The 230,686-nt window shown below is 62.2% G+C and carries 164 protein-coding genes, 5 tRNA genes, 6 rRNA genes and 17 pseudogenes (2 of these 192 only partly in view); 85 read left to right on the top strand and 107 right to left on the bottom strand.

The genetic code is table 11. From position 1 onward, the window contains the following. On the bottom strand, window positions 1–771 hold the 5' portion of the coding sequence (locus QIY50_12315) for a serine hydroxymethyltransferase (GenBank protein WGV22861.1). Its footprint begins 483 nt before the window's first position; 771 of the gene's 1,254 nt are visible here — the first part of the coding sequence; the start codon lies at window positions 769–771; its stop codon lies off the left edge, out of view. Window positions 772–1,083: 312 nt separating this feature from the next. Here QIY50_12315 and QIY50_12310 point away from each other — a divergent pair, with 312 nt between their 5' ends. Then, complete coding sequence (locus QIY50_12310; protein WGV22860.1) at window positions 1,084–2,124, top strand: low specificity L-threonine aldolase; 1,041 nt, start codon at window positions 1,084–1,086, stop codon at window positions 2,122–2,124. 106 nt (window positions 2,125–2,230) lie between these two features. Here the strand turns inward: QIY50_12310 and mcpH are convergent, their stop codons facing one another. The 3 genes from mcpH to QIY50_12295 all read right to left on the bottom strand — a co-directional run bounded on the left by mcpH (window position 2,231) and on the right by QIY50_12295 (window position 4,876). Then, window positions 2,231–4,168: a methyl-accepting chemotaxis protein McpH gene (gene mcpH / locus QIY50_12305; protein WGV22859.1), complete on the bottom strand. Its 1,938-nt coding sequence runs from the start codon at window positions 4,166–4,168 to the stop codon at window positions 2,231–2,233. A 178-nt stretch (window positions 4,169–4,346) separates the two neighbouring features. Next, window positions 4,347–4,649 carry a cell division protein ZapA gene (locus tag QIY50_12300; GenBank protein ID WGV22858.1) on the bottom strand — a complete coding sequence of 101 codons (303 nt, stop codon included), beginning with the start codon at window positions 4,647–4,649 and terminating at the stop codon, window positions 4,347–4,349. After that, window positions 4,646–4,876, bottom strand: coding sequence for a hypothetical protein (locus QIY50_12295; protein ID WGV22857.1), 231 nt, complete (start codon window positions 4,874–4,876; stop codon window positions 4,646–4,648). The genes QIY50_12300 and QIY50_12295 overlap by 4 nt, the downstream gene beginning before the upstream one ends. A 276-nt stretch (window positions 4,877–5,152) precedes the next feature. On the opposite strand from QIY50_12295, the gene QIY50_12290 reads away from it, so the two are divergent. Beyond that, window positions 5,153–6,778, top strand: coding sequence for a methyl-accepting chemotaxis protein (locus QIY50_12290; protein ID WGV22856.1), 1,626 nt, complete (start codon window positions 5,153–5,155; stop codon window positions 6,776–6,778). 125 nt (window positions 6,779–6,903) lie between these two features. On the opposite strand, the gene gbcB is transcribed toward QIY50_12290, so the two are convergent. Next, on the bottom strand, window positions 6,904–8,004 hold the full coding sequence (gene gbcB / locus QIY50_12285; GenBank protein ID WGV22855.1) for a glycine-betaine demethylase subunit GbcB: 1,101 nt from the start codon (window positions 8,002–8,004) through the stop codon (window positions 6,904–6,906). Between the two features lie 294 nt (window positions 8,005–8,298). On the opposite strand from gbcB, the pseudogene gbcA reads away from it, so the two are divergent. Then, window positions 8,299–9,592 (top strand): annotated as a pseudogene (gene gbcA, locus QIY50_12280) (glycine-betaine demethylase subunit GbcA). A gap of 13 nt (window positions 9,593–9,605) precedes the next feature. Here the strand turns inward: gbcA and QIY50_12275 are convergent. The 8 genes from QIY50_12275 to QIY50_12240 form a co-directional block, all read right to left on the bottom strand. Further along, complete coding sequence (locus QIY50_12275; GenBank protein WGV22854.1) at window positions 9,606–10,430, bottom strand: RHS repeat-associated core domain-containing protein; 825 nt, start codon at window positions 10,428–10,430, stop codon at window positions 9,606–9,608. 567 nt (window positions 10,431–10,997) lie between these two features. After that, window positions 10,998–11,993, bottom strand: coding sequence for an IS110 family transposase (locus tag QIY50_12270; GenBank protein WGV22853.1), 996 nt, complete (start codon window positions 11,991–11,993; stop codon window positions 10,998–11,000). A gap of 387 nt (window positions 11,994–12,380) precedes the next feature. Beyond that, a complete protein-coding gene (locus QIY50_12265; GenBank protein ID WGV22852.1) occupies window positions 12,381–13,151 on the bottom strand; it encodes an electron transfer flavoprotein subunit beta in 771 nt (256 codons plus the stop codon). A gap of 10 nt (window positions 13,152–13,161) precedes the next feature. Further along, on the bottom strand, window positions 13,162–14,394 hold the full coding sequence (locus QIY50_12260; protein WGV22851.1) for an electron transfer flavoprotein subunit alpha/FixB family protein: 1,233 nt from the start codon (window positions 14,392–14,394) through the stop codon (window positions 13,162–13,164). After that, window positions 14,394–16,346: a dimethylglycine demethylation protein DgcB gene (dgcB, locus tag QIY50_12255; GenBank protein WGV22850.1), complete on the bottom strand. Its 1,953-nt coding sequence runs from the start codon at window positions 16,344–16,346 to the stop codon at window positions 14,394–14,396. Before dgcB ends, QIY50_12260 begins: the two co-directional genes overlap by 1 nt. A 173-nt stretch (window positions 16,347–16,519) precedes the next feature. Beyond that, on the bottom strand, window positions 16,520–18,580 hold the full coding sequence (dgcA, locus tag QIY50_12250; GenBank protein WGV22849.1) for a dimethylglycine demethylation protein DgcA: 2,061 nt from the start codon (window positions 18,578–18,580) through the stop codon (window positions 16,520–16,522). A gap of 15 nt (window positions 18,581–18,595) precedes the next feature. Beyond that, window positions 18,596–19,126, bottom strand: a complete 531-nt coding sequence (locus QIY50_12245) for a DUF5943 domain-containing protein (GenBank protein ID WGV22848.1) — start codon at window positions 19,124–19,126, stop codon at window positions 18,596–18,598. A 78-nt stretch (window positions 19,127–19,204) separates the two neighbouring features. Next, window positions 19,205–20,182, bottom strand: coding sequence for a dipeptidase (locus QIY50_12240; protein ID WGV22847.1), 978 nt, complete (start codon window positions 20,180–20,182; stop codon window positions 19,205–19,207). 285 nt (window positions 20,183–20,467) lie between these two features. Between QIY50_12240 and QIY50_12235 the strand changes: the two genes are divergently transcribed. Beyond that, window positions 20,468–20,869 (top strand): DUF1311 domain-containing protein, encoded by a 402-nt coding sequence (locus tag QIY50_12235; GenBank protein WGV22846.1) that lies wholly within the window; start codon window positions 20,468–20,470, stop codon window positions 20,867–20,869. Window positions 20,870–20,968: 99 nt separating this feature from the next. On the opposite strand, the gene QIY50_12230 is transcribed toward QIY50_12235, so the two are convergent. Beyond that, window positions 20,969–21,913 carry a GlxA family transcriptional regulator gene (locus tag QIY50_12230; protein WGV22845.1) on the bottom strand — a complete coding sequence of 315 codons (945 nt, stop codon included), beginning with the start codon at window positions 21,911–21,913 and terminating at the stop codon, window positions 20,969–20,971. 145 nt (window positions 21,914–22,058) lie between these two features. On the opposite strand from QIY50_12230, the gene choX reads away from it, so the two are divergent. The 5 genes and pseudogenes from choX (at window position 22,059) to QIY50_12205 (ending at window position 26,113) form a co-directional block, all read left to right on the top strand. Then, window positions 22,059–23,003: a choline ABC transporter substrate-binding protein gene (choX, locus tag QIY50_12225; GenBank protein WGV22844.1), complete on the top strand. Its 945-nt coding sequence runs from the start codon at window positions 22,059–22,061 to the stop codon at window positions 23,001–23,003. A 125-nt stretch (window positions 23,004–23,128) separates the two neighbouring features. Continuing rightward, window positions 23,129–24,013: a 3-keto-5-aminohexanoate cleavage protein gene (locus QIY50_12220; protein WGV22843.1), complete on the top strand. Its 885-nt coding sequence runs from the start codon at window positions 23,129–23,131 to the stop codon at window positions 24,011–24,013. A 19-nt stretch (window positions 24,014–24,032) separates the two neighbouring features. Beyond that, window positions 24,033–24,998, top strand: a complete 966-nt coding sequence (locus QIY50_12215) for an L-carnitine dehydrogenase (protein ID WGV22842.1) — start codon at window positions 24,033–24,035, stop codon at window positions 24,996–24,998. 10 nt (window positions 24,999–25,008) lie between these two features. Then, window positions 25,009–25,485, top strand: coding sequence for a thioesterase family protein (locus tag QIY50_12210; GenBank protein WGV22841.1), 477 nt, complete (start codon window positions 25,009–25,011; stop codon window positions 25,483–25,485). A gap of 369 nt (window positions 25,486–25,854) precedes the next feature. Next, window positions 25,855–26,113, top strand: a pseudogene (locus tag QIY50_12205) (hypothetical protein). A gap of 121 nt (window positions 26,114–26,234) precedes the next feature. Here the strand turns inward: QIY50_12205 and QIY50_12200 are convergent. The 3 genes from QIY50_12200 to QIY50_12190 form a co-directional block, all read right to left on the bottom strand. Further along, window positions 26,235–28,679, bottom strand: coding sequence for a phosphatidylinositol-specific phospholipase C domain-containing protein (locus QIY50_12200; GenBank protein ID WGV22840.1), 2,445 nt, complete (start codon window positions 28,677–28,679; stop codon window positions 26,235–26,237). Window positions 28,680–28,880: 201 nt separating this feature from the next. Next, window positions 28,881–29,987, bottom strand: a complete 1,107-nt coding sequence (locus QIY50_12195; GenBank protein ID WGV22839.1) for a GlxA family transcriptional regulator — start codon at window positions 29,985–29,987, stop codon at window positions 28,881–28,883. A gap of 499 nt (window positions 29,988–30,486) precedes the next feature. Further along, window positions 30,487–31,863 (bottom strand): L-serine ammonia-lyase, encoded by a 1,377-nt coding sequence (locus tag QIY50_12190; protein WGV22838.1) that lies wholly within the window; start codon window positions 31,861–31,863, stop codon window positions 30,487–30,489. A 453-nt stretch (window positions 31,864–32,316) separates the two neighbouring features. Between QIY50_12190 and QIY50_12185 the strand changes: the two genes are divergently transcribed. The 3 genes from QIY50_12185 (at window position 32,317) to choV (ending at window position 35,362) form a co-directional block, all read left to right on the top strand. Beyond that, window positions 32,317–33,264 carry a choline ABC transporter substrate-binding protein gene (locus QIY50_12185; protein WGV22837.1) on the top strand — a complete coding sequence of 316 codons (948 nt, stop codon included), beginning with the start codon at window positions 32,317–32,319 and terminating at the stop codon, window positions 33,262–33,264. Window positions 33,265–33,338: 74 nt separating this feature from the next. After that, window positions 33,339–34,187, top strand: a complete 849-nt coding sequence (choW, locus tag QIY50_12180) for a choline ABC transporter permease subunit (protein WGV23048.1) — start codon at window positions 33,339–33,341, stop codon at window positions 34,185–34,187. Beyond that, on the top strand, window positions 34,184–35,362 hold the full coding sequence (gene choV, locus QIY50_12175; protein ID WGV22836.1) for a choline ABC transporter ATP-binding protein: 1,179 nt from the start codon (window positions 34,184–34,186) through the stop codon (window positions 35,360–35,362). The genes choW and choV overlap by 4 nt, the downstream gene beginning before the upstream one ends. A 119-nt stretch (window positions 35,363–35,481) precedes the next feature. Here the strand turns inward: choV and hisF are convergent, their stop codons facing one another. From hisF to QIY50_12140, 7 genes and pseudogenes are all read right to left on the bottom strand, one after another. After that, complete coding sequence (hisF, locus tag QIY50_12170; GenBank protein WGV22835.1) at window positions 35,482–36,252, bottom strand: imidazole glycerol phosphate synthase subunit HisF; 771 nt, start codon at window positions 36,250–36,252, stop codon at window positions 35,482–35,484. Window positions 36,253–36,262: 10 nt separating this feature from the next. After that, window positions 36,263–37,000: a 1-(5-phosphoribosyl)-5-[(5-phosphoribosylamino)methylideneamino]imidazole-4-carboxamide isomerase gene (gene hisA, locus QIY50_12165; protein WGV22834.1), complete on the bottom strand. Its 738-nt coding sequence runs from the start codon at window positions 36,998–37,000 to the stop codon at window positions 36,263–36,265. 27 nt (window positions 37,001–37,027) lie between these two features. After that, the gene (locus tag QIY50_12160; GenBank protein WGV22833.1) at window positions 37,028–37,288 is read right to left on the bottom strand and encodes a DUF2164 domain-containing protein; all 261 of its coding nucleotides are present in this window, start codon (window positions 37,286–37,288) and stop codon (window positions 37,028–37,030) included. Then, window positions 37,289–37,927, bottom strand: a complete 639-nt coding sequence (gene hisH / locus QIY50_12155) for an imidazole glycerol phosphate synthase subunit HisH (protein ID WGV22832.1) — start codon at window positions 37,925–37,927, stop codon at window positions 37,289–37,291. After that, window positions 37,928–38,521 carry an imidazoleglycerol-phosphate dehydratase HisB gene (gene hisB, locus QIY50_12150; protein ID WGV22831.1) on the bottom strand — a complete coding sequence of 198 codons (594 nt, stop codon included), beginning with the start codon at window positions 38,519–38,521 and terminating at the stop codon, window positions 37,928–37,930. It lies immediately after the preceding gene. A gap of 235 nt (window positions 38,522–38,756) precedes the next feature. Beyond that, window positions 38,757–39,752: an IS110 family transposase gene (locus QIY50_12145; protein ID WGV22830.1), complete on the bottom strand. Its 996-nt coding sequence runs from the start codon at window positions 39,750–39,752 to the stop codon at window positions 38,757–38,759. 298 nt (window positions 39,753–40,050) lie between these two features. Then, window positions 40,051–41,713: pseudogene (locus QIY50_12140) on the bottom strand (OFA family MFS transporter). A 387-nt stretch (window positions 41,714–42,100) separates the two neighbouring features. Here QIY50_12140 and QIY50_12135 point away from each other — a divergent pair. The 5 genes from QIY50_12135 (at window position 42,101) to ppk2 (ending at window position 47,009) form a co-directional block, all read left to right on the top strand. Then, on the top strand, window positions 42,101–44,347 hold the full coding sequence (locus QIY50_12135; GenBank protein ID WGV22829.1) for an AsmA family protein: 2,247 nt from the start codon (window positions 42,101–42,103) through the stop codon (window positions 44,345–44,347). Next, complete coding sequence (gene mutY, locus QIY50_12130; protein ID WGV22828.1) at window positions 44,344–45,411, top strand: A/G-specific adenine glycosylase; 1,068 nt, start codon at window positions 44,344–44,346, stop codon at window positions 45,409–45,411. Before QIY50_12135 ends, mutY begins: the two co-directional genes overlap by 4 nt. Continuing rightward, complete coding sequence (locus tag QIY50_12125) at window positions 45,408–45,680, top strand: oxidative damage protection protein (protein WGV22827.1); 273 nt, start codon at window positions 45,408–45,410, stop codon at window positions 45,678–45,680. Before mutY ends, QIY50_12125 begins: the two co-directional genes overlap by 4 nt. 90 nt (window positions 45,681–45,770) lie before the next feature. Continuing rightward, a tRNA-Phe gene (locus QIY50_12120) sits at window positions 45,771–45,846 on the top strand. Window positions 45,847–46,028: 182 nt separating this feature from the next. After that, window positions 46,029–47,009 (top strand): polyphosphate kinase 2, encoded by a 981-nt coding sequence (ppk2, locus tag QIY50_12115; GenBank protein WGV22826.1) that lies wholly within the window; start codon window positions 46,029–46,031, stop codon window positions 47,007–47,009. Between the two features lie 41 nt (window positions 47,010–47,050). Here the strand turns inward: ppk2 and QIY50_12110 are convergent, their stop codons facing one another. Then, on the bottom strand, window positions 47,051–47,284 hold the full coding sequence (locus tag QIY50_12110; GenBank protein WGV22825.1) for a hypothetical protein: 234 nt from the start codon (window positions 47,282–47,284) through the stop codon (window positions 47,051–47,053). A 236-nt stretch (window positions 47,285–47,520) separates the two neighbouring features. On the opposite strand from QIY50_12110, the gene QIY50_12105 reads away from it, so the two are divergent. After that, window positions 47,521–47,964 carry a hypothetical protein gene (locus QIY50_12105; GenBank protein WGV23047.1) on the top strand — a complete coding sequence of 148 codons (444 nt, stop codon included), beginning with the start codon at window positions 47,521–47,523 and terminating at the stop codon, window positions 47,962–47,964. 180 nt (window positions 47,965–48,144) lie between these two features. Here the strand turns inward: QIY50_12105 and gabP are convergent, their stop codons facing one another. Beyond that, the gene (gabP, locus tag QIY50_12100) at window positions 48,145–49,530 is read right to left on the bottom strand and encodes a GABA permease (GenBank protein ID WGV22824.1); all 1,386 of its coding nucleotides are present in this window, start codon (window positions 49,528–49,530) and stop codon (window positions 48,145–48,147) included. Between the two features lie 663 nt (window positions 49,531–50,193). Between gabP and QIY50_12095 the strand changes: the two genes are divergently transcribed. The 5 genes from QIY50_12095 (at window position 50,194) to QIY50_12075 (ending at window position 54,504) form a co-directional block, all read left to right on the top strand. Beyond that, window positions 50,194–50,967 (top strand): ABC transporter ATP-binding protein, encoded by a 774-nt coding sequence (locus QIY50_12095; GenBank protein ID WGV22823.1) that lies wholly within the window; start codon window positions 50,194–50,196, stop codon window positions 50,965–50,967. An 11-nt stretch (window positions 50,968–50,978) separates the two neighbouring features. Continuing rightward, window positions 50,979–51,734 (top strand): ABC transporter substrate-binding protein, encoded by a 756-nt coding sequence (locus QIY50_12090; GenBank protein ID WGV22822.1) that lies wholly within the window; start codon window positions 50,979–50,981, stop codon window positions 51,732–51,734. Window positions 51,735–51,788: 54 nt separating this feature from the next. Then, window positions 51,789–52,481, top strand: coding sequence for an ABC transporter permease (locus tag QIY50_12085; GenBank protein WGV22821.1), 693 nt, complete (start codon window positions 51,789–51,791; stop codon window positions 52,479–52,481). Beyond that, window positions 52,481–53,170, top strand: coding sequence for an ABC transporter permease (locus QIY50_12080; protein WGV22820.1), 690 nt, complete (start codon window positions 52,481–52,483; stop codon window positions 53,168–53,170). The genes QIY50_12085 and QIY50_12080 overlap by 1 nt, the downstream gene beginning before the upstream one ends. Before the next feature lie 128 nt (window positions 53,171–53,298). Beyond that, window positions 53,299–54,504, top strand: coding sequence for a methyltransferase (locus QIY50_12075; protein WGV22819.1), 1,206 nt, complete (start codon window positions 53,299–53,301; stop codon window positions 54,502–54,504). A 351-nt stretch (window positions 54,505–54,855) separates the two neighbouring features. On the opposite strand, the gene QIY50_12070 is transcribed toward QIY50_12075, so the two are convergent. From QIY50_12070 to QIY50_12060, 3 genes are all read right to left on the bottom strand, one after another. After that, complete coding sequence (locus tag QIY50_12070; GenBank protein ID WGV22818.1) at window positions 54,856–55,146, bottom strand: DUF3077 domain-containing protein; 291 nt, start codon at window positions 55,144–55,146, stop codon at window positions 54,856–54,858. 381 nt (window positions 55,147–55,527) lie between these two features. Further along, window positions 55,528–56,328: an IS3 family transposase gene (locus tag QIY50_12065; GenBank protein ID WGV23046.1), complete on the bottom strand. Its 801-nt coding sequence runs from the start codon at window positions 56,326–56,328 to the stop codon at window positions 55,528–55,530. Between the two features lie 38 nt (window positions 56,329–56,366). Continuing rightward, complete coding sequence (locus QIY50_12060) at window positions 56,367–56,675, bottom strand: transposase (GenBank protein WGV22817.1); 309 nt, start codon at window positions 56,673–56,675, stop codon at window positions 56,367–56,369. A gap of 294 nt (window positions 56,676–56,969) precedes the next feature. Here QIY50_12060 and QIY50_12055 point away from each other — a divergent pair, with 294 nt between their 5' ends. The 3 genes from QIY50_12055 to QIY50_12045 all read left to right on the top strand — a co-directional run bounded on the left by QIY50_12055 (window position 56,970) and on the right by QIY50_12045 (window position 57,750). Further along, entirely contained in the window at window positions 56,970–57,218 is a 249-nt protein-coding gene (locus QIY50_12055) for a hypothetical protein (protein WGV22816.1), read from the top strand. A gap of 98 nt (window positions 57,219–57,316) precedes the next feature. Continuing rightward, a tRNA-Thr gene (locus QIY50_12050) sits at window positions 57,317–57,392 on the top strand. A 151-nt stretch (window positions 57,393–57,543) separates the two neighbouring features. Beyond that, window positions 57,544–57,750 carry a DUF3079 domain-containing protein gene (locus tag QIY50_12045; GenBank protein ID WGV22815.1) on the top strand — a complete coding sequence of 69 codons (207 nt, stop codon included), beginning with the start codon at window positions 57,544–57,546 and terminating at the stop codon, window positions 57,748–57,750. A gap of 447 nt (window positions 57,751–58,197) precedes the next feature. On the opposite strand, the gene QIY50_12040 is transcribed toward QIY50_12045, so the two are convergent. Beyond that, window positions 58,198–60,411: a TonB-dependent siderophore receptor gene (locus QIY50_12040; GenBank protein ID WGV23045.1), complete on the bottom strand. Its 2,214-nt coding sequence runs from the start codon at window positions 60,409–60,411 to the stop codon at window positions 58,198–58,200. 222 nt (window positions 60,412–60,633) lie between these two features. Between QIY50_12040 and QIY50_12035 the strand changes: the two genes are divergently transcribed. The 3 genes and pseudogenes from QIY50_12035 (at window position 60,634) to QIY50_12025 (ending at window position 64,806) form a co-directional block, all read left to right on the top strand. Continuing rightward, on the top strand, window positions 60,634–61,353 hold the full coding sequence (locus QIY50_12035; protein ID WGV22814.1) for a response regulator: 720 nt from the start codon (window positions 60,634–60,636) through the stop codon (window positions 61,351–61,353). Between the two features lies 1 nt (window position 61,354). After that, a complete protein-coding gene (locus QIY50_12030) occupies window positions 61,355–62,722 on the top strand; it encodes an ATP-binding protein (GenBank protein WGV22813.1) in 1,368 nt (455 codons plus the stop codon). A 418-nt stretch (window positions 62,723–63,140) separates the two neighbouring features. Further along, a pseudogene (locus QIY50_12025) lies at window positions 63,141–64,806 on the top strand (FMN-binding glutamate synthase family protein). 127 nt (window positions 64,807–64,933) lie between these two features. Here the strand turns inward: QIY50_12025 and QIY50_12020 are convergent. Further along, a complete protein-coding gene (locus QIY50_12020; protein WGV22812.1) occupies window positions 64,934–66,253 on the bottom strand; it encodes an OprD family porin in 1,320 nt (439 codons plus the stop codon). Window positions 66,254–66,757: 504 nt separating this feature from the next. Between QIY50_12020 and QIY50_12015 the strand changes: the two are divergent. Then, window positions 66,758–68,834 (top strand): annotated as a pseudogene (locus QIY50_12015) (TonB-dependent siderophore receptor). A 134-nt stretch (window positions 68,835–68,968) separates the two neighbouring features. On the opposite strand, the pseudogene QIY50_12010 reads toward QIY50_12015, so the two are convergent. Beyond that, window positions 68,969–69,167, bottom strand: a pseudogene (locus QIY50_12010) (hypothetical protein). A 186-nt stretch (window positions 69,168–69,353) separates the two neighbouring features. Then, window positions 69,354–70,460 carry an agmatine deiminase gene (gene aguA, locus QIY50_12005; protein WGV22811.1) on the bottom strand — a complete coding sequence of 369 codons (1,107 nt, stop codon included), beginning with the start codon at window positions 70,458–70,460 and terminating at the stop codon, window positions 69,354–69,356. Window positions 70,461–70,739: 279 nt separating this feature from the next. On the opposite strand from aguA, the gene rfbC reads away from it, so the two are divergent. The 4 genes from rfbC to QIY50_11985 are packed head-to-tail and all read left to right on the top strand — an operon-like array spanning window position 70,740 to window position 75,000. Then, window positions 70,740–71,285 (top strand): dTDP-4-dehydrorhamnose 3,5-epimerase, encoded by a 546-nt coding sequence (gene rfbC / locus QIY50_12000; GenBank protein WGV23044.1) that lies wholly within the window; start codon window positions 70,740–70,742, stop codon window positions 71,283–71,285. A gap of 42 nt (window positions 71,286–71,327) precedes the next feature. Next, on the top strand, window positions 71,328–73,142 hold the full coding sequence (locus QIY50_11995) for an ATP-binding protein (protein WGV22810.1): 1,815 nt from the start codon (window positions 71,328–71,330) through the stop codon (window positions 73,140–73,142). Beyond that, window positions 73,139–74,548: a sigma-54 dependent transcriptional regulator gene (locus tag QIY50_11990; GenBank protein ID WGV22809.1), complete on the top strand. Its 1,410-nt coding sequence runs from the start codon at window positions 73,139–73,141 to the stop codon at window positions 74,546–74,548. The genes QIY50_11995 and QIY50_11990 overlap by 4 nt, the downstream gene beginning before the upstream one ends. Next, window positions 74,545–75,000, top strand: coding sequence for a YiiD C-terminal domain-containing protein (locus tag QIY50_11985; protein WGV22808.1), 456 nt, complete (start codon window positions 74,545–74,547; stop codon window positions 74,998–75,000). The genes QIY50_11990 and QIY50_11985 overlap by 4 nt, the downstream gene beginning before the upstream one ends. 148 nt (window positions 75,001–75,148) lie before the next feature. Here QIY50_11985 and cysQ read toward each other — a convergent pair whose 3' ends face one another. Further along, entirely contained in the window at window positions 75,149–75,967 is an 819-nt protein-coding gene (cysQ, locus tag QIY50_11980; protein WGV22807.1) for a 3'(2'),5'-bisphosphate nucleotidase CysQ, read from the bottom strand. Further along, complete coding sequence (gene nudE / locus QIY50_11975; protein ID WGV22806.1) at window positions 75,964–76,530, bottom strand: ADP compounds hydrolase NudE; 567 nt, start codon at window positions 76,528–76,530, stop codon at window positions 75,964–75,966. Before nudE ends, cysQ begins: the two co-directional genes overlap by 4 nt. Before the next feature lie 64 nt (window positions 76,531–76,594). On the opposite strand from nudE, the gene yrfG reads away from it, so the two are divergent. Continuing rightward, a complete protein-coding gene (gene yrfG / locus QIY50_11970) occupies window positions 76,595–77,257 on the top strand; it encodes a GMP/IMP nucleotidase (GenBank protein ID WGV22805.1) in 663 nt (220 codons plus the stop codon). A 101-nt stretch (window positions 77,258–77,358) separates the two neighbouring features. Here yrfG and lysM read toward each other — a convergent pair whose 3' ends face one another. Further along, entirely contained in the window at window positions 77,359–77,799 is a 441-nt protein-coding gene (gene lysM, locus QIY50_11965) for a peptidoglycan-binding protein LysM (protein ID WGV22804.1), read from the bottom strand. A gap of 179 nt (window positions 77,800–77,978) precedes the next feature. Here lysM and fdhD point away from each other — a divergent pair, with 179 nt between their 5' ends. The 3 genes from fdhD (at window position 77,979) to QIY50_11950 (ending at window position 81,960) form a co-directional block, all read left to right on the top strand. Next, window positions 77,979–78,809, top strand: coding sequence for a formate dehydrogenase accessory sulfurtransferase FdhD (gene fdhD, locus QIY50_11960; protein WGV22803.1), 831 nt, complete (start codon window positions 77,979–77,981; stop codon window positions 78,807–78,809). A 5-nt stretch (window positions 78,810–78,814) separates the two neighbouring features. Beyond that, window positions 78,815–81,160, top strand: a complete 2,346-nt coding sequence (locus QIY50_11955; protein WGV22802.1) for an FdhF/YdeP family oxidoreductase — start codon at window positions 78,815–78,817, stop codon at window positions 81,158–81,160. Window positions 81,161–81,477: 317 nt separating this feature from the next. After that, the gene (locus tag QIY50_11950; GenBank protein WGV22801.1) at window positions 81,478–81,960 is read left to right on the top strand and encodes a hypothetical protein; all 483 of its coding nucleotides are present in this window, start codon (window positions 81,478–81,480) and stop codon (window positions 81,958–81,960) included. Between the two features lie 55 nt (window positions 81,961–82,015). Here QIY50_11950 and QIY50_11945 read toward each other — a convergent pair whose 3' ends face one another. From QIY50_11945 to hslO, 3 genes and pseudogenes are all read right to left on the bottom strand, one after another. Next, window positions 82,016–82,456 carry a thioesterase family protein gene (locus QIY50_11945; protein ID WGV22800.1) on the bottom strand — a complete coding sequence of 147 codons (441 nt, stop codon included), beginning with the start codon at window positions 82,454–82,456 and terminating at the stop codon, window positions 82,016–82,018. A 192-nt stretch (window positions 82,457–82,648) separates the two neighbouring features. Beyond that, window positions 82,649–84,191, bottom strand: a pseudogene (locus tag QIY50_11940) (phosphoenolpyruvate carboxykinase). 179 nt (window positions 84,192–84,370) lie between these two features. Continuing rightward, window positions 84,371–85,270 (bottom strand): Hsp33 family molecular chaperone HslO, encoded by a 900-nt coding sequence (hslO, locus tag QIY50_11935; protein WGV22799.1) that lies wholly within the window; start codon window positions 85,268–85,270, stop codon window positions 84,371–84,373. A 119-nt stretch (window positions 85,271–85,389) separates the two neighbouring features. Between hslO and QIY50_11930 the strand changes: the two genes are divergently transcribed. Then, window positions 85,390–86,184 carry a phosphatase PAP2 family protein gene (locus QIY50_11930; GenBank protein WGV22798.1) on the top strand — a complete coding sequence of 265 codons (795 nt, stop codon included), beginning with the start codon at window positions 85,390–85,392 and terminating at the stop codon, window positions 86,182–86,184. A gap of 111 nt (window positions 86,185–86,295) precedes the next feature. On the opposite strand, the gene QIY50_11925 is transcribed toward QIY50_11930, so the two are convergent. Beyond that, window positions 86,296–86,697 carry a S4 domain-containing protein gene (locus tag QIY50_11925; GenBank protein ID WGV22797.1) on the bottom strand — a complete coding sequence of 134 codons (402 nt, stop codon included), beginning with the start codon at window positions 86,695–86,697 and terminating at the stop codon, window positions 86,296–86,298. Between the two features lie 160 nt (window positions 86,698–86,857). On the opposite strand from QIY50_11925, the gene QIY50_11920 reads away from it, so the two are divergent. Beyond that, entirely contained in the window at window positions 86,858–87,289 is a 432-nt protein-coding gene (locus QIY50_11920) for an ATP-dependent zinc protease (GenBank protein WGV23043.1), read from the top strand. After that, window positions 87,286–88,191: a 30S ribosomal protein S6--L-glutamate ligase gene (gene rimK, locus QIY50_11915; GenBank protein WGV22796.1), complete on the top strand. Its 906-nt coding sequence runs from the start codon at window positions 87,286–87,288 to the stop codon at window positions 88,189–88,191. The genes QIY50_11920 and rimK overlap by 4 nt, the downstream gene beginning before the upstream one ends. Window positions 88,192–88,221: 30 nt before the next feature. Here the strand turns inward: rimK and QIY50_11910 are convergent, their stop codons facing one another. Further along, window positions 88,222–89,535, bottom strand: a complete 1,314-nt coding sequence (locus QIY50_11910) for an ATP-binding protein (GenBank protein ID WGV22795.1) — start codon at window positions 89,533–89,535, stop codon at window positions 88,222–88,224. 13 nt (window positions 89,536–89,548) lie between these two features. Then, window positions 89,549–90,289, bottom strand: a complete 741-nt coding sequence (gene ompR / locus QIY50_11905; protein ID WGV22794.1) for a two-component system response regulator OmpR — start codon at window positions 90,287–90,289, stop codon at window positions 89,549–89,551. A gap of 217 nt (window positions 90,290–90,506) precedes the next feature. Between ompR and QIY50_11900 the strand changes: the two genes are divergently transcribed. The 4 genes from QIY50_11900 to QIY50_11885 all read left to right on the top strand — a co-directional run bounded on the left by QIY50_11900 (window position 90,507) and on the right by QIY50_11885 (window position 95,714). Then, window positions 90,507–92,831 carry a Tex family protein gene (locus QIY50_11900; protein ID WGV22793.1) on the top strand — a complete coding sequence of 775 codons (2,325 nt, stop codon included), beginning with the start codon at window positions 90,507–90,509 and terminating at the stop codon, window positions 92,829–92,831. Beyond that, the gene (locus tag QIY50_11895; GenBank protein WGV22792.1) at window positions 92,831–93,214 is read left to right on the top strand and encodes a PaaI family thioesterase; all 384 of its coding nucleotides are present in this window, start codon (window positions 92,831–92,833) and stop codon (window positions 93,212–93,214) included. The genes QIY50_11900 and QIY50_11895 overlap by 1 nt, the downstream gene beginning before the upstream one ends. A gap of 287 nt (window positions 93,215–93,501) precedes the next feature. Beyond that, window positions 93,502–95,079: a glutamate--cysteine ligase gene (gene gshA, locus QIY50_11890; protein ID WGV22791.1), complete on the top strand. Its 1,578-nt coding sequence runs from the start codon at window positions 93,502–93,504 to the stop codon at window positions 95,077–95,079. After that, window positions 95,079–95,714 carry a TetR/AcrR family transcriptional regulator gene (locus tag QIY50_11885; protein ID WGV22790.1) on the top strand — a complete coding sequence of 212 codons (636 nt, stop codon included), beginning with the start codon at window positions 95,079–95,081 and terminating at the stop codon, window positions 95,712–95,714. Before gshA ends, QIY50_11885 begins: the two co-directional genes overlap by 1 nt. A gap of 156 nt (window positions 95,715–95,870) precedes the next feature. On the opposite strand, the gene QIY50_11880 is transcribed toward QIY50_11885, so the two are convergent. Further along, window positions 95,871–96,038, bottom strand: coding sequence for a hypothetical protein (locus QIY50_11880; protein WGV22789.1), 168 nt, complete (start codon window positions 96,036–96,038; stop codon window positions 95,871–95,873). A gap of 471 nt (window positions 96,039–96,509) precedes the next feature. Between QIY50_11880 and QIY50_11875 the strand changes: the two genes are divergently transcribed. Together QIY50_11875 and QIY50_11870 are read left to right on the top strand one after the other, a co-directional pair. Beyond that, entirely contained in the window at window positions 96,510–100,493 is a 3,984-nt protein-coding gene (locus QIY50_11875) for a hypothetical protein (protein ID WGV22788.1), read from the top strand. A 22-nt stretch (window positions 100,494–100,515) separates the two neighbouring features. Further along, a complete protein-coding gene (locus tag QIY50_11870; GenBank protein ID WGV22787.1) occupies window positions 100,516–101,286 on the top strand; it encodes a hypothetical protein in 771 nt (256 codons plus the stop codon). Window positions 101,287–101,430: 144 nt separating this feature from the next. On the opposite strand, the gene QIY50_11865 is transcribed toward QIY50_11870, so the two are convergent. The 8 genes from QIY50_11865 to QIY50_11830 form a co-directional block, all read right to left on the bottom strand. After that, window positions 101,431–101,646 (bottom strand): molybdopterin-binding protein, encoded by a 216-nt coding sequence (locus QIY50_11865; protein WGV22786.1) that lies wholly within the window; start codon window positions 101,644–101,646, stop codon window positions 101,431–101,433. A gap of 28 nt (window positions 101,647–101,674) precedes the next feature. Next, window positions 101,675–102,487, bottom strand: coding sequence for an aliphatic sulfonates ABC transporter ATP-binding protein (ssuB, locus tag QIY50_11860; protein ID WGV22785.1), 813 nt, complete (start codon window positions 102,485–102,487; stop codon window positions 101,675–101,677). Then, window positions 102,484–103,281, bottom strand: a complete 798-nt coding sequence (ssuC, locus tag QIY50_11855) for an aliphatic sulfonate ABC transporter permease SsuC (protein WGV22784.1) — start codon at window positions 103,279–103,281, stop codon at window positions 102,484–102,486. The genes ssuB and ssuC overlap by 4 nt, the downstream gene beginning before the upstream one ends. A gap of 10 nt (window positions 103,282–103,291) precedes the next feature. Further along, window positions 103,292–104,440 (bottom strand): FMNH2-dependent alkanesulfonate monooxygenase, encoded by a 1,149-nt coding sequence (gene ssuD, locus QIY50_11850; GenBank protein WGV22783.1) that lies wholly within the window; start codon window positions 104,438–104,440, stop codon window positions 103,292–103,294. A 60-nt stretch (window positions 104,441–104,500) separates the two neighbouring features. Next, a complete protein-coding gene (locus QIY50_11845; GenBank protein WGV22782.1) occupies window positions 104,501–105,466 on the bottom strand; it encodes a sulfonate ABC transporter substrate-binding protein in 966 nt (321 codons plus the stop codon). Between the two features lie 84 nt (window positions 105,467–105,550). Beyond that, window positions 105,551–106,144, bottom strand: coding sequence for an NADPH-dependent FMN reductase (ssuE, locus tag QIY50_11840; protein WGV22781.1), 594 nt, complete (start codon window positions 106,142–106,144; stop codon window positions 105,551–105,553). Window positions 106,145–106,430: 286 nt separating this feature from the next. Next, window positions 106,431–107,069 (bottom strand): peroxiredoxin, encoded by a 639-nt coding sequence (locus QIY50_11835; protein ID WGV22780.1) that lies wholly within the window; start codon window positions 107,067–107,069, stop codon window positions 106,431–106,433. Window positions 107,070–107,237: 168 nt separating this feature from the next. Further along, window positions 107,238–108,584 (bottom strand): OprD family porin, encoded by a 1,347-nt coding sequence (locus QIY50_11830; protein ID WGV22779.1) that lies wholly within the window; start codon window positions 108,582–108,584, stop codon window positions 107,238–107,240. Between the two features lie 622 nt (window positions 108,585–109,206). Here QIY50_11830 and tauA point away from each other — a divergent pair. The 4 genes and pseudogenes from tauA (at window position 109,207) to tauD (ending at window position 112,714) form a co-directional block, all read left to right on the top strand. Next, a pseudogene (gene tauA / locus QIY50_11825) lies at window positions 109,207–110,179 on the top strand (taurine ABC transporter substrate-binding protein). 27 nt (window positions 110,180–110,206) lie between these two features. Beyond that, complete coding sequence (tauB, locus tag QIY50_11820) at window positions 110,207–110,995, top strand: taurine ABC transporter ATP-binding subunit (protein ID WGV22778.1); 789 nt, start codon at window positions 110,207–110,209, stop codon at window positions 110,993–110,995. Beyond that, window positions 110,992–111,831: a taurine ABC transporter permease TauC gene (gene tauC, locus QIY50_11815; protein WGV22777.1), complete on the top strand. Its 840-nt coding sequence runs from the start codon at window positions 110,992–110,994 to the stop codon at window positions 111,829–111,831. Before tauB ends, tauC begins: the two co-directional genes overlap by 4 nt. Before the next feature lie 48 nt (window positions 111,832–111,879). Beyond that, window positions 111,880–112,714: pseudogene (gene tauD / locus QIY50_11810) on the top strand (taurine dioxygenase). 119 nt (window positions 112,715–112,833) lie between these two features. Here tauD and betT read toward each other — a convergent pair. Beyond that, window positions 112,834–114,795 (bottom strand): choline transporter BetT, encoded by a 1,962-nt coding sequence (gene betT, locus QIY50_11805; GenBank protein WGV23042.1) that lies wholly within the window; start codon window positions 114,793–114,795, stop codon window positions 112,834–112,836. A 332-nt stretch (window positions 114,796–115,127) separates the two neighbouring features. Further along, on the bottom strand, window positions 115,128–116,060 hold the full coding sequence (locus QIY50_11800; protein WGV22776.1) for a serine acetyltransferase: 933 nt from the start codon (window positions 116,058–116,060) through the stop codon (window positions 115,128–115,130). Window positions 116,061–116,451: 391 nt separating this feature from the next. Between QIY50_11800 and tcyJ the strand changes: the two genes are divergently transcribed. The 9 genes from tcyJ (at window position 116,452) to QIY50_11755 (ending at window position 125,486) form a co-directional block, all read left to right on the top strand. Further along, complete coding sequence (tcyJ, locus tag QIY50_11795) at window positions 116,452–117,246, top strand: cystine ABC transporter substrate-binding protein (GenBank protein WGV22775.1); 795 nt, start codon at window positions 116,452–116,454, stop codon at window positions 117,244–117,246. Next, a complete protein-coding gene (gene tcyL / locus QIY50_11790; protein ID WGV22774.1) occupies window positions 117,243–117,911 on the top strand; it encodes a cystine ABC transporter permease in 669 nt (222 codons plus the stop codon). Before tcyJ ends, tcyL begins: the two co-directional genes overlap by 4 nt. A 2-nt stretch (window positions 117,912–117,913) precedes the next feature. Further along, entirely contained in the window at window positions 117,914–118,672 is a 759-nt protein-coding gene (tcyN, locus tag QIY50_11785) for an L-cystine ABC transporter ATP-binding protein TcyN (protein ID WGV22773.1), read from the top strand. A gap of 326 nt (window positions 118,673–118,998) precedes the next feature. Further along, window positions 118,999–120,240, top strand: coding sequence for an SfnB family sulfur acquisition oxidoreductase (locus tag QIY50_11780; GenBank protein WGV22772.1), 1,242 nt, complete (start codon window positions 118,999–119,001; stop codon window positions 120,238–120,240). A 135-nt stretch (window positions 120,241–120,375) separates the two neighbouring features. Next, entirely contained in the window at window positions 120,376–121,557 is a 1,182-nt protein-coding gene (locus QIY50_11775; GenBank protein ID WGV22771.1) for an SfnB family sulfur acquisition oxidoreductase, read from the top strand. Beyond that, on the top strand, window positions 121,557–122,948 hold the full coding sequence (locus QIY50_11770; GenBank protein ID WGV22770.1) for an LLM class flavin-dependent oxidoreductase: 1,392 nt from the start codon (window positions 121,557–121,559) through the stop codon (window positions 122,946–122,948). Before QIY50_11775 ends, QIY50_11770 begins: the two co-directional genes overlap by 1 nt. Then, window positions 122,941–123,741 (top strand): MetQ/NlpA family ABC transporter substrate-binding protein, encoded by an 801-nt coding sequence (locus tag QIY50_11765; GenBank protein ID WGV22769.1) that lies wholly within the window; start codon window positions 122,941–122,943, stop codon window positions 123,739–123,741. The genes QIY50_11770 and QIY50_11765 overlap by 8 nt, the downstream gene beginning before the upstream one ends. A 1-nt stretch (window position 123,742) precedes the next feature. Then, window positions 123,743–124,852, top strand: a complete 1,110-nt coding sequence (locus QIY50_11760; protein WGV22768.1) for a methionine ABC transporter ATP-binding protein — start codon at window positions 123,743–123,745, stop codon at window positions 124,850–124,852. Then, window positions 124,842–125,486 (top strand): methionine ABC transporter permease, encoded by a 645-nt coding sequence (locus QIY50_11755; protein WGV22767.1) that lies wholly within the window; start codon window positions 124,842–124,844, stop codon window positions 125,484–125,486. Before QIY50_11760 ends, QIY50_11755 begins: the two co-directional genes overlap by 11 nt. A 129-nt stretch (window positions 125,487–125,615) precedes the next feature. Here QIY50_11755 and QIY50_11750 read toward each other — a convergent pair whose 3' ends face one another. Beyond that, the gene (locus tag QIY50_11750) at window positions 125,616–127,511 is read right to left on the bottom strand and encodes an EAL domain-containing protein (GenBank protein WGV22766.1); all 1,896 of its coding nucleotides are present in this window, start codon (window positions 127,509–127,511) and stop codon (window positions 125,616–125,618) included. A 146-nt stretch (window positions 127,512–127,657) separates the two neighbouring features. Here QIY50_11750 and desA point away from each other — a divergent pair, with 146 nt between their 5' ends. Continuing rightward, entirely contained in the window at window positions 127,658–128,842 is a 1,185-nt protein-coding gene (gene desA / locus QIY50_11745) for a delta-9 fatty acid desaturase DesA (protein ID WGV22765.1), read from the top strand. A gap of 100 nt (window positions 128,843–128,942) precedes the next feature. Continuing rightward, a complete protein-coding gene (locus tag QIY50_11740) occupies window positions 128,943–129,971 on the top strand; it encodes a sensor domain-containing diguanylate cyclase (GenBank protein WGV22764.1) in 1,029 nt (342 codons plus the stop codon). Between the two features lie 115 nt (window positions 129,972–130,086). Here the strand turns inward: QIY50_11740 and QIY50_11735 are convergent, their stop codons facing one another. The 5 genes and pseudogenes from QIY50_11735 to QIY50_11715 all read right to left on the bottom strand — a co-directional run bounded on the left by QIY50_11735 (window position 130,087) and on the right by QIY50_11715 (window position 138,759). Next, entirely contained in the window at window positions 130,087–131,349 is a 1,263-nt protein-coding gene (locus tag QIY50_11735) for a response regulator (protein WGV22763.1), read from the bottom strand. A gap of 136 nt (window positions 131,350–131,485) precedes the next feature. Then, complete coding sequence (gene gabT, locus QIY50_11730) at window positions 131,486–132,763, bottom strand: 4-aminobutyrate--2-oxoglutarate transaminase (GenBank protein ID WGV22762.1); 1,278 nt, start codon at window positions 132,761–132,763, stop codon at window positions 131,486–131,488. A gap of 183 nt (window positions 132,764–132,946) precedes the next feature. Beyond that, a complete protein-coding gene (gene gabD / locus QIY50_11725) occupies window positions 132,947–134,389 on the bottom strand; it encodes an NADP-dependent succinate-semialdehyde dehydrogenase (protein ID WGV22761.1) in 1,443 nt (480 codons plus the stop codon). Window positions 134,390–134,727: 338 nt separating this feature from the next. Continuing rightward, window positions 134,728–136,405 (bottom strand): annotated as a pseudogene (locus QIY50_11720) (aryl-sulfate sulfotransferase). A 17-nt stretch (window positions 136,406–136,422) separates the two neighbouring features. Next, window positions 136,423–138,759 (bottom strand): TonB-dependent receptor, encoded by a 2,337-nt coding sequence (locus QIY50_11715; GenBank protein WGV22760.1) that lies wholly within the window; start codon window positions 138,757–138,759, stop codon window positions 136,423–136,425. 192 nt (window positions 138,760–138,951) lie between these two features. Between QIY50_11715 and QIY50_11710 the strand changes: the two genes are divergently transcribed. Continuing rightward, window positions 138,952–139,866, top strand: a complete 915-nt coding sequence (locus QIY50_11710; GenBank protein ID WGV22759.1) for a LysR family transcriptional regulator — start codon at window positions 138,952–138,954, stop codon at window positions 139,864–139,866. Between the two features lie 113 nt (window positions 139,867–139,979). Here the strand turns inward: QIY50_11710 and QIY50_11705 are convergent. Both QIY50_11705 and QIY50_11700 read right to left on the bottom strand, forming a co-directional pair. Further along, window positions 139,980–140,886: pseudogene (locus QIY50_11705) on the bottom strand (TauD/TfdA family dioxygenase). A 37-nt stretch (window positions 140,887–140,923) separates the two neighbouring features. After that, window positions 140,924–141,961, bottom strand: coding sequence for an ABC transporter substrate-binding protein (locus tag QIY50_11700; protein WGV22758.1), 1,038 nt, complete (start codon window positions 141,959–141,961; stop codon window positions 140,924–140,926). Window positions 141,962–142,258: 297 nt separating this feature from the next. Here QIY50_11700 and QIY50_11695 point away from each other — a divergent pair, with 297 nt between their 5' ends. Both QIY50_11695 and QIY50_11690 read left to right on the top strand, forming a co-directional pair. Further along, window positions 142,259–143,860 carry an ABC transporter permease gene (locus QIY50_11695; GenBank protein ID WGV22757.1) on the top strand — a complete coding sequence of 534 codons (1,602 nt, stop codon included), beginning with the start codon at window positions 142,259–142,261 and terminating at the stop codon, window positions 143,858–143,860. Next, the gene (locus QIY50_11690) at window positions 143,857–144,720 is read left to right on the top strand and encodes an ABC transporter ATP-binding protein (GenBank protein ID WGV22756.1); all 864 of its coding nucleotides are present in this window, start codon (window positions 143,857–143,859) and stop codon (window positions 144,718–144,720) included. Before QIY50_11695 ends, QIY50_11690 begins: the two co-directional genes overlap by 4 nt. Window positions 144,721–144,987: 267 nt before the next feature. On the opposite strand, the gene QIY50_11685 is transcribed toward QIY50_11690, so the two are convergent. From QIY50_11685 to QIY50_11650, 8 genes are all read right to left on the bottom strand, one after another. Further along, on the bottom strand, window positions 144,988–145,269 hold the full coding sequence (locus tag QIY50_11685) for a gamma-butyrobetaine hydroxylase-like domain-containing protein (GenBank protein WGV22755.1): 282 nt from the start codon (window positions 145,267–145,269) through the stop codon (window positions 144,988–144,990). Next, on the bottom strand, window positions 145,269–146,234 hold the full coding sequence (locus QIY50_11680) for a HEAT repeat domain-containing protein (protein WGV22754.1): 966 nt from the start codon (window positions 146,232–146,234) through the stop codon (window positions 145,269–145,271). Before QIY50_11680 ends, QIY50_11685 begins: the two co-directional genes overlap by 1 nt. Beyond that, the gene (locus QIY50_11675; GenBank protein WGV22753.1) at window positions 146,231–147,082 is read right to left on the bottom strand and encodes an ABC transporter ATP-binding protein; all 852 of its coding nucleotides are present in this window, start codon (window positions 147,080–147,082) and stop codon (window positions 146,231–146,233) included. Before QIY50_11675 ends, QIY50_11680 begins: the two co-directional genes overlap by 4 nt. Further along, complete coding sequence (locus tag QIY50_11670) at window positions 147,082–147,864, bottom strand: ABC transporter permease (protein ID WGV22752.1); 783 nt, start codon at window positions 147,862–147,864, stop codon at window positions 147,082–147,084. Before QIY50_11670 ends, QIY50_11675 begins: the two co-directional genes overlap by 1 nt. Before the next feature lie 15 nt (window positions 147,865–147,879). Further along, a complete protein-coding gene (locus QIY50_11665; protein ID WGV22751.1) occupies window positions 147,880–149,286 on the bottom strand; it encodes an ABC transporter substrate-binding protein in 1,407 nt (468 codons plus the stop codon). 117 nt (window positions 149,287–149,403) lie between these two features. Then, entirely contained in the window at window positions 149,404–149,649 is a 246-nt protein-coding gene (locus QIY50_11660) for a ferredoxin family protein (protein WGV22750.1), read from the bottom strand. Window positions 149,650–149,808: 159 nt separating this feature from the next. After that, a complete protein-coding gene (locus QIY50_11655; protein WGV22749.1) occupies window positions 149,809–151,533 on the bottom strand; it encodes a fumarate reductase/succinate dehydrogenase flavoprotein subunit in 1,725 nt (574 codons plus the stop codon). Further along, on the bottom strand, window positions 151,530–152,279 hold the full coding sequence (locus QIY50_11650; protein ID WGV22748.1) for a GntR family transcriptional regulator: 750 nt from the start codon (window positions 152,277–152,279) through the stop codon (window positions 151,530–151,532). Before QIY50_11650 ends, QIY50_11655 begins: the two co-directional genes overlap by 4 nt. Window positions 152,280–152,485: 206 nt before the next feature. Between QIY50_11650 and QIY50_11645 the strand changes: the two genes are divergently transcribed. The 3 genes from QIY50_11645 to QIY50_11635 all read left to right on the top strand — a co-directional run bounded on the left by QIY50_11645 (window position 152,486) and on the right by QIY50_11635 (window position 155,103). Further along, window positions 152,486–152,562, top strand: a tRNA-Arg gene (locus QIY50_11645). A gap of 160 nt (window positions 152,563–152,722) precedes the next feature. Next, window positions 152,723–154,453, top strand: a complete 1,731-nt coding sequence (locus QIY50_11640; protein WGV22747.1) for a dipeptidase — start codon at window positions 152,723–152,725, stop codon at window positions 154,451–154,453. Window positions 154,454–154,665: 212 nt separating this feature from the next. Further along, entirely contained in the window at window positions 154,666–155,103 is a 438-nt protein-coding gene (locus QIY50_11635) for a CBS domain-containing protein (GenBank protein WGV22746.1), read from the top strand. A 6-nt stretch (window positions 155,104–155,109) separates the two neighbouring features. Here QIY50_11635 and QIY50_11630 read toward each other — a convergent pair whose 3' ends face one another. From QIY50_11630 to QIY50_11620, 3 genes are all read right to left on the bottom strand, one after another. Next, on the bottom strand, window positions 155,110–155,748 hold the full coding sequence (locus tag QIY50_11630) for an NADH:ubiquinone oxidoreductase subunit N (protein WGV22745.1): 639 nt from the start codon (window positions 155,746–155,748) through the stop codon (window positions 155,110–155,112). A 69-nt stretch (window positions 155,749–155,817) separates the two neighbouring features. Beyond that, complete coding sequence (locus QIY50_11625) at window positions 155,818–156,060, bottom strand: DUF2789 domain-containing protein (GenBank protein ID WGV22744.1); 243 nt, start codon at window positions 156,058–156,060, stop codon at window positions 155,818–155,820. Window positions 156,061–156,120: 60 nt separating this feature from the next. Next, window positions 156,121–156,579 carry a YbaK/EbsC family protein gene (locus tag QIY50_11620; GenBank protein ID WGV22743.1) on the bottom strand — a complete coding sequence of 153 codons (459 nt, stop codon included), beginning with the start codon at window positions 156,577–156,579 and terminating at the stop codon, window positions 156,121–156,123. Between the two features lie 98 nt (window positions 156,580–156,677). Here QIY50_11620 and QIY50_11615 point away from each other — a divergent pair, with 98 nt between their 5' ends. Then, entirely contained in the window at window positions 156,678–158,024 is a 1,347-nt protein-coding gene (locus tag QIY50_11615) for a nodulation protein NfeD (GenBank protein ID WGV22742.1), read from the top strand. A 2-nt stretch (window positions 158,025–158,026) separates the two neighbouring features. Beyond that, window positions 158,027–158,779, top strand: coding sequence for a slipin family protein (locus QIY50_11610; GenBank protein ID WGV22741.1), 753 nt, complete (start codon window positions 158,027–158,029; stop codon window positions 158,777–158,779). Window positions 158,780–158,888: 109 nt separating this feature from the next. Here the strand turns inward: QIY50_11610 and QIY50_11605 are convergent, their stop codons facing one another. Together QIY50_11605 and QIY50_11600 are read right to left on the bottom strand one after the other, a co-directional pair. After that, the gene (locus QIY50_11605) at window positions 158,889–159,521 is read right to left on the bottom strand and encodes a LysE family transporter (GenBank protein ID WGV22740.1); all 633 of its coding nucleotides are present in this window, start codon (window positions 159,519–159,521) and stop codon (window positions 158,889–158,891) included. A gap of 166 nt (window positions 159,522–159,687) precedes the next feature. Continuing rightward, the gene (locus QIY50_11600; GenBank protein WGV22739.1) at window positions 159,688–161,598 is read right to left on the bottom strand and encodes an ATP-binding cassette domain-containing protein; all 1,911 of its coding nucleotides are present in this window, start codon (window positions 161,596–161,598) and stop codon (window positions 159,688–159,690) included. A gap of 50 nt (window positions 161,599–161,648) precedes the next feature. Between QIY50_11600 and QIY50_11595 the strand changes: the two genes are divergently transcribed. Further along, complete coding sequence (locus QIY50_11595; protein ID WGV22738.1) at window positions 161,649–162,131, top strand: TIGR02444 family protein; 483 nt, start codon at window positions 161,649–161,651, stop codon at window positions 162,129–162,131. Here QIY50_11595 and QIY50_11590 read toward each other — a convergent pair. Then, window positions 162,107–163,232 (bottom strand): annotated as a pseudogene (locus QIY50_11590) (AlgP family protein). The gene QIY50_11595 and the pseudogene QIY50_11590 sit on opposite strands and share 25 nt — an antisense overlap. Before the next feature lie 404 nt (window positions 163,233–163,636). On the opposite strand from QIY50_11590, the gene QIY50_11585 reads away from it, so the two are divergent. Beyond that, window positions 163,637–164,275, top strand: coding sequence for an FKBP-type peptidyl-prolyl cis-trans isomerase (locus QIY50_11585; protein ID WGV22737.1), 639 nt, complete (start codon window positions 163,637–163,639; stop codon window positions 164,273–164,275). Window positions 164,276–164,284: 9 nt separating this feature from the next. Here QIY50_11585 and rsd read toward each other — a convergent pair whose 3' ends face one another. The 7 genes and pseudogenes from rsd to QIY50_11550 all read right to left on the bottom strand — a co-directional run bounded on the left by rsd (window position 164,285) and on the right by QIY50_11550 (window position 170,739). Further along, window positions 164,285–164,755 (bottom strand): sigma D regulator, encoded by a 471-nt coding sequence (rsd, locus tag QIY50_11580; protein WGV22736.1) that lies wholly within the window; start codon window positions 164,753–164,755, stop codon window positions 164,285–164,287. Window positions 164,756–164,985: 230 nt separating this feature from the next. Then, window positions 164,986–165,492: a disulfide bond formation protein B gene (locus QIY50_11575; protein ID WGV22735.1), complete on the bottom strand. Its 507-nt coding sequence runs from the start codon at window positions 165,490–165,492 to the stop codon at window positions 164,986–164,988. Window positions 165,493–165,714: 222 nt separating this feature from the next. Further along, window positions 165,715–166,955: pseudogene (locus QIY50_11570) on the bottom strand (heme biosynthesis protein HemY). Then, window positions 166,952–168,052 (bottom strand): uroporphyrinogen-III C-methyltransferase, encoded by a 1,101-nt coding sequence (locus QIY50_11565; protein WGV22734.1) that lies wholly within the window; start codon window positions 168,050–168,052, stop codon window positions 166,952–166,954. The pseudogene QIY50_11570 and the gene QIY50_11565 overlap by 4 nt, the downstream one beginning before the upstream one ends. A gap of 45 nt (window positions 168,053–168,097) precedes the next feature. Continuing rightward, a complete protein-coding gene (locus QIY50_11560) occupies window positions 168,098–168,865 on the bottom strand; it encodes a uroporphyrinogen-III synthase (protein WGV22733.1) in 768 nt (255 codons plus the stop codon). Then, window positions 168,862–169,804, bottom strand: a pseudogene (hemC, locus tag QIY50_11555) (hydroxymethylbilane synthase). Before hemC ends, QIY50_11560 begins: the two are co-directional and overlap by 4 nt. 191 nt (window positions 169,805–169,995) lie before the next feature. Continuing rightward, a complete protein-coding gene (locus tag QIY50_11550) occupies window positions 169,996–170,739 on the bottom strand; it encodes a LytTR family DNA-binding domain-containing protein (GenBank protein WGV22732.1) in 744 nt (247 codons plus the stop codon). Window positions 170,740–171,035: 296 nt separating this feature from the next. On the opposite strand from QIY50_11550, the gene argH reads away from it, so the two are divergent. Beyond that, the gene (gene argH / locus QIY50_11545) at window positions 171,036–172,430 is read left to right on the top strand and encodes an argininosuccinate lyase (GenBank protein ID WGV22731.1); all 1,395 of its coding nucleotides are present in this window, start codon (window positions 171,036–171,038) and stop codon (window positions 172,428–172,430) included. Window positions 172,431–172,535: 105 nt separating this feature from the next. On the opposite strand, the gene QIY50_11540 is transcribed toward argH, so the two are convergent. Beyond that, entirely contained in the window at window positions 172,536–173,198 is a 663-nt protein-coding gene (locus QIY50_11540) for a glutathione S-transferase (GenBank protein ID WGV22730.1), read from the bottom strand. A 147-nt stretch (window positions 173,199–173,345) separates the two neighbouring features. Here QIY50_11540 and QIY50_11535 point away from each other — a divergent pair, with 147 nt between their 5' ends. Continuing rightward, window positions 173,346–173,648 (top strand): hypothetical protein, encoded by a 303-nt coding sequence (locus tag QIY50_11535; GenBank protein WGV22729.1) that lies wholly within the window; start codon window positions 173,346–173,348, stop codon window positions 173,646–173,648. A 70-nt stretch (window positions 173,649–173,718) separates the two neighbouring features. After that, entirely contained in the window at window positions 173,719–173,964 is a 246-nt protein-coding gene (locus QIY50_11530; protein ID WGV22728.1) for a TIGR02647 family protein, read from the top strand. A gap of 34 nt (window positions 173,965–173,998) precedes the next feature. On the opposite strand, the gene QIY50_11525 is transcribed toward QIY50_11530, so the two are convergent. After that, entirely contained in the window at window positions 173,999–175,942 is a 1,944-nt protein-coding gene (locus QIY50_11525) for an FTR1 family protein (protein ID WGV22727.1), read from the bottom strand. 296 nt (window positions 175,943–176,238) lie between these two features. Here QIY50_11525 and QIY50_11520 point away from each other — a divergent pair, with 296 nt between their 5' ends. Next, complete coding sequence (locus QIY50_11520; GenBank protein ID WGV22726.1) at window positions 176,239–176,694, top strand: transposase; 456 nt, start codon at window positions 176,239–176,241, stop codon at window positions 176,692–176,694. A gap of 150 nt (window positions 176,695–176,844) precedes the next feature. Here QIY50_11520 and QIY50_11515 read toward each other — a convergent pair whose 3' ends face one another. From QIY50_11515 to QIY50_11485, 7 genes and pseudogenes are all read right to left on the bottom strand, one after another. Next, a complete protein-coding gene (locus tag QIY50_11515; protein ID WGV22725.1) occupies window positions 176,845–177,819 on the bottom strand; it encodes an RHS repeat-associated core domain-containing protein in 975 nt (324 codons plus the stop codon). Between the two features lie 121 nt (window positions 177,820–177,940). Next, window positions 177,941–179,369: pseudogene (locus QIY50_11510) on the bottom strand (TolC family protein). After that, the gene (locus QIY50_11505) at window positions 179,366–180,241 is read right to left on the bottom strand and encodes an HlyD family secretion protein (GenBank protein WGV22724.1); all 876 of its coding nucleotides are present in this window, start codon (window positions 180,239–180,241) and stop codon (window positions 179,366–179,368) included. The pseudogene QIY50_11510 and the gene QIY50_11505 overlap by 4 nt, the downstream one beginning before the upstream one ends. After that, on the bottom strand, window positions 180,238–180,450 hold the full coding sequence (locus QIY50_11500; GenBank protein WGV22723.1) for a DUF1656 domain-containing protein: 213 nt from the start codon (window positions 180,448–180,450) through the stop codon (window positions 180,238–180,240). The genes QIY50_11505 and QIY50_11500 overlap by 4 nt, the downstream gene beginning before the upstream one ends. Then, window positions 180,447–182,534, bottom strand: a complete 2,088-nt coding sequence (locus QIY50_11495; protein WGV22722.1) for an FUSC family protein — start codon at window positions 182,532–182,534, stop codon at window positions 180,447–180,449. Before QIY50_11495 ends, QIY50_11500 begins: the two co-directional genes overlap by 4 nt. After that, window positions 182,531–182,983 carry a winged helix DNA-binding protein gene (locus tag QIY50_11490; GenBank protein ID WGV22721.1) on the bottom strand — a complete coding sequence of 151 codons (453 nt, stop codon included), beginning with the start codon at window positions 182,981–182,983 and terminating at the stop codon, window positions 182,531–182,533. The genes QIY50_11495 and QIY50_11490 overlap by 4 nt, the downstream gene beginning before the upstream one ends. A gap of 235 nt (window positions 182,984–183,218) precedes the next feature. Then, entirely contained in the window at window positions 183,219–184,013 is a 795-nt protein-coding gene (locus QIY50_11485; protein ID WGV22720.1) for a tetratricopeptide repeat protein, read from the bottom strand. Window positions 184,014–184,220: 207 nt separating this feature from the next. Here QIY50_11485 and QIY50_11480 point away from each other — a divergent pair, with 207 nt between their 5' ends. Continuing rightward, window positions 184,221–184,781 (top strand): WYL domain-containing protein, encoded by a 561-nt coding sequence (locus QIY50_11480; GenBank protein WGV22719.1) that lies wholly within the window; start codon window positions 184,221–184,223, stop codon window positions 184,779–184,781. 118 nt (window positions 184,782–184,899) lie between these two features. Here the strand turns inward: QIY50_11480 and QIY50_11475 are convergent, their stop codons facing one another. The 6 genes and pseudogenes from QIY50_11475 to QIY50_11450 all read right to left on the bottom strand — a co-directional run bounded on the left by QIY50_11475 (window position 184,900) and on the right by QIY50_11450 (window position 209,117). Beyond that, window positions 184,900–185,763 (bottom strand): ABC transporter permease, encoded by an 864-nt coding sequence (locus QIY50_11475; GenBank protein ID WGV22718.1) that lies wholly within the window; start codon window positions 185,761–185,763, stop codon window positions 184,900–184,902. A gap of 15 nt (window positions 185,764–185,778) precedes the next feature. Then, window positions 185,779–186,642 (bottom strand): ABC transporter ATP-binding protein, encoded by an 864-nt coding sequence (locus QIY50_11470; protein ID WGV22717.1) that lies wholly within the window; start codon window positions 186,640–186,642, stop codon window positions 185,779–185,781. 6 nt (window positions 186,643–186,648) lie between these two features. Continuing rightward, window positions 186,649–187,669 (bottom strand): annotated as a pseudogene (locus tag QIY50_11465) (ABC transporter substrate-binding protein). An 18-nt stretch (window positions 187,670–187,687) separates the two neighbouring features. Beyond that, complete coding sequence (locus QIY50_11460; protein ID WGV22716.1) at window positions 187,688–188,587, bottom strand: TauD/TfdA family dioxygenase; 900 nt, start codon at window positions 188,585–188,587, stop codon at window positions 187,688–187,690. Window positions 188,588–188,784: 197 nt separating this feature from the next. Beyond that, complete coding sequence (locus tag QIY50_11455; GenBank protein WGV23041.1) at window positions 188,785–189,126, bottom strand: tryptophan synthase subunit beta; 342 nt, start codon at window positions 189,124–189,126, stop codon at window positions 188,785–188,787. A 244-nt stretch (window positions 189,127–189,370) separates the two neighbouring features. Next, window positions 189,371–209,117 (bottom strand): annotated as a pseudogene (locus tag QIY50_11450) (retention module-containing protein). Window positions 209,118–209,342: 225 nt separating this feature from the next. Here QIY50_11450 and QIY50_11445 point away from each other — a divergent pair. The 4 genes from QIY50_11445 to QIY50_11430 all read left to right on the top strand — a co-directional run bounded on the left by QIY50_11445 (window position 209,343) and on the right by QIY50_11430 (window position 213,605). Continuing rightward, on the top strand, window positions 209,343–209,627 hold the full coding sequence (locus QIY50_11445; protein WGV22715.1) for a hypothetical protein: 285 nt from the start codon (window positions 209,343–209,345) through the stop codon (window positions 209,625–209,627). A 201-nt stretch (window positions 209,628–209,828) separates the two neighbouring features. Next, a complete protein-coding gene (locus tag QIY50_11440) occupies window positions 209,829–209,963 on the top strand; it encodes a hypothetical protein (GenBank protein WGV22714.1) in 135 nt (44 codons plus the stop codon). Between the two features lie 119 nt (window positions 209,964–210,082). Further along, the gene (locus tag QIY50_11435; GenBank protein WGV22713.1) at window positions 210,083–212,239 is read left to right on the top strand and encodes a type I secretion system permease/ATPase; all 2,157 of its coding nucleotides are present in this window, start codon (window positions 210,083–210,085) and stop codon (window positions 212,237–212,239) included. Next, the gene (locus QIY50_11430; protein ID WGV22712.1) at window positions 212,229–213,605 is read left to right on the top strand and encodes an HlyD family type I secretion periplasmic adaptor subunit; all 1,377 of its coding nucleotides are present in this window, start codon (window positions 212,229–212,231) and stop codon (window positions 213,603–213,605) included. The genes QIY50_11435 and QIY50_11430 overlap by 11 nt, the downstream gene beginning before the upstream one ends. A gap of 238 nt (window positions 213,606–213,843) precedes the next feature. Here the strand turns inward: QIY50_11430 and QIY50_11425 are convergent, their stop codons facing one another. Together QIY50_11425 and QIY50_11420 are read right to left on the bottom strand one after the other, a co-directional pair. Then, complete coding sequence (locus QIY50_11425) at window positions 213,844–215,790, bottom strand: EAL domain-containing protein (GenBank protein ID WGV22711.1); 1,947 nt, start codon at window positions 215,788–215,790, stop codon at window positions 213,844–213,846. A 10-nt stretch (window positions 215,791–215,800) separates the two neighbouring features. Continuing rightward, a complete protein-coding gene (locus QIY50_11420; GenBank protein ID WGV23040.1) occupies window positions 215,801–216,562 on the bottom strand; it encodes a transglutaminase-like cysteine peptidase in 762 nt (253 codons plus the stop codon). Window positions 216,563–216,767: 205 nt separating this feature from the next. On the opposite strand from QIY50_11420, the gene QIY50_11415 reads away from it, so the two are divergent. The 4 genes from QIY50_11415 to QIY50_11400 all read left to right on the top strand — a co-directional run bounded on the left by QIY50_11415 (window position 216,768) and on the right by QIY50_11400 (window position 221,687). After that, window positions 216,768–217,457 (top strand): GntR family transcriptional regulator, encoded by a 690-nt coding sequence (locus QIY50_11415; protein WGV22710.1) that lies wholly within the window; start codon window positions 216,768–216,770, stop codon window positions 217,455–217,457. 110 nt (window positions 217,458–217,567) lie between these two features. Then, window positions 217,568–218,071 carry a sigma-70 family RNA polymerase sigma factor gene (locus QIY50_11410; GenBank protein ID WGV22709.1) on the top strand — a complete coding sequence of 168 codons (504 nt, stop codon included), beginning with the start codon at window positions 217,568–217,570 and terminating at the stop codon, window positions 218,069–218,071. Between the two features lie 4 nt (window positions 218,072–218,075). Next, complete coding sequence (locus QIY50_11405; protein WGV22708.1) at window positions 218,076–219,032, top strand: FecR family protein; 957 nt, start codon at window positions 218,076–218,078, stop codon at window positions 219,030–219,032. A 240-nt stretch (window positions 219,033–219,272) separates the two neighbouring features. Continuing rightward, the gene (locus QIY50_11400; GenBank protein ID WGV23039.1) at window positions 219,273–221,687 is read left to right on the top strand and encodes a TonB-dependent siderophore receptor; all 2,415 of its coding nucleotides are present in this window, start codon (window positions 219,273–219,275) and stop codon (window positions 221,685–221,687) included. 210 nt (window positions 221,688–221,897) lie between these two features. Here the strand turns inward: QIY50_11400 and rrf (QIY50_11395) are convergent. From rrf (QIY50_11395) to QIY50_11360, 8 genes are all read right to left on the bottom strand, one after another. Further along, a 5S ribosomal RNA gene (gene rrf / locus QIY50_11395) occupies window positions 221,898–222,013 on the bottom strand. 109 nt (window positions 222,014–222,122) lie between these two features. Continuing rightward, window positions 222,123–222,238 (bottom strand): 5S ribosomal RNA (rrf, locus tag QIY50_11390). Between the two features lie 135 nt (window positions 222,239–222,373). Next, window positions 222,374–225,267 (bottom strand): 23S ribosomal RNA (locus QIY50_11385). A 242-nt stretch (window positions 225,268–225,509) separates the two neighbouring features. Next, window positions 225,510–225,585 (bottom strand) — tRNA-Ala (locus QIY50_11380). Window positions 225,586–225,609: 24 nt separating this feature from the next. After that, a tRNA-Ile gene (locus tag QIY50_11375) sits at window positions 225,610–225,686 on the bottom strand. Window positions 225,687–225,771: 85 nt separating this feature from the next. After that, window positions 225,772–227,308: ribosomal RNA gene (locus tag QIY50_11370) — 16S ribosomal RNA — on the bottom strand. 444 nt (window positions 227,309–227,752) lie between these two features. Beyond that, window positions 227,753–227,868 (bottom strand): 5S ribosomal RNA (rrf, locus tag QIY50_11365). A 135-nt stretch (window positions 227,869–228,003) separates the two neighbouring features. Next, a 23S ribosomal RNA gene (locus tag QIY50_11360) occupies window positions 228,004–230,686 on the bottom strand; it runs 212 nt beyond the window's last position. Together the 16S, 23S and 5S rRNA genes with 2 tRNA genes alongside form the textbook arrangement of a ribosomal RNA operon.

The following is a 230,686-nucleotide window of genomic DNA, read 5'->3' as shown; positions in this document are numbered from 1 at the left end:
GAATACCGCGGCGTTCAGCTTCTTCTCGATCTCTTCGTTGGCCTTGGCCAGGATCAGGCCGCCACGTGGCCCGCGCAGGGTTTTGTGGGTAGTGGTGGTCACCACATCGGCGAACGGGATCGGGTTCGGGTACAGGCCAGCGGCAACCAGGCCGGCCACGTGGGCCATGTCGACGAACAGCAGCGCGCCGACCTTGTCGGCGATGGCGCGGAAGCGTGGGAAGTCGAGGGTCTTGGAGTAGGCCGAGAAGCCGGCAACGATCATCTTCGGCTTGTGCTCGACAGCCAGGCGCTCGACTTCGTCGTAGTCGATCAGGCCGGTGTTGGTGTCGATGCCGTACTGCACAGCGTTGTACAGCTTGCCCGAGGACGACACCTTGGCGCCGTGGGTCAGGTGGCCGCCGTGGGCCAGGCTCATGCCGAGGATGGTGTCACCGGCCTGCAGCAGGGCCAGGTAGACCGCGCCGTTGGCCGAGGAGCCGGAGTGCGGCTGGACGTTGGCGTAGTCGGCACCGAACAGCTGCTTGGCGCGTTCGATGGCCAAGGCTTCTACCTTGTCCACGTGCTCGCAGCCACCGTAGTAGCGCTTGCCCGGGTAGCCTTCGGCGTATTTGTTGGTCAGGCCGCTGCCTTGGGCCTGCATCACGCGCTTGGAGGTGTAGTTTTCCGAGGCGATCAGCTCGATGTGGTCTTCCTGGCGCTGTTCTTCGGCATTCATCGCCGCCAGCAGTGCATCGTCGTAACCCTGGATCTGGTCTTGCTTGCTGAACATCGTGTATCTCCCGGCAGCGATCATTTTTTGTCGTGGGGCACTGTGGCCCTTTGTGGCGATGTTATGACTGGGCGGGGCGGGTCAGATGCCTGCGCACGCCTTGCAATGGCGCGTTTACGACATTCGTTGTGGTGTTGGCTTCTTCGCGGGCACGCCCGCTCCCACAAGGATCTGCACAGGCCTGTGGGAGCGGGCGTGCCCGCGAAAAGGCCAGCACAGACGACAGAGCAATCTGCCGATGCACAGCTTGTATAGGCAACTGCTGAATCGATGGTTTAGAGTGCTGTTCTGCGTCGTTCACAGGACAGTGCCATGACAGACAAGAGCCAACAATTCGCCAGCGACAACTATTCCGGTATCTGCCCCGAAGCCTGGGCGGCGATGGAGAAGGCCAACCGTGGCCACGACCGCGCCTACGGCGACGACCAGTGGACCGAACGCGCCGCGGAATACTTCCGCAACCTGTTCGAAACCGACTGCGAGGTGTTCTTCGCCTTCAACGGTACCGCCGCCAACTCCCTGGCCCTGGCCTCGCTGTGCCAGAGCTACCACAGCGTGATCTGCTCCGAGACCGCCCACGTCGAAACCGACGAATGCGGCGCGCCGGAGTTCTTCTCCAACGGCTCCAAACTGCTGACCGCGCCCAGCGTCAACGGCAAGCTGACGCCGCAGTCGATCCGGGAAGTGGCGCTGAAGCGCCAGGACATCCACTACCCAAAGCCACGGGTGGTGACCATTACCCAGGCCACCGAGGTCGGTACCGTCTACCGCCCCGACGAGCTGAAGGCGATCAGCGCCACCTGCAAGGAGCTGGGGCTGAACCTGCACATGGACGGCGCACGCTTTAGCAATGCCTGCTCGTTCCTGGGTTGCAGCCCGGCCGAGCTGACCTGGAAGGCCGGCGTCGATGTACTGTGCTTTGGCGGTACAAAAAACGGTATGGCGGTGGGCGAAGCGATCCTGTTCTTCAACCGCCAGCTGGCCGAGGATTTCGACTACCGTTGCAAGCAGGCCGGGCAGCTTGCATCCAAGATGCGTTTCTTGTCGGCGCCTTGGGTGGGCCTGCTGGAAGATGGCGCCTGGCTGCGCCATGGCAATCACGCCAACCATTGCGCGCAGTTGCTTGCCTCGCTGGTGAGTGACTTGCCGGGGGTCGAGCTGATGTTCCCGGTGGAGGCCAACGGGGTGTTCCTGCAGATGCCAGAGCATGCGATCGAAGCGCTGCGCGGCAGGGGGTGGCGGTTCTATACCTTCATTGGCAGTGGCGGGGCGCGGTTCATGTGCTCGTGGGATACCGAGGAAGAGCGGGTGCGCGAGTTGGCGGCGGATATCCGCAACATCATTGGCGCCTGACAGGCCGCATTCGCGGGCATGCCCGCTCCCACAGGAATAACGTAGCCGTCGAGCGCTGCGCAGTACCTGTGGGAGCGGGCAAGCCCGCGAAGAAACCAACACTGATCTAAAGCCTGAAACCACCCATCTGCCGCGCCAGGTCATCCGCCAAGCCACGCAGCGCCTGGCACTCTTCGCGACAACCCTGCACCTCCGCCGCGGTCTCCCGCGCCAGGTCAGAAATCCCCTGCACCGTACGATTGATCTCTTCGGTCACTGCCGACTGCTCTTCGGTCGCAGTAGCCACTTGATGGTTCATGTCGCTGATGTGCTCCACCTGGTCGGTGATCGCCCCCAATGACGCCCCGGTGCGCTGGCTCGACGCCACCCCGCTACCCGTCGCCTGCTGCCCCGCCTGCATCGAACTCACCGCCGAACCCGCGCCCTGTTTCAGGCGCTGGATCATCTGCTGCACTTCGTCGGTGGACAGCTGCGTGCGCCGTGCCAAGGTACGCACCTCATCGGCCACCACGGCAAACCCACGCCCCATCTCCCCAGCCCTGGCCGCCTCGATGGCGGCATTCAGCGCCAGCAGGTTGGTCTGCTCGGAAATACTACGAATCACCGCCAGCACTTCATCGATCGAGGCTACTTCATCGGCCAACTGGCTGACCGCTTCGGCCGCCTTGCCGATATCACCCGACATACCCTCGATACCCCGGATCGAACGCTGCACCACCTCACGCGCCTGCAATGCCTCATCCCGCGCCAATTGCGAGGCCTGCGCCGCATTGCCGGCGTTCCGGGCAATGTCCTGCACGGTCAACCCCATTTCGTGCACGGCGGTAGCGACCATTTCGGTCATTTCCTGCTGGCGCCCGGAACGCTCGGCGGTGTTGTCCACCACCTGTGTCACCTGCTCGACCGCCAGGTGCAGCCGCTCGGAAGTGTGCAGTACCTCGCCGATCAACCGGCGCTGGCTGTCGAGGAAGCGGTTGAAACCACGCGCCAGGTCGCCCAGTTCGTCCTGGCGTGAATCGTCCAGCCGGTGGCTGAGGTCACCCGCGCCGCTGCCAATCTGCACCAGCGCAGCTGTGACGCGGCGAATCGGCCGCACCAGGCCACGCGCCAGCAGCACCACCAGCAGCAGCGACACCAGGGCCACGGCACCACCGATCAGGCTGGTCAGCCATACCGCCTGCTGCATTGGTGCGTAGATTTCCTCCTCCGGCACCTCGGCCACCAGGGTCCAGTTGAGATCGCGCAGGGGCAGGCCGAGCGCCAGGTAGCTTTCGCCGTCACGGCTGAAGCGGCTGCTGCGCAGGCCTTCGCCGCCGGTCATCAGCGCCTTGGCAGCATCCGCGCCCAGCTGTTCGGTGAGCTGGCGTTTACCGCTGAAGGCAGCGTCCGGATGAACCTGGATCAGGCCATCGTTACGCACCAGGAACACCTTGCCGTGCTCGCCGAATTTGAAGTCATGGATCAGCTTCGACAGCTCGGTCATGCGCAGGCCCATGCCGGCCACGCCGACCAGTTGGCCATTCTTTTCCACACGGTAGTCGATGAACAGCGCCAGCTCGCCCGTGGCACCGTCAATGTCGATGTTGATCAGGCGCTCGGCACCGCTGTCGATGTAGCCGTAGAACCATTTGTCCTTGGGGTTGCTGCGACTGAGGGTACGGTCCAGGCCATTCTCGCTGTAGTAATGGCCGGTGTCGGTCGATACGAACAGCGTGGTGAAGGCCTGGTTGCGCTGCTTGGCGGCAGCCAGGTACTCGATGAATGGTGCGCTCTGGGCAGGGTCTTCACCGGCGGCAAGCCAGTCGCGCAGCAGGGTGTTGCCGGCAATGTCAGCCGCTGCCACCAGCGGCTGGCCTAGCATGCGCTCGATGTCGTTGCGAATGGCCTCGATGCTGGCGGGTAGCGCAGTATCGACCAGGTAGCGTTCGGTGAGACGGTTGAGCGCCACCGTGAAGATGATGACCACCACCAGGATGCTCGCCAGCAAGGCGGCACCCATGCTGGTGATCAACTGCCTCTGGATGCTCTTACGCCAGATACGCATGCCCTACTCCCCGCATATTATTGTTTTGCGGAAAGTGTATACACTTGCGTATCCAGTTAATCCAGTGCTCTGAAGCAATCCGCCGCCCCTGTGGGAGCGGGTTCACCCGCGAATGCGATGGTGAAGCCACTGACGTATTCGCGGGTAAAACCGCTCCCACAGGGGCCAGTGCAGGGCCTTATTGCTCAGCAATGGTCCGCACGATGGCGTCCACCGTGGCGTCGATCTGCGCCTGGGTACGCTCCAGTGTCTTGCGGTGTTCATCCTGCAATTCGATCTGCCGCGAACACAGGTTCAGCGCGGCCAGCACCAGCAGCTTGTCGCCGATCAGGGTCGGGTACTGACGCTTGGTCTGGGCCAGGGCAGTGTTGAGCATCTGCACCGCCTGGGCCAGGGTTGCTTCCTGGCCTTCAGGCGCCTTGATCGAATAGTCGTTGCCGAGGATCGACACAACATTGATCGGCTGTGCTCGCAGTGTCATGCGCCTACGACGCCGGCGTTGGCGCGCTCGACCAGGGCTTGCAGGCGCGCGGCGGTGCTGCCGTTCTTCTCTTCCTGCTCCATCAGCGACAGTTGCAGGGTCTCGTTCTCTTCCTTGGCCTGGGCCAGTTCCTGGCCGAGGGCGGAGTTCTGCTCGGTGAGTTGGGCGTTCTTCTGCAGCAGGTCGTTGACCAGTTGCTCGATTTGATTCAGGGAGGATTCCAGCATGGGTCTATCTCAGGTTGTTGCGAGGGGCGCACACGATAAAGAAAAGTGCAGCCCATCGCCATTAAATATCGGATTCACGAAGTGTCTAACCCGCAGATTGACAGAGGATCCACACCCTTGTTCCGACCTGGGTCAACCGCCGGTTCAGGAAACGCCTGCAACCGCACAATTTTCGCCGGGCGCCCTCAAGCGTGACTCGGCCCGACCGATATCCCGGAGAGTCATATTCCGTCGCACTGACTGCGTCACCCTCACTAGCCTGGATCTGCCCATACCATGTCACTACGCAACATGAACATCGCCCCGCGCGCGCTGCTCGGCTTTGCCCTTATCGGCCTGCTGATGCTCGGCCTCGGTATCTTCTCCCTGGTGCAGATGGGTAACATCCGCCAGGCCGGCCTGGTCATCGAGCAGATCAGCGTGCCCAGCATCAAGGTTCTCGATGAGATCAATGCGCTGAACCTGCGCCTGCGCAGCCTCTCCTACCGCCTGCTGGTGAACCGCGAGGCGCAGACCCAGCAGGAAACCCTGAGCCTGCTGGACCAGCGCAACCTCGAGATCGACCGTGCCCGCCAGGTATACCTGCCGCTGATCAGCGCCGCCGACGAACAGGCCGCGTACGATCAATACGTCCAGCTACTCACCCAATACCGCCAGCTTGAGTCGCGCATGCGCAGCCTGAGCCAGGCCGGCCGTATCGACGAACTGCGCGACCTGCTCAACCGCGACCTACTGGCCAACTCCGAGCAGATCAACAAGGTCATGGAGACCTTGGTGCGCATCAACACCGAGCAGACCCGCGCCACCAACCAGACAGCTGCCAGCCAGTACAGCACCGCCTTTACCCTGGTCATCAGCCTGCTGGTCACCGCCACCGTGCTGACCTTGCTCTGTGCCTTCCTGCTGACCCGCAGCATCGTCAAGCCGATCGAAGAAGCCCTCAAGAGCGCCGAGCAAGTTGCCGATGGCGACCTGACCCACATCATCCGCGCCGAAGGCAGCGACGAAGCCGCCCGCCTGCTGCGGGCCATGGCCCGCATGCAGGACAAGCTGCGCGATACCCTGCAGCAGATCGCCGGCTCCGCCACCCAGCTGGCCTCGGCTGCCGAAGAGCTGAACGCCGTCACCGACGAAAGCGCCCGAGGCCTGCAGCAGCAGAACAACGAAATCGAACAGGCCGCCACGGCGGTGACCGAGATGACCAGCGCCGTGGAGGAAGTGGCGCGCAATGCAGTCAGCACCTCGGAAGCCTCCAGCGAAGCCAGCCGTTCGGCTGGCGATGGCCGCGACCTGGTAATGGAGACCGTGGGCGCCATCGAGCGCATGAGCGGCGACGTACAAGCCACCGCCAAGCTGATCACCCACCTGGCCGAACAGTCGCGTGATATCGGCAAGGTGCTCGATGTGATCCGTGGCCTGGCAGACCAGACCAACCTGCTGGCACTCAACGCGGCGATCGAGGCGGCACGTGCCGGCGAGGCAGGCCGTGGTTTTGCCGTGGTCGCCGATGAAGTGCGGGCGCTGGCCCACCGTACCCAGCAGTCGACCAGCGAGATCGAGCGGATGATCGGCAGCATTCAGAGCGGTACCGGAGAGGCCGTGGAGTCGATGCGCACCAGCACCGAACGTGCCGAATCGACCCTGAATATCGCCCGTGGCGCGGGCTTGGCGCTGGATACCATTGCCGGGGCGGTGGCGCAGATCAACGAACGCAACCTGGTGATTGCCAGCGCTGCGGAAGAGCAGGCGCAGGTGGCGCGGGAAGTGGACCGCAACCTGGTGAACATCAATGATCTGTCGGTGCAGAGTGCTACCGGGGCGCATCAGACCAGTGCGGCGAGTGCGGAGCTATCGCGCCTTGCCGTGGACCTCAATGGCCTGGTAGCCCGATTCCGTACCTGAAACCATAGGGGCCGCTTTGCGGCCCATCGCCGGCAAGCCAGCTCCCACACCGACCGCGCTATACAGTACCTGTGGGAGCTGGCTTGCCGGCGATGGGCTGCAAAGCAGCCCCCTGCAATTTCAGATCAGTAATCGATCCGTACATCCCCTTTCGGCACGCTGCAGCACGACAGGATGTAGCCCTCGGCTTCGTCCTCTTCGGTAATGCCGCCGTTGTGCTCCATCTCTACTTCACCGCCCAGTTTGAGTACCTTGCAGGTACCGCAAATACCCATGCCGCAGGCTTTCGGGATCATCAGGCCAACCTTCGCCGCCGCCGCATGCACGGTCTCGCCCGGGGCAATGCGAATACTCTTCTCGCTGCCGATGAACTCCACCAGGTTGAGGTCGGCCGCGTCCAGTTCCGGCGCGTCGGCAGCCTGCTCTGCGTGCTCCACCGCATCGGCCTTGGCCTCAGGCGGCGTCGCACCAAACGATTCCTCGTGGTAGTTCTTCATGTCGAAGCCGACCGCTTCGAGCATGCGCTTGACCGCACTCATGTACGGCGTCGGGCCACAGCAGAACACTACGCGCTCCATGTAGTCCGGCGCGATCAGCTCCATCAGGCGCTGGTTGAGATAACCGCGATAACCCGCCCACGGCTCACCCAGGCCATGCTTTTCACAAATGATGTGCAGGCTGAAATTGGGGATGCGCGAGGCCATCTGCTCCAGCTCGCGGTGGTAGATGATGTCCTTCGGCGAACGGGCGCTGTGCACGAAGACCATGTCGACATTGCCGTTGGTGTCGTAGAACCAGCGTGCCATCGACATGACCGGGGTGATACCGACACCGCCCGAGAGGTACAGCACCTTCTGCGCAGGGAAGTCGATGGCGTTGAACAACCCCACCGGGCCGTGCACCGGCAGCTCGGCGCCTTCGTGCATGGTGTCGTGAAGGAAGTTGGACACCAGGCCACCCGGTACACGCTTGACGGTGATCGAAAAGCTGTAGGGCACCGACGGTGAGCTGGAGATGGTGTAGGAACGCATTACCGGCTTGCCTTCGATCTCCAGCTCCAGGGTGACGAACTGCCCTGGCTTGAAGAAGAACATGATCGGCTGGTCGGCCATGAAGCAGAACGTGCGCACGTCCCAGGTCTCCTGGATGACCTTGACGCAGCGCACGATGTGGCGGCCGTTGGCCCAGGTCTGGGTGGTGACCGGATTGAGGAAGGTATCGGACATGTTCATCTCCAGCAGCCGACTATTGGCCTTTTATGGCTTGGATAATGCGCAAGCTGAAGACGACGTACATTCCTGCCAGCGACATCGGCGTGCTTATCGCGACCAGCCCCGCGCTGCAAGGGCTGGCGCGTCGTAATTCAAATCGGCCATGTCGCCCATGGATACGGTTCATGGCGCCTTCGGACGCACACTCCACGGCAAAACAACCAGCTGTTTCTTGATGAGCAGCCTTGCGGCACCACAACAACGATTAGCCACCTTTTGCCGGCCGCACACGGCCCCGAGGAATACACGATGGACGTCACCGCAACCCTGAGCCTGGGCGATCCACTGGAACCAGCACGCAAGGCCACCGCCGAGATGCTGCAGACCCGCGAGCGAACCTACTCGCTGCCCCAGCCTTTCTACAACGACGAGCGTCTGTTCCAGATCGACATGCAGGAGATCTTCCACAAGGAGTGGCTGATCGCCGGCATGACTTGCGAGATCCCGGCCAAGGGCAACTACATCACCCTGCAAATCGGCAAGAACCCGATCATCGTGGTGCGTGGCGCCGAAGGTAAGGTGCATGCCTTCCATAACGTCTGCCGCCACCGTGGCTCGCGCCTGTGCGTCAGTGAGAAAGGCAAGGTGGCCAAGCTGGTCTGCCCTTACCACCAGTGGACCTACGAGCTGGACGGCCGCCTGCTGTTCGCCGGCACCGAAATGGGTGCCGACTTCGACATGAACCAGTACGGCCTGAAGCCGGTGAACGTGAAGGTCGCCGGTGGCTACATCTTCATCAGCCTGGCGGAAAACCCGCCCGCCATCGACGAGTTCCTGGCCACCCTGGACCATTACATGGAACCGTACGACATGGAAAACACCAAGGTGGCGGTACAGACCACCTTGATGGAAAAGGCCAACTGGAAGCTGGTGCTGGAAAACAACCGCGAGTGCTACCACTGCAACGGTTCGCACCCGGAGCTGCTGCAAACCCTGCTGGAGTGGGACGACACCAACGACCCACGCGCCAGCCAGGAATTCAAGGACCACGTGGCCGCCTCCGCTGCCGCCTGGGAAGCCGAGAAAATCCCGTACCTGCACAAGAGCCATGGCCTGCGTAACCGCATCGTGCGCATGCCGCTGCTCAAGGGCACCGTATCGATGACCATGGACGGCAAGCAGGCCTGCCAGAAGCTGATGGGCCGCATCAAGAACCCGGACCTGGGCTCGATGCGCATCCTGCACCTGCCGCACTCGTGGAACCACTGCATGGGCGACCACATGATCGTGTTCACCGTATGGCCGATCAGCGCCCAGGAAACCATGGTCACCACCAAGTGGCTGGTGCACAAGGATGCCGTGGAAGGCGTGGACTATAACCCTGAGAACATGCGCAAGGTATGGGACGCGACCAACGACCAGGACCGTCGCCTGGCCGAAGAGAACCAGCGTGGTATCAACTCCACTGCTTACCAGCCAGGGCCGTACTCGAAGACCTACGAGTTTGGCGTGGTCAACTTCATTGACTGGTAACAGCCAGCGTCTGCTGAACAACCTGGGGGCGGAGCCGGCGCCTTACCTGAAAGAAGTGCAGGCGCAGTAAGCGTACTGCGGGGCTATACCTGCACAACGTGAGGTGCAGCAGGGCGGGTCGACCTTATCCGCCGTGCTGCACCCTGGAACCCCCTGCCTACTGCGGACAACATTTCGTCCACCATTGTAAGGTCCACAATTGTTTCCGAGGCCACTGACACAATTTCACGCGGCTGATCTCGCAAGTATCCGAACGCTTCTCGCCCTGCTGCAGAACTCCCTATCAAACCACCGCTCAGGTTGGCGACCGTATTACCTGCCGCAAACACATCCGTGAGTGTTTGCATGGTCGGGTTAACGCCGTATGCAGCAGCAGTTACTTGCCCGGCTACACCGAAAGCGCCCGTCATGGCGAACTGCTGATTGGCTACCCTCAACTCAGGGGCCAGGTCTTGATGCACAAAAGGCGTGTTGTTATGGGTACTTTCCCGGATAGCAACCCTACGCCCCACGATATTCCTCATGGTGCGAACAATTGCACCAAACAAGGTGGCGCTACTGGACGCCAGGCCGACGACTCTGAGCAGAACATTCAGCCAAGCGGCACCACTTGGATCATGGCGGTTCACCGGGTCAGCGCCACAGTAGACGTACCCGTTGATACCTCCCTTCGAGAACGGACTCAGGAAGTCAAATGCCATGAATCGCATCAGGGTTGGGCTGTAAAAGCGTCGGCCATTTCCCAACGGGTAGCCACCCGTCAGTGGATCACGATACTGACCACAGAACGCCAGCCCAGGCACAGCAGCAGCTGCCATGACGCCATAGGGTGAATAAGCATTCACTTGAAAAGGAATGCTGCTCAAAACCGAATGCTGCCGATAAGTCCCCAACAAACGTCTAGCCATGATTTATCCACAATAAGGCGCTTTCGTGGATACGCTATCGAGAGCCTGCAAGTTTTGATACTGGCAAAAATACCAGGCCGTACATTGATCATTTATTTGATCATAACGGCCAAAGCGGCGTCATTGCTGGGCTACAGCGAAGTTCGTACACGTTGTCCACAGAGACACCAACAGAGTTTGTGAGCAACCGTCGAATCTTTTGCAATCGGGTTGTGGATAAGCGCCTCAAAGCCCTGATTATCAAGGACAGAGCAGGATCAAGGCGCGATTGATCATTTTTTGAACAAACCTGTCATAGCCTTTGACTGCGCGGCTCCCAGAAGGTGCCAAACAGATTATCCACAGACCGGCTAACAGTGATTGTGGGCAAAATCAGGAAGAGGCTTGGGCGCGCGCATGCGCGGGTAGGGATAATGACTGGTCGTTTTTTGATCAAAACCTTGAAGCCACCGTCATACAAGGCCTGCAGCCATGCGCCAACACTTTATCCACACCTTGGCGAACAGATTTGGTGGGCAAAAACATCAGGGCGATGCTGAGCATTGAATGTAGATACTCTGTTGGCGGTCAAGCTTTTCTGAGGTGTTCAGAGCTGAAAAGCTTGGCCGTATCAAATGGCTCATCCCCGCGCATACATGCCCAGATGCCTGTCAGGTACTTGCGCATGACAGCAGCGATAGCCTGCATTTTCTTCTTGCCCCTGTTGACCAACGACTCGTAAAAAGCCTTCGCATAAGGGTCGCAGCGCACTGCGGTCAAGGCAGGCATGTACATGGCTGCCCGTAGATAAGCATTCCCACTTTTGCCGAGTCTGCCGGGCTTATCAATGCTCGTTCCCGATTGGGTCTGTCGAACATCGAGACCCGCGTGGCGAGCTACCTGCGAGGACTTGAGCATTTGAGGAAGGATGGTCAGTTCAGCCAATGCCGCAAGTGCAGAGACTTCTCCCATCCCAGGCCCTGCGAGCAGCTGCTTGTACTGCCGAGTAAGCGTCGGACACTGGGCGACCAGCTCGCGGCCCGCCTTACGAAAGCGCTCAATTCGATTATCCAGTGAAGCAATCGCTTCCTCCTGATCCTCGATCAGCATCGACACGGTTGTAGCGGTCGCCTGCAATGCATGCAGTTCGTTCTTCGCCCTTGTACGATGCCCCACCAAACGATTGATGTGTCGCCCCAGAGCCCTCAGTTCAAGCTGCACAAGGCTTGGAGGTGTCCACAAGCGCGGTGTCATACGCTCGCCGTACTCGGACAGCAGTTGAGCATCTATTGCATCGGTCTTGCTGTTCACCAGCATCAGTTTGGCGAAATTGTGGAAGCTCTTGGGGTTGATCACGGATACAGGGAGGTCAGCCGCATGTAGCTCAAGGGCCAAGTCCAGGTAATAGATTCCGGTCGCCTCCATCACGATCGACTTGGGTTTGAGTGCCAGCAGCTTTTTCACCGCAGCCTTACGGCCTGCAGGGGTTTGAGCGATATCCCACTGTCCGGCCGGACGCCCATCTTTACGCACCCCAACGACCGAAGTACGTGAGCCGATATCGACGCCAACCCAGACACTCATTCCTTCCCTCTCCCAAGCGAGTTAGGTAACAATGGCCTCCGGTTCCCCGACCTCGAACTTCATGCTGCTGCAACCTTGTAATGCGAAGTCCGACTTGTCGGCTTCTCGATACTCTTCGCAGTGGGCAATGAGGCGGGGGGCCTCTCTACATACAAGGTCAGGGGCAATACCTGCCTTCAGGAGCGATCGGCCTCCCCGGAAGTGCTTCTTCAGCCCGACGAGAATAACCTCTCCCGCTAGGCCAGACACAACATACAAGGAGCGGCCTTGTGTCGCGATGGGCCGCAACGCGGCCCCCAGCATCTCCACTACGACTCAAGATTGCCGGGGCTGCTGCGCAGCCCATCGCGACACAAGGCCGCTCCTACACGGGGACCGCGTAAGGCTTCAGCGCAGCACGCCCTCTTCCACCAGCAGCTTGAGGATGGCCTCGGCGCCTTCCTGCGGCGAAACGTCCTTCAGCACCTTGCCACCGCCGCCACTGGCCTTGGCCGTTGCAGCCTTCATCCGGTCGGCGCCGCTCTTGGCCTTGATCACCTTCAAGCGCTTGGGCCGTGGGCGGGCCGGTTGCAGCTCGGCTTCAGCCAGCAGCTCGTCTTCGACGATGGCCACGTTGCGCGCCGCCAGCACACCCCGACGCGCCGGCCCGAAAGCACTCTGGCGTGGCTTGGGCGCGGCGTTGTCCACAGTCGCCAGCAACGGCAGGCGCACCTTCAGCCGACGCCGCTGACCGCGCGGCAACGCCTGCAACACCTGGGCGGTGCCGTTGTCGATCGACTCCACTTCAGCCAGCCCCACAATCAGCGGCCAGCCGAGCTTTTCGGCCAGCAGGAACGGCAACATGCCCGACCCTTCGCCAGTCTCGGCCTGGCTGCCGGTCAGCACCAGCTGGGCGCCAGCATCGCGAAGGTAATCCCCAAGCACGCCCAGCACATCGGCACCGGCCGGCTGCTCCAGCACGTCCAGATGGTCCAGGCCCATGCCCAGGTAGGCGCGCAAGGCCTCTTCCCGTGGGTCGCCTGCATGCACCACCTGCAAGTTATCCCCAGCCAGCTGCAAACCCAGCTCCACCGCGCGGGCATCCTGCTCGGCGCGGCGGGCGCGGCCAGAGCTTGGGTGGGCACCGATGGAAACCAGGCTGATCACTTTCGTACTCATGCTCGTGCCCTTATGCCGCGTCGCGCTGGCCGCCGCTGCGGTAGTTGTCCACAGCCTCGATCAGTGCCTTCAGAATCGCCGAACTGTCGCCAATCACCGACAGGTCGGCCCGTTTTATCATGTCGCAGCCCGGGTCCATGTTGATCGCCACCACCTTGTCGCAGGCGCCGATGCCTTGCAGGTGCTGGATAGCGCCCGAGATACCCACAGCCACGTAAACCCGCGCGGTAACCCAGGTACCGGTGGCACCCACCTGGCGGTTACGCGGCATGAAGCCGTCGTCCACCGCCACCCGCGAGGCGCCTTCGGTGGCGCCGAGGGCCGCGGTGGCCTTGTGGTAAAGGTCCCAGTCCTTGACGCCGTTGCCGCCCGAAACGATGAACTCGGCCTCGGCCATGGCAATGGTGGCCGGGTCGACGGCCACCGAGCCAAGGTCTTCAATGCGCGACAGGCTACGCGCCACGCTTGTGGACAACTCCACCGGCAGCGCTTCGTGACGGGTTTCGCTGACCGGCTCGGCGCACTCGGCCGCCGCCAGGATCAGGCGTGGTACGGCGCGCTGCAGGTCTTGCTGGCCGGCACCGGCGCGGCCGATGCACTGGCCGTCCTTGACCTGCCATACCCGCGTCGCCGGGCGCTCGCCCAGTGCCGCGCCCAGGCGCCGGCCCAGTTCGCCGCCACCGGTGCGGCTGTCGGGCAGCAGCCAGTGGCGCGGGGAGAACTGGTTATCCACAGCCCGCAGGCCTTGAACGAGTTGCTCCGGTGCATAACCTTCGAAAGCCTCGCCTTCGATGACCAGCAGGCGGTCGACCCCGGCAGTGGAAAAGTTGCTTTCCTTGTGTTCGCCAAACACCACCGCCAGCACCGCACCGTCGCTGCCGGCCAGGCTGTGGGCCAGGCCGAGCAGGTCGCGGTCGTGGCTGCTCAGGCGGCCGCCGACCATGTCCGGCACCACGGCAATGTAGAACGCCGGCGCCGGTACCTGGTGCAGCGGCAGCTTGACCTCGGCCGCCGCCGTGCGCCGCCCGCCCACCGCGGTGCCCTGCTGGGCGCCGCTGCGGTCGATGCGCTTGATGCCGGCCGGGCCGATGAAGCCTGCGGCGATCGCATGAGGGTTCTTGCGGATGAGGCCGTTGGGCCCCATCCAGCTGGTCTGCTGCGTCTGCATCGCTGCATGCAGCGGGTGCAAACGGTTACGGGCGATCCACTCGGCGCGTGGGTCGCGGCGGATAATGTCGCTCATCAATGCACCTCCGCAGGTTCACGTTTGGCCGTTTGCGGCTTTGGGGCCGAAGGCGCGTCCTCTTCGATCAGCACGTCAGCCACCAGCTCGGCCAGGTCCTTGATCTGTGGGCGCGGTTCGACCACGCCTTCGAGCATGGCGGTGCACTGTGGGCAACCCACGGCCACCAGCTCGGCTTCGGTCTGGCGGATGTCGTCCATGCGCATGTCCGGAATACGCTGCTTGCCCGGGATGTCGGTGATCGGCGCACCGCCGCCACCGCCGCAGCAGCGGGAGCGGAAGCCCGAGCGCTCCATCTCGCGCACCTCGATGCCCAGCGCTTTGAGCACTGCACGCGGAGCTTCGTACTCGCCGTTGTAACGGCCCAGGTAGCACGGGTCGTGGTAGGTGACGCTGCCGCCCTTGTGCTGGCCAAGGTTGAGCTTGTTGGCCGCGATCAGTTCGGCGATGTAGGTACTGTGATGCTGTACCTGATAGTCGCCGCCCAGGGCGCCGTACTCGTTCTTCAGCACATGGAAGCTGTGCGGGTCGCAGGTAACGATGCGCTGGAACTTGTACTTGGCCAGGGTCTGGATATTGCGTTTGGCCAATTGCTGGAAGGTCGCTTCGTCACCCAGGCGGCGTGCCACGTCGCCGCTGTCGCGTTCTTCCAGGCCGAGCACGGCAAAGTCCACGCCCGAGGCCTTGAGCACTTTGACGAACGAACGCAGGGTGCGCTGGTTACGCATGTCGAAGGCACCGTCACCGACCCAGAACAGCACCTCGGTGGTTTTCACCTCCGACAGCAGTTGCAGGTTGAGGTCGGCGGCCCAGTTCATGCGCCCGCCGGGGGCGAAACCGCCCGGGTTGTCGGTGGCGATCAGGTTGTCCAGCACCTCGGCGCCCTTGTTCGGGGTGGCGCCCTTTTCCAGGGTGAGGTGGCGGCGCATGTCGACGATGGCATCGACGTGCTCGATCATCATCGGGCATTCCTCGACGCAGGCCCGGCAAGTAGTGCACGACCACAGCGTTTCGGCGTCGACCAGGCCGTTGACGATCGGCTGGTGCGGGTGGCCACCGTGCTCACCGATCGGTTTGCCCGGGTACGGGCTGCCGGCGAACTGCGCGTCGGTGCCGCCGGCCAGGCCGATGACCATGTCCTGGATGAGCTTTTTCGGGTTCAGCGGCTGGCCGGCGGCAAAGGCCGGGCACATGGCTTCACATTTACCGCACTGCACGCAGGCATCGAAGCCCAGCAGCTGGTTCCAGGTGAAGTCCGCCGGCTTTTCCACGCCCAGCGGCGCATTCGGGTCCTCCAGGTCCAGCGGCTTGAGGCCGGTGGAGCGGCCGCCGCCGAAGCGTTCGGCGCGGCGATGCCAGGCCAGGTGCAAGGCACCGGCAAAGGCGTGTTTCATCGGGCCGCCCCAGGTCATGCCGAAGAACAGCTCCGACACGCCCCACAGCACGCCCAGGCCGAGAATGCCGACCATCACCCAGCCACCGGTGTTGGCCGGCAAAATGCCGGCGACCGGCAAGGTGGCGATGAAGAAGCTCGCGGCAAACGCCAGCAGGCTCTTCGGCAGGCGCATCCATGGGCCCTTGGACAGGCGCGAAGGCGGGTTGAGGCGGCGTTTGAAGACGAAGATGGCGCCCGTGAACATGATCACCGTGGCCACCAGCAGCGCATAGCCGAGGATCTTGCTCTGCAGACCAAAACCATGCACCAGGATCGCCAGGGCCGCCGACAGCACGAAGCCGCCCGCAGTGGCCACGTGGGTCTTGGACATGTACTTGTCGCGCTCGACCACATGGTGCAGGTCCACCAGGTAGCGGCGCGGCATGGCCAACAGGCCGCCGATCAGGTTGACCTTGGACGGCCGGCCACGGCGCCACATGCGCACACGGCGCAGCGCGCCGAGCACCGCCAGGCCAAGGGCAGCGAACAGCAGGATGGGTAGAAGGGTGTTCAACATGGGAGGCTCCCACAACAGCGGTTGCAAGGGGTTCAGGCCCCTGGAATCCTGCACCGGCCCTGTGGGAGCGGGCGTGCCCGCGAATGCGTCAGATCAGACAACTCTGTTGTTCATGCTGACGCCTTCGCGGGCGCGCCCGCTCCCACAGGGGCCGGTGTGTGCCGACAGTGCGATCAGAAGTCCTTGCACAGGCGCAAGGCGTCGTAGATCGCCGCATGCACGTTGCGCTGGGCCACGCAGTCGCCGATGCGGTACAGCAGGTAGCCTTCGCCCGGCTGGCTGAGGATCGGCTGTGGCTTGATGGCGAACAGCGCCTCCACATCGATCTGGCCTTTGTTGCGCGAACCTTCCTTCAGTGCGTAGTACAGCTGCTCGTCAGGACGCACGCCGTTCTCCACCACCACCTGGTCGACCACGCGCTCTTCCTTGGCGCCGGTGTATTCGTTCTCCAGCACCGCCACCAGCTTGTCGCCTTCGCGGTAGACCTTTTCCAGCATCATGTCGCCGGTCATGATCACTTCTTTCGGGTACATGCTGCGGTAGTAGGTCGGGAACGTCGTACCACCCATGGCCACGCCCGGCTTGATATCGTCGGTGACGATCTCGACCTGGCTGCCCTTGTCGGCAATGAAGTCCGCCACCGACATACCGGTGAACTCGCAAATGGTGTCGTACACCAGCACGTTCTTGCCCGGTGCCACCTTGCCGTCGAGCACGTCCCAGCTGCTGACCACCAGCCCTTCGGCGGCGCCCCAGTGCTCGTTCTGCTCCAGGAAGGAATGCCCACCCACGGCCAACACGATGATGTCCGGGCGCAGGTCCTGGATGGCGGCCACGTCGGCGGCAGTGCCCAGGCGCAGGTCGACCTTCAGGCGCGCCAGCTCCAGCTGGTACCAGCGGGTGATACCGGCGATCTGGTCACGCTGCGGCGCCTTGGCGGCGATGGTGATCTGCCCGCCGATCTGCTCCTTCTTCTCGAACAGGGTCACGTCATGGCCACGTTCGGCAGCCACACGAGCCGCTTCCATGCCGGCCGGGCCGGCACCAACCACCACCACCTTGCGCTTGGCACCGGTGGTCTTCTCGATGATGTGCGGCACGCCCATGTATTCACGGGAAGTCGCGGCGTTCTGGATGCACAGCACATCCAGGCCCTGGTACTGGCGGTCGATGCAGTAGTTGGCACCGACACACTGCTTGATCTGGTCGATCTGGCCCATCTTGATCTTGGCGATCAGGTGCGGGTCGGCCATGTGCGCACGGGTCATGCCGACCATGTCCACGTAGCCGCCTTCCAGAATGCGCGTGGCCTGGTTCGGGTCCTTGATGTTCTGCGCGTGCAGCACTGGTACCTTGACCACTTCCTTGATGCCGGCCGCCAGGTGCAGGAACGGCTCCGGCGGGTAGCTCATGTTCGGGATGACGTTGGCCAGGGTGTTGTGGGTGTCACAACCCGAGCCGACCACGCCGATGAAGTCGAGCATGCCAGTGGCGTCGTAGTACGCGGCGATCTGCTTCATGTCCTCGTGGCTGAGGCCGTCCGGATGGAATTCGTCACCGCAAATGCGCATGCCCACGCAGAAGTCGTCACCGACTTCGGCGCGCACGGCCTTGAGCACTTCCAGGCCGAACTTCATGCGGCCTTCGAAGGTGCCGCCCCATTCGTCGGTACGCTTGTTGACCCGCGGGCTCCAGAACTGGTCGATCATGTGCTGGTGCACGGCCGACAGTTCCACGCCGTCCAGGCCGCCTTCCTTGGCGCGGCGGGCAGCTTGTGCGTAGTTGCCGATCACGCGCCAGATCTCTTCCACCTCGATGGTCTTGCAGGTGGCGCGGTGCACGGGTTCACGGATACCCGACGGCGACATCAGGGTTGGCCAGTTGAAGCCGTCCCAGCGCGAGCGACGACCCATGTGGGTAATCTGGATCATGATCTTGGCGCCATGCTTGTGCATGGCGTCGGCCAGGTTCTGGAAGTGCGGGATGATGCGGTCGGTCGACAGGTTGACCGATGCCCACCACTCCTGCGGGCTGTCGATGGCCACCACCGACGAGCCGCCGCAGATCGCCAGGCCGATACCGCCCTTGGCCTTTTCTTCGTAGTACTTCACGTAGCGGTCGGTCGTCATGCCGCCGTCAGTGGCGTAGACCTCGGCGTGCGCGGTGCTGAGCACACGGTTACGGATGGTCAGTTTGCCGATCTGGATCGGCTGGAACATTGCTTCGAATGCCATGACGCTATCTCCGGCTTACAACGGCTTGACGACGAACAGGCCATCTTCGTGGCCTTCTTCCGACCCGCCATAGACCTGTTCGGCCACGGTGCGAATCGAGCTGCCGCGGGCAGCGAGAATCTGGTCCATGGCGCCGGCGAACCAACCGGTGAACATGTAGTCGACCTTGCGGCCGCACTTGCCATAGACGTACACGAATGCGGAGTGCTTGAGCTTGACGCTGCAGGTGCCTTTGTCCAGGTCGATGTCCTGGATCTCGAACAGGCCCCAGCCGCGCTGGCTCAGGCGCTTCATGTAGTGCTCGAACACCGCCACGCCTTCCAGGCCGTGGCACTCGGCTTCTTTTTCACACCAGTGCCAGGCGGACTTGTAGCCGGCCTTGTAGAGGATCTCGGCGTACTTGTCAGCGCCCAGGACTTCTTCGATGCCCATGTGGTTGTTGACGAAGAAATGGCGCGGCACATACAGCATCGGCAAGGCGTCGCTGGTCCAGACACCGGTCTCGCTGTCGACTTCGATTGGCAATTGCGGGGCGATCTTGGCCATGGAAACTCAACTCCATAAAATTTTTTGTTTAGGATGCCCCGGCGTTGCTGGCAGGGGCTTTCAGGCTTGGAGAGCGGCTTATTCGCCCCACACGTCCTTGAGGACGTTGACCCAGTTCTCGCCCATGATCTTGCGCACCACGCGCTCGGAGTGGCCGCGCTTGAGCAAGGTTTCGGTGAGGTTGGGGAATTCGCCCACGGTACGGATGCCCAGCGGGTTGATGATCTTGCCGAAGTTGGTCAGGCGACGGGCGTAGCCCTTGTCGTGGGTCAGGTACTCGAAGAATTCCTGGCCGTGACCTTGGGTGAAGTCGGTACCGATACCGATAGCGTCTTCACCGACGATGTTCATGGTGTACTCGATGGCCTCGGCGTAGTCGTCGATGGTCGAGTCGATGCCCTTGGCCAGGAACGGCGCGAACATGGTCACGCCGACGAAGCCGCCGTGGTCGGCGATGAACTTCAGCTCTTCGTCCGACTTGTTGCGCGGGTGCTCCTTCAGGCCCGATGGCAGGCAGTGCGAGTAGCAGACCGGCTTTTTCGACTCGAGGATAACTTCTTCGGAAGTCTTGGAGCCGACATGGGACAGGTCGCACATGATGCCGACGCGGTTCATTTCCGCCACGATCTCGCGGCCAAAGCCCGACAGGCCGCCGTCACGCTCGTAGCAACCGGTGCCGACCAGGTTCTGGGTGTTGTAGCACATTTGCACGATGCCCACGCCCAGCTGCTTGAACACGTCGACGTAGGCGATCTGGTCTTCGAAGGCGTGGGCGTTCTGGAAGCCGAACAGGATGCCGGTCTTGCCCAGCTCCTTGGCCTTGCGGATATCGGCGGTGGTGCGCACCGGCATCACCAGGTCGCTGTTGTCGCGGATCAGCTTCTGGCTGGCAGCGATGTTGTCGACGGTAGCCTTGAAGCCTTCCCAGACCGACACCGTGCAGTTGGCCGCAGTCAGCCCGCCTTTGCGCATGTCCTCGAACAGCTCGCGGTTCCATTTGGCAATGATCAGGCCGTCGATGACGATGCTGTCGGCGTGAAGTTCGGCTGGGCTCATCAGGCTGTCCCCTTTTATTGAATGGGTTTGCGCCAAACCTTGTGCCGGCGCTTTGGGGCCAGCATATGCCTGTGCCCAAAGGCGCCCCGATGCAAAAACGACAGGGGGTTTGCCGAAAGCGTCAATGCGCGACAACAGGCCTTCTGGCACGGTGTCTGGCGATGAGACACAGTCTCGATAACGACGTTTCCGGCGGCTTTATGAACATTTCGTCAGGGAGCTACCGCCTTGCCTTCCGCTGAGCGAGAATCCCTGCGATTCGTCAGCCTGTTGAGGAGAAAACGGATGAAATCAATGGCATGGCTGGTACTGCTGGCTGTCGTATCGGGCGCCCAGGCCGGCGAGGAAGAAAGCACCCCGTGCGACAATGTCGACACCGATCAGCAGACCTACGCCTGCGCGGCTTTCAACAAGCAGACTGCCGAGCGCGAGCTGAAAGCGGCGTATGACGACCTGCTCCAGCGCATTCGCGACCAGTATGCCGATGAAGGCGACAAGGCTACCGCGCTGGTCGGGCGCATGGAGGCGGCCGAGAAGCTGTGGGTGCAGCTGCGCGATGCCGATTGCAACGTCGAGACCTTTGCCGAGAAACCCGGCAGCAAAGCGTTCCAGGCGGCCTGGGATACCTGTGTGGCGCAGCGCAGTGATGACCGCTCGGAGTACCTGCAGTCCATCGGCCAGCAGTAAGCCTGTACCGGCCTCTTCGCGGGCACCCCCGCTCCCACAGGAACCCCGCCGCCCATGTGGGAGCGGGCATGCCCGCGAAGAGGCCGGTACAGGCGCAAATCAAACCACCCGGGCCAGGCGGTCCTCCCGCGGGCAACGCTGGTACCGCGCCCGATAACAGCGGGTAAAGTACGAAGCCGACTCGAACCCGCACGCCACCCCCACCTCCAGCACAGTCATGTCGGTCTGGCGCAACAACTGCCTGGCTTTATCCAGCCGCAGTCGCAAATAGAACCCACTGGGCGTGTCATCCAGGTGCACGCGGAACAGCCGCTCCAGCTGGCGCCGGGTCACCTGCACCGCTTCGGCCAGCACCTGGGTATTGAGCGGCTGCTCGGTGTTGCGCTCCATTTCGCCAATCACCTTCACCAGCTTCTTGTTGCTGATGCCATAGCGGCTGGCGATCTGCATGCGCTGGTGGTCCTGTCGCTGGCGGATACGTCCGAGCACGAATTGCTCCGACACCTGCACCGCCAGTTCACTACCGTGGGCTTGCGCTATCAGGTCGAGCATCAGGTCGATCGAAGCGGTGCCACCGGCACAGGTGATGCGCCGACGGTCGATCTCGAACAGCTCCTGGGTCGCCTGCAGACTCGGGTAATTCTCCTTGAACGCCTCCAGTGCCTCCCAGTGCACGGTGGCGCGATGGCCGTCGAGCAGACCGGCCTCGGCCAGCACCACCGCGCCGGTATCGATGCCACCCAGAATCACCCCCTCATGGTCCAGACGGCGTAGCGCCTGCTGCAGCGCCGGCCCGTAACAGGCCAGTGGCTCGAAACCGGCGACGATCAGCAGGATGCCGCCAGGCTCGCCCGCCGCCAGCGCCGCATCGGCGTTCACCGACATGCCATTGCTGGCCAGCACCGCACCGCCGTCCAGGCTCAACACCTGCCAGCGATACGACGGGCCTTTGAAGCGGTTGGCCACCCGCAGTGGCTCCAGGGCGCTGATGAAGCCCATGGCCGAGAAGCCGGGCAACAACAGGAAATGAATGATTTGCGGCATTGCATGCTCCACGGCAAAGGTGGTCGCCTCCGTGCAATTGTTGGTCGCCAGGGTGCGATTTTCCACCCTGGCAGCAGCGTAGCGTGTTCACACGGCCCAGAGAGGCCGGCCCCTATAAAAAACGCCCTGCCGATGGAGAGCCACCATGCAACGCTTGATCCGCCGCAGCCTGTTATCCATAGCTCTGACCACTATCGTCGCTTCCCCGCTGTATGCCGCAGAACCAGCGGCCTGCAAGAACGTCCGTCTGGGCGTGGTCAACTGGACCGATGTCATCGCCACCAGCGCCATGGCCCAGGTGCTGCTCGATGGCCTTGGCTACCAGACCAGACAGACCAGCGCTTCGCAGCAGATCATCTTCGCTGGCATCCGCGACAAACGCCTGGACATGTTCCTGGGTTACTGGAACCCGATCATGACCCAGACCATCACCCCGTTCGTCGACGCCAACCAGGTCAAAGTCCTCGAAAAACCCAGCCTGGAAGACGCCCGCGCCACCCTCGCCGTGCCCAAATACCTGTACGACAAGGGTTTGAAGACCTTCGCCGACATCCACAAGTTCGAGAAGGAGCTGGGCGGCAAGATCTACGGCATCGAGCCAGGCTCCGGTGCCAATACTCAGATCAAGGCGATGATCACCAAGAACCAGTTCGGCCTGGGCAAGTTCCAGCTGGTCGAGTCCAGCGAGGCCGGCATGCTCGCCGCCGTCGACCGCGCCGTACGGCGCAAGGAAGCGGTGGTGTTCTTCGGCTGGGCGCCGCACCCGATGAACGTGAACATCGACATGGCCTACCTGGGTGACAGCCAGGACGCCCTGGGCCCGGACGAAGGCCGCGCCACGGTGTGGACGGTGACTGCGCCAGACTACGCCGAACGCTGCCCCAACGCCCACCGCCTGCTGGCCAACCTGAAGTTCAGTGCCGAGGACGAGAGCCGCATGATGCAGCCGCTGCTCGACCACAAGGACGCGCTGGAGTCGGCCCGCCAGTGGCTCAAGGACCACCCCGAGGACAAGGCCCGCTGGCTGGAAGGTGTGACCACCTTTGATGGCAAGCCGGCTGCGGACAACCTCAAGCTCACCGCCAACTGACAAGGCCCTTTCGCAGCACAAGGCTGCTCCTACAGGTACAGCGCAATGCTCAAGGTCTGCGCAGACCCTGTGGGAGCGGGCGTGCCCGCGAAAAGGCCACCACAGATACCACAAGGAACCCCGTCATGAACCACGATGTCATCATCACCTGCGCCCTCACCGGCGCCGGCGACACCGCCTCGAAAAGCCACCTCGTTCCCGTCACCCCCAAGCAGATCGCCGAGTCTGCAGTAGAGGCCGCCAAAGCCGGCGCCACCGTGGTCCACTGCCACGTCCGCGACCCGCAAACCGGCCGCTTCAGCCGCGATGTGGCGTTGTATCGCGAAGTCATGGAGCGCATTCGTGAAGCCGATGTGGACATCATCGTCAACCTTACCGCCGGCATGGGTGGCGACCTGGAAATCGGCCCGGGGGAAACACCCCTGGAGTTCGGCCCGGGTACCGACCTGATCGGCCCCCTGGAGCGCCTGGCCCACGTCGAAGCGCTGCTACCGGAAATCTGCACCCTCGACTGCGGCACCCTCAACTTCGGCGACGGCAACTCGATCTACGTTTCCACCCCGGCGCAGCTGCGCGCCGGTGCCAGGCGCATCACCGAACTGGGTGTAAAAGCCGAGCTGGAAATCTTCGATACCGGCCACCTGTGGTTCGCCAAGCAGATGATGAAAGAAGGCCTGCTCGAAGACCCGCTGTTCCAGCTGTGCCTGGGCATCCCGTGGGGCGCACCGGCTGATACCACCACCATGAAGGCCATGGTCGACAACCTGCCAGCCAACGTCACCTGGGCCGGGTTCGGCATCGGCCGCATGCAGATGCCAATGGCTGCGCAAGCGGTGCTGCTCGGCGGCAACGTGCGGGTTGGCCTGGAAGACAACCTGTACCTCGACCGTGGGGTGCTGGCCAGCAACGGTCAGCTGGTGGAGCGCGCTGCCGAAATCATCACCCGCATGGGTGGACGCGTACTCAGCCCGGCAGAAGGCCGGGAAAAAATGAACCTCAAGCGCCGCTGATCCCCTTCAGGAGACCGATATGCCCTTCATCACCGAGATCAAGACCTTCGCCGCCCTGGGTAGTGGCGTGATCGGCAGCGGCTGGGTCGCCCGCGCCCTCGCCCATGGCCTGGACGTGGTCGCCTGGGACCCGGCGCCCGGCGCCGAGCAGGCCCTGCGCAAGCGCATCGCCAACGCCTGGCCAGCCCTGGAAAAACAAGGCCTGGCACCCGGTGCGTCCCAGGACCGGCTGAAATTCGTGGCCACCATCGAGGAATGCGTACGCGACGCTGATTTCATCCAGGAAAGCGCACCCGAGCGCCTGGACCTGAAGCTTGACCTGCACGCCAAGATCAGCGCTGCCGCCAAGCCCGACGCGATCATCGGTTCCAGCACCTCGGGCCTGCTGCCCAGCGAGTTCTACGAGTCATCCACGCACCCTGAACGTTGCGTGGTAGGTCATCCGTTCAACCCGGTTTACCTGCTGCCGCTGGTCGAGATCGTCGGCGGCAATCGCACTGCTCCCGAAGCCATCGAAGCCGCAAAAACCATCTACACCGCACTGGGCATGCGCCCGCTGCATGTGCGCAAGGAAGTCCCTGGCTTCATCGCCGACCGCCTGCTCGAAGCGCTGTGGCGCGAGGCCCTGCATCTGGTCAACGACGGCGTGGCCAGCACTGGTGAAATCGACGACGCGATCCGCTTCGGTGCCGGCCTGCGCTGGTCGTTCATGGGCACGTTCCTCACCTACACCCTGGCCGGTGGCGACGCCGGCATGCGCCACTTCATGGCCCAGTTCGGCCCTGCGCTGAAACTGCCCTGGACCTACCTGCCAGCGCCAGAGTTGACCGACAAGCTGATCGACGATGTGGTCGAAGGCACGTCGGAGCAGTTGGGTGACCGCAGCATTGCGGCGCTTGAGCGCTATCGTGATGACACCCTGCTGGCCGTGCTGGAAGCAGTGAGAACCAGCAAGGCCAGCCATGGCATGGCCTTTGGCGACTGAGGAGCAGACGATGCCCGCACTGATCACCTACCGTACCCCGGTCCTGGAAGACTGGGTCGACTACAACGGGCATCTGCGCGATGCCTTCTACCTGCTGATCTTCAGCTACGCCACCGATGCGCTGATGGAGCGCATCGGCCTCGATGCCGACAGCCGTGGGCAGAGCGGCAATTCGTTGTTCACCCTGGAGGCACACATCAACTACCTGCACGAAGTGAAGCTGGGCACCGAGGTGTGGGTGCAGACGCAGGTTATCGGTTTCGACCGCAAGCGCCTGCATATCTACCACAGCCTGCACCGGGCGGGGTTCGACGAGGCGCTGGCGGCCAGCGAGCAGATGCTGCTGCATGTGGACCTGGCGGGGCCGAAGTCGGCACCTTTCAGTGAGCGAAGTGTCGGGTTGCTGCAAGGGTTGGTGGATGAGCAGCAGGGCCTGCCGTCGGCTGAATTCGTGGGCAGGGTAATAGGCCTGCCTACGCCAAACTGAGCAGCAACCCATAACCTGTGGGAGCGGGCATGCCCGCGGAATGCGATGGTGGATCCACCGCCGCATTCGCGGGCACGCCCGCTCCCACAGGTTATGTATCCGGGCAAAAAAATAACCCCGGAAAGCCGTGAGCATCCGGGGCCAAGAGCGAGCAACATCCACTGTGCATGAACGAGGGTGACCAAACCCTCAGGTACCGTGAATGGCTTCAGTGTGCGGCCTTCCAAGGTGCTCGATTTAGCCGGAAACGACCTGTTCTTAGCCAATGCAGCCACGGCGCCATTCTGTTGTTGCGGGCATGTCGCCGGCGTCACAGAATCGGTCGTAAATCACAGCAGCACTCTCTTAGCGATAAAAGGGACAACAGCCATGATGCATGCGGATTTGATAGACCAGGACGACCTGGCAGGCCACCTGCGCGCGCGCGGGTTCGATATTCCGGCCGGGGCGACTGCCGAGCAGGCCTGCGAAGCGGTGGTGCGTGGGCTGACCGAGCCCAATGCGCGGGCGCTGAAGGGGATGGTGGAGCAGATGTATAACCGGGAGCGCGACGATCCTGCCGGCGGTGCGTCAGGCCATCGACAAACAGCTGTTGCCGGCGTTGGCGCAGTTCAACAAGCGCGCCTGAGGGGCGCAGCGATTACAGGGGCGTGGCAGAGCTTAAACGCACTCCGTAATTGGCATTGAGGGCTTTGCGCGATTCGCATAGCCCTTATTTCACCGAATAGACCCCTTCACGCTTGGCTTGCTTACCCGTCGTAGGGGAACATGACGAACCACCTGATATGAGCAGGTATCTTCACAAACACGTTATGGGTCACGCCTTCGGGCGTTCCGCCTCCAGTATCACCCAGCAGAGGGATGTCAAAACCCGTTCCGGTATAATCCTTGGAAATCAAGAATCGCCTTAAGGTCACCAACCCCCACCCTCCCACGACAACCGCCCGCCCTCTTTTGCTCCATGGCTGCAGCGATACGCGCATGCTACCCCCATGATTTCTTATGTTCCGGAAAACCGGAATAAACCACCAATACGGTACACGTACTCTAGCGACGCTGCCCTGGAAGTCGGGCTCTGGATACAAATCAAAAGTCACCAACGGACGCCCTGTCTCATCACCGCCGCCGGGCTCTTCTGGGGCACTTACATTTTGTAGATTTTGATTGATGATAACGTTGATCAGTTCTGGTGTAGCGAAGTCCAGCAAGACCACCTGCGGTGCTGCCCAACTCCCCATATAGTTGTTAAGGTTGCTCGCCAATTCCGCATTTATTTTTTTTGCCATCTGCTCGATTGAATCCTCAATGCCTCGCGGCGTGCAGATCCAGTTCAACATGAAACCATACCGGCTGGAATTGTAATGTCTGTCCCACTTTATCAGTTGATCAGAAATCACTCTTTCCGGATCGTTATCGTCAGCATACTCATCAAAAATAGCATATTTTCCATTGCCCGAAACATTGCTCTTCCTGAAAAACCCTGACGCGGGCTCAGCTGTTAACGAGTCGCTAACAACCAATATCTTTCCACGCAATTCAGCGACTGTGAACTCATTAACGGCTCGCCGCTTCTCGGCTTCGCTTGGCATTTCATATTTAAATAAAAAACTGTTATAAGCCGTATCTCTAAGCATCGTCTCCACCAAGGAGCGATCCTCCGCGGCTATGTGCGAAAATGATAAAACTACAAACTCACCGGGGTGCTTGCTCAAGAATGAAGTAACACTATATAGCACCAGAGCGAGGGGCGTGCCATTGCAACCCATACCAGAGCCTGTTCCAGTTCGGTGATAGCATACCAATTCATTTTCGTATGTGAATACGCGAATATCCAGGTATCGAACCCCCATGTTAAGCTGATCATCGATGCCTACAGATTGTGTTTGCGACATTGATTGTCCAACTGCGCCACCGGTGCAATGGTCGATGTACTGCCCCATGCCGGAGTGATGGGTACCCGGAAGTACCAGCTGCTGCAGGCGCCAGCTACCATGCAGCGATTTCATCCACGCGTTACCTGGCAGCGCATCGAGCGAACCATTGTAAATAAAGATCTTCTCGTCAGTATTGGGCTCTCCGCCGCGCTGGAAATACATAGAGGCAGGGAAATGACCGTAAGGGGTCTTGGCCCTGCCGTTGGCCCGTACCCAACGACGACCGTCATCCGGGTTATGGGCGCCTTCAGCGCCGAACCACCAGTTGTTCGCTACCCCGGTGTGGCCCTGGGCGAGGTAGACATTCCTGAACTCCAGGTCTTGTGCGCCCCCTTCGAAATTCCCACCAGTCACAGTCAACTTCAATGTCCCTTTGAAAGCGAAGTTGAGTTTATCGGGTGAATGACCAAACGTGTTTTCAGCGTCCTTGACTCGGGCTTTGAACCAATTTGCTACCTCATCCGTGCCATGACGCCCGACGCTGAAGTTCAGTTTTCCTGCGGAACCAAAGTCCTTGGTGAATACAGGCTTGACACGCCCCTTCGGGTCTTCTCCCTCACTGACCATTGACTCTTCGACCGTGTATGACCCTCTGATGACTTCGTTGGCCGTACCGAAGGTTTGCCCATATTTGGATTGGAAATAGACTTCGTTGTCTCTATAGGTCTGATCTACGCCTGGCTGTGAGCACTCATCTACGCTGCGTGTCTGTTGCCCATTGTACGGCACCATAAAAGTTATATACCAACGCGCATTAACATTTTTCAGCACTTCTGGCTTTAACGATTCAGGATGTATTCTATCCAGATAGTCTGTCAGCGGATAGGGAGACGCCCAATAATAATCAGCCGGATTACCTGTATACCCTTGCGGGTACAGTTTAACTATCGTCCTGAATACACCTTCGATTTCGGCTTTAGCACTGATTTCATAAAAAATACCGCCATTTGAATTCAACAATTCTTCGGCTAATTTATTTTCACTGACAGGGGACAAGCTTTCATGATTCCCGTCAGCGGCGGGCGCTGTATTCTGTTGAGGTACAGCAACGCGTTTACGCCAAATACCGTCAGGGTTAGTGCTCACCACTACGTCGAGATCGAAAATACCCAATGCAATTGATTGTGGTCGGTCAATCTCTTCATACTCGCCCCACACCTGCGGATTTATATTATACGGCTCAGTGGTGAGCAGAAGGATATCGCCGTCCGGGCTGATAAAGCTGATTTCCACAACTTCCAAGGTTGTCGAACTGGTCATGATTGCTTCACTCAGTGATGTTGGTGGCCCATTTAGCGCGCTGGCTGGATAGGCAACAACTAGCAAAAATGTCAGTTTCGGCAGTTAGGCTGATGGGCTAAATTTGCCTCACGCCATTCAGGAGAAATTGAGGGACGCACAGGTTAAAAATCCGTGCAGTCCCTGTAGGAGCGGGTTTACCCGCGAAGAGGCGAGCGCCGTTCAGAGCCTTACGCTGGCAAAGGTCGACTCGTTGCGCGCCTGGCTCAGGGCCGCCATTGGCCCGCTATGCGGCGACAGGGTCATGGCCTGCGGAATCGGCATCATCGCCACCTGCTGCGCGGTGTTGGAACCCACGCGCTCGTCACGCGGTGGAATGCCGAAGTACTCGCGGTAGCACTTGGAGAAGTGCGGGGTAGACACGAAGCCGCATACCGACGCCACTTCGATGATCGACATCGGCGTCTGCTTCAGCAACTGCCGGGCGCGGATCAGGCGCAGCTTCAGGTAGTAACGCGACGGCGAACAGTGCAGGTACTTCTGGAACAGGCGCTCCAGCTGACGACGCGACACCGATACATAAACCGCCAGTTCGTCCAGGTCGATCGGCTCTTCGAGGTTGGCCTCCATCAGCGCGACGATTTCCTGCAGCTTCGGCTGGTTGGTACCCAGCATGTGCTTGAGCGGAACGCGCTGGTGGTCCTGCTCGTTGCGAATACGCTCGTAGACGAACATTTCGGAGATTGCCGCCGACAGTTCACGGCCGTGGTCGCGACTGATCAGGTGCAGCATCATGTCCAGCGGCGCGGTGCCGCCGGAGCTGGTGAAGCGGTTGCGGTCGAGGGTGAACAGGCGGGTGCTCATGTTGACCCGTGGATAGGCCTCCTGCATGGCCGCCAGGCATTCCCAATGCACACTGCAATCAAAGCCATCGAGCAGACCAGCGCAGGCCAGTGCCCAGCTGCCGGTACACACTGCACCAAGGCGGCGCGACTGCCGGGCCTGGGCTTGCAACCAGGTGACATGCTCACGGGTAACGGTGCGCTGGATGCCGACGCCACCGCAGACGATCACGGTGTCGATAGGTGGGGCGCTGTGCATCGCCGCGTCCGGAGTGATCTGCAAACCATCGCTGGCCCACACCTGGCCGCCATCGACGGTGAGGGTGTGCCAGCGGTACAGCTCGCGGCCGGATAGCTGGTTGGCCATGCGCAGCGGCTCGACGGCCGATGCCAGGGAAATCAGGGTGAAATTGTCCAATAGGAGAAACCCGATGGACTGGGGGGCTGTGCGGTTCTGGGTTGGGTTCCCGGAGGTGTACGACGTCATCGCGATTTCTCCTCACACAAATGCAGGGTGTGCCTCAGGCGGGCACTGATTTCTTGTTATGTATGGCCCCGGTTTCATGTGCAGGGGCCTTGGTGCCAATCTCAACGCAAACGCCGTGCCGGAAATTGAACGCCTATCCAAAAAAACCTGAAAACGACGCCTATATCAGGCAAATCAGGTGCTTTGGTCGAGCCGGCCAATCTCTGTAGAACGGGCGTGCTAGGCGTTGCGCGTGTAACGGCTGAGCAATTTGGTGACAGGCGCAGTCTAGGATGCCCAGAAACGACACTCTTTAGTGTCACCGACAATGCCCACATTGATAACGACACCCGACGATCGGTATGCGTCGCACTGCACCATAAAGAGACATTTGTGGCTGTGCTGCACCTGTTTCAATCTCGAGGGCCCCTTCGCGGGCACGCCCGCTCCCACAGGGATTGCGCAGTTCCTGTGGGAGCGGGCGTGCCCGCGAAGAGGACCTTTAGGTCAAATCAGACTATCAGCATTCGATAGCACTGACCGCCAGACCACCACGCGAGGTCTCTTTGTACTTGTCGTGCATGTCGGCCCCGGTATCGCGCATGGTGCGGATCACCTGGTCGAGGGAAATGAAGTGCTCGCCGTCACCACGCAGGGCCATCTGTACCGCGTTGATGGCCTTTACCGCAGCAATTGCGTTGCGCTCGATGCACGGCACCTGCACCAACCCGCCGACCGGGTCGCAGGTCAGGCCCAGGTTGTGTTCCAGGGCGATCTCGGCAGCGTTCTCCACCTGGGGCGGGGTGGCACCCAGCACTTCGGCAAGGCCCGCCGCAGCCATGGCGCAAGCCGAACCGACTTCACCCTGACAGCCCACTTCGGCACCCGAGATCGATGCATTCTTCTTGCACAGGATGCCCACCGCGGCAGCAGCGAGGAAGAAGTCGACCACGCTGGACTCGTTCACCGCATCGCTGAAGCGCATGTAGTAGTGCAACACCGCCGGGATGATGCCCGCTGCGCCATTGGTCGGCGCGGTGACCATGCGCCCGCCGGCGGCATTTTCTTCGTTGACCGCCAGGGCGAACAGGTTGACCCACTCCATGGCGCTCATGGTCGAGCCGATGACGTTGGGCTTGCCGATTTCCTGCAGGCTGCGGTGCAGCTTGGCGGCGCGGCGGCGCACGTTCAACCCGCCGGGCAACGTGCCCTCGTACTTGAGGCCATTGTTGACGCATTCCTGCATGGCTTCCCAGAGCTTGTGCAGGCCGGCCCGGATCTCTTCCTCGCTGCGCCAGACCTTCTCGTTGGCCATCATCAATTGCGACACGCTGAGGTCGTTTTGCTTGCACAGGCGCAGCAGTTCAGCGGCGCTGTTGAAATCGTACGGCAGCACCGTCTGGTCGGCATCCAGCACGCCGCTGGCGGCCTGGGCGGCGTCGACCACGAAGCCGCCACCCACCGAGTAATAAGTGTCGCGGTGCAGCTCGCCCTGCTCGCCTTCGGCAATCAGGGTCATGGCGTTGGGGTGGTACGGCAGGTTCTCGTCCAGCAGCAGCATGTCGCGGGCCCAGACGAATTCGATGGGCAGGCGGTTGTCCAGCTGCAGGGTGTTGGTTTCACGCAGGTCGGCAATACGCGGCACGATCTGGGTCGGGTCGATGGCGTCAGGCCACTCGCCCATCAAGCCCATGATGGTGGCATTGTCGGTGCCATGACCGACACCGGTGGCCGATAGCGAGCCATACAGGCGCACTTCGATCCGCTTCACACGTTCCAGCTCGCCGCGTTCGCGCAGGCCCTGGACGAACAGGGCGCCAGCACGCATGGGGCCGACGGTGTGGGAGCTGGAGGGCCCGACACCGATCTTGAACAGGTCGAACACGCTGATGGCCATTGTCGAATCACCTCTTGCTGGGCTTGTCTCTGCGCGCCATGCGCAGGGCGGGGCAGCTGCTAGGCTGAAGCAGCAGGCCGCCTTGAATGCACGCATCATCGGGCTTTTGCCGCCCCCCTCGCCGTCTGCAACCGACGTACTTTTGTCCAGCAGCGCCGCGCTGTTTTCTACCGGGGAGTGGCCTTTGCCACGCCGCTTTCCGGTGGCCTGGTGACGTAAAAATGCGGCGGAGGGGGTGGAAAAATCCATAAGCGACATCGCCCATACTGGATACGACCCGTTCCGTACTGGTTACGACCCTACCAGTAGGCGATTGCCCGGCGCTGGAGGATTATCGAAAGCGACTCGTAAAGCACGGCCACGCATCCTGCCCTCTGCAGGCCTTGTCGACCGGACACTCAGAAAGCCCGGCGACCACGCGAACCCGAAGACAAAATCCACAGGAGTCCATCCATGAAAGGTTCACCCTCGCTGTTGCTGGTTGCGTTGCTGTCCGCGCCTTTGCTGGCCCAGGCCGCCGAACCCGAGCAATGCCAGACGGTACGCTTCTCTGATGTCGGCTGGACCGACATCACGGTCACCACCGCGACCACCAGCGTTGTGCTCGAAGCACTGGGTTACAAGACCCACACCACCATGATCTCGGTACCGGTGACCTACAAGTCGCTGGCCACCGGCAAGGACCTGGACGTGTTTCTCGGCAACTGGATGCCGACCATGGAGAACGACATCAAGCAGTACCGCGACGCCGGTACGGTAGAAACCGTGCGCGCCAACCTGGAAAACGCCAAGTACACCCTGGCCGTGCCCCAGGCGCTGTATGACAAGGGCCTGAAGGATTTCAGCGACATTCCCAAGTTCAAGCAGGAACTGGACGGCAAGATCTACGGCATCGAACCCGGCAACGATGGCAACCGCACCATCCAGAGCATGATCGACAAGAACGCCTTCGGCCTGAAGGACGCCGGCTTCAAGATCGTCCAGTCCAGCGAGGCCGGCATGCTGTCGCAGGTCGACCGCGCGCAGAAACGCGGCGAGGCAGTGGTGTTCCTCGGCTGGGAACCGCACCCGATGAACACCCGCTTCAAGATGCAGTACCTGACCGGCGGGGACGAGTTCTTCGGCCCCGACTTCGGCAAGGCGACCGTATTGACCAACACCCGCAAGGGCTATGTGCAGGAATGCAGCAACGTTGGCCAGCTGTTGAAGAACCTGTCGTTCGAGCTCAAGGATGAAAGCACCATGATGGGCTATGTCCTGGACGACAAGATGAAACCCGAGGCGGCGGCCAAGAAGTGGCTCAAGGACAACCCTGGCAAACTGGATGCCTGGCTGGCCGGCGTAACCACCGTGGATGGCAAACCCGGCCTTGAGGCGGCCAAGGCCAAGCTGACGCAATAACGAAATAGCGCTACCTCGGGGCAGGCCCGTGCCCGCCCCGGGTTGATTTCAATCTATGCAGGTGGAAGCTCGCTATCATGCTTATCGATCAGAAAATACCCCTGGGCCAGTACATCGCGTCGTTCGTCGAGTGGCTGACCCAGAACGGCGCGAGTTACTTCGACGCCATCGCGCAAGGCCTGGAATTCATGATCCATGGTGTCACCAGTGCCCTGACTTTCTTCAATCCATTCGTGCTCATCGCGCTGTTCGCCGCCCTGGCGCATTTCATCCAGCGCAAGTGGGCGCTGACCGCATTCGTCGCCCTGTCGTTCCTGCTGATCCTCAACCTGGGTTACTGGCAGGAAACCATGGAAACCCTGGCGCAGGTCACCTTCGCCACGGTGGTGTGCGTGGCCATCGGCGTGCCACTGGGCATCGTCGCCGCGCACAAACCGATGTTCTATACCGCCATGCGCCCGGTACTCGACCTGATGCAGACGGTACCTACATTCGTCTACCTGATCCCCACCCTGACCCTGTTCGGCCTGGGTGTGGTACCGGGGCTGATCTCGACGGTGGTGTTCGCCATCGCCGCGCCGATCCGTCTCACCTACCTGGGCATCTGCGACGTCCCGCAGGAGCTGATGGACGCCGGCAAGGCCTTTGGCTGCTCGCGGCGCCAGCTGCTCACCCGTATCGAACTGCCGCACGCGATGCCCAGCATCGCCGCCGGCGTTACCCAGTGCATCATGCTGTCGCTGTCGATGGTGGTGATTGCCGCCCTGGTCGGTGCTGACGGCTTGGGCAAACCTGTGGTCAACGCACTGAACACCGCCGATATTTCCCTGGGCTTCGAAGCGGGCCTGGCGATCGTGCTGCTGGCGATCATGCTCGACCGTATCTGCAAGCAACCGGACCTGCCGGTAAGGGGTGAAGCATGAGCATCATTCGTTTCGAAGACGTCGACGTCATCTTCTCCAACAAGCCGCGCGAAGCGCTGGCCCTGCTCGACAAGGGCCAGACCCGCGAGCAGATCCTCAAGCAGACCGGCCTGGTGGTGGGCGTCGAGAAGGCCAACCTGGATATCCAGAAGGGCGAGATTTGCGTGCTGATGGGCCTGTCCGGTTCGGGCAAGTCGAGTTTGCTGCGCTGCATCAACGGCCTTAACACCGTCAGCCGCGGCAAGTTGTTCGTCGAGCACGAAGGCAAGCACATCGACATCGCCCACTGCACCCCGGCCGAGCTGAAGATGATGCGCACCAAGCGCATTGCCATGGTGTTCCAGAAGTTCGCCCTTATGCCCTGGCTGACGGTACGCGAGAACATCAGCTTTGGCCTGGAAATGCAGGGCCGCCCCGAGAAGGAACGGCGCAAGCTGGTCGACGAGAAGCTCGAGCTGGTGGGCCTGACCCAGTGGCGCAACAAGAAGCCGGACGAACTGTCTGGCGGCATGCAACAGCGCGTGGGCCTGGCCCGGGCGCTGGCGATGGATGCCGACATCCTGCTGATGGACGAACCGTTCTCGGCACTGGACCCGCTGATCCGCCAGGGCCTGCAAGACGAGTTGCTGGGCCTGCAGGCCAAGCTCAGCAAGACTATCGTGTTCGTCAGCCACGACCTGGACGAGGCACTGAAACTGGGTAGCCGCATCGCGATCATGAAGGACGGGCGGATCATCCAGTACAGCAAACCGGAAGAGATCGTGCTCAATCCGGCCGACGAGTATGTGCGCACCTTCGTCGCCCATACCAACCCGCTGAACGTGCTGTGCGGGCGCAGCCTGATGCGCAGCCTGGACAACTGCAAGCGAGTGAATGGTTCGGTATGCCTGGACCCGGGTATCGATTCGTGGCTGGACCTGGGCGAAGGTGGCTCGATCAAGCGTGCACGCCAGGGGCAGAACGGGCTGGACCTGCAGAACTGGGCACCGGGGCAGGATGTGGAGCTGCTGGGCCGCCGCCCAACGTTGGTCAATGCCGATATCGGAATGCGCGAGGCGCTACAGATTCGTTATCAGACCGGCAACAAGCTGGTGTTGCAGGACAACGACAAGGTGGTGGGGATTCTTGGGGATACCGAGCTGTATCACGCCTTGCTCGGCAAGAATCACGGCTGATGCCCTTGGGGCCGCGCTGCGGCCCATCGCGACACAAGGCCGCTCCTACAGGGATACGCATTCCCCTGTAGGAGCGGCCTTGTGTCGCGACAGGAGGGCGAAGCCCTCCCGGCATTCTGTCAGCGAACGACGATCCCGCGCGAAGCCATGTAGGCCTTGGCCTCCGGCACCGTGTACTCACCAAAGTGGAAGATACTGGCCGCCAGCACCGCACTGGCGTGCCCTTCCAGAATGCCGTCGGCCAGGTGCTGCAGGTTGCCCACACCACCCGAGGCAATCACCGGAATACCCAGCGCATCACTGATCGCACGGGTAACACCCAGGTCGAAGCCATTCTTCATGCCGTCCTGGTCCATGCTGGTCAGCAGGATCTCGCCAGCCCCAAGGCCTTCCATCTTCTTCGCCCATTCAACGGCATCCAGCCCGGTCGGCTTGCGCCCGCCGTGGGTGAAAATCTCCCAACGTGGAGCCTCGCCCGGCCCGGACACCTTCTTGGCGTCGATGGCGACAACGATGCACTGCGAACCGAAACGGTCCGCGGCCTCGCCGACAAACTCCGGGTTGAACACCGCGGCCGTGTTGATCGATACCTTGTCGGCACCGGCATTGAGCAGGTTGCGGATGTCCTGCACGGTGCGCACGCCACCGCCCACGGTCAGCGGGATGAACACCTGGCTGGCCATGCGCTCGACGGTATGCAGGGTGGTGTCGCGGCCATCGACGCTGGCGGTGATGTCGAGGAAGGTGATTTCGTCGGCACCTTGCTCGTCGTAGCGACGGGCGATTTCCACCGGGTCGCCGGCATCACGGATGTTCTCGAACTTGACGCCCTTGACCACCCGGCCGTTATCCACGTCCAGGCAAGGGATGATGCGCTTGGCCAGTGCCATGGTTCAGTCCTCAGCCTTGGTAGTTGTCGCAGAAGGCCTGGGCCTCGGCGACATCGAGGGTGCCTTCGTAGATGGCACGGCCGGTGATGGCACCGATGATGCCCGGGGCCTTGGCGTCCAGCAGGGCTTTGATGTCACCCAGGTTGTGGATGCCGCCCGAGGCGATCACCGGGATCGAGGTGGCTTCTGCCAGCGCCTTGGTGAACGGCACGTTGCAGCCCTGCATCATGCCGTCCTTGGCGATGTCGGTGTAGACGATCGCCGAGACGCCATCGGCCTCGAAGCGCCTGGCCAGGTCGATGACCTGCACCGAGCTCACTTCAGCCCAGCCGTCGGTGGCGACGAAGCCGTCCTTGGCGTCCAGGCCAACGATGACCTTGCCCGGGAAGGCCTTGCACGCTTCGGCGACGAATTCCGGCTGCTTGACCGCCTTGGTGCCGATGATCACATAGCTGACGCCAGCCTTGACGTAGTGCTCGATGGTTTCCAGCGAGCGGATGCCACCGCCGATCTGGATCGGCAGGGTCGGGTAGCGCTTGGCAATGGCGGTGACCACTTCACCGTTGACCGGCTGGCCTTCGAAGGCGCCGTTGAGGTCGACCAGGTGCAGGCGGCGGCAGCCACCCTCGACCCACTTGGCGGCCATGCTCACCGGGTCGTCGGAAAATACCGTGGAGTCTTCCATGCGGCCTTGGCGCAGGCGCACGCAGGCACCGTCCTTCAGATCGATAGCGGGGATAATCAGCATCTTGGGAACCTGTCTGTTCTTGGGGTTTCAGGGCTTCTCGAGCGCCCACAGATCGCTTTCGATGCTCTCGAACCGCTCCTTGAGGTGCAGCTGAACATCGGCAATCGCCCTGTTGTAGTAATGGGGTGCAATTTCTTTGCTGAACAGTTCGAGGACCTCGGCCACTTCGAACGACCCCAGCTCCAGCTCGAAACGGTCTTCGAGAAAGCGCTTGAGCGTATGCAGCGCTTCGCGCTCCTGCTCGGGGGCCAGGGTGATGACCGGGGCCTTGGTCTTCGACCTGCTCATTTACCAGCGCCCGTCCCAGGCAACGAAGTTCTGCAGCAGCTGCAGGCCATGGGTATGGCTCTTCTCCGGGTGGAACTGCACGGCAAAGCGCGAGCCATCGGCCAGCGCAGCGGCGAAATCGACACCGTAATGGCCGCGGCCGACCACCTGGGCCGGCTTGCCGGCATTGATGTAGTAGCTGTGCACGAAGTAGAACCGTGCACGGTCGGGGATGTCGTGCCACAGCGGGTGGTCGTTGGTCTGGCCGACTTCGTTCCAGCCCATGTGCGGCACCTTCAGGTGCTCGCCGTCTTCCTGCAGGTCTTTGCCGAAGAAGCGCACCTGGCCGGGGAACAGGCCGATGCAGTCGACACCGTCGTTTTCTTCGCTGTGGTCGAGCAGTGCCTGCATGCCCACGCAAATGCCGAGGAACGGGCGGTCCTGGCTGACTTCGCGCACCAGGCTGTCGAAGCCCAGGCGGCGGATTTCGGCCATGCAGTCGCGAATCGCGCCAACGCCCGGGAATACAACGCGGTCGGCTTCGCGGATGACCGTGGCATCGCTGGTGACCAGCACCTTACCGGCCCCTACATGCTCGAGCGCCTTGGCTACCGAGTGCAGATTGCCCATGCCATAGTCGATTACGGCTACCGTCTGCATTTACAGGCACCCTTTGGTGGAAGGCATTTGCCCGGCCATGCGCTCGTCGAGGGTGATGGCCATGCGCAAGGCGCGACCGAAAGCCTTGAACACGGTCTCGATCTGGTGGTGGGTGTTGTGGCCACGCAGGTTGTCGATGTGCAGGGTCACCAGGGCGTGGTTGACGAAGCCCTGGAAGAACTCCTGGAACAGGTCGACATCGAAGCCACCTACGCTGGCGCGGGTGTACGGCACGTGCATCTGCAGGCCTGGGCGACCGGAGAAGTCGATGACCACGCGCGACAGCGCTTCGTCCAGCGGCACGTAGGCGTGGCCGTAGCGGAAGATGCCCTTCTTGTCACCGATGGCCTGGGCGAATGCCATGCCCAGGGTGATGCCGACGTCTTCGACGGTATGGTGATCATCGATATGCGTGTCACCCTTGCACTCGATATCCAGATCGATCAGCCCATGGCGGGCAATCTGGTCCAGCATGTGTTCAAGGAAAGGCACACCGATATCGAATCGGGCCTTGCCACTGCCATCGAGGTTGATCGAGCACTTGACCTGGGTTTCCAGGGTATTGCGCTCGACGGAAGCCTTACGTTCGACCATCACCAGCTCCGCAAAATCATTAGGCGAAAAGGGCTTCATTATAGGCCTAGAACGCGCCGGCTTGAAACGCGGATGACATATGGCAAAGCAAGCAATTACGGGGCTGGATACCGTTACAGGTCTATACAACCGCGTAGTTTGGGGCTGCTTTGCAGCCCATCGCGACACAAGGCCGCTCCTACAGGGGACGGCGCTCGCAGAGGGAACGGGACCAATGTAGATACTCTGTTGGCGGTCAAGCTTTTCTGAGGTGTTCAGAGCTGAAAAGCTTGGCCGTATCAAATGGCTCATCCCCGCGCATACATGCCCAGATGCCTGTCAGGTACTTGCGCATGACAGCAGCGATAGCCTGCATTTTCTTCTTGCCCCTGTTGACCAACGACTCGTAAAAAGCCTTCGCATAAGGGTCGCAGCGCACTGCGGTCAAGGCAGGCATGTACATGGCTGCCCGTAGATAAGCATTCCCACTTTTGCCGAGTCTGCCGGGCTTATCAATGCTCGTTCCCGATTGGGTCTGTCGAACATCGAGACCCGCGTGGCGAGCTACCTGCGAGGACTTGAGCATTTGAGGAAGGATGGTCAGTTCAGCCAATGCCGCAAGTGCAGAGACTTCTCCCATCCCAGGCCCTGCGAGCAGCTGCTTGTACTGCCGAGTAAGCGTCGGACACTGGGCGACCAGCTCGCGGCCCGCCTTACGAAAGCGCTCAATTCGATTATCCAGTGAAGCAATCGCTTCCTCCTGATCCTCGATCAGCATCGACACGGTTGTAGCGGTCGCCTGCAATGCATGCAGTTCGTTCTTCGCCCTTGTACGATGCCCCACCAAACGATTGATGTGTCGCCCCAGAGCCCTCAGTTCAAGCTGCACAAGGCTTGGAGGTGTCCACAAGCGCGGTGTCATACGCTCGCCGTACTCGGACAGCAGTTGAGCATCTATTGCATCGGTCTTGCTGTTCACCAGCATCAGTTTGGCGAAATTGTGGAAGCTCTTGGGGTTGATCACGGATACAGGGAGGTCAGCCGCATGTAGCTCAAGGGCCAAGTCCAGGTAATAGATTCCGGTCGCCTCCATCACGATCGACTTGGGTTTGAGTGCCAGCAGCTTTTTCACCGCAGCCTTACGGCCTGCAGGGGTTTGAGCGATATCCCACTGTCCGGCCGGACGCCCATCTTTACGCACCCCAACGACCGAAGTACGTGAGCCGATATCGACGCCAACCCAGACACTCATTCCTTCCCTCTCCCAAGCGAGTTAGGTAACAATGGCCTCCGGTTCCCCGACCTCGAACTTCATGCTGCTGCAACCTTGTAATGCGAAGTCCGACTTGTCGGCTTCTCGATACTCTTCGCAGTGGGCAATGAGGCGGGGGCCTCTCTACATACAAGGTCAGGGGCAATACCTGCCTTCAGGAGCGATCGGCCTCCCCGGAAGTGCTTCTTCAGCCCGACGAGAATAACCTCTCCCGCTAGGCCAGACACAACATACAAGGAGCGGCCTTGTGTCGCGATGGGGCGCAAAGCGCCCCCAATCAATGGAACAGCACCGCCGTCTTCTGCAGAGTGACCCAAACCCCCCAGGCCAACGGCACGACCACCACTGCCCAGGCCAGCAGCACCAGCGGCAGGCTACCCGGCGCCGCCTTCCACTCCAGCGAGCGCGCCCCATCGGCGCCTTTGTCATGGCTCAACGCCCGCTCTGCAGCCAGTTCGGCATCACTCATGAAATGCCTGTCGGCCACCGGTCGCACCAGCATGTTGCAGAAAAAGCCCAGCACCAACAGGCCGGCGAGGATGTACAGGGTCATGTCATAAGCGGCCGCACGCTCCACCCCGGCCGCCAACTGATACTCGCGCAGGTAGGTAATGAGCACTGGCCCCAGCACCCCCGCTGCTGCCCAGGCAGTCAACAGGCGGCCATGAATGGCACCGACCATCTGCGTGCCGAACAGGTCAGCCAGGTAGGCAGGTACCGTGGCAAAACCACCACCGTACACCGACAGGATGATGCAGAACGCCGCCACGAACAGCGCCACGTTACCCAGGTGCCCCATGTTCGGCACCAGGCTGTACAAGCCCACACCCAGGGCGAAGAAAGCGAAATAGGTGTTCTTGCGGCCAATGTAGTCCGAGAACGACGCCCAGAAGAACCGCCCGCCGATGTTGAACAGGCTGAGCAGGCCGGTAAAGCCGGCGGCAATCGCGGCAATCTGCGCCAGCTGTGCAGCGCTCAGTTCACTAAAGGCCAGTTCGTTGCCCAGCAACTTGCCGGCGAACACTTCCTGCAGCAGCGGCGAAGCCATGCCGAGAATACCGATACCGGCCGACACGTTCAGGCACAGTACCAGCCAGATCAAGGCGAACTGCGGGGTTTTCCAGGCCACGCTGACGTGCACGTGGCGGTCGGTGACCATGGTGTTGCCGGCTTTCTTAGCCGGGGCGCTCCAGCCTTCGGGTTTCCAGCCGGTCGGCGGCACGCGATACGCCAAGGCACCGGCAGTCATTGAACACGAAGTAGATCGCCGCCATGGCCACGAAGCTCTGCCACACGCCCACTTCCTGCGCATTGCCGAAGTGGCCCATGAGCGCGGTGGCCAACGGTGCACCGACCATGGCCCCGCCGCCGAAGCCCATGATCGCCATACCGGTGGCCATGCCGCGCTTGTCCGGGAACCACTTGATCAGGGTCGACACCGGCGAGATGTAGCCCAGGCCCAGGCCGATACCGCCGATTACACCGGAGCCCAGCCACATCAGCCACAGCTGGTGGGTTTTCACGCCAATGGCCGAAATCAGCATGCCGCCGCACCAGCACAGTGCCGACACCAGGCCGGCCTTGCGCGGGCCGGCGTGTTCCAGCCAGCCACCCAGCACAGCTGCCGAGCAACCGAGGAAGACGAAGAACAGGGTGTAGATCCAGCTCAGCATGGAGATTGGCCAGTCGCATTCCGCGCTGAACATGCGGGCCATGAAGCCCATGTCTGCCGCGCAGGCGACCGGGGCGGTGATGCCGAGGGCCTGCGACAGCGGCAGCCAGAACACCGAAAAGCCATAGGCCATGCCGATGCACAGGTGAATGGCCAGGGCGGCGGGCGGGACCAGCCAGCGGTTGAAGCCCGGGCGGGCGATGATGCGCTCCTTCGACAGGAAGCCTGGCGCACTGGCCAAGGTCCCCGCCGCGACGGTACTGCTCATGGATCAGATCCTTCTTATAGGGAGGGTGCAGGCAAAGCGGCGCAAGGGTAGCAGCATCAAGTGGCGTGAAAGCAATCTGATATCGTTAATTTTTGCTTGGCTGAAACGGTCATGTTGCCTGTACCGGCCCAATCGCCGGCAAGCCAGCTCCCACAGGTACACCACCGGCCTGGGGGACAGCGGGATCCCTGTGGGAGCTGGCTTGCCGGCGATAGGGCCAGTACAGGCCACACATTCGGAACTGACAAAATCATGGCTGTCGAAAGCCGTACCATCTGCTGCAAGCGTAGGAAATACCCCGTATCTCTAGTCGAATACGCAGGGGCAACCACTGCGGCGCTATACTCTGCCGCCTGAATTTCAATAACGGACTACAAGGACTCGCCCATGAAAGCGTTCGGCAAAATCCTGGGACTTGGGCTTCTCGGGTTGCTGCTGATCATCGTGGCGCTGGGCTTCGCCCTGACCCACCTCTTCGATCCCAACGACTACAAAGACGAGATTCGCCAGCTGGCACGTGACAAGGCTCACGTCGAGCTGACCCTCAACGGTGACATTGGCTGGAGCCTGTTCCCGTGGCTGGGCCTGGAGCTGCACGAGGCGAGCATCGCCACCTTGAACAAACCCAAGGAGCCATTCGCCGACCTGCAGATGCTTGGCCTGTCGGTACGGGTGCTGCCATTGCTGCGCCGCGAAGTGCAGATGAGCGATGTGCGCGTCGAGGGCCTGAACCTGACCCTGGCCCGTGACGAGCACGGCCATGGCAACTGGGAAGACATCGGCAAGCCGCTGCCCGCGCAGAACGGTGCCAGCGCCGATGCGCAGGCCGGTACTGCGGCACCGGCACCGGCCGAACAGGCGTCGGCGCCGGCCGCCAGCAACGAGCGTGCCGTCAAGCTGGACATCGACAGCCTGACCGTGAACAACGCCCGTGTGCAGTACACCGATGCCAAGACCGGCCAGAGCTACAGCGCCGAGAGCATCCAGCTGAGCACCGGGCCGGTCCACGAAGGGGCGAACATTCCCCTCAAGGCCAGCGCCTTCCTCAGTGCCAGCCAGCCGAACATCAAGGCCCGCACCGAACTGGCCGGCGAGCTGCGCTTCGACCGCAAGCTCAGGCGCTACAACTTCGAAGACATGCGCCTGTCGGGCGAAACCTCGGGTGAGCCCACTGGTGGCAAGGCCGTGACCTTCGCCGCCCAAGGCCAGTTGCTGGTCGACCTGGCCGCCAATGTCGCCTCGTGGAACGGCCTGAAAGTCTCGGCCAACCAGCTGCGCGCCCTGGGCGAGCTGAACCTGCGTGACCTGGACAAGGCGCCACAGCTGAGCGGCGGCCTGTCCATCGCCCAGTTCGACCTGCGCACCTTCCTCGACGGCATCGGCCGCCCGCTGCCGGCCACCAACGACCCGGCGGCCTTCGCCAAGCTGGAGCTGGTCACCCGCCTGCAAGGCACACCGAACAGCCTGGCCCTGGAAGACCTGGCGGTGAAGCTGGACGACAGCACCTTCAGTGGCCGCGTGGCCGTCGAAGACTTCGCCAGACAGGCCCTGCGCCTGCAGCTCAAAGGCGACACCTTCGACGCCGACCGCTACCTGCCGGCCAAAAGTGAAGAAGCCAAGGGCGCCACCGCCGCCCGTCAGGCCGAGGTCAAGCAACAGGAAGCCAGCGCGGTCGCCGGTGCCGGCACCACGCCGCTGCCCAACGCCCCGACCCAGGTGGCCTGGAGCGACGACAAGCTGCTGCCGGTCGACCGCCTGCGCGCCCTCGACCTGCAGGCCGACCTGGCCTTCGGCGCGCTGACCCTGGACAAACTGCCAATCGAAGACGCCCAGCTCAAGGCCACCGGCCAAGGCGGCCTGCTGACCCTGCAAACCCTGCGCGGTGAGCTGTACAACGGCACCTTCGAGGCCAAGGGCACCGTCGATGTGCGCCCTGCCGTGCCGCAACTGGGCGTCAACACCAACATCCAGCGGGTACCGGTGGAGCACTTCATCAAGACCGAGGGCAAGGAACAGACGCCACCGGTCAAAGGCCTGCTGACGCTGACCAGCGACCTGACCGCCACTGGCAACAGCCAGAAGGCCCTGGTCGATACCCTCAACGGCAACGCCAATTTCGTCATCAACGACGGCGTGCTGGTCAATGCCAACCTGGAGCAGCAGCTGTGCCAGGCCATCGCTACGCTGAACCGCAAATCGCTCACCGGCGAGCCACGCGGCAAGGACACCCCGTTCCAGGAACTGCGTGGCAGCCTGGTAGTGCGCAATGGCGTCGCCAGCAACCCGGACCTCAAGGCGCGCATTCCGGGCCTGACCGTCAACGGCCATGGTGACCTCGACCTGCGCGTGCTGGGCATGGACTACAACGTTGGCGTGCTTGTCGAAGGCGACCAGCGCGCCATGCCGGACCCGGCCTGTCAGGTCAACGAACGCTACGTCGGTGTCGAAATACCGCTGCGCTGCCGCGGCCCGCTGGAGCTGGGCGCCAAGGCCTGCCGCCTGGACCAGGACGGCCTGGGCAAGGTAGCGGCCAAACTGGCTGGCAACCGCCTGCAAGACAAGATCGATGAAAAACTCGGAGACAAAGTGAGCCCGGAACTGAAAGACGCGCTCAAGGGGCTGTTCAAGCGATGAGCCCCGAGCAGTTCTCCAGCGCAGTGCTGGATTGGTATGACGAACATGGCCGGCACGACCTGCCCTGGCAACAGGGCATCAATCCGTACCGGGTATGGGTGTCGGAAATCATGTTGCAGCAGACCCAGGTCAGCACCGTGCTCAACTACTTCGACCGCTTCATGCAGGCCCTGCCGACGGTGCAGGCCCTGGCCGAGGCGCCGGAGGACGAGGTGCTGCACCTGTGGACCGGCCTGGGCTACTACACCCGGGCACGCAACCTGCAAAAGGCCGCGAAGATCGTGGTCGAAAAGCATGGCGGCGAATTCCCGCGCAGTGTCGAGCAGCTCACCGAGCTGCCCGGCATCGGCCGCTCGACTGCCGGGGCTATCGCCAGCATCAGCATGGGCATCCGCGCACCGATCCTCGACGGCAACGTCAAGCGCGTGCTGGCCCGCTACACCGCCCAGGCCGGTTACCCCGGCGAGCCCAAGGTGGCCAACCAGCTGTGGGCCACGGCCGAGCGCTTTACCCCGCAGCAGCGGGCCAACCACTACACCCAGGCGATGATGGACATGGGCGCCACGCTGTGTACCCGCAGCAAGCCCAGTTGCCTGATCTGCCCACTGCAGCGCGGCTGCGAAGCGCACCTGCACGGTGAAGAAACCCGTTACCCCGAGCCAAAGCCGCGCAAGGCACTGCCGCAACGCCGCACCCTGATGCCATTGCTGGCCAACCACGAAGGCGCCATCCTGCTTTACCGCCGCCCGTCCAGCGGCCTGTGGGGTGGTTTGTGGAGCCTGCCGGAGCTGGACGACATCGCCCAGCTCGACGACCTGGCCTACCAGCACGGCCTGCGCCTGGCTGGCAGCCGCGCCATGGACGGCCTGACCCATACCTTCAGCCACTTCCAGCTGGCGATAGAGCCCTGGCTGGTGCGCGTCGACCCGGTCGGCCAGCACGTGGCCGAGGCCGACTGGCTCTGGTATAACCTCGCCACCCCGCCGCGCCTGGGCCTCGCCGCCCCGGTGAAAAAGCTGCTCAAACGCGCGGCCGACGAACTGAATGCAGGAGACGCCCGATGACCCGCACCGTGATGTGCCGCAAGTACAAAGAAGAACTGCCAGGCCTGGAGCGCCCGCCCTACCCCGGCGCCAAGGGCCAGGACATCTTCGAACACATCTCGCAGAAAGCCTGGGCCGACTGGCAGAAGCACCAGACCATGCTGATCAACGAAAAGCGCCTGAACATGATGAACGCCGAGGACCGCAAATTCCTCCAGGGCGAGATGGACAAGTTTTTTGCCGGCGAAGAATACGCCCAGGCAGAAGGCTACGTTCCACCCTCGGAATGACCCCACGGAACGTAAGCGACGGAATTAATTTAAAATTTTTTCAAAAAGTCGTTGACGAGCGGTCTGAAAGTCTATTTAATTCACCTCGTCGCCCAGATAGCTCAGTCGGTAGAGCAGAGGATTGAAAATCCTCGTGTCGGCGGTTCGACTCCGTCTCTGGGCACCACCTTCAGCTTCTGGTGGTTGCAAAGTTACCCGAAGCGACAACAAGAAACCCGCCTAGTGCGGGTTTTTTGTTGCCTATTGTTTTCCATAACCCGCCTGCCTCATTGACCAGCATCAAATAGCCATCACTCGCTCACCTTCACAATCGACGACGGAAATCCGACTCGACCCGCAAGGACCTCCATGAGCGAAGAATCCCCCCTCCTGCTCCCCGCCCCCAGCGAGCCCGCCATCACCCCAGCCCGCACGCGTCGCCCACGCCAGCGCAAGCCGGAACCAACGATCACCAGCATCAGCCAGCAACCTGCCGCACTGGAAGTCGCCACCGCCCCCAAAGGAAGCAACGAAGACAGTACCTCGGCCCGCCTGCCGGCCAGCTACCCCTACCGCACCCGCATGCGTCGCCAGGACTACGAAAAGGCCAAACACGCGTTGCAGATCGAGTTGCTGAAGGTGCAGAGCTGGGTGAAGGAAACCGGCCAGCGCGTGGTGATCCTGTTCGAAGGGCGTGACGCAGCGGGCAAGGGCGGTACCATCAAGCGTTTCATGGAGCACCTCAACCCACGCGGTGCGCGCATCGTGGCCCTGGAGAAGCCTTCCGAACAGGAACAGGGCCAGTGGTATTTCCAGCGCTACATCCAGCACCTGCCCACGGCGGGTGAAATGGTGTTCTTCGACCGCTCCTGGTACAACCGCGCCGGGGTCGAGAAGGTGATGGATTTCTGCACGCCGCTGCAGTACCTGGAATTCATGCGCCAGGCCCCGGACCTGGAGCGGATGCTGTGCAACAGCGGCATCCTGCTGTTCAAGTACTGGTTCTCGGTGAACCGCGAAGAGCAGCTGCGCCGTTTCATCTCGCGCCGGGACGACCCGCTCAAGCACTGGAAGTTGTCGCCGATCGACATCAAGTCGCTGGACAAGTGGGAGGACTATACCGCCGCCAAGGAAGCGATGTTCTTTCATACCGACACGGCCGACGCGCCATGGACGGTGATCAAGTCCGACGACAAGAAACGGGCGCGGATCAACTGTATTCGCCATTTCCTGCATGCGCTGGACTACCCAGGCAAGGACCCTCAGGTGGCGCATGCACCCGACCCCGTACTGGTGGGCCGGGCTGCACGCGGCTTTGAAGACGACGACACCCCTCGATCAACGGGCTGAAGAACAGTCACCGCAGGCCCGGAACGCCTGCGGGACGCCCCCTAGTCGCGCGACATGGCACGAAGATGCTCGAAAGCGTCCTCGGTCATGTGCCCCAGATAGGAGACGCTGTGCAAATAGAGGTCACCGTGCTTCTTGCTGTCTTCCATAATTGCGCGGATGTCAGCCTTTGTGAGCGCCTGCTGGTTGCACTTGGCGAACCCGGTCACATAGTAAAGCCTATCGTCTTCGTCTTCGTCATAACCATACATGGTAACAAGATAGCAATGTTTCACATTCTCTCCTTAGTGCCACTGTGCGCTGCCTGTGAACGCCGATCTGGCATGGTGATCGACTGCCGCCCGAACATGAGTGACAGTGAGGGAGAGGTTAGGTAGCTCAGACGGCGGACATAATCTGGATGCATGTCCGTATCAACCCCGCCAGCCTGGATTGTCACGGCGTACAGCTTGGGTTTCTCAAGCAATTGCGCTTCAATACGCGCAACTTCAAGCAGCCCCCAGGATTCCCCATGGCCACCCCTACCAAGCAACAGAAACGCGCCAAGCGCGCCGCCAGCAAGGCCAAGCAGAACCGCATGGTACGCAGCGGCCAGGCGGTCAAGGCCAGTGCCGGCGACAGCGCCAGCATCGAGCAGGTGTACAACAAGGCCATGGAGTCGGGCAGCTACGACCCGCTGTTCAAGAAGATGAAGGAAGCCCAGGAAGGCGGCCTGGTGCCGATGATCTCGGTGTTCCTGGTAGACCCGCTGCTGGCCCTGGTGCTCAAGGGGCACAAGGAAGAACACGCCACCGACTACATCGTGCTGGTGTTCAATGCCTACCGTAAGTGGCTGGATGGCGCCGACGAAGAGGCGACCATGGCCTGGCTGGAGAGTGATGAATTCCAGGCGGCCTATGTCGCGGCCTCGGAGGCGGTGGCCAAGCAGCAGCAACAACAGAAGCAGTTTGGCTGACAGCGCCATGTAGCCTGTTCCGGCCTCTTCGCGGGCACGCCCGCTCCCACAGGTTCACCGCCAGCCTGACGGCAACGCCGCTCAAGTGGGAGCGGGCAAGCCCGCGAAGGGGCCGGTACAGGCAACAAAAAAGGCCGCGCCCTTCACAGGACGCGGCCTTTTCATTTCAGCCAGCGCGGATCAGTTGTCCAGCGCCACCCGCCCGGCAGCTTCACGCTTGCGATGCACCAGCAAGCCAGCCGCCACCACACCAATGCTCAGCAGTGCGGTCGCGATGATTTCGGCGCGGTGGTCCTCACGCAGCGCCATCACCACCAGAATGGCAATGATGAAGGCAATTGTCGCCCAGGTCAGGCCCGGGAACAGCCACATCTTGAAGGTGATCTTCTCGCCGCGGGCCTCACGCTGGGCACGCATGCGTAGCTGCGACACGGCAATCACAAGGTACACCAGCAACGCAATGGCACCCGAGCTAGCCAGCAGGAATTCGAACACCTGGGCCGGGGCCACGAAGTTGGCGAACACGCAGAGGAACGCCGCTGCAGTGGACAGCAGAACCGCCACATGCGGGGTAGCCGACTTGGTAGTGCGCTGGGCAATGGCCGGGGCGTCACCACGCTTGCTCAGCGAGAACAGCATGCGCGACGAGGTGTACAGCGCCGAGTTCAGGCAGCTGGTCACGGCGATCAGCACGACAATGTCGACGATCAGCTTGGCATTCGGCACACCGATGCGGCTCAGCACGGTCTGGTAGGAACCGGTCTCGGCCAGCGCCGGGTCGTTCCACGGTACCAAGGCCACGACCAGGAAGATCGACACCAGGTAGAACAGGCAGATACGCCAGATCACCGAATTGGTGGCGCGGCTGATCTGCTTGCCCGGGTCTTTCGACTCGGCAGCGGCGATGGTGACAATTTCGGTACCCATGAACGAGAACATGGTGGTCAACATGGCTGCCAGCACCGCGCCCAGGCCGTTAGGCATGAAGCCCTGGGTGTCGAACAGGTGGCTGGCACCGCTGACCTGGCTGCTTGGCACAAAGCCGAACAAGGCAGCACAGCCCACAGCGATGAAGCCGATGATCGCCAGTACCTTGAGCAGGGCGAACCAGAACTCGAACTCGCCATAGTTTTTCACGCTGCACAGGTTGGTCAGGGTCAGCGCCAAGGTAATCACCAGGGAGAACGCCCACAGGTCAACCGCAGGGAACCAGGCATGCAGGATGGCAGCGGCGGCGTTGGCTTCCAGCGGAATCACCAACACCCAGAACCACCAGTACAGCCAGCCGATGGTGAAACCGGCCCAGCGCCCGATGGCGCGGTCGGCATAAGTAGAGAACGAACCGGTGTCAGGCGAGGCGACCGCCATTTCACCCAACATGCGCATGACCAGTACGACCAGCGTACCGGCGGCAGCGTAAGCCAGCAGCACGGCAGGGCCGGCAGCAGCGATAGCGTGGCCGGAGCCAACGAACAGGCCGGCACCGATGACGCCAGCGATGGACAGCATGGTCACATGCCGTTGTTTGAGCCCCTGAGCGAGGTCATTGGAATTGTTACCGCTCATTAAAACTACCTTTGTAAGGAGTGGACCACGCCGACTGCGGGTACGGAGCGCGCCTGGGGTTGACCTGGGCGTCGCTGCAATCGGCGGTTTCCTGCTGGCAATAAGTGCGCCATATGCTGAATAGATTCGTCAGAAAAGTCGGCAGGCCTTTTAGCACGCGGTTTGGAGGGCTTTCGGCCAATAGCTGACCGAAGGGCCGCCAAATCATCGGATTACTGAAATACTCACTTACAAACGCACCAAAGGTGCTCCACGGTAACACCCGTGCACCATTGCAATGCCAAAAAGTGCAACCCTGAGGTACAACCTATAGACCTGACCGCCCCGTTCGCGGGCAAGCCCGCTCCCACAGTTCAGGTGCAACCATTTGGGCTTTTTAAAGAACCTGTGCGAGCGGGCGTACCCGCGAAAGGTCTAAAACCGCTTCCATGAGCGGGCCAAAGCTGGCACCATCGCGCCTTTTTTCATCAAGGCTCTGGTGCTGGGCGACACCTTCGCGGACATCCGCGCGACGTTGCGCTGCAGCGATGCGACAAACTGCCCCATCAGCGCCCCGAGTGCCCAGCGACCCTGTTGGCCGTGATAATGCCGCTATGCTAGCTTGGCGCACGCCAGGAAGGCCGCCAACAGCTGGGAACGCACCCGTACACATGAGGACCGCACATGGCTCAGGCCACGCCCGCGCTGGAAATCCGCAATCTGCACAAACGCTACGGCGAGCAGGAAATTCTCAAGGGCATTTCGCTGACCGCGCGCGACGGTGACGTGATCTCCATCCTGGGGTCGTCCGGCTCCGGCAAGTCCACCCTGCTGCGCTGCATCAACCTGCTCGAGAACCCGCACCAGGGCGAAATCCTGGTCGCCGGTGAAGCCCTCAAGCTCAAGGCCGCCAAGAACGGCGACCTGATCGCCGCCGACAACCGCCAGATCAACCGCCTGCGCAGCGAGATCGGCTTCGTCTTCCAGAACTTCAACCTGTGGCCGCACATGTCGATCCTCGACAACATCATCGAGGCGCCACGCCGCGTGCTCGGCCAGAGCAAGGCCGAGGCCATCGAAGCCGCCGAAGCCCTGCTGAACAAGGTCGGCATCTACGACAAGCGCCACAGCTACCCCGCCCAGCTTTCCGGTGGCCAGCAACAGCGCGCCGCCATTGCCCGTACCCTGGCCATGAAGCCCAAGGTCATCCTGTTCGACGAGCCAACTTCGGCACTCGACCCGGAAATGGTCCAGGAAGTGCTAAACGTTATCCGCGCATTGGCCGAAGAAGGCCGTACCATGCTGCTGGTGACGCACGAGATGAGCTTTGCCCGCCATGTGTCCAGTGAAGTCGTCTTTCTGCACCAGGGCCTGGTAGAAGAGCAGGGATCGCCGCAGCAGGTCTTCGAGAACCCGACCTCGGCGCGTTGCAAGCAATTCATGTCCAGCCACCGCTAACGGAGCAATACATGCACACTTACAAGAAGTTCCTCCTGGCAGCTGCTGCCACGCTGGTGATGTCGGCCAACGCCCTGGCCGCAGAAAAACTGCGCATGGGTATCGAAGCTGCCTACCCACCGTTCAACAACAAGGATGCCAGCGGTAACGTGGTCGGCTTCGACAAAGACATCGGCGACGCCCTGTGCGCCAAGATGAAAGTCGAGTGCTCGGTCGTCACCTCCGACTGGGACGGCATCATCCCGGCCCTGAACGCCAAGAAGTTCGACTTCCTGGTGTCGTCGCTGTCGATCACCGACGAGCGCAAGCAGGCCGTGGACTTCACCGACCCGTACTACTCCAACAAGCTGCAGTTCATCGCGCCTAAAAATGTCGATTTCAAAACCGACAAGGCCTCGCTCAAGGGCAAGGTGATCGGCACCCAGCGCGCCACCCTGGCTGGCACCTGGCTGGAAGACAACTACGGTGACGACGTAGAGATCAAGCTGTACGACACCCAGGAAAACGCCTACCTCGACCTGGTTTCCGGCCGCATCGACGGCATCCTGGCCGACAAGTACGTGCAGTACGAGTGGCTGAAGAGCAAAGACGGTTCGAACTTCGAGTTCAAGGGCGAGCCGGTGATGGACAGCGACAAGATCGGCATTGCCGTGCGCAAGGGTGACACCAAGCTGCGCGACAACCTGAACAAGGCCCTGGCAGAAATCAAGGCCGACGGCACGTACAAGAAGATCAACGACAAGTACTTCCCGTTCAGCATCGAATGATCCGCCCCGACCGGCGCGCCCTTGCGGCGCGCCAGTCCCTAGAATGACCTGCCCATGAATATCGACCTGCACGGATTCGGTCCGGCCATGATGGCCGGCACCCTGATGACCGTAAAACTGGCGCTTTGCGCCTTGCTGCTGGGCCTGGTCCTGGGCCTGCTCGGCGCCCTGGCCAAGACTTCCACCATCAAGCCGCTGCAATGGCTTGGCGGCTTCTACTCGACCCTGGTTCGCGGCGTGCCCGAACTGCTGTGGGTACTGCTTATCTATTTCGGCACCGTGGGGTTGATGAACGCCCTTGGTGAAGCCCTGAACATGCCGGGCCTGGAGCTCAGCGCCTTCGCTGCGGGCGTGATTGCCCTGGGCCTGTGCTTTGGCGCCTATGCCACCGAAGTGTTCCGTGGCGCCATTCTGGCAATTCCCAAAGGCCACCGCGAAGCCGGCCTGGCGCTGGGCCTGTCCAAGGGCCGCATCCTGTCGCGGATCATCCTGCCGCAAATGTGGCGCATTGCCCTGCCCGGCCTTGGCAACCTGTTCATGATCCTGATGAAGGACACCGCCCTGGTGTCGGTGATCGGCCTGGAAGAGATCATGCGCCACGCACAAATCGGCGTGACCGTGACCAAAGAGCCGTTCACCTTCTACATGGTCGCGGCCTGCATCTACCTGAGCCTGACCATCATTGCCATGACCGGCATGCACTTCATGGAAAAACGCGCCGCTCGCGGCTTTGCGAGGGCCGAATAATGAATTGGGAAGTCATCATCAAATGGCTGCCACGCCTGGCCCAAGGTGCGACCCTGACCCTGGAGCTGGTAGCCATCGCGGTGGTTGCCGGGTTGATCCTGGCCATCCCGCTGGGCATCGCCCGCTCCTCGCGCCACTGGTACGTGCGTGCGGTGCCGTTCAGCTACATCTTCTTCTTCCGTGGCACGCCGCTGCTGGTGCAGCTGTTCCTGGTCTACTACGGCCTGGCGCAGTTTGACGCGGTGCGTTCGAGTTCGCTGTGGCCGTACCTGCGCGACCCGTTCTGGTGCACCGTGCTGACCATGACCCTGCACACTGCTGCCTACATCGCCGAGATCCTGCGCGGCGCGCTGCAGTCGATCCCCAAGGGTGAGATCGAGGCGGCACGGGCGCTGGGCATGTCGCGAGGCAAGACGCTGTTCTACATCATGCTGCCACGCGCTGCGCGCATCGGCCTGCCGGCGTACAGCAACGAAGTGATCCTGATGCTCAAGGCCAGTGCCCTGGCCAGTACCGTGACCCTGCTGGAACTGACCGGCATGGCCCGTACCATCATCGCCCGCACCTACCTGCCGGTAGAGATCTTCTTTGCCGCCGGGGTGTTCTACCTGGTGATCTCGTTCGTACTGGTGCAAGGCTTCAAGCTGCTGGAGCGCTGGTTGCGCGTTGATGCCTGCCAGGGCCGCTGAAACCTCACTGACTGCTTCGCGGGCACGCCCGCTCCCACAGGTGTAGCGCCAACCTTGAATGTGGCGCTATACCTGTGGGAGCGGGCGTGCCCGCGAAGAGGCCCTCGAACCCACCACACATCCTTGCCATGCCCAACCACCTCCACAGCCCCCAGCTAAGCACCCGCTTCCAGGCCCTCGACCAGTTCCTGATCGAGCACCAGCAGCTGTGGAAACCCCGCCCCTTCATCACCCTGCAGCTGGCCTGGGAAACCGCCCACCCCGAGCTTGCCGCCCACCTGCGCCAATGCTCCCTGGCAGACGCCGAAGCCGACACCACCGCTACCCCGTTGCCTGCCCCGTTCCCACAACTGGCCCAGCAAGCCCGACAGCTTTCAGCCATCGGCAACCTCCCGGCAACCGACCTGCCCCCTGCCGCGCACCGTCTCGACGTCGCCGTCCCCGGCCGCAAGTGGCAGCAGATCGAAGCCTTCGCCAGCCACCTGGCCTTCCGCGAACAGGCCCGTCACTGGCTGGACTGGTGCTCCGGCAAAGGCCACCTGGGCCGCCGCCTGTTGCAACCCGGCCAACAGCTGACCTGCCTGGAATACGACGCTGAACTGGTCACCGCCGGCCAGGCCCTGAGCGCGCACCACCACTTGCCGGCGCAGCACGTGCACCAGGATGTGATGGCCAACGACAGCGCCCGTCACCTGGCTGGCGACAAAAGCGTGGTCGCCCTGCATGCCTGCGGCGACCTGCATGTGCGCCTGATGCAACTGGCCAGCCAGCAAGGTTGCCGGCAACTCGCCGTGGCGCCCTGCTGCTACAACCGCATCGCGGGGCAGCAGTACCAGGCGTTATCCACAGCCGCCCAAGCCTCCAGCCTGCGGCTGTCACTGGACGACCTGGGACTGTCCCTGAGCGAAACCGTTACCGCCGGCGCCCGCGTGCGACGCCAGCGCGACACCTCGATGGCCCGGCGCCTGGGCTTCGACCTGCTTCAGCGCCAGCAGCGCCAGACCGATGACTACCTGCCGACTCCGTCATTGCCTGTGGCCTGGCTGGAGAAGCCCTTCGAGCAGTACTGCCGCGACCTGGCCGACCTCAAGCAATTGCAGCTGACTGGCAACCCGGACTGGGCTGCCCTGGAAGCCGCCGGCTGGCAGCGCCTGGCCGAGGTCCGCAACCTGGAGCGCGTGCGCAACCTGTTCCGCCGGCCGCTGGAGCTGTGGCTGGTACTCGATCGCGCCCTGTTCCTCGAAGAACAAGGCTACAACGTGCGCCTTGGCCTGTTCTGCGACTACCCACTCACCCCGCGCAACCTGCTAATCCTTGCCGAACGCGACCGTTAGCCGCAGTACAACCTGTGGATAACTCTGTGAACAAGCTTGTGATTACCTGTTGGATCCAAGCGCTATTTCAAGCGCTTGGCTTATTCCGGCTTGTGCGTCAAGGCCAGTAAAAACAGGCGTTTGCGCAAAGACCGGCGGCGTAGCGGTCCGGCATGCCTTTCGCGCAAGGTACCGATGCCACTTGTGCATAAACATTTCTTGTGGTTGGCGCAAGCATTGTTTGCGGGGCCTTTGTGGGTCCCTTTTCTTGCTCAAAAATCTGCAGGTTTGCGCGATTCCTGTGGGAGCGGGCGTGCCCGCGAACACGGGCGAAGCCCGTGCCATGCAACGCGGTGCCCACTCCCACACCTTTCAATGCGCCTTGTTCTTGGCAATCTCGATATCGTTCATCAGCGCTTTGGCCATGTCGCACAGATAATCGGCAGCGCCCAGGAATTTATGGTCATCCTCCATATCCCCCTCGCGCACCAGATGCTTGATGTAGCCCATCAGGATCGAGACATGCTCGTAGGCAGCATCGACCGGGACGCCAGGCTCGACGCGTAGCAGATTGAGGGATGGGTTACCGGCTGCGAGGAAGGTTTCAACGCCTGCGGTGGTGATGGGCTTTGGGCTGCGGGGATCTGTATCGATCGTTTTCAATTTTCAAACTCCTATATTCCTCAAGGAGTTACCGCCTTCATTCTTTCTCACGGAATAAAGGGCGGCAACCGTGCACGGGGTGAGAAACCGAGTGAATATAGGAAGCCTCGGCCAGACCGAAGTCTGCCCGCGCACGGTCGCCATACGGGGCCGCTAAATTCGTAATCGGGTTCTCACACCCGGTCGCCAGAGCGACCCGAAAACGGTATCCGTGAGCCATTTCCCCGACAACAGCGATACTTCGGCGGCGCGCGTAGGATAGTTCCGAAGCGACCAAACCCTGAAGCCATTAGCCCCCAAGTTCAGAATCTTCGTACAGCTAAGGCCCCTTCGCGGGCGCGCTGTTCTGGTCAAGTTTTTCCGGACACCGATTACCGGTGATCAAGCCGCCTGCTGCTCCATGGCTATTGGCGACAGATAGTTGTTGTAGCTGTGGAGCCGGATTCGGTTGTATCGCATGAAGAAGCTGGTCATATCCTGCCTGGCTTCTTCAATTTCCTGGTAGCCCTTGGGCGGAACCCACTCTGACTTAAGCGTCCCAAAGAAACGCTCTGTTGGCGCGTTGTCCCAGCATTGCCCCCTGCGGCTCATGCTCTGCGTTATCCCATGCTCAAGCAGCTCGGATTGGAAGCGCTGGCTGGTGTATTGGCAGCCTTGATCCGAATGAAACATCAAGCCTGGCTGCTTGCCCCGAACCCCTACCGCCATCCTCAATGCCTTACTAACCAGGTTGGCATCGTTGATCAGGGAAAACGCCCAACCAACGATCCGACGGGCGAACAAATCAATTACTACTGCCAGGTGATACCAACGTTTCCCGACCATCAAACTGGTCACATCACCGCACCAGACTTGGTTGATCGCAGTAGGCTCGAAGTTACGTTCGAGCAGGTTCTTAGCCACGAATGCCTCGACTCCTCTGGAGCGATACTGATGCCGACGGCGCTGTCTGCTGGCCAGATTTGCTTCCTGCATGAGTCTTCCGGCCAGATACCGACCTACCTTCAGTTGCTGGGCTTTCAAGTGCTCAGAGAGCATCCTTGCGCCTGCGCTTCCACGGCTTTCAGCGTGCAATTGCACGACCTTTTCCCTGAGCGCGTCACGCTTGGTATTAGGCGCTGAACGGCGGTGAAGCCAGTCATAAAATGCGCTACGGGATACATTCAGCACACGGCAAAGCAGGCTGGTCGGATACGCACCAGACTCTCTCAGCTCCTCGATCAGGAAAAACGATCGGGATCCGACATCAAGAGAGCTGTAGCCTTTTTTAAGATTTCAGCCTCGGCCTCCAGGCGCTTGATCTTGGCCCGCAGTTGTTGGAGTTCTCGCTGTTCGTCGCTGATCGCCTTGGTACCGGCTACTGGCTGGCCTTTTTGACGCTCTTTGCGCACCTGATCAACCCACCGGCGCAGAGCCGTAGGGCCGACGTCCATTGAGGCGCAGACGTCGGGAATCGAGCAGTTGTCATCAAGAACCATGCTTGCAGCACGTTGCTTGAACTCGCGGGTGTAGGTCTTTCGTTCTTGCATGGAAACCTCCGGATTGGGCGAATCATATCGCCCTTAAGAGGTGTCCGGGGTCATTAGGCCAGTTCACGCCCGCTCCCACAGGTACTACACAGTTTCAAGGCTTGTGAAGATCCTGTGGGAGCGGGCAAGCCCGCGAATAGGCCATCACAGGCAACACAAAGCTAATGCCCCACCACCGCAACGGTGTATCATCCGGCCCCAAATCATTAAAAAGTGACGTCGCGCGCTGCCCGCCAGCCCCGCGACCTTCTGGCGTTGCGCCAGAACCGACATGGACTAACGGACCCGACCATCGTGACCCAGACCAAGCCCCTCGCCCTGCTGACCCTCACCCTGGCCCTGACCGGCTGCGCCAGCAGCACCGCTCCCCACCCTACCAGCAGCCTGGGCTGGAACCATCCCGGCATGCAGCTGGGCGGCGACAACGGCCTGCCCCTGCGCACCGAAAGCCCCTGCCGCAAGCGTGGTTGCGACAACGACAAGCTGTTCTTCAACCCGGGCAAAACCGAGCCAAGCGTCACCACCATCCATCGCGGCTGGTAGGAAAATTCTTCTTTCAGGCCGGTGACTTAGGTCATTTGCGAACATTCGCAAGGAAGTGGTTTACAGGCGCCAACCGATCGTTATAATGACGCCCCATTGCCGGTATAGCTCAGATGGTAGAGCAACTGACTTGTAATCAGTAGGTCCCGGGTTCGATTCCTGGTGCCGGCACCATACGCAGTATCAAAAAGGCTCACCGAAAGGTGGGCCTTTTTTGTTTTCAGCACGCTCTGCATGATCCCTTCCCCCAAGATTGATCTCAATCAAGCCTGGCGCCGGCACGCAGCTTAGCCTGAGATCAGTCAGCCCTTGAGGGAGGGAAACCATGGCCAAGAAATTCCCCAAAACCCCCAGCCACCCGGAGCGCATCTGCTGGGGCTGCGACCTGTATTGCCCTGCCAAGGCATTGGCCTGTGGCAATGGCGCGAGTCGGACTATGCACCCGGTGGAACTGTTTGGTGAGGACTGGGACAGTTTCGAAGACCGGCTGGAGAAGCCGGTTGATCGCGAGCAAGGGACTGGCCCTAGGTGAAATAGGGCAGCTTTACGGCCCATAGCCGGCAAGCCAGGCTCTCATAGAACTGCACATAACTCATTGAATTAGCAGGGGCCCTGTGGGAGCGGCTTTAGCCGCGAACACCGGCGCAGCCGGTGCCATGCACCGCGTTGGATTCTTCGCGGCTAAAGCCGCTCCCACACGGGACGCGGATTGCTTGCCATTTCAGTTATCTACGCGACAGCGCAGCCCAAAGGGCTGGGCCATCTACCACAAGCACAGCGCATGGTTTGAGCCTGGCGCCGCCCCAGCGAATCAGGTGCCGCGGTGGATGGCACGGGCTTCGCCCGTGTTCGCGGGCGCGCCCGCTCCCACAGGGATCGCGCCACCTGTTAGAAATTGAGCAAGGCAGTTGCTACCAAAATACTTGTGGGAGCCCGGCTTGCCGGCGATGGGCTGCGCAGCAGCCCCAGGTGCGGTTGATCAGAACGCGGTGCTAACCGTCAGCGACAGGTTGCGCGGGTCACCGTAGATCGCCCCGGCATAGAACCCGTAGCGGGTGTAGTAGTGCTTGTCGAACAGGTTGTTGGCGTTGAGGCTGACGCTGGTGTCGTCGGTCAGTTGGTACTTGGCCATGGCATTCCAGATGGCATAACCGGACCAGTTCACGTCAGTGGCCCCGCTGCTCACGCCATTGCTCGGCTGGCCCGCCGGGCTGGAGATTGCGCGGATGTTGCTCTGCGCAGTCACCCCGGCGCCCAGGGTCAGGCGGTCGAGCGGGCCGGAAAGGCGGTAGGTGGTCGAGGCCTTGAACAGGTGTGACGGGTCGCTGCGGCCGTCGCTGTCGACGCGGCGGAAGTGCAGGTAGGTGTAGCCGGCATACACGTTCCAGCTGGGGGTCAGGGCGCCGGCGATTTCCAGGTCGATACCGTCGGTTTCCTGGCCGGAACCGGCCTTGTAGGCGTCGCCACCGGTTGGGGTGGTCAGGTCGCCGTCGAGCACTGCCTTGTTTTCCTGCCTGGTGCGGAAGTACGCCGCCGAAGCGTTCAGGCGACCGTCGAACCACTCTCCCTTGATACCTGTCTCGTAGCTTTGCCCGCGAATCGGCTCGACCTTGCCGCCGCTGCTGGTTTCAGCAGTTTGCGGGGTGAAGATGTCGGTGTAGCTGGCGTACAGCGAGTAGGTGTCGTTGAGGTCGTACACGGCGCCCACGTACGGGGTAACGATGCCGTTCTCTTCCTGGCTGGTACGTGCGCCAGCCACGCTGCGGGTGGTAGCCGAGTAGTTGCTGGTGCGCACGCCGAGGATGACCGACAGCGGGTCGCTGATGCTCAGGCGGGTTGCCGCGTACATGCCTTGCAGGCGGGTGGTGGTCTTGCTGTGGCGGCCGGTGCGCGAGGCGATGATGTTGTAGTCGTCATCCACGCCATTGCGCCAGTCGGTCAGCGGGAAGCCGTTGTTGGCGCGGAACTGGCACCCCAGCGCAGGCGCACTGGCCACGCCGTCGCCGACCATGGTGCAGGTATATTCGGGCGACCAGGCCACGGTGCGGCTGTCGTTGTAGCCGACCATCGCCTGGTGAGTACGGCCGAACAGCTGGAACGGGCCGGACAGGTCGATCTGTGCCGATTGCTGGGTGGTGTCGGTGGAGCTGTGCAGGCCGTTGAGCACGGCCCCGCTGCCATCCTGGTCCCAGTAGCCGCCATAGCTGCCACGACCCGCCGAGTTGACCTTGGCCAGGCCACGATGGTTGAGGGTTTCGGCGGTGCTCTGGGCGGCTTTCAGGTCCAGGGTCCAGTCGTTGTCGAAGCGGTGCTCCAGCGAGCCGAACGCAGTGCGGGTGGTGTACTCGCCAAAGCTCCAGCTGGGGACCACGTTGGTGCTGCGCGGCAGGTCGGTCTTGCTGCCATCGCGGTACCAGATCGGGATGTTCGCGCCCCAGCCACCGCCGACAATCTTGTTGTATTCGTACTGGTAGCCGGCACCGAGGGTAGTGGCGTCGTCCAGGTCGAACTCGAAGTTGGCCAGCGCGGCGCGGGAGCGTTCGGACTGGTTGTCGCGGAATGAGTTGGCGTCCTGCTGGGTCATCACGAAGCGCGAACGCAGGCGACCGTCTTCGGACAGCGGCAGGTTGAGGTCTGCGCCCAGGCGTCGCTTGTCCCAGCTGCCGTAGGTGGCGTAGGCGCTGCCGCCGAACGTCCTGGTCGGTGCCTTGCGGATCAGGTTGACGGTGGCCGACGGGTCGCCGGTACCACCCAGCAGGCCGTTGGCGCCGCGCACGATGTCGATGCGCTCGTACAGGTCCATGTTCAGCGCGTTGCCGCCGCCGCTGAAGTCGGAGCCGCCCTGGAACTGCAGGCCATCGACCTTCCAGTTGCTGATCGAGTAGCCACGGGCACGGTAGTCGGTACGCCCGCCCACTTCGGACTTGCTCGCGGTCACACCCGGGGTGGTTTCCAGCGCTTGCTCGATGGTGTGGATGTCGCGGTCATCCATCTGCTGGCGGGTAATGGTGGTGACCGACTGCGGCGTCTGCCGCGGCGTCAGGGCCAAGCCGGTGGAGCTGCGGGTGCTTTCGACCGTGTAACCCAGCTGGCCGGCTTCGTCGGCAGGCAGCAGGGCGCTGTCTTCGATTTGCGTGGCATCCAGCTCCAGGGGCTTGCTGTCGGCAGCCATCGCGCCACCGCTGAGGGCCATGGCAATGAACAGGGCCAGCGGGTTCAGGCGAGTGCCGCCTCGGCTGATGCAGGGAAAAGCGTTCGGGGTGCTCTCGGTGTTCATTTGGGAAGGCTTCGTATTTGCAGATGATTTTTTGTTAGGATTCTAGAGATCGGCCCCCCAGGCTCCATACCCGGCTTGTACGGGGATGTAATCGAACGTAACGAGCGCCACCGGCCTCACCGAACAGGTGTTTTCCGCATGAGCACAACCCTGCTTGTTGTCGATGATGACGACGAGATCCGCGAACTTCTTTGTGATTACCTGACAGACGCTGGCTATAGCGTGCTGGCAGCGGCTGACGGCGAGCAGATGCGCGAACAACTGGCCAGGCACAAGGTGGAGCTGGTGGTGCTCGACCTGATGCTGCCGGGCGAAGACGGCCTGAGCCTGTGCCGCCAGTTACAAGCCACACCCGGGTTGGCGGTGATCATGCTGTCGGCCAAGGGCAGCACGCTGGACCGCATCATCGGCCTGGAGGTCGGTGCCGATGACTACCTGGCCAAGCCCTTCGAGCCACGCGAACTGATCGCCCGGATCAAGGCCGTGCTGCGCCGTCCGCAACGCCTGGAAGCCCCCGCCGAAGCGCCAGTAGAGGAAACCCAGCTGTTCGCCGGTTTCCGCCTGGAACACGTGAAGCGCCTGCTCACACGCCCAGACGGCGAGACCCTGACCCTGCCCCGCTCCGACTACCGCGTATTGCGCGAATTACTGGAAGCCAACAGCCGCGTGGTGTCCCGTGACCAACTGACGCGCAGTGCGTTCGGCCGCGACCACCTGCCCGACGACCGTTCCGTGGACATGTGCGTCAGCCGCCTGCGCCAGCACCTGCGCCACGCGCCGGCAGGGGCCGCGCAAATTCTCACCATCCGCAACGAAGGCTATTTGCTGAGCATCGCCACCGACGGGGCCGATACCTGACATGCGCAGGCTGCACCGGCTGTGGCCACGCACGTTGTTCGGCCAGTTGCTGCTGATCATGGTCAGCGGCACCGTGCTGATCCAGTTGATGTCCAGCAGCATCTGGTTCGATGTGCGTTTTGCCCAGGTACTCGAGGCCCCTGTCCGGCTCATCGCCGCCCGCAGCGCGCCGTTGATCGCCCAGGCAGATTGCCGCGCAGGTGCACTGCGGGCGCCAGCGCATTACCAACTGCATTGCAGCGAAGCCCTGCCCACGCCGGTGCAGGACGAGCGCCGTGGGCGCAGGCGTATCGAACTGTTGCTGCACCAGGCCCTTGAGTACGAGTTGGGGCAGGCCCAGAACGTGCGCCTGATGAAGGTGCAGTTGACCGACGAACAGGGCCAGCCGATCGTGTGGCGCAGCCTGTTCGGCCTGCGTACGGCCCAGGCGCATCTGCAGTTCGCGGTGCCATTGGCCGATGGGCACTGGCTGACTATCGAAGGCCAGGAACTGCAAGGGTGGAGCGGCGAGTCAGCCTGGGTACTGATCAGCGATTACCTGTTGCGGGTGTACGCGCTGCGCATCGTCGCGGTATTGCTGGTGTGCCTGATCGCGGTGCGCCTGTGCCTGCGCCCGCTGCGGCGCCTGGCCGATGCCGCGCGCGGCCTGGGTAGCAACCTCGAGCAGCCGCCCTTGGCGCTGGATGGCCCGGAGGAAGTGCGCCAGGCGGCCCAGGCCTTCAACGCCATGCAGCAGCGGCTGATCGCGATGGTCAACGACAAGGCCTACTTCCTGGCCGCCGTGTCCCACGATCTGCGCACCCCGCTGACGCGGATGCGCCTGCGCCTGGAGCGCCTGCCGGACGACGAACACCGGCAGCGCCTGCGGCAGAACATCACGCAGATGGACGACATGATCGGTCAGGTGCTCGATTACCTGCGCGCGGGGGAGCAGCAGAACTTGCAGCAGGTGGACCTGGACCGGCTGGTGGCGCGCCAGTGCGCCGAGCTGGCCACTGCCCAAGAGCCGCTGCCGGTGCATGGCCAGGCGGGCAGCCTGCGGGCCGATGCCCTGCTGCTGCAGCGCTGCCTGCAGAACCTGCTGGTCAATGCGTTGCGTTATGCCAAGGAGGTTTCGGTCACGCTGGAGCAGGCGACCACCGGGGTGTTCATTCATATCGACGACCGCGGGCTAGGGATTGCGCCGGGCCTGCTGGCGACCATCATCGACCCGTTCGTGCGCGGTGAAGGGTCGCGCAACCAGGCGTCCGGGGGGTATGGGCTGGGGTTGAGCATTGCCCAGCGGATTGCTACCAGCCATGGGGGCGAGTTGCGGTTGGCGAACCGCGAGGGAGGTGGGTTGCGGGTCAGTGTGCTGTTGCCTCACTAACAATTTTATGGGGAGGAACTGTACCGCCTGTGCTGGCCTCATCGCCGGCAAGCCAGCTCCCACAGTTAAAGCGTGAACCTCGGGACTGCACCATCCCCTGTGGGAGCGGGCAAGCCCGCGAAGCAGGCGACGCGATGGCTGGCACCGGCTGCGCCGGTGTTCGCGGCGGTTCGACGCCTCGACATGCCCGCTCCCACAGGGTGGTGCCGCTTTGAGAAATTGGGCAAGACAGTTGCCCCTACCTCGACCGCACCGATTTCAAGCCATGCGCAGTACCTGTGGGAGCTGGCTTGCCGGCGATGACGCCAGCACAGGCAACACAATCACAATCAGGTAACAGTCTTTTACCGATTACCCAGGTTTTCCCCTCCCCACCTTTGCCTATCCTAGGCCCGGTCATCCTGCCTGCGATGGACCCATGAAACACTCTCTACCCAGCCGCTATGCCTGCCTCACCCTTTGCCTGCTGTTCACCGTCGCCAGCCTGCCGCTGCTACCCCAGCATGCCTGGCTGTGGCCGTTGACACTGACCACCGCGCTGCTCAGCCTGGTCGGCCTCAACGACCTGCGCCAAAGCCACCACGCCGTGCGCCGCAACTATCCGATCCTGGGCAACATCCGCTACCTGATCGAAACCATCCGCCCGGAAATCCGCCAGTACCTGATCGAGGGCGACGACGACAAGCTGCCGTTCTCCCGCTCGCAGCGTTCGCTGGTCTACGCCCGGGCCAAGAACGAAAGTGCCGAGAAAGCCTTCGGCACCCTCAACGATGCCTACAAGCCCGGCTTCGAATTCATCAGCCATTCCATGCTGCCGGTGGCCACGCCAGACCCGGCATCGTTCCGCATCGCCATCGGCGGGCCGCAATGCCGCCTGCCCTATTCGGCGTCGATCTTCAACATCTCGGCCATGAGCTTCGGCGCCCTCAGTGCCAACGCCATCGCTGCCCTCAACCGTGGTGCACGCATGGGCCGATTCGCCCATGACACCGGCGAAGGCAGCATCAGCCCGTACCACCGCGAACACGGCGGTGACCTGATCTGGGAAATCGGCAGCGGCTACTTCGGCTGCCGCACCGAGGACGGCCGCTTCGACCCGCAGCGCTTCGCCGAGCAGGCACGCTCGCCGCAGGTGAAGATGATCGAGATCAAGCTCAGCCAGGGCGCCAAGCCGGGCCACGGTGGCATCCTGCCGGGGCACAAGGTCAGCCCCGAGATTGCTGCCACCCGTGGCGTGCGCGAGGGCGAGGATTGCATCTCGCCGGCAGCGCACAGTGCCTTCCGCACCCCGGTCGAGTTGCTGCAGTTCGTTGCCAGCCTGCGCGAGCTGTCGGGCGGCAAGCCGGTGGGGTTCAAGTTCTGCCTGGGCCACCCTTGGGAATTCATGGGCATTGCCAAGGCCATGCTGGCCACTGGCATCACGCCGGACTTCATCGTCGTCGATGGCAAGGAAGGTGGTACCGGTGCGGCGCCACGCGAATTCAGCGACAACATCGGCGTGCCGATGCGCGAAGGCCTGATGTTCGTGCACAACACCCTGGTCGGCCTGAACCTGCGCACCAGCATCCGCATTGGCGCGGCAGGCAAGATCGTCAGTGCCTTCGACATCGCCAGCGTGCTGGCCATCGGGGCGGACTGGGTCAACTCCGCGCGCGGCTTCATGTTCGCCATCGGCTGCATTCAGTCGCAAAGCTGCCACACCAACAAATGCCCGACCGGCGTGGCCACGCAAGACCCGCTGCGCCAGCGTGCCCTGGTGGTACCGGACAAGGCCGAACGGGTGGCCAGCTTCCACCGCCAACACGCTGCATGCGCTGGCCGAAATGTTGGCTGCCGCGGGCCTGGAGCATCCTTCGGAGCTCAAGCCCAAGCACCTGGCGCGGCGTATCAGCCCTAGCGAAATCGGGCTGTTCTCGGACTTGCACACATTCCTCAAGCCGGGCGAATTGCTCAGTGGCTCGATTGAAAGCGAGTTTTATGCGCGGATGTGGCGGATGGCGCGTAGTGACAGCTTTGCGCCGGAGACTGGGGAGGGAGAGGCGAAGGTTGCCGGGGTACGGCGCAGGGAAGTGGAGCCGGCGTGAAAGCCGGGGGCCGCGTTGCGGCCATTTCGCGACACAAGGCCGCTTCTACAGGGGATTGCGTCCGCCTGTAGGAGCGGCCTTGTGTCGCGATGGGCTGCAAAGCAGCCCCTAGGCCATCAGATCAGGATCAGAAGATGCTGATCGGGTACTCGACGAATACGCGGACTTCGTTGCCGTCGTCGTTGTAACCGTTCTGCTGCACGGCGTTGTTGGTACGCACGAACGAGCTACGCAGCTTGATCGACAGGTCCTTGGCCGGGCCGTCCTGCACCACGTAACGGATCTGGTTGAAGATCTCGCGCTCTTTACCTTCACCGAAGCCCTGCGGGTTGGCGACGTTGCGGGTGTTGATGTTGTCACCCACCACGTAGGCCAGCTTGTAGGTCAGGCCCGGGATGCCATAGGCACCGAAGTCCAGGCCGTAGCCCAGCTGCCAGGAACGCTCGTCTTCGGCGTTGAAGTCGGACCAGTACGAGTTCGCCAGGTAGATGGTCGAACCACCGTCACCCACGCCACCCGCGTTCTGGTACCAGCCGTAGTTGTAGCCGGTGCTGCCGGTGCTGCGCTGGTGGGCGATGGTGAACGAGTGCGCACCGTACGCGTAGGTGGCTGCCAGGCTCCAGATGGTGTTGGAGTCGCCGTTGAGTTCGGCGCTCTTGACGAACTTGTTGTCGATGTCCGACTTGTAGCCGTTGAAGTCCAGGGTCAGGGACTGGTCGCTGGCAATCGGGAAGACGTAGTTCAGGCCCAGATAGTGCTTCTTCATCACGTCTTCGTTGTCGGCGGTGTACAGCGAAGCGGTGAAGTTGTCGGTGAACTTGTAGCTACCACCGAGCACGTTGATTGACTTCAGGCCACCACCGTCACGGCGCTCGGCGCTCTTGCGCGCTTCCTGGGTGAAGCGGCCGGCGTTCAGTTCCAGGCCCTGGATCTCTTTGGAGGTGATCAGGGTACCGGTGAAGCTTTCTGGCAGCAGGCGAGCGTCGTCGTACTGCAGCACTGGCAGTGCCGGCATCTGGTCACCGTACTTGAGCACGGTGTTGGAGATGCGGAACTTCACTGCAGCGCCACCACGGGCCAGGTTGTGCGGCGAGTTGGCGTTGCCGTTCTCGTCCTTGAAGTCCGAAGGCTTGAAGAAGTCGACACCGGCGCCACCGTTGTGGCCCTTGCCGCCGTCCAGACGCACGGCGTACAGGCCAAATGCATCGACGCCGACACCGACGGTGCCCTGGGTGAAGCCGGAGGAGAAGTTGGCGATGACGCCCTGGCCCCATTCGATCTGGTCGTCGGTGCCGTGTTTCTTGTCGCGGTTGATGTAGGCGTTGCGCAGCAGGACGTTGGCGTGGCTGTCCTCGATGAAGCCTTTGCTGTCGGCCTGGTCATTGGCCTGTGCCTGGGTCGCGGCGATCATCGCCAGGGCGACCAGGCTGATCCTGGTTTTCAACATGTTGTTTTCCTTATTTCTTAATCAAAAACGCTCTGCAATATGACGCCAGGAACCAACGCCCCTTCGTAGGTTCGACGCTATGCGGATCCAGACTGGAAGGCCTGCCGGTAATCACACGGCGACCTCTGGCAGCAGCACGGCCAAAATCATGGCCAGCAGGCGTTGGCCGAATCCTAGCCGTGTGCGATTACAAATGTCAAAAAGTCGTGAAATGCAGGTTGATATAACCAAAATCACCGGCGGGTCTGGTGCATTTCCATGCAGGTTCGCGCTATCAGCGGACAATTTATCTTGTGTGGGAAATAGCCTTTTGATCGAACGGACAATTTTCCTGTCCGGGCGCGTTCGCAGCGCAAGGCTGTTCCTGGAGGGAAAGGCGGCGCAGAGGGGCTGTAACAAACAGACACAGATGTAATGACAACCCTTTACAAATACTTATGCAATAGCAAATAGCAAGCATTAACATCCGCAACTCTTTTTCACCTGCTCGATCCGGATGTGCTCATGCTTGTACCCTGCCGTCTTTCACCGCTGACGCTTGGCCTGTCGCTGCTGTTCAGCGCCGGCCTGGCCAGTGCCGCCTCCACCACCCTGCCGGAACTGTCGGTGACCGCCGACAGCGAGCGCGACAAGGACAACCCGCGGGTCAAGGAGGTAAGCACTGCGACCCGCACCTCGACGCCTGTGCGCTATGTGCCGCAGGCCATCGACACGGTAAAGACCGCCAACGTGCTGGACTACGGCAGCAATACCCTGGGCAAGGCACTGGAAGGCATCCCCAACGTCAGCAGCGGTGCCGACACCCGCTTCGACAGCGTGCGCATTCGCGGCTTCGAGGCCAGCAACGACTTCTACCTCGACGGTATTCGCGACGACAGCCAGTACATTCGCGACCTGCATAACATCGAGCGGGTCGAAGTGCTCAAGGGGCCGGCAGCGGTGCTGTATGGCCGTGGTAGCCAGGGCGGTATCGTCAACCGGGTGAGCAAGGCGCCGGAGCCCGGCCGCCGTTCGAGCATCGAGGCGCAGGCCGGTAGCGAAGACCTGCGCAGCCTGTATGCCGACCTCAGCGCCGACCCCAGCGACACCGTCAGCCTGCGCCTGAATATGGGCAACCAGGACAACAACAGCTTCCGCGACGGCATCGAAGGCAGCCGCCAGCTGTTCGCTCCCTCGATCAGCTGGCAAATCACCCCCGACCTGAACTGGCTGGTGCAATACGAATACAGCCGCTACAACCGCACCCCGGACCGTGGCATCCCCGGAGTCAACGGGCGCCCGGCCGATGTCAGCCGCAGCACCACCTATGGCGACCAGCGCGACTACATCGACGACCGCGCCCAGTCGCTGCGCTCACGCCTGAACTACCAGCTGAACGAAACCTGGCAGCTGCGCCACAGCCTGGGCCTGTTCAAACTCGACAGCGAGTTCGACAACACCTACGTCACGGGCTACGACGCCAACACCGACACCTTGACCCGCCAGCGCTGGCAGCAGGACCTGAACACCCGCAACCTGTTCAACAACCTGGAGGCCGAGGGCGACTTCGACACCCTGGGCCTGGAGCACAAGCTGTTGCTGGGCCTGGAGTTCGGCAACCAGAAGCGTGACCCGGTGCTCTATAAAGCGGTCGACCAGAAGCTGCAAGGCCTGGGCAAGCCCGGCCGCGACCAGCAACTCAATGGCAACCTGGCGCTGTGGAGCGACAACCACACCGTGGTCGATAGCCGCGGCCTTTATCTGCAAGACCAGATCCGCCTGAACGATTCAGTGGCAGGTGCTTGCCGGCGTACGCTTCGACCGGTTCGAAGTGCAGACCACCGACAAGGATGGCCGCCGCGAACCACAGGACAGCAATAGCACCAGCCCACGCCTGGGCCTGGTCTACACACCGTGGCGCGACCATTCGTTCTATGCCTCGTGGAGCAAGACCTTCTCACCGGTGGGGGGCGGTCTGATCGGCATCACCCCGGGCGCAAAGGGCAACACCAACGAGACCAAGCCGGAAGAAACCCGGCAGAAGGAAATCGGCGTGAAAAGCGACTGGTTCGACCAGCGCCTGACCACCACGCTGGCCCTCTACGAGCTGGAGCTTTACAACCGCCGCACCCGCGACCCGCATGACCCGGCAAACATCTTGCTCAGCGGCTTGCAGCGTTCGCGCGGCATCGAGCTGACCGCCACCGGCAATGTCTTTGGCAACTGGTATGTACGCGGTGGCATCGGCCTGCAGGATGCGACCATCGTCAAGGACAACAACGGCCAGGAAGGCAACCGCATCAATGACGTGGCCAAGCGCAACGCCAGCCTGTTCGTGACCTGGAAACCGGAGCTGGGCTGGTACGCCGAAACCGGCGTGACACTGGTGGGTGAGCGTTATGCAGACAACCAGAACACCACGGTGCTACCGGGGTATGGCCGCTGGGATGCATTGGCGGGGTACCGCACGCACGACTGGGATGTGCGGGCGGCGCTGAGCAACATTGCCGACAAGACCTACTACAGCTCGGCGACCAGTGCGGCGCAGATCCAGGTGGGTGACCCGCGCAGCCTGGTGGTGACTGGCAGCTACAGCTTCTGATCTTTATTGCCTGTAGCGGCCCTTTTCGCGGGCTCGCCCGCTCCCACAGATATTTCACAGGGTTTGAGACATGTGATGTCCCTGTGGGAGCGGGCGAGCCCGCGAAGGGGCCGGTACAGATAATACCGAGTCGATCAGTGCCAAACCGCCATCAGCGCCTGCATTTCTGCTTCGCTGATCAGCCCTTCGGGGGTATCGTCCGGCAAGCAGACGTCGTGGGTCGGTCGTCCTGACCCTGATGCTTCCATGGTGTTTCAACCACTTCGCCACAAGCTTGAGCGATTGGTGATTCACTGCCGATGGGCGCAAAGCCGACTCACTTGCTGCGTTCATTTCTACACGTACTCCCTGGCCCGTGAGCGGCTAATTTACGTAAGGATTGTTACAGATCCGAGAGCGCGGCATGGCCGAGCTATCTAACTGAAAAACAATACAAAACATATGCCAGCACGAGCCTCCGACCGTCCCCGCGGCAAAAAAAAGCCCGTCATGGGACGGGCCCTTTCACGCACTGTGCGTTCAACGCTTGAGCGGCGCCGGCTGCTGCTGGGTCAGGCAGTGGATGTTGCCACCGCCCAACAACAGCTCGCGGCCAGGGACCATCACCACCTCGTGGTCGGGGAAGATCTTCGCCAGGATCGCCCTGGCCTCGGCATCTGCCGGGTCGTCGAAGCTTGGCGCGATGATGCCGCCGTTGACGATCAGGAAATTCACGTACGAACCGGCCAGGCGCACCGACGGGTCACGCTCCTGGCTGCCGACAACCTGGTCGACACCGGCACACTCTTCGGCGGTGGCAAACAGCGGCCCCGGGATCGGCATCTTGTGCACGATGAACTCCCGGCCCTTGGCGTCGCGGGTGTTCTTCAACACCTCCATGGCAGCATGACAGCGCGCATAGTTGGGGTCGTTGGAATCATCGGTCCAGGCCAGTAACACTTCGCCCGGGCGCACGTAACAGCAGAAGTTGTCGACGTGGCCGTCGGTCTCGTCGTTGTACAGGCCATCCGGCAGCCAGACCACGGTGTCGACTGCCAAGTGGTCGCGCAGCACCGCTTCAATCTGCTCGCGGTTCAGGTGCGGGTTGCGGTTGCGATTGAGCAGGCATTCTTCGGTGGTGATCACGGTGCCTTCGCCGTCCACGTGGATCGAGCCGCCCTCCAGCACGAAGCCTTCGGTGTGGTAGCGCTGGCAGCGCTCCATTTCCAGGACCTTGGCCGCCAGCTCCTCGTCACGGTTCCACGGTGCGTACAGGCCGCCATCGAAGCCGCCCCAGGCATTGAAGCCCCAGTCCACACCACGCACTTCACCCTGGTCGTTGATGACGAAGGTCGGGCCGGTGTCACGCACCCAGGCATCGTCATTGCTGATCTCGACCACGCGAATGTTCGGCTGGTCGAGCTGGCGGCGGGCATTCTCGTACTGGCCAGCGGAAACCGCGACGGTTACCGGCTCGAAGCGGGCAATGGCCTTGGCCAAGGTCACATGGGCAGCTTGCGCCGGCTTGCCGCCCAGGCGCCAGTTGTCCGGGCGCTCCGGCCAGACCATCCACACCTGGGTTTGCGGGGCCCACTCGGCGGGCATGTGGAAACCATCGGCACGGGGAGTGGAGTTGAGGGTTTTCATGATTGACCTCTGTGATGGCCCTGAGCCGGACTGTGCTGGGGCGTTTGTCAATTTATAACCGATATATATCGATATTTGAAGCCCGATAATCGGGAAAATCGTGAGCTATCACAGGGATTAAATCGATAACAATCGATACACCCCCAGCCTTGGAGGAGAAGCTACACGGCACGACATCTACCCTGGCCAGCCCTTGTGAATGCCGTTGAAGCCCAAAGCGGAAAAAACGGCCAGACCGGCTAGGGTCAATACATGAGCAGAAAGGGCCAGCTAACCGCCATGAACATCATCCCTACCGCGATCCCTGAAGTACTGATCATCGAGCCGAAGGTTTTCGGTGACAGCCGTGGTTTTTTCTTCGAGGCATTCAACGCCCGTGAGTTCGCCCGGCAAACCGGCGTGAATGTCGAGTTCGTCCAGGACAACCACTCGCGCTCCATCAAGGGTGTGCTGCGTGGCCTGCATTACCAGGTGGAAAACACCCAAGGCAAGCTGGTGCGCGTGGTGCAGGGGGAAATCCGTGATATCGCCGTGGATGTGCGCAAGAGCTCGCCAACCTTCGGCCAATGGGTCGCAGTGCAGCTGTCTGCCGACAACCACCGCCAACTGTGGGTTCCACCCGGCTTCGCCCATGGCTTCGCGGTGATGAGCGAATCGGCCGAGTTCCTCTACAAGGCCACCGACTACTACAACCCGGGTGCCGAGCGCTGCATCCGCTGGGATGACCCGACCCTGGCCATCGACTGGCGGCTGCAGCAGCCGCCGGTGCTGTCGGACAAGGACAAGCGCGGCCTGCCGCTGGCAGAGGCGGAAGTGATGCCTTAACTAGCGCATAATTGCGTCAGACTTTTCTGGCGCCTTTCCGTGATGATTGCAAAACCCACGCCCCCACGCCGTCCCCGCTGGCGCAGCCTGGCCCTGTTGGCCCTGTGCCTGGCCCCGTTACTGTGGCCCCTGCATCACCTGGCTGAACGTTACTACCAGGAAGAACTGGCCTCGCAGAACCGCCAGACCCTAGACCTGTACGTTGCCAACCTGCTCGGTACGCTGCATCGCTACGAAACCTTGCCGCAGATACTCGGCGACCTGCCGGCGCTGCGCGGGGTACTGGCCGACCCCTTGCGCCTGGAAGCGGTGACCAACGCCAACCGCCTGCTCAAGGAAATCGTCCAGCAGACCGGCGCCGAGGTGATGTACCTGATGGACGTCAACGGCAACACCCTGGCCGCCTCCAACTGGGACAAGCGCGACAGCTTCGTCGGCCGCAACTTTGCTTTCCGCCCCTACTTCAACGAAGCCATGGCCGGCCGCCTGGGGCGCTTCTTCGGTCAGGGCACTACCTCGGCCAAGCGCGGCTACTTCTTTGCCGCCGCCGTGCATGACCGTGATCGCATCATTGGCGTACTGGTGGTCAAGGTCGACCTCGACCACACCGAAACCCTGTGGGGTCGTACCCCCGAGCAGCTGTTGCTGACCGACCACAATGGCGTGGTCATCCTGACCTCGCGGCCCGACTGGCGCTTCCGCGCAACCCGCGCGCTGACCGAGGCCGAGCGCGAGGCAATCATCGCTATCCAGCCCTACCCGACCCAGGCCCCGCAACCGCTGGTGCTCAGCCCGGACGCCTGGATCAGCCAGACCCGCGACATCAAGGAAACCGGCTGGCAGGTCAGCATCCTCGCCCCGCGCATGCTGGTCGACCGTTCAGTGCAAACCGTGATGGCTATCGGCGCTGGCACCCTGCTGGTGCTGATGCTGCTGGCCGGCCTGGTCATGCAGCGGCGCCGTCACTACATCGACCGCATCGACTTCGAGGCCCGCGGCCGCCAGGAGCTGGAAAAACGCGTGGCCGAACGCACCGCCGACCTCGAAGGCCTGAACACCCGGCTCAAGAGCGCCGTGCTGGAACGCGAGAACGCCCAACAGGAGGCCGTGCGTGCCCAGGATGAGCTGGTGCAGGCCGGCAAGTTGTCAGTGCTCGGCACCATGTCGGCCAGCATTAGCCACGAGCTCAACCAGCCACTGGCCGCCATCCGCAGCTACGCGGAAAACGCCGAGATCCTGCTTGACCACCAGCGTATCGAAGACGCCCGCGGCAACCTCAAGCTGATCGGCGAGCTGACCGGGCGCATGGCCTCGATCATCGCCCACCTGCGCGCCTTCGCCCGCCGTGACCGCCACGCCCCGGAGAGCGTGGCCCTGCAGCCAGCCTTGGACGATGCCCTGGCGTTGCTGGCCAAGCGCCGCCGGGCAATGGCCGTCGAGCTGATCCGCGACCTGCCGGAAGCAACCTTGTGGGTGCAGGCCGGCGAGACCCGCCTGCGTCAGGTGCTCGGCAACCTGCTGGCCAATGCTCTCGACGCCCTGACCGAAAAGGCCAACCCACGCCGCCTGTGGCTGAGTGCCGAGCAGCGCGATGACTGCGTCTACCTGTACATTCGCGACAACGGCCCCGGCTTCAGCCGCCAGGCCCTGGAGCACGCCAAGGAGCCGTTCTTCACCACCAAGACCCGCACCCAGGGCCTGGGCCTGGGCCTGGCCATCTGCGAAAGCCTGATGCGCGCCCTGGGCGGTGAACTGCTGCTGGCCAACCACCCGGAAGGTGGCGCACTGCTGACCCTGCAGCTGCGTGTGGCCGCGCCTGGCGCTACTTTGCCCAATTCGGAGGACCCCTCGGCATGACCACCGAGACACTGATCGACAGCCGAGCCCAGGTCATCCTGGTCGACGACGACCCGCACCTGCGCCAGGCCCTGAGCCAGACCCTGGACCTGGCCGGGCTCAAGGTGGTCGCCCTGGCCGATGCCCAGGGCCTGGCCGAGCGCATCGAGGCCGACTGGCCTGGCGTGGTGGTAAGCGACATCCGCATGCCGGGTATCGATGGCCTGCAGCTGCTGGAACAACTGCACGGCCGTGACAACGAGCTGCCGGTGCTGCTGATCACCGGCCACGGCGATGTGCCGCTGGCGGTGCAGGCGATGCGCGCGGGCGCCTATGACTTCCTGGAAAAACCCTTCGCCAGCGATGCCCTGCTCGACAGCGTACGCCGTGCCCTGGCCCTGCGCCGCCTGGTACTGGAAAACCGCAGCTTGCGCCTGGCCCTGAGCGACCGCCAACAACTGGCTACCCGCCTGGTGGGCCAGTCGCCGTCCATGCAGCGCCTGCGCGAGCAGATTGGTGCCTTGGCCGGCACCCGCGCCGATGTACTGATTCTGGGTGAGACCGGTGCCGGCAAAGAGGTGGTGGCCCGCGCCCTGCACGACCTGTCCAGCCGCCGCGACGGGCCATTCGTGGCGATCAACGCCGGCGCACTGGCCGAATCGGTGGTCGAAAGCGAGCTGTTCGGGCATGAGCCCGGTGCGTTCACCGGTGCGCAGAAACGCCGCATCGGCAAGTTCGAGTTCGCCAACGGCGGCACGCTGTTCCTCGACGAAATCGAGAGCATGAGCCTGGATGTGCAGGTGAAACTGCTGCGCATGTTGCAGGAACGGGTAGTCGAGCGCCTGGGTGGCAACCAGCTGATCCCGCTGGACATCCGCATCATCGCCGCGACCAAGGAGGACCTGCGCCAGTCCGCCGACCAGGGGCGTTTCCGTGCCGACCTGTATTACCGCCTGAACGTGGCGCCGCTGCGTATTCCACCGCTGCGCGAACGCGGCGATGACATCCTGGTGCTTTTCCAGCACTTCGCCGACGCCGCCAGCCAGCGCCATGGGTTGCCGCCACACGCCCTGCAGCCGGCCCAGCGCGCCCTGCTGCTGCGTCACGACTGGCCCGGTAACGTACGCGAGCTGCAGAACGCCGCCGAGCGCTTCGCCCTTGGCCTGGAACTGGCCCTGGACGGCCAGGCGCCGCCCGCGGCGATGCCTGCGGTACCGATGCCGAGCGGCAACCTCAGCGAACAGGTCGAACAGTTCGAACGCTCGCTGATTGCGGCCGAACTGGCCCAGCCACACAGCTCCATGCGCAGCCTGGCCGAAGCGCTGGGCATCCCCCGCAAGACCCTGCACGACAAGCTACGCAAGCATGGCTTGAGCTTCGATGGTGGTAGCGGCGGGCATGACGATCAAGAGGACAACCGTCAATGAACACCGATAGCCAGTACCTGCAGTCCGTCCTGCACGGCGACATCCCCCTGACCCGCGAAATGGGCCTGGAAGTGCTCGATTGGCAGCAGCACACCCTGCGCCTGCAATTGCCGCTGGCGGCCAACGTCAACCACAAGAGCACCATGTTCGGCGGCAGCCTTTACTGCGCCGCAGTGCTGGTGGGTTGGGGCTGGCTGCACCTGCGCCTGCGCGAGTCGGGGATCGATGACGGGCATATCGTCATCCAGGAAGGGCAGATCAGTTATCCGCTGCCGGTTACCGGAGCGGCGGTGGCGCGCTGCGCGGCGCCGGATGAGAAGACCTGGGAGCGGTTCCTGGCCCTGTACCAGCGCCGTGGGCGGGCGCGACTGACGCTGGAGACCACGGTGAGCAATGCCGGTAGTGACGAACCTGCTGTTACCTTCAGCGGCCAGTACGTACTGCACCGCTGAAACTAAAGGTGTCGCGATCCCTGTAGGAGCGGGCGCGCCCGCGAAGCAGGCACCGCGGTCTACGGCACCGGCTCCGCCGGTGTTCGCGGGCTTGCCCGCTCCCACAGGTTCCGCGTAGCTGCGAAGGATTGCTGTACCTGTGGGATCGTCAGATCAGGCTCAGGAAGGCTTCGCGCCAAGCAGCTTTTGCCGGCAACGCCAGGAAATGCGGGTTGAGCAACGACTCCCGCGCCGGGTACCGGAACGGCAGGCCATCCAGCCCGATCACTTCACCACCAGCCCCTTCCACCACCCCCTGCGCCCCAGCGGTATCCCACTGCGAGGTCGGGGCCAGACGCGGATAGCAATCGGCGCTACCTTCGGCCAACAGACAGAACTTCAACGAACTGCCGATATTGGCCAACTCCAGTTCACCCACCGCGGCCCCCAGCCCGGCCAACAGCGCTTCCTGTTCCGGGCTGGAATGGCGACGGCTGGCAACCACGGTGAAACGCCCACCCGTCGGCGGCGCATTGCGTACCTGGATCGGCCGGGCAGTCTCACCCGCTTCCGCACGCCAGGCGCCCAAACCGCGACCACCGAAGTAGCAGCGCCCGTTGGTCGGCATGGATACCACGCCAAACACCACCTCGCCGTTTTCGACCAGAGCGATGTTGACCGTGAACTCCTCGCTGCCGGCAATGAATTCCTTGGTGCCGTCCAGCGGGTCGACCAGCCACCAGCGGCTCCAGCCCTTACGCTCGGCCAGCGGAATGTTGCAGTCCTCTTCGGACAGCACCGGGATCTGCGGCGCCAGCGCCTGAAGGCCATCGGCAATCACCCGGTGTGCCGCCAGATCGGCGGCGGTGACCGGCGAATCGTCGGCCTTGTTGGTCACGGCCACATCGGCACGCCAGAACGGCAATATCGCCTCACCCGCCGAAAGGGCCAGCCTGACCACTTCGTGCATCAGTTGCAGGTCGTTCATGCTTCCAGCAACCCCCGCTGAATCAGCAGGTCACGCGCCAGGTACAGCGCCGCCAGGGCACGCCCCTCGGTAAACTGCGGGTGCATGGCCAGGGCCGAGAGTTCACGCAGGTTGACCTTGTCGACCCGCATTGGCTCCGGCTCATCGCCCTCCAGGCGCTCCTCGTAAAGGTCGCTGGCCAGCACCACCTGAATCTTCTGGCTCATGTAGCCCGGCGACAGCGACAGCTCGGTCAGGTGCTCCAGCTGGCGTGCGCCAAAACCGGCTTCCTCCTTGAGCTCCCGGTCGGCTGCCGCCAGCACGTCCTCGCCCGGCTCGATCAGGCCCTTGGGCAGCGACAGCTCGTATTCGTCAGTGCCACCGCAATACTCTTCAACCAGCACCGCGTGCTCGGCGTCGAGCATAGCCACGATCATCACCGCGCCATAGCCGTTGCCCCGTCCCACCAGCCGCTCGTAGGTGCGCTCGTTGCCATTGCTGAAGCGCAATTGCACGGCTTCGACGCGAAACAGGCGGCTGCTGGCGACGATTTCGCGGCTGAGGACGGTGGGTTTCTGGCGCATGGGGCGGCTCCTTGGCGTGAACGGGTTACTATACCGTGGCTTGCCGACTGATCGAGAGTTTCCCATGCCTGTTCTTCCCTGGTCTGCCATCGATACCGTCCTGCTGGACATGGACGGCACCCTGCTTGACCTGCATTACGACAACCGCTTCTGGCTGGACCACCTGCCCCAGCGCTATGCCGAGCTGCACGGAGTGAGCCGGGCCATGGCGGAAATGGAGCTGCAGCCGCTGTTCGAACGCAATGCCGGCACGCTGAACTGGTATTGCCTGGACTTCTGGAGCCGCGAATTGCGGCTGCCTATACGCGAGCTGAAACAGGAAATCGCCGACCTGATCGCCCTGCGCCCGGATGCCGATACTTTCCTGGCAGCGATCCGCGACGCGGGCAAGCGCGTGGTGATGATCACCAATGCGCACCGGGATTCGCTGTCGCTGAAGCTGGAACGGGTAGAGCTGGCGCCGTATTTCGAACGGCTGATCAGCTCGCATGATTATGGCTACCCGAAGGAAAGCCCGCAGTTCTGGGATGCATTGCAGGCGGATATCGGCTTCGAGCCAGAGCGCAGCCTGTTCATCGATGACACCCTGGCGATTCTGCGCAGTGCGCGGCGGTTTGGCGTGGGGCATCTGCTGGCAGTGCGCCAGCCGGATAGCCAGGCAGGGCCGCGGAATACCGAGGAGTTTGCGGCGGTCGAGGATTACCGGGAGCTATTGGTAGGCCTGTAAGGCCCCATTCGCGGGCATGCCCGCTCCCACAGGATCACCACAGGTCTGAACTGTGTGCGATCCCTGTGGGAGCGGGCGAGCCCGCGAAGAGGCTGCAGGGATCAATCAGGAATACGCAACACCTGCCCCGGATAGATCTTGTCCGGGTGCTTGAGCATCGGCTTGTTGGCCTCGAAGATTTTCTGGTACTTGTTGGGGTCGCCGTACACCTTCTTCGAAATGGCACTTAGCGTGTCGCCCTTCTCCACCGTCACGAACCGCGCAGCCTGGGCCACCGGGCCGGTCACGGTGATCTGGTCATCGACACTGGCCACGCCAGCGACGTTGCCCGCCGCCAGGATGATCTTCTCCTTTTCCTCCTGGCTGGCCACCTCACCCTTGAGGATGATCGTGTCGCCCTCTACAGTGGCGGTGATATTCGGGTTGCCCAGGCCGACACTTTCCACGTGTTTCTTCAGCTGCTCTTCGGCATTGGCGTTGCCGGGGGTAAGCAGGTCGATCAACTTCTCGCCCGCTTCCTTGACGAAACTGAACAAGCTCATAACGCTCTCCTTGTTGACGAAACCTCGGACACAGCAGTCTAGGCCAGCTTTTCCCCTCCCGCCCCATGCAACCCATCGACCCGGTCTATCAAGGCATAGACCGTAGCGATTAGACGCCGCCGGGTCGCACGCCTAGGCTTGTGCTATCAGATAGCTGCCAATCGCCCGATATCGCCCCGATGAAAAGCAAGCCTCCGGTCTGCGCGGCCTCATCGCCCCTGTCCCTGCCAGCCGCCAGCAACACCTACGAGTATGTCCAGCTCAGTGACGCCAGACGCGACAGCACCCCGCTGGCGGAAGAGGTAGCACTGGCCATTGCCTACAACGGCCTGAACCAGGCAGTGATGCTGGTCAGCCCAACCGACCTGGAAGACTTCGCCGTCGGCTTCAGCGTCGGCAGCGGCATTGTCGAAGGCACCTCGGAAATCTACGACCTGAAGCTCTCCGGCAGCGGCTCGGCGATGTATGCCGACCTGGAAATTTCCAGCCGTGCTTTCTGGAACCTGAAAAATCAGCGCCGCCAGCTGGCCGGCACCAGCGGTTGCGGCCTGTGCGGGGTCGAAGCGCTGGAGCAGGCTCTGCCAGAACTGGCCGCGCTGCCCGGTGCGCCGTTGCCGCCGGCACAATGGCTGGTCGGCCTGCGCGAGCACATCGATGCCTTCCAGCCCCTCGGCCAGCACTGCGGCGCGGTGCATGCAGCGCTGTTCATGGACCGCCATGGCGAGCTGCTGCTCGGCCGCGAAGACATCGGCCGGCACAACGCCCTCGACAAATTGATCGGCGCCTTGCTGCGCCAGGGCATCGACAGCCAGGGCGGCCTGGCCATCGTCACCAGCCGCTGCAGCCTGGAGCTGATCCAGAAAGTGCTGCGGGCCGGGATCCAGACCCTGGTCAGCCTTTCAGCGCCCACCGGCCTTGCCCTGCAATGGGCGCGCAAGCACAACCTCAACCTTATCCATCTGCCCAAGCACAGCGCACCGCGGGTCTACAGCCCAGCGGCGGAGTCGTAACAGTCGTGACCTCGTATCAACCTCTCCCGGACAACGCCCCAGCCTCCTCCCCTCGCTACAAACCCTACCACGGCCCCGCCGGTGGCTGGGGCGCGCTGCGCAGCGTGGCCAAGGCCTGGGTCGGCAGCGACAACGCGCTGAAGAACATTCGCGCGCTGCTCAAGACCAACCAGAACGGCGGTTTCGATTGCCCCGGCTGTGCCTGGGGCGACTCGCCGGAAAGCGGCATGGTCAAATTCTGCGAGAACGGTGCCAAGGCGGTGAACTGGGAGGCGACCAAGCGCCGCGTCGATGCCGCCTTTTTTGCCCGCTACAGTGTCACGTCGCTCCTGCAGCAGAGCGACTATTGGCTGGAGTACCAGGGGCGCCTGACCGAGCCGATGGTCTACGACGCACCCAGCGACCGCTACCAGCCGATCAGCTGGGACGCCGCCTTCAACCTGATCGCCCGCGAGCTTAACAAGCTGGCCAGCCCTGACCAGGCCGAGTTCTACACATCGGGGCGCGCCAGCAACGAAGCGGCGTACCTGTACCAGTTGTTCGTACGCGCCTATGGCACCAACAATTTCCCCGACTGCTCGAACATGTGCCACGAGGCCAGCGGCGTAGCCCTGGGGCAAAGCGTCGGGGTCGGCAAGGGCACCGTCACCTTCGACGACTTCGAGCACGCCGACGCAATTTTCGTCTGGGGGCAGAACCCCGGCACCAACCACCCGCGCATGCTCGACCCACTGCGCGATGCGGTAAAACGCGGTGCCCAAGTGGTGTGCATCAACCCGCTCAAGGAGCGAGGCCTGGAGCGCTTCCAGCACCCGCAGAACCCGCTGGAAATGCTGACCAACAGCGACCGGCCGACCAACACCGCATTCTTCCGCCCGGCCCTGGGCGGCGACATGGCGATGCTGCGCGGCATGGCCAAGTTCGTCCTGCAATGGGAACGCGAAGCCCAGGCCAAGGGCGAACCAGCCATCTTCGATCACGCCTTCATCGCCGAACATGGCCATGGCATCGACGACTACCTCGCGGTAGTGGACGCCACCCCGTGGGAGCACATCCAGGCACAGTCCGGCCTGGCGCTGGCAGACATCGAGCTGGCCGCGCGCATGTACTGCCGCGGCAAGCGGGTGATCATGTGCTGGGCGATGGGCATTACCCAGCATCGCCACTCGGTGCCGACCATCCAGGAAATAGTCAACCTGCAGATGCTGCGCGGCAACATCGGCGTACCAGGCGCCGGCCTGTGCCCGGTGCGCGGCCACAGCAACGTGCAGGGTGACCGCACCATGGGCATCAACGAACGCCCGCCGGCGGCCCTGCTGGACGCCATCGAGCAGCGCTTCGGCTTCCCCGTGCCGCGGCACAATGGCCACAACACCGTCGAGGCGATCCACGCCATGCTCGACGGCCGGGCCAAGGTATTCATCGGCCTGGGTGGCAACTTCGCCCAGGCCACGCCAGACACCGAGCGCACCGCCCAGGCGCTGCGCAACTGCGAGCTGACCGTGCACATCAGCACCAAGCTCAACCGCAGCCACCTGGTGCACGGCAAGCAGGCTCTGATCCTGCCATGCCTGGGCCGCACCGACATCGACCTGCAGGCCGACGGGCCACAGGCGGTCACGGTAGAGGACTCGTTCAGCATGGTCCATGCCTCCAATGGCCAGCTGCAGCCGCTTTCGACGCAGATGCGCTCGGAGCCGGCAGTTATCGCCGGTATCGCCGCCGCCACCCTGGGCAAGACGCCCGTGGACTGGCACTGGCTGGTGGCTGACTACGACCGTATTCGCGAGCTGATCGGCGACACCATCGCCGGCTTCAGCGGCTTCAACCAGCGCCTGCGCGAGCCGGGCGGTTTCTACCTGGGCAATAGCGCCGCCAGCCGCGAATGGAAGACCAGCACCGGCCGCGCCAACTTCAAGGCCAACCTGCTGCCCGACACACTGCTCGACGAGCGCGTACGCGCCAGCGGCCAGGTGCCGGACCTGATCATGCAGTCGATGCGCTCGCACGATCAGTACAACACCACCATCTACGGCCTGGATGACCGTTACCGCGGCGTGCGCGGCCAGCGCGAGGTGCTGTTCGCCAACGAAGCAGACATTATCCGCCTCGGCTTCCAGCCGGGGCAGCGGGTCGACATCGTGTCATTGTGGGGGGATGAACATGTGCGCCGTGTGCACGGTTTCACCCTGCTGGCCTTCGACATCCCGGCCGGGCAGGCGGCGGCATACTACCCGGAGGTGAACCCGCTGGTGCCGCTGGAGAGCATTGGCGACGGCAGCCATACGCCGACGTCGAAGTTCATTGCCATCAAGCTGGAGCGGGCGCGGGACGACGGGCGTATCCTGTAGCAATTGTGTTGGGTTCTTCGCGGGCTTGCCCGCTCCCACAGGTACTACACAGGATGGGAAATTTGTGAAGTTCCTGTGGGAGCGGGCGAGCCCGCGAAGAGGCCATCAGCCTCACCGCCAAAAACGAAAAAGCCCTGTTCCATTCATGGTTCAGGGCTTCGTCATAAAAGTCTAAGACAGCCAAAAAACGATAAAGTTTCACAGTAAATACAGTAACTTACAGAATTGTGTACAAGTCGTGTTACTCGTCGGATTTCCGTTGCCAGACGCACCTGCAAGGCTCACATTCGCCTCGTCATCCCTATGAGGCTCTCTTGATGAAGAAGTACTCCTCGATACTGTTGTTGTCTTTCAGCTTGCTCAGCGGCGTTGCCATGGCAGGCGGCACCACCGAGGCCGGCATTGGCGGCGCATTGGGTGGGGTACTGGGCTCTGTCGTGGGCCAGTCCATTGGTGGTAGCACAGGCGGCGCGATTGGCGCTGGCCTGGGCGGCGCAGCTGGTAGTGCAGTCGGTGCCAACAAGCACCAGCGTGGTGAGGCAGCCATCGGTGGCGCATTGGGCGCCGCAGGCGGCAACGTGGTCGGCCGCTCCATGGGCGGTACTACCGGTAGCTACATTGGCGCGGCAGCTGGCGGTGGCGCCGGTGGCGCACTGGGTAACTACATGGGTAAAGAGGCCGACGAAGACGATTACCGCGATGGCCGCCGCTACCGTCGTGGCTATGACGACGACCGTCGCCACTGGGACCGTGGCCACCACTACGGCCACCGCAAGCACAAGCGCCACTGGCGCGACTAACGCCTGAGGGCCCTGCCCCGGCAACAAAAGCCCCGCCCCTGCCAGCGGGGCTTTTTTATGCCTGCGGTTCCAGCAGGATGCCAGACAGGATCACCTGCAGCGTTTCTGGCAACGCCACTGGCCGGCCACTGGCGCGCTCGATGAACACCTGCACCACCGTGCCTGCCGCACACGCCTCCGGCTCCCCTGGGCGGAACAGGGCCAGGCGGTACTCCACCGTGCTGCCTGCCAGGCGCGTTACCCCCAGCCCCACTTCCAGCACGTCCGGGAAGCCTGGCAACGCGTAGAAGTCCGCCGCCGAGCTGACCACGAAGGCGGCCAGCTCGCCGTCACGCAGGTCCAGTTCGGCCTGTTCGACAAGGAACGCCTGGATGGCGGTTTCGAAGAAGCCGTGCACGGTGGCACCGGCAATGTGGCCGTTCAGGTCGTTGTCCTGGGGGCGGGTGAGAATGGGGTGGAAATGGGAGAAGGCAGTGCGCTGAGGGGATTCGGTCATCTGGCTGGCTCTTGTCTTCGCAATGGATGCTGACAGTGAAACAGAAAAAACGGATTCTCGCTGCCCGCTCCCACAGGGATCGCGCCAGCTTTTAGAAATTGAGCAAGACAGTTGCTTCCACAATGACCGCACTTATTCACAGGAACAAAAAAGCCGCCCCAGGGGCGGCTTTCTCGTTGCGGGCGGGTCAGCTTACAGCTGCGGGCCAGCGGCCTTGATGGCGTCGGAGACTTCGAACTTCTTGAAGTTTTCGATGAACAGCTTGGCCAGGCCTTTGGCGGCCTCGTCGTAGGCAGCCTTGTCAGCCCAGTTGGTGCGCGGGTTGAGCAGCTCGGTATCAACGCCCGGAACGGCCTTCGGCACGTCCAGGTTGATGATGTCCAGGTGCTCGGTTTCGGCACCGATCAGCGCGCCGCTCTGGATTGCAGCGATCACGGCACGGGTGGTCGGGATGCTGAAGCGCTTGCCAACGCCGTAGCCACCGCCGGTCCAGCCGGTGTTGACCAGGTAGACCTTCGAGTCGAAGCCCTTGATACGCTTGATCAGCAGTTCGGCGTACTCGCCACGCCGGGCGCGGGAAGAACGGGGCGCCGAAGCAGGTGGAGAAGGTCGACTTGATGCCGCTGCCCGAACCCATTTCGGTGGAACCGACCAGCGCGGTGTAACCGGACAGGAAGTGGTAGGCCGCCTGCTCGTTGTTCAGGATCGAAACCGGAGGCAGAACACCGGTCAGGTCGCAGGTCAGGAAGATGACTGCGTTCGGCTCGCCGCCCAGGTTCGCTGCGGAACGCTTGGCAACGTGCTCCAGCGGGTAGGCCGCACGGCTGTTCTGGGTCAGGCTGACATCGGAGTAGTCGGCGTGCTTGTTGGCGTCGAGAACGACGTTTTCCAGCACGGCGCCATGCTTGATGGCTTTCCAGATGACCGGCTCGTTCTTCTCGGACAAGTCGATGCACTTGGCGTAGCAGCCGCCTTCGATGTTGAAGACCACGCCCTCGCCCCAGCCGTGCTCGTCGTCACCGATCAGGTAACGGCTTTCGTCGGCCGACAGGGTGGTCTTGCCGGTGCCGGACAGGCCGAAGAACAGGGTCACATCGCCTGCTTCGCCGATGTTGGCGGCGCAGTGCATAGGCAGCACGTCGGCGGCCGGCAGCAGGAAGTTCTGCACCGAGAACATGGCTTTCTTCATTTCGCCGGCGTAGCGCATGCCAGCGATCAGCACTTTCTTCTGGGCGAAGTTGATGATCACGCAACCATCGGAGTTGGTGCCGTCACGCTCTGGTTCGCACACGAAGTTGGCGACGTTAAGAACCTGCCACTCGCCGCGACCGGCCGGGTTGTACTGCTCCGGGTTGATGAACAGGCAACGACCGAACAGGTTCTGCCAGGCAGTCTGGGTGGTCATCTTCACCGGCAGGTAGTGCTCGGCAGCGGCCCCTACGTGAACGTAGGAAACGAAGTGATCCTGGGCGTTGTTGAACGCCTCGACGCGGTCCCACAGGGCATCGAACTTGTCTGCCGGGAACTTGCGGTTGATCGGGCCCCAGGCAATGGCGTCCTGGGTGGAAGGTTCTTCGACGATGAAACGGTCAGCCGGCGAACGGCCAGTACGGTGACCAGTCTCCACGACCAGTGCACCAGTATCGGCTAGTACGCCTTCACCGCGTTGCAGCGCTTCTTTTACCAGCTCATCGACGCTCAGGTCGGTGTACACGGTGTTGTTGGCTTGCGTCATGAGATACCCCATCCGGCCCGAGGCCGAGTGCTCCAAACGTTTTGTAGTTGTCTTGAAAAAACTACTACAGCGAAAAAAGTGGCCGGATTATGCCAGAAACGCCCAAAAAAAGTAGGCCCCTCCTGTCAGAACTGCGCTTTTGCGCAATTCGACAGGAGATTGTCCTGTAGTTAAACGTTTCAGTGACGAGTTTCTGAGGCTACGTCAGTGCCGCCACCGGCAAACAGTTGCGCCACGTCGCTGGCGTCGAAGAAATAGCGTTCGTTGCAGAACTGGCAATCGATCTCCACCTGCCCGCCGCATTCTTCCACCAGCGCCTTGGCATCGTGCTCGCCCAAACTGACCAGCGCATTGCCGGAACGTTCGCGAGAGCAGCTGCAGTTGAAGCGCAGCGGCTGGATGTCGAACAGGCGCACGGCATCTTCATGGTACAAGCGGTGCAACAGGGTTTCGTTGTCCAGCGCCCACTCATCAGCCTTGAGCGTGGTAGCCAATGCCACAACGTGCTGCCAGCTTTCTTCACGCTCTTCATCGTCCAACTGGCGATCGCGCGGCAGTTGCTGCAGCAGCAGACCACGGGCCTTGCCGCCTTCGGCGTTGAGCCAGAAGCGCGTGTTGAGCTGTTGCGACTGGACGAAGTAGTTGGTGAAGCACTCCGACAGGGTGGCGCCGTCGAGGTCGACAGTGCCCTGGTAGCGCTGACCCTTGACCGGATCGATGGTCAGGGTCAGGTGGCCATCGGGCATCAGCTGCGACAGGGTCGCATCCGCAGGGATCTGGTCCGCTTCGTAGCGGGCCATGCCACGGATGTCCCGATCCCCCGAACATTCGACCATCAACAGCGGGATCGGCCCTGCGGAACGCGCCTGCAGAATCAGCAGGCCGTCGAACTTCAGCGCCCCCACCAGCAAGGCGGTGGCGGCCATCAGCTCGCCGAGCAACGCCTGCACCGGCTGCGGGTACTCATGACGCGCCAGCACCGCGGCGTAGCTGTCATCGAGAGACACCCACTCGCCGCGCACATCGCGCTCGTCGAAGATGAAACGTTGGGTGAAATCGGTATCAGGCAAGTCGCTCATAGGTTTTGGCTATCTGAAAATGATGACAAAATGGTTACAAGGGTTGTCGAAACATGCGAGAACCCCATGACAGAGCGCTCACAAGGCGCTCCGATTCCTGTTTGCAATAGAGGTATTTTATGGACAATCGACCACTGTTCCAAGCAAGGTGGTCCTGGGGGCCATTGGCAGCCTGTACGCTGCTTCCCATCGCTCTACTGTGTTTCTGGTTATGGCCCTTTGGCCAGATCTTGTGCCTGACTTTCGACGAGTGGCTGTTCCACAGCCTGAATGCGCCGCTGGCCGACAACACCACCTGGCGCTACATCTGGACTGTCGGCAGCTTGCGCCCGTTCGACATCGTCGTCGGCCTGATCCTTCTGGCAGTGCTTATACGAGGCGACTGGGTGTTCAAGGCAACCCAGGTGCGCCAGGCCTTTTTCGGTTTCCTGGTCACGCTAATCCTCTTAGTGGTGATTCGCGCGCTGTTTTCCAAGTGGGTTGATGCAGCCGGCTGGCAGCACAAGAGCCCGTCAATGATGTTCGACGATGTGGTGCACCTCAGCGACTACTACCCGAACCTGGAAGCAGCCTGGGAACTGAAAGACCGTTCCAGCAAGAGTTTCCCGGGGGATCATGCCTCGGTGCTGCTGGTGTGGGCGCTGTTCATGAGCGTGTTCAGCCGCCGCCTGGTGCAGTACCTGGTGGTCTGGGGCCTGGCGGTGTTGTTCATGTTGCCGCGCCTGGTGGCCGGTGCCCATTGGGGGCAGGATGACTACATCGGCGGGCTGCTGATGGCGGTGTTGGCGCTGGGCTGGAGCTGCTACACGCCGCTGGCGGCCAAGGGGAGTGCGCTGCTGCTGCGCTGGACGGCGCCGTTGTTTAACCTGCTGGCCAGGTTACCGCTGGTCGGGCGAATGGCTGTCACCCGTTAGGGCCATGGGGCTGCTGCGCAGCCCATCGCGACACAAGGCCGCTCCTACAGGGGTACGCGATTTCCTGTAGGAGCGGCCTTGTGTCGCGAAAGGGCCGCAAAGCGGCCCCGGCTATTCGAAGCTCCCATGCAACTGGTGAATCTGCCGCCGCTGCTTCTTGGTCGGCCGGCCGTCGGTGGTCACCCCCATCGCCCCGGCCTTGCGCAGTTCAGCCGCCTGCTCACGCCGACGCACGCTGTCCTCAGTCTCTTCATACAACGTCTGCGCCTCTGGCGCCCCACGCCGCACCACTGAAAGCGCCTTCACCACCACGGTACGTTCATCGAACCCGGTGCGCAGCACGAACTCGTCGCCCACCCGCGGCTCCTTGCCCGGCTTGCAGCGCTCACCCCGGCAATGCACCTTGCCGCTCTCGATCGCTGCCTTGGCCAGCGCGCGGGTCTTGTAGAAGCGTGCCGCCCACAGCCATTTGTCCAGGCGGACCTTGTCGTCGTCTTCGGCTTTTTGTGCCATCCCGTTACCTCGAACGCTGTGTTTCATCGAACTGTACTACCGTAACGATCGGATGCAAAAAATCCCCGCCGTGCTTACAGTTCAACACCTCATCCGCAGGGTGCGTTTCGTGAAGACATTTGACCATTTGACTGTGATCGGCCTGCGCGAGTGGGTCGCCCTGCCCGACCTTGGCGTAGCCGGGTTGCGCGCCAAGATCGACACCGGCGCCAGCACCTCCAGCTTGCACGCCACCGAGGTGGAACCGTTCGAGCGCGACGGCCAGCCCTGGGTCCGCTTCACCGCACACCTGGGCTCGGTGGTGCAGTTGCGCCACCGCCGCTGCGAAGCACCGCTGGTGACCATGAAAACCATCAAGAGCTCCAACGGCCAGGCCCAGACCCGCTATGTCATCCGCACGTCATTGGCCCTGGGCGATGGTGTTTGGGAGGTTGAGTTCACCCTGGCCTGCCGCAAGAACATGCGTTATCGCCTGTTACTAGGTTCCAAGGCCCTGATCCATGGCCAGCTGGTGGTCAACCCTGGCCTGAAGTACGTCCAAGACAAACCGGCCTTTCCGGCCACCCTTTCCCCTGTAACAGGTGCTGCATGAAGATCGCTGTGCTGTCGCGCAATCCGCGTCTGTATTCCACCCGCCGCCTGGTCGAAGCCGGTACCCAGCGGGGCCACGAAATGGTGGTGATCGACACCCTGCGGGCCTACATGAACATCGCCAGCCACAAGCCGCAGATTCACTACCGCGGCAAGCCGCTGGAAGGCTTCGACGCGGTGATCCCGCGCATTGGTGCCTCGGTAACCTTCTATGGCTGCGCGGTGCTGCGCCAGTTCGAGATGATGGGCGTGTATCCGCTCAACGAGTCGGTAGCTATAGCCCGCTCCCGCGACAAGCTGCGTTCGTTGCAACTGCTGTCGCGACGCGGCATCGGCCTGCCGATTACCGGCTTCGCCCACTCGCCGGACGACATCCCCGACCTGATCCAGATGGTCAACGGCGCGCCACTGGTGATCAAGGTGCTGGAAGGCACCCAGGGAATCGGCGTGGTGTTGTGCGAAACCACCAAGGCCGCCGAATCGGTGATCGAGGCGTTCATGGGGTTGAAGCAGAACATCATGGTGCAGGAATACATCAAGGAAGCGGGTGGCGCAGACATCCGCTGCTTCGTGGTCGGCGACAAGGTCATCGCGTCGATGAAGCGCCAGGCCAAGCCGGGGGAGTTCCGCTCCAACCTGCATCGCGGAGGGGTGGCCAGCCTGATCAAGATCACCCCGGAAGAACGCATGACCGCCATTCGCGCGGCCAAGGTGATGGGCTTGAGCGTGGCCGGTGTGGATATTCTGCGTTCCAACCATGGGCCGCTGGTGATGGAGGTGAACTCGTCGCCGGGGCTGGAAGGTATCGAAGTGACCACCGGCAAGAACGTGGCCGGCATGATCATCGAGCACCTGGAGAAGAATGGAGGGCCTAATCAGACCCGGACCAAGGGTAAGGGCTGAGATCCTGGGGCCGCTTTGCGGCCCCGGCAATCACACGGCATTACGCGGCAGCAACAACCCCAGCGGCAGCCTCACCCGCGCCTCGATCCCGCCACCGGACCGATTGCGCAATTCCACATTGCCGCCATGCTGCGCCGCGATCCGCTTGACGATCGCCAAACCCAGCCCGGTACCCTTGCCACCGCGGGCCCGGTCACCACGAATGAACGGGTTGAAGATGGTCTCCAGCTCCGACTCGTCGATCCCCGTCCCGCGATCGAGCACGCTCAGCACTACATACGGCGCACTCTCGTCACCCGACACATAGGCGGCTACCTCGACCCCTTTGCCGGCGTGGTGCAGGGCGTTGCCGATCAGGTTGCCCAGCATGCGCTTGAGCGAAACCCGGCGCAGCGGGAACGGCGGGATCGGCTCCAGGCACAGCCGCACGCGTTCTTCCGGCTGGTTGTACGGCGCCACCACCTCGCGCACCAGGTCGGCCAGGTCGACCTCCTCCACCGGCTCGTCACGGCCATCGCGGATAAAGGCCAGGAACTGATCGAGGATCGCGTCCATGTCCTCGATATCGCGGACCATGTCGTCACTCAGTTCGCTGTCGCTGTCCAGCAACGACAACGACAAGCGCAGGCGCGTCAGCGGTGTGCGCAGGTCGTGGGAAACCCCGGCCAGCATCAATTCGCGCTCACGCCCGGCCTGCTCGACATCCTCAGCCATCTGGTTGAAGGCCTTGTACACCTCGGTCATTTCGCTGGGCGTGTCGCTGATCGGCAGGCGCACGCTGCGCCCCTGGCCCAGCTGGCGGGCGGCGAACACCAGGCGCTTGAGCGGCTGGTTCAGCTGGCGCACGAATATCCAGGCCGAGGCGGTGGACAACAGGCCGATAGCCAGGAACCAACCCAACACGTTCCAGATCTTCTGCCCCCGCAGTGGGTGCGGGTACAGCGGTACCTTCAACCAGCCCGGGCCCAGGCTCGGCGCATTGACCCACAACGCCGGTGGCGCATGGATGCGCAGCCGTACCTCGGTGTCTTCGCCCAGCTCGGCCTGCATCTGCCGTTGGTAGATTTCGCTATAGGGCCAGTGCTGCTCGCCCTCAGGCACCCCCGAGCCGGTGACCCGGATAAGGCCTGCCGCTTCGGCGATCCTGTCGCGGTTTTCTTCGTCGGCCGCCCAATAGGCGCGCAGGGTCAGCGCCACACCGTGGCTGTACTGACGGTCGACCAGCACGTCTTCGTTCATCAGCAGGTAGACCAGGGTCAAGGCCTTGGAGAACAGGACGACGATCAACACCAGCCACAGGGTGCGGGCGAAGAAACTTTGCGGAAACCAGAGCGGTGTCTTCATCGACGGCGCGGCATCATTTGCCGGCGTTCCCGTCCGGCACGAACACGTAGCCCACGCCCCAGACGGTCTGGATATAACGCGGCTTGGACGGGTCCGGCTCGATCATGCGGCGCAGGCGCGAGATCTGCACGTCGATGGAACGCTCCAGCGCATCCCATTCGCGGCCACGGGCCAGGTTCATCAGCTTGTCGCGGGTCAGCGGCTCGCGTGCGTGCATCACCAGCGCCTTGAGCACGGCGAACTCGCCGGTGGTGAGCATGTGCACTTCGTCGCCACGCTTGAGTTCGCGGGTGGCCAGCGACAGCTCGTAGTCGCCAAAGGTGACCGACTCGTCTTCGCTACCTGGCGCTCCCGGCACGCTCGGTGCCTGTCGGCGCAGCACGGCCTTGACCCGTGCCATCAGCTCGTCCGGGTTGAACGGCTTGCCCAGGTAGTCGTCGGCGCCCAGCTCCAGGCCCTTGATACGGCTGAGCTCGTCGCCCTTGGCGGTAAGCATGATGATCGGGATCTGGTTGTTCTGCTGGCGCAGGCGCTTGCACGCCGACAGGCCATCTTCGCCGGGCAGCATCAGGTCGAGCACCACCAGGTTGAACACCTCACGCTGCAGCAGGCGGTCCATCTGCTCGGTGTTGGGTACTGCGCGGGCACGGTAGCCCTTGCTGGTGAAGAAACGTTCCAGCAGGCTGCTCAGCCCCGGGTCGTCGTCGACGATGAGAATCTTGTCACCTTCAGCGGTGTTTGGCGTGCCGGTCATGAATAACTCCTCTGGTATCGCCGCGCATTATGGCGTAGCCATTGCTGCACGTTGCGTGAGCATTGTTAGCAGATTTTTCCCCCGGCGCCAGTTCCGGCTGGCCGGGCGCCATCACCGCAAGCCGTTTGCGATGGGTATAATGCGCGCCTTTCATCCAGCGCCGCCGGGCGAAAGACCCACAGGCGACCCCCGTATTCACAAATGTCAGGTGGTTTACATGGACAGCATCAACAGCCGTATCGCCGAGGAACTGGGCGTACGCCCCCAGCAGGTCGAGGCGGCCGTGGGCCTGTTGGACGAAGGCTCGACCGTGCCCTTCATCGCCCGCTACCGCAAGGAAGTGACCGGTAGCCTGGACGATACCCAGCTGCGCCATCTGGAGGAGCGCCTGCGCTACCTGCGCGAACTCGACGAACGCCGCGCCAGCATCCTGGCCAGCATCGAGGAGCAGGGCAAGCTGACCCCGGAACTGGCCCGCGAGATCAAGCTGGCCGACACCAAGACCCGCCTCGAAGACCTGTACCTGCCGTACAAGCAGAAGCGCCGCACCAAGGGCCAGATTGCCCTGGAAGCCGGCCTCGGCGAGTTGGCCGACGGCCTGTTCAACAACCCCGACCTGGCCCCGGAAAGCGAAGCCGCGCGCTTCGTCAACGCCGACAAAGGCGTGGCCGACGTCAAGGCCGCGCTGGAAGGCGCCAAGTACATCCTCATGGAGCGCTTCGCCGAAGATGCCGCCCTGCTCGACAAGCTGCGCAGCTTCCTCAAGCAGGAAGCCGTGCTCAGCGCCCGCGTCGTGCCAGGCAAGGAAGAAGAAGGCGCCAAGTTCCGCGACTACTTCGCCCACGACGAACTGCTGCGCAACGCCCCGTCGCACCGTGCCCTGGCCATTTTCCGCGGGCGCAACGAAGGCGTGCTGAGTGCCTCGCTGAAAGTCGGCGAAGAACTGCCCGGCACCCTGCACCCGTGCGAGCTGATGATCGGCAACCATGTCGGCATCGAGAACCGCAACCGCCCAGCCGACAAGTGGCTGGGCGAAGTGGTGCGCTGGACCTGGAAGGTCAAGCTGTACACCCACCTTGAAACCGACCTGTTCGGCGAACTGCGCGACAACGCCGAAGGCGAGGCGATCAACGTGTTCGCCCACAACCTGCACGACCTGCTGCTGGCCGCCCCGGCCGGCCCGCGCGCCACCCTGGGCTTCGACCCGGGCCTGCGTACCGGCTGCAAGATCGCAGTGGTCGATGCCACCGGCAAGCTGCTGGACCACACCACGGTCTACCCGCACGCGCCGAAGAACGACTGGGACCGTACCATTTCCATCATGGCCGCATTGTGCGCCAAGCACTCGGTAGAGCTGATCGCCATCGGCAACGGTACCGCCAGCCGCGAAAGCGACAAGCTGGTGGCAGAACTGGTCAAGAAGTACCCGGCGCTGAAGATCACCAAGGTCATGGTCTCCGAGGCCGGCGCTTCGGTGTATTCCGCATCGGAGCTGGCCGCCCGCGAGTTCCCGGACCTGGATGTGTCGATCCGCGGCGCCGTGTCGATTGCCCGCCGCCTGCAAGACCCACTGGCCGAACTGGTGAAGATCGACCCGAAATCCATCGGTGTCGGCCAGTACCAGCACGACGTGTCCCAGCTGAAACTGGCGCGTGGCCTGGACGCCGTGGTGGAGGACTGCGTGAACGCCGTGGGCGTGGACGTCAACACTGCGTCGGTTGCGCTGCTGACGCGCATCTCCGGCCTCAACGCCACCCTGGCGCAGAACATCGTCGCCCATCGCGATGCCAACGGCCCGTTCGCCACGCGTGCGGCACTGAAAAAGGTCAGCCGCCTGGGTGAAAAAACCTTCGAACAGGCCGCCGGCTTCCTGCGCGTAATGAACGGCGACAACCCGCTGGACGCCTCTGCAGTGCACCCCGAGGCCTACCCGCTGGTGCAGCGCATTGCCGCCGACACCGACCGCGATATCCGCTCGCTGATCGGCGACAGCAGTTTCCTCAAGCGCTTGGACCCGAAAAAGTTCACCGATGAAACCTTCGGCCTGCCGACCGTCACCGACATCCTGCAGGAGCTGGACAAACCTGGCCGCGACCCACGCCCCGAGTTCAAGACCGCCACCTTCCAGGACGGCGTCGAAGACCTCAAGGACCTGGAGCCGGGCATGATCCTCGAAGGCGTGGTGACCAACGTCACCAACTTCGGTGCCTTCGTCGACATCGGCGTGCACCAGGACGGCCTGGTGCATATCTCGGCGCTGTCGGAGAAGTTCGTCAAGGACCCGCGTGAAGCGGTCAAGGCCGGCGACGTGGTCAAGGTCAAGGTCATGGAAGTGGACATCCCGCGCAAGCGCGTCGGCCTGTCCATGCGCATGAGCGACACCCCGGGCGAGAAGGTCGAAGGCAACCGCGGCGGTAACCGTGGCAATGGCGGCAACCGCCAGCAGCAGGCGCCGCGCCAGCGCGAAACTGCCACTGCGGCCCCGGCCAACAACGCAATGGCCGCACTGTTCGCCAATGCCAAGCAGCTGAAGAAGAAGTGATGGACGTACCACGCGCATACGTCGAAAGCGCCTTCAGCCAGCTGCTCGGCTGCCGCCTGCAACGCCTGGAAACAGGTGTTGCCGAGGTAGCCCTGGCACTTGAGCCACACTTGCGCAACCGTGGCCAGAAGCTGCACGGCGGGGCGATCTTCAGCCTGGTGGACATCGCCATGGGCCTGGCCTGCTCGGCCAGCCATGGTTTCGACCAGCAAAGCGTCACCATCGAGTGCAAGATCAACTACATGCGCGCCGTCAGTGACGGCGAGGTGCTGTGCATCGCCCGTGTGCTGCACGCCGGGCGGCGCACCCTGGTGGTCGACGCCGACGTAGTTCAGGGCGACAAGCTGGTGGCGAAAGCGCAAGGAACCTTCGCGGTTCTCTAGCTCACCAAGCAGTATCTGCGGTATTTTCGGCAACAGCAGGGGGCCGCTTCGCGCCCCATCGCCGGCAAGCCGGGCTCCCACAGGTAATCCACAAGCCTGGATATCGTGGTTTACATGTGGAAGCCCGGCTTGCTGGCGATGGGCTGCCAAGCGGCCCTCGAAGTCGGCGCTGCGCAATGCCAGAACCGCGTAAACCAGGCGACAACGCCAGTTCCTTTTCCCACTACCCTTGTAGACCGTCTTTTCTACCCCCATATTGGGGCGACTGACGCGTGAAGGAATACATCTTGAGCGACCTCCTCAACCGCCGCCTGAGCCTGCTCGGCGCCAATCTCCCCCTGCTCAAGCAGTGCCTGCACGGTATTGAGCGCGAATGCCTGCGCGTGACCGACGAAGGTCGCCTGGCCCAGACCCCGCATCCGCAAGCACTGGGGTCGGCGCTGACCAACGAGCAGATCACCACCGATTATTCCGAGTCGCTGCTGGAGTTCATCACCCCAGCCCTGCCCGACCCGGCCAAGGTGCTGGAAAGCCTCGAAGAGACCCACCGTTTCGTCTACAGCAAGCTGGGCGACGAATACCTGTGGAGCCCGTCGATGCCCTGCACGCTGCCGGCCGAGGAGGACATCCCGATCGCCGAGTACGGCAGCTCGAACATCGGCAAGCTCAAGCACGTCTACCGCAAGGGCCTGGCCCTGCGCTACGGCCGCACCATGCAGTGCATCGCCGGTATCCATTACAACTTCTCGCTGCCCGAAGCGCTGTGGCCGTTGCTGCGCGCCGCAGAAGGCGGCAGCGAGAGCGACCGCGACTACCAGTCGTCGGCCTATATCGCGCTGATCCGCAATTTCCGCCGCTACAGCTGGCTGCTGATGTACCTGTTCGGCGCCTCGCCGGCCCTGGACAAAGGCTTCATGCGTGGCCGCCCGCACCAGCTCGAAGAGCTGGACGCCGAAACCCTGTACCTGCCCTACGCCACCAGCCTGCGCATGAGCGACCTGGGCTACCAGAGCAACGCCCAGGCCGGTCTCACGCCGTGCTACAACAACCTGGCCAGCTACACCGACAGCCTGCGCAAGGCGGTAGGCACGCCCTACCCGCCTTACGTCGAAGTCGGCACACACGTGGATGGCGAGTGGGTACAGCTGAACACCAACATCCTGCAGATCGAGAACGAGTACTACTCGAACATTCGCCCCAAGCGCGTCACCTACACCGGCGAACGACCGATCCAGGCCCTGACCTCGCGCGGCGTGCAGTATGTGGAAGTGCGCTGCCTGGACATCAACCCGTTCCTGCCGGTGGGCATCGACCTGACCGAGGCGCGCTTCCTGGACGCGTTCCTGCTGTTCTGCGCACTGGAAGACAGCCCGCAACTGGATAACGGCGAATGCGGCCAGTGCACCAGCAATTTCCTGACCGTGGTCAAGGAAGGCCGTCGCCCGGACCTGGAACTGCACCGCAATGGCCAGCCGATCGGCCTGAAAGACTGGGCCAGCGAGCTGATCGAGCGTATCCGCCCACTCGCTGAGCTGCTCGACCAGGCGCAAGGCGGCGCAGAACACGGCAAGGCCCTGGATGCCCAACAAGCCAAGGTAGACGACGCCTCGCTGACCCCGTCGGCCCAGGTGCTGGCGCGCATGACCGAGCATGACGAAAGCTTCGTCAGGTTCTCCCTGCGCCAGAGCCGTATTCACGCCGAAACCTTCCGCGAACAGCCACTGCCAGTCGAACGTCAGCAAGCCTTCGAAACCCTGGCCCGCGAATCACTGGCCGAACAGTCGCGCCTGGAACAGCAGGAAGTGGGCGACTTCGACCTGTTCGTCGGCGCCTACCAGGCCAGCATCCTGGCGATCAGCAACTGATGACCCGCAGCGCCAGCCCGCGCAAGCCGCGTGCCAGCAGCCAGGCCAGGATCGAGGCGATTCTGGCTGCTGCCCGCGAGTTGCTGGCCGAGCAAGGCGTAGCGGCGCTTTCGATCTATAGCGTGGCCGAACGCGCACAGATTCCACCGTCGTCGGTGTACCACTTTTTCGCCAGCGTGCCGGCTTTGCTGGAGGCGTTGACGGCCGACGTGCACCGGGCGTTTCGCGAGGCCTTGAGTGCACCGATCGACAGCTGCGCCTTCAGCACCTGGCACCAACTGTCGCGGCTGGTCGAGCAGCGCATGCTCGATATCTACAACGAGGATGCCGCAGCGCGTCAGTTGATCCTTGCCCAGCACGGGTTGAGCGAGGTAGTGCAGGCCGACCGCCAGCACGACATGGAACTGGGCGAATTGATGCATAGCTTGTTCGATCGGCATTTCCAGCTGCCGACGATGCCTAACGATGTGGATGTCTTCGCCTTGGCCATGGAGCTGAGCGATCGCGTCTACGCGCGCTCCATGCAGCTGTTCGAACAAATCACACCGCGCATGGCCGAGGAAGGCATGCGCGTATTCGAAGCCTATCTCTCGCTTTACTTGCCGCCCTTCCTGCCACTGCGCTGCAGCGGCTGAGATACAAGTACCACCCCTCGTACCACCGCGATCAATTCAATAAAGGGCAGTCAACACCAGCCCTTGAAGAGACGATTGCTCATGCCCACCTCTGCAAACCACCAGCGCGATCTGGTCAAGACACTGCCTGTTACCGGTACCGGCAGCCCCCGTCATCTACTGGCCGGCAAAGGCAACCTGCTCACGGCAGCGCGGCAATCCCTGGAACGCAGCACCAGACAGCTGCGAACCCTGTTGAGCCAGGCACCCAGCCTGCAGCAAACCGTGCACGACACCTTGCAGGCTCAACTGCAACTGGACCCCAGCCATTGCGGCTTGCGCCATGGCGAGAGCCAGGTGAGCATGCTGACATTCGCCACCCGCCTGCTGGCTGGCCCGGTCTTTGCCAATCCATTTGCCGACTGGACCCCGTGGGGCTTCACCGATACAGCGGCATACGCAACGACCACTGCCGATACATGGGCGCAGAACCTTGGCCCCGTGGTCAGGGCAGCGCAGTTTCACGCTGCGGGCAATTACTGGGATGGGCGCATGCCCGGTACCGATACCTCGCGAAAAGCCCAGGCAAGCAAACTGCTTCGCCAGCATTTCACCGGCAGCCTGGACACTGCATATGGCCTGGGCACGATAGATATCAAAGGTTGGCTGCGCGGCAGGGAGCCCTCGGCGCAACACGCCCTGCTGGAATGGCAACTGTCGCCAGGAAACACGCTGACCAGTACAGCCGCATTATTGATCCGCCCTCACGCAGGCCAGACACCCTGGCTGCTCTACCTGCCAGCCAGGTTGCATCCGGTGCTGGCGTTCAGCGATCTTGAATCGTTGCGTGACTGGGTCTTCGCCAATCGATCCTGGTTCTGGTCGGACCCCAGATCTTCCATTGTCGAAGGCGCACGACAGAACGTCGTCGTCACCGATGTGCAAAGCGATGGCTTCAGTGCACTACTGGCGGAAATGCTCCGCCAGGATCAGGAAATTACCCAGCACCACCTGCTTCAAGCCTGCCTGCAAAGCGAAACGGACTCACTGGACTTGTCCGACCTGCAAACCTGGGAACGCCAGCGCAGCGATCTGGTTCGCGAGGCACTCGATGCGACGCTGAAAAGCGCCATCGACCAGGTGAACGCTGACGATACCGCCCTGGCGGAGGAAGAGGCTCACTTCGCCTGCCTGGAACAACACCTGCCCATCGCCTGGCGCCAGCAGTCGATCGAGCGTCAGGAAACACTGCTGGAGCAGTATCTGGCCGGAGAGACAGCGCCCACCTCTGCCAAGGTCACGCTCCTGAGGGAACGCCAGGCAGCGCTCGAGGTACTTAAAGATGCCCGGGACGTCTTTTTGCTGGAACTGCCAGCCGTGCTGACGAGCACCAACCTCAAGGAACGCGTGGGTGACAACACGCCACTTGAACAGATCAGCGAAGGGCTTTGCCAAGCCTTGCTCAAGGAAGCTCGCCTGCAACACACCATGGGGGAGCTGTCAGATACGCATCTGGACTGGATCGAGCAGCTCGTCGACAGGCCCAAGCCTGGCCTGCAACGCCTGGTACAGGCCAACACCCTGGAGCTGGTGATTGCAGAACAGAGCTGGCAGTTGCACGGTTACATGACCTTCCGTGCCCTTCCCGGAGAAAACGACGACACCCACGCCCCCGGCATACTGCTTTACAGGCCAGGCCAACGTGGCGGGCTGCGGGCTTTCGAACACGAGGCGGCCCTTGCCGGAAGTCTGCTGGCTACGCTGCATGGCGCATGGCCGGACGCACTGCTGGAAGCGGCGCAGCCGGCCGACAGCCTGCAATTGCTGGAGGCTCTGGCCAACGCCACATCGGTATCGTTCAGCCATACAGCGATCGAGTCGCACTTCATGCAGCATTGCGTGGAGGCTATTGTTGCCGCGCTGCCTGCCGACATCTCGAAGGAGCATGTCCGACAGCGCCTGTGCATAAGCGCGAACCGCGCCAGGGAGATGGCCCTGGCACGGTTTGCGGAGAAGAACCGTACCAGCAGCATGCACGCACAGCTTGCCCCCTTGCGTCACCTTGACCCGCAGCAGCTCGACGGTATGGCCAAACAGGTCGATGCGTTGCGAGACGCACTGCTTGCCTCAAGCGACCTGCTCAGGATCAGCTTGCCGTCACGCAAGCAATTCACCCGCCACCTGTTGCATCAACATCTGCGCAACGAATTTGCCATTCAGGACATTCCGCAGATCATCCTCGACATCGCCGACAGCGTAGCCGTGAAAAAGGTGGTAACCGGCCAATCGGCCATTGGCGGCGCTGGGTCCCGGGATATACCGGTGTTCAGCGAAAAGCGCAGTGACGTTAATCTGGAAGCCTTCATACTGCTGGCACTGGATGATAATCGGCGGCTCAGGCTGGGCAATGCCACAATCAGGTGCAAGCCGGCGAACCGCACGCTGGAACTGGCACTTACGCCAGCCTATATCACCTCGATGATTACCCAGCTGGATGCCGCCGGCAGCTACGAACAACGTATCGTCAAGGCCTACCTGGGCTTTGCCCACGAGTCCGGCTGGCAGGCGCAATGGCGCCAGGAAACCCTGCGTGCGCCTTACGAACACCGCCTGCGGCTGCTGACCTTGAGCAGGCCAGCCAGCCTTGACACCGCAGGCCAGCAGCTATTGGAAAGGTTCTGCCATGAGCAGGTCGACGGCACTGTCGCCAGAACCATCACCTACCACGCGCTGGTGCTGGCACCGGGCACTGCTGCTGACGGGTCCAGTAACAGCGTGGGCCTGTCGGGTATCAGCGTCATCAAGGGTATGGCGGGGCCGGTACTGCTGTATATGCCGGATGCCCCCAACGGCAGGATCATCACTCAGCATGCAACCCCCCAGGTCGCCTGCGAGGCGCTGCAAACGATGGCGCTGGAGCGTGGCATGGCCCACTATCTGGCAACCCGGACGCAGGCCGGTAACCCGGATGAACATGAGCGGTACATCAACCAGGCATTGCGAACCGGATTCCGCACCTTCATAGGCATGGGTTCGGTGCGCAATGAAACCTTGCCAACCTACGAAGCCGCCCAGGACATGGGCGAACTCATCCGCACTCATCGCGCTACCTCGCGTAGCCAGGCCGACATGGCGCTTGCCGAGCCCGAGGTGTTCAACCGTTACTTCTTTCTCGGCTTGAGGCTGGCACTCAGCATATTGCCCGGCGCAGGCACAGCGTTGGCGCTGTACGATGGCTGGCACACGGCTAACGCCGCTGTCTCGGCATTCGACAGGGGTGAGCTGGAAGAGGGCCTGCAACACCTGGTCAGCCTGCTACAGTCATTGACCGATGCCCTGCTCACGCTTGCACCGGTGGCGGCCACCGCAGGCAACTCCGCAGCCACTGCACGCCAGTTGACCCGACAACGCCAGCGTCTTGACCCGTTCAGGCCAACCGGCGGAATTCGCAAGACCCCGCCAAGCCCATTCGCGGGTTACGAGGCAGAATTACCAGCAGGCCCGATGGTACCTTCCGCCCATCCCCAAGGGGCAAGTGTGTTCGAACACACTGCAAGCCAACAACACTTCATCTCGCGCAACAACGCCTGGTATGCAGTGGGCTGGGACCCGGCGCACGCCACCTGGCGGCTCAAACCCCAAGGCCTGCGCACCTACCGCCAACCTGTGCGCTTGAGTGAACAGGGGCTCTGGGAAACCCCGGGAAGGCTGAGCGGCCTGCTGGTCGACAACGGCCTGCAAGGCGGCGGCGGCATACTCACCACCCTGCACAATCAGGGCATCGCATACTGGCGCAGGATCCTTCGCCGACACCCCCGGCAATTGACCGGCATGGATCTCGCTCACGATATAAACGACGGGCTGGTGCGTACGCGAGATAGCCTGAGGACCAGGGAAGCCAGCTACCGCACGGCCCGCCAGGCAGTCGCAGATGGGGTTCGCCCTACCGACTCGCAAAGGGCTGCGCTCGCCAATGCACGTCGTCAGCTGGTCGAAGAACTCAACCGCAACATCGAGTTCAACACGCGCAGCCTTGTGCGCCTGCGCGAACAGCGTTCCACGCTGAGCAGGGCGGACCACGCCAGGTTCGCCGCAATATGTGAGGAAAACATCAGCGAGATGAGCGTCCGCGAGATGCGCCTGGTGTCGGAACGCTTCACCCTGGCGACGAATGAGGTCCAGCGTGCTAAAGCTGCGTTCCAGGCCCTGCATGGGCACACTGCCACCATCGAACGGGTGGAGCGCCTGACCCAGGAGGTATTGACGGCCAATCGCGAGCTGATCGAAACCTTGCAGGAAGTGGAGCGCTTGGCCATTCGTCATCAGGCGCAGGCGCAATACCTTGCAAGGCAGCGCATTGACCCGTTACCAGCTGTTGGTAGAAGAGACAGGATTGGTCCTCGATCTTACCAATGCACGACTTGTCCGGGCATCGATTCTTTCGCTGACGCTATTCAAGGCAAGCGCCGTCGGACATCCGCAGATCAGCGCATTCATGACACACTTCCACGAGCAAGGCGTTGCATTGCGCAGCACCCTCTACAGCCACCTGCAATTGCCCCAGGCCAGTCTAAGTCGAGCCCAGGAGCGCAACTTCCTGCGAAGCGCACAAAGCCACTACGCACGATTCCTGAATTACGTCAGGGCGTGGGAAGACAATTTCCAGAACCTTCTGTCGCCCGAGGAAAACCGTTCCCTGCGACAGCTGCTGCGTCAGCTGATCGACGACATCGAAAACAGCCTCGACAGGGCCAATGCCGCCCGACAACGCACCGGTCGCCAGCCTGGGCAGGGAATTAGCCGGCCACGCCTGTTCGAAACCGTGGAAGGCCCGCTGATCGGCACCGAGTACGTCGAGCGAGGGCAGGCACGCATGCGTATCAACCAGCCACATTCCGATCAAGCCCATACCACTTATGCCAGGAACGAAACAGGCCAATGGCAGTTGTCGACAACACAACGCGCGGCGCCCACCCAGACAATGGCGAACCTGGTGGAAACCGCCACGGCTCGTCTGGACGATATTCCCAGGCAGCAGGCCAAGCTACGCCGGTATCAGACGCCGCAAGCAGTCCCTGCCGACCTGGAGGACATCGCCCAAGGGCACGCGCAGCAGCTGCGCTTCATTGCCGACAGGATTGGTCAGAAAGCAGGGGATGCAATGACCGATGGGCAACGAACCTTGACGCAAAGGCTGAATACCGCTGCCGAGCAGATGGAGGCACTTGGCCGCGAACTGCGCATCGCCCAGACCAAGGTCACCAGAAAGCCTACCGTTGGTTATCTGGAATACCTGCTTGCCGAGCGGGAAGTCGAAATTGCCTGGTCGCGCACTTTGAATCCCAAGCTGGACCGCAAAGGCAACCCGGTCGAATACCTGGAGGAATATCGCATCCTTGATCGGAGTAGCCGGCAGGCCTTGTGGTATGCACACTTTCACTTCCGACAAAAACCGGCACAAGGTTTCAACCGGCTGGAAGCAGGCCACCTGAAACTGGCGAGCGAACGCGACATGGGGAACGGCGCCTGGCGCGGCAGCATGAACGAGACCCAGGCCAACCGGCTATTCGGCGATCTGCGGCCGGCCAGCTGACGCAGCATCATTGGGGCCGCTGTGCGGCCCTTCGCGGGCACGCCCGCTCCCACAGGGTCCGCGCAAAACCTGAAACCTGCGCAGGACCTGTGGGAGCGGGCGTGCCCGCGAAGGGCTGCCAAGCAGCCCCATGGTCAACACCCATCACAGCTTGGCGATAGACACTTCGGTCGATTTTACGAAGGCAATCACTTCACTACCCACTTGCAACTCCAGCTCACGCACGGAGCGGGTGGTGATGACCGAAGTGACGATGCCCGAGGCAGTCTGCACGTCGATTTCCGACAGTACCGGGCCTTCGAGGATTTCCTTCACGGTGCCTTTGAACTGGTTGCGAACGTTGATGGCTTTGATGGTCATGATTTGCTTCCTTTTAGCTTCTGGGGGTTCAGTGCGCCCAACGCAGTTGCGTGGGCAAAGGGGCTACAGGATCCGGCTCGGGCGCAGCGCCCGGGGCCGACAACACACGGTTGAGGACTTCGCTTTCCAGCGCGGCCAGGCGGTGCGAACCGCGCGCGCGAGGCCGTGCCAGGTCAACAGTGAGGTCGAGCCCGACCTCGCCGTCCTCGATCAGGATCACCCGGTCAGCCACGGCAACTGCCTCGCTGACATCGTGGGTCACCAGCAACACGGTGAAGCCGTGCTGACGCCACAGGCGTTCGATCAGTTGCTGCATCTCGATACGGGTCAATGCATCCAGCGCACCGAGCGGCTCGTCCAGCAGCAGCAGGCGCGGCTGGTGGATCAGCGCCCGGGCCAGGGCCACGCGCTGCTTCTGGCCGCCCGAGAGTGAAGCCGGCCATTCATTGGCGCGGTCGGCCAGGCCAACGGACTCCAACGCTTCCAGCGCACACGGGCGCCAGTCGCCAGACAAGCCCAGGCCAACGTTGTCGATCACCTTTTTCCACGGCAGCAGGCGTGCGTCCTGGAACATCAGGCGGGTTTCTTCGCGGGCCTGCTCCAGCGGCGCAGCGCCGGCCAGCAACTGACCTGCGGTCGGCTGGTCGAGACCCGCCAGCAGGCGCAGCAAGGTGCTCTTGCCGCAGCCGCTACGGCCAACGATGGCGACAAACTGACCGGCCGGAATGTGCAGCTCGATGCCCTTGAGCACTTCGCGCTGGCCAAAGGTCTTGCGCAGGCCGCTGGACGCCAGCGGGATGCCACGCAGCAGGCGTGGCGGCTGTTCCTTGAGTACGGTCATGCGCCCTCCTTCCTGGCCACTTGATACGCCGGATGCCAGCGTAGCCACACACGTTCCAGGCCGCGGGCGGCGAGGTCGGCAAGCTTGCCGAGCACGGCATACAGCACGATCGCCAGCACCACCACGTCGGTCTGCAGGAATTCACGAGCGTTCATTGCCAGGTAACCGATGCCGGCGTTGGCCGAGATGGTTTCGGCAACGATCAGGGTCAGCCACATGAAACCCAGGGCAAAACGTACGCCGACCAGGATCGACGGCAGTGCCCCTGGCAGGATCACCTGGCGGAACAGGCTGAAACCGGACAGGCCATAGCTGCGCGCCATTTCCACCAGCGCCGGGTCGACGTTGCGGATGCCGTGGTAGGTGTTCAGGTAGATCGGGAACAGCGTGCCCAGCGCGACCAGGAAGATCTTTGCCGACTCGTCGATGCCGAACCACAGGATCACCAGCGGGATTAGCGCCAGGTGCGGTACGTTGCGGATCATTTGCACCGAGCTGTCGAGCAGGCGCTCGCCCCACTTAGACAGGCCGGTGATAAAGCCCAACAGCAGGCCGATGCTACCGCCGATGACGAAGCCCAGCCCGGCACGCCAGCCACTGATGGCCAGGTGAGTCCAGATCTCGCCACTGCGCACCAGCTCCACGCCGGCACTGACCACGGCGCTGGGTGCCGGCAGGATACGCGTCGACAACCAGCCGGCGCTGACCGCCAGTTGCCAGGCGGCCAGCAGCAGTACCGGCAGCGCCCATGGCGCCAGGCGCTGGCCAAAGTTGTTGGAAGTTGCACGACTCATGGCCTGACCCTCAGCTCTGCGCCACGGACTTGGGCAGGATGTCGTTGGCCACCATTTCGCCAAACGGGCTCACATAACCGCCCGTCTTGGCTTGCTCCGGGCGTTGCACATCCAGGTGCGGGAACAGCAGCTCGGCCACCCGGTACGACTCTTCCAGGTGCGGGTAGCCGGAGAAGATGAAGGTATCGATGCCGAGCTCGGCGTATTCCTTGACCCGCGCCGCCACAGTCGGGCCATCGCCGACCAGTGCAGTGCCGGCACCGCCACGTACCAGGCCGACACCCGCCCAGAGGTTGGGGCTGACTTCCAGGTTGTCGCGTTTGCCGCCGTGCAGGGCCGCCATGCGCTGCTGGCCCACCGAGTCAAAACGTGCCAGCGATGCCTGGGCACGGGCGATGGTGTCATCGTCCAGGTGCGAGATCAGGCGGTCGGCGGCAGCCCAGGCTTCCTCGTTGGTTTCACGCACGATCACATGCAGGCGAATACCAAAGCGGACTTCCCGGCCTTGAGCGGCAGCTTTTTCACGCACCTGGGCGATTTTTTCGGCTACGGCTGCCGGTGGCTCACCCCAGGTCAGGTATAGCTCTACCTGTTCTGCGGCCAGGTCTTGCGCGGCTTCGGACGAGCCACCGAAATACAGGGGTGGTCGAGGCTGCTGGATCGGTGGATAGAGCAGCTTGGCGCCCTTCACCTGAATATGTTTACCGTCGTAATCGACGTTTTCACCTTCCAGCACTCTGCGCCAGATACGGGTGAATTCGACCGAGGCTTCATAGCGCTCTTCATGGCTAAGGTGCAGGCCATCACCAGCCAGCTCATCCGGATCACCCCCGGTCACCAGGTTGAACAGTGCACGGCCATTGGACAGGCGGTCCAAGGTCGCAGCCTGGCGCGCTGCCACGGTCGGCGAAATGATCCCGGGGCGCAGGGCAACCAGGAATTTCAGGCGCTCGGTCACCGGGATCAGCGACGCTGCCACCAACCAGGAATCCTCGCAGGAACGCCCGGTCGGAATCAGTACGCCACCAAAACCGAGACGGTCGGCAGCCTGGGCGATCTGTTGCAGGTAGCCGTGGTCGACGGCGCGGGCGCCCTCGGAAGTGCCCAGGTACTTGCCGTCACCGTGGGTAGGGAGGAACCAGAAAATGTTAAGGCTCATTGGAGTTGTCTCCTCAGGGGTGGCTCAAGCCGGAGTGACGCCCCGGCGCAGGCAAATCAATCAAGGCGCGTTGGCGACCTTGGCCGGTGGGGTCCAGATCACGTCCTTGATGCTCAACGGCTTGGGTATCAGCTTGAGCGCCTGGAAGGCGTCTGCGATCTTCTGTTGCGCGACGATCACTTCAGGAGTGAGCGGTGCTGCACCGTAGCCCTGGCGCTTGACCGAGGTCAGGGTGATGTCCGCGGGCAGGCCGAGCAGCGGGGCGACCTGGTCAGTGACCTGCTGGGGGTTGGCCTTGGACCATTCGCCCACGGCGCGCACTTCTTCGATCAGGGTGTTGATCACCGCCGGGTGCTGGGTCGCGTAGTTGCGGGTGGCCAGGTAGAACTGATGGTTGTCGACCAGGCCCTGACCATCGCGCAGGGTATGAGCCTGCAGCTGTTTCTCGGCGGCAGCCTGGTACGGGTCCCAGATCACCCATGCATCCACGCTGCCACGCTCGAAGGCGGCACGGGCATCGGCCGGAGGCAGGTACACCGGCTGGATGTCGCTGTACTTCAGCCCTGCATCTTCCAGCGCTCGCACCAGCAGGTAATGGACGTTGGAGCCTTTGTTGAGGGCGACTTTCTTGCCCTTGAGGTCTTTGACCGACTGGATCGGCGAGCCCTTCGGCACCAAAATCGCCTCGCTGTGCGGCGCTGGCGGCTCGTAGGCGACGTACAGCAGGTCGGCACCGGCGGCCTGGGCGAACACCGGCGGGGTTTCGCCGGTGACGCCAAAATCGATAGAGCCGACGTTCAGTCCCTCAAGCAGCTGCGGGCCGCCGGGGAACTCGGTCCATTGCACCTGCACGCCCTGCTCGGCCAGGCGCTTTTCCAGCGTGCCCTTGGCCTTGAGCAGCACCAGGGTGCCGTATTTCTGGTAACCGATACGCAGGCTCTCGGCCTGTGCTTGGGTGATGGCGCCGAAGGACACAGCCGCCGCAAACAGGGCGACCAGACCGCGACGCAAGAAGACTGTGCGCATGGCGCTCTCCTGTGCGAGTAGGTTCGGGTTGCACCTGCTTGCCTCGTTGTCGGGCGAGTAAGGTGGTGAAGCGGGTTGAGCCGGTCAGATGCTCCAGCGAGCGCTGATCAGGCGTTCGTTCAATATGCCGGGGGCCACGGGGCGCGGCCGGCGGGCCAGTGCAACATGAAACGTTTCCAGCGCATCCTGCAGGCGTTCTTCCAGCGCCGCTGCCAGCTGCGCGGGCCTGCTGCCTTCTGCGTAGGCGACCTGGCTGTCGTCGGCGAAGATCCCTTGCAGGGTCTCCTGCGCCTTGAGTGCCGACAGCACAGGTTTCAGTGCGTAATCCACCGCCAGCATGTGGGCGATGCTGCCGCCGGTGGCGATCGGCAACACGATCTTGTGTGCCAGGGCGCGTTCGGGCAGTAGGTCGAGCAAGGTTTTCAGGGCCCCGGCGAATGAGGCCTTGTACACCGGCGTGGCGACGATCAGGCCATCGGCCTGGGCCACAAGCTGCTGGAAGTGCTGCACCTGCGGGCTGTCGAAACGGGCGTGCAGCAGGTCTTCAGCGGGAAAGTCACGTACCTGGAACGTCACTACCTCTACACCCTGGTCCTGCAGCCACTGGCGAGAACGCTCCAGCAGCACGCCGGAGCGTGAACGGGTACTGGGGCTACCACCGATTGAGACGACCAGCATTGAAGCGCTTCCTTGTGTTCTGTTGGGAGTGACATTAACAGTCACCGCATATATCTAGAAATCATATTTTTTCATTTGTTTATTCCATTTGTGTTTTTTCTTCAGGGCGTATTCGCGGGCACGCCCGCTCCCACAGGTTTTGTGACAAAGCTGAGAACTGCGCAGTTCCTGTGGGAGCGGGCATGCCCGCGAAGGAGCCTGCGCGGGTTCAGCAAGGCATAAAAAAGGGCCGTCGAAACGGCCCGAATATCCCTGCTTGGCTAAGAGCAATGCAACGAGGAATGCTTTAACGATTGGGCTGCGGGGTCAGCCGCAAATAGGGTTTGATCGCCCGGTAACCTTTAGGGAAGCGCTGCCTGATCTCTTCCTCGTCCTTGAGCGAGGGCACGATCACCACATCGTCACCGTCCTGCCAGTTGCCTGGTGTGGCGACCTTGTGGTTGTCGGTCAGCTGCAGCGAGTCGATCACCCGCAAGATTTCGTTGAAGTTGCGCCCGGTACTGGCCGGATAGGTGATGGTCAGGCGCACCTTCTTGTTCGGGTCGATGACGAACAGTGAGCGCACCGTCAGGGTGTCGCTGGCGTTCGGGTGAATCAGGTCGTACAGGTCGGACACCTTGCGGTCGGCGTCGGCAATGATCGGAAAGTTGACCACGGTGTTCTGGGTTTCGTTGATGTCATCGATCCAGCGATGGTGCGAATCGACCGGGTCCACCGACAGGGCAATGGCCTTCACACCGCGCTTGGCAAAATCGTCCTTCAGCTTGGCGGTCAGGCCCAGCTCGGTGGTGCACACCGGGGTGAAGTCGGCCGGGTGAGAGAACAACACCCCCCAGCTGTTGCCCAGCCACTCGTGGAAGCGGATTTTGCCTTCGCTGGAATCCTGTTCGAAATCGGGGGCGATATCGCCGAGTTTGAGGCTCATGGGCTGCGGCTCCTGTGCTGGGTTCTGTACCGTGTGGGTTCAATGTGCCTGCGTTCGATTAAAAATAAAAAGAATAAATACTGATTTATTTATAACCATAACGCATACAAAATTGCAGATACAAAAAAGCCTCGCACTAGGCGAGGCTCTTTGTGTAACACCACGAACTCACATGAAGGCGTAAGTGTAGTTCACGATGAAGCGAGTTTGGTCCTGGTCAGAGCTGCTTTCGCCGCTACCACGGTAGACGCCTTGACGCAGGCTGAAGCCCAGGCCTTTGAGGGTACCCTGTTGAATGGTGTAGTCGACGCGCGCGTCACGTTCCCATTCGTTGTAGCTACCGTCGCCCGACTTGTTGCGGATATCGTCACCACGCAGGTAGGCCACCGAAGCCTTCAGGCCCGGAACGCCCAGGGACGCGAAGTCATAGGAGTACTGACCGAAGGTGGTGTTCTCACCGGCGCGAGCGAACTGGTTGATCATGCTGTCGGTGAACAGGTAGAAGCTGGAACCACCAGCGCCTTCCGAGGTGCCGCTGTCGTTGACCAGGCTGCCCTGGTTGAGCCATACGAAGCCGCCGTCGTCACCGACCTGCTGGTGACCGAGCATCAGTGCATGGCCACCCAGGGTGTAGGTGAACATGGCGGACCAGGTCTTGTTGTCGATCTTGCCGTCGGTCTTCTCGTAACCGCCGTTGTTGTTGAAGTTGTACTCGCCTGGGCCACCTTTCTTGTTCTTGCCGTCGGCGCTGCTATCGAAGTAGCGCAGGTCGGTCTTGAACGACTGGTCGTCAGCGATCTTGAAGACATGGGTAGCACCCAGGAAGTGCTGCTTGTAGAAGTCTTCCAGATTCGAGTAGTAGTACTGCAGGGTCAGGTCTGGAGTGAGTTTGTAGTCCAGGCCACCGTAGCGGAACTTGTTGCTTTCAGCGGTAGCGCCCGCAACGGACAGACCAGTACGGTTGCTCGAGGCACGACCCATGGCGTGGGTCAGCTGACCGGCGTTGATGGTCAGGTTGTCGATTTCCTTCGAGGTGATGGTGCCACCCTCGAAGGTTTGTGGCAGCAGACGACCATCGTTGGAGACCAGGATTGGCAGGTTCGGCGCGAGCGCGCTACCGAAATGCGCTTCGGTCTTCGAGAAGCGAGCCTTGGCGTTGGCACCGAAACGAGCCCACTGGGCTGCGGAACCCTTGCCGTCATCCGGGAAGAAACCGCTCTTGTGGTAACCCTCACCACCATCCAGATGAATACCCCACAGCGCCTGGGCATCAACACCAAAGCCAACGGTACCTTCAGTGAAGCCCGAGATGTAGTCGAGCTTGAAGCCCTGACCGGATTCACGCTGATCAGGGCGCTCCGCACCAGGCCTTGCGTGGTCTTCACGGTTGTCGTTGTTGAAGTACATGGTGCGCGAGCTGAGCGACAGTTTGCTGTCTTCAACGAAACCGGCAGCGCCTGCTTGTTGGGCAAGAACCCCCAGTGCCACGGCCAGGGCCAGGCTGGACTTGTACATGTTTTGCTCCTCTACGTTCTAATTCTTGTGTATCTCTGGCGGAAGGGTCTTGTGCCCCGCTCACCGTGGATTGGCGATTTAGTCCCAAAGAGTGACCGTTAAGTCAATCGTTTCTAAACGTTTCGCGACTTTGGTCTAAGGCCGCCACCTGCGCTACAGGATAATGACAATCCTATAAATCCAAAATGACCGTTTTATGAATTGGTAAGATTTTTAAGGAATATGTTAGGAACTGTTACTACGATTCGTTGTATCGACGCCACCATTCATAACCAACGGTTATTTGCAAACGTTTGCTCATAACCTAATTCCGTATCGTTCTATCGGGACGGAAAGCCTAGCAGCGGTCTCTGATTTCGCCATTGAGCGAAGTCACCCCCGAGTCGCGCCTTAGTGAGATCGATGTGGGAGCGGGCATGCCCGCGAACACCGGCGAAAGCCGGTGCCATCCACCGCGTCGCCTGCTTCGCGGGCATGCCCGCTCCCACACCGATCGCACTACGGCGGCATGATTAAGCAATCGGCTCCTAAGCTAATGCGAAAAAGTTATTTATTTTACTTTTCTTAGATCATTTAGCCTTCTCGCCATCCATCACACCGTTTGCCTGACGAGAGGTTCACCATGATCCCGCACGCTCCGCTGCGCCTGTTCGCCGCCCTGACCCTCGCCAGCGCCAGCTGGTTGGCCCAGGCCGCCGACCTCACCGTGGCCTACCAGACCACCGTCGACCCAGCCAAGGTTGCGCAGGTCGATGGCGACTACGAAAAAGCCAGCAAGGCCAGCATCGACTGGCGCAAATTCGACAACGGCGCCGATGTGATCACCGCCGTAGCCAGCGGCGATGTGCAGATTGGCTACCTGGGCTCCAGCCCGCTGGCCGCCGCCGCCACCCGCAAGCTACCGGTCGAGACCTTCCTCATCGCCACGCAGATTGGCCGCCGGTGAAGCACTGGTCGCCCGCGACAGCATCAAGACGCCGCAAGACCTGGTCGGCAAGAAAGTCGCCGTGCCGTTCGTCTCCACCGGCCACTACAGCCTGTTGGCTGCACTCAAGACCTGGAACATCGACCCGGCCAAGGTGCAGATCCTCAACCTCGCTCCACCGGCAATCATTGCCGCCTGGAAGCGCGGCGACATCGACGCAACCTACGTCTGGGACCCGGCCCTGGGTGTAGCCAAGGAGAACGGCAAGGTGCTGATCACTTCCGGCGAGCTGGCCAAGAAAGGTGCACCCACCTTCGACGCCTGGATCGTGCGCAAGGACTTCGCCGCCAAGCACCCCGACGTGGTCAAGGCCTTTGCCAAGGTCACCCTCGATGCCTACGCCGACTACCGCAAGAACCCGCAAGCCTGGCTGGCCAACCCCGACAACGTAAGCAAGCTGGCCAAACTGTCGGGCGCCAAGCCTGCCGACATCCCGGTGCTGCTGCAGGGCAACGTCTATCCGCTGGCCGCCGACCAGGCCAGCGCACTGGGCGCGCCGACCACCCAGGCGCTGACCGACACGGCTACCTTCCTCAAGCAGCAAGGCAAGGTCGACGCGGTGTTGCCGGACTATTCGCCGTACGTCAGCGCCCAGTATCTCCCCAACTAAGCCTGTAGAAGCCGACCGGAGCCTGCCATGGCCTTGCTCGAACTGGAGCGCATCAGCGCACAGTACCCCGGTGCCGAAACCCCGGTACTGGCCGACATCAACCTGAGCCTGGGGCCACGCCAGCTGCTGGTGGCCCTGGGGCCGTCCGGCAGCGGCAAGACCTCGCTGCTCAATCTGATCGCCGGCTTCGTCGCCCCCAGCGGCGGGCGTATCACCCTGGACGGCGTGGCCGTGCAGGGCCCCGGCGCCGAGCGCGGTGTGGTGTTTCAGGACGATGCGCTGCTGCCCTGGCAGAACGTGCTGGGCAACGTCGCCTTCGGCCTGGAACTGGCCGGCGTGCCACGCGCCGAGCGAGAAGCCAAGGCCCGCGAAATGCTGGCCCTGGTCGACCTCGACGGCTTTGGCGAACGGCGTATCTGGCAATTGTCCGGTGGCCAGAAGCAACGCGTGGGCCTGGCACGGGCATTGGCAGCCGACCCGCGCGTGTTGCTGATGGACGAACCGTTCGGCGCACTGGATGCCTTCACCCGCGAGCAGATGCAGGAGCTGTTGCTGCAGGTGTGGCAACGCACCGCCAAGCCGGTGTTCCTGATTACCCACGACATCGAAGAAGCCGTGTTCCTCGCCAGCGAGCTGGTGCTGCTGGCGCCCAACCCGGGGCGCGTGGTGGAACGCCTGCAGCTGGACTTCGGCCAACGCTATGCCGCCGGTGAACCGGCGCGTGCGATCAAGTCCGACCCGGCCTTCATCGAAACCCGCGAGCATGTGCTGGCGCGGGTGTTCTCCCAACGTCAAAGCCTGCAGGAGCGCGCATGAGCAGCCTGGACCTGCCGGTCGCCGGCAAACGCAACACCCAACCCCGGCCAGCCACCAAGCTGCGCCGCCCCCTGCCCACCCGCTGGATCAGCACCTTGACCCTGGCCAGCTTGCTGCTGGCCTGGTGGCTGGTGACCGCAGCCGGCTGGATCGAGCCACTGTTCCTGCCCTCGCCCGCCGACATCCTGGCCAAGGCCGGGACCTTGCTTACCCAAGGCTACATGGATGCCAGCCTGTGGCAGCACCTGGGTGCCAGCCTGGGGCGCATCGGCGTGGCCCTGCTGGCAGCCACCCTCACCGCCATCCCGGTGGGTATCGCCATCGGCTACAACCGCGTGGCCCGCGGCATTCTCGACCCGCTGATCGAGTTCTACCGGCCGATCCCGCCGCTGGCCTACCTGCCATTGATCGTCATCTGGTGCGGCATCGGCGAGCTGTCCAAGGTGCTGCTGATCTACCTGGCGATCTTCGCCCCCATCGCCATTGCCACCGCCACCGGCGTGCGCACGGTCGACCCGGCCAAGCTGCGTGCCGCGCAGTCGCTGGGCGCGACCAAGGCGCAGCTGATTCGTCATGTGATCCTGCCCAGCGCCCTGCCCGACATCCTTACCGGCATCCGCATTGGCCTTGGGGTCGGCTGGTCGACCCTGGTGGCCGCCGAGTTGATCGCCGCTACCAGCGGCCTGGGCTTCATGGTGCAGTCGGCAGCGCAGTTCCTGGTTACCGATGTGGTAGTGCTGGGCATCCTGCTGATTGCCCTGATCGCCTTCGCCCTGGAAATGAGCCTGCGTGCCCTGCAACGCAAGCTGGTGCCTTGGCATGGGCAGAGCCACTGAACCCTGTTGACCACGCCAGCAGCCTGGCGCCTGATTGAAGAGACCGACATGAGCCTGACCATCACCCCCCTCAGCCCTGCGCTTGGCGCCCAGATCAGCGGCGTGGACATCAGCCGCGATATCACCGTCGAAGAGCGTGACGCCATCGAGCAGGCGCTGCTGCAGCACCAGGTACTGTTCTTCCGCAACCAGCCGATCAACCCGCAGCAACAGGCGCGCTTTGCCGCCCGCTTCGGCGACCTGCACATCCACCCGATCTACCCCAACGTGCCGGAAACCCCGCAGGTACTGATTCTCGACACGGCGGTTACCGATGTGCGCGACAACGCCGTGTGGCACACCGACGTGACCTTCCTGCCGACCCCGGCCCTGGGCGCGGTGCTCAGCGCCAAGCAGTTACCGGCCTACGGCGGCGACACCCTGTGGGCCAGCGGCATCGCAGCCTTCGAAGCCTTGTCGGCGCCGCTGCGCGAGATGCTCGACGGGCTGACCGCCACCCATGATTTCACCAAGTCGTTCCCGCTGGAGCGCTTTGGCACCACGCCGGAAGACCTGGCGCGCTGGGAAGCCACGCGGCGCAACAACTCGCCGCTGTCGCACCCGGTGGTACGCACGCATCCGGTGAGCGGGCGCAAGGCGTTGTTCGTCAATGAGGGGTTCACCACTCGCATCAATGAGCTGAGCGAGCTGGTAAAGCGAGGCGCTGCTGAAACTGCTGTTCGCCCATGCGACGCGGCCGGAGTTCAGCATTCGCTGGCGGTGGCAGGAGAATGATGTGGCGTTCTGGGACAACCGCGTGACCCAGCATTTTGCCGTGGATGACTACCGGCCCAATCGGCGGGTGATGCATCGCGCGACCATCCTTGGAGATGCGCCCTTCTAGTTGTTGCCTGTACTGGCCTCTTCGCGGGCTCGCCCGCTCCCACAGGTCCGGCACAGATTTCAGAAACTGTGTTGAACCTGTGGGAGCGGGCGAGCCCGCGAAGAGGCCGTTACAGGTTGTTACCTGACCAGATGCAGGAACTGCATGTGCCGTTCGTACTGGTCGAGGATGTCGTTGATGATCTGCTCCTTGCTGTAGCCCACCAGGTCATAGTTCTGGCTGCCTTCGCTCAGGTGCACCTCCGCCCGGTAATAGCGGCGGTTCTTCAACTCCTGCGTACCCAGCCCACCCAGCGCAAACGACGGCGTGAAATAGCCACGCATCTGCACCTGGTAAATGAACGGCTGTTCCTCGCCATGGCCGATCTTCAGGCTGACGTTGTCGTGGCTCGGGTCGTCCTGGGTAATCAGCACCAGGCCCTTCTGCTCGAACACTTCACGCACATCGGCAATCGCCGGGCGCACCACGTCGTCCATGAACCGGTAAACCTCATCACGCGACGGGAAGTGCACTGCCTGGCTCAGGCGCTGGCGCCAGCCGCCGCGGCCACGGCGTGACTGGGCGAACGGGGCCAGCGAATGCATCTGTGCGATCTGCCGTTGCGACTCCAGGTAGAACGCCTTGTGCAGCCCCCACATCATGCACAGCAGGATCAGCGAGAACGGCAGCGAGGTCAGCACCACCGCCGACTTCAGCGAATCGATGCTACCGGCGAACAACAGCGCACTGGTGATCAGTGCCGTCATTGCGCCCCAGAAGATGCGCAGCCAGTTCGGCCCGTCCTCGTCGGTATCACCACCCTTGGCCGACAGGGTCGACAGCACCACGGTACCCGAGTCGGCCGAGGTGACGAAGAACACGAAACTGATGAACACCGTCATGGCGATCACCGCCTTGCTCCAGGGGTAGGTCTCCAGCAGCAGGTACAGGCTCATCGACGGGTTATCCAGCGCCGACTGGCCCAGCGCGGTCATGCCGTGGTTGATGACCTGGTCCAGGGCGCTGTTGCCGAAGATCGACATCCACGCCAGGGTGAAGCCTAGCGGGATCAGCAGCACACCAAAGACGAACTCGCGGATGGTGCGGCCACGGGAGATGCGGGCGATGAACAGGCCCACGAACGGCGCCCAGGCAATCCACCAGGCCCAGTAGAACACCGTCCAGCCACCCAGCCAGTCGCGGTTCTCGCCGTAGGCATAAACGTCGAAGCTCTTGCGCGGCAAGGCCCCCAGGTAGTCACCAAGGTTCTGGATCAGCGTGTTGAACAGGTGCTGGGTAGGCCCGGCGAACAACACGAACAGCAGCAGCGCGCAGGCCAGGAACAGGTTGATGTCGCTCATCACCCGCACGCCCTTTTCCACCCCGGCGACGGCCACGGCCACCGCCGCGCCCATCATCAGGGTGATGAGCAGCACCTGCACCCACTGGCTGTGGCTGATACCGAACAGGTACTCGAGGCCGGCGTTCAGGTGCAGCACGCCAAAGCCCATGTCGGCGCCCAGGCCGAACACCGTGGCGATGATGCCGAAGCCGTCCACCGCATAACCGATCGGGCCGTTGATGCGCTTGCCGATCAACGGGTACAACGCCGAACGCAACGCCAGCGGCAAGTTGTGCCGGTAGGCGAAGTAGGCAAGGGCCATGCCGACGAAGGCAAATACGCCCCAGCCATGCAGGCCCCAGTGCAGGAACAGGATCTGCATCGCCTGGCGCCCGGCCTCGACCGTGCCCGCTTCGCCCTGGGGCGGCTGCAGCATGTGCGTCAGCGGTTCGGAAACGCAGAAGAAGAACAAGGTGATGCTGATGCCGGCGGCGAACAGCATGCCGGCCCACGACAGGTAGCTGAACTCGGGCTCGTCGTGGTCGGCACCGAGCTTGATCTTGCCGTAGCCGGACAAGGCGGTGACCACCACGAAGACCAGGTAAAGCGTCATGGCCAGCATGTAGTACCAGCCGACCGTGTTGGCCGCCCAGTTCTGCGCCGTCAGCAACCAGTCGCCTGCTGCTTGCGGATAGGAAATGACCACCAGGCCGAAGATGAGGATGAAACTTGCCGCGAAGTAGAACACCGGGGGGTTCATGCGGATCTTGCCATTGGCAAGGGAGGGGGTCGGTGCACTCATTGGGTGTGCACCTCGTCGAATGACGTAAGGTTCGGAATGAACGGGTTCAGCAAAGGAATCCTCCTGTTGAACACCGGCAGCGGACCAGCGTTTTTCATTGAACAAGCGTTCAAGTTAAACATGGATCGGATTTCAATGCGAATCGGAGCGCTGATTGGTGCCCTCCTGCACTGACCTCTTCGCGGGCTTGCCCGCTCCCACAGGTAATGCACAAGATTCAATATTTGTGCGGTCCTTGTGGGAGCGGGCAAGCCCGCGAAGAGGCCGGTACAGGCCAAGGAATTGCCAGATCAGTTCTTGTCCTGGCAATCCAGCTGCAAGTTGGCCTGGGTGATGTTGCTGTCAGCCGGCACACTGCGGGTCAGCCACACATTGCCGCCAATGGTCGAGCCTTTGCCGATGGTGATCCGCCCCAGCACCGTGGCCCCGGCATAGATCACCACATCGTCCTCGACGATCGGGTGGCGTGGCAGGCCCTTGTGCAAGGTGCCCGATTCATCGCTGGGGAAGCGCTTGGCGCCCAGGGTCACCGCCTGGTAGATGCGCACACGCTCACCGATGATCGCAGTTTCGCCGATCACCACGCCGGTACCGTGGTCGATGAAGAAGCTCGGGCCGATTTGCGCACCGGGGTGAATGTCGATCCCCGTGGCCGAATGCGCCAGCTCCGAACTGATCCGCGCCAGCAACGGCAGGCCGGCCTGGTACAGGTGGTGCGCCAGGCGGTGATGGATGATTGCCAGGATGCCCGGATAGCACAGCAGCACTTCATCGACGCTGCGCGCCGCCGGGTCTCCGTGGTAGGCGGCCAGCACGTCGGTGTCGAGCAGCACGCGCAGGCCCGGCAAGGCCGCGGCGAAGCCCTGTACCAGGCTCAGCGCATGGGCATCGACACCGGCCAGCTCACCCTTGCTATGCCGCGCGGCGTAGCGCAGCTCCAGGCGGGCCTGGGCCAGCAAGGCGGTCAGCGCGGCATCCAGGGTATGCCCGACGTAGAAGTCTTCGCTTTCTTCGCGCAGGTCGACCGGGCCAAGGCGCATCGGGAAAAGTGCGCCGCACAGTTGTTCCAGAATCTGCCGCATCGCCTCGCGCGATGGCAGCTCACGCCCGCCCTGCTCGCCAATGCTGCGGCCGTTGCGGGTGCGCCATTGTTCACGGGCGCCGCGCAGGCCGGTGACGATGCTCTGCAACTGCCAGTGCCCGGATGAAGGTTGTTCGCTCACGGTTTTCTCCTGCCTGAAGAGGCCAACTTTTTTTATCGGCAGGGCCGGCCTCTTCGCGGGCTCGCCCGCTCCCACAGGGACCGCACACATTTCAAGCCCTGTGCAATACCTGTGGGAGCGGGCGAGCCCGCGAAAGGGCCGGACCTGCCTACATGCAATCCACTCTACGGCAAATCCGTCTCTTGGAAAAAACAACGCTTTATTCCATCCTGCGCTAAGTCAGGCATAAGCCGCGATGACGGAGCAGGCAACCTCGCCTACCCTCAATGCAGTCTGCAACTGGCAAGAACATAAAAGGGAATAACAAAATAATTTTTTAGTATTTCCTGGCCTAAGCAGCCGAATCTATAGTCGCCACCCACTACTTCCACAACAAGCGCGGGGCTCTGCCATGTCGAAATTCGCCAAACCGCTACTCAATGCCAGCCTGGCACTCCTGCTGGGTGCCGGCCTGCTCAGCCAGGCCTTCGCCGGCGAGCAGCTGAAGACCATCCAGGAAAAAGGCGTGATCAACGTCGGTCTCGAAGGCACCTACCCACCGTTCAGCTTCCAGGACGAAAACGGCAAGCTGACCGGCTTCGAAGTGGAGCTGTCCGAACTGCTGGCCAAGGAGCTGGGGGTCAAGGCCAAGGTGCAGCCGACCAAGTGGGACGGCATCCTCGCCGCACTGGAGTCCAAACGCCTGGACGTAGTGATCAACCAGGTAACCATTTCCGAAGAGCGCAAGAAGAAGTATGACTTCTCCGAGCCTTACACCATCTCCGGCATCCAGGCACTGATCCTGAAGAAGAAGGCCGAGCAGCTGAACATCCACAAGGCTGCCGACCTGGCCGGCAAGAAGGTTGGTGTAGGCCTGGGTACCAACTACGAGCAATGGGTCAAGCAGGACGTGCCGCAAGCCGATGTGCGTACCTATGAGGACGACCCGAGCAAGTTCGCCGACCTGCGTAATGGCCGCATCGACGCTATCCTGATCGACCGCCTGGCTGCGCTGGAATACGCACAGAAAGCCAAGGACACCGAGCTGGCCGGCGATGCCTTCTCGCGCCTGGAAAGCGGCGTGGCCCTGCGCAAGGGCGAGCCGGAACTGCTGGCGGCAATCAACAAGGCACTGGACAAGCTCAAGGCTGACGGCACGCTGGCCAAGCTGTCCGAGAAATACTTCGGTGCCGATGTCACCAAATGATCGCTGAAAGCCTGCAACTCGTTGTCGACTCCGCGCCCTTCCTGCTGAAAGGCGCGGGTTATACAGTGCTGCTCAGTGTTGGCGGCATGTTCTTCGGCCTGCTGCTGGGCTTTGCCCTGGCGTTGATGCGGCTGTCGAAGATCCTGCCGCTGAACTGGCTGGCCCGGGTCTACGTGTCGTTCTTCCGCGGCACGCCGCTGCTGGTGCAGCTGTTCGTCATCTACTTCGGCATGCCGCAGATCGGCATCGAGCTCGACCCGATCCCGGCGTCGCTGATCGGCCTGTCGCTGAACATGGCCGCCTACATCTGCGAAATCCTGCGCGCGGCGATTTCCTCGATCGACCGTGGCCAGTGGGAAGCCGCGGCCAGTATCGGCATGACCCGAGTCCAGGCCATGCGCCGGGCGATCCTGCCCCAGGCCTTGCGCACCGCACTGCCGCCGTTGGGCAACAGCTTCATTTCGCTGGTCAAGGACACCGCCCTGGCGGCGACCATCCAGGTGCCGGAACTGTTCCGCCAGGCCCAGCTGATTACCGCGCGCACCTTCGAAGTGTTCACCATGTACGTGGCGGTGGCGGTCATCTACTGGGTGCTGTGCAGCATCCTCGCGCACTTCCAGAACCGCATGGAAGCGCGAGTCAACCAGCATGACCAGGAGCATTGAGCATGATTGAAGTCAAAGGCCTGACCAAGCGGTTCAAGGGCCAGACCGTGCTCAACGGTATCGACCTGACCGTGCAGCCCGGCGAAGTGGTGGCCATCATCGGCCCCAGCGGCTCGGGCAAGACCACCTTCCTGCGTTGCCTCAACCTGCTGGAAACACCCGATGCCGGGCAGATACAGATTGGCGATATCAGCATCGATGCCAACCGCCCGCTGGGTGGACAGCAAAGTGCGATCCGCCGTTTGCGCCAGCAGGCCGGGTTCGTGTTTCAGAACTTCAACCTGTTCCCTCACCGCACTGCCCTGGAAAACGTGATCGAGGGGCCAGTGATCGTCAAGAAGACGCCCCGCGAGCAGGCCATCGAACTGGGCCGGCGCCTGCTGGCCAAGGTCGGCCTGGCGGGCAAGGAAGACGCCTACCCGCGGCGCCTGTCCGGTGGCCAGCAGCAACGGGTGGCCATCGCCCGCGCCCTGGCCATGGAGCCGGAGGTAATCCTGTTCGACGAGCCGACTTCGGCGCTGGACCCCGAACTGGTGGGTGAAGTGCTGGCGACCATCCGCGGCCTGGCCGAGGAAAAGCGCACCATGATCATCGTTACCCACGAGATGAGCTTTGCCCGCGACGTGGCGAACCGGGTGATCTTCTTCGACAAGGGCGTGATCGTGGAACAGGGCGAGGCCAAGGCGCTGTTTGCAGCGCCAAAGGAAGAGCGTACCCGGCAGTTCCTGCGCAAGTTCCTGGGGACTGCTGCCTCCGAATAAACCTGCACTGGCCCTATCGCCGGCAAGCCAGCTCCCACAGGTACTCCACAGGTCTTGAATACTGTGGGGTACCTGTGGGAGCTGGCTTGCCGGCGATAGGGCCAGTACATCCACAGCAAAATCCTCCTTCTATAGATATTCCAAAGAGTTAGTTCATAAACTTTTTATAAAGCATTAGGGTATATAAACCGGACCACCGGACCAGCACATATCTGTCGCGATCAGCTGTAGCGGCACTACTTTTTTGTGAGGTCAGGAATGGTCAGGATCACAATCACCCCAGTGCGTAACGCCAGGGCATTGAGTGCAGCCAAGGAGCGGTACTGATGTCCAGCCAACCCAATACTCAATTCCACAGCGATCTCGACAGCTCGCCCTTGCTGCTGCCGGCCAAGGTACTGCGCAACGACGCCGAAGCCCTGCAAGCGGCCCGCGAAGTGGCCGAGGTCGCCCGCGAGCAGGCCGCCCGCCGCGACCAGCAACGCAAGCTGCCATGGGCCGAGATCGAACTGTTCACCCGCAGCGGCCTGGGCAGCATCAGCGTTCCCAAGGCCCATGGCGGCCCCGATGTTTCGTTCGAGACCGTAGCCGAAGTATTTCGCCTGATCAGCGCTGCCGACCCGGCCCTGGGGCAGATCCCGCAGAACCAGTTCGGCATGCTGCAACTGCTGCGCCTGACCGCCACAGAGGCACAGCAGGCGGTGATCTTCCGCAGCGTGCTCGACGGCTGGCGCATCGGCAATGCCGGCCCGGAGCGCGGAACCAAGGACACCCTCACCCTCAAGGCCAGAATCACCCGCGTCGGCGACAGCTATCGCATCAGCGGCGAGAAGTTCTATTCCACCGGCGCCCTGTTCGCCCACTGGGTGGCGGTCAAGGCACTGGACGACGAAGGTCGCCAGCGCCTGGCTTTCGTACGCCGAGGCAGCCCGGGGCTGCGCATCGTCGATGACTGGTCCGGGTTCGGCCAGCGCACCACTGCCAGCGGCACCGTGCTGCTCGACCAGGTTCCGGTGGATGCCGACCTGGTGATCGACAACTGGCGCCAGCGCGACATTCCCAACATCCAGGGCGCGGCTTCGCAGCTGATCCAGGCGGCGATCGATGCCGGCATTGCCGAGGCGGCGATCGAAGACGCCATCAGCTTCGTGCGCGAAAAGGCCCGGCCATGGATCGAGGCCAAGGTCGATCGCGCCAGCGACGACCCTTATGTAATCGCCGACATCGGCCGCCTGAAGCTCGAACTGCACGCCGCCGAAGCCCTGCTGCGCAAGGCCGCGCGGGTGCTCGACGAGGTCAATGCCGCACCGGTGGATGCCGCCAGCGCAGCACGGGCGTCGATCGCGGTGGCCGAGGCCAAGGTGCTGACTACGGAGATTGCCCTGCAGGCCAGCGAAAAGCTGTTCGAGCTGGCTGGCAGCCGCGCCACCCTTGCCGAGTTCAACCTCGACCGCCACTGGCGCAATGCCCGGGTGCACACCCTGCACGACCCGGTGCGCTGGAAGTATCACGCGGTTGGCGCGTACTACCTGAACGGCACCTTGCCCGCGCGGCATTCCTGGATCTGATTCAAAGGCCCTGGGGGCTGCTTTGCAGCCCATCGCGACACAAGGCCGCTCCTACAAGGGATCGCGTACCTACTGTAGGAGCGGCCTTGTGTCGCGATGGGGCGCGAAGCGGCCCCCAGGGCCCCGGAGAACAACATGACTACAAACATCATCACCAGCGACACCGAAGCGCTGAACGTCGCCGAAGACATCGCCCAACAGCTACGCCGCGACAGCGCCCTGCGCGACCGCGAGCGCCACCTGCCGCACGCCGAGCTCGAGCTGTTCACCCGCTCCGGCCTGTGGGCCATCAGCGTGCCCAAGGCGTTCGGCGGTGCCGGCGTGTCCAACGTCACCCTGGCCAAGGTCATCGCCCGGATCGCCCAGGCCGACGGCTCGCTCGGGCAAATCCCGCAAAACCATTTTTACGCACTGGAAGTGCTGCGGGTAAACGGCACGCCCGAACAGCAACAACGCCTGTACGCCGAAGTACTGGCGGGCAAGCGCTTCGGCAACGCCCTGGCCGAACTGGGCACCAAGACCGCCAACGAGCGCACCACCCGCCTGAGCCGCGACGGCGACGGGTTTCGCATCGATGGCCGCAAGTTCTACGCTACTGGCGCCATCTACGCCCAGCGCATTCCCACCTCGGTGGTCGATGAGCATGGCGTGCAGCACCTGGCCTTCGTTCCGGCCGACAGCCAGGGCCTGCAGGTGATCGACGACTGGAGCGGCTTCGGCCAGCGCACCACCGGCAGCGGCTCGGTGGTGTTCGACAACGTATACGTCAGCGCTGCCGACGTGGTGCCCTTCCAGAGTGCCTTCGAGCGCCCCACCCCGGTCGGCCCGCTGGCGCAGATCCTTCATGCTGCCATCGACACAGGCATCGCCCGCGCCGCATACGAAGACGCCCTGCATTTCGTGCGTACCCGCAGCCGCCCCTGGGTCGACTCCGGCCTGGACAAGGCCAGCGATGACCCGCTGACGCTGAAGAGCTTCGGCCACCTGGCAATCCGCCTGCACGCCGCCGAAGCCTTGCTGGAGCGTGCCGGCGAATACCTGGACCGCGCCCGCGACGACAGCACTGCCGACAACGTGGCCGCCGCATCCATCGCGGTGGCCGAGGCCCGCGCCATCAGTACCGAGATTGCCCTCGCAGCCGGCACCACGCTGTTCGAACTGGGCGGTAGCCAGGCCACCCTGGCCGAACACAACCTCGACCGCCACTGGCGCAACGCCCGCGTGCACACCCTGCACGACCCGGTGCGCTGGAAATACCACGCCATCGGCAACTACTACCTCAACGATGCCAACCCACCACGCCGGGGGACCATCTGATGGCCAGGCAGATCCTGCTCAATGCCTTCAACATGAACTGCATCGGGCACATCAACCACGGCCTGTGGACCCACCCACGGGACACCTCGACCCAGTACAAGACCCTGGACTACTGGACCAGCCTGGCGCGCCTGCTGGAGCGCGGCCTGTTCGACGGGCTGTTCATCGCCGACATCGTCGGCACCTACGACATCTACGGTCAGTCGCTGGACGTTACCCTCAAGGAGTCGATCCAGCTGCCGGTAAACGACCCGCTGCTGCTGGTCTCGGCCATGGCCGCCGTTACCCGCCACCTGGGCTTCGGCCTTACCGCCAACCTCACCTACGAAGCGCCGTACCTGTTCGCCCGGCGCCTTTCCACCCTGGACCACCTGAGCAATGGCCGGGTTGGCTGGAACATCGTCACCGGCTACCTCGACAGCGCCGCCCGGGCCATGGGCCTGGCGCAGCAACCCGAGCATGACCGCCGCTACGACCAGGCCGACGAGTACCTGCAGGTGCTGTACAAACTTCTGGAAGGCAGCTGGGCCGACGATGCCGTGGTCGCCGACCGCCAGCAGCGCGTCTATGCCAGGCCCGAAAAGGTGCGCAAAGTCCGGCATCAGGGCGAGTTCTACAAGGTCGACGGCTACCACCTGTGCGAACCTTCGCCGCAGCGTACCCCGGTGCTGTTCCAGGCCGGCAGCTCGCCGCGTGGCCTGGCCTTCGCCGGCAACCATGCCGAATGCGTGTTCATCAGTGGCCAGGACAAGGCCGCCACTCGCGCCCAGGTGGACAAGGTGCGCGCCGCCGCCCAGGCCGCCGGCCGCAACCCGCAGGCGGTCAAGGTGTTCATGGGCATCACGGTGATCGTCGCCGCCACCGAGCAGCAGGCCCAGGCCAAGCATGCCGAGTACCTGCGCCATGCCAGCGCCGAGGCCGGGGTCGCGCACTTCGCCGCGTCCACCGGCATCGACTTCGCCGCCTACGCCCTGGACGAGCCGATTGCCTTCAGCCAGGGCAACGCCATCCAGTCCGCCACACGCCAGTTGCAGGACAACGCCTGGACCCGTCGGCGCCTGCTGCAGCAGCACGCGCTGGGTGGCCGTTACGTGACCCTGGTCGGCGCGCCCGAGCAGGTGGCCGAGCAGTTGATCGCCTGGATCGATGAAACCGGCCTGGACGGCTTCAACCTGACCCGCACCGTAACCCCGGAAAGCTTCGAGGACTTCATCGACCTGGTCATCCCGCAGTTGCAACAGCGAGGCCGCTACAAGACCGCCTACGCCAAAGGCACCCTGCGCGAAAAACTGTTCCAGGCCAACCACCCGCATTTGCCCGCCGACCACCCTGGCTCGGCTTACCGCTTTACCTCTGACCCTGTCCCGACTGGAGCTCTGCACCATGCTTGATAAACTGTTCCGGCCCGTCGCGGCCATTGCCCTCACCCTCGGCCTGTCCGCCAGCGCGCTGGCTGCCGAACCCCTGAAGATCGGCACCACCGCCGCCTTTGCCATCCCGCTGGAAGCCGCAGTGGAAGAAGCGCACAAGCAAGGCCTGGAGGTGAAGCTGGTCGAGTTCAGCGACTGGATCGCGCCGAATGTCAGCCTCAACAGCGGCGACATCGACGTGAACTATTTCCAGCACATCCCGTTCCTGGAAAACGCCAAGGCGGCTGCGGGTTTCAACCTGGTGCCCTACGCCCCCGGCATCATCAACAACGTCGGCCTGTACTCGAAGAAGTACAAGCGCTTCGCCGACCTGCCTGAAGGCGCCAGCGTGGCCATCGCCAACGACCCGATCAACAGCGGCCGTGGCCTGCAGTTGCTGGCCAAGGCCGGGCTGATCACCCTCAAGCCGGGGGTCGGCTACAAGGCCACCGAAGACGACATCGTCGCCAACCCGAAAAAACTGAAGATTCTTCAGGTCGAGGCCGTGCAACTGGTACGTGCTTATGACGACGCCGACCTGGTGCAGGGCTACCCGGCCTACATCCGCCTGGCCAACAGCTTCGACGCCGGCTCCGCACTGCTGTTCGACGGCCTGGAGAACAAGGAATACGTGATCCAGTTCGTCATTCGCCCGCAAAGCAAGGACGACCCGCGCCTGGCCAGGTTCGTCGACATCTACCAGCACTCGCCAGTGGTGCGCGCAGCCCTGGACAAAGCCCACGGCAAGCTCTACCAGGCCGGTTGGGAGGGCTGACATGAGCCAGGCCAGCGCGCTCCGGGCGCCTACCGTACAACCACTGCCGCCGACGGCCAGGAAGCAGGCCCTGCGCCCGGAGGCCAATGAAGCCCACGTGCGCTTCATCGGCCTGGGCAAGACTTACCCGGGCCAGGCGCAACCGGCCTTGCAAGGCATCGACCTGAACATCCGCCATGGCGAAATCTTCGGCATCATCGGCCGCAGCGGCGCCGGCAAGTCATCATTGCTGCGCACCATCAACCGCCTGGAGCAACCCAGCCAGGGGCGGGTGCTGATCGACCAGGTGGATATCGCGCCCTTTGATGAGGACCACCTGGTGGCCCTGCGTCGGCGCATCGGCATGATCTTCCAGCACTTCAACCTGATGTCGGCCAAGACCGTGTGGCAGAACGTCGAGCTACCCCTGAAGGTGGCCGGCGTGGCCAAGGCCGAACGCCAGCGCAAGGTGCGCGAACTGCTGGACCTGGTTGGCCTGCAGGAAAAGCACCACGTGTACCCGGCGCAGCTGTCCGGCGGGCAGAAGCAGCGCGTGGGCATTGCCCGGGCGCTGGTGCATGACCCTGAGATCCTGCTGTGCGACGAGGCCACCTCGGCGCTGGACCCGGAAACCACCGCTTCCATTCTCGAACTGCTGCGCGACATCAACCAGCGCCTGGGTCTGACCATCGTGCTGATCACGCACGAAATGGCGGTAATCCGTGATATCTGCCACCGAGTGGTGGTGCTGGAGCGCGGAGAAGTGGTCGAGCAAGGCGAGGTCTGGCGGGTGTTTGGCTCGCCAAGCCACGAGGTCACCCGCACCCTGCTCGCGCCGTTGCAGGCCAGGTTGCCCACCGCGCTGCAAGCCAGCCTGCGGGCCAGCCCGGCGAGCCGCGACAGCGCCGTAGTGTTGAGACTGACCCTGTTCGGCGAGCCCGAACTGTCTGCCCTGTTCAACGACCTTGGCGGCCGCGTGCGCCTGCTGCAGGGCGGCGTGGAAACCATTGGCGAACATGCCTTGGGGCAACTGATCCTGTCGGTGCGGCATTCGCCGCTCGACACCCACCAATTGCTGGAACGCGCCCGCCGATGGGCCGAGGATGTGGAGGTACTGGGCCATGTGGTTTGATCGCCTGCTGGAAGGCTTGCTCGATACCCTGCTGATGGTCGGTGTGTCGTCGCTGATCGCCCTGCTGGTGGGGGTACCGATGGCGGTGCTGCTGGTTACCAGCGACAAGGGCGGAATTTTCGAGGCGCCGTTGCTGAACCGGGTGCTGGGTGCCTTCGTCAACCTGTTCCGCTCGATCCCGTTCCTGATCCTGATGGTTGCGCTTATCCCCTTTACCCGCCTGGTGGTGGGTACCACCTATGGCGTGTGGGCGGCAGTGGTACCGCTGACCATTGCCGCAACGCCTTTTTTCGCGCGGATTGCCGAGGTCAGCCTGCGCGAAGTCGACCACGGCCTGGTGGAAGCTGCGCAGGCCATGGGTTGCCGGCGCTGGCATATCGTCTGGCACGTGCTGCTGCCCGAGGCACTGCCGGGGATCGTAGGGGGGTTCACCATTACCTTGGTAACCCTGATCAACTCCTCGGCAATGGCCGGGGCGATCGGTGCAGGGGGCTTGGGAGACATTGCCTACCGATATGGCTACCAGCGTTTCGATAGCCAGATAATGCTGACCGTGATTGCCATGCTGGTGGCGTTGGTGGCGTTGATCCAGCTGGGTGGGGACCGGTTGGCGAAAGGCTTGAACAAGCGATAGGTCGGGGCCGCTGCGCGCCCCATCGCCGGCAAGCCCAGCTCCCACAGGTACAGCGCTGCCTTCAGCCTTGTGCAGTACTTGTGGGAGCTGGCTTGCCGGCGAAAGGGCCGCAAAGCGGCCCCGGCGATCTCAACCCCAACGAAGATCCTCGGCAGGCACCGGTCGCCCGAACCAGTAGCCCTGCCCCAGCTGACACAGTTCCTGCAGCAGGAAGCTGGCCTGCTCCGCCTGCTCGATGCCTTCGGCATGCACCTGCATGCCCATGCTACGGGCCAGGGCGATGATCACCCGGACAATCGCGATATCGTCCTCATCCAGCGGCAACCCGGCAACGAAACCCTGGTCGATCTTCAGCTTCTGCACCGGCAAGCGCTTGAGCCGCAGCAATGACGAGTACCCGGTGCCGAAGTCGTCGATAGCCAGCGTCACCCCCAGCTCACGCAGGCGATGCAACTGCTCCAGCGCCACCTCCGGGTCTTCCATCACCGCGCTCTCGGTCACTTCCAGTTCCAGCAGGGCTGGGTCCAGGCCGGTGTCGTGCAGCACTTCGGCGACCTGCTGGTACAACGCGTGCTGGCCAAACAGGCGGCTAGAGATGTTCACCGCCACGAACGCCAACTGCCGGCCTTCGCCCTGCCATTGCACCATCTGCCGACACGCCTGGCGCAACACCCAGGCATCGATCTCGGCAATCAGCCCGGTGCGCTCGGCAATCGGGATGAACTCGCCCGGTGGCACCAGGCCGCGCTGGGGGTGCTGCCAACGCACCAGGGCCTCGACGCCGACCTGGCGGCCGGTCGCCAGGTCGTGCACAGGCTGGTAGAACACTCGCAGCTCGTCCTGCTCCAGGGCCCGGCGCAGCTCGCCGGCGGTTTCGACCCGGTGCTGGGCGTGAGCGGTCAGCTCTTCGGTGTACAACGCATAGCAGGCCCGCCCGTTGCTCTTGGCCTTGTACAACGCCGAATCGGCATTGCGCAGCAACTGCTCGGCACTCAAGGCATCGCTGGGGAACAGGCTGATGCCCACGCTGACGCTGATGAACAGGCGGTGACCGTCGAACAGGAACGGCTCGCGCAGGCGCTCGATGATGCCCTGCGCCAGCTTGCCCGCCTGGCCGACTTCCTGGCAGTTCTCCGCCAGCACGCCAAATTCGTCGCCCCCAAGACGCGCCAGGGTCACGCCGCTGCCGAGCATTTCAGCCAGGCGCTCGCCCACCAGCTTCAGCAACTGGTCGCCAATGGTGTGGCCAAGGCCATCGTTGATGCTCTGAAAGTGGTCCAGATCCAGCAACAACAGGGCACAACCGCGCTTGTTGGCCTGGGCTGCGGCCAGCGCCTGCTCGACCCGGTCGGTGAACAGCAGACGGTTGGGCAGGCCGGTCAGCGGGTCGTGGTGGGCCATGTAGGCCAGTTCCTGTTCCGAATGCTTGATCGCGCTGATGTCGCTGAACACCGCCACGTAATGGCTGAGCTCGCCTTCGTCGTCGCGGATGGCGCAAATGGTCTGCCACTGCGGATAGATTTCGCCGCTCTTGCGCCGGTTCCAGATTTCGCCGCTCCACTCGCCCTTTTCCGCCAGGGTGGCGAAGACCTGCTGGTAGAACGCCAGCCCATGACGGCCCGACTTGAACTTGTTCGGACGCTGCCCGATGACCTCCTCCTGCCGGTAGCCGGTGATGCGCATGAAAGCACGGTTGACGTGCACGATCAGGCCATGGCGATCGGTCACCAGCACGCCTTCGAGGGTGCTGTCGAACACTGCCGCGGCCATGCGCAGGCGTTCCCGGTCTTCGCCACGCATACGCGCACCAACACCGATGAAGTCGAGCAGCCGCACCCGCGACACGTAGATCAGCAAGGCACTGAACAGCACCCAGATAACCACGTTGATCTGCCGGCCCACGGTCACCGCCAGAGGGTCGTCAGTCATGCTGTGCAGCACAACCTCGGCCAGCGTCAGCCAGAGGATCGAGAGCACCACATACAGCGCAGCCATGCGCAAGGCGTCGCGAACGGAAACAGACATGTCGGGTGCAATTGCCCATAGAAAAGGATGGGGCATTATAAAGGCTGAAACATGTCGTGACCTCCTATCTGAACGGTTGACTGGTTTTATTTCCCGGCCAAGGGATAATCGACCCTTCCCCCTGCATTTCGAGGGTATTTACACCTATGTGGTACAACGGCCTGCTCGACTTGTCGGCCTGGCAACTGGTCGGCATCACTTTGTTGATGACCCACGTGACCATTGTCAGCGTCACGGTCTACCTGCACCGCTACTCTGCGCACCGGGCCCTGGAGCTCAACGGCGCGCTCAAGCACTTCTTCCGTTTCTGGCTGTGGCTGACCACGGCGCAGAACACCCGCGAGTGGACCGCCGTCCACCGCAAGCATCACGCCAAGTGCGAAACCCCCGACGACCCGCACAGCCCTGTACACAAGGGCCTGAGTACGGTGCTGCGCAAAGGGGCCGAGCTCTATCGTGAAGAGGCGCGCAACCCCGAAACCCTGCGCATCTACGGCAAGAACTGCCCGGACGACTGGATCGAGCGCAACCTCTATTCGCGCTACAAGCTGGGCGGCATCGCGCTGATGGCGGTGATCGACCTGCTGCTGTTCGGCACCATCGGCATCACCATCTGGGCAGTGCAGATGATGTGGATTCCGTTCTGGGCCGCCGGCGTGGTCAACGGCCTGGGCCACGCGCTCGGCTACCGCAACTTCGAGTGCCGAGATGCCGCCACCAACCTGGTGCCGTGGGGCATCGTCATCGGTGGCGAAGAACTGCACAACAACCACCACACCTACCCCAACTCGGCCAAGCTGTCGGTCAAACGCTGGGAATTCGACATGGGCTGGGCGTGGATCCGCCTGTTCTGCCTGCTGCGCCTGGCCAAGGTGCAGCGCGTGGCGCCGATCGCCCACCGGGTCGAAGGCAAAGGCAACCTGGACATGGATACCGCCATGGCCATTCTGAACAACCGCTTCCAGATCATGGCCCAGTACCGCAAGCTGGTGATCGGCCCGCTGGTCAAGCAGGAACTGGCGCGCGTCGATGCCTCGCTGCGCCACCACTTCCGCCGCGCCAAGCGCCTGTTGTCGCGCGAGACCAGCCTGCTGGAAGACCGCCACCATGTGCGCATCGAGTCGATGCTCGCCCACAGCCAGGCGCTGAAGACCATCTACGAAAAACGCCTGGCGCTGCAGCAGATCTGGGCACGTACCAGCGCCAACGGCCACGACATGCTCGCCGCCATGAAAGACTGGGTACACGACGCGGAAACCAGCGGCATCCACGCCCTGCGGGACTTTGCGGCACAGCTCAAAACCTACTCCCTGCGCCCGACCGGCGCCTGACCGCCGTTGATCGGTACGCCCCCCTGGCGGGGCGTGCCGACCGGAACTTCGCCCGCTCGTTTACACTCATATCTGGCACATCGCCCGCGTGGCGGGCCAGATGCTGGCCGCACGCTTTCACGCCGAGATCTGCTCCGTGCACATGGCCAAGAACATTCCAACGACACTGCCCGGCACCCCACCTCCCGAAGCCGCCCAAACCTTGCTTGCCCTGCTCCACGCCCAGGGCGAGGTTGCCCGCCTGAGCGAACGCGAGCAGCTGTTCAGCTCACTGCTCGACAGTGTCAATGCGGTGCTATGGGCCTTCGACTGGGAAACCCGTCAGGTGCTGTACGTCAGCCCCGCCTACGAGCGCATCTTCGGCCGCCCGGCCAGCCTGGTGCTGGCCGACTACAACGAGTGGCGCGACAGCATCTACCCCGACGACCTGGAGTTCGCCGAGCGCAGCCTGGCCCAGGTGCTGCTGAAGGGCTCGGTGGAAGACCGCGAGTACCGCATTCTCAATGCCGACGGCCAGATCCGCTGGCTGAGCGACAAGTGCTACATCAACCAGCAACGCGATGGCGACCGGGTGATCATCGTCGGCATCGCCGAAGACATCACCGAGAAGAAGCAGCTCGAAGGCGAGTTGCAGCGCCTGGCTACCACCGATGTGCTGACCCAGAGCAGCAACCGCCGGCACTTCTTCGAATGCGCCCAGCAAGCCTTCGAAAGTGCCCGCGAAGACGGTACGCCATTGGCCTTCCTGTTGCTGGACATCGACGATTTCAAGCGCATCAACGACAGCTACGGCCACCAGGAAGGCGACCAGGTGTTGCAGCAGATCGCCGATAGCGGCAAGGCCGTGCTACGGCGTGGTGACTTGTTCGGGCGCATTGGTGGTGAGGAGTTCGCGGCGGTGTTTCCGGGCTGTACTGCCCAGGTGGCGGAGCAGATTGCCGAGCGCTTGCAGCGGCATATCCAGCGGCTGAGCTTCAGCCATGGGGAGCAGACCTACGGGGTGACGGTGAGCCAGGGGGTGACCGGGCTGACTGACGAGGATGCGGCACTGGACAGCCTGTATGCCCGGGCCGATGCGGCGATGTACCAGGCCAAGCGGCAGGGCAAGAACCAGATCGTCCGCGGCTGAGCCTTTGGGGGGCTTTGCCCCTCTATCGCGACACAAGGCCGCTCCTACACGGCAACCGCGTACCCGTGTAGGAGCGGCCTTGTGTCGCGATGGGCCGCAAAGCGGCCCCAAGATCTCAGCCCGAAACTTCATCCTCAGCTAAAGGCGGTTCTTCCTGCTGCGGTTTCACCTCCGGGTTCTCCACCTTGCGCAACCGGCTCAGCTCCGGCAGGCCGAGCTTGAGCAGGCGCGCTGTCTTGCTGCTGGCCACCTTCTCCAGCCCCTGCCCAGCCGGCAGCCGCGACAACTGCCCGGCCAGGTTCATGGCCAGGATCTCCCGCGAATACACCCCGCCACCCAGCTGGTAGATCGCCGCGATCAACTCGCGCAACCCCAACGGCAACCGCCAGCGCGTACGCAACGCCGAACCGAACGCCGCACCGAACTCATTGAGCGAAAGCTGCACCCGGTCCTCGTCCAGCTCGCCCCCGGCCAGCCGCCATTCCTGCAGGCAGCGCAGCACCGCCAGGTCGCCCAGGCAATGCAGCAATCCGGCGCAATAACAACGCCCTTCGTCCAGCTCGAGCATGCGTGCCAAGGTGCGGCCATATTCGGCAGCGTGCAGCGACAACGCCCAGTAATGGGCTGCATGCTCCGCCAGCAGCGGGTCACTGAGGCGCGCACTGCGCTTGAGCGTCATGCCCAGGATAAGGTTCATGCTCTGGGTACTGCCAAGCTTGTTCAAGGCCTGCAGCAACGTCTGCACCGGTGCTTCGCGGTGCAGTGCTGCACTGTTGGCCGCAGCAATCAGCACGGCGGTGATCTGTGGGTCGCCCTGCACTTGCTCTTCAAGTACTCTCAGGTTCAGGCCCTGGGGGTTGAGCGCGCGCTTGATCGCCACCTCCACATCGGCCAGCAGCGGCCCGCCATCGGCGGTAGCGCGACGCTGCTCAAGGTAGGCCGGCAGGCTGGCACCTGCCTGCAAGGCCGGCGCCGGGCAGGCGATTTCTTCGTCAACCGCCAGCAGCAGTTCTTCCAGGCGTTTGCGCAGGGTGTCCAGGTTCAGCGGCTTGCTCAGGTAAGCCGTGGGGTGCAGGGGGAGCACCTCGTGCACGCTGGCGCTGTCAATGCGGTTGCTCATGAGGATGAACGGCAAACTCGGGCCTTTGGCGCGTACCTTGCGCAACAGGTCGAGGCCATCGACACCTGCCAGCTCACGCGCGGCAATGATCAGGTCGGGCTTGCTGGACAGTGCGTTCAAGGCCTGCGAGCCGTCGGCGCAGACCTGCAGGCGGGCGTCACAGCGCACGCTGAGCAGCATTTCGCTGAGCAGGTCACGCACCCAGGGGTCGCCCTCGACAATCAGTACGCTCGGTGGGGAGGGGTCTGCAGCGTTCATCGCCAACTCCTGAATAGCCCTGACACACAGTCCATCGCAGCTTCCTGAGCAAATCCTTCGACAACGATAGCGCTCCATGGCTTTCCTGGGCACAAAAAAAACCCGCCGAAGCGGGTTTTTTCTGAAGCGCATTACATCAGGCGATTTCAGCGAAGCACTCTTCGATGATAGCCAGGCCTTTGTCCAGCAGCGCGTCTTCGGCGGTCAGCGGAACCAGGATACGCAGGACGTTGCCGTAGGTACCGCAGGACAGCAGGATCAGGCCCTTCTCGCGGGCCTTGGCGACAACCTGGCCAACGGCAGCAGCGTTCGGGGTGTGAGTGCCTTTCTCGAAGACTTCGACAGCGATCATCGAGCCCAGACCACGGACGTCGCCGATGATCGGGTACTTCTTCTGGATTTCGCGCAGGCCAGTGGTCAGGCGCTCACCCACAGCTTTGCTGCGGTCCAGCAGTTTCTCTTCTTCGAACACTTCGATCACGGCCAGGGCCGCGGCGCAAGCGATCGGCGAGCCGGCGTAGGTACCGCCCAGGCCGCCAGGAGCGATGGCGTCCATGTACTCGGCCTTGCCGCACACACCAGCCAGCGGGAAGCCGCCAGCGATGGATTTGGCGAAGGTGGTCAGGTCAGGCGCAACGCCCATCTGCTCCATGGCGAAGAAGGTGCCAGTACGGCCAGCGCCGGTCTGTACTTCGTCGGCGATCAGCAGGATGCCGTGCTGGTCGCACAGGGCGCGCAGGCGCTTCATCAGCTCTTTCGGCGCTGGCAGGAAGCCGCCTTCGCCTTGTACCGGCTCGAGGATGATCGCGGCGATGTCGCGCGGCTCGGCGTCGTTCTTGAAGATGCGCTCGACCGAGGCGATGGCGTCGTCAACACTGATGCCGTGCAGTTCGCTCGGGAACAGGGCGCGGAAGATGCCGCCTGGCATCAGGCCCATGCCAGCGGAGTACGGCACAACCTTGCCGGTCAGGCCCAGGGTCATCATGGTACGGCCGTGGTAGCCGCCGGTGAAGGCGATGACGCCAGCGCGGCCAGTGGCGGCACGGGCGATCTTGACGGCGTTTTCAACGGCTTCGGAGCCGGTGGTGACCAGCAGGGTCTTCTTGTCGAAGTCGCCCGGGACCAGCTTGTTGATCTTTTCGCACAGCTCTACATAGGGTTCGTAAGCCAGCACCTGGAAGCAGGTGTGGCTGACCTTGGTCAGCTGCTCTTGCACGGCCGCAACCACTTTCGGGTGCAGGTGGCCGGTGTTCAGTACTGCGATGCCGCCGGCGAAGTCGATCAGTTCGCGGCCTTCAACGTCGATCACGGTCGAGTTCTTCGCGGTATCGACGAAGATCGGGTGGATCTGGCCAACGCCACGTGGGACGGCGGCGACACGACGTTGCATCAAGGATTCGTTGGTCTTGCTCATAATGCCCTCATTGCGCCGGTCTGGAGTGGCGCTTTTATTCGGGGGTGGCTGGGAGTGCTCGCGAACAGTATTCGTTGATCGACTGCCGTGAACGCCCTGGCCACCAGGTACTGCGATGTAAAAAAGGCCAGCGAGACGTCGCTCTCGCGCCCCGCTGGCAGAGGTAAAACCGTTACCGTGCGATCAGACGCTGATGCACAGGTATTTGATCTCGAGGTAGTCCTCGATACCGTACTTGGAGCCTTCGCGGCCCAGGCCCGAAGCCTTGATGCCACCGAACGGCGCCACTTCGTTGGAGATAAGGCCGGTGTTGATACCTACCATGCCGTATTCCAGGGCTTCGGCAACACGGAACACACGGCTCATGTCGCGGGCGTAGAAGTACGAAGCCAGGCCGAACTCGGTGTCGTTGGACATGGCGATGACTTCGGCCTCGTCCTTGAAGCGGAACAGCGGCGCCAGTGGGCCGAAGGTCTCTTCCTTGGCGACGGCAGCGGTCTTCGGCACGTCGACCAGAATGGTCGGCTCGAAGAAGTTGCCTTCGATGATCTTGCCACCGGACAGCACCTTGGCGCCTTTGCCGACGGCGTCTTCGATGTGTTCCTGGACCTTGGCGACAGCCTTGCCGTCGATCAGCGGGCCAGTGGTGGTGCCTTCTTCCAGGCCGTTACCGATCTTCAGCTTGGCAACAGCAGCGGCCAGCTTCTGGGCGAACGCGTCGTAGACGCCATCCTGCACGTAGATACGGTTGGCGCAGACGCAGGTCTGGCCGTTGTTGCGATACTTGGAGATGATCGCGCCCTCGACCGCCTTGTCCAGGTCGGCGTCGTCGAACACGATGAACGGGGCATTGCCACCCAGCTCCAGGGAAACCTTCTTGATGTCCTTGGCGCACTCTTCCATCAGCTGGCGACCGATTTCGGTCGAGCCGGTGAAGGACAGCTTGCGGACCAGGGAGTTGCCGGTCAGTTCGCCGCCGACTTCGCCAGCGCTGCCGGTAACCACGCTCAGCACGCCAGCCGGGATACCGGCACGGTGGGCCAGCTCGACCAGGGCCAGGGCCGAGTAAGGGGTTTGCGAGGCAGGCTTGAGCACCATGGTGCAGCCAGCGGCCAGGGCCGGGCCGGCTTTACGGGTGATCATGGCGGCCGGGAAGTTCCACGGGGTGATGGCCGCGGTAACGCCGATTGGCTGCTTGATGACGATCAGGCGCTTGTCTGGCTGGTGGCCCGGGATGGTGTCACCGTAGACGCGCTTGGCTTCTTCGGCGAACCACTCGATGAACGAGGCGGCGTAGGCGATTTCGCCCTTGGCTTCGGCCAGCGGCTTGCCTTGTTCGGTGGTCATCAGGCGAGCCAGGTCGTCCTGGTTCTCGATCATCAGTTCGAACCAGCGACGCAGCTTGGCCGAACGCTCCTTGGCGGTCAGGGCACGCCAGGCCGGCAGGGTCTTGTCGGCGGCTTCGATGGCGCGGCGGGTTTCCGCGGTGCCCATCTTCGGCACGGTACCGATGACTTCACCAGTGGCCGGGTTGGTGACCTTGATGGTCTGGCCGTTGTCCGCATCCAGCCACTCACCATTGATGTAGGCTTGCTGGCGGAACAACTGAGCGTCTTTGAGCTGCATGTCGGCTTCCCGAATTGTTGATTGTTGAAAAGCGCCCAAGGCAGGGCATCGAGCGTTTGAAATCTCAAACGAATGCTAAGCGGCTGCTGGGGTGTTGGACAATAGGCTGTTCGAAAAAAAGAACGAATGGTTGAACAGCCTGGCGGAAATTTCATGATTTGCATAATGGCAACCGGCCTCTTCGCGGGCACGCCCGCTCCCACAGGTACCCCACCGGTTTCGAATTCGGTGCAGTACCTGTGGGAGCGGGCGTGCCCGCGAAGAGGCCAGTACAGGTTAGACGAACGCGCTGAAGGAAATAGGATGGGAGGACCGACGGCCCTCCCGGAAGGGATGGCTCAGAACGCCTTGGCCAGGTCGATCACCAAGGCCCGGTAACCGACCGAGCCCGGCTGCCGGCTGTGCACCTTCAGCTCCACCAGCACCTCCTGCGTCCCGCGCCGCACCTCGTTGAGCACGGTGGTGGTCAGTTTCTCCGGGGTCAGGAAGTTCACCGATGCCGAATAGATGAACTGGGTGTCGGTCTCCGGCCGGTAGGCCACCACCGAGGTCACCGGGCTGTACCACTCGTCGCCACGCTCCTTGCCGTATTCCCACACCTGCTCGACAGTGCCCTTGGCCTCGTCGATGCTGGTATTCCACCGCCCGGCTGTAGTTGCCGGTCAGCCTGGTCGGTGCAAAGTCGCGGCCCCAGCCGTTGTCGAACACGGTCAGCGTGCCTTTGCCGGTCAGCCAGGCGGTGTGCTGGGTCCACGACCAGTCGAAGCCTTCGCTCGCCAACGGCGTCAGCACTTTCTCGCGCAGACGCTCAGGCCAGCCTTGGGGCGAGGCGAGAATCCACTTCACCTGCTTGTCACGGCCAATCTTCACCACGCCCTGGTGCCGTGCTGAAACGATGATGCTGTCGTCATCGGCGTCGTAGTCGATGGCATTGACGTGTGCCCAGTTACGCCCGGTGCCTACCCCCGGGGTGTCACCAAAGGGCAGGTCACCCTCAGCCAGTTCGTTGGCCAGCCGCTCATCCTGCTTCTGCACGCCCGGCGGCAACTGGATGGCTGCCTTGCCAAGGGTTTCCAGCAGGTCGCCACGGTACGGGTCGAGGATCTGGTTGAGGTCCCAGAAGTCCAGCACATCACCGGCCTCGTTGACCTCGATGATGTGGTCGCGGATCGAGCGCACGCGCTTGCCGTCGGGGCGGCGATAGTCGCTGGTGCCCACCCGCAGCAGGTAGGTGCCATTCGCCGTCTCGCGGATTTCATGGGAGAAGTCGGCGAATTTGTCGGGCAGGCTGCGCTGCCAGATGCGCCGGCCCAGCAGGTCGTACTTGGAGTAGGTCTGGCCCTGGCCCCAGATCAGCTTGCCGTCGCGGGTCTGTTGGAAGCCCATGGTGCCGCCCAGCCCATCGCGGCGGTTGGCGTCGTGGATCTGCTCGATGTCCAGGTACCAGCGCACGTCACCATTGCTGTCGGCGATCCAGTTGTTGCCCACCTGGTCCCATTCTGCCGCGCCGCCCAGGGCATTCCACTTGAAAGCGCGCCCGCCCGGGATGTCGCCCTGCAGGTGGTTGAACAGGTACAGGCGTTTTTCAAAACCTGGCGCTACCTTGACCGGCTGCACTTCAGGCAACGCGGCGGTCTGCGCGGCCACCACCGGCAGGCGCACGGCCGGGGCGTAGATCTGGTACTGCTCGCGGATGCGCTCGCCGTCGAGCTTGTAGGTGACTTCCACCTGGTTGACATGATCCGGGTACAGGCCGAATACCGGGATACCGCCGTAGGTCCACAACGAACGGTCGGATACTTCGTAGGTGATGTCCACACCGCGCTCGCCCCGCCCCAGCACGCGCACGTGCGCGGCACTCAGGCTGCGCCCACCGTCGCGAATGATCGCGGTCAGCGGCGCCAGGCGATACGGGTTGACCACCACGTCGCCGAGCAGCGCCTCGTCACGTTCGGGAACCTTGGCGGTCAGGCAGGCGCCTTCAGGCAGTGCAGGGGTTTCGGTCTTGGCATTCATGGCATAGCTCCTTGTGCTCAGAAGTCGTAACGGGCGGTGGCGCCGAACGTGCGCGGGGTGCCGAGCACGCCGGCATAGCCACCGTTGGCGGAGTTCCACAGGCTGGTGAAATAGGTCTTGTCACCGGCGTTTTTCACCCACAGCGACAGGTCGACCACACCGTCGCCCTGGTCCAGGCGCACACCGGCGGAAAGGTTGACCAGCGCGTAGCTGGGGATCTGGCCGAAATCGGAGTCGTCGATGGTGCCCACCGCCTTCGAGCGGAAGGCGTAGCTGGCAGTGACATAGGGTTCGATGTGCTCGCTGGCCTGCCACTTGTACTGGGTGTTGAGGTTGGCGATGTACTTGGAGGCGCCGACCACCTGGTGGCCGGACAAATCGCAGGTGGCGGTGGCATTGGCCAGGCTCACCTCCGGAGGGCATGGGGCGTCTTTGTAGTCGGTGTAGCGCACGTCGTTCCACGAGCCGTTGAAGTTGACCGTGAGGCCGCGCAGCGGCAACGCCGTGGCTTCGAACTCCAGACCACGCGAGCGCACGCTACCGGCGTTGGCCAGGTACTGCACGCGGTTGATCTGGTCGTAGACGTTGGCCTGGTAGCCATGCACTTCGGCCCAGAACAGGTTGGTATTGAGTTGCAGGCGGTCGTCGAACAGCGAGCTTTTCAAGCCGACTTCGGCATTGTTGACCCGCTCGGTGCCGACCAGCAGCGAGTCGGTGCCCAGCCGTGGCGCAGCGCCAACGGTAAGGTTGATGCCGCCAGACTTCTCGCCGTGGGTCAGGGTGGCGTAGCCCAGCAGCTGCTCGTTGAAGCGGTAGCTCAGGCCCAGCAGGCCAGAGGGGCTGAAGCTGTACTGGTTGAGGTCGCCTGAATCATAGGCGCCTACGCGTCCCTGGCGCGCTGCTGCGGCGGCCCCGGTTACCGCTGCGCCACCGATTGGTGCATCGCGGGTCACCCAGGCGCTCTTTTCTTCATAGGTACCGCGAATGCCGGCGGTGAAATCCAGCCGGTCGGTGATGTGCCAGGTGCCCTGGGCGAACAGCGCATAGCTGTCCGTGTCGATGTGCCCGTTACCAATGGTGTCGACATTGGCCAGGGCGCCGGCCGGGGTCAGGTTCCAGATGTCCGCCTGTGGCCCGTAGTAAGTGAAGGATTTGTTGTCCAGGTCCTGCTTGAAATAGTACGCGCCCAGCACGTAGTCGAAGGCACCACCGGTGGGCGAAGCCAGGCGGATTTCCTGCGAGTATTGCTTGTCGCGCACCGACACCCCGGCGCTGTAGAAGACCGGTACGTTGAGGCCGTCATCGTTGCGCGGGGTGAAGTCCCACCAGCGGTAGGCGGTGATCGAGGTCAGGGTGAAGTCGTTGGGCAGGGTCCAGTTGGCCTCCACCGAGGTACCGCCCTGGAACACCGTCACTTGCTGGTCGGCGTCGAAGTTGACCTTGCGGTGCTTGCCCGACACTAACGTCGCGCCGGCCTGGGCGGCCAGGCTTTCGTAGCGGTTGACACCATTGATGGTCGGGCCGGTGCTGTACAGGCTGAGGATGCCGTTGTCGGAGTCTTCTTCGTTGTATTCGCCGATCCAGCGCAGGTTGAAGGTTTCGCTCGGTTTGAACAGCAGCTGGGTACGAAAGCCTTGGCGTTTGCCACCGTTGAGGTCGTCGCCGTTGTGGATGTTCTTCACATAGCCGTCGTCTTCGGTGCGGTAGGCGCTGATGCGCCCGGCCAAGGTGTCGCTGATCGGCCCCGAGAAGCTGCCTTGGGTCTGCAGGTAGCCGTCTTCACCAATCGACTGCTGAATGCTGCCCTCACGGTGGAAGGTTGGCTTGCGCGTGGTGATGTTGAGCACACCGGCGGTGGTGTTCTTGCCGAACAGCGTACCTTGCGGGCCGCGCAGCACCTCCAGCTGCTCCACGTCCAGCAGGTCGAACACCGCCATGCCGGGGCGGCCGAGGTAGACGTTATCCAGGTAGATACCGACGCTGCCTTCCAGGCCATCGCTGGCCGGGTTGTTGCCCAGGCCACGGATCGAAATGCTCGACTGGCGTGCATGCACATAGGCCACGTTGGTACTGGGCACCAGCTGCTGCAGGTCCTGCACGCGGTAGATGCGCTGGCTCTCCAGGGTTTCGCTGTCGAGCACACTGATCGGCGTGGGCACGCTTTGCGCGGTTTCTTCGCGGCGGCGGGCATTGACCGTGACGGTACCGAGCTTGGCTTCCTGCTCCACCGCCGGGGTGGTGTTGGCCGGCTCTTCGGCGAAGCTGGCAGAGGACGCCGCCAGCAACACGCCGGCAGCCAAGGGTGGCAAGGTGAAACGCGACGCGCGCGCAGGCCAACGGGAAACTCCGGACATGCAAATGCTCCTTGAGGCATGGGCCCTGGCGAGCATTTCCGTTGGCGGAACCGAATCGCGGTCAGTCGGGCTTATATTCTTTTAAGTGATATAAATAGTTTTAATTCATATTTTGTGGAATAACGGACTCCCTTTATAAGGGGACCAACCCTTGTCAGCAATTGCATTCGACCGAAAGTTTCAATGTAAAAAATGCATATCGATCTCCGTCAGCTGCGCCACTACATTGCCCTTGTCGAGCACCGCAGCTTCGTTGCTGCGGCGGCTGCGGTAAACCTGTCGCAATCAGCGTTCAGCCGCAGCATTCAGACCCTCGAGCACAACATCGGCTGCCGCCTGGTGGACCGCGCCAGCAAGGAGTTGGCGCCAACCCGCCAGGGCCTGCTGGTGCTGGAGCATTCGCGGCGGCTGGTGCATGGCGCGCATAACCTGGTCAACGAGATTCACCAGTTCAATGGCGCCACCACCGGCGTGGTGCGCTTCGGCTCCGGCCCGGCACCAGCCGGTGGCCTGGTGCCGCGGGCAGTGGCACGTTTTGTCGCCGAATACCCCGCGGCGCGGACCTGCTTCCAGGTGGATAACTGGCAGGCGCTGAACCGCAAGCTGGTGGCCGAGGAGATCGAGTTCTTCGTCGCCGACACCCGCCAGTTCGAGTCCGACCCGGACTACCAGGTACACAAGCTGGCGCCGCAGCGCTGGCATTTTTGCTGCCGCGTCGGGCATCCGTTGACCGAGCGCGAGAGCGTGCGGGCGCGAGACCTGTTCGATTACCCGCTGGCCACCAACTTCCGCCCGCCGAACATCCGCAAGATCCTCAGCGACCTCAGCGGGCGACAGGATTTTCTACCGACGGTGGAGTGCGAGCATGGCTATGCACTGCTGAATGTGGTGATGCATTCGGACACGATCGGCATTGCCTGCAATGCCAACTTGCGGCCGTATCAGCGTGACGGGGGACTGGTGGCATTGCAGCTGGCCGACCTGACGCTGGAGCAGGAAGAAGCGTTCTATACCCGTTATGGGGTGGTGAGCCGGGTGGGGTATGGGCTATCGCCGCTGGCTCAGGGGCTGGTCAGGCAGCTGATTGCCTGCGATACCGAGTTGTAGCTGGCGGGGGCTTCGCCCCCGTTTCGCGACACAAGGCCGCTCCTACAGGGGCATGCGATCGCCTGTAGGAACGGCCTTGTGTCGCGATGGGCCGCAAAGCGGCCCCGGCGGTATCAGCCTTTACGCGTAGTGCGGCTGAGTTGCCCATCCACCCCCGACCGGCACCTCACCCGCCAGGGTCACCCGCCGCACCACACGCGGCTGGGTCCCGTAGTCATCCACCGCATAATGCTGTGTCGCGCGGTTGTCCCAGATGGCCACATCCCCAGCCTGCCAGCGCCAGCGAACGGTGTTCTCCAGGCGTGTCACATGTCCTTGCAGCACCGCGAACAGGTGCTGCGAATCCGCCAGCGAATAACCTTTGATGCGCTTCACGAAGTGGCCCAGCTGCAGCGCTCGCTCGCCACTGATCGGGTGCACGCGCACCACCGGGTGCTCGGTCTCGTACACCGTGGAGGTGAACACTTTGCGATAGCGCTCCAGCTTGGCCGGGTCGACATCGGGCTTGAGGCTCGCGTAGTCATATTCGTTGCTGTGCACCGCCCACAACTTGTCGGCCAGCTCGCGCAACGGCTCAGGCAGCTCCTGGTAGGCTGCAGCGGTATTGGCCCACACGGTATCGCCACCGGAGGCAGGCGCCACCACGCTGCGCAGGATCGAGGCCTTGGGGTACGCGTCGACGAAGGTCACGTCGGTGTGCCAGGAGTTGGCCCGCTGGCCTTCGGCGCCATCGAGCTGCAACAGGTAGCTGGTGCCATCCACCACCGGCACGGTGGGATGGGCGACCGGCTCGCCGAGCAGCTTGGCGAAGGCTTCCTGGCTTTGGTCATCCAGGTGGGTCTGACCACGGAAGAAGATCACCTTGTATTTCACCAGCGCAGCCTGGATGGCTTCCAGGGTGGCGGCATCGAGATCGGCGGACAATTGCACTCCGCGAATTTCGGCGCCGATGCGGCCGGCAACCGGGTGGATGTCGAGTTCGAGGTTTTGTGGCGCAGTGGCCAGGGCAGCGTTGCTCATGGTCGTATCCTTGCGGTCATTGTCGGGTTTACGGGGGTCAGCGGGCAGCCTGCACGGCCTGTTGCTGTTGCAGGGCGGCATCGAGGAAGCGGGGTTCGATCCAGTCGGCCACCTGGAAGCCACGACGAATCAGGCGCTCCTTGGCGGCCAGGTCCACGCCCTGCTGCAGCTGGCCGACGAATCCGGCGTCCAGGCGTGGATCGAAGTAGTGACCGAGGTCTTCCTTGGCCAGGTCATCGCGCAGGATGCTGCGCGGCCAGTTGGCATTACTGGCCACCAACTCGACGTAGGCTTCGCGGTTGTGTTCGTCACGCAGCCAGGCACTGGCCTGTTGCTGGGCGTTGACCAGGCGCTGAACCAGCTCGGGGTATTTGCGGATGAAATCGCCGGTGCCCAGCAGCACCGCCTGGGTGCTGCCGGCGCCTTCCAGATCACGCGAGTTGACCGGCAGCTCGACCAGCCCGCGCTCACGCAGCGACAACAGGTTGGACAGGCCCCAGGTGGCATCGATCTGCTTGGCGGCCAGCGCTGCGTTGGCGGCATTGAAGTCCAGGTTTATCACCTTCAGCTCGCGCTCGCTCAACCCTTGGCTGGCCAGGGCGCTGGCGAAAGACAGCTGGTTGGCGGTGCCACGGAACACCGCCACGCGCTTGCCCTTGAGGTCGTGCAGGGTCTTGATGCCGGAACCAGGCACGACGCCCAGGTAGCTCTTCACCCCGCGTACACCCGCCGACAGCACGCGGGTGTCCAGGCCATTGGCCTTGCCGACGATGGCGGCCAGGTCGCCGAGATAGGCGAAATCGGCCTGGCCGTTGGCCAACGCTTCGTTCACCACCGGCCCGGCGCCCTTGAAGAAGTGCCAGTCGATGCGAATGCCATCTTTGGCGAATTCCTTCTCCAGCAGTTGCTGGTCACGCAGCACGTCGACCACGCCACCGGCGCTGGGCTTGCTGCCCGCGCTGAGGTCGGGCACGGCGATGCGGATGCTTTCTGGCTTGGCCGGTTCAGCCGCATGGGCGCTGAGGGTGAAGGCCAGCCCAAGGGCGGTGATCAGGTGGCGCAACGGGGTTTTCATGGCAAGGCTCCTTGGCAGGCTGCCACCGGCGATGGCCGGCGCTTTGGCCAGAAGCTAGGCAGGTCTGGTTAGAACCTACAAAGATCAAAACTTCATTCTTCAGTAACTTAAAGGCATAAATCAGGCGGGCTGCGGGTCTGCGGCGGGCTTGCGGAAAACGCATGGAAAATATGAGGAAAACGCAACGGCGGGGGGCTTCCGTATGCAGGGAGTGCATGCTCTTATCTCTTGAAAGTCATTTTTGGATTTTTTTAATTCCATAAATGAATAAATTGACAACGCTTCGAGAGATGGCCGATGAATGGAATTCTGAGCAGAGGTCGGGGTTGGTTTCGGGGGCCGTTGCGCGGCCCATTCGCGACGCAAGGCCGCTCCCACCAGGATCGCGCCAACTTGCTGCCGTGGGTGTTGCCTGTGGTTATTGCGCTGCTTTGGGTGGTGGCCAGCCGGCTGCACTGGATGAGCGAGCAGATTCTGCCAGCGCCAGCATTGGTGTGGCAGAGCGCACTGGAGTTTGGCTCCGGCGAGCTGTGGGGGCACCTGTGGATAAGCTTGCAGCGGTTGTTCTGGGGGTTGGCGGTCGGCATCGGCAGCGGCTTGCTTTTGGGCGTCTGGCTGGGTGCTTCGCGGCAGGCGCAGACGCTGGTGCTGCCAACCTTCGTGGCGCTGGCACAGATTCCTACCCTGGCCTGGATCCCGTTGTTCATGCTGTTCTTCGGGATCGGCGAATTGCTCAAGCTGGTGGTGCTGGTGAAAGCCGTGGTGGTTCCCGTTACCTTGCACACCCTGGTCGGTGTACGTGATGCCCAGCCCAAACTGCGGGAAGCCGCTGCGGCGCTGCGCCTGCCTCGCCATCTGCTGTTTCTGCGCCTGTTGCTGCCGGCTGCCCTGCCGGCCTTTCTCACCGGCGTACGCCTGGCCCTGGCCACCGGCTGGACCTCGCTGCTGGCGGTCGAACTGCTGGCCTCAAGCGAAGGGATCGGTTACCTGATGGTGTGGGGACGACAGCTGTTCATGCTCGACCTGGTGCTGCTGTGCATCCTGGTGATCGGCCTGGTTGGCGCACTGCTGGAGCGCAGTTTCTCCGCCCTGGAAAAACGCCTGCTGTACTGGCCGCAAGCGGCAACAGGGGAGCAGGCGCGTGGCCCCGTACCGCGAGGTTGGCAGAGCCTGCTGCTACCGCTGGCACTGTTAGCACTGTGGCAAGCCAGCAGCGGCTTCGGCTGGGTCGACAACAACATCCTGACCTCGCCCCTTGAAGTACTGCGCACCCTGCTGATCGGCCTGGCCGATGGTTCGCTGCCGCAGGCCTTGTTGCTGAGCCTGCAGCGCGCCCTGACCGGCTTGCTGCTGGGCGGTGGCGCTGGCCTGCTGGTCGGTTTGCTGCTGGGGCTTTCGGCCAATGCCGAACGTATCTTCGGGCCCAGCTTGTCAGCCCTGCGCCAGGTGGCCCTGTTCGCCTGGGTGCCGCTGCTCACGGCCTGGTTCGGCCTGGGTGAAGGGGCCAAGCAGGTGTTCGTCGGCATGGCTGCGTTCTTCCCGCTGCTGATCGCCACCCAGCGCGGTATCGCCAGCCTGTCGCCACAACTGGGCGAAGCGGCTCGCACCCTGCGCCTGAACCTGTGGCAACGCCTGCGCCTGCTGGTGCTGCCCGGCGCAGCCCCGGCCATTTTCGCCGGCCTGCGCCTGTCGCTGATCTACGCCTGGCTGGGCACCATCGGTGCCGAATACTTCATGCCCTCGGACGGCGGCATCGCCAGCCTGATGATCGGCGCCCAGCAACTGTTCCGCATGGACCAGGTAATGGCCGCCATGCTGTTGATCGGCCTGGTCGGCGCCCTGCTCGGCACCCTTGGACAACGCCTCGAATCACGCGCCACGCGCTGGAGAACCGCATGAACGCCTTCAACACCTCGCACCTGCTCGCGGCCAACCAGCCCGACGTCGCCCCGCCCCTGGTCAGCTTCGAGGGGGTCGGCAAAGTGTTCAGCGTCGATGGCCAGCCGCTGGAAGCCATCCGCAACTTCAACCTGTCGATCAACCAAGGCGAATTCATTGCCATCGTCGGTGCTTCCGGCTGTGGCAAATCCACCCTGCTGCGCCTGCTGGTAGGGCTGGATACCGACTACAGCGGCAATATTCGCGTCGACGGCCAAACTGTCAGCGGCATTGGTAGCGAGCGCGGCATCGTGTTTCAGGAACACCGGCTGTTCCCCTGGCTGAGCGTGGAACAGAACATCGCCCTGGGTTTGGTCAACGAACCGCTCACCCAGGGTGAACGCGCGCGGCGGGTACACGAGTTCGTGCAACTGGTGGGGCTGGTCGGCTTCGAGTCGGCGTACCCACACCAGCTTTCCGGCGGCATGGCCCAGCGTGTGGCGATCGCCCGTGGCCTGGTAGCCAGCCCGCGCATCTTGCTGCTCGACGAGCCGTTCGGCGCGCTGGATGCGCTGACCCGCCAGCAACTGCAGGACGAGCTGCTGGCCATTCGCGAACGTGCCGGCATCACCACGTTACTGGTCACCCATGACGCCGAAGAAGCCACCTACCTGGCCGACCGGGTGGTGGTGCTGGAGCCGCGCCCGGGGCGGATCAAGGCGGTGGTGGATATCGACCTGCCCCACCCACGGTTGCGTACGGGTGTAGCACTTCACGGGCTGCGGGAGAAGGTGCTGCACCAGATCACCGGGGATAGCGGTTACCTGACGCCGCCGGTGCGACGGGTCGAAGGGCTGAGGCCGGAGCTGATTGCGCTCTGAGCCTGTGCGGGCATGCCCACGAAGAATCCAACGCGGCGGCTGGCACCGGCTACGCCGGTGTTCGCGGGCTCGCCCGCTCCCACAGGAACCGCGCATTTTCTGAGCCTCGCACCAAACCTGTGGGAGCGGGCATGCCCGCGAAGAATCCAACGCGGTGGCTGGCACCGGCTACGCCGGTGTTCGCGGGCTCGCCCGCTCCCACAGGAACCGCGCGTTTTCTGAGCCTTGCACCAAACCTGTGGGAGCGGGCATGCCCGCGAAGAAGACTCACCGGGCACTGAGGTCACGCAGGTAAGCCCAAGGGTAGATACCCCGCTCATGCCCATCGCTGAACACCAGTTGTACACCATATCCTTGCGGCTCGATGTGCACCACGCGCACATCATCGCGCACCAAGCTGATACGCCCCTGCAGTCGTGCCGCTCGGCATTGCGAACAGGGGCAGGCACCGCGCAGCCGGGCATGGCTGAGGCTGTGCTCGCCGTCTTGCCATTGCAGCACCAGCTGCCCGGGCCCGCGCATGTTGCGAACCGCTTGCGGGGCGTTCATCAGCAGGCCCCGCGCAGTTGCGCCATGGCAATCCGCACAGCCTTGCGCACCTCGGGGTCGGCATCGGCCTCGGCGGCCTGCAGCACCGGCAAGGCACGCGCCTGACCCAACTCCCCCAGGGCCAGAGCCGCCTCCTTGCGCAGGTTGGCAATGCCGTGGCCAAGCAACTGGCCAAGCGCGTCCAGGGCCGCAACATGACGCAGCCGCCCCAGCGACCGCGCCGCACGCAGACGTACCTGCCAGAAGTCATCGGCAAGCGCATTTACCAGTGCCGGGCCTGCCGGGGCCAGACCCACCTTGCCTAGCGTGGTAGCGGCTTCTTCGCGCACTTGCCAGGCCTTGTCAGTCAATGCAGCCACCAATGCGGGCAGCACCGCGCTGTCGCGCGCGAGCCCCAGCGCACCGATGGCCGCACGGCGCACCTCGGTGTCCGGCTCGTCTTCGGCAAGCGTTGCCAATGCTGGCAACGCCGGCTGGTGCTTGAGCCAGCCAAGAATACCCACTGCCTCACGCCGGACCACGGCATCGCCGTCGGCCAGGGCCAGCAGTGCAGGTTCCGCAGCATCTTCCAGGCGCAGCTCGCGCAAGGCGCGCAGGGCGCTGGCACGGACGAAGGCATCGGCATGCTTGACCCATGGCAGGATCAGCTGACCGGTTTCAAGGCTCTTGAGCTCGCTAAGGCTCTGTGCGGCAGCCAGCCGTACCGGCTCGGCAGCGTCGGCCAGCGCAGCGCACAGGGCCTGCACGACTTCGGGTTCTTCCCAGGCCTCGAGCAGGCGCGCGGCCTCGGCACGCACCTCGTCGGCGGAGTCCACCAGCAGTGCATCGGTGAGCCACGGCAAGCCATCGGGGTCTTCCAGGTCGGCCAGTTCGATCAGGGCGATGCGGCGCACACTCGCGTCGGCAGCACCAAGGCGAGGCAGCAGAGCAAGGATGTCGGGGTTGTCAGTCGTTCGTTCAGTCATAGCGCGATCCGTAGCGGTGGGTGCTCAGTGTCCGGCAGGCCCAACGGGGTCAGGCGCGGAAGTTCGCGGCCTTCCTCGTGACGGAGCAAGGCCAGACAGTGACGCTTGAGGTGAGTGAATTCAGGGCTGGTCAGCAGGCTGGCGCGGCGTGGCCGCGGAAAGTCCAGGTGCAGGTCTTCGATAAAGCGGCCAGGTCGCGGGCTCATTACCAGGATACGGTCGGCCAGGAACAGCGCCTCGTCGATATCGTGAGTGACGAACACCACGGTGGTGCGGATGCTTGCCCAGATATCCAGCAACAGCTCCTGCATGCGTGCGCGGGTTTGCGCATCCAGGGCACCGAAAGGTTCGTCCATCAGCAAAAGGCGCGGGCGGTTGATCAGCACCCGGGCAATCTCGGCCCGTTGCTGCATACCGCCGGACAGCTGGCTGGGCCAGCGCTCGGCAAAGTCGTCCAGCCCCACCAATCGCAGCATTTCACGAGCCTGCCGGCGGCGTTCGGCGCGGCCCTGGCCCTGCATCTTCAGGCCAAAGGCCACGTTGTCGAGCACGCTACGCCAGGGCAGCAAGGTGTGGTGCTGGAACACCATGCCACGCTGCGGTGACGGCCCGGCAACAGCCTGGCCGTCCACGCTCAACTGGCCGCTGCTGGGCACCAGGTGCCCGGCCAGGGCGCCGAGCAAGGTCGACTTGCCGCAACCGGAAGGGCCAAGGATGCAGACGAACTCGCCAGGCTCCACGGCAAAGTCCAGACGCTGCACCGCCTCGAATGCTTCGCTGCCGTGCCCCAGGCGAATCGACAGGCCACGCCCGTCGATTCGCCCTGGCGCTGGTTGATAACTGTTCATCAGTTGGCCCTCCGCGCGCGGTACCAAGGCGTGGCCAACTCGCCAAGGCGCTTGACCAGGGCGCTGCTGCCCATGCCCAGCACGCCGATCAGCAGCATGCCGACGATGATGTCCGGGTAGTTTTGCAAGGTGTAGGACTCCCACGTGTAGTAGCCGATACCGAACTGCCCGGAGATCATCTCGGCGGTGACCAGGCAGAACCATGAGGTACCCATGCCGATGGCCAGGCCCGTGACGATGCTCGGCAATGCGCCAGGCAACACCACTTCGCGCAGGATGGACCCACGCCCTGCACCGAGGCTGCGCGCCGATGCAACCAGGCGCGGGTCGACGGCCTCGACGCCGTGCACGGTGTTCAGCAGGATGGGGAACAACGCGCCAGTGAACGTTATGAACACCATCGACAGCTCCGACGACGGGAACATCAGGATCGCCAGCGGGATCCACGCCACCGCCGGAATCGGCCGCAGTACTTCCATTGGCGGCAGCAGGGTGTCCTCGGCCCATTTCGAGCGACCGATCAACAACCCCAGGGCCACGCCGATCAGCGCCGCGGCGGCATAACCGGCAAACACCCGCGACAGGCTGCTGCCCAGGTGCGCCAGCAGCGTGCTGGAGGTCAGCAACTGCCACGCAGCTTCCAGCACCGCCTTCGGTGTGGGGACATAGGTGAACGTCAGCAGCCCGAGGTCCAGCTTCGCGCTCGCCGCGACCTGCCAGAACAGCAGGCAGGCCAGCAGCGAAGCCAGGCGCACCGGCCAGCGCTTGAGGTTGCAGGTCATGTCGGTGCCTCCCGGTCAGCGCTGGGCGACCAGCTTCTGGTTGGCGCTGGCGAAGTCCAGCGCTTCACCGCCATGGGCCTTGGCATACTGCTCGGCCTGGTCCTTGAGCAGGAACGCCGCCAGTTCACCCTTGGCGTTGCGCACGAACCAGGCCTGGTTCGCCAGCAACTTGATCCCGCTGTCGGCGGCCTGGGCGTAGATGGCGCGGATGTCCTTGCCCTCCTGCTCCAGTTGGGCCAAGGCGCCAAGCGCGGCCTCCGGCGAAGCGTAGTGGCGGACCTTGCCTTCACCGCGTACCCAGATCTGCGCCAGGCGGCTGAAATCGGTAATCGGTTTGCCGGTCAGTGCGTCATTGGCCTTGAGTGGCTGCGGGTCGTAGTCCTTCAGCGCCTTGTCGTAGTCCAGGCCAGCCTCCTTGAAGGCCGCACGGATGTACTGGTCGTCGATGAACTTGTCGGTGTCGAGGCCGCGATCGGTCTTTTTAAGCAGCTTGAGCGTATCGATGGAAGTGGCGACCGCCTGACGGTATTCAGGCTTCCAGGTCAGGTCGCGGGTCTGCAGGCCGAGCGGGCCGTGGAACAGGTAATTGACCTCGGCCTCGATGCCGGTGACTTGCTCGATCAACTCGCTGTACTTCTCAGGCTCCGCAGCGATCAGCCGATCGGCTTCGAGACTGGCACGCAGGTAGGCGGTGACCACTTCCGGGTATTTCTTCGCATAACCGGCATCGACCAAGGCGCCATGGAAGGTCGGTGCGTTGGCCTGGGCGCCGTCATAGATCTTGCGAGCGAAGCCGCGGTTGGGGAACAGTTCGGCGAACGGCACGAAGTCGGCATGGGCCTCGATGCGGTTGCTACGCAGGGCGGAACCGGCGATTTCCGGCGCCTGGGCGATGATGCGCACATCCTTCTGCGGGTCCCAACCCTGGGCTGCTACGGCACGCAGCAGCATGCCGTGGGCGGTGGATGCGAACGGCACGGAAATGGTCCTGCCCTTGAGTTCAGCCAACGATTGCACGCTGGACGCCGCAGGTACGACGATGCCGTTGCCGCTGCCGTGCACGCTGCCCGACAGCACGCTTACGAACAGGCTGCGCTTGCCGGCATCCAGGTGAGCAACGCCGTTGAACGAGCCAGGGAAGTCGGCCATGGCGCCGAAGTCGAGCTTGCCAGCGACCATTTCGTTGGTCAGTGGCGCACCGCTGGTGAAGTTCTTCCACTCCACCTGATACTTGGCATCCTTGTATTTGCCGTCATGCGGCAGGTACTTGTCCAGCAAGCCAAGCTCGCGTATCAGCAGGCCACCGGTGGCGCAATTGATGGTGGTGTCCTGGGTGCCGATGGCGATGCGGATGGTTTCGGCGCTGGCATTCAGGCCAGTGAGCGCCAGCGCGAGGCCGGCCACGGTTGCAACAAGGCGCATGGGTGTTTCCCCTCGAGTCGTTATAGGAATTGGGTCGTCTCCGCCCCCGGCCTGGGTGGTGGGAAACGAGGGGCACTGCAGGGGGGCGTCCGGTGGTGCACCGGATGGCGGGATGAATCAGCGCAGCAGGTACGGAATGTCGACCTTCACCGCACCGGTGGGGCAGTCCTTTTCGCAGGGCATGCAGTACCAGCATTCGTCGAAGGCCATGTAGGCCTTTTGGGTGGCCGGGTTGATCGCCAGCAGGTCCATGGGGCAAACCTCGACGCATACGGTGCAGCCTTTGTCGGCGATGCACTTGTCTTCGTCGATGGTGACGGGGGCACTGCTGCGGAAGAAGATTTCTTGCGGCTGGTAGGCCATTTCACGGAGTCCTCGGGGCCTTCATTGGCTCCCTTCTATCTAGAGGCTTGCACGTTTCCCTGTGGGAGCGGGTTTACCCGCGAAGAATCCAACACGATGGATGGCACCGGCTTCGCCGGTGTTCGCGGGTAAACCCGCTCCCACAAGGTGAGGTGTCGCTTAGGCGGCATCGGCTTTGACACGCAACCGGTCATAAGCGGTCTGCTCTTCTGTATCCAGGGCGATCAGGTAGGGTTCGACGGCCTTCTTGAAGCTGGTCATCTCTCCGTGCTCGCCCTTTTTCAGATGGCAATGGCAGAACCACTCGCCATCGTTGCGCTCGGGGAAGTCCACACGGTGGTGGTACAACCCCCAGCGGCTTTCCTCGCGGAAAAGCGAGGCCCGCGCGGCCATCTCGGCGCAATCACGAATCACCGAAACTTCCATCGCACGCATCAATTCATGAGGGTTACTGGCCTTCATCTGGTCCAGGTCACGCTCGATCTCGGCAAAGCGCTCCAGGCCGATCTCCATCTTCCTGGTGACCTTCGGCGGCTGCAGGTAATCGTTGACCATGCGTCTGAGCTTGTACTCGACCTGCGCTGGGGGCAGGCCATGCTCACGGAGCAGCGGGGCGAACACCCGCGCGCGCTCGCGCTCGACCTGTTCGGCATCGACCTCGGCGAACTCGCGCCCGATCACGTAATGCGCAGCGTTCACACCGGCAAACCAGCCATAGGTGAAGGCCCCGAGCATGTAGTTGTGCGGCACCGCTGCCATATCGCCCGCGGCATACAGCCCTTTGACGCTGGTCTCGGCCTTTTCATTGACCCACACCCCCGACGCCGAATGCCCCGAGCAGAAACCGATCTCCGAGATATGCATCTCGACCATGTGCTGGCGATAATCGGTGCCACGCCCGGCGTGGAACTGGCCCCGGCTGGGGCGCTCGTTGCTGTGCAGGATCTGTTCGATGTTCTGGATGGTTTCCTCGGCCAGGTGATCGAGCTTGAGGAACACCGGGCCATTGCCACCCTCGAGTTCCTGGTGGAACTCCCACATCATCTGGCCGCTCCAGTAGTCGCACTCGATAAAGCGCTCACCCTTGCTGTTGGCGGTATACCCACCCAGTGGGCCGGTGACGTAGGCGCAGGCCGGGCCGTTGTAGTCCTTGATCAGCGGGTTGATCTGGAAGCACTCGAGGTTGGCCAGCTCGGCACCTGCGTGGTACGCCATGGCATAGCCGTCACCGGCGTTGGTCGGGTTCTCGTAGGTGCCCATCAGGTAACCCGACGACGGCAAGCCCAGGCGCCCGGCCGCGCCGCAGGCAAGGATTACCGCCTTGGCCCGCACCACCCGAAACTCGCCGCTACGGCAATCGAAACCCAGCACGCCAGCGGCCGCGCCTTCACCATCGAGCAGCACACGGGTGCAGACCATACGGTTGCTGATCTCGACTCGGGCACGCTTGAGCTGACGGTAAAGAACCTTCTTGATGTCGTGGCCTTCGGGCATGGGCAGCACGTAGGCGCCCATGTGGTGAACCTTTTTCACCGCGTAGTCGCCGGTCTCGTCCTTCTCGAACTTCACGCCCCAGCGGTCGAGTTGCTCGATGGTTTCGAAGCTGTGGGTGGCGTAGGCATGCACCGTGGCCTGGTTGACGATACCGTCATTGGCCACGGTGATTTCCTTGGTGTACTGCTCGGGGGTGGCGTGGCCGGGGATGATCGCGTTGTTCAGGCCGTCCATGCCCATGCTGATGGCACCACTGCGCTTGACGTTGGCCTTGTCCAGCAGCAACACGCGCAGGCTTTTGTCCTGCTCCTTGGCCTTGATCGCCGCTATCGGCCCGGCGGTACCGCCACCGATAACGATGATGTCGTAATCCTGAGTCTGGATGCTCATGCCTTGCTCCCCTTCTGGCGGTCGATACGCAGGCGGTACTGGAAAGCATCGCCACGGTAGTAAAGGTGTTCGAAGTCCAGTGGCGTACCGTCAGCGGCATGGGTCAGGCGCTCGATACGCATGATCGGCGAACCTTCTTCAACATCCAGCGCCTGGGTCAGGTCGCTGTCGGCCAGCACCGCATCGATAGCCAGGTCGGCGTGGCCAAGGGCAATACCGCAGTCGTTTTCCAGGAGCAGGAAAATGTCGCGGGTGACCAGGTCGGCCTTTTCCAGTTTTTCGCCGACGGCCTTGGGCAACCAGGTCAGCTCCAGCGACACCGGTTCGCGGTTGATCAACCGCACCCGGCGGATCTCGGTGACCAGGCTGCCCTCCTCGACCTGCAGCCGCGCGGCCACCAATGCATTGGCCGGCACATGGCGGAAGCTGCGCAGGCGGTTGATCACCTCGTAACCCATTTGCGTCATCGACTCGCCCAACCCTTGCAGGGTGCTGACGTTCTGGAATGCCTTGGGCTTGGCGACGAAGGTGCCCTTGCCATGAATCTTGAAAATCAGCCCCTCCTTCTGCAGGTCGCCCAATGCCTGGCGCACCGTGATGCGGCTGACGTCGAAGGCCTTGCCCAGCTCGCTTTCCGAAGGCATGCGGCTATGCGGTGGGTAAGTGCCGTCGAGGATGCGCTCGCGCAGCAACTCCTTGAGCTGGGTGTAAAGCGGTACCGGGGACAGGGGGAGCAGTTCGGCCATGGGGTCTCTTCGCTGATCGGTGACTTGTTATAACAAGTTGTGACCAGAGGATAGAGGGCATATTAACTGCCATGGAAATACCGATATCGCATATGGATAGATGCGTTGGTGATTGCTGGCGTGGCCACTCTCGGCGAAAGGTAAAAACGGCTACAGATCAAGGCGATGGACGCCACCGGATCAGATGGGTATCATGCGTGCGCGTTGCACTCGTAGCTCAGCTGGATAGAGTACTGCCCTCCGAAGGCAGGGGTCGTGGGTTCGAATCCCGCCGAGTGCGCCACATCAAAAAGCCCTGGGCCTGTGCCCGGGGCTTTTTCGTTTGTGCGACATGTCGCGTTTCTGGCACTCCCGTACCACGGGTCATTGGTGTTAGCGTGGGCGTCTTCCCGTTTCCCGACGGGTCACCCACAACAATGATTGGCGAAGGAATGCGCACAACCATGCACCTGAAAAAACTTACCGCCACCACCCTGCTGCTGGCCAGCATCGGCCTGTTCACCCTGCCGGCCCAGGCCAACCTTACCCAGCAGCAGTCCGCAGCCATCGTCAAAGCCTTCGACGGCAGCGACCCAAGCGACTTCAAGCAGTTCCTCGGCAAACTCAAGGGCAACGACCTGGCCAAGGCCGACAACCTCGAGGCAACGCTCGACGCCTACCTGGCCGGCAAGCCACTGGCAGCCGAGCAACAGAACGAGATCAACCGCCTGCTCGGCCTGTATACCCGCATCAAGTATGGCAAGGCTGCCAGCGAAACCCTGCGTGAACTGGTGGCCATCCCCACCTTCAACGTCGAGGGTACGCCGCAGCACGAAAACCCCGAGTTCCTCCGGATCGCCGAAAAGATCAAGGCCTTGGCCGACAGCTTCGGCCTGGCTTTCCGCAACATCGACAACCGGGTGTACGAGATTTCGCTGGGCAGCGGCAAGGAAGTGGTCGGCATCCATGCCCACGCCGACGTGGTACCGGTCAACCCGGACAACTGGAAGCTGGCCGATGGCACCCGCCTGGACCCGTTCAAGGTCACCCTGGTCGGCGACCGCATGTACGGCCGCGGCACCGAAGACGACAAGAACGGCATTGTCGTGGCGATGTACGCGCTGAAAGTGGCCAAGGACGAGAACCTGCCGCTGGCCCGGCAGTTCAAGCTGCTGATCGATACCACCGAAGAAACCAGCGGCGATGCCATCCCCTACTACTTCGAGCGCAACCCCACGCCCGATTACAACCTGGCTCTCGATGGCGGCTACCCGGTGGTCATCGCCGAGAAAGGCTACGGCACGGTCATGGCCAGCTTCAGCAAGCGCCAGGCCAGTGGCAAGGGCGCCGAGATCGTCAACCTGACCGGCGGCCTGGCCACCAACCAGATCCCGACAACCTCGGTCGCGACACTGGTCACCGACAACCCGGCGAAGCTGGCCAGTCAGTTGGAAAAAGCCGGCGCCGATTACGTCAAGCGCAATGGCGGCGACTTCAGCATCGCTGCCAAGGCCGAGGGCAAGCAGGTGTTGCTCACCGTGACCGGTGTTTCCGCCCACTCTTCGGAGCCGGAGTCCGGGGTCAATCCGGTGGCGCGCATGCTCGGCTTCATCAACGGGCTGGGCCAGGATGTGCCGCTCAAGCACAACCACTTCACCGACGCCGCCCGCTACGCCGCCGACAACTGGGGCCTGGACTACCTGGGCAACAAGCTCGGCGTGGCCTTCAAGGACCCGTTCATGGGCCCGCTGACCGCCTCGCTGACCTTTGTCGGGGTGGATGAAAAAGGCCTGAAACTGGCGGTGAACCTGCGCATTCCGAAAGGCAAGCCAATTGCCGCGATCAAGGACGAACTGGCCGACAAACTGGGCAAATGGACCCGGCAAAGCCACACCTCGGTGGCCTTCGACTACAGCCTGGACGAGCCGATGTTCCGCAACCCCGAGGGCGAATGGGTCAAGGCCTTGCTTGACGTGGCTACCGAGAACCTGGGCATGAAGCATGAGTTTGGTACTTCGGCGGGTGCGACCTCGGTACATGACCTGCCTAACGGCGTGCAGTTTGGCCTGGCCATGCCCGATGTGAAGTACACCGGGCACAACGACAACGAGTTCAAGACCGTTGAGCAGTTCATGCTGGACTTGCAGGTGGTGAGCGAAATGGTGGCGCGGATCGGGCAGATGCCGAAACTCTGATTGACTGTACCGGCCTCTTCGCGGGCACGCCCGCTCCCACAGGAATTGCGCAACCTGTGGGAGCGGGCCAAGCCCGCGAAGAGGCCGGTACAGGCGACCACTCATGACGTTTTTCAATCGACTCGATGCCGTTTCCTGCATTGCCGTGCAGAGCGCCGTGCCGGATGCTTTATTTACTCCGAGACAGTGCTTTTCCACCCGCAGAGGCCCGTATGAAGACCGTCGAACAAATCCTCAAGACCAAATCCCAGCACCAGACCGTGTACACCATCGGCCCGGATGACTCGGTACTCGACGCCCTGAAGCTGCTGGCGGAGAAAAACGTCGGTGCGCTACCGGTGGTCGAGGCCAACCAGGTGGTAGGTATCGTCAGTGAACGGGACTATGCGCGCAAACTGGTGCTCAAGGGCCGCTCGTCCGCCGCTACCCCCGTGCGCGAAATCATGAGTGCGCCGGTGGTTACCGTGGAGCCGAAGCAGAACCTGGAGTACTGCATGAACCTGATGACCAACCGCCACCTGCGCCACCTGCCGGTGGTCAGCAATGGCGAGTTGCTCGGCCTGCTGTCGATCGGCGACCTGGTCAAGGAAACCATCGCCGAACAGGCAAGCCTGATCATGAAACTGGAGCAGTACATCCGCGGTGAATGAAGCACCTCAATGGTAGGCACGCTCCAGTTCGTCCAGTTGATGGTCGAAGCTGCGCAGGCGCGCCGACCAGGTGTACACCAGTACTTCCAGGTCCCGGTTGAGCACGGCGGTATTGCCATGGCCGCTGCGGGTTGGCTCGCCCAGATCCAGTTGGTAGCGTTCACGAGCCATGGCCTGGGCCACGCTGGACAGATCGCGGGCATTGGCCAGCCAATGGTGATGGTGGTCATGAATTTCGCGGTCGAGCAAGCGGCACTGGCGTTTCAGGGCATCCAGGCTCTGCTCCAGCGGTGTGCCCTTGAGCTCGCCCATGACCTCTTCGAAGGTGCGCCCCGAATGCCAGTAGCTGCCCCAGAAATAGCGGTCGAACACCGTTTCGACGCGGCGCAGCGCGACCTTGGTGTTCCAGATGGTCAGCAACGTTCGCCCCTGCACCACTTCGCGCTTGTTCAGGTGCAGTTGCTGCCAGGCGATCCAGGCCAGCGCCACCAGGGCAACCGCCACGGTGACAGCGGCAGCGGCATACAGGAAGTGCACTGCCTGGTTCATCTGTTGCGTTTGCCGAATGCCGTAGAAATAACTGGCCGTCAACGTGCCCAGGATCGTCACGGAGCACCAGAAACCCGGTGCGTAGGGATCTTTCATCGCGCTATCCCCTTGTTGTTTTCCTGAGCATAGCAACGGCCAATCACTCGTCAGGCACCACTCGGCGCTTTATTTTTTGCGTAGGTGCAGCGCCTCGTTCAGTTGGTCGATCATCGGAATCCAGTCGTCATCGGCGATGTACTTCTCTTTCAGGAAATCGCGCTGGGAATCGTTCCAGAAAGGCGCATCAACCAGCTTTATATCGTCATCGAGCGGCGAATGGGTGGTGATGAAACGGTCAATATCGACCGGATCGTCAGACAGCCCCAGCTGTTTGAAAATCTCGGACAAAGGATGAATCGGCTTTTCCATGGTTCCTCCTCGTCGCCAGACCGGTCGTCGACGATGCCGGCCCGGCATGGGTTGAGAGCATCAGCTGAGCTCGCGCACTTCGGCGCGCGGCACCAGCTTCAGGTATTGCTCCATGCTCATGTGGATCAGATGATCGTGATCACCCGCCTCCAGATAGACATCGCCCTGGCGGGTAAGACTCGAATCAAGCAGCATCTTTATCTGGTAGGCATCACCCAGCGCCGGCACGGCACCGCGCTCGCAGTCACCGAACAGGCTCGGCAGGCCACTTTCACGGGTCAGTTGCCAGGCCCCGGACATTCGCACCTTGGTCATGTCCAGATGCCGGTTGGCCGGTAGCACGGCCATGATGTAGTTGCCATGACGGTCATCGAGCATCACCGACTTGGCGACCCGCTCGGCGGGCACGCCGGCCGTGCGGGCCGACTCCAGGCTGGTGGCCGAATGTGGGTGGGGAATGATGTCGTAGTCGCAGTTGGCCTTGTCCAGGCGATCCTGCAGGGTCTTTGCCATACGCATGATGCACCTCCGGTTTCGTCCCCCAATCTCCAATTTTAGGCCGGGTACCAGCAGGCAGGGCTAAACTTGTGCAATAGAGGCAATCGAGGTGACGACAGGTGATCGCCCGCTGCTGGCGCTGGCTGTTGCTGCTGTTGCTGCTTGGCATCACGCCAGGCGGCCAGGCAGCGCCCGCTGCGGTCTGGGTGCTGGGCATCGATGACGCTATCGGCCCAGCCAGCGCCGACTACCTGGTACGCAGCCTCGACCAGGCCCAGGCGCAGGGCGCCCAACTGGTGGTTATCCGCATGGACACCCCGGGCGGGCTGGACAGCGCCATGCGCCAGATGATCAAGGCGATTCTCGCCAGCCCCGTGCCGGTCGCCACTTTCGTCGCCCCCAGCGGTGCCCGCGCCGCCAGCGCCGGCACCTATATCCTTTATGCCAGCCATGTCGCGGCCATGGCGCCCGGTACCAACGTGGGTGCCGCCACACCCGTGCAGATCGGCGCCCCGCCAGGCACGCCCAAGGACGACAAGGCCAAAGGCAGCGATGACGAAACCCTCGCGCGCAAGCAGGTCAATGATGCAGCGGCGTACATTCGTGGTCTGGCGCAACTGCGCGGGCGCAATGCCGATTGGGCGGAGAAGGCCGTGCGCGAGGCGGTCAGCCTGTCTGCCAGCGAGGCCTTGCGGCTGAACGTGATCGACCAGGTGGCCGATGACCTGCCCGACCTGCTGCGCAAACTCGATGGCAAGACGCTGACCGTCGCTGGCCAGCCTCGGCTGTTGCAAACCGCCGGCGCCAGCCTGGTCGAGCACCTGCCGGACTGGCGCACACGGGTGCTGGCGGTGATAACCAACCCCAGCGTGGCACTGATCCTGATCATGATCGGCGTGTACGGTTTGCTGTTCGAGTTCATGAACCCGGGCTCGACGCTCGGCGGCGTGGTCGGCGGCATCTGCCTGCTGCTGGCGCTGTATGCCCTGCAACTGTTGCCGGTGAGCTTCGCCGGGGTGGCGCTGATATTGCTCGGCATCGCTTTCATGATCGCCGAAGCCTTCCTGCCCAGTTTCGGCGTGGTCGGCTTTGGCGGCATCGTCGCCTTCGTGGTCGGCGCGCTGATCCTGATCGACACCGACGCCCCTGGTTTCGGCATCCCGCTGGCCCTGATCGGCACCCTGGCGGTGCTTTCGGCACTGCTGATTGGCGGTGTGCTGGGCATGGCCCTCAAGGCCCGCCGACGGGCGCTGGTCAGCGGTGACGCCGGCCTCGTCGGCAGCCTGGTCACCGTCACCCAGGTGATGACGGGTAACCCGTTCTGTGGCTTTGTGCTGGCCCAGGGTGAGCAATGGCAGGCGCAGTGTGCAACGCCACTGCAAGCGGGCCAGAACGTGCGGGTGACCGCGCGCCATGGCGTCATGCTGGAAGTGAGCGCCGCCGCGCCCGCGGCGCAAGGAGAATGACCATGTTCATGCAATTGGGCTTCGGCGCGGTACTGATCGTGCTGGCGATGCTGTTGCTGTCGGCATTCCGCATACTGCGCGAATACGAGCGCGGCGTGGTGTTCCAGCTGGGGCGCTTCTGGCAGGTGAAGGGGCCGGGGCTGATCCTGTTGATCCCGGTGATCCAGCAAATGGTACGGGTCGACCTGCGCACCGTGGTGCTGGATGTACCACCGCAGGATGTGATCACCCGCGACAACGTCTCGGTCAAGGTCAACGCCGTGGTCTACTTTCGCGTGCTCGATCCGCAGAAGGCAATCATCCAGGTCGAGGACTTTCTCGTGGCAACCAGCCAGCTGGCACAGACCACTCTGCGTGCGGTGCTCGGCAAACACGAACTGGATGAACTGCTGGCCGAACGCGAGCAGTTGAACTCGGACATTCGCCAGGTGCTGGACGCACAGACCGATGCCTGGGGCATCAAGGTGGCCAACGTCGAGATCAAGCACGTCGACCTCAACGAATCGATGGTGCGCGCCATTGCCCGCCAGGCCGAGGCCGAGCGTGAACGGCGGGCCAAGGTGATCCATGCCGAGGGCGAGTTGCAGGCATCGGAGAAGCTGATGCAGGCGGCGCAAATGCTGAGCAAGGAGCCGGGGGCGATGCAGTTGCGCTACATGCAGACGCTGGGGACGATTGCCGGGGACAAGAGCTCGACTATCGTCTTTCCGCTGCCGGTGGATTTGCTCAAGGGATTGGTGGACAAACAGAAATAGCGGTGGCCCATTCGCGGGCTTGCCCGCTCCCACAGGTTCTCTGCAGCCCCGAGGGCGGCGCAGTACCTGTGGGAGCGGGCAAGCCCGCGAATGGCCTGTATGCGGTCTGTCAGACTGGCGCGCGGCGCAGGGTCGCCAGGAAGGTGGCCGCACCAATGAACAACCCGGCGAACGTCCGGTTCAAACGCTTCTGCTGCCTGGGCGTACGCAGCAAGCGCAACACCCGCGCTGCCAACCCGGTGTAGCCCGCCATCACCAGCATGTCCACGGCGACCATGGTCACGGTGATCGCCACATACTGCGGCAACAGCGGTTCATGCGGGTTGATGAACTGCGGCAGCACCGCCAGCATGAACACCAGCGCCTTGGGGTTGCTGACGTTGACCAGGAAGCCACGGAACACCAGGCTCAGCGGTTTGCCGATCGGGCGCACGGCGGATTCATCGCTCATGTCCATGGGCAAGGCACGCCACTGCTTGTAGGCCAGGTAGATGAGGTAGGCGACACCGAACCATTTGATGACCTGGAAGGCCGTGGCCGAGGCGGCCAGGATGGCGCCGACGCCGGCGGCGATGATGGCGATCTGCACGATCAGGCCCAGCTGCAGGCCCAGGGCGTTCCAGTAACCACGCCAGAAGCCGTATTGCAGGCCGCTGGACATCGAGGCAATCGCCCCGGCACCGGGTGAAAGGCTGATCACCCAACAGGCGGCAAAGAAGCCCAACCACACTTCCATCGACATCACACACCTCGCTCGAACATATGCTGCAAAACGTTAAGCTAAGGTGTTGGTGAAAAAATAACCAGAAGATTTTGAAGAATTTGCTGCTTGTACCGGCCTCTTCGCGGGCAAGCCCGCTCCCACAGGTATTGCGCAGCCCTTTAGGGTAGCGCAATACCTGGCCCTTTCAGGACAGCGCCTCGAGCTCGGCCTGCATGCTTTCGAGGGTTTCCAGGGCTTCCATCCAGGCCTCTTCCAGTTCGCCTTCGCGCTGCTTCAGCTTGGTCTGGCGCGCCAGCAGGTCACGCAATTCGTCCTTGCGCGACGCCTCGTAGAGGCCACCATCACCCAACGCAGTCTCGATCTCGGCCAGTTGCGCATGCACCTGGCTGAGCTCGGCTTCCAGCTTGTCGGCAGCCTTCTTGTGCGGGGCCAGTTGCTGGCGCAAGGCTGCAGCAGCCTGGCGCTGGGCTTTCTTGTCGGTCTTGTCCGGGTTGACCGGGGCGCTACTGGCCGGCGCGCTGCGCTGGCGGTACTCGACGAGCCAGCGGCTGTAGTCGTCCAGGTCACCATCGAAGACGTCGACCTTGCCGTCGGCCACCAGCAGGAAATCGTCGGTGGTGCTCTTGAGCAGGTGACGGTCGTGCGACACCACCACCACGGCACCGGCAAACTCCTGCAGAGCCATGGTCAGCGCCAGGCGCATTTCCAGGTCGAGGTGGTTGGTCGGTTCGTCGAGCAGCAGCAGGTTCGGCCGCTCCCAAGCGATCAGCGCCAGCGCCAGGCGGGCTTTTTCACCCCCGGAGAAGTTCACCACCGGCTCGTCGACGCGGTCGCCATGGAAGTCGAAACCACCCAGGAAATCGCGCAGGGTCTGCTCACGCTCGGTGGGGGCGATGCGCTGCAGGTGCAGCAACGGGCTGGCCTTGTCGTCCAGCGAGTCCAGCTGGTGCTGGGCAAAGTAGCCCACCGCCAGGTTCTCGCCGCGCACCAGGCGGCCCGACAGCGGCTCGAGCTCGCCGGCGAGGTTCTTGATCAGGGTCGACTTGCCGGCACCGTTGGGACCGAGCAGGCCAATGCGCGCACCCGGGGTGAGCTGCAGCTTGACCTTGTCGAGGATCGCCTTGTCACCATAGCCCAGGCGGCCTTCGGACAGGCTCAGCAGCGGGCTGGAGATTTTCTGCGACTCGCGGAAGACGAAGTCGAACGGCGAATCGACATGCGCCGCCGACAGCTCCTCCATGCGTTCCAGGGCCTTGATCCGGCTCTGTGCCTGGCGGGCCTTGGTGGCCTGGGCCTTGAAGCGGGCGATGTACTTTTCCATGTGCGCACGCTGGGCCTGTTGCTTCTCGTAGGCCTGCTGCTGTTGCGCCAGGCGCTCGGCACGGGTGCGCTCGAAGGCGGTATAGCCGCCCTTGTACAGGTTCAGCTTGCGTTGCTCGACGTGCAGCACATGGTCGACCACTGCGTCGAGGAAGTCGCGGTCATGGGAGATCAGCAACAATGTGCCGGGGTAACCCTTCAGCCAGTCCTCCAGCCACAGGATAGCGTCCAGGTCCAGGTGGTTGGTGGGCTCGTCAAGCAGCAGCAGGTCGGACGGGCACATCAAGGCCTGGGCCAGGTTCAGGCGCATCCGCCAGCCACCGGAGAAGTCGCCGACGCGGCGGTCCATCTGCTCGTTGGTGAAGCCCAGCCCGGCCAGCAACTTGCGGGCGCGGGCGTCGGCGGTATAGCCGTCGGCGCTATCCAGCTCAATGTGCAGGCGCGCCAGGGCTGTACCGTCGTGGGCCTGCTCGGCCGCGGCCAGATCGGCCTGGACCTTGCGCAAGCGCACGTCGCCGTCGAGCACATAGTCCACGGCCAGGCGGTCGAGGGTATCGACCTCCTGGCGCATGTGGGCGATGCGCCAGTCACCCGGTAGCTGGCAATCGCCGGCATCGGGCGACAGCTCACCGCGCAGCAAGGCGAACAGGCTGGATTTTCCGGCGCCGTTGGCGCCGATCAGGCCGGCCTTGTGACCGGTGTGCAGGGTCATCTCGGCGCCTTCTAGCAAGCGCTGCGGCCCACGCTGTAAAGTGAGGTTGGATAGTCTGATCATGATGGTCGCGGAGTCTACCAGCTTCCTCGGCCCATAGCGCGAGTGGAACCATGCACACCGACCTGTGGAATCACGCCCTGGCCCTGTATGCCAGGCCCGGCGTGGAAGCGGCCTGCCTCGCCCTGCAGGCGCAAGGTGGCGATGTCTGCCTGCTGCTGTGTGCAACCTGGCTACAGGCGCGTGGCGTGGCTGTGCGGGACGAGCGCGTACAGGTACTGCGCGAGGTTGCCGGGCCCTGGCAGCGCGAAGTGGTCAATCCATTACGTAGCTTGCGCCAACAGTGGCGAGCAGCAGCGCAAAGTGATGCGCAACTGGCGGTGCTGCGTGAGCAGGTGAAGGGGTTGGAATTACTGGCCGAGAAAGCTTTGCTGGAACGCTTGCAAGAGCGCTCGCGACAGTGGCCAGCGGGCGTCCATGAGTGCATGGACGACTGGCTGGCCCGGCTGGCGCCGGACCAGGCCCGCCACCACGACGCGCTTGTTTGTTTGCGCGTCGCGGCGGCAGCGCTTCAGGACGCCGAAGACGGTGCCTGAGCCGGGGTGCTGACGGGTGCCGATGGTGCTACCGAAGCTGCCGGGGTGGCCGAGTTGGTGCCGGCGACCGGGGTACTGGCGGCAGGCGTGACCGGTTTGGTTTCGGCTGGCTTGCTGGCAACAGGCTTGGCTGCGGCGGGTTTGGTGGCCCCGCGGGCGGGTGCCTTGGCGGCCGCTGGTTTCGCGGCAGGCTTGGCAGCAGCGGCTCTGGCTGGCGCTTTTGCCGCCGCTGGCTTGGCTGCAGGTTTGGCAGCAGCAGTGGCTTTGGCGGCAGGCTTGGCTGCAGGCTTGGCTGCAGCAGTGGCTTTGGCTGCAGGCTTGGCTGCAGCAGTGGCTTTGGCTGCAGGCTTGGCTGCAGGTTTGGCAGCAGCGGTGGCCTTGGCAGCCGGGCTTGGCTGCAGGCTTGGCAGCAGCAGTGGCTTTGGCAGCCGGCTTGGCTGCAGGTTTGGCAGCAGCGGTGGCCTTGGCAGCCGGCTTGGCTGCAGGCTTGGCAGCAGCAGTGGCTTTGGCAGCCGGCTTGGCTGCAGGTTTGGCAGCAGCGGTGGCCTTGGCAGCCGGCTTGGCTGCAGGTTTGGCAGCAGCGGTGGCCTTGGCAGCCGGCTTGGCTGCAGGTTTTGCAGCAGCGGTGGCTTTGGCGGCTGGCTTGGCCGCAGCAGCCCTGGTGGCGGGTTTGACGGCTGCCGGTTTGGTGGTCTTGGCAGCACGTTGATCAAGCGCCTTGGCTGCGGCTTCGCGAACCTTGCCTACACCCTGGGCCAGCTTGAGGCTGTCCTGCGCATCGCGCTTGAGTTGCTGGATATAAGAACGGGTCTGGGTTTGACGTTCCTTGAGGGAATCGAGCAACTCTTCAAGTTCGCCAATGACTTTTTGCGCCTTGGTCTGCGCCTTGGCTTTACCTGCCTTGGCCGCGTCTTGCAGTTTCAGGCGACCGTTGTGCAGTTTTTCCTGGGCCTTGCCACGCTGCTTTTCCAACTTGGCCAGCAGTTTTTCCGCATCAGCCAGCGCTTGCGAGCAGGCATCCTCCAAGTGTTCGAGCAAGCTGCCCGAAAGTTGCTGGAGCAGGTGTAACGGCGTACTTACTGGCTTCTTTTTAGCCGACATGGTTTACCTCCTGGCTGACGAGATTGCGGCTCATACTATGCTTCTGCTGCTACCGCCGCTAGGGCATGTTGACAGTATTGTTTACGCCGCGTTGCATGCCTGGGCAAAGTTGTTATCTTGCAGCTCCGAGCAAGTGTAGTTGCTGAATAAATCATTGCTGATATTTGGCAGTTATCGGTACCGGCCCTATCGCCCACAACCTTCTCCATGTCGGCACAATTGTCTGCCTGTACTGGCCTCATCGCCGGCAAGCCAGCTCCCACAGGTACTGCACAGGCCTTGAAGGCAGGCGCGATCGAGGTGGGAGCTGGCTTGCCGGCGATAGGGCCAGTACTGGTTGATACAAAACAGAAGTCTGTCGAAACACTGGCATACTTCCCCGCTCACTGGCGCAGGAACTGACCATGCCTCGATATCTTGTTTTCGGTTTATGCCTGCTGGCACCCCTCGCCCTGGCCGACAGCGACGAACATGACCTTGCCTACAGCCTAGGCGCCAGCCTGGGTGAGCGGCTACGCCAGGAGATGCCGGGCCTGCAACTGGATGCGCTGGTCGAAGGCCTGCGCCAGTCCTACCAGGGGCAACCGCTGAAACTCGACAAGGCACGCATGCAGGCCGTGCTCCAGCAGCATGAAACGCAGGAAGGCGATGCCGCCATGCAGAAGCTGCAGGCTGCCGAAACACGCTTCATGGCCAACGAGCGTGGTCGTTATGGTGTGCACGAACTACCGGAGGGTGTGCTCTACAGCGAACTGCAAGCAGGTACGGGCGCGCAGCCCAAGGCCGGTGGCAAGGTGCAGGTGCGTTATGTAGGCAGGCTGCCAGACGGCTCGGTGTTCGACCAGAACCAGACGCCCCAGTGGTTCAGCCTGGATTCGGTGATCGAAGGGTGGCAGGTGGCCTTGCCAAACATGCACGCTGGCGCCAAATGGCGCCTGGTGATCCCGTCGGCACAAGCCTATGGCGCCGAGGGTGCAGGTGACCTGATCGCACCCTACACACCCTTGGTGTTCGAGATCGAGCTGCTGGCGGTTGGCGACTGACGCCAATACTCAGGCCTGGACCGCGCCTTCTTCCTTGTGCGCGTTGTGCAACACTTCGATCAGGCAGTCTTCCAGTTCGAAGCGCTCGTGCAGCAGGCCACCCAGCTTGCCCAGCTTTTCGGCAAAGCGTTGGGTGTCCTTGCACTCACCCTTGGCGCAATGGTCATTGAAGGCCAGTGCGATCTGGGTACTGTCGTTGATCCGTGGGTTGATCTCTTCGGCCAGTTTCAGCGCCTTCTCGTCTCCGAAGGCCTTTGCTTCACTGACCAGCTGCTCGCAGACTTCGAAATGCCACGCCGAAACGTAGTCGACGAGGAGCGCGCAAAACTCCCCGTTCGTGTCCTTGTCGGCAAAGGCCGGCTTGGCGTCGCGCAGCGCGCGAAAAGCCTGCACCAGTTCCTGGCGCTCCTCCAGCCAGCGGTCGATCAGCTTGTGAACCCCACCCCAGCGTTCCTGAGCGTTCTGACAACTATCGAGCATGGCGATCTCTTCCCTTCTGGGTAGATGCCGCTGCACCTCGCACCACGACCGTGCAGCACAAAGGTGACATCAGCAGACGGCATCGAGCAGTTGTGTTTTCGGTATGCGTGCTGGGAGATTATTCCCGCGCGGTCTGGCCTTCAAGGTACGCAGCGGACAAAGTTCATACAAGTGTTTAATACCCTGTTACATGGCCATTGGTCGCACCAATGGCGCAACCTTGCGCCAGGTCATGTTCTCGCCAGGCTGCGGAAACGATACGCCAGCAGGCAACTCAAGGGCAGCGCCGCCAGCAGCAGGAAGGCCAGCAGGCTCCACTCGGGCAGGGTCAGGTCAAGAAAGCTCCAGGTCAGCGCGTTGCAATCCGGGCCGCCGAGCAACAGTTGCCGAACCGCCTCGCCCCAGGACTGCTCGAACAGACGCCCGATCGGCATCGGGCAGACAGGAATGGCCCTGGCATCCCCTTGCAACCAGACATGTCGCGCTGCCAGCAACGCCCCGGCAGCCGAACAGGCCAGCGTCACCCGCGCGTAACAGCGAATGCCCGCCGTACCCGGCGCCTGCAGCACTGCCGTCAGGCACAGCAGCGCGTATAGGCCCAGCAACAACCGCTGGCTGAAACACAACGGGCATGGCACCAGGCCGAGGGCGTTTTCCAGGTGCAAGGACGCAGCCAGTACCGCCAGTGCAGCGAGGCAGGCAGGTAGGAAAAAGGTGCGCAAACGGGCCGGCAGCATGGGCGGTGAAGGTCCCGGGATAATGGAAGTGACTTGAAACGGTAGAGGAAAGACACGCTTTGTTTCAAGGCGCGACAGCAACGACAAGTCGCTGAATCGCGGAGGAAATTTCCAGCCATTCGGTAGGAAACATCTGAAGAAATGGACTGCAGATCTAACTTACGTCGGTGGACAAGTTACCCGCCCCCGGAGCCCGCACCTTGGCACGGGCCCGAGGGTAGGTCAGGCGCGTACGCCTTCTGGCAAAGGCAGGGCTAGCAGGCGCTCGTCCAGCAGACCGAGGCCCTCTTGGAACAGCTGGTTGCTGCGTTCGGTCTCGCCAAGGCTGGCGAGCAGGCGTGCCAGCTCGGCGCAGGCCTCGGGGTTGCGCTCCATGCGCAGGCTGCTTTCCAGGTAGTCGCGCGCCTTGCCCCACAGGCGGTTCTGCAGGCTAAGGCGGCCCAGGGTAAGCAGCAGGCTGGCATCTTGCGGGTGGGCCTTGAGCCAACCTTCGGCAGTTTGCAGCTGGCGCGCCGGGTCATCGCCACGCACCAGGCCGTACAGGCGGGCCAGGTGGCTTTCGTAGTCACGCTTGAGGGCGGTGCGCAGCACCTGTTCGGCTTCGCTCTGGGCCCCTACCTGGCGCAACTGTTCGGCATAGGCCAGCACCAGCTGTGGCTCCTGGCGCTGAGCCGCAGTCAGTTGCTGCCAGGCGCGCTCCAGGGCCTGACGGGCGCTTTGCGCGTCTTCGCCACGGGTGGTGGCCAGGCTCAGGTTCTGGCCCCAGGCACGTTGCTCCAGCGCAGCCAGCTCGGCGGCCGGCAGTACCTTGCCTTTGCGCAGGTCGGGCAGCAGGCGGATCAGTGCCGACCAGTCGCCGCGCTCCAGGTGCAGCCGCTGCAGCAGGCGCAGCACCTGACTGTTGTGCGGGTGGCGCTCCTGCATGGCCAGCAGGGTCTCCAGCGCGCCATCGCTTTCGCCACGGTCCATCTGCAACTGCGCATGGGTCAGGGCGATTGCCAGTTCCGCTTGCGGCTGGCGCTCCAGGGCAGGCGCTCCAGCAGGTTGTCGCTGTCTTCGGTCCGGCCTTGCTCGTTGGCTGCACGCGCAGCACCGAGGTAGTACAGCAACGGCTGGCGCTCGGCCTCTGCGGCACGGTGCAGGTGGCGCTGGGCACTGGCCCAACGGCCCTCGGCGAGGTCCAGCTGGCCCTGCTCGATGGCCAGGCGCACGCGCCGGCTGCGATTACGCCGCGACCACGGGTTGACCACGCCGCTGGAAGTCAGCACCAGCCCGACCAGGTAGCGCACCAGCCACAGCAGCAGCAGCACGGCCAGCAAGCCGGCCAGGGCCGCCCACAGCCCCGACTGGTAGCGGAAGCTGCCATAGGAAATCAGTACGTAGCCGCTGTGCTTGGCAACCGCGATACCCAGTGCTGCGGCGACCACGATCGCCAGCACGGCCAGCAGGTAGACACGCTTCATGGCTTGCCCCCTTCAGCCTCGGCCGGCAGGTGGCGGCGCTGGATATAGGCCTGCACTGCCGCCAGGCTTTCGCTGAGGTCAGGGGTAACCACCGACACCGGTTGTTCGGCCAGCGCATTGAGGCTGTCCAGCATGGCCTTGCTTTGCGGGTTGTCGGCGTTGAAGTTGGCCAGCAGCACGCTACGGGCGTCGTCCAGCGCCTGGGTGTAGACCTTGCTATCGCCATTGAGCGCAGCCCACTGGGCCTGCTCGATGGTCAGGCTCAGGGCCAGGCGCAGCTGGTTCAGTTGCTGCCCGGCAAGCAGCGGCCGCACGTTGTCATCGGCGTTGAAGTCGATCTGGAAGTACTTGGAGATCTCGGCCCACCACTGCGACAGGCGACTGGCGCCATCACCATCGGCGGTCAGGGCGCCCAGGGCATCGGCATTGGTGTCGAATTCCGGCGACTGGGCGCTGAGTTGCTGCACCAGTTCGCGCTGGGCGGCCAGTTTCAGGAACAGACCGGTACGGTCCGGTTGCTGGGTGCTGTTGAGCGTGGCCAGGCTGCGCGCCAGCTGCTCACGGGCGGCGAAGGCACCCGGGTCGCTCTGCTCGCGCAGGATCTCGTCGGCCCCCTCGACCAAGGCCTTGGCACTGGTGATGTCCTGCAGCGCAGACAGACGCAGGGTGGCCAGGCGCAGCAAGTGCTCGGCCTCGGCCAGGCGCCATTCCTTGCGGCTTTCGCCTAGCACGGTTTCCAGGCGCTGGCTGAGGCGTTGCTGGTCGCCTTGCAGCTGTGCCACCAGGCGGCGGCGGTCTTCCAGCTCGCTGGCCGCCGGCAGGCTGGCCAGTTGCGCGCTGATCTGCTGCTCACGCTGCTGCAGGGCCTCGGCGCGCTGGTTCAGTGCCTCGATGTGCTGGCCCTGGTTGAATTCGCTGCCTTGCAGCTGACGCACCTGCCAGACACCCCAGCCACCTACCGCCACTCCGGCCGCGCCCAACAGCAGGGCCAGTGTTGCCAGGCCACTGCCGGAGCGCTTGGCAGGTGGGGCGGTGACGGGTTCCGCCGGCGCCTGTGCCGACGGCTGATCGTTATTGGACAAGACAGTCTCGCTCACGTATCCATCCTTTGCATGGGGGCGCATCGCGTTCAGCTTAGCGCCTTAAGAGGCAGGTGCAGCGCTGCGCTGCACGGCTGCCAGCAAGGCCGTGGCACTGGCGCCACGACAATCCACAACCTGTTGGGCCCCGGCGGCCCTGGCCTGTTCAGCGACCCGCGGGCTGGGCACGAACAGCGGCAGGCGCGCCAACTGCGGCCAATCGGCACCGGCCATTTGCTGCAAGTGTTCAAAACCCTGCCCACTGCTGACCACCAGGCCATTGAGGCGTTCCGCTTCGATGCGGCGCATCAGGGTGCCCGCCGGGTAAGCCGGCAGGCAGCGACGATACAGTTCCAGATAATCGACACTAGCACCTTGCTCTGCAAGACGCTCTGCCAGCAGTTCGCGACCTCCAACGCCACGAACGATCAAGATTCGTGGCGCCGGCACGGCAACTGCCTGGCGCAGGGCCGGCAGCGCCAGCAACGCTTCGCTGTCATCGCCACGTGGCGGCACGCTCACCGCCAGACCCGCCCCCTGCAGCACGGCGGCGGTCGCTTCGCCCACAGTGAACCAGCCTTGCACGGGGGGCTGCAGGCCGGCATCGGTCAGTTGCTCAAGCAACAACCGGGCAGCCGGCTTGCTGACCACGATGATCGCCTGGTAGCCCTGCAGGCCCTCCAGCACTGGGCGCTGCTGGTTATCCACAGCGACGGGCTCGATCGCCAGCAGCGGTAGACAACTGCTGGCCACCCCTGCCGCCGCCAGGCTTTGCGCCAGTGCCGCACAGTCCTCGGCAGGCCGGGTCAGCAACAGGCGCCATGAGCTCACGGGTGGCCGGCCTCGCCGTAGACTTCCTTGAGGATGGCCTCGGCGCCCTGCCCCAGCAGATCCTCGGCCACCTGCACGCCCAAGGTTTCGGCGGCAGTACGTGGCGCGCGGGCAGCGGCCGCCAGCAGGGTGCCGCCGCTGGGCTGGCCAACCAGGCCAACGCAGCCACAGCTGGTCACCTTCCAGCACCGCATAGCAGGCAATCGGTACCTGGCAGCCGCCATTCAGGCGTTTGTTCAGGGCGCGTTCGGCCACTACCCGGTCGGCGGTATCGGCATGATGCAGCGGCGCCAGCAGCGCGTGGATTTCCTGGTCGGCGCTACGGCACTCGATGCCCACCGCGCCCTGGCCGCCAGCCGGCAGACTGTCATCGACGCTGATGGTGGAGGTGATGCGGTTTTCGAAGCCCAGACGGATCAGGCCAGCGGCGGCGAGGATAATGGCGTCGTACTCACCGGCATCCAGCTTGGCCAGGCGCGTGTTGACGTTGCCACGCAGGAAGCGGATTTGCAGGTCCGGGCGACGCGCCAGCAACTGGGCCTGGCGACGCAGGCTGGAGGTGCCGACGATGCTGCCGGCCGGCAGCGCGTCGAGGCTGGCGAAACGGTTGGAGACGAAGGCATCGCGCGGGTCTTCGCGCTCGCAGATACAGTACAAGCCCAGGCCTTCGGGGAAGTCCATGGGCACGTCCTTCATCGAATGCACGGCGATGTCGGCTTCATTGTCCAGCAGGGCAGTTTCCAGTTCCTTGACGAACAGGCCCTTGCCGCCAATCTTCGCCAGTGGCGCGTCGAGCAGCTTGTCACCACGGCTGACCATGGGCACCAGGGTCACCAGCAGACCGGGGTGGGCCTGCTCGAGGCGGGCTTTGACGTATTCGGCCTGCCACAAGGCCAAGGCACTTTTACGGGTGGCAATGCGGATTTCGCGAGTGGACATGAAACGCCCCGATCCAGAGAAATGCTGTCGATGATAACAGCATCGCCGGTATCGCTAGCAGATGTGGATCAGGATCCTGTACCTACCTGTACCGACACAATCGCCGGCAAGCCACACAGGGGCCGTGCAAGGCTCAAGGCTGACGCTATACCTGTAGGAGCTGGCTTGCCGGCGATTGGGCCGGTACAGGCTCAGAGGGTCTGCATCATCTTGCGCACACCGGCCACATGGCGTCGGCTGACGGTCAGGGCGTCGCCGTCAAGGCCTTTCAGGTACAGCTGAAAATGCCCCAGCGGCGTACGCTGCAGGCGTTCGATACGCTCACGGGCGACCAGCGCGTTGCGGTGGATACGCACGAAGCGTTCGCCGAACTCGTCTTCCAGGGCCTTGAGCGGCTCGTCGAGCAGCACCTCCCCGGCCTCGTGGCGCAAGGTCACGTACTTGTGGTCGGCAATGAAGTAGATCACCTGGGGCAAAGGGATCAGCTCGATGCCTTTGCGCGTGCGGGCACTGATGTGACTACGCGGGCCGCCACCTTCATTGGCCGGCCGGGTGAGCGCCGCCAACTGGGCGCGGTTGGGCCTTTCAGCCTTGCGCAAGGCATCGCGCAAGGCCTGGGCCTGAAAAGGTTTGGTCACATGGCTGAGGGTACTGTCCTTGAAAGCCTCTGCACCGTATTCGTCGTCCCCGGTGCAAAACACCACCGCCGGCGGCGCCTCGCGCTCGCACAGGCGAGCAGCAACCTGCAGGCCGTCCAGGCCTGGCATGCCGATGTCCAGCAGGACCACATCGGGCTTGAGGCTTTCGATCAGCGCCAAGGCCTCCTCGCCGTTGGTGGCGCTAGGCTCCAGCACGGTGTAACCCTCCAGTTCGCCGAGCAGCCGGCTGAGGCGCTCACGGCCTTGGGGTTCGTCATCAACGATCAGGACATTCATAATTGCGCTGGATTCCTGAATGAGTCTCGCACAGGTATAGCGTAGACAGGTATGGTTCGAGCGACACAAAGGTCACGCTCTAGACCGGTGCGATGGCCAAAGATTCACTCGGCCGGCAGATTCACTGCCAGTCCTCTGTCCAACTGTAGACGGTCCGTGGAACACTGCCGTTCATTCCTGCAAATCCTTCTCTGTCGTTTTCCGCGCATTTCTCTCGACCAGCGCCCTGCGGCGGCCCGCCCAACCCTGCTATCATCGGCGCCACTTTTTCGTTCACGCCTGCAATGAGTGAATCCATGAGCACCGACAAGACCAATCAGTCCTGGGGCGGCCGCTTCAGTGAACCCGTCGACGCCTTCGTCGCCCGTTTCACCGCCTCGGTCGATTTCGACAAGCGCCTGTACCGCCACGACATCATGGGTTCGATCGCCCATGCCACCATGCTGGCGCAGGTCGGCGTGCTCAGCGATGCCGAGCGCGACACCATCATCGATGGCCTGAAGACCATCCAGGGCGAGATCGAGGCCGGCACCTTCGACTGGCGCGTCGACCTCGAAGACGTGCACATGAATATCGAGGCACGCCTGACCGACCGTATCGGCATCACCGGCAAAAAGCTGCACACCGGCCGTAGCCGCAACGACCAGGTGGCCACCGATATTCGCCTGTGGCTGCGTGACGAAATCGACCTGATCCTGGCCGAGATTACCCGCCTGCAGCAGGGCCTGCTGGAGCAGGCCGAGCGTGAAGCCGAAACCATCATGCCTGGCTTCACCCACCTGCAGACGGCCCAGCCGGTCACCTTCGGCCATCACCTGCTGGCCTGGTTCGAAATGCTCAGCCGCGATTACGAGCGCCTGGTCGACTGCCGCAAGCGTGCCAACCGCATGCCCCTGGGCAGCGCCGCACTGGCCGGCACCACCTACCCGATCGACCGCGAACTCACCTGCAAGCTGCTGGGCTTCGAAGCCGTGGCCGGCAACTCGCTGGACGGCGTGTCGGATCGCGACTTCGCCATCGAATTCTGCGCCGCGGCCAGCGTGGCGATGATGCACCTGTCGCGCTTCTCCGAAGAGCTGGTGCTGTGGACCAGCGCGCAGTTCCAGTTCATCGACCTGCCAGACCGCTTCTGCACCGGCAGTTCGATCATGCCCCAGAAAAAGAACCCGGACGTGCCGGAACTGGTACGTGGCAAGAGCGGCCGTGTATTCGGCGCCCTGACCGGCCTGCTGACCCTGATGAAAGGCCAGCCGCTGGCCTACAACAAGGACAACCAGGAAGACAAGGAACCGCTGTTCGACGCCGCCGACACCCTGCGCGACTCGCTGCGTGCCTTCGCCGACATGATCCCGGCGATCAAGCCCAAGCATGCAATCATGCGTGAAGCGGCATTGCGCGGTTTCTCCACCGCCACCGACCTGGCCGACTACCTGGTACGCCGTGGCCTGCCGTTCCGTGATTGCCACGAGATCGTGGGCCATGCGGTGAAGTATGGGGTGGACACCGGGAAGGACCTGGCAGAGATGAGCCTGGACGAACTGCGCCAGTTCAGTGACCAGATCGAGCAGGACGTGTTTGCCGTGCTGACCCTGGAAGGCTCGGTGAATGCCCGCAACCACATTGGTGGTACCGCGCCGGCGCAGGTGCGTGCCGCCGTTGCCCGCGGCAAGGCGCTGCTGGCTTCGCGTTAAGGCCCATTGCGAGGGCTTTGCCCTCGTTCGCGGGCACGCCCGCTCCCACAGGTACAGCATTTCCCTGTGGGAGCGGGCATGCCCGCGAAGGGGCCAACACCTGGCTCAGCGTTTACCGCTACGAATCATCTCCATGAAGGCCGGCATCGCCGCCTCCTTGTCCGCCACGATCCGCGCCATGTGCGGGTTGTCGCCCATCAGCTGCAACAACGCCTTGGCCTGCGGGAAGTCCGCCAGGAAGTCGACGTTCAGCACTTTCTTGCCCACGGCACAGGCCAGGTCGACCGAGAAGCAGAACATCAGGTCTGCCAGGGTCAGTTGCTCACCCGCTACATAGGGTGAGAAGCGGCCGTTGCGTTTGAGCGTGGCAAAACCGGCCAGCAGGTCGGTACGGGCTCTCTCCTTTATCAGCGGCTCCACCGACATGCCAAAGAAAGACTCGGCATAGCAGGTACGCGCCGGCAGCTCGATGTACAGCTCGATTTCCTTGAGCAGTTCACGCACCTTGGCCTGCCCGAACGGGTCGGCCGGCAGCAGCGCCTTGCCGCCCTGGGTCTGCTCGATATAGTCGAGAATCACACTGGTTTCGCTGAGGAAGCCGTGCTCGGTCTGCAGCACCGGCACCTTGCCTCGCGGGCTCACTTCCAGCGCCTGTGGCGCCTGGCCGCCATAGAAGGTGACTTCCTCGAAAGGCAGGCCTTTTTCCAGCAGGGCCAGCTTGACCATGTTGTAGTAGTTGCTGACCGAGAATCCATGAAGCTTGAGCATGAGGTAACAGCCTCCAGGCCGTAAGGGGTTGGCCCGGCTTTTATAGACCGATCGCCCACTCCTGACCAGTGTCATGCACCCTGTCAATGCCCGGGCATTGGCGCCACAGGCGTGGCACACTGTGCATCCCATCCCAGGAGTACCGCCATGAGCGAGCCCACCGACATCGACATTGACGACGACGAAGCCTTCGCCGAGGCAACGCTGACCCAGGCCATCGAGAACCAGATCGAAAGCGGCGACCCGGCGGCGGCGAAAGCCACGTTCAACAAACTGACCCTGGTCGGTTACGAGCGCGAAGACATTCTCAACCTGATGGCCCATGTACTGGCCTTCGAAATTGACAATATGCTGATGGAAGAACGCGAGTTCGACCGCGAGTGGTACGAGAATGCCCTGCGTGCGCTGCCGGAACTGCCGCCTGAGATGGATCAAGGCGAGGACGAATAACCCGGCTACACTCGAAGATCAGGCACCGTGGAACGGTGCCGCCATCCTTGTCTGGAAGTCAGGAGTCGCCATGCCTTTTACCCCCGATCTGATCGCTGAACTGGAAGTACTTTCGCTGTTCAAGCACGACAGCAGCCAGGAAGGCATCAAGATTCACAAGAACGCCTCCCCCGCTCTGGTTGCCGCTGCGCAACGCCTGCATGAAAAGGGGCTGACCGATCAACCTGATGGCGGCTACCTGACCAGCCTGGGTCATGACGCTGTCGAAAGTGTCCAGTTGCTGCAGAACATCCTCAAAGCACCACAACCGGCCTGATCCAGGATTGCAAGGGGCTGCGCTGCAGCCCCAATCAGTTGGCCGCTACCCTGCGCTTTTCCACCAGGCGCGAGCGCCCGTACAGGAATACGATGGCCAGCAAGGCCACCACTTGCGCCGAAAGCGAATAGGCGTCAGCGTGAATCCCCAGCCAGTCGAACTCGAAGAACGCCACCGGCCGCGTGCCCAGCACTCCGGCCTCTTGCAGGGCCTTCACGCCATGCCCGGCGAACACCACCGACAAGGCACATAGCAGCGCAGCGTTTATGCTGAAGAACAGCGACAGCGGCAGCTTGGCCGAGCCACGCAGGATCACCCAGGCCAATCCCACCAGCAGCACCAGCGCCGTGGCACCACCCGCCAGCACCGCTTGATGCCCCGCTGGGCCAGCCTGCAGCCACAGGGTTTCGTAGAACAGGATCACTTCGAACAGTTCGCGGTAAACCGAGAAGAACGCCAGCACGGCAAAGCCGAAGCGCCCGCCACCACTGACCAGGCTGCTCTTGATGTAGTCCTGCCAGGCGGCGGCATGGCGGCGGTCGTGCATCCACACGCCAAGCCACAGCACCATCACCGCGGCGAAAAGCGCCGTGCAGCCTTCCAGCAGTTCGCGCTGGGCGCCACCGACGTCGATCACGTAGGCCGCCAGGGCCCAGGTGGCGAAACCGGCCACCAGCGCCAGGCCCCAGCCGATATTGACACTGCGCACCGCCGACTGCTGGCCAGTATTACGCAGGAAGGCCAGGATCGCTGCGAGCACCAGAATCGCCTCCAGGCCTTCGCGCAGCAGGATCAGCAAGCCGGAGACAAAGCTCAGCGACCAGCTCAGGCCATCGCTGCCCAGCAGCCTGGAAGCCTGTTCCAGCTTGGCTTTGGCTTCACTCAGGCGTTGTTCGGCCTGGGCCACGGGCAGGCCGTCCTGCAGCGACTGACGGTAGGCCATCAGCGATTTCTCGGTGTCCTTGCGCGCTTGGGTGTCGATGTTGTCCAGCGAGCTTTCCACCAGTTCGAAGCCTTCCAGGTAGGCTGCCACCGACAGGTCATAGGCCTGGTCGTGGTCACCTGCCCGGTAGGCGGCCAGGCTCTTGTCCAGGGTGCTGGCGGTGTATTCGAGCAATTGCGCCGGGCCGCGCTTGACCTGCGGCGGCTGCGCACGCTGGGCGCGGAAGGCCTCCACGGCCGTGGGGCCTTCGCTGGCGGCGACTTCGGCCGGGGTCTGGCGGGCCAGGTCGGCGATATTCCAGGTCTTGTCGCCTTTGCCGGCTTCCGGCTTGGCGGTGAAGCTGGCGATGTAGGCGGCTACATCCCAGCGCTGGCGATCGTCCAACTGATCGGCAAACGAAGGCATCTCGGTGCCGTCGATGCCCAGCGCCAAGGTGTTGTAGAGATCGAACAGGCTCAACTGGTCGAGACGCGAAACATCGCGCAGGTTGGCGGGTGCAGGCTCCAGGCCCACGCCGGCCGGGCCGTCGCCGGCGCCAGTGTCGCCGTGGCAGATCGAGCAGTTTTGCGCATACAGCGAAGCGCCACGGGCCGGGTCTGGGGTAATCACCGGAGCCTGACTGACCTCATAGGCTACCGCCAGGCGAGCACCCAGCTGGCGGGCCTGCTTGGCAACAGCCGGGCCGTCCTGGCGCTGGTCGATGGCCTGGCGCAGCGCCTGGACGCCCTGCTCCAGGGCTGCTTGTTCAGCATGCGCAGGCAGGCCTTTGACCAAGTCGGCCAATACCGCGCTGAACTCCTGCTGCTCGCGGTATTCACCATCGTCGATCACCTTGCCGTCTTGTACGGTGGGCGGGTAGTCGGCGCCAATGTAGTCCAGCAGGTGCAGGGCCTTGGTGGCCTCGGCGGGGGCTTCGGCCAACGCCAGGGTGCTGCACAGCGCCAGCAGCGGGCCGAGCAATATAACCGGCAGCAAGGCAAGCAGACGGGAACGGGTTTTCATGGCCAGTCTCGAAGGGAATGCGAAAGAGAACATTGTTCACTTCCACTTTGCTTCGCTCAAGGGCGCCGGGCGGATTTCATGAAAAATCTTGCTACAAATCAGATGAAGCGGGAGAGGCTGTTTGTGTTGCCTGTCAGGGCCTCATCGCCGGCAAGCCAGCTCCCACAGGTACCGCGCTGCCCTCAGGCCCAGTGCTGGACCTGTGGGAGCTGGCTTGCCGGCGATGAAGGCTGCACCGATATCACTGGAAACACCGGGTACCAATTGATTCATCACCAGCACATTCATAGCCACTAGCCTGATCAACAAATCATCAGGAGGCAGGGAACATGGATCGTCCCCATTCAGACCAGTTACGGCTTGGCCGGTTTTCGGAAACCAGCCGATTGTATTTGCTTACCAGCACCACCCTTAACAGGGCCCCGATCTTTAATGACTTTCACTCGGCCCGTTTGCTGGTGGCAGAGCTCCGCCAGGCTGAGGAGGAAGGTGCCGCCCGATCGATGGCCTGGGTGGTGATGCCAGATCATTTTCACTGGCTGGTCGAGCTTGGGCCCGCCAGCCTGAAGCGCCTGATGCGCCGGGTGAAGTCCCGCAGCACCATGATGATCAACAGGCATCGAGGGCGAAGCGGTCAGCTCTGGCAGAAGGGGTTTCATGACCGGGCCTTGCGCCGGGAGGAGGATGTACAAGATGTGGCGCGGTACATCGTCATGAACCCGAAGCGGGCGGGGCTGGTTACGAGGGCTGGGGATTATCCGCATTGGGATGCGATCTGGCTCTGATCGTGTATCGCCTGTGAGGGCCCTATTGCCGGCAAGCCAGCTCTCACAAGTAAATCACTGAACTTTAAGGCAGTAGAGTACCTGTGGGAGCTGGCTTGCCGGCGATGGGCCGCACAGCGGCCCCGGGGTCTGGTTTCAGGTTCGGAAATGTCATGTATGCCCACCTACCTGGCGAATGATCGCTCGCTTGTCTTCGATGGTGAACGTCACACGCTCACTTTTCCTCAGGCGAATCTGGTAGAGGTTGGTTTTCTTGTCGAGCTGTTTGTAATCGGCCCCACCCATCAGCATTGCTGCGCTCTTTGGTGATGCTCCCAAGTGATAGATGGCATTCTGAAAAATGTCGAAAGATCTTTGCTCAGCCTCTGAAAGCCCGGACAACTTGAACTGTGCATTCGATTTATCCAACGTCCACCCTCGGCCATTCCCTGAGGATGTGCTGGAGAACAAAGAACTTTGCGAACTGTACCGATCACTTCTGGGCGAACTTCCCACTGAAGGGGTCGAGGGTGTCGTTGACGTCGAAGAGGTCGACCCACTTGAACTTGATCGAGATTTCGGTGGTGCGGGTGCAACGGGAGCGTTTATCTGCTGCAAAGGCACAGCTAACGAATCAGGCCGCTTTGCAGGCCGCAGCAGCGTTCTCTGCGGGTACTTCACATGCCCTGTAGGATCGCAGAAGTTAACTGGATCACACGAAACATAGGCATAGCTATTCCACCCGCCCTTGCCGAACGGGCTCCAACTGTCCGGGCTGTTGAAGCGCATCAGCACAGGGCTGAAAGCCCGGTAGCCGGCCCCCAGCAGATAGCAGCCCGTCAGCCAGTCACGAGGCTGGCCATTGAAACCTGCCGCGACGAAGGGCTGGGGAGCAGTGAATCCGTAGGGTGGATAGTTGAACTTAGCACGATAGTGCCCTGCCTGCGCCTCAATGACACTGTGCATTGAGTCCGCCGCCAGCAAGACCAAGCCGGATTTTTGCCCGCCATTGACCTGCGCGACAGTGGTCCGCCCGTCACTCACAAGGGAGCGTGCATTCGATGTTCCCACTTCTTTGGCCAACTCCTTTTGCCTGTAAAAGAGTTTTACCGAGCCACCGGATACAGCATAAGTAGATATTTCCATGTTCCACCTGCCTGGTTAAGTCAGGCAGAGCATGGCGAACTTTCAAACAGCTGAGTAACTAGCAACACTATCAAGGGCAATCAGTTCCCCCCCCAGCCATCAGACTTGAACAATCGTTCTGTCAGCGTGGCTGTACATCCGCACTTGCCTTCCACCCCCCACCCAACGCCAGGAACACGCCAATCTGCCCCAACGCCACTTGGCTATTGGCCGCTGCCAACTGCGCACGCATATCGGTATAAGTCCGAGTCGCCTGCAGGTCCGCCAGGAACGACTCACGCCCAGCCTGGTAATACCGGTGTGTCTGGTCCGCCGCTTCCTTGGCCGACTTCTCCGCCTCAGTCAGCGCGTCACGCCGGTCCAACAGGGCGCTGTACTGCGCCAGACGGGTCTGGGTCTCGCGGATGGCGTTCAGCACTACCCCATCAAAATTCGCCAAGGCTGCCTGGGTCGAGGCTTCGGCCATGCGAATGCGGGCGCGGGTGCCGTTGGTGGGGATGGTCCAGCTGATCTGCGGGCCAAAACCCCAGCGGTTGGTAGACGGCTCACCGAGGTTCTCGAGGATACCGATGGTGCCCACCTGAGCGCCGATGCTGATATCCGGGTACAGGGCGCCTGTGGCCACGCCAATGTAGGCGGTAGCAGCAGCCAGCTGGCGTTCGGCCTGACGCACATCTGGGCGGCGTTTGAGCAGTGCAGCGCCCATCGCCCACCGGCACCAGCTGCTTCAGGTGCGGCAGCTCGGCACAATCGGCTGTACCGGCAGGCAGTTGGTCGACCGGCTTGGCCAACAAAGCGGCCAGGGTATACATGCCAGTCTCGCGCTCCGCCTTGAAGCGTGGCAGTTCGGCGCGCAAGGATTTGAACTGGGTCTGCGAGCGGGTGACCTGGGTTTCGTCGCCACGGCCAGCATCGCGCAAGCGCTGGTTGAGCTTCACGCTCTGCTCCTGCAGGTCGAGCGACTCGCGGGCGATATGGTATTCCTCGTTGGCCGAGCACACCTGGGTGTAAGCCTTGACCACGTCCGCCACCAGAGTGATGCGGGCGGTATCGGCGGCGGCCTGCACTGCGTCGGCATTAGCCTTGGCGGCCTCGGTGCCACGCTTGAAGGTGCCCCACAGGTCGAACTGGTACGAGGCACTGATAATGGCCTCGCCGATGTTGGCCACCGGCACCTTCTCGGGCAACAGGAAGGCTTCGCCCGACTCCTGCAGGCGCTGGGCACCCAGTTTGACGCCGCCATTGAAGCCACCCTGCGACTCGGCAACTTCGACCTGGGCACGGGCCTTGGCAATATTGGCAGCAGCTACGCGCAGGTCGGTATTGGCACTCAGGGCCTGACGCACCAGCTCGTTCAGCCGTTGATCCTGGTACAGCTGCCACCAGTCCTCGGGCACCGGTGCCGAGACCACGCTGTCGGCATCCTGGCGCAGCGGGCCGTTGAGGTCGCTGCGTTGCACCGCCGCGTCCTTCGGTACTTCGTAGTCGGGGCCGACCATCATGCAGGCCCCGAGCGAAAGGCACAGCCCGGCCAGGATCAGCTGTTTCATGGGCGTTGGCCCTCGATGATCGACACCGTAGCGGTTCGCCCGGCGATCATGCGGAAGTCTTGCGGCACTTCATCAAAGGCAATGCGCACCGGAATACGCTGGGCCAGGCGTACCCAGCTGAACGCCGGGTTGACGTTGGGCAGCAGGTTGGCGCCGCTGCTGCGGTCGCGGTCTTCGATGCCGGCGGCAAAGCTTTGCACATGGCCAAGCAGGCGGGTGTTGTCGCCCATGACGCGAATGTCCACGGCATCACCGATGTGGATACCGCCAAGCTTGGTTTCCTCGAAGTAGCCATCGACGTGGTACGAGGCGCTGTCGACCACCGACAGCACCGGGCGGCCGGCCGTGACGAATTCGTGATTACGCGGTGCACGGTCGTTCAGGTAACCGTCCACCGGGCTGCGTACCACCGAGCGGTCGAGGTTGAGCTGGGCGGTATCGACGGCCACCTGCGCTTCGCTGACGGCGGAACGGGCACGGGCCTCGCGGGACTGGCTTTCTTCCAGCTGTTCGGCGGCCACCAGGTTGCCCAGCTTGCGGTTGCGCTGCGCTTCGCGGGCGGCCTGGGCCAGGGTTTCCTGGCGCTCGCCCAGGGTCGCCTTGGCCTGGCGCAGGGCCAGGGTGAAGCGGTCCTGGTCGATGGTGAACAGCACATCGCCACGCTTGACCGTCTGGTTGTCACGCACCTCGACCTTCTGGATCAGCCCGGATACGTCCGGCGCGATCTGGATCACGTCGGCGCGGATGTGGCCGTCGCGGGTCCAGGGGGCGAACATGTAGTACACCACCATCTGCCACACGAGCACGGCGGCGAAGGTCACTACCAGCAAGGTCAGGACCACACGGCCCAAAGTCAGCAAAGGTTTTTTCATGGCAGCATCAGGTTTCGGCAAAAGTGGTCCACCGCACCAAGCAGCACGGCATACAGGGCAACGTTGAACAACGCCCGGTGCCAGACCAGGCGGTAGAAATGCAGGCGCACCAGCACCGCGTGCACCCCGAGGAACAGCAGGTAGGTGCCAAACATCATCACCAGCAGCGTGGGCAGGAACACCCCGCTGATATCCAGTTCACCAATCACAAGGGTGCTCCGTCGAGGCCGGGGGGCAGTTGCGGTTGTTCGGCTGGCTCGAGCATCACCTCCACCCCCGGCAGCAGCGCCAGGCGCAGGCCGCTCAGGGCGTGCAGCAGGTGGGTGCGGGCATCACCGCGCTCGTACAGCTCATCAAGGTTCAGCGCCAGGCGCGCGCGCTCCATGTTGCGCAGCAGCGCGGCCGGGGCGTGCAGACGCTCGCCGGTGCGCAGGCAGGCGGCATAGTGCGCGCCGACTTCCTCGATCACCGTGTTCAGGCGCTCGCGAGCCTGCTGGCCGGCACGCGGCATGTAGGCCAGCAGGTCGAGCAGGTTCAGCCCAACGCGCAGGTCGCGCAATGCCACGCCGCTGTCCTGGCCGGTTTGCGACAGGCGCGGCAGGTGCTGCATCAGGCGGTCGAGCATCTGCACGCCCACCTGACGGTGCTCGGCCAGGGTGGCCGGTTCGGTCATCTCGACAATGTCGCGCCAGGCGAAGCGGGTCATGCGCTTGGCCGCCAGTTCCACGCCGAACGGGCGCATCACCAAGGTCCAGATGAAGGCGAACAGCAGCCCCACGGGGCCGGCCAGGTTGGAGTTGAGGAAGGTGAAAAAGTCGGCGTCGTAGGCGCCCTGGATGCTGATGAAGGTCGAGGTGTTGACGATGGTCAGCAAGGTGCCCAGGTAGAAGCGCGGCTGCACGGTCAGGGTACCGACGCAGATGAACGGTACGGCGAAGGCCAGCACCAGCATCGGGAAGTCGTGCAGGTTGGGCAGCACCAGGAACAGGTACAGGCTGGAGAAGATGACTGACATCAGCGTCCAGAAGAAGAACCTGTAGATCTGCGGCGCCGGGTCGTCCATGGCAGCGAAGAAGCTGCACGACACGGCGGCCAGGATCACTGCGCTGGCGCCATCGTTCCAGCCCAGGCCGATCCACAGGCCGCAGGCGACGATGATCGCCAGCACGGTGGAGGCCACCGAGTACAGCATCAGGCCACGGTCGAAGAACGCCGTCAGGCGGCCCAGGCGCCAGTGGCGATACACCGCGCGCCAGGGTTTGGAATCGTCGCTGCGCAGGGCATGTTGCAGGCTGCAGCAGTCCTGCCACAGGTCGGCCCATTCGGTCAGGCGATACAGGGCGTTGGACAGCAGCAGATCGGCGCGCTGGTCGAGGGCCGCGGCGCCAGGTTGCAGGCGCTCGATCTGTTCGTGCAGGGCGGTCCAGCGGGCGACCGAGGCGCTGTCGGCGGTGCCCTTGAGCCATTCGCGGGCGGCATCGAGCAGCGGTTGCAACAGAGCGAACTGAGCCGGGGCGCGGCCTTCGAGGGCCACCAGGGCGTCATCAAGGGCGTCGATCACCGGCAGCAGGTGGATCATCCGCCCGCGCAACTCACGGGCGTTCTTCAGGGTGTGCGGACCGGCGCCTTCATGGCCGAGCTGGCCGATCATCAGCTCCAGCGAGTTGAAGGTGGCAACCATCGCCCCGCGCATGCCGCCAACCTTGTCGGCGCTGACATCGCGGGCCAGGTAGGTGTCGCTGTAGCGGATCGCCTCGGTGAACCAGCTGTCGGTGGCACCGACCACAACCGGCGCCAGCCGGCGTGGCCAGAAAATCGCCCCGACCACCGCCGCGCAGACAATTCCCAGGCAGATTTCCTGGGCGCGGGAAGACGCCACGTCGAACACTGCCAGCGGGTTGTCGACCACCGCCAGGGCGATCATCGGCAATGTGTAGCCGGCGAGCATCAGCACGTAGTTGTTGGCGGTGCGCAGGTTCAGCGAGAGGAACAGCAAAGTGCCGGTCCACAGGGCGATGGCGATGCTCAGCAGCAATGGCGACTGCACCAGCGGTGGTACCAGGAAGATCGCCCCGCCGGCACCGAGCAGCGTGCCCACGGCACGGTACAGGGCCTTGGAACTGGTGGGACCGAGGAACGGGCTGGAGACGATGTACACCGTAGCCATGGCCCAATAGGGGCGCGGCAACTGCATGAGCAGGGCGATGTACAGGGCAATCATGGACGCGGCAAAGGTTCGCACGCCATAGAACCAGTCGCGGGCCGGGGGCACCGAGCTGAAGAAACCGTTCATGCAGCCCCGCCTGTGTTGCCCAGACCGGCGGCTTCGAAGGCACGCAGCACGCGCAACGCGGCTTGCAGGTCGGCCTGGTCGATGCCATGCAGTACCTCGCGGCGCACGCGTACCAGTTCGGTTTCGATGGATTCGGCCAGGGCGCGGCCTTCAGCGGTCAAGCTCAGGGCCTTGGCGCGGCGATCCAGCGGATCCTCGCTGCGGCATACCAGGCCAGCTTTGCACAATTGGTCGAGCAGGCGCACCAGCGACGGGCTTTCCAGGCCGGCGGCCTGGGCTACGGCCACCTGATGCACGCCGTCGCCAAGGCGCACGATCATCAGCAACGGCGCGGCGCAGGCCTCGGAAATACCGTAACCGGTCAGAGCGGTATGGCAGAGGCGCCGCCAGTGGCGAGCGGCAACCACCATGCCACTGCTGACTTGCAGGCGCAGGAGATCAAGGGACATGACAGGAACCAAGGATATTCATAGTTTGCTAACTATCAATATACGCCTGTGCCTCCCCCTGTCGTCAACCGGGGGTGACGGATAGCTTGGGTGAAATGTTGTTCATGCGTTTACCTTCTTGGCCCTTTCGCGGGCTTGCCCGCTCCCACAGGAGAGTTGCACAAATTTCAGGTCCTGTGCGGTCCCTGTGGGAGCGGGCAAGCCCGCGAAAGGGCCCGGGCAGGCAACAGTAAATTCAGGGCTGTATCTGGTCCTCCAGCTTCATGGTCAAGGCCAGCGTGCTGCCCATTTGCACCGCCCGGTCACGCCACTCCTGATAGCGGCCCGCGTCACGGCTGCTGAAGTGCACCGCCAGTTCCTCGGCCGCCTGCACTACCCCCGCCGCTGCCGCCAGCTCCAGCCAGTACAACGCTGCCTTGAGATCAGCCTCCACGTACAGCCCGTGCATCAACCGGTAACCCACCTCGAAACGGCAGCGCGCCTCGCCCCGCTCGGCCCCGCGCAAGAACCACTGGTAAGCCTGCACCAGGTCGACCCGCCATTGCAGGCTGCTATCACACACCTCTTCCTCGTACAGGTCACCCAGCGCGGCAGCCGCATGCAGCATGCCCCGCTCGAAAGCCTGCCGGTAGCACTCCGCCGCCTGCACGTAAGAGGGCTCGATGCCTTTGCCGAAGTAATGTTGCTGCCCAAGGTTGAACCACGCCGCAGCATTGCCCTGCAGAGCCGCCATGCGTAACAGGTGGCCGGCCAATCCGGTGTCGGCACGCCAGTACTTGCCGTTGAGCCAGATCCAGCCAAGGTCGTTGAGCGCCGCCACGTTGCCTTGCAAGGCCTGGCGGCGCAGGTCGCTGTACACCGCCTGCAAGTCGCTGGCTTCGTCCAGGCGGCTGACCAGCAGCGAGCGCTGGCTGGGAAACCCAATCCCTGCAAACAGTCGCTGTCGCCTCCCGACAGCAGCCGGTGGGGCAATGACCCGCTCGGGCAAAAGGCGGGCAAGCAGCGAATGGATATTGCTGGCAGCAAACATGTTCATCCTCATTGAACGATGCACAGCCCCAACCTTTGGCTGTGATGAGGCGTGATTCTGCGTGACGTCACGTCAAAACCTGTCGCGAACGATTCGGTACCAGGCAACCAAATGCGACTTCCTTGATCTGAGCAGGCTGTGGCCAATTGCCATGCCCCACGCCTGCCGCCATCCTATTGCGGCAAGCCTAGACAAGGACGTTATCTTTTGCCGTTCGCCACCACTCGCGCCACCCTCAGCCGGCAGTGGGCGCTGCTGCGCCAGCTGCCCAGCCGTTCCCCAGGCATCACCAGCGCCGAGCTGGTCTGGCGCCTGCGTGACGTGGGCTTCACTGTCAGCAAACGCACTGTCGAGCGCGATCTCAATGAGCTGTCGCTGATCTTTCCGCTGGAGCGCAATGACAAGAGCATCCCGTTTGGCTGGCACTGGTCGGCAAGCGCCGTGGGTGAGTTGCGCGGCAATTTCGACCTGCTGACGTACCTGCGTGGCGATGCCTTGCAACCGGCCCGCGGTGAGGGGGTGGTGCTGGTGGCGCGGATCAGCGATGCGCTGGCGCGGCAGTTGCGGGATGCACCGTTGAGCAGTGACATGCAACTGACGGCGCTGGAGCAGGGGCATCGGTTGCGGGCCACGGTGAGCGACGGCTGGCCGCTGCGCTGGTGGCTGTTGAGCCATGGTGATGGGGTGGTGGTAGAGCAGCCTGGCGGATTGCGCGAGGAGATTGGCAAGACTCTCAGCAATGCGGCGGCTCAGTACCAGAATCCATAGCCTGTGCCGGCCTCTTCGCGGGCTTGCCCGCTCCCACAGGATCCCCATCGACCTTGAGAGCGGTGCAGTACCTGTGCGGGCGGGCAAGCCCGCGAAGAGGCCGGTACAGGCTTACTGCCTAGCGCTGCATCCCCCAGCGCCGCACTGTCAGCCGCTCCAGCGTATTGAACACCAGCCCTTCCACCAGCAAGCCGATCAGGATCACTACCGCCAACCCGGCAAACACCTTGTCGGTGTACAGCTCGTTGCGGTTCTGGAAGATGTACCAGCCCAGCCCGCCTTTGCCACTGCTGGCCCCGAACACCAGTTCGGCAGCGATCAGTGTGCGCCAGGCGAACGCCCAGCCGATCTTCAGCCCCGACAGGATCGACGGTAGCGCTGCGGGGACAAGGATATGCAGCACCAGCCGCAGCCCCTTCAGGCCGTAGTTGCGTCCCGCCATGCGCAGGGTCTCGGACACCCCGAGAAAGCCCCCATAGGTGTTCAGCGCCAACGCCCAGAGCACCGAGTGCACCAGCACGAAGATCAGGCTGTTGTCACCCAACCCGAACCACAGCAAGGCCAAGGGCAACAGGGCAATCGCCGGCAACGGGTTGAACATCGAGGTCAAGGTGCCCAGCAGATCGCGCCCAAGCTGGGTCGACACCGCCAGGCTGGTGAGGCCGAACGCCAGGATGATCCCCAGCAAATAACCCTTGAGCAGAATCACCAGCGACACGCCAACCTTGGCCGGCAACTCACCGCTGACCAGGCCGTCCCACAGCGCCGTGGCCGTCTGCAGGAAGGTCGGTAGCAGCAGATCGTTGCCCTGGTAACGGGCGATGGCCTCCCACAGCGCGGCGATTACCAGCAGGATGACCGCCTTGCGCAGCCAGCCGTGCTGCCACAGGCGCTGAGCCAACGGCAGGTTGCGCTCCACGGGCACACTGAGCAGGGGCTCCAGCTGCACCTCGTATTCCTGGCGTACAGGTGTAGTGGTCATGGGCTGAAGCTCCTGTCAGTAGGCGATGCGGATATCGTTGAAACCAAGATCGTCGGGCTGTTCAGGCGCATCTGCCTCATCGAACAGCAAACGATGGATGCGCCGGGCACTGGCCTGGAAGTCGCTGCCACCCAGGCTGCCCAGGTCGTACTGGTGGCTGTGCACTTCGGCACGCACCCGCCCCGGGTGTGGCGACAGCAGCAGGATGCGGTTGCCGACCACCAGCGCTTCTTCGATGGAGTGAGTAACGAACAGCAGGGTAAAGCGCACCTCTTCCCACAGCAGCAGCAGCTCTTCCTGCATCTTGCGCCGGGTCAGCGCGTCCAGGGCGGCGAACGGTTCGTCCATCAGCAGGATCTTCGGCTGCGTTGCCAGGGCACGAGCGATCGCCACGCGCGCCTTCATACCGCCCGACAGGGTGTGCGGGTAAGCATCGGCGAAGGCCGCCAGGCCGACTTTTTCCAGGTAGTGTAATGCTCGCTCTTCGGCCTCGGCGCGCTTCAGCTGGCCCGACACCAAAAGAGGGAACATGACGTTCTGCTTCACCGTCTTCCACGGCGGCAGCTGGTCGAACTCCTGGAACACCACGATGCGGTCGGGGCCTGGGCCGCTGACCGGCTGGCCCTGCAGCAGAATCTGCCCTTCCTGGGGCGAGATGAACCCGGCCACGGCCTTGAGCAAGGTGGACTTGCCGCAGCCGGAGGGGCCGAGCAGCACGAAGCGGTCGGCACGGTCGACTTCGAAGCTGACCTGGTGAGTGGCCCGCACCACGCGCTGCGCGGTGCGATATTCGAGGCTGAGGTTAGCCACCTTGAGCAAAGGTGGCGTTGCGACACGGCTCAGGTTGCTGGCCGTGTGGCCTGGCAATGGGGCGGTCATGATCGGTCAGCTCCCCTGCAGCGGGCGTTCATCCTGGAAGAAATAGTCCTTCCACGATTCCGGCTTGTGCTTGATGGCGCCTACCCGATAGAGGAAGTCGGCCAGCTTGTAGGTATTCTTTGGCGTGACGGTGAATTCGTACTGCGGGTTGTCGATCAGCTTGATCAACGTGTCGCGGTCGATCTTGGCCTTGGTCACGCGGATGTAGGTGTCGGCGGCAGCCGCCTTGTCCTTCTGGGCGAAGTCCGCAGCTTCGGTCAGCGCATCGACGAAGGCCTTGTAGGTCTTGGGGTTGTCCTTGCGGAATTTCTCGGTGGCGAACAGCAAGGTCGGCGAGTTGGGGCCGAGCAGGTCGTAGCTGTCGAGCACCACGTGCACGGTTCTTGTTGGCCAGCACCTGGTCCTGGAACGGCGGGTTGGAGAAGTGCCCGTTCAGCTCGGTGCCGCCGGCCAAAAGTGCGGCAGTGGCATCCGGGTGCGGCACGGCCAGGGTGTACTTGTCGAGACGGTTGTATTCCTTGTCGCCCCACTGCTGGGCGGCGGCGTACTGCAGGAAGCGCGACTGCACCGAAACGCCTACCGCCGGTACGGCGATGCGGTCTTTGTCGGAGAGGTCGGCAATGGTCTTCACGTTGGGGTTGCTGCTGACCAGGTAGTACGGGAAGTTGCCCAGCGAGGCGACGGCCTTGACGTTCTGTCGGCCCTTGGTGCGGTCCCACACGGTCAACAATGGGCCGACACCAGCGCCGGCGATGTCCACCGAACCGGACAGCAGTGCGTCGTTGATGGCCGAACCACCCGACAGCTGGGCCCAATCGACTTCGATGTCGATGCCCTGCTCCTTGCCATGTTTTTCGATCAGATGCTGGTCACGCACTACGTTCAGCAGCAGGTAGACGATGCCGAACTGCTCGGCAATACGGATCTTGCCTTCTGCCTGCGCCGCGGCGGGGGCTGCCAGGCTACCGACGACCAGGCTTGCGCCCAGGCCGATGCTTGCCGCCAGGCGGCTGATGGATTTACGCATGATGGGTTTCCTCAGTCGTCAGAACGGGGCATCGCCCTGGATGGTGGTGCGGTAGAGCTTGCGTCGCAGGTGTGCGGGGCAACCGGTGGCCAGGTGGATCAGCGAGCGGTTGTCCCAGAACACCAGGTCGTGGGGCTGCCACTGGTGGCGGTAGATGTTCTGTTGCAGCACGCTCAAGGCGTACAGCTGTTGCAGCACGTCGCGGCTTTCATCGTCCGGCAGGCCGACGATGCGGGTGGTGAAGCCCTCGCTGACGAACAGCGCCTTGCGGCCGTTTTCCGGGTGGGTACGAACCACCGGGTGGATGACTTCCTGGACCTGTGCCAGTTGTTCGGCGGTCAGGGTCGGGCGCCAGTTGCCTTCGAACTTGGTCTCGGCGTAACGGGCGGTGTAGGAGTGCGCAGCACTGCGGCCCTCGACTACCTTGCGCAGGGCCTCGGGTACGGCATCCCAGGCTTTGTGCATGTCGGCGAACAGGGTATCGCCGCCCTCGCCGGGCAATTCCTGGGCATGCAGCATGGAGCCGAGGCTGGGCAGTTGCTTGTACGACAGGTCCGAGTGCCAGAACTTGCCGGCATCGCCCAAGCCGATGTTCTGGCCGTTTTCGATGATGTTGGAAACGATCAGGATTTCGGGATGGCCGGCGAGCAGGAACTGCTTGAGCACATGGATCTGCAATGGACCAAACCGGCGGCTGAAAGCGATCTGCTGGTCAGGGCTGATGCGCTGGTCGCGGAACACCAGCACGTGGTGGTCGAGGTGGGCGCGATGGATACGGGCGAAATCCTCGGCGTTGACCGGCCTGGCCAGGTCCAGGCCGACAATCTCGGCGCCTACGGCACCGGAGAACGGGCGGATTTCAAAGTGTTGCGGCTGGGCGCTGTCGATGATCGACAAGGCGTTCGAGGCGGCTGACATTGTTCACTCCCACGCAGTGCGCGACTTCAACGGCGCGCAACGATCAGAAACGCACGGGGATTTCCCGTGTGGGTTCAAGTCGTGCGGCGCATCGATTGGTCGACGGGTACGCAGTGGAAGTGACTATAAAGTCATAAGCACAATAATTTAAATACCTATACGGAATAACCATAGCACCGGGATTTGCTCGCCGATGATCAGATCAAGCCGCCCTGCTCCTCTTCTTCGATGAGGTTGGTCAGGCTGCTGAGCGCCTTGCGCGCCTTGGAGCGGTTGAGCAGCTTGGCCTGCGCGCCAGCGGGCAGGTCGGTGATATTGAACACCCCCTTGGCGGTCAGCACATCGATCAGGTCCTCGAGCACGCGGATCATGTCCAGGTCGCTTTGCTTCAGCTGGTTGAGGCTGTTTTCCACGACGTCATCGGCAAACCATTCCTGGATATCGGCATGGTCGGCAGGAAGCATTTCGGTGAACTCGTCGAAAGCGGCCGCTTCTACCCGCCGCAACTGGCCGGCGGCATCGCGTTGCACGTAGAACATGGCGGTGTCCCTCGTCACGTTGGTTCCTTGGTGGTAGACAGCAGCATAGGCAAAGATCGCCGGGCACGCAGGCCCGGCGCCAGAGTATGCGCTGTCGCAGGATGTCAGGAAAGAGCTGTGGCCGCTGAGCGGCCAATCGCCGGCAAGCCAGCTGCCACAGGAACCGCACAACTCTAGAGAGCTGCACAGCCCCTGTAGGAGCTGGTTTGCCGGCGATCGGGCTGCAGGGCAGCCCGCTAGCGCATCAGCTGTCCTTGTTGTGGATGATGATGGTCGGGTCAGCACCGCTGATCAACGAGTTGATCGTGGTATTGGACCAGTTCACCCCTTCCAGCTTGATGGTCACGTCGGCGTTGGCGATACCACCGGCAGCGTTGAGCTTGCCTTCGCTGCTGACCTGCAGCGTCGTCGTACCGTCCACCGTGGTGAGCTTCAGGTAGTTGTCGATGGTGCTGCCCTTCTCGCCCTGCAGCAGGTCCTTCAGGTCGATGCGGTCACCCTCGGCCACCTTGAAGTCCTTGATCACATCGTTGCCGATGTCACCAGCCTTCCACACGAAGGTGTCGGCACCGCTTCCGCCGATCAGGATATCGTTACCCTGGCCTCCGATGAGGGTGTCGTTGCCGGTACCGCCCAGCAGGATGTCGTTACCTTTGCCACCATCCAGCGTGTCGTTACCCCCCTGACCAAAGAGGATGTCATTGCCATTGCCGCCCGACAGGAAGTCGTGGCCGTCGTTGGCACCGGAAATATCGAACTCGTTGTAGTGCTCGGTAATGTACTGGTGGACATTGCTGGTGGTAATGGCACTGGCTTCGACGCCACTCTTCTGTGCCACATAGGTCTGCAGCGCTTGGTAGCCTTCGCTGACGACACCGTTGAGGGTGATCAGGTCGGCCAAAGATGATGTCGTTGCCGTTGCCGCCATCAAGGCTGTCAGCGCCCGGCAAGGTCGCCTCGGAATGGCCGAGAATCGCCTTGGCCAGGTCGGACGGGTCAATGCCTGCCTGGGGCTTGCCAGCAGAGTCGTACGGTTTCAGATCGTTCAGCGTGACATCGCTGTTCAAGCCAATCGCCTGCACTTTACTCACGCCATTGGTGCCACCGAGCAGGTTGAAGCTGGCGGTAGTGCCTGCTGCCGACTCCTGGTAGTTCCAGTACTCACCGTAGCCCGAACCGTCCAGGCTGGAGAACTCGTAGGTGCCGTCGCCCTGGGCATGCAGGGTTCCGACGGTGCTGGTGGACTGCAGCACCAATTCACCGCGCTTGTTCTCGCCGTAGGTCAGCACCTTGACCGAGCCACTGCTGCTGATCTCGACTTTGTGAGTGGCGTCGGCCCAAACGCTGAAAGTGTCGCCAAGCTTGTAGTTGTTGACGTTGACCACGTCATCCAGGTACTTGCCGTTGGTCCACAGCCGCGGATTGGTGCTCTCCCCGCTCTGGTAGTAGGTCGGCTTGCCGTCGGTGATGAAGTAGGTCAGGTTCTCGGCATTGGCATTACCGCTGGCCATGGTGCTCTTGAAGAAGTTGGCGGTGGCCTTGAACACGTCTTCGTAGTTGGTACCGCCGCCGCTCGCCATGGAGTTCAACACGGACTGCAGCTTGCTCAGGGCATTCGGGTCGGCAAGGTTCACCGCCACGTTCTGCTTGACCTGGGTGTCGAAGTCGACCAGGAAGATGTTGACCGTGCCCGACGTGTCCGAACCCAGGCTGGCCTTGAGCGTATTGAACACCGAGGCGAGCTGGGTCTTCGCATCGGAAAGCGACTTGTCGCTCATGCTGCCCGAGCTGTCGACGATAAAGGCAATGTTGTAGTTCTTGCCTTGCACCACGTTCAGGCCGGATACGTCGGCGACCATGATGTCGTTGCCTTCGCTGCCGGTCATCGCATCGTTGCCCGAAGTACCCACGCTGGCTTTATAGGTCGCGGCGTATACGGTCACCGGAATATTGCCGGTGGTGACAGCCGAACCGCCCACGCTTTCGGTCGCGACCGAAGTGACCGTGATGTCGAACGAACCTTTGAAGTAGGCCGGCGGAGTCAGCGTCAGGCTGCTGAGTTTCCAGCCGGTCACGTCTACGGGGCCCGTGCCGACCGTGACAGTGTGGCCTGCGCCATCGCTCAGCACAGTGCCTTTCGGAATACCGCTGAGGGATACGCTCAGGCTCTCGGAACCGTCGGTATCGGTCAGCGCGGTCGAGATACCGACCAGTTTCACCGAACCACCTTCCGGCCCTTCATTGAGCTTGTAGCCGTCGTAGTAGCTCTGGCCATTGACGGTGTGCAGGTCGGACACGCCCAGGCCGGCGTTGGCCATCTCGGTCACGTTCTGGTACATCTTGATGTTCGAGCTGCTCAGGTCGGTGACAGCACCCGAGCCGACCTGGATGTTCAGGTCATAGCTGCCTGGCCCAGTCTGGTTGGCATGATAGACCTCGATCGGGTAGTAGCCACTGGTGTTCGGGGTGAAGCTGCCCGAAACCTGGCCACCCGCGCCCCAGGTGGCGGTGACCACGGTCTTGCCACCAATGGTGACCACGAAGCTGTCGTCGGCAGTACCGCTGAAGTTGTAGGTCTTGCCGGCTTCCAGATAGATCAGGCCGGAGGTTTTCGAGCCGGTACCAGCACTGACGCTGCCCTCGGACTGCACATTGGTGGTGGTGCTGCTGGCGTTGGCATTGCCGGAGTTGGCAAAGACCGTCTTCAGGGCATCGCCGGTAAGGCCACTACCGTCGGTACCCAGGCCTTTGAGGCTGGTCCACACTTCCTTGGTCAGGCCTTTGGACTCGATCTCGGCGCTGCCAAAGCTCAGGGTCGGCTTGTCGGCAACCGGGCTGATGTCGACCTTCATGGTCACTTCACTGCCCAGGTTGGTGCCATCGTTCGGCTTGAACTTGAACTGCGCGTAGTCGGCCTGCTGGTTACCTACGCCATTCCCTCCGTAGTTGTCCGCACCCGACTGGTTGGGCGCCGGAACGAACTTGAGGTTGTTGGCAGTAATGTCAGTCTGGCTGACCACCTGGCCAACGGTCACGTTCACCCACGTTGTACCGTTGAAGAACTGCAGGCTACCCGCAGCCGGTAGCGAGGTAATGGTCACGGACAAGCCGGTGTTGGTATCAGCATCGGTGACTTTGAAATCGCCCCAGGCAAACACGTAGTCGGTGTCTTCCACGCCAAACACTGCACCGCCAGGCGAAACCGGCAAGTGGTCATTGTCGAGGATAGCAGTGGTCACGCTGGCATTGCTGCTGTCGACCTTCAGGTTTTCGAAGCTGCCACCGGTGGCACTTTCGATCTTCACGGTGAAGTTCTCGGTACCCTCGACAAGCTTGTCGTCGATGGTCGCGATGTCGAAGGTGGTGCCGGTGCTGTTGGCCGGGATCTTCACGGTGGTGACACCGGTGAAGTCCTCGCCATTCTTGGCAGTGCCGCTGTAGCTGAGGGTAATGGTTACCTCAGACTTCGACGGGTTGGTCAGGGCCAGCGTGTAGTGGCCGGTTTCGCCTTCGGTCAGCGACGTACTACCGCTGATGCCAACCGTGGTGACATCGCCCTGGCCGCTGCCTGGCTCATCGGTCACGGTGGTGCTTACCGGGGTCTTGTCCAGCGTCAGCTGTTCGAACTTGCCGACATCGGTGCCGCTGACCGAAGCGATAGACTTGATCACAGGGTCGTTGGCGCCGACATAGACGTTGTCCGGAGCGGTGACAGTGACCGAACCGGTCGTGCTATTGGCTGGCACGGTGATGGTAGTGCCATCGTTCAGCGTGAAGGTCAGCGCGCCGTGCTTGTCGATCGGCAGACCGTCTTTGTTGGTCAGGGTCACGGTGTAGGTGATTACGCCGCCTTCGGTAACCGAAGGGGTGGCGGTCAGCTTGGCCACCACTTCGTCGGTGGTGTCGGTGACCTGAACCTTGGCCGCATCGCCCAGTTGCAGGTTCTCGAAGGTACGGCCATCGGCCATCGACGTCCACCGCGGACTTGATGCCCAGGCTGAGTTCACCCGAGTCCTTGTAGACGTCATCGCCTTGGGCCGCGTGTTCGTACGCTGCGCTGGTCTCACCCGCCTTGATGGTGACCTGGGCATTGTTGCTCAGGGTCACGACCAGATCGTGGGCCAGGGCCTGGTTGATGTGCACGGTGAAGGTCGGCTTGACGTTCTCGGCCACCGAAGGTTGGTCGGCGGTGATGGTGACTTTGACCAAGTCACCTTCGTTATTGCCACCTGGATTGCCCGGCGTACCTGGCTCGTCAGTGACAGTGGTGCTGACGGGGGTCTTGTCCAGCGTCAGCTGCTCGAACTTGCCGACATCGGTGCCGCTGACCGAAGCGATCGATTTGACCACAGGGTCGTTGGCGCCGACATAGACGTTGTCCGGAGCGGTGACAGTAGCCGAACCGGTCGTGCTATTGGCTGGCACGGTGATGGTAGTGCCATCGTTCAGCGTGAAAGTCAGCGCGCCGTGCTTGTCGATCGGCAGGCCGTCTTTGTTGGTCAGGGTCACGGTGTAGGTGATTACGCCGCCTTCGGTAACCGAAGGGGTAGCAGTCAGCTTGGCCACCACTTCGTCGGTGGTGTCGGTGACCTGAACCTTGGCCGCATCACCCAGTTGCAGGTTCTCGAAGGTACGGCCATCGACGTCCACCGCGGACTTGATGCCCAGGCTGACTTCGCCCGCATCCTTGTACACGTCATCGCCTTGGGCCGCGTGCTCGTACGCTGCGCTGGTCTCACCCGCCTTGATGGTGACCTGGGCATTGTTGCTCAGGGTCACGACCAGATCGTGGGCCAGGGCCTGGTTGATGTGCACGGTGAAGGTCGGTTTGACGTTCTCGGCCACCGAAGGCTGGTCGGCGGTGATGGTGTCTCACCTTGACCTTCGTTGTTGCCGCCTGGGTTGCCCGGCGTACCTGGTTCGTCGGTAACAGTGGTGCTGACGGGGGTCTTGTCCAGCGTCAGTTGCTCGAACTTGCCGACATCGGTGCCGCTGACCGAGGCGATCGATTTGATCACGGGGTCGTTGGCACCGACATAGACGTTGTCCGGAGCGGTGACAGTAGCCGAACCGGTCGTGCTATTGGCTGGCACGGTGATGGTAGTGCCATCGTTCAGCGTGAAGGTCAGCGCGCCGTGCTTGTCGATCGGCAGACCGTCTTTGTTGGTCAGGGTCACGGTGTAGGTGATTACGCCACCTTCGGTAACCGAAGGAGTAGCAGTCAGCTTGGCCACCACTTCGTCGGTGGTGTCGGTGACCTGAACCTTGGCCGCATCACCCAGTTGCAGGTTCTCGAAGGTACGGCCATCGGCGTCCAGCGCGGACTTGATGCCCAGGCTGACTTCGCCCGCATCCTTGTACACGTCATCGCCTTGGGCCGCGTGCTCGTACGCTGCGCTGGTTTCACCCGCCTTGATGGTGACCTGGGCATTGTTGCTCAGGGTCACGACCAGATCGTGGGCCAGGGCCTGGTTGATGTGCACGGTGAAGGTCGGTTTGACGTTCTCGGCCACCGAAGGCTGGTCGGCGGTGATGGTGACTTTGACCAAGTCACCTTCGTTATTGCCACCTGGATTGCCCGGCGTACCTGGCTCGTCAGTGACAGTGGTGCTGACGGGGGTCTTGTCCAGCGTCAGCTGCTCGAACTTGCCGGCGTCGGTGCCGCTGACCGAGGCGATCGATTTGATCACGGGGTCGTTGGCACCGGTGTATACGTTGTCCGGCGCCGTTACGGTAGTGCTGCCGGTGGTGCTGTTCGCCGGAACAGTGATGGTGGTGCCATCGTTCAGCGTAAAGGTCAGCGCACCGTGCTTGTCGATCGGCAGGCCGTCTTTGTTGGTCAGGGTCACGGTGTAGGTGATTACGCCGCCTTCGGTAACCGAAGGGGTGGCGGTCAGCTTGGCCACCACTTCGTCGGTGGTGTCGGTGACCTGAACCTTGGCCGCATCGCCCAGTTGCAGGTTCTCGAAGGTACGGCCATCGGCGTCCACCGCGGACTTGATGCCCAGGCTGACTTCGCCCGCATCCTTGTACACGTCATCGCCTTGGGCCGCGTGCTCGTACGCTGCGCTGGTCTCACCCGCCTTGATGGTGACCTGGGCATTGTTGCTCAGGGTCACGACCAGATCGTGGGCCAGGGCCTGGTTGATGTGCACGGTGAAGGTCGGCTTGACGTTCTCTGCCACCGAAGGTTGGTCGGCGGTGATGGTGACTTTGACCAAGTCACCTTCGTTATTGCCACCTGGATTGCCCGGCGTACCTGGCTCGTCAGTGACAGTGGTGCTGACGGGGGTCTTGTCCAGCGTCAGCTGCTCGAACTTGCCGACATCGGTGCCGCTGACCGAAGCGATAGACTTGATCACAGGGTCGTTGGCGCCGACATAGACGTTGTCCGGAGCGGTGACAGTAGCCGAACCGGTCGTGCTATTGGCTGGCACGGTGATGGTAGTGCCATCGTTCAGCGTGAAGGTCAGCGCGCCGTGCTTGTCGATCGGCAGACCGTCTTTGTTGGTCAGGGTCACGGTGTAGGTGATTACGCCACCTTCGGTAACCGAAGGAGTAGCAGTCAGCTTGGCCACCACTTCGTCGGTGGTGTCGGTGACCTGAACCTTGGCCGCATCGCCCAGTTGCAGGTTCTCGAAGGTACGGCCATCGACGTCCACCGCGGACTTGATGCCCAGGCTGAGTTCACCCGCGTCCTTGTAGACGTCATCGCCTTGGGCCGCGTGTTCGTACGCTGCGCTGGTCTCACCCGCCTTGATGGTGACCTGGGCATTGTTGCTCAGGGTCACGACCAGATCGTGAGCCAAGGCCTGGTTGATGTGCACAGTGAAGGTCGGTTTGACGTTCTCGGCCACCGAAGGCTGGTCGGCAGTGATAGTGACCATGACCAGGTCGCCTTCGTTGTTGCCGCCTGGGTTGCCCGGCGTACCTGGCTCGTCGGTGACCGTGGTGCTGACCGGGGTCTTGTCCAGAGTCAGTTGCTCGAACTTGCCGGCGTCAACGCCATCAACGGTGGCGATGGACTTAACAACCGGATCATTGGCACCTGCGTAGACATTGTCCGGCGCAGTGACATTTATGCTGCCGGTAGTGCTGTTCGCCGGAACGGTGATGGTAGTGCCATCGTTCAGCGTGAAAGTCAGCGCGCCGTGCTTGTCGATCGGCAGGCCGTCTTTGTTGGTCAGGGTCACGGTGTAGGTGATTACGCCGCCTTCGGTAACCGAAGGGGTGGCGGTCAGCTTGGCCACCACTTCGTCAGTGGTGTCGGTGACCTGAACCTTGGCCGCATCGCCCAGTTGCAGGTTCTCGAAGGTACGGCCATCGACGTCCACCGCGGACTTGATGCCCAGGCTGACTTCGCCCGCATCCTTGTACACGTCATCGCCTTGGGCCGCCTGCTCGTACGCTGCGCTGGTCTCACCCGCCTTGATGGTGACCTGGGCATTGTTGCTCAGGGTCACGACCAGATCGTGGGCCAGGGCCTGGTTGATGTGCACGGTGAAGGTCGGTTTGACGTTCTCGGCCACCGAAGGCTGGTCGGCAGTGATAGTCACCTTGACCAGATCGCCTTCATTGCCTGGGGTGCCCGGTTCGTCGGTAACAGTGGTGCTGACGGGGGTCTTGTCCAGCGTCAGTTGCTCGAACTTGCCGACATCGGTGCCGCTGACCGAGGCGATCGATTTGATCACGGGGTCGTTGGCACCGACATAGACGTTGTCCGGAGCGGTGACAGTAGCCGAACCGGTCGTGCTATTGGCTGGCACGGTGATGGTAGTGCCATCGTTCAGCGTGAAGGTCAGCGCGCCGTGCTTGTCGATCGGCAGACCGTCTTTGTTGGTCAGGGTCACGGTGTAGGTGATTACGCCACCTTCGGTAACCGAAGGAGTAGCAGTCAGCTTGGCCACCACTTCGTCGGTGGTGTCGGTGACCTGAACCTTGGCCGCATCACCCAGTTGCAGGTTCTCGAAGGTACGGCCATCGGCGTCCACCGCGGACTTGATGCCCAGGCTGACTTCGCCCGCATCCTTGTACACGTCATCGCCTTGGGCCGCGTGCTCGTACGCTGCGCTGGTCTCACCCGCCTTGATGGTGACCTGGGCATTGTTGCTCAGGGTCACGACCAGATCGTGGGCCAGGGCCTGGTTGATGTGCACGGTGAAGGTCGGCTTGACGTTCTCGGCCACCGAAGGTTGGTCGGCGGTGATGGTGACTTTGACCAAGTCACCTTCGTTATTGCCACCTGGATTGCCCGGCGTACCTGGCTCGTCAGTGACAGTGGTGCTGACGGGGGTCTTGTCCAGCGTCAGCTGCTCGAACTTGCCGACATCGGTGCCGCTGACCGAAGCGATCGATTTGACCACAGGGTCGTTGGCGCCGACATAGACGTTGTCTGGAGCGGTGACAGTGGCCGAACCGGTCGTGCCATTAGCCGGCACGGTGATGGTGGTGCCATCGTTCAGCGTGAAAGTCAGCGCGCCATGCTTGTCGATCGGCAGGCCGTCTTTGTTGGTCAGGGTCACGGTGTAGGTGATTACGCCACCTTCGGTAACCGAAGGAGTAGCAGTCAGCTTGGCCACCACTTCGTCAGTGGTGTCGGTGACCTGAACCTTGGCGGCATCGCCCAACTGCAGGTTTTCGAAGGTACGGCCCTCGACGTCCACCGCGGACTTGATGCCCAGGCTGAGTTCACCCGAGTCCTTGTAGACGTCATCGCCTTGGGCCGCGTGTTCGTACGCTGCGCTGGTCTCACCCGCCTTGATGGTGACTTGGGCATTGTTGCTCAGGGTCACGACCAGATCGTGGGCCAGGGCCTGGTTGATGTGCACCGTGAAGGTCGGTTTGACGTTTTCAGCCACCGAAGGCTGGTCGGCGGTGATGGTTACTTTGACCAGGTCGCCTTCGTTGCCTGGGGTGCCCGGTTCGTCGGTAACAGTGGTGCTGACAGGCGTCTTGTCCAGATTGAGATTTTCGAACTTCCAGACATCTGCACCGCTGACTGCCTCGATGGCATTGACCACCGGTTGGTTGGCACCGATGTAGACGTTGTCAGGCGCGGCTGCAGTAGCCGAACCGGTGGTGCTGTTGGCTGCCACAACGACGGTTGTACCATCGGTCAGCTTGAAGTACAGCTCCGAGTGGTTGTTGATCGGCAAGCCGTCTTTATTGGTCAGCGTGATGGTGTAGGTGATCTCGCCGCCTTCGGTAACCGACGGCGTTGCGGTAAGTTTGGCCACCACTTCGTCAGTGGTGTCGGTGACCTGAACCTTGGCGGCATCGCCCAGTTGCAGGTTTTCGAAGGTACGGCCATCGAGGTCCACAGCGGACTTGATGCCCAGGCTGAGTTCGCCCGAGTCCTTGTAGACGTCATCCCCCTGCGCAGCGTGCCTCGTATGCTGCACTGGTCTCACCCGCCTTGATGGTGACCTGGGCATTGTTGCTCAGGGTCACGACCAGGTCATGGGCCAGAGCCTGGTTGATGTGCACCGTGAAGGTCGGTTTGACGTTTTCAGCCACCGAAGGCTGGTCGGCGGTGATGGTTACTTTGACCAGGTCGCCGTCGTTGCCCGGGGTACCCGGCTCGTCGGTGACGGAAGTGCTGACCGGAGTCTTGTCCAGATTCAGATTTTCGAACTTCCAGACATCCGCACCGCTGACTGCCTCGATGGCATTGACCACCGGTTGGTTGGCACCGATGTAGACGTTGTCAGCGCGGCTGCAGTAGCCGAACCGGTGGTGCTGTTGGCTGCCACAACGACGGTTGTACCATCGGTCAGCTTGAAGTACAGCTCCGAGTGGTTGTTGATCGGCAAGCCGTCTTTATTGGTCAGCGTGATGGTGTAGGTGATCTCGCCGCCTTCGGTAACCGACGGCGTTGCGGTAAGTTTGGCCACCACTTCGTCAGTGGTGTCGGTGACCTGAACCTTGGCGGCATCGCCCAACTGCAGGTTTTCGAAGGTACGGCCATCGACGTCCACAGCGGACTTGATGCCCAGGCTGAGTTCGCCCGAGTCCTTGTAGACGTCATCACCCTGCGCAGCATGCTCGTACGCTGCACTGGTTTCACCTGCCTTGATGGTGACCTGGGCATTGTTGCTCAGGGTCACGACCAGATCGTGAGCCAAGGCCTGGTTGATGTGCACCGTGAAGGTCGGTTTGACGTTTTCAGCCACCGAAGGCTGGTCGGCGGTGATGGTTACTTTGACCAGGTCGCCTTCGTTGCCCGGGGTACCCGGCTCGTCGGTGACGGAAGTGCTGACCGGAGTCTTGTCCAGATTCAGATTTTCGAACTTCCAGACATCTGCACCGCTGACTGCCTCGATGGCATTGACCACCGGTTGGTTGGCACCGATGTAGACGTTGTCAGGCGCGGCTGCAGTAGCCGAACCTGGTGGTGCTGTTGGCTGCCACAACGACGGTTGTACCATCGGTCAGCTTGAAGTACAGCTCCGAGTGGTTGTTGATCGGCAAGCCGTCTTTATTGGTCAGCGTGATGGTGTAGGTGATCTCGCCGCCTTCGGTAACCGACGGCGTTGCGGTAAGTTTGGCCACCACTTCGTCAGTGGTGTCGGTGACCTGAACCTTGGCGGCATCGCCCAGTTGCAGGTTTTCGAAGGTACGGCCATCGAGGTCCACAGCGGACTTGATGCCCAGGCTGAGTTCGCCCGAGTCCTTGTAGACGTCATCCCCCTGCGCAGCGTGCTCGTATGCTGCACTGGTCTCACCCGCCTTGATGGTGACCTGGGCATTGTTGCTCAGGGTCACGACCAGGTCATGGGCCAGAGCCTGGTTGATGTGCACCGTGAAGGTCGGTTTGACGTTTTCAGCCACCGAAGGCTGGTCGGCGGTGATGGTTACTTTGACCAGGTCGCCGTCGTTGCCCGGGGTACCCGGCTCGTCGGTGACGGAAGTGCTGACCGGAGTCTTGTCCAGATTCAGATTTTCGAACTTCCAGACATCCGCACCGCTGACTGCCTCGATGGCATTGACCACCGGTTGGTTGGCACCGATGTAGACGTTGTCAGGCGCGGCTGCAGTAGCCGAACCGGTGGTGCTGTTGGCTGCCACAACGACGGTTGTACCATCGGTCAGCTTGAAGTACAGCTCCGAGTGGTTGTAGATCGGCAAGCCGTCTTTATTGGTCAGCGTGATGGTGTAGGTGATCTCGCCGCCTTCGGTAACCGACGGCGTTGCGGTAAGTTTGGCCACCACTTCGTCAGTGGTGTCGGTGACCTGAACCTTGGCGGCATCGCCCAACTGCAGGTTTTCGAAGGTACGGCCATCGACGTCCACAGCGGACTTGATGCCCAGGCTGAGTTCGCCCGAGTCCTTGTAGACGTCATCACCCTGCGCAGCATGCTCGTACGCTGCACTGGTTTCACCTGCCTTGATGGTGACCTGGGCATTGTTGCTCAGGGTCACGACCAGATCGTGAGCCAAGGCCTGGTTGATGTGCACAGTGAAGGTCGGCTTGACGTTCTCGGCCACCGAAGACTGGTCGGCAGTGATAGTGACCATGACCAGGTCGCCTTCGTTGTTGCCGCCTGGGTTGCCCGGCGTACCTGGCTCGTCGGTGACCGTGGTGCTGACCGGGGTCTTGTCCAGAGTCAGTTGCTCGAACTTGCCGGCGTCAACGCCATCAACGGTGGCGATGGATTTAACAACCGGATCATTGGCACCTGCGTAGACATTGTCCGGCGCAGTGACATTTATGCTGCCGGTAGTGCTGTTCGCCGGAACGGTGATGGTAGTGCCATCGTTCAGCGTAAAGGTCAGCGCACCGTGCTTGTCGATCGGCAGGCCGTCTTTGTTGGTCAGGGTCACGGTGTAGGTGATTACGCCACCTTCGGTAACCGAAGGAGTAGCAGTCAGCTTGGCCACCACTTCGTCGGTGGTGTCGGTGACCTGAACCTTGGCCGCATCGCCCAGTTGCAGGTTCTCGAAGGTACGGCCATCGACGTCCACGGCGGACTTGATGCCCAGGCTGACTTCGCCCGCATCCTTGTACACGTCATCACCTTGGGCCGCGTGTTCGTACGCTGCGCTGGTCTCACCCGCCTTGATGGTGACCTGGGCATTGTTGCTCAGGGTCACGACCAGATCGTGGGCCAGGGCCTGGTTGATGTGCACGGTGAAGGTCGGCTTGACGTTCTCGGCCACCGAAGGCTGATCGGCAGTGATAGTCACCTTGACCAGATCGCCTTCGTTGCCCGGAGTACCCGGCTCGTCGGTGACGGTGGTGCTGACGGGGGTCTTATCCAGGGTCAGCTGTTCGAACTTGCTGACATCGTCGCCGCTGACCGAGGCGATCGACTTGATCACAGGGTCGTTGGCACCGACGTAGACGTTGTCCGGCGCAGTGACAGTGGTGCTGCCGGTAGTGCTGTTCGCCGGCACGGTGATGGTAGTGCCGTCGTTCAGCGTGAAGGTCAGTGCACCGTGCTTGTCGATTGGCAGGCCGTCTTGGTTGGTCAAGGTCACGGTATAGGTGATTTGGCCACCTTCGGTAACCGAAGGGGTGGCGGTCAGCTTGGCCACGACCTCACTGATAGTATCCGAGATCTCAACGGTAGCCGGGCCACCCAAGGCCAGCTTCTCGAAAGTGGCACCCGGAACAGTGGCGTCAGTAACGCTCAGGGTAATAGAGCCGGCGTCCTTGATGACGTCATCGCCCTGGGCTGGCGTTTTGTATTCGACTTCGGTTTTACCTGCCTCGATGGTCACGGTTTCGCCGTTAGACAGGGTTACGGTCAATGGTCGATCCAGCGCCTGGCTTACCTTCACGGTAAAGGACGGCTGCTGATCTTCAGTCACATTGCCATTGCTGACGATACTTACCGTGACGGTATCAATGCTGTCATTGATGACGGTAGAAGCCGGAGTCGGGTTCGGGACCAACTGCTCGAAGTTGCCGCCAGTGGCACCGGTAATCGTGGTACTGACGGTCGAACCGTTGTTGTAGACGTCGTTCGCTGGCGTCGCGAAGTCAACGCTGCCCTGGGTCTTGCCCGCTTCCACAGTGATGGTCTGCCCGTTGGACAGGGTCACGGTTACCGGGGTCTGGGCTGGATTGCTCAGCGTCACGGTGTAAGTAATGACGCCACCCTCAGTCACCGAAGGAGTGGCTGTCAGGGTCGCGGTAGTAGTGTCGACCGAATCGTTGATCGTGGTCTGGGCCGGAGCCGGGTTCGGAACCAACTGCTCGAAGTTGCCACCGGTCGCACCGGTAATCGTGGTGCTGACGGTCGAACCGTTGTTATAGACATCGTTCGCCGGAGTCTCGAAATCGACACTGCCCTGGGTCTTGCCGGCTTCAACGGTGATGGTCTGGCCGTTGGACAGGGTCACGGTCACCGGGGTCTGGGCCGGGTTGCTCAGGGTCACGGTGTAAGGTGATGACGCCGCCTTCGGTTACCGATGGGGTAGCCGTCAGGGTCGCGGTGGTGGTGTCGACCGAGTCATTGATTGTGGTCTGGGCCGGAGTAGGATTCGGGGTCAGCTGCTCGAAGTTACCGCCTGTTGCATTCTCGATGCTCACACTGACGGTCGAGCCATTGTTGTAGACGTCGTTGGCCGGGGTCGCGAAGTCGATGCTGCCCTGGGTCTTGCCGGCTTCAACAGTGATGGTCTGACCGTTGGACAGGGTCACGGTTACCGGGGTCTGGGCTGGATTGCTCAGCGTCACGGTGTAAGTAATGACGCCACCCTCAGTCACCGAAGGAGTGGTTGTCAGGGTCGCGGTGGTGGTGTCGATCGAATCGTTGATCGTGGTCTGGGCCGGGGTCGGGTTCGGTGTCAGCTGCTCGAAGTTACCGCCGGTAGCACCAGTAATCGTGGTGCTGACGGTCGAGCCATTGTTGTAGACGTCGTTCGCCGGGGTCTCAAAGTTGCACGCTGCCCTGGGTCTTGCCGGCCTCAACGGTGATGGTCTGGCCGTTGGACAGGGTCACGGTCACCGGGGTCTGGGCCGGGTTGCTCAGGGTCACGGTGTAGGTGATGACACCGCCTTCGGTCACCGACGGGGTCGCCGTCAGGGTCGCGGTGGTGGTGTCGACCGAATCGTTGATCGTGGTCTGCGCCGGGGTCGGATTCGGCGTCAGTTGCTCGAAGTTGCCGCCCGTGGCGCTGTCGATGGTGACGCTGACGGTCGAGCCGTTGTTGTAGACGTCGTTCGCCGGGGTCTCGAAATCAACGCTGCCCTGGGTCTTGCCGGCTTCAACGGTGATGGTCTGGCCATTGGACAGGGTGACGGTCACCGGCGTCTGGGCCGGATTGCTCAGGGTCACGGTGTAGGTGATGACGCCACCTTCCGTCACGCTTGGCGAGGCGGTCAGGGTCGCGGTGGTGACGTCGACCGAATCATTGATCGTGGTCTGGGCCGGAGTCGGGTTCGGCGTCAGCTGCTCGAAGTTACCGCCCGTGGCGCTTTCGATGGTCACGCTAACGGTCGAACCGTTGTTATAGGCATCGTTGGCCGGGGTTTGGAAGTCAACGCTGCCCTGGGTTTTGCCGGCTTCAACAGTGATGGTCTGGCCGTTGGACAGGGTGACAGTCACCGGCGTCTGCGCCGGGTTGCTCAGGGTCACGGTGTAGGTGATGACGCCACCTTCGGTCACCGACGGGGTCGCCGTCAGGGTCGCAGTGGTGGTGTCGACCGAATCGTTGATCGTGGTCTGCGCCGGAGTCGGGTTCGGCGTCAGTTGCTCGAAGTTACCGCCCGTGGCGCTTTCGATGGTCACGCTGACGGTAGAACCGTTGTTGTAGACGTCATTCGCTGGGGTCTCGAAATCAACACTGCCCTGGGTCTTGCCGGCTTCGACGGTGATGGTCTGGCCGTTGGACAGGGTCACAGTCACCGGCGTCTGCGCCGGATTGCTCAGGGTCACGGTGTAGGTGATGACGCCACCTTCGGTCACCGACGGAGTGGCCGTTAGGGTCGCAGTAGTAACGTCGACCGAATCGTTGATCGTGGTCTGAGCCGGAGTCGGGTTCGGCGTCAGCTGCTCGAAGTTGCCGCCCGTGGCGCTGTCGATGGTCACGCTAACGGTCGAGCCGTTGTTGTAGACGTCGTTCACCGGCGTCTCGAAATCAACACTGCCCTGGGTCTTGCCCGCTTCAACAGTGATGGTCTGACCGTTGGACAGAGTCACGGTCACCGGGGTCTGGGCCGGATTGCTCAGGGTCACCGTGTAGGTGATGACACCGCCTTCGGTTACCGACGGAGTAGCCGTCAGGGTCGCAGTGGTGGTGTCGACCGAATCGTTGATGGTGGTCTGGGCCGGGGTCGGATTCGGCGTCAGTTGCTCGAAGTTGCCACCGGTCGCACCGGTAATCGTGGTGCTGATGGTCGAGCCATTGTTGTAGACGTCGTTCGCCGGCGTCTCGAAATCAACACTGCCCTGGGTTTTGCCGGCTTCAACGGTAATAGTCTGACCGTTGGACAGGGTCACGGTCACCGGGGTCTGGGCCGGATTGCTCAGGGTCACGGTGTAGGTGATGACGCCACCTTCGGTCACTGACGGAGTGGCCGTCAGGGTCGCGGTGGTGACATCGACCGAATCGTTGATGGTGGTCTGGGCAGGGGTCGGGTTCGGCGTCAGTTGCTCGAAGTTACCGCCAGTAGCACCGGTAATCGTGGTGCTGACGGTCGAGCCGTTGTTGTAGACGTCGTTCGCCGGCGTCTCGAAATTAACACTGCCCTGGGTCTTGCCCGCTTCAACAGTAATGATCTGGCCGTTGGACAAAGTCACGGTCACCGGGGTCTGGGCTGGATTGCTCAGCGTCACGGTGTAAGTAATGACGCCACCCTCAGTCACCGAAGGAGTGGCTGTCAGGGTCGCGGTAGTAGTGTCGACCGAATCGTTGATCGTGGTCTGGGCCGGAGCCGGGTTCGGAACCAACTGCTCGAAGTTGCCACCGGTCGCACCGGTAATCGTGGTGCTGACGGTCGAACCGTTGTTATAGACATCGTTCGCCGGAGTCTCGAAATCGACACTGCCCTGGGTCTTGCCGGCTTCCACAGTGATGGTCTGACCGTTGGACAGGGTCACGGTCACCGGGGTCTGGGCAGGGTTGCTCAGCGTCACGGTGTAGGTGATGACACCGCCTTCGGTTACCGATGGGGTAGCCGTCAGGGTCGCGGTGGTGGTGTCGACCGAGTCATTGATTGTGGTCTGGGCCGGAGTAGGATTCGGGGTCAGCTGCTCGAAGTTACCGCCTGTTGCATTCTCGATGCTCACACTGACGGTCGAGCCATTGTTGTAGACGTCGTTGGCCGGGGTCGCGAAGTCGATGCTGCCCTGGGTCTTGCCGGCTTCAACAGTGATGGTCTGACCGTTGGACAGGGTCACGGTTACCGGGGTCTGGGCTGGATTGCTCAGCGTCACGGTCGTAAGTAATGACGCCACCCTCAGTCACCGAAGGAGTGGCTGTCAGGGTCGCGGTGGTGGTGTCGATCGAATCGTTGATCGTGGTCTGGGCCGGGGTCGGGTTCGGTGTCAGCTGCTCGAAGTTACCGCCGGTAGCACCAGTAATCGTGGTGCTGACGGTCGAGCCATTGTTGTAGACGTCGTTCGCCGGGGTCTCAAAGTCGACGCTGCCCTGGGTCTTGCCGGCCTCAACGGTGATGGTCTGGCCGTTGGACAGGGTCACGGTCACCGGGGTCTGGGCCGGGTTGCTCAGGGTCACGGTGTAGGTGATGACACCGCCTTCGGTCACCGACGGGGTCGCCGTCAGGGTCGCGGTGGTGGTGTCGACCGAATCGTTGATCGTGGTCTGCGCCGGGGTCGGATTCGGCGTCAGTTGCTCGAAGTTGCCGCCCGTGGCGCTGTCGATGGTGACGCTGACGGTCGAGCCGTTGTTGTAGACGTCGTTCGCCGGGGTCTCGAAAGTCAACGCTGCCCTGGGTCTTGCCGGCTTCAACGGTGATGGTCTGGCCATTGGACAGGGTGACAGTCACCGGCGTCTGGGCCGGATTGCTCAGGGTCACGGTGTAGGTGATGACGCCACCTTCCGTCACGCTTGGCGCGGCGGTCAGGGTCGCGGTGGTGACGTCGACCGAATCATTGATCGTGGTCTGGGCCGGAGTCGGGTTCGGCGTCAGCTGCTCGAAGTTACCGCCCGTGGCGCTGTCGATGGTCACGCTAACGGTCGAGCCGTTGTTGTAGACGTCGTTCGCCGGGGTCTCAAAGTCGACGCTGCCCTGGGTCTTGCCGGCTTCAACAGTGATGGTCTGGCCGTTGGACAGGGTGACAGTCACCGGGGTCTGGGCCGGGTTGCTCAGGGTCACGGTGTAGGTGATGACACCGCCTTCGGTCACCGACGGAGTGGCCGTCAGGGTCGCAGTGGTGGTATCCACCGAGTCATTGATCGTGGTCTGCGCCGGGGTCGGGTTCGGGGTCAACTGTTCGAAGTTACCACCCGTGGCGCTTTCGATGGTCACGCTGACGGTCGAGCCGTTGTTGTAGACATCGTTGGCCGGGGTCTCGAAGTCAACGCTGCCCTGGGTCTTGCCGGCCTCGACAGTGATGGTCTGGCCATTGGACAGGGTCACGGTCACCGGCGTCTGGGCCGGGTTGCTCAGGGTCACGGTGTAGGTAATGACGCCACCTTCCGTCACGCTTGGCGAAGCGGTCAGGGTCGCGGTGGTGGTGTCGACCGAATCATTGATTGTGGTCTGGGCCGGTGTCGGGTTCGGCGTCAGTTGCTCGAAGTTGCCGCCGGTAGCACCGGTAATCGTGGTGCTGACGGTCGAGCCATTGTTGTAGACGTCGTTGCCAGGGGTCTGGAAGTCGACACTGCCCTGGGTCTTACCCGCTTCAACGGTGATGGTCTGGCCGTTGGACAGGGTGACAGTCACCGGCGTCTGGGCCGGATTGCTCAGGGTCACGTGTGTAGGTGATGACGCCACCTTCCGTCACGCTTGGCGAGGCGGTCAGGGTCGCGGTGGTGACGTCGACCGAATCATTGATCGTGGTCTGGGCCGGAGTCGGGTTCGGCGTCAGCTGCTCGAAGTTACCTCCCGTGGCGCTGTCGATGGTCACGCTAACGGTCGAGCCGTTGTTGTAGACGTCGTTCGCCGGGGTCTCGAAATCAACGCTGCCCTGGGTCTTGCCGGCTTCAACGGTGATGGTCTGGCCATTGGACAGGGTGACAGTCACCGGCGTCTGCGCCGGGTTGCTCAGGGTCACGGTGTAGGTGATGACGCCACCTTCGGTCACCGACGGGGTCGCCGTCAGGGTCGCGGTGGTGACATCGACCGAATCGTTGATGGTGGTCTGAGCCGGGGTCGGGTTCGGCGTCAGTTGCTCGAAGTTGCCGCCGGTAGCACCGGTAATCGTGGTGCTGACGGTCGAGCCGTTGTTGTAGACGTCGTTCGCCGGGGTCTCGAAATCAACGCTGCCCTGGGTCTTGCCGGCTTCAACGGTGATGGTCTGGCCATTGGACAGGGTGACAGTCACCGGCGTCTGCGCCGGGTTGCTCAGGGTCACGGTGTAGGTGATGACGCCACCTTCGGTCACCGACGGGGTCGCCGTCAGGGTCGCGGTGGTGACATCGACCGAATCGTTGATGGTGGTCTGAGCCGGGGTCGGGTTCGGGGTCAACTGTTCGAAGTTACCACCCGTGGCGCTTTCGATGGTCACGCTGACGGTCGAGCCGTTGTTGTAGACATCGTTGGCCGGGGTCTGGAAGTCGATACTGCCCTGGGTCTTGCCGGCTTCGACAGTGATGGTCTGACCGTTGGACAGGGTCACGGTCACCGGCGTCTGGGCCGGGTTGCTCAGGGTCACCGTGTAGGTGATCACACCGCCTTCGGTCACGCTTGGCGAAGCGGTCAGGGTCGCGGTGGTGGTGTCGACCGAATCATTGATCGTGGTCTGAGCCGGGATCGGGTTCGGGGTCAGCTGCTCGAAGTTGCCGCCGGTAGCGCCGGTAATCGTGGTGCTGACGGTCGAGCCGTTGTTGTAGACGTCGTTGGTCGGGGTCTGGAAGTCGACACTGCCCTGGGTCTTGCCGGCCTCAATAGTGATGGTCTGGCCGTTGGACAGGGTCACGGTCACCGGTGTCTGCGCCGGGTTGCTCAGGGTCACGGTGTAGGTGATCACGCCACCTTCTGTCACGCTTGGCGAAGCGGTCAGGGTTGCGGTGGTAGTGTCGATGGTATCGGTAACCTGGGTAACCGCTGGTGTTTGCGGCACTGTCACCGTCAGCCCGCCACCCCCGGTGGTGCCCGTTACGGTCGCCGAAATCTGGCCACCGTCGATATACGGAGTATCGTTCGCCGGGATCACGACGTTGACACTACCAGTGGTCTGCCCGGCCGGAATGACGATCACGGCACCGTTGGACAAGGTAACCACCAGGTTGGTAGTCGGCGCTTGGCCAACCGTAGCGGTATAGACGATTACGCCACCCGCTTCGCTGATGGCAGGGGTAGCGCCAAGCACCAGATCAGTAGCGACGCTGGTTTCCGTCGTCGGGGTAGGCACCAGGTTGTTGCTGGTGGTGTCCAGCACGCCAACCTCTTCATTACCAGCCGCCGCGGCAAAGCCCAACCCTTCAGTCTGGAAGCCGACGGTAGGGTCAACCCGGCCCGCAGTTTCTTCGAGCATGACAAAGCTGTGGCCTCCGCCCAGCGCGCCACCACCGCCCGCCGCCGATGGGCCAGCCGCAGTCGCTTCAAGCTCGGTAGTCGGGTCGACACCGGCAGCGATCGCCTGTTGCAGCTCTTCCACCGACGGCGCGGCCTGTGCAGTCGCCCGGCTCAGGTCGGCGCTGCTGTCCGGCGCATCAGCGCTCCACTGGCTGTCGCGACCCAGGTCGAGCAGACGGCCATCGGCCAGCTCCAAAGTAACTGCGCCACCCGGCCCAGTGAGCACTTCTTCACCGGCCAGCAGGCGGTCCCCTTCGATCAGAACACGCCGGATGCCCTCTGGGGATACCGCAATAACCTGGCCGACAATACTTTTGACGATGGCTACAACGCTGCTCATTGGACTCTCCGTGTGACCCTATGGGTACTTCCCTGCCAGAGCGGCATTTGTTAGCCACCTCAGGCGGAACTATGTCGATGATCGTTGACGTTTTTGACGTCAATATTCCGTCTATAACTTTTTGGAATTGACTAACTGCCAAACTATTGACCTTATACATGCCATCCTAAACAATTGGTCATGTAATGTCACATTGATATTTGAACCTTAGCCAAGCGTTTCTTGATGACCAATGTCGTACATCATCGAAAGCGCCTTTTCCACATCTGGGTAATTGCAACATGGCACAACGGCAACCGTTCATCGGCGCCGCCAAAGGTTCAGGTGTCAATATTCAGGCCACTTTCGCGCGCCCAGGTCATGGCTTTGAAACAAGCACAAACCTTGCCTGAACACAGCCAGTCAGTCGCCGCCAAGCCAGGCAGAGCCAGCCGTACGGCAGCTCATGGCGGCAACAGCGCTAACGCTGCACAAACCGGCACCGCGATTTGCCTTAAATCAATGGGATAGCGAACGAGTGCGCAAATACTGTCAGCCCTGATATGAGAAAGCATTGCCAGTTTTAAGCCATAAACTGTCAGCGACCTGCTTTCTAATAGATGAATTTTGACTAATTAGCTGCAGAATACCGTCAACAAGTCAGCGCCTGTTTCCTGACAAAGTTACACGGCGATGGTAACTGCACCTCTGTCGCCAGCCGGATAGCAGGCTATGCTGCAAAGTAGCTTCGGCCTCGATGCTGACTGGATCAAAAATGAAACACCCACCACCCAGCATCGCCTGGCAGGAATGAAGACCGTTGTTTACTCAATACCGATTCAAGGCGACCATTGGCCGGTTGCTTAAGCGTCAGGGTGCCGTAACCCTCAGGACCACTGCCTGGCAGCACCATTGAACGCCAGGATGAGCCAGCCAGAACGGCGGCACACCTGCCCCACCCACCACAAGGATGAAGAGAGCGCCGCGTGGAATCCGAAGTCAGTCGAGTCCAACTCAGCCACGATCCACGCAGTCAGCATGACGATCCCTTGCTGGATAGTCTGCTGAGCCTGTGTGTCCTGCACCAGAAACCTGCCAGCCGGGTCATGCTGACCACCGGCCTGCCGCTGCCCGCCCAGCGTCTGAGCCCCGAGCTGCTGCCCCGCGCAGCCGCCCGGGCCGGCCTGCAGGGGCGCCTGCTACAGCGCAAGCTGGAGCAGATCCCGAGCATCGCCATGCCGGCCATGTTGCTGCTCAAGGAAGGCCGCAGTGCCGTCCTGCTGGGCTGGGAAAATGAAGACACCGCACGCCTGCTGCTCAGCGAGAGCGATGGCGGTGAAGTGCATGTCAGCCGCGAAGCCTTGCAGAGCGATTACAGTGGCCGAGTGTTCTTCGCCCAGCCACAGCACAAGTTCGACGTCAACCACGGCAACCTCATCCCGCGGGCGAAATCGTGGTTCCGCGATACCTTGCTGCGCAGCAAGTGGTTATATATCGACGCAATCGCCGCCAGCCTGGTGATCAACCTGATCGCCCTGGCCGCGCCGCTGTTCGTGATGAACGTATATGACCGGGTGGTGCCCAACCAGGCCACTTCGACCCTCTGGGTGCTGGCCATCGGCATCGCCGGCGCCTACATCTTCGACCTGATCCTCAAGGGCCTGCGTGGCTTGTGCCTGGACCTGGCCGGCAAGAAAACCGACCTGATCATTTCGGCAACGCTGTTCGAACGCATCGTCGGCATGTCGATGAAGTACCGCCCGGCCAGGGTCGGCAGTTTTGCCCAGAACATTCACGAGTTCCAGGGCCTGCGTGACTTCCTCGCCTCGCTGACCCTGACCAGCCTGATCGACCTGCCGTTCACCATCCTGATCCTGATTGTCATCGCCATCATTGGCGGGCATCTGGTGTGGATCCCGATCATCGCCTTCCCGCTGGCACTGGGTATCGGTTACGCCCTGCAACGGCCATTGATGGCGACCATGGAACGGACCATGGCCCTGGCCTCGGAGCGCCAGTCCAGCCTGATCGAGACCCTCGCCGGCCTGGATGCGGTAAAGGTCAATAACGCCGAAAGCGAACGCCAGTACATGTGGGAGCAGACCCTCGGCACGCTAAGCCGCCTGGAACTGCGGGTGAAGGTGCTGTCGAGCCTTGCGATGAACATCACCCTGCTGATCCAGCAACTGGCAGGCGTGGCAATGATCTGCGTTGGCGTGTACCTGATCATCGACGGCAACCTGAGCATGGGCGGCCTGGTGGCCTGCTACATGCTCAGCGGCCGCGCCCTCGGCCCGCTGGGCCAGCTCAACGGCCTGCTCGCCCGCTACCAGCAGGCCAAGGTGACCATGGTCTCCACCGACCACATGATGGAGCTGCCGCAAGAGCGCAACTTCGAAGAACGCCCGCTGAGCCGCAGGGTGTTGCAGGGCAGCGTCGAGTTCCGCGGGGTCGATTTCACCTACCCGAACCAGCAGAACCAGGCTCTCAAGAACATCAACCTGACCATTCGCCCCGGCGAGAAGGTGGGCATTATCGGCCGCAGTGGCTCGGGCAAGAGCTCGCTGGCCAAGCTCATCGTCGGCCTGTACGAGGCCGATGGCGGCTCGCTGCTGGTCGATGGCGTGGACATTCGCCAGATCGATGTCAGCGAACTGCGCCACAACATCGGCTACGTGCCCCAGGATATCCAGCTGCTGGCCGGCACCCTGCGCGATAACCTGGTCAGCGGAGCCCGCTACATCGAGGATGAGTTGATTCTGCAGGCTGCCGAGCTGGCAGGCGTGCATGAGTTCGCCCGGTTGCACCCGGACGGCTACGAGCTGCAAGTGGGTGAACGCGGGCAGAACCTGTCAGGTGGCCAGCGGCAGAACGTCGCCCTGGGCCGTGCGCTGTTGCTAAACCCGCAGATCCTGCTGCTGGACGAACCGACCAGCGCCATGGACAACACCGGTGAAGAACGCCTCAAGCAGCGGCTGCAGGCGGTGGTGGAAGGCAAGACGGTGCTGCTGGTCACGCACCGAGCATCGTTGCTGTCGCTGGTGGACCGGCTGATCGTGATCGATCGCGGGCAGATTGTCGCCGACGGCCCGAAAGCCGCGGTCATGGATGCGCTGAAGAAGGGGCAGATCAGTGTTGCATAAGCTGGATGTGGGGCAGTTCAAGGATGGCCTGCGACGCTATTTCAAAGGTTCCGACTCACTGGGCGGCCAGCCGCTGCCTGAGGTCAACAAGGCCCTGATCGAGGATGCACCGCGGGTCGTGCGGCTGACCATCTGGGGCGTGATCCTGTTCTTCGTGTTCCTGATCGTCTGGGCCAGCGTCGCGCCCATCGACGAAGTTACGCGCGGTGAAGGCAAGGCCATTCCGTCGTCCAAGGTGCAGAAGATCCAGAACCTGGAGGGCGGCATCGTCGCGGAGATCTTCGCCAAGGAAGGGCAGATCGTCGAAGTGGGCCAGCCGTTGCTGCGCCTGGATGAAACCCGCTTCGCCTCCAATGTGGGCGAAACCGAGGCCGACCGCCTGGCCATGGCCTTGCGCGTCGAGCGCCTGAGTGCCGAGGTCGATGACAGCCCGCTGAAGATCGACGAGGCGCTGCGCAAGGCCGCACCCAGCCAGGCGGCCAGTGAAGAGTCGCTGTACCAGAGCCGGCGCCAGCAACTGCAGGACGAGATTGGTGGCCTGCAACAGCAGCTGGTACAGCGCCAGCAGGAACTGCGTGAATACAGTTCGAAACGTGCCCAGTACGCCAACAGCCTTGAATTGCTGCGCAAGGAGATCAACATGTCCGAGCCACTGGTGGCCACCGGCGCGATCTCCCAGGTTGAAGTGCTGCGCCTGCGCCGCGCCGAAGTGGAGAACCGCGGCCAGCTGGATTCCACCGCGTTGGCGATTCCGCGTGCCGAGGCGGCCATCCGCGAGGTGCAAAGCAAGATTGAAGAAACCCGCGGCAAATTCCGCAGCGAAGCGCTGACCCAGCTGAACGAAGCGCGCACCGAGTTGAACAAGGCCACCGCAACCAGCAAGGCCCTGGACGACCGGGTAAACCGCACCATGGTCACTTCACCGGTGCGCGGTATCGTCAAGCAACTGCTGGTGAATACCATTGGCGGGGTGATTCAGCCTGGCAGCGATATTCTCGAAGTAGTGCCACTGGACGATACGCTGGTCATCGAGGCGAAGATCCTGCCCAAGGACATCGCCTTCCTGCACCCGGGGCAGGAAGCGACCGTCAAGTTCACGGCCTATGACTACACCATCTATGGTGGGCTGAAGGCCAAGCTGGAGCAGATCGGTGCCGACACCATCACCGACGAAGACAAGAAGACCACCTACTACCTGATCAAGCTGCGCACCGATCGCAGCCACCTGGGCACTGACGAGAAGCCGCTGCTGATCATTCCGGGGATGGTGGCGACGGTGGATATCATGACCGGCAAGAAGACCATCATGAGCTACCTGCTCAAGCCAATCATGAAGGCGCGTTCGGAAGCGCTGCGCGAGCGTTGATGATCCCGGCCACTGTCTTTATTCAGTGGCCGCCCTGGCCCTATCGCCGGCAAGCCCCACAGGTACAGCGTGAACCTCGGAACTGCGCCGTCCCCTGTGGGAGCGGGCAAGCCCGCGAAGCAGGCGACGCGGTGGCTGGCACCGGCTGCGCCGGTGTTCGCGGGCTTGCCCGCTCCCACAGGGATCGCGCCAGCGTTTAGAAATTGAGCAAGACAGTTGCTCCCACCTCGAGCGTATTTTAGCGCCAGGGCGCCGGCTCACCCACCAACTGCCCCTGAATCCCGCTCACGCCCATCTCCCGCAATACCGAGCGTTCCCCTTCAGTCTCGACCCGCTCGGCAATCAGCGGCACGTCGATGCTGTGCGCCGCCCGTTGGACCGCTTCGATGAACAGCCGCTTGTGCTGCTCATGGTCAATGTTGCGGATGTAGCTGCCATCTATCTTCAGGTACGCCAGGCCCAGATGCGCCAGGTTGCCGATCATGCTGAAGCGCCCACCAAAGCGTTGCAGCGCCAGGCCGAAGCCAAGCGCGTGCAAGCGCCGCGTCAGTTGCTCCAGGGCAGACTGCTCGGGCAGTTGTTCTTCACCAATTTCGAAAATCAGGCGCGGCCCCAGCGCCGTATTCTGGCCCAGCAGTTCGAAGATACGCTGCAGAGCCTTGGGATCGGCCAAGGTAGCAGCTGACAGGTTAAGCGCCAGCACCTGGTCATGCCCGCGCAGATGTGCAAGTACCTTCTCCAGCACCAGCAGGTCCAGCCGCGACATCCAGCCGAAACGCTCCAGCCAGGGCAGGAAGCGGCCCGCCTGCAGCGCCTCGCCTTGGCCATCCTGCAAACGCGAAATCACCTTGTGATGCAGTACCCGCTGCGCAGTGCCGCAATCCACCACAGGCTGGAAGAACAACTCGAAATGCCCGCCGACGAACGCCTGGTCGAGCCGATCGTGCCAGGCATGCTGGCTGTCTGCGGCGACTGCGGCCACACCCTGCTCGAGGCATACCCAACCAGGCGTCGGCTGGTTCTCGGCGCGGGCCAGGGCTTCGTCGGCGAGCTTGAGCAGCGCCTGCGGTGCATCCCCAGGGCTGTAGGGGGCAAGACCGATGCAGGCAACCGGGTCGATATCACTGGCGCCGGTTTCGTGCAGGCTATGCAGGGTCGCCTCCAGGGCCTGGGCGAGTTGCACCGCCTCTTCATGCACCATGCCCGGCGCCAACACGGCAAACTCCCCGCCACGGCTGCGGGAAATCAGGTCGTTGGTTTCCGGGTAGCTGGCACAGGTGCGCCGCAACTGCTCGCCCACGGCCTGTAGCAACTGGTCGGTGCGCTGGCCGCCAAGGCGGGCGTTCAACCCCGCCAGCCCCTGGACCCGCAGCAACAGCAGGTAGCCGGCGCGCGCTTCTTCCAGGTTGCTCACCCGGGTATTCAGTTGCATCTCGAAATAGCGGCGGTTGGACAGCCCGGTCAGGCTGTCCTGGTAGGACTCGGCACGCAGCCGCTCACTGCGCTCGGCCTGCTCGGTGAACAGTGCCTTGAGCTTCTCGACCATCTGGTTCATCGCCTGCACCACCCGGCGCAACTCCGGCGTACGCGGTAACTCGGGCAAGCTGAGGAATTCGCGGCGGGCAATGGCATGCGATTGCTCGACCATGTAGTCCAGCGGCCGCAGCTGGCGACGCAGAAGCAAGGCGCCGAGTATGGCACTGGCCGCGCCACACAGCATCAACCAACCCAAGCTGCCCAGGGCGCTTTGCCAAAGTTTGGCGATGGCGAACATCGGGTGGCTGATCACTTCAACGCGTGCGGCCTGCTGCCAGCCGCGGCTGACGATGGCATCGCCACCGGCGGCTTCCAGGCCAATCAGGTGCACGAACCAGCGCGGTACTCCGCCGGGGTCCGGCTCGGCATGGCGCTCCACCAGCACGGCATTGGAGCTCAGATCGACGACCTTGATGCTTGAGTAGTAGCCACTGTCGAAAATCGAACTGACCATCAGTTCGACCATCGCCGGGTCGTCGATATTCGGCGTCAAAGACAGCGCCAGCGCGGTCGCCGCATCCTGGGCGTGCGAGCGCAGCTGGTTGACGTACTGGTTGCGCGAGCTTTCCAGGCTGACCATGAAGCTGCCACTGAAGGCGACCACCAGGAACAGGCAAATGGCCAACAGCAATTGTTTGAACAGTGACATCTGTGCTCCTTCAGTAAACCGGCTCGGCCGGAAACCCTTCGGCCTGCATTTTTTTCAGCAAATCCTGCCAGCGTGACAGCCGCTTGGTATCGCCGACCTTCTTGTTGCCAGCGGCACCGGTCAGCCACAAACCCTCACCATTGAAGGCGTACACCGGCAGCAGGTCGGTACGCTGGCTGGCTGGCTTGATGGCATCCATAAGGCTGTCGAGCACCAATGGCTGGGCCTGTGGGCTTGAATAATAGGTCAGGACCATGTGCGCACGGTTCTGCCGCAGCGCCTTGACGTAGGTGATGCGCAGCTTTTCGCTGGGGATACCCATGCGCCGCAGGCTGAAATATTTGGCGATGGCATAGTCCTCACAGTCCCCCGCGCCTTTGATCAGCGCCTGCACCGGCGTAGCCCAATAATCGACCTCATGCCACAGGTCGATATCCTCGACATAGCGCAATTGCTGGTTGAAGAATCGGTTGACCACCTGCAACCGTTCAAGCTCCGTACCCTGCTTCTGCGTGGCCATCAGGTTCTGCCAGGCATCGATACGGCCCTGCCCGGCGCCTAGCTGGCCATACAGGGCCTGCGATTTGCGGCTGATCTGGGAAAAGTCCCAATCCGCATGCAAGCCGCCCAGCAGCAGGCTGCCCAGCAGCGCAGCAAGGCAGGCACGTTGCACTACGGCTTTGAGCATCCAGGATATCGCCACTGCGAAGCCCTGTTCCGGCCAGTCGAAAGCAGCGATGGTGCGGCTTGGCACCGCAAAACACAATGGCACCCTGCAATCACGCACCCGCTTGTCAGTCGAACTACACTTTATGGTTATAACCTTCTATAGGTCGCTTCCTTTGACCGGCGACTTCATCCACCATAGCCGCGCTTTTTGGGGCGCCCGTCCCAGTGTGGGTGCTGGTTTGACACCCCCAGGAGCTATTACTAGTGTCATTGGATCCAACTTTAGTCATCGTTGAGGCAGACGTCGCGTGCCCGAGAAAATCAAATTGAGCAATGTGCTGGCCAGCGAACAGCTGTTACCGCACCAGGCTCGTGGCGTGATCGAAGAACGCCTGCGCAGTGCCATTCTTGATGGCCGCTTGCCCCCAGGTACTGCCGTGCGACAACAAGAACTCGCCACCTTGTTCGGCGTCAGCCGCATGCCCGTGCGCGAGGCCCTGCGCCAGCTCGAAGCGCAATCGCTGCTGAAGGTGGAAATGCACAAGGGTGCGGTGGTTGCTCCACTGATCGGCGAGGACGCGGTGGACACCTATGCCCTGCGCGTGCTGCTCGAGTCCGAGGCGCTGCGCCAGTCCATTCCGCTGCTCGATGCCAGCGACATTGCCAGCGCCCGCGGGTATATCCAGCAACTGGAGAACGAAACCCGCCACGCCGAAATCGGCCGCCTCAATCGCCTGTTCCACATGTCGTTGTACAACAAGGCACCGAACAAGAAACTGCTACGCCTGATCGAGGACGAACTGAACGAGGAAGAGCGTTTCCTGCGGTTTCATCTTTCGTCGATGGGCCTGGGCAAGCTCACCCAGGACGATCACAACGCACTGGTGAATGCGGCTAGCGACAAACAGGTGGACGAAGCAGTAGCGGTGCTGGAACGGCACTTGAATAGCGGATCGCGGGTAATCCGCAAGTATCTGGACACGCAACTGAGGCGCTAGCAGGTAGTGACTGCGCGCACGGCGCAGTCGGATGGGTTGCAAATTGACCTGGGCCCACCAACAATGAGACTAATTATCATTCATGTCCTTTGATGGCAGCGCCCTCACCCATGCCAAGCAACGATTCCGTGCAAACGCTCTACAGTGACCACCACGGCTGGTTGCATGCCTGGCTACGCAGCAAGCTGGGCAACGCAGCCGATGCCGCAGACCTGGCCCAGGATACCTTCGTGCGCCTGCTGCAGCGTCGCGAACACCTGCAATTGAACACGCCACGGGCCTTCCTGCGTACGGTCGCCCGTGGGCTGGTGATTGACCACTGGCGGCGCGAGGAACTGCAAAGGGCCTACCTCGAGGCACTGGCGAATGTGCCGGAAGCACAGGCCCCCTCGGCCGAAACCCGTGAGCTGCTGCTGGAATTGCTGGAACGCATCGCGCGCATGCTCGACGGCCTCAAGCCCAAGGTTCGCCGCGCATTCCTGCTGGCCCAGTGCGAGGGGCTGAAGCACCAGGCCATCGCCGACCAGTTGGGTATCTCGGTGCGTACCGTGGAGCGCTACATTGCCGATGCGCTCTACCATTGCTACCTGCTGCGCTACGCAGACGAGTGCTGACGCAATGACCGCCACACAGCCTGGCGCAACAGCGGTCAAGCAGGCCATCCAGTGGATGCTCAGGCTGCGCGAGAACGGGCATGATCCTGCCGTGCAGCAACGGTGCAGGCAATGGCGCAATGCCCGCCACGAACACGAACAGGCCTGGCAAAGGGTGATGCACCTGCATCAGGACCTCGACCTGCGCGCCATCCCCGGTGCCGGGCTGGCCCTGCAGACGCTAGAGACCAGCCAGCGCCGCCTGCATCGACGGCAGGCACTGAAGTTGCTCGGCGGCGTTGCCATGGTGGGGACGGCGACATGGCTGGGCAAAGACATGGATGCGGTCACCGCCTGGGCATCGGACTACGCCACCGGCACGGGCGAACGGCGCAGCTTCGCGCTTCCCGATGGCTCGCTGATGCAACTCAACACCCGCAGTGCCGTGGACCTGGCCTTCAATGGCCAGCAGCGCCTGGTCCGCCTGCGGCAGGGGGAATTGATGATTACCTGCAGCCCTGAGCATCCCTTGCTTGTACAAACGCGTGACGCGTTACTGGAAGGGTTCGAAGGGCGCTTTGTGGCACGCCAGGACAGCGACTGCACGCGGGTCAGTGTCAGCCATGGTCGGGTCGCGATACACAGGCCTGGCAATGGCCAGCTGCAATGGATCGAAAGCGGCCAGAACTGGCGCCTGGACGCCCAGGGCGCGCACTGGCTCGCGCAGGTGGACATGGACGCGATGGCCTGGACCGAGGGGCTGATCGTCACCCGGAACATGCGCCTGTTCGATTTCCTCTCTCAGGTCAGCCGTTATCGCCATGGCTACCTGAGCTGCAGTGACGATATTGCTGATTTACGGCTGTCGGGTGTGTTCCGCCTCGAAGACCCGGAACAACTGCTACAGCTGCTGCCACGGACGCTGCCGGTGCGGCTTCGCCAACGTACACGCTGGTGGGTTCGCGTGGAAAAGCTGGCTTGATCTGACAGGAATCGCACAAGGCCTGAGGGCTATGCAATACCTGTGGGAGCTGGCTTACCGGCGATGGGGCGCGTAGCGGCCCCGATAACTTTTTTGACGGGTTTTGAATGCCGGTCCGGCTAGGACAGTAAGCGATACCTTCTGCCCTCACACTTCAACGGACCTCTCATGCCTACCGCCCCCGTGCACACGCGCACCATCAATGCGAATGGTTTTCGACCTGTCTTGCAATCAGCACTTCTGCGCAATGCAGTCCGGGCTGCCCTGTTCGGCACCGCCTTGGGTCTGACAGCCATCCCGCAATTGTCCATAGCCGCTGAAACGGCCCAGATGAGCCACCACTTCGCGATCCCGGCCGGTCAGCTGGATGACGTTCTCAACCAGTTCGCCCGCCAGGCTGGCATAACCCTGTCGAGCACACCCCAGCTCACCCAGGGCTTGCAGTCAAACGGCCTGCAGGGGCAGTACCCCACCGATCAGGCACTGCGCCAGTTGCTCAACGGTAGCGGCCTGGAAGCGCTCAGCCAGGACGGCCGCAGCTACGTGCTGCAGGCACAACCTCAGGGCGCCGCCGTGTCATTACCAGATACCGATATCCGTAGCTTCACCCTTGGCAATGCACTGGGCAGCATGGAGGGCTACAACGCCACCCACAGCCAGGTGGCGACCAAGACCAGCATGCCGCTGCTTGAGACATCACAATCGGTTTCGGTGGTTACCCGCCAGCAGATGGACGATCAGGGCTCACAAACCGTTGCCCAAGCCATGCGCTACACACCTGGGGTGCTGACCAACCCCTACGGTGCGACCCGTCGTTATGACTATGTGGCCATGCGTGGCTTCAACGACGGCTCGGTGGACAACATTTACGTCGACGGGCTCAAGTCGATGGGAGACAACGGCACCTACAGCACCATGCAGGTGGACCCGTACTTCCTTGAGCGCATCGATATTCTCAAGGGACCGTCTTCGGTACTGTATGGCCGTAGCTCGCCAGGAGGCCTGGTGGCACTGACCACCAAGAAGCCGCTGTACACCCCCTTCCGTCAGGTTCAGGCCACAGTCGGTACCCAAGGCCAGCGTGGCATGGGTTTCGACTTCAGCGGCCCTGTGGACGAGGACAAGCGTATCGCTTATCGCCTGACAGGGCTGGCGGATGCGTCCGACACCCAGTTCGACCACAACAAGGAAGAACGCTACGCCATTGCGCCGGCCATCAGCATCGACTTCAGCGAGGACACCTCGCTCACCTTGCAGGCCTACCTGCAACATGACCCCAACGGCGGCTACCACGGCGGTAACCCTGCAGGCGGCATGCTGCACAAGCGCAACGGCTTGCGCCTGTCTGACCACTTCTTTGAAGGCGAGCCGGGTATCGACAACTACGAGCGCACCCAACAATCCTTCAGCTACCAGTTCGAGCATCGCTTCAACGATGTGTTCACCGCACGACAGAACTTCCGCTACCAGGACTCCGATGTGTCGATGGACCAGGTGTACTCCGCGGGTTGGGCGGACGCCGACAGCAATATCCTCAACCGCGCCTATACCGGCGGCGACGAACGCCTGCATTCGTACATCATCGACAACATGCTGCAGGCGGAATTCTTCACCGGGGTAGCCAAACACACCCTGCTGCTGGGCGCCGACTACCAGCGACGCAAGGCCGACGTGGCCTGGCGTTATGGCTCAGTCGACCCGCTGGATGCCGGCAACCCACAGTACGGCAATGGCAACCTTCAGGTGCTGGGCGAGAACCGCTATCAGCGGCGTTTGCAGCAAACGGGCGCGTACATGCAGGACTTGGTGGAGCTGGACCAGTGGCGCTTTTCCCTGGGGCTGCGCCAGGACTGGGTCAGGGTGTCCGAGGAGAATCGCGACAGCAACACCAAGGCCAGTGACCAGCGCTCCAGATTCACTACCCGCGCCGGGGTGCTCTACCTGTTCGAAAACGGGATCGCGCCTTATGTCAGCTACTCGGAGTCGTTCAATCCCAATACCGTGTCCGACCAGGAAGGCCGCCCTCTGGCACCGACCGAGGGCACCCAATGGGAGGCCGGCATCAAGTATCAGCCACCGGGTAGCGACAACCTGTTCACCGCGTCGGTATTCCGCATCGAACAGGACAACCTGGCTTCGAAGCAGCCTGACGAGGACTTCTATCGCCCGGTAGGGCAAGTGCGCTCACAAGGGCTGGAGCTGGAGGCCCACGTGCAACTGACCGACAGCCTGAAGCTATTGGGTGGCTATACCTTTACCGATATTGAGTACGCCAAGTCGATGCCCAGCCTGGTGTCGAGCAACATGGACAACAAGGGCAATTCACCAACCCAGGCGCCGAAACAGATGGTCTCGCTGTGGGCTGACTACAACTTCCGCCAGGGAGCACTGGATGGCCTGCGTTTGGGCGGTGGGGTGCGATATGTGGGGTATAGCTGGGTGGATTCGGAAAACAGCATGAAGGTGCCTTCCTATACCCTGTTCGACGCCTCGATCGGCTATGACCTGGGCAAGATCGGCCTCCGGGGAGTGGATGTACGCCTGAACGCCAATAACCTTACCAATGAAAGCTACATCACCTCGTGTGCCAGCCTGAACTACTGCTATATGGGTGAAGAGCGCAATGTCAGCGCCACGGTCAGCTATCAGTTCTGACCGCTGATGCGTGGTACTTGTAGGAGTGGCCTTGTGTCGCGATCGGTGTGGGAGCGGGCGCGCCCGCGAAACAGACACCGCGGTGGATGGCACCGGCTGCGCCGGTGTCCGCGGGCATGCCCGCTCCCACAGGGACCGTGTATGCCTGGGATTTTTGCCCAGAAAGACAAAGCCCCTGTCTGCATCGCAGACAGGGGCTTTGGATTTGAATCTTGACGATGACCTACTCTCACATGGGGAAACCCCACACTACCATCGGCGATGCATCGTTTCACTACTGAGTTCGGGATGGGATCAGGTGGTTCCAATGCTCTATGGTCGTCAAGAAATTCTGTGTGCTGGCCCGTCCCTCGGACGTGCCTGCGAATCTCTGTAGTTCCTACTTAAAGACAAAACCCCTACCTGCATGTGCAGATAGGGGTTTTGCGAAATGAATCTTGACGATGACCTACTCTCACATGGGGAAACCCCACACTACCATCGGCGATGCATCGTTTCACTGCTGAGTTCGGGATGGGATCAGGTGGTTCCAATGCTCTATGGTCGTCAAGAAATTCTGTTGCCAGAATGCCTTTTGAACACTCTTGGCTAATTCGGATATGTGATCTTGTGAAGTTGCGAACTTTCGGTTCTTTCGTCTTCACCACCACAATTTGGCTTTCGTGCGCAAATTGCTTGGGTGTTATATGGTCAAGCCTCACGGGCAATTAGTATTGGTTAGCTCAACGCCTCACAGCGCTTACACACCCAACCTATCAACGTCGTAGTCTTCGACGGCCCTTTAGGGGATTCAAGATCCCAGTGAGATCTCATCTTGAGGCAAGTTTCCCGCTTAGATGCTTTCAGCGGTTATCTCTTCCGAACATAGCTACCCGGCAATGCCACTGGCGTGACAACCGGAACACCAGAGGTTCGTCCACTCCGGTCCTCTCGTACTAGGAGCAGCCCCTCTCAAATCTCAAACGTCCACGGCAGATAGGGACCGAACTGTCTCACGACGTTCTAAACCCAGCTCGCGTACCACTTTAAATGGCGAACAGCCATACCCTTGGGACCGGCTTCAGCCCCAGGATGTGATGAGCCGACATCGAGGTGCCAAACACCGCCGTCGATATGAACTCTTGGGCGGTATCAGCCTGTTATCCCCGGAGTACCTTTTATCCGTTGAGCGATGGCCCTTCCATACAGAACCACCGGATCACTAAGACCTACTTTCGTACCTGCTCGACGTGTTTGTCTCGCAGTCAAGCGCGCTTTTGCCTTTATACTCTACGACCGATTTCCGACCGGTCTGAGCGCACCTTCGTACTCCTCCGTTACTCTTTGGGAGGAGACCGCCCCAGTCAAACTACCCACCATACACTGTCCTCGATCCGGATAACGGACCTGAGTTAGAACCTCAAAGTTGCCAGGGTGGTATTTCAAGGATGGCTCCATGAGAACTGGCGTCCCCACTTCAAAGCCTCCCACCTATCCTACACAAGCAAATTCAAAGTCCAGTGCAAAGCTATAGTAAAGGTTCACGGGGTCTTTCCGTCTAGCCGCGGATACACTGCATCTTCACAGCGATTTCAATTTCACTGAGTCTCGGGTGGAGACAGCGCCGCCATCGTTACGCCATTCGTGCAGGTCGGAACTTACCCGACAAGGAATTTCGCTACCTTAGGACCGTTATAGTTACGGCCGCCGTTTACCGGGGCTTCGATCAAGAGCTTCGCTTGCGCTAACCCCATCAATTAACCTTCCGGCACCGGGCAGGCGTCACACCCTATACGTCCACTTTCGTGTTTGCAGAGTGCTGTGTTTTTAATAAACAGTCGCAGCGGCCTGGTATCTTCGACCGGCATGGGCTTACGGAGCAAGTCCTTCACCCTCGCCGGCGCACCTTCTCCCGAAGTTACGGTGCCATTTTGCCTAGTTCCTTCACCCGAGTTCTCTCAAGCGCCTTGGTATTCTCTACCTAACCACCTGTGTCGGTTTGGGGTACGGTTCCCAGTTATCTGAAGCTTAGGAGCTTTTCTTGGAAGCATGGTATCAACCACTTCGTCGCCTAGAGGCAACTCGTCATCAGCTCTCGGCCTTGAAATCCCGGATTTGCCTAAGATTTCAGCCTACCACCTTAAACCTGGACAACCAACGCCAGGCTGGCCTTAACCTTCTCCGTCCCTCCATCGCAATAACTGGAAGTACAGGAATATTAACCTGTTTTCCATCGACTACGCTTTTCAGCCTCGCCTTAGGGACCGACTAACCCTGCGTCGATTAACGTTGCGCAGGAAACCTTGGTCTTTCGGCGTGCGAGTTTTTCACTCGCATTGTCGTTACTCATGTCAGCATTCGCACTTCTGATACCTCCAGCAAGCTTCTCAACTCACCTTCACAGGCTTACAGAACGCTCCTCTACCGCGTCATCAAAGATGACACCCGTAGCTTCGGTGCATGGTTTGAGCCCCGTTACATCTTCCGCGCAGGCCGACTCGACTAGTGAGCTATTACGCTTTCTTTAAAGGGTGGCTGCTTCTAAGCCAACCTCCTAGCTGTCTAAGCCTTCCCACATCGTTTCCCACTTAACCATGACTTTGGGACCTTAGCTGACGGTCTGGGTTGTTTCCCTTTTCACGACGGACGTTAGCACCCGCCGTGTGTCTCCCATGCTCGGCACTTCCAGGTATTCGGAGTTTGCATCGGTTTGGTAAGTCGGGATGACCCCCTAGCCGAAACAGTGCTCTACCCCTGGAGTGATACATGAGGCGCTACCTAAATAGCTTTCGAGGAGAACCAGCTATCTCCGAGCTTGATTAGCCTTTCACTCCGATCCACAGGTCATCCGCTAACTTTTCAACGGTAGTCGGTTCGGTCCTCCAGTCAGTGTTACCTAACCTTCAACCTGCCCATGGATAGATCGCCCGGTTTCGGGTCTATACCCAGCGACTAAACGCCCTATTAAGACTCGCTTTCGCTACGCCTCCCCTATTCGGTTAAGCTCGCCACTGAATATAAGTCGCTGACCCATTATACAAAAGGTACGCAGTCACCTAACAAAGTAGGCTCCCACTGCTTGTACGCATACGGTTTCAGGTTCTATTTCACTCCCCTCTCCGGGGTTCTTTTCGCCTTTCCCTCACGGTACTGGTTCACTATCGGTCAGTCAGTAGTATTTAGCCTTGGAGGATGGTCCCCCCATATTCAGACAAAGTTTCTCGTGCTCCGTCCTACTCGATTTCATTGACAAGAGATTTTCGTGTACGGGGCTATCACCCACTATGGCCGCACTTTCCAGAGCGTTCCACTAATCTCAAATCAACTTAAGGGCTGGTCCCCGTTTTCGCTCGCCACTACTAAGGGAATCTCGGTTGATTTCTTTTCCTCAGGGTACTTAGATGTTTCAGTTCCCCTGGTTCGCCTCTTGCACCTATGTATTCAGTACAAGATACTCAGCTTATGCTGAGTGGGTTCCCCCATTCAGAGATCTCTGGATCACAGTCTGTTTGCCGACTCCCCAAAGCTTATCGCAGGCTACCACGTCTTTCATCGCCTCTGACTGCCAAGGCATCCACCGTATGCGCTTCTTCACTTGACCATATAACCCCAAGCAATCTGGTTATACTGTGAAGACGACATTCGCCGAAAATTCGCATGTTGCGCTTTCGCGCAGAACTCACAAATTTTACCTTAGCCTGATTTCCAGCAGTGAAACTGGTCATCAGTCTATATCTATCACATATCCGAATTTTTAAAGAACGATCTGACAAAAGTCAGAAATCAACATTCGAACTGAATGTTCATTTCTAAGTTCTGACAAGTAACTGCGTACTACGAAAGTGGTGGAGCCAAGCGGGATCGAACCGCTGACCTCCTGCGTGCAAGGCAGGCGCTCTCCCAGCTGAGCTATGGCCCCGTATTCTACGGCTAAACCATGTAATGGTAGGTCTGGGCAGATTTGAACTGCCGACCTCACCCTTATCAGGGGTGCGCTCTAACCAACTGAGCTACAGACCTATAACAGGGTCGCGTTACAGCATCGTCTTTTACAATGAATCAAGCAATTCGTGTGGGAGCTCATCAGCAGGCTGATGTCGTCGATTAAGGAGGTGATCCAGCCGCAGGTTCCCCTACGGCTACCTTGTTACGACTTCACCCCAGTCATGAATCACACCGTGGTAACCGTCCCCCCGAAGGTTAGACTAGCTACTTCTGGTGCAACCCACTCCCATGGTGTGACGGGCGGTGTGTACAAGGCCCGGGAACGTATTCACCGCGACATTCTGATTCGCGATTACTAGCGATTCCGACTTCACGCAGTCGAGTTGCAGACTGCGATCCGGACTACGATCGGTTTTGTGAGATTAGCTCCACCTCGCGGCTTGGCAACCCTCTGTACCGACCATTGTAGCACGTGTGTAGCCCAGGCCGTAAGGGCCATGATGACTTGACGTCATCCCCACCTTCCTCCGGTTTGTCACCGGCAGTCTCCTTAGAGTGCCCACCATAACGTGCTGGTAACTAAGGACAAGGGTTGCGCTCGTTACGGGACTTAACCCAACATCTCACGACACGAGCTGACGACAGCCATGCAGCACCTGTGTCAGAGTTCCCGAAGGCACCAATCCATCTCTGGAAAGTTCTCTGCATGTCAAGGCCTGGTAAGGTTCTTCGCGTTGCTTCGAATTAAACCACATGCTCCACCGCTTGTGCGGGCCCCCGTCAATTCATTTGAGTTTTAACCTTGCGGCCGTACTCCCCAGGCGGTCAACTTAATGCGTTAGCTGCGCCACTAAAATCTCAAGGATTCCAACGGCTAGTTGACATCGTTTACGGCGTGGACTACCAGGGTATCTAATCCTGTTTGCTCCCCACGCTTTCGCACCTCAGTGTCAGTATCAGTCCAGGTGGTCGCCTTCGCCACTGGTGTTCCTTCCTATATCTACGCATTTCACCGCTACACAGGAAATTCCACCACCCTCTACCGTACTCTAGCTCGCCAGTTTTGGATGCAGTTCCCAGGTTGAGCCCGGGGCTTTCACATCCAACTTAACGAACCACCTACGCGCGCTTTACGCCCAGTAATTCCGATTAACGCTTGCACCCTCTGTATTACCGCGGCTGCTGGCACAGAGTTAGCCGGTGCTTATTCTGTCGGTAACGTCAAAACAGCAAGGTATTAGCTTACTGCCCTTCCTCCCAACTTAAAGTGCTTTACAATCCGAAGACCTTCTTCACACACGCGGCATGGCTGGATCAGGCTTTCGCCCATTGTCCAATATTCCCCACTGCTGCCTCCCGTAGGAGTCTGGACCGTGTCTCAGTTCCAGTGTGACTGATCATCCTCTCAGACCAGTTACGGATCGTCGCCTTGGTGAGCCATTACCCCACCAACTAGCTAATCCGACCTAGGCTCATCTGATAGCGCAAGGCCCGAAGGTCCCCTGCTTTCTCCCGTAGGACGTATGCGGTATTAGCGTTCCTTTCGAAACGTTGTCCCCCACTACCAGGCAGATTCCTAGGCATTACTCACCCGTCCGCCGCTGAATCAAGGAGCAAGCTCCCGTCATCCGCTCGACTTGCATGTGTTAGGCCTGCCGCCAGCGTTCAATCTGAGCCATGATCAAACTCTTCAGTTCAATACTGCTTGGGTTTTTAAGAAACCCTAAACTTGGCTCAGCAATCTCAAATGACTATGTGATTTCTCGCATGGCCACTTGTGATGCTGATAATCTTTGTGACTATCAGTCCGTACTCACAAGCACCCACACGAATTGCTTGATTCGATTTGTTAAAGAGCGTTTGGTTAAGAGTTTTTCGTCTCAACCGAGGCGCGCATTCTACGCTTTCCTCATTTGCTGTCAAGCGTTTATTTTGAAGTTTCTACGAGAAACTCGTTTGACTTCAGACACTTAACTCGCTTCGATCTCTCGTCGCGGGAGGTGAATAATACAGCATTCAAAAACGCTGTCAACCACCTTTTTACCACTGGCTGGCCGTTCAGCCCACCAGGAGAAGCGATAGCTTCTACTTAAAGACAAAACCCCTACCTGCATGTGCAGATAGGGGTTTTGCGAAATGAATCTTGACGATGACCTACTCTCACATGGGGAAACCCCACACTACCATCGGCGATGCATCGTTTCACTGCTGAGTTCGGGATGGGATCAGGTGGTTCCAATGCTCTATGGTCGTCAAGAAATTCTGTTGCCAGAATGTCTTTTGAACACTCTTGGCTAATTCGGATATGTGATTTTGTGAAGTTGCGAACTTTCGGTTCTTTCGTCTTCACCACCACAATTTGGCTTTCGTGCGCAAATTGCTTGGGTGTTATATGGCCAAGCCTCACGGGCAATTAGTATTGGTTAGCTCAACGCCTCACAGCGCTTACACACCCAACCTATCAACGTCGTAGTCTTCGACGGCCCTTCAGGGGATTCAAGATCCCAGTGAGATCTCATCTTGAGGCAAGTTTCCCGCTTAGATGCTTTCAGCGGTTATCTCTTCCGAACATAGCTACCCGGCAATGCCACTGGCGTGACAACCGGAACACCAGAGGTTCGTCCACTCCGGTCCTCTCGTACTAGGAGCAGCCCCTCTCAAATCTCAAACGTCCACGGCAGATAGGGACCGAACTGTCTCACGACGTTCTAAACCCAGCTCGCGTACCACTTTAAATGGCGAACAGCCATACCCTTGGGACCGGCTTCAGCCCCAGGATGTGATGAGCCGACATCGAGGTGCCAAACACCGCCGTCGATATGAACTCTTGGGCGGTATCAGCCTGTTATCCCCGGAGTACCTTTTATCCGTTGAGCGATGGCCCTTCCATACAGAACCACCGGATCACTAAGACCTACTTTTCGTACCTGCTCGACGTGTTTGTCTCGCAGTCAAGCGCGCTTTTGCCTTTATACTCTACGACCGATTTCCGACCGGTCTGAGCGCACCTTCGTACTCCTCCGTTACTCTTTGGGAGGAGACCGCCCCAGTCAAACTACCCACCATACACTGTCCTCGATCCGGATAACGGACCTGAGTTAGAACCTCAAAGTTGCCAGGGTGGTATTTCAAGGATGGCTCCATGAGAACTGGCGTCCCCACTTCAAAGCCTCCCACCTATCCTACACAAGCAAATTCAAAGTCCAGTGCAAAGCTATAGTAAAGGTTCACGGGGTCTTTCCGTCTAGCCGCGGATACACTGCATCTTCACAGCGATTTCAATTTCACTGAGTCTCGGGTGGAGACAGCGCCGCCATCGTTACGCCATTCGTGCAGGTCGGAACTTACCCGACAAGGAATTTCGCTACCTTAGGACCGTTATAGTTACGGCCGCCGTTTACCGGGGCTTCGATCAAGAGCTTCGCTTGCGCTAACCCCATCAATTAACCTTCCGGCACCGGGCAGGCGTCACACCCTATACGTCCACTTTCGTGTTTGCAGAGTGCTGTGTTTTTAATAAACAGTCGCAGCGGCCTGGTATCTTCGACCGGCATGGGCTTACGGAGCAAGTCCTTCACCCTCGCCGGCGCACCTTCTCCCGAAGTTACGGTGCCATTTTGCCTAGTTCCTTCACCCGAGTTCTCTCAAGCGCCTTGGTATTCTCTACCTAACCACCTGTGTCGGTTTGGGGTACGGTTCCCAGTTATCTGAAGCTTAGGAGCTTTTTCTTGGAAGCATGGTATCAACCACTTCGTCGCCTAGAGGCAACTCGTCATCAGCTCTCGGCCTTGAAATCCCGGATTTGCCTAAGATTCCAGCCTACCACCTTAAACCTGGACAACCAACGCCAGGCTGGCCTAACCTTCTCCGTCCCTCCATCGCAATAACTGGAAGTACAGGAATATTAACCTGTTTTCCATCGACTACGCTTTTCAGCCTCGCCTTAGGGACCGACTAACCCTGCGTCGATTAACGTTGCGCAGGAAACCTTGGTCTTTCGGCGTGCGAGTTTTTCACTCGCATTGTCGTTACTCATGTCAGCATTCGCACTTCTGATACCTCCAGCAAGCTTCTCAACTCACCTTCACAGGCTTACAGAACGCTCCTCTACCGCGTCATCAAAGATGACACCCGTAGCTTCGGTGCATGGTTTGAGCCCCGTTACATCTTCCGCGCAGGCCGACTCGACTAGTGAGCTATTACGCTTTCTTTAAAGGGTGGCTGCTTCTAAGCCAACCTCCTAGCTGTCTAAGCCTTCCCACATCGTTTCCCACTTAACCATGACTTTGGGACCTTAGCTGACGGTCTGGGTTGTTTCCCTTTTCACGACGGACGTTAGCACCCGCCGTGTGTCTCCCATGCTCGGCACTTCCAGGTATTCGGAGTTTGCATCGGTTTGGTAAGTCGGGATGACCCCCTAGCCGAAACAGTGCTCTACCCCCTGGAGTGATACATGAGGCGCTACCTAAAATAGCTTTCGAGGAGAACCAGCTATCTCCGAGCTTGATTAGCCTTTCACTCCGATCCACAGGTCATCCGCTAACTTTTCAACGGTAGTCGGTTCGGTCCTCCAGTCAGTGTTACCTAACCTTCAACCTGCCCATGGATAGATCGCCCGGTTTCGGGTCTATACCCAGCGACTAAACGCCCTATTAAGACTCGCTTTCGCTACGCCTCCCCTATTCGGTTAAGCTCGCCACTGAATATAAGTCGCTGACCCATTATACAAAAGGTACGCAGTCACCTAACAAAGTAGGCTCCCACTGCTTGTACGCATACGGTTTCAGGTTCTATTTCACTCCCTCTCCGGGGTTCTTTTCGCCTTTTCCCTCACGGTACTGGTTCACTATCGGTCAGTCAGTAGTATTTAGCCTTGGAGGATGGTCCCCCCATATTCAGACAAAGTTTCTCGTGCTCCGTCCTACTCGATTTCATTGACAAGAGATTTTCGTGTACGGGGCTATCACCCACTATGGCCGCACTTTCCAGAGCGTTCCACTAATCTCAAATCAACTTAAGGGCTGGTCCCCGTTCGCTCGCCACTACTAAGGGAATCTCGGTTGATTTCTTTTCCT

The organism is Pseudomonas putida (genome assembly GCA_029953615.1).
Classification (GTDB): Bacteria; Pseudomonadota; Gammaproteobacteria; order Pseudomonadales; family Pseudomonadaceae; genus Aquipseudomonas.
The sequence above is the reverse complement of the archived record's forward strand: the minus strand, read 5'-3'. Positions and strand labels throughout refer to the sequence as shown.

Bases quoted from the DNA above. Each gene is read 5' to 3' on its own strand.
- tcyN (WGV22773.1), top strand. From the start codon at position 117,914: ATGATTGAAGTCAAAGGCCTGACCAAGCGGTTCAAGGGCCAGACCGTG.
- QIY50_12275 (WGV22854.1), bottom strand. From the start codon at position 10,430: ATGGCTAGACGTTTGTTGGGGACTTATCGGCAGCATTCGGTTTTGAGC.
- QIY50_12185 (WGV22837.1), top strand. From the start codon at position 32,317: ATGAAAGGTTCACCCTCGCTGTTGCTGGTTGCGTTGCTGTCCGCGCCT.
- QIY50_11710 (WGV22759.1), top strand. From the start codon at position 138,952: ATGCATATCGATCTCCGTCAGCTGCGCCACTACATTGCCCTTGTCGAG.
- QIY50_11845 (WGV22782.1), bottom strand. From the start codon at position 105,466: ATGCGCACAGTCTTCTTGCGTCGCGGTCTGGTCGCCCTGTTTGCGGCG.
- QIY50_12090 (WGV22822.1), top strand. From the start codon at position 50,979: ATGCACACTTACAAGAAGTTCCTCCTGGCAGCTGCTGCCACGCTGGTG.
- QIY50_12085 (WGV22821.1), top strand. From the start codon at position 51,789: ATGAATATCGACCTGCACGGATTCGGTCCGGCCATGATGGCCGGCACC.
- QIY50_11620 (WGV22743.1), bottom strand. From the start codon at position 156,579: ATGCGTATGGCAAAGACCCTGCAGGATCGCCTGGACAAGGCCAACTGC.
- QIY50_11945 (WGV22800.1), bottom strand. From the start codon at position 82,456: ATGACCGAATCCCCTCAGCGCACTGCCTTCTCCCATTTCCACCCCATT.
- QIY50_11735 (WGV22763.1), bottom strand. From the start codon at position 131,349: ATGAACGCTGCAGACCCCTCCCCACCGAGCGTACTGATTGTCGAGGGC.
- QIY50_11670 (WGV22752.1), bottom strand. From the start codon at position 147,864: ATGACCTGCAACCTCAAGCGCTGGCCGGTGCGCCTGGCTTCGCTGCTG.
- QIY50_11650 (WGV22748.1), bottom strand. From the start codon at position 152,279: ATGGCCGAACTGCTCCCCCTGTCCCCGGTACCGCTTTACACCCAGCTC.
- ssuC (WGV22784.1), bottom strand. From the start codon at position 103,281: ATGAGTCGTGCAACTTCCAACAACTTTGGCCAGCGCCTGGCGCCATGG.
- QIY50_12295 (WGV22857.1), bottom strand. From the start codon at position 4,876: ATGCTGGAATCCTCCCTGAATCAAATCGAGCAACTGGTCAACGACCTG.
- QIY50_12030 (WGV22813.1), top strand. From the start codon at position 61,355: ATGCGCAGGCTGCACCGGCTGTGGCCACGCACGTTGTTCGGCCAGTTG.
- QIY50_12105 (WGV23047.1), top strand. From the start codon at position 47,521: ATGGCCACCCCTACCAAGCAACAGAAACGCGCCAAGCGCGCCGCCAGC.
- QIY50_11540 (WGV22730.1), bottom strand. From the start codon at position 173,198: ATGCTCAAGCTTCATGGATTCTCGGTCAGCAACTACTACAACATGGTC.
- ppk2 (WGV22826.1), top strand. From the start codon at position 46,029: ATGAGCGAAGAATCCCCCCTCCTGCTCCCCGCCCCCAGCGAGCCCGCC.
- hslO (WGV22799.1), bottom strand. From the start codon at position 85,270: ATGAGCGACTTGCCTGATACCGATTTCACCCAACGTTTCATCTTCGAC.
- QIY50_11470 (WGV22717.1), bottom strand. From the start codon at position 186,642: ATGACCGCCCCATTGCCAGGCCACACGGCCAGCAACCTGAGCCGTGTC.
- rfbC (WGV23044.1), top strand. From the start codon at position 70,740: ATGAACATCATCCCTACCGCGATCCCTGAAGTACTGATCATCGAGCCG.
- QIY50_12235 (WGV22846.1), top strand. From the start codon at position 20,468: ATGAAATCAATGGCATGGCTGGTACTGCTGGCTGTCGTATCGGGCGCC.
- hisF (WGV22835.1), bottom strand. From the start codon at position 36,252: ATGGCACTGGCCAAGCGCATCATCCCTTGCCTGGACGTGGATAACGGC.
- betT (WGV23042.1), bottom strand. From the start codon at position 114,795: ATGAACCCCCCGGTGTTCTACTTCGCGGCAAGTTTCATCCTCATCTTC.
- QIY50_11665 (WGV22751.1), bottom strand. From the start codon at position 149,286: ATGCGCCTTGTTGCAACCGTGGCCGGCCTCGCGCTGGCGCTCACTGGC.
- nudE (WGV22806.1), bottom strand. From the start codon at position 76,530: ATGCGCCAGAAACCCACCGTCCTCAGCCGCGAAATCGTCGCCAGCAGC.
- QIY50_11685 (WGV22755.1), bottom strand. From the start codon at position 145,269: ATGAACGCCCCGCAAGCGGTTCGCAACATGCGCGGGCCCGGGCAGCTG.
- argH (WGV22731.1), top strand. From the start codon at position 171,036: ATGAGCACCGACAAGACCAATCAGTCCTGGGGCGGCCGCTTCAGTGAA.
- lysM (WGV22804.1), bottom strand. From the start codon at position 77,799: ATGAGCTTGTTCAGTTTCGTCAAGGAAGCGGGCGAGAAGTTGATCGAC.
- QIY50_11910 (WGV22795.1), bottom strand. From the start codon at position 89,535: ATGAAGACACCGCTCTGGTTTCCGCAAAGTTTCTTCGCCCGCACCCTG.
- gabD (WGV22761.1), bottom strand. From the start codon at position 134,389: ATGCAGCTCAAAGACGCTCAGTTGTTCCGCCAGCAAGCCTACATCAAT.
- QIY50_11885 (WGV22790.1), top strand. From the start codon at position 95,079: ATGACCCGCAGCGCCAGCCCGCGCAAGCCGCGTGCCAGCAGCCAGGCC.
- QIY50_11865 (WGV22786.1), bottom strand. From the start codon at position 101,646: ATGACCATCAAAGCCATCAACGTTCGCAACCAGTTCAAAGGCACCGTG.
- QIY50_11640 (WGV22747.1), top strand. From the start codon at position 152,723: ATGCACCTGAAAAAACTTACCGCCACCACCCTGCTGCTGGCCAGCATC.
- QIY50_12245 (WGV22848.1), bottom strand. From the start codon at position 19,126: ATGGCCAAGATCGCCCCGCAATTGCCAATCGAAGTCGACAGCGAGACC.
- QIY50_11440 (WGV22714.1), top strand. From the start codon at position 209,829: ATGCTGCAAAGTAGCTTCGGCCTCGATGCTGACTGGATCAAAAATGAA.
- QIY50_11895 (WGV22792.1), top strand. From the start codon at position 92,831: ATGGACGTACCACGCGCATACGTCGAAAGCGCCTTCAGCCAGCTGCTC.
- QIY50_11515 (WGV22725.1), bottom strand. From the start codon at position 177,819: ATGGAAATATCTACTTATGCTGTATCCGGTGGCTCGGTAAAACTCTTT.
- cysQ (WGV22807.1), bottom strand. From the start codon at position 75,967: ATGAACGACCTGCAACTGATGCACGAAGTGGTCAGGCTGGCCCTTTCG.
- choV (WGV22836.1), top strand. From the start codon at position 34,184: ATGAGCATCATTCGTTTCGAAGACGTCGACGTCATCTTCTCCAACAAG.
- QIY50_11630 (WGV22745.1), bottom strand. From the start codon at position 155,748: ATGAAAGATCCCTACGCACCGGGTTTCTGGTGCTCCGTGACGATCCTG.
- QIY50_12260 (WGV22851.1), bottom strand. From the start codon at position 14,394: ATGAGCGACATTATCCGCCGCGACCCACGCGCCGAGTGGATCGCCCGT.
- QIY50_11495 (WGV22722.1), bottom strand. From the start codon at position 182,534: ATGAACGGTTTCTTCAGCTCGGTGCCCCCGGCCCGCGACTGGTTCTAT.
- QIY50_11760 (WGV22768.1), top strand. From the start codon at position 123,743: ATGAGCCAGGCCAGCGCGCTCCGGGCGCCTACCGTACAACCACTGCCG.
- yrfG (WGV22805.1), top strand. From the start codon at position 76,595: ATGCCTGTTCTTCCCTGGTCTGCCATCGATACCGTCCTGCTGGACATG.
- QIY50_11830 (WGV22779.1), bottom strand. From the start codon at position 108,584: ATGTACAAGTCCAGCCTGGCCCTGGCCGTGGCACTGGGGGTTCTTGCC.
- QIY50_11485 (WGV22720.1), bottom strand. From the start codon at position 184,013: ATGTTTGCTGCCAGCAATATCCATTCGCTGCTTGCCCGCCTTTTGCCC.
- QIY50_11775 (WGV22771.1), top strand. From the start codon at position 120,376: ATGACTACAAACATCATCACCAGCGACACCGAAGCGCTGAACGTCGCC.
- QIY50_11530 (WGV22728.1), top strand. From the start codon at position 173,719: ATGCCTTTTACCCCCGATCTGATCGCTGAACTGGAAGTACTTTCGCTG.
- QIY50_12195 (WGV22839.1), bottom strand. From the start codon at position 29,987: ATGACGTCGTACACCTCCGGGAACCCAACCCAGAACCGCACAGCCCCC.
- QIY50_12035 (WGV22814.1), top strand. From the start codon at position 60,634: ATGAGCACAACCCTGCTTGTTGTCGATGATGACGACGAGATCCGCGAA.
- QIY50_12290 (WGV22856.1), top strand. From the start codon at position 5,153: ATGTCACTACGCAACATGAACATCGCCCCGCGCGCGCTGCTCGGCTTT.
- gabT (WGV22762.1), bottom strand. From the start codon at position 132,763: ATGAGCAAGACCAACGAATCCTTGATGCAACGTCGTGTCGCCGCCGTC.
- QIY50_12125 (WGV22827.1), top strand. From the start codon at position 45,408: ATGACCCGCACCGTGATGTGCCGCAAGTACAAAGAAGAACTGCCAGGC.
- mutY (WGV22828.1), top strand. From the start codon at position 44,344: ATGAGCCCCGAGCAGTTCTCCAGCGCAGTGCTGGATTGGTATGACGAA.
- QIY50_11765 (WGV22769.1), top strand. From the start codon at position 122,941: ATGCTTGATAAACTGTTCCGGCCCGTCGCGGCCATTGCCCTCACCCTC.
- QIY50_11690 (WGV22756.1), top strand. From the start codon at position 143,857: ATGAACGCCTTCAACACCTCGCACCTGCTCGCGGCCAACCAGCCCGAC.
- aguA (WGV22811.1), bottom strand. From the start codon at position 70,460: ATGAAAACCCTCAACTCCACTCCCCGTGCCGATGGTTTCCACATGCCC.
- QIY50_11655 (WGV22749.1), bottom strand. From the start codon at position 151,533: ATGAGCATCCAGACTCAGGATTACGACATCATCGTTATCGGTGGCGGT.
- QIY50_11410 (WGV22709.1), top strand. From the start codon at position 217,568: ATGCCAAGCAACGATTCCGTGCAAACGCTCTACAGTGACCACCACGGC.
- QIY50_11405 (WGV22708.1), top strand. From the start codon at position 218,076: ATGACCGCCACACAGCCTGGCGCAACAGCGGTCAAGCAGGCCATCCAG.
- tauC (WGV22777.1), top strand. From the start codon at position 110,992: ATGAGCAGCCTGGACCTGCCGGTCGCCGGCAAACGCAACACCCAACCC.
- QIY50_11535 (WGV22729.1), top strand. From the start codon at position 173,346: ATGAGCGAGCCCACCGACATCGACATTGACGACGACGAAGCCTTCGCC.
- QIY50_12230 (WGV22845.1), bottom strand. From the start codon at position 21,913: ATGCCGCAAATCATTCATTTCCTGTTGTTGCCCGGCTTCTCGGCCATG.
- QIY50_11475 (WGV22718.1), bottom strand. From the start codon at position 185,763: ATGACCACTACACCTGTACGCCAGGAATACGAGGTGCAGCTGGAGCCC.
- QIY50_11455 (WGV23041.1), bottom strand. From the start codon at position 189,126: ATGTTCTACGTGCAACGCGATGCCGCCGGCCAGTTGCGGCGGGTAGAA.
- QIY50_11835 (WGV22780.1), bottom strand. From the start codon at position 107,069: ATGAGCCTCAAACTCGGCGATATCGCCCCCGATTTCGAACAGGATTCC.
- QIY50_12020 (WGV22812.1), bottom strand. From the start codon at position 66,253: ATGTTGAAAACCAGGATCAGCCTGGTCGCCCTGGCGATGATCGCCGCG.
- rimK (WGV22796.1), top strand. From the start codon at position 87,286: ATGAAGATCGCTGTGCTGTCGCGCAATCCGCGTCTGTATTCCACCCGC.
- QIY50_12240 (WGV22847.1), bottom strand. From the start codon at position 20,182: ATGAGCCCAGCCGAACTTCACGCCGACAGCATCGTCATCGACGGCCTG.
- QIY50_11525 (WGV22727.1), bottom strand. From the start codon at position 175,942: ATGTTCTCTTTCGCATTCCCTTCGAGACTGGCCATGAAAACCCGTTCC.
- ssuE (WGV22781.1), bottom strand. From the start codon at position 106,144: ATGCTGGTCGTCTCAATCGGTGGTAGCCCCAGTACCCGTTCACGCTCC.
- QIY50_12220 (WGV22843.1), top strand. From the start codon at position 23,129: ATGAACCACGATGTCATCATCACCTGCGCCCTCACCGGCGCCGGCGAC.
- tcyL (WGV22774.1), top strand. From the start codon at position 117,243: ATGATCGCTGAAAGCCTGCAACTCGTTGTCGACTCCGCGCCCTTCCTG.
- QIY50_11995 (WGV22810.1), top strand. From the start codon at position 71,328: ATGATTGCAAAACCCACGCCCCCACGCCGTCCCCGCTGGCGCAGCCTG.
- QIY50_11490 (WGV22721.1), bottom strand. From the start codon at position 182,983: ATGTCCCTTGATCTCCTGCGCCTGCAAGTCAGCAGTGGCATGGTGGTT.
- tauB (WGV22778.1), top strand. From the start codon at position 110,207: ATGGCCTTGCTCGAACTGGAGCGCATCAGCGCACAGTACCCCGGTGCC.
- gbcB (WGV22855.1), bottom strand. From the start codon at position 8,004: ATGTCCGATACCTTCCTCAATCCGGTCACCACCCAGACCTGGGCCAAC.
- hisH (WGV22832.1), bottom strand. From the start codon at position 37,927: ATGCAGACGGTAGCCGTAATCGACTATGGCATGGGCAATCTGCACTCG.
- QIY50_12210 (WGV22841.1), top strand. From the start codon at position 25,009: ATGCCCGCACTGATCACCTACCGTACCCCGGTCCTGGAAGACTGGGTC.
- QIY50_12160 (WGV22833.1), bottom strand. From the start codon at position 37,288: ATGAGCAGGTCGAAGACCAAGGCCCCGGTCATCACCCTGGCCCCCGAG.
- QIY50_11930 (WGV22798.1), top strand. From the start codon at position 85,390: ATGGACAATCGACCACTGTTCCAAGCAAGGTGGTCCTGGGGGCCATTG.
- QIY50_11675 (WGV22753.1), bottom strand. From the start codon at position 147,082: ATGAACAGTTATCAACCAGCGCCAGGGCGAATCGACGGGCGTGGCCTG.
- QIY50_12215 (WGV22842.1), top strand. From the start codon at position 24,033: ATGCCCTTCATCACCGAGATCAAGACCTTCGCCGCCCTGGGTAGTGGC.
- QIY50_12060 (WGV22817.1), bottom strand. From the start codon at position 56,675: ATGCAAGAACGAAAGACCTACACCCGCGAGTTCAAGCAACGTGCTGCA.
- hisB (WGV22831.1), bottom strand. From the start codon at position 38,521: ATGGTCGAACGTAAGGCTTCCGTCGAGCGCAATACCCTGGAAACCCAG.
- tcyJ (WGV22775.1), top strand. From the start codon at position 116,452: ATGTCGAAATTCGCCAAACCGCTACTCAATGCCAGCCTGGCACTCCTG.
- QIY50_11520 (WGV22726.1), top strand. From the start codon at position 176,239: ATGGATCGTCCCCATTCAGACCAGTTACGGCTTGGCCGGTTTTCGGAA.
- QIY50_11700 (WGV22758.1), bottom strand. From the start codon at position 141,961: ATGAAAACCCCGTTGCGCCACCTGATCACCGCCCTTGGGCTGGCCTTC.
- QIY50_11990 (WGV22809.1), top strand. From the start codon at position 73,139: ATGACCACCGAGACACTGATCGACAGCCGAGCCCAGGTCATCCTGGTC.
- QIY50_11550 (WGV22732.1), bottom strand. From the start codon at position 170,739: ATGAATGTCCTGATCGTTGATGACGAACCCCAAGGCCGTGAGCGCCTC.
- QIY50_11660 (WGV22750.1), bottom strand. From the start codon at position 149,649: ATGGCCTACCAGCCGCAAGAAATCTTCTTCCGCAGCAGTGCCCCCGTC.
- ssuD (WGV22783.1), bottom strand. From the start codon at position 104,440: ATGAGCCTTAACATTTTCTGGTTCCTCCCTACCCACGGTGACGGCAAG.
- QIY50_11695 (WGV22757.1), top strand. From the start codon at position 142,259: ATGAATGGAATTCTGAGCAGAGGTCGGGGTTGGTTTCGGGGGCCGTTG.
- mcpH (WGV22859.1), bottom strand. From the start codon at position 4,168: ATGCGTATCTGGCGTAAGAGCATCCAGAGGCAGTTGATCACCAGCATG.
- QIY50_11635 (WGV22746.1), top strand. From the start codon at position 154,666: ATGAAGACCGTCGAACAAATCCTCAAGACCAAATCCCAGCACCAGACC.
- QIY50_11425 (WGV22711.1), bottom strand. From the start codon at position 215,790: ATGTCACTGTTCAAACAATTGCTGTTGGCCATTTGCCTGTTCCTGGTG.
- QIY50_11445 (WGV22715.1), top strand. From the start codon at position 209,343: ATGACCAATGTCGTACATCATCGAAAGCGCCTTTTCCACATCTGGGTA.
- QIY50_12045 (WGV22815.1), top strand. From the start codon at position 57,544: ATGGCCAAGAAATTCCCCAAAACCCCCAGCCACCCGGAGCGCATCTGC.
- QIY50_11680 (WGV22754.1), bottom strand. From the start codon at position 146,234: ATGACTGAACGAACGACTGACAACCCCGACATCCTTGCTCTGCTGCCT.
- QIY50_11755 (WGV22767.1), top strand. From the start codon at position 124,842: ATGTGGTTTGATCGCCTGCTGGAAGGCTTGCTCGATACCCTGCTGATG.
- hisA (WGV22834.1), bottom strand. From the start codon at position 37,000: ATGCTGATTATCCCCGCTATCGATCTGAAGGACGGTGCCTGCGTGCGC.
- fdhD (WGV22803.1), top strand. From the start codon at position 77,979: ATGAAAAGCAAGCCTCCGGTCTGCGCGGCCTCATCGCCCCTGTCCCTG.
- dgcA (WGV22849.1), bottom strand. From the start codon at position 18,580: ATGGCATTCGAAGCAATGTTCCAGCCGATCCAGATCGGCAAACTGACC.
- QIY50_11950 (WGV22801.1), top strand. From the start codon at position 81,478: ATGAAGAAGTACTCCTCGATACTGTTGTTGTCTTTCAGCTTGCTCAGC.
- QIY50_11740 (WGV22764.1), top strand. From the start codon at position 128,943: ATGCTGGCCGCACGCTTTCACGCCGAGATCTGCTCCGTGCACATGGCC.
- rsd (WGV22736.1), bottom strand. From the start codon at position 164,755: ATGCTCGATAGTTGTCAGAACGCTCAGGAACGCTGGGGTGGGGTTCAC.
- QIY50_11610 (WGV22741.1), top strand. From the start codon at position 158,027: ATGTTCATGCAATTGGGCTTCGGCGCGGTACTGATCGTGCTGGCGATG.
- QIY50_11770 (WGV22770.1), top strand. From the start codon at position 121,557: ATGGCCAGGCAGATCCTGCTCAATGCCTTCAACATGAACTGCATCGGG.
- QIY50_12270 (WGV22853.1), bottom strand. From the start codon at position 11,993: ATGAGTGTCTGGGTTGGCGTCGATATCGGCTCACGTACTTCGGTCGTT.
- QIY50_12265 (WGV22852.1), bottom strand. From the start codon at position 13,151: ATGAGTACGAAAGTGATCAGCCTGGTTTCCATCGGTGCCCACCCAAGC.
- gabP (WGV22824.1), bottom strand. From the start codon at position 49,530: ATGAGCGGTAACAATTCCAATGACCTCGCTCAGGGGCTCAAACAACGG.
- QIY50_12145 (WGV22830.1), bottom strand. From the start codon at position 39,752: ATGAGTGTCTGGGTTGGCGTCGATATCGGCTCACGTACTTCGGTCGTT.
- QIY50_12095 (WGV22823.1), top strand. From the start codon at position 50,194: ATGGCTCAGGCCACGCCCGCGCTGGAAATCCGCAATCTGCACAAACGC.
- QIY50_11505 (WGV22724.1), bottom strand. From the start codon at position 180,241: ATGAAAAAACCTTTGCTGACTTTGGGCCGTGTGGTCCTGACCTTGCTG.
- QIY50_11880 (WGV22789.1), bottom strand. From the start codon at position 96,038: ATGGCGCAAGCCGCAATGGCTGGGGTCCAGTTGCAGTTGAGCCTGCAA.
- QIY50_12310 (WGV22860.1), top strand. From the start codon at position 1,084: ATGACAGACAAGAGCCAACAATTCGCCAGCGACAACTATTCCGGTATC.
- QIY50_12200 (WGV22840.1), bottom strand. From the start codon at position 28,679: ATGACCAGTTCGACAACCTTGGAAGTTGTGGAAATCAGCTTTATCAGC.
- QIY50_11780 (WGV22772.1), top strand. From the start codon at position 118,999: ATGTCCAGCCAACCCAATACTCAATTCCACAGCGATCTCGACAGCTCG.
- QIY50_11925 (WGV22797.1), bottom strand. From the start codon at position 86,697: ATGGCACAAAAAGCCGAAGACGACGACAAGGTCCGCCTGGACAAATGG.
- QIY50_11575 (WGV22735.1), bottom strand. From the start codon at position 165,492: ATGCTGCCGGCCCGTTTGCGCACCTTTTTCCTACCTGCCTGCCTCGCT.
- QIY50_11585 (WGV22737.1), top strand. From the start codon at position 163,637: ATGCCTCGATATCTTGTTTTCGGTTTATGCCTGCTGGCACCCCTCGCC.
- QIY50_11605 (WGV22740.1), bottom strand. From the start codon at position 159,521: ATGTCGATGGAAGTGTGGTTGGGCTTCTTTGCCGCCTGTTGGGTGATC.
- QIY50_12075 (WGV22819.1), top strand. From the start codon at position 53,299: ATGCCCAACCACCTCCACAGCCCCCAGCTAAGCACCCGCTTCCAGGCC.
- QIY50_11595 (WGV22738.1), top strand. From the start codon at position 161,649: ATGCACACCGACCTGTGGAATCACGCCCTGGCCCTGTATGCCAGGCCC.
- QIY50_11600 (WGV22739.1), bottom strand. From the start codon at position 161,598: ATGATCAGACTATCCAACCTCACTTTACAGCGTGGGCCGCAGCGCTTG.
- QIY50_11985 (WGV22808.1), top strand. From the start codon at position 74,545: ATGAACACCGATAGCCAGTACCTGCAGTCCGTCCTGCACGGCGACATC.
- QIY50_11715 (WGV22760.1), bottom strand. From the start codon at position 138,759: ATGTCCGGAGTTTCCCGTTGGCCTGCGCGCGCGTCGCGTTTCACCTTG.
- dgcB (WGV22850.1), bottom strand. From the start codon at position 16,346: ATGTTGAACACCCTTCTACCCATCCTGCTGTTCGCTGCCCTTGGCCTG.
- desA (WGV22765.1), top strand. From the start codon at position 127,658: ATGTGGTACAACGGCCTGCTCGACTTGTCGGCCTGGCAACTGGTCGGC.
- QIY50_12300 (WGV22858.1), bottom strand. From the start codon at position 4,649: ATGACACTGCGAGCACAGCCGATCAATGTTGTGTCGATCCTCGGCAAC.
- ompR (WGV22794.1), bottom strand. From the start codon at position 90,289: ATGACCGGCACGCCAAACACCGCTGAAGGTGACAAGATTCTCATCGTC.
- QIY50_11625 (WGV22744.1), bottom strand. From the start codon at position 156,060: ATGGAAAAGCCGATTCATCCTTTGTCCGAGATTTTCAAACAGCTGGGG.
- ssuB (WGV22785.1), bottom strand. From the start codon at position 102,487: ATGACCGTACTCAAGGAACAGCCGCCACGCCTGCTGCGTGGCATCCCG.
- QIY50_11460 (WGV22716.1), bottom strand. From the start codon at position 188,587: ATGTCAGCCGCCTCGAACGCCTTGTCGATCATCGACAGCGCCCAGCCG.
- QIY50_12040 (WGV23045.1), bottom strand. From the start codon at position 60,411: ATGGCCCTCAGCGGTGGCGCGATGGCTGCCGACAGCAAGCCCCTGGAG.
- QIY50_11750 (WGV22766.1), bottom strand. From the start codon at position 127,511: ATGTCTGTTTCCGTTCGCGACGCCTTGCGCATGGCTGCGCTGTATGTG.
- QIY50_12080 (WGV22820.1), top strand. From the start codon at position 52,481: ATGAATTGGGAAGTCATCATCAAATGGCTGCCACGCCTGGCCCAAGGT.
- QIY50_12135 (WGV22829.1), top strand. From the start codon at position 42,101: ATGAAAGCGTTCGGCAAAATCCTGGGACTTGGGCTTCTCGGGTTGCTG.
- QIY50_11900 (WGV22793.1), top strand. From the start codon at position 90,507: ATGGACAGCATCAACAGCCGTATCGCCGAGGAACTGGGCGTACGCCCC.
- choX (WGV22844.1), top strand. From the start codon at position 22,059: ATGCAACGCTTGATCCGCCGCAGCCTGTTATCCATAGCTCTGACCACT.
- QIY50_12190 (WGV22838.1), bottom strand. From the start codon at position 31,863: ATGGCCATCAGCGTGTTCGACCTGTTCAAGATCGGTGTCGGGCCCTCC.